Raw genomic sequence first — 219,111 nt, 5'->3', positions numbered from 1 at the left:
TTTCTTAAAGGAAGTGGGGAAAAAACGGTGGGGGCGTCTTATGGGACGCCGCTCCGGGGTGGGGGGACGGGCGGGGGGTGGGGGGGGTGTGGCCCCCCCCCCCCCCCCCCCCACGCCCTGTCCGTACGGGAGGGTGCTCACACTTCCAGCATGTCCTCGACCCGGCGCAGTTGGTGCCGGGCCATCGCCAGGTTGGCCCGGCTCTTGTCGAGGGCCAGATAGAGGAAGAGACCGGCGTGCCCGCGGCCCTTCAGCAGCCGGATGAGGTGGTACTGCCCGCCGAGGGTGATGAGGATGTCCTCGATCTCGTCCTTGAGACCCAGCAGTTCCATGGTCCGCACCTTCGCGCGGACCACGTCGGTGTTTCCGGCGGCGGCCACCGACAGGTCCAGGTCCTTGCCGCCGCCCAGTGTGCCGAGGGCCATGCCGCTGCTGTAGTCGACGAGTGCCACGCCGATGGTGCCCTCGATGGAGGTCATCGCTTCCTTGAGCGCGGTTTCGGTGTTGCCCATGGGGTTCGCACTTCCCTTCCGGTGGGTGTTCGCTGTGGTGTTCCGGGGCCGGGTGGCCCGGGATCCGGTGCTGGTCATGAGGTCTCCAGCCGTTCGAGTGCGCCGTCGACCAGTTCGCCGATGCGGGCTCCGGCCCGGCGGGCTTCCAGGTGCAGACGGCCGACGTTGGTGCGCGGCTGCGCGAGCAGGGTGAGCACGGCGGCGGAGCCCGCCGCGTAGGTGGCCGCGTAACCGTCCTCGCCCTGGACTAGGAGCTCGCGGAAGGCCCCGCGGCCGGTGGTGTGGATGAGCCGCTGGGCGACGCCGAGGGCGGCGGCGGTGAGCGCGGCGACCGACTCGGCGTCCGCCACGGCCTCCTGGGCGAGCACGAGACCGTCGACGCTGGCGGTCAGGGCGCCGGTGACCTGCGGCAGGCGCGCCCGCAGTCGGCGCAGTTCGGCAAGGATCTCCGCCTCGGCCGTCATCAGCTGTCTCCTTTCGGCGCGTTGGCGCAGCGCGCGGATCACGGCATGGCCTCCAGGGCGTCCCGCAGCCTGCGCAGCAGGGCCTCGTCCGAGGGGCGGGTCGCCTCGGCGGACGCGCGGGCGACCCAGTCGGGCACGGTCTCCCGGGGCGCGGGGGCGAGCGGGGTCTCGATCGCGCCGAGTGCGGCGAGCCTGCGTACGTCCACGAGGGTGTGGAAGGCGGGACGGCCCAGCAGCCGGGCGATGGAGCCGGGGGTGCGTGCCCCGTCCACCGCGGCGAGCAGGGCGCGCTGGCGGACGGTGACCGGCAGCCCCGGGCGGTCCGGTACGGCGACGACGGGCGCGCTGTCCACCTCGGGGTGGGGCCAGATCCGGTCGAGCAGCTCCCTGCGGCGGGTGACCTCCCGGGCCAGGGCCTGGGCGGGGACGGGCCGCACGGAGCCGATCCAGTGCAGGGCCCCGTAGCGGAACCGGGTGGGGCCCTTGCCGGGTGCGAGGGCGAAGAACGCGGCGTCGTGGAGCGCGCCGAGGTGGCACAACTCCAGCTCGCCTCCGCTGACCTGGCCGCTGTCGACGAGGAAGCGCCCGACGGTACCGCGCGCGCCGGCCTGGTCCACGGCCCGCCGCCAGGCCTCGGGGCGCATCCGGCCGCTCGCGGTGAGCAGCACGTCGAGGCCGGGCGCGGCGGGGCTCTCGGCGTGGACCACCTGCCCGTCCACGAGGTACAGGGTGCCGGTGTCCCGCAGCAGTGCCCCGGTGGCCCGTTCGGCCACCAGCCGCACCAGCATGGGCGAGACGGGCACGCGGTCGCAGGTGTCGTCGTTGGGTGTCATCCCAGGACCAGCCGGTGGGCGAGGTCGCGCAGACGCAGCCGGGCCATGGCGAGGTTGCCCTGCTCGCGGTCGAGCCAGAGGTAGAGGAAGAGGCTGCTGTCGAAGGTCGTCTCGACGAATCGCAGCAGGTGGTAGCCGGTGTGCGAGGTGACGAGCACGTCCTCGACCGGCAGCGGCCCGTCCGGTTCCACCTCGTCCGCCACGAAGGCGGGGTGCTCGGCCGCCGTCCGGGCGAACTCCGCCGCCTCGGCGGCCGTCGTCTCATGGTCACCACAGGGCGAGTCACCGATGGTTCCCAGGGCCAGCCCGCTGGTCCAGTCGACCACGGCGGCCCCCCGCACGCCGGGTAACCCCATGGTTTCCAGCAGGCACTCGTCGATACCAAGCACGCGCGACTTCCTCCCCTGGCGCCGCCGTGGACGGGCCGCGCATGGTTCCGGGCGCGGCTTGAGGTGACGAAAGGTTACGCAGCGTGTCACCCACCAGGGGAAGTTCCGGCATTTTCCAGCGGAACATGCGCGGGGTTGGCTAGGGTGCCCGCCGCTTGAGCGGTCACGCCGGAGAAGGACGCGGGCGGCAAGGTCTCGCGGAAGCCGCCGTGTCACCTCGTCATATCCGGGACGTACCGCCGACTTTGCTCCCGGTATACCCGTCGAAGGATCTGTTCCGCCGGACCCCGAGTTGAATTGACGGAAAAGATGAACGGATTAACGCCCGTTCACGTCTTCGTGATCCGGACGGGAATCCTTCTCCGCCATCTTTACGTGGCCGATACTCACCCGTGCAACTGATCCAATTGGCGGTCGCCGGGCGCTCCTGACAGAGTGCGCGGCAGAACGACATTCCCGTAGTCCACGAGAGAGAAGGAGGAGGGTAAGCCATGAAGGCAGCCCGCCTATTGGCTTCTATCGGCATCGCCACCCTGTCCGTGGCCGGTCTCACCCTCGCCGCCGCGGCCCCGGCGAACGCGACACCGCACGTCACCTGCCAGGTGGGAAAAGGTGATTCCTTCACCACGGTCGGAATTCAGTGCAACCGGCAACTTCCCTCCGACAGGGCCACCAAGGTCACCCTGCGGGATCATTCCAGCCTCGAAACCTGGTGGTGCCGGAACGATCCCCCGGTCTACTTCTTCGTCAGCCCGGCCAGCACCCTCGCCCAGCAGCTGAGGATGGAAGAGGGAAACACCTACGTCGGAACGCACTGCACACGGCTGAGCTAGATCTCGCCGAAATCGGTCCCCGGTCCGCCTTCGCGCGTCATTGACCGGTGCGGGCCGAGCCGACGAGTATTCCCGGCGCCGCCCGGGCCGGAGCCGGGCCCTGGCGGACAGTCGCCCCCTCGTGCGCGGAACGCGCCCGCCGCCGCGCACCACTAGTCCCGCACGGGGTCGAGTGGGCGCTCGAAGAACGTCTCCGGCACCACCGTGGCCCGTGCGTCCCGCTGACCCCGTCGATGGCGTCCTGGGCCATGGGGAGGACCCTCTCCACGGGCGGCACGCCCTGCGGCCGTCGCCGATGCCGTACGTCGGTGACAGCCGCAGGGGCGTGCGCCTTCCGCCGGCCCGGTGCCACTCGGGTGCCGGGCGGGCTACTTGCTGATGGCGAAGCGCATCAGGGCGTGCTCGTCGCCCTGCTTTATCTTCCCCGTCACGTTGATGACTTCGAGCTTCCAGCTGCCGCCGACCCGTACGGCCTTGGCGACGGCGCAGCCGTTGTCCTGGGTGAGCAGGCTCGGCCAGATGTCGGCCACCTGCTGGGAGCTGCCACCGGTCGCGTCGTAGACCTTGAAGCTGATGTTGCGGGCCTTCTGGAAGGAACTGCCCTTCTTGAACGCGGCGGCGACGAACACGATCGAGGTGATCTGGTCGGGGACGCGCGCGAACTCGACCGTTACGGTCTCGTCGTCGCCGTCCCCGCGCCCCGTCTGGTTGTCGCCGCTGTGCACCAGCGAGCCGTTGCCCATGGGGTCGAGGGAGTCGAGGCCCGCGAGGCGCACCGGGTCCGTGCCCTGCATGGCGACGGCGATCAGGTCGAGGTCCGTTCCGGACTTGCGGCGGAGCAGGCCGACCACGCCGCCGCTGCTGCCGGCCGTGGGGTCCCAGGAGACCCCGATGGACAGGTGGGTCACCCCGTCCAGGTCCGCCGGGCCGGAGTCCTTCGTCAGTGTGATCATGCGTGGCTCCTCCTCTTCGGTAACGGACTACAACCCGCAAAGTGTGCCTAACGCCCTGGTTGGGGCGTGGAGGTGGGTCCCGGTGAGCGCCATCGGCCCCCCGCCGGGCGGCTCTTTGGCGCGGGACGTCCTCCTGCGGACACGGCTGTGCCGGTCGCGGGGGAGGACCCCGCGACCGGCATCAGTGGTGGTGCGGTGGCGCCACCGGGTGTCACTCGGCCGCGGCGATCCAGCTCCGCAACTGCTCGGTGGTGGTGGAGGGATCCGCGACGAGTACGGCGAGTTCGTCGTCGGGGGAGCCCTGGGTGGTGATGGCGGGGCACCGGTGACAGGCGTCCACTCCCGCCTGGTTCCACCACTTGCAGTGCGGACGGAGATGGCACCGCGGCACGGCCGCGGTGGCGTGGGACGACGGCAGGGTCTGGAGGCGGTCGATCAGGCCGCAGGCGTCGCCGACCCGGTTCGCGCAGCCGGACACGCAGTGCGAGGCGAACCGGAGCACCCGGTTGGGCGCGATGCCCTCGGGGATGGCGGGCAGGACCTGTGCGGCCGGAACCGGCTCGGACAGGTAGACGACTTGGCCGTTCTCTCCCGACCGGACCCCCAGAACGACGGATTCCGGCCGATGGGCCTCGCCGCTGGGGCACCAGGTGACGTGGTCTTCCCCCGGATTGTCCACGGAGCGCACCCGCCCCGCTCAGGAGCCGGCGGTGTCGGCGCCGTCGGGGCTGGTGTTGACGACACCCAGGATGGGCCCGCCGGTGGTCCCGGCGCTCGCCTGCTCGGCGGCGACCGCCTTGTCCAGGTGTGCCGCGAGGTGCTGGGCGTCGATGCGCTGGGCCGCGTTGGCGGTGCCTGCGGCGGCGAGTAGCCCGGTGAGGAGCGCCGCGGTGGCGGCGGCTGCCCGTATGTTGTGGTTCATGTCGTCCCTCCCTGAACGTGTCGTCACGACTGACAGAGGCGACCGTATGCACCAACTCCCGTCCGGGGAAGCCGTTTTGGGGCGTAACTTTTTCGCCACCGCGGGGGAGTCGCGCGGAGGCGGGGAGTCCGGCAGGGGTGCCCGGCGGGCGGTCACCCCTGAGGGCGTGCCTCGCGCCACTCCCGCAGGGCCTCGTTCACGTCGATCGGCTTCCTGCCCAGCGGAGGCCCCGGCGGCGGCTGCCTGAGCATGGAGGTGATCTTGTCGTTGAGCGGCTCCAGAAGCGCCCGCACGGCTCGCTCGGACGGCGCCTTCGCCACCGCGGCCAGTACGTCCTCGATCTCCTTGCGGAGCGCCAGGGCCGGCGGCAGCATCGCGGTGACGCCCTCGCGGGCCATCTTCTGGCGGATCCACCACAGCTCGTCGTACGGCTGCGAGGCATCGGGCAGCGGCTTGCCGAAGCCCGGCAGTGCGGCGAACTCGCCGCGCTCCTGCGCCTCGCGGATCTGCCGGTCCACCCATGACTCCACGCTCATTCCCGGGGGCTTGCGCTCTGTCACCGGACCACTCTCCTCTGTCGCGGGGAGCGGTGCGCCGGCTGCCGGGTGGGCATGGCGGCCGACCGGTGCGCTCCCGCCGGGGAAGGACATCGACACCTCCACCCTAACCGGGACGCGGAGTGAACGGTCGGCCCCGGGCCCGCGTCACGATGGGGCCCGGCGGGAGTGTGTCCGCACGGCGTGAGCGGGTCTTCCCGGTGGCGCGGCGGCACCCGGCGGCGAGGACCCGCCACGGGCGGGATGCGGGAGAATCGCGGCATGGTGATCTCCGCACGCGCCCTCAACCGTGCCACCCTCGCCCGGCAGTTGCTGCTCGGGCGCGAGCCGCTCGACGCCGTGGAGGCGCTGCGCCGGGTGGTCGCCCTCCAGGCGCAGCAGCCCGCGTCGCCCTACATCGCGCTGTGGAACCGGCTGCGGGACTTCGACCCGGCCCGGCTCGACGAGGCCCTGGCCGACCGCCGTATCGTCAAGGCCACGCTCATGCGGCTCACCCTGCACGCGGTCCTCACCGAGGACTACCGGGGCTTTCGCGAGGCGATGGAGCCGACACTGCGTTCCTCGCGGCTCGGCGACGCGCGCTTCCGCGCCGGCGGGCTCACCGCCGAGGATGCCGGCCCGCTGGTCGAGGGCCTGCTCGCCTATGCCGAACGGCCGCGCAGCAGCGCCGAGTTGGGGGACTGGTTCGCCAAGCGTCTCGGCCGTCCGCTGGAGAGCGGGGCCCAGCGGATGCTGCGGCAGTACGCGCCGCTGTGGCACGCGCCGACAGGAGGACCCTGGGCGTTCACCCACCGGCTCTCGTACGTCGCGGCGGCACAGCGGCCCGCCACGGACGAGCCCGAGGCGGCCGACGCCGGACTGCGGACACTGATCCTGCGCTACCTGTCGGGTTTCGGCCCCGCGTCGATGGCCGACATGGCGCAGTTCGCACTGGTGCACAGGCCCCGGGTCAAGGCCGCGGTGCACACACTCGGCGACCGGCTGGAGCAGTTGGAGGGCCCCGACGGCACCGTGCTGTACGACCTCCCGGGCGCGCCCAGGCCCGAGGACAGACCCGCCCCGCCCAGGCTGATGGCGATGTGGGACAGCGTCCTGCTGGCCCACGCCGACCGCAGCCGCGTGATCCCGCCCGAATACCGCAAGCACGTCACCCGGGTGAACGGCGATGTACTGCCCACCCTGCTGGTCGACGGCCGGGTCGCCGGCGTGTGGCGCGCCACCGACGGAGGCATCGAAGCCGGCGCCTTCCACCCGCTGCCCCCGCACGTCTGGCAGGAGCTGGCGGCCGAGGCCCGGTCCCTGCTCGCCCTCCTCGCCGCCCGCGACCCGCGTCCCTACGCCCGCTACGACCACTGGTGGGCCAAGGGCATGCCCGCCGCCGAGACCCGGCTGCTCCCCGGGGACTGACCCGGGGCCCGTCTCCGGCGGACCGGTGGTGTGTTGCCCCGTTTCCCGTTGGCACGGTCGACGGGAAACCCGTCGACCCGGCCGGACCCGACGACGAGGCTGGGGTCCACGGGGGCAATGAGGCCCACCCGTTCACCGGCCCACGGTCCCACCGGGCCCATCGGTTCGTCGAGGAGAGCTTCATGAAGCTGCGTTGGTGGTCATCGACCGCTGTTCTCACCCTGATCGCCGTGCTCATGCCCGCATCGGACGCCCTGGCGGCCCCGGCAGCGCCGGCCTGCCCCGGCGGATCGATCTGCTTCTACACCGGATCGAACTTCAACGGCCGGAGCTGGGAGTGGGTCGCCCGGGACGGGTACCACGACATGCCCGCCAACTTCCACGACAACGTCGGATCGTTCGTGGCGAGCAGCGACGGGTGCTTCATCAACTGGGACCCCAAGGAGACCCGGGTGGTGCGCAACGGCGACTACCGGATCAACTACGGCAGCGACTTCGGCGGCCGTATCGACGGCGTCGGCAACGGCTGCTGAACCGTACGCCGGGCGTGCGTCCCCATCAGGGGGCGCACGCCTCCAGCGTCCCGGGCCGGTCCCGCTCCAGCGCGTCGGCCAGCTCCGTTCTGCGCCGTATCCGCAACTTCCGGTAGGCGCTGGTCAGATGGGTCTCCACGGTACGACGCGCCAGATGGAGCAGATCGGCGATCTCGGTGTTGGTCAGTCCCTCGGCGGCCAGCTCGGCGATGCGGCGCTCACTGCCGGTCAGCGCCCCGGGGCCGGTGTGCACCACCACGGGGCCGCGCGCACCGCTCCGGCGCAGGGCCTGGCCGGCCTGCGAGACCATGTCCACGGCGCCCCGGCCCTCGGCGAGCCCGGCCGCCTCGCGCAGGCAGTCACGGGCGTGCCCGCGTTCGCCGGCCGCGTGGAGCAGGTGGCCCTGTGCCAGCAGGGCCCGCCCCAGTTCCATGCCCGCGTCCGCGGTCGCGTGCCGCAGGGTCGCCACCGCCTCCTCGGCCAGCTCCAGACCCCGCCGCCCCCCGGTCGCGGCGCCCAGCACACGCAGGGCGCGGCCCACCGTGCGCGGGGTGTCCCACACCCGGGCCAGCCGCAGCTCCTCCGCCGCCAGGGCCAGTGCGTCCCGGCCGCCGCCCAGCGCCAGCCGGCACTGCGCCGCCGCCGTACGCCACGGGGTGACGACAGGGCTGAGCACCCCCCGGGCGGACTGGCGGCGCCCGCATTCGAGGAAGTCGTGCAGGGCGCCCGCCGGGTCGCCGGTGGTGGCCCGCAGCGCGCCCCGCGCATAGAGGAAACGGTTCGCCTCGAAGTTCTTCGCCGGTCCGCGCAGATCGAACGCGGCGGCGAACCGACGGGCCTCCTCGAAGCGGCCGGTGTGGACGAGCGCGAGCAGGGCGTTGGCGTCCCGGTTGGAGGGAGTGGGACGGAGCTCCCTGGGACGCTCGACCACGCCGGGGTCGTAGTGGGCGGCGAGCAGATGGACCGCGTCACCCCGGGCGGCGGCGATGTCGGCACGTGTGTTCAACAGCAGATGCCGCATCGGATGCAGCAGCATGGGCTGCTGGGCGGCCAGGCCGTGGTCGACGAGCCGGTCCGCCTCGTCGAGTTCGTCCGCCCACTGGGCCACCGCGGCGGCCGTCCCCAGCAGGAAGGGTTCGGCGAGCGGGTCGGTGGGCCGGGCGAGCAGGTCCCGTATCCGGGCCATCGCCTCCCGGGCGGAGATCGCCGCCGCCGTCGCCGCGTACCGCACGAGCAGGGCCTGTCCGGCGGTGCCGATCAGCTCCGGGGAGTACTGCGCGGCCTCGCACAACCGCCGGTAGATCCGCTGCCGCGCCTCGATGTCCCCGTCGCCCAGCAGCGCGGTGGCGGTCCGTACCGTACGCGCCAGATCCGGGTGGGCGGAGAGCCGCCCCTCGGTGTGGAGCAGCACGTCCAGGGCGGTACGGATCTCGCCGCGGCTCACCAGGGCGGTGCCGAGGGCGACGGCGGTACGTACCCGGTCGCGCGGCTCGGCCGCCAGATGGTGCGCCTCGGCCAGCCGGGCGATGGCCGCGGCGGCGTCCGCCGACGCGTAGTGCAGGGAGCCCAGTTCGGTCAGCAGGCGCTGCCGCAGGGTGTCGGGAAGCGGCTCGTCGAGCGTGCGGCGCAGATAGGCGATGGCGTCGGCGGGACGGGCGTCTTGCACGGCGACGGTCACCGCGTCCCGCAGGACCCGTACCGCCCAGGGCAGATCACCCGCCGGTACCCGCAGCAGATGCCGGGCGACGGCCTCGGCCCGTGCGCCCCCGCGCAGCATCGCCTGCGCCGCGGCGCGGTGCGCCGCCTGCCGGCGCGCCTCGGGCCAGCCGGTGAGCACCGCGTCGCGCAGCAGCGGATGCGCGTAGCGGGGACGGCCGGCGGCGTCGGTGCGCAGCAGACCGAGCCGGGCCGTCGCGGCGAGCCAGCCCGCGATCCTGGCGGGGTCCGCGCCCGTCGCCTCTGCCAGGAGCCGCACCGGATCGCCCACCCCCTCCGGGGCGTCCCCCGAGAGTTCGTCCGGTGGCCACGCCTGCTCCAGCGCCGCCAGGCAGCGGGCCGCGTCGGCCGTCGCGGGGCCGGCGCTCTGCAGCCACCAGGAGACGGCCGCCGGATAGGCACCGGGATACAGGGCGGCGCAGGTCTCGGGCAGCGGCGGTGGGCCGTCGGCCCCGGGAGGATCCGCGCCCAGGTCGTCGAGGAGGGCGTGCAGCAGCAGCGGGCTCCCCGCCGAGGCGCGCACACAGTCCGCCGTCCACCGCGCGCCCGCCGAGGGGAAGGCCTCCCGGACCAGCTCGGCCGCCGCCGTGTCGCCGAGCGGGGCGAGGGTGTGGGCGTGGACGAGCGAGGGGGACAGCGCCCGGGTGAGACCGGCGGGGCCGGGCTCGATGTCGTACTGGCTGCGTTCGGTGGCCACCACCAGGACACCCGACCGGTCGGCGCGCCGGGCCACGTCACGCAGCCAGCGGCAGGAGGCGTCGTCGGCCAGGTGGACGTCGTCCACGGCGAGCAGCAGCGGTCCTTCGGCGGCGTACGAGCGCAGCGTCCGCCACAGCCCGGCCACTCGGACGCGCTCGTCCTCCCCGGGCGCGGCATCGCCGGACTCGCCCACGGCAGCCAGCAGTTGGCACACCGCGGCGAAGGGCACCGCGCTGTCCTCCGACGAGCAGCGCACCCGCAGCACCCGCAGACCGGCTCCCGCCGCGTGCTCGGCGGCGGCCTCCAGCACGGCGGTGCGGCCCGTGCCCGTGGCGCCGCGCACCACCACCAGGCCGCCGTCACCGGCCCGGGCGCGCCCGACCGCCGCCGCGATCAGCCCCTCGGCGCGGTCGCGTTCGCGGAGCGGTCCGCTCATCGGGGCCTCCTGACGTCGGTGCTTCCCCTTCGGTTAGACGGGCGAAGACCGGTGAAGGTGGGGGTGAGATCGATCACTCGGGGCAACGTCCTGCCCAAAAGGCCACGCCCGCAAGGGTCGTAAGGCCCTCCCGTGGTGGTCTCGTGGTGTGCCTCGTGGTGCTCCACGATTGCGCGCGCCGCCGCCCCCGCAGGAGGGTGAGGTCAGTTGACCAGTGCCGGACGACCTCGTACGGCACGCTCGTGAACAGGGGGAGACGGTTGCTGAACTCACCCGGGACCGCCACGGTGTCCGATACCGAGCAGACGCGCGCCGTCCGCCGGCGGGTTCCGGTGGCCGTCACCGCACCGGACCCGATCAGCCGTGAGGGAGCGGTCAGCCAGCTGCGCCGCCATCCCGAGATCGAGCTGCGCGAGGAGACCGGCCCCGGCACGGTCTCCCTCTTCGTCGAGAACACACTCGACGACGCCGTGCTGAGCCGGCTGCGCCGCATCGTGCGCAGCGAGGGCGCGCGGGCCGTGGTCGTCGTCGACACGATCCGGGAGACAGAGCTGCTGGACGTCGTCGGGTGCGGCATCGGCGCCATCGTCTGGCGGCACGAAGCCACCGCCCACCGGCTGGGGCAGGCGGTCCTGGCCGCCGCACGCGGCGACGGAGACCTCCCCGCGGACCTGCTCGGCAGGCTCATCAGCCAGGTGGGCACCCTGCAACGGGGCAGCGAGGGCCGCCCGGGCACCGCCTCGATAGGTCTCGTGCCGCGCGAGGTGGACGTGCTGCGGCTCCTCGCCGAGGGGCTCGACACGGGGGAGATCGCGGGCAAGCTGTCGTACTCCGAACGCACCGTCAAGAACGTCATCCACGCCCTCACCACGCGACTGCATCTGCGCAACCGCGCGCATGCCGTGGCCTACGCCCTGCGCGAGGGCTACATCTGACCGGACGGGCACCCCACGGCCGCCTCGGGTGACCGTACGGGCAGGGCGGGCTGCCCCGCCTCCCGGCCACCGCGGACAGTGCCGACGAACGGGCCCGGTCCCTGCTCGTCCCCGTCGCCGACCCGCGGGCGCCGGGTCCGGCCGCGCCGCCGCCCGTCGTGCCCGTCCTGCCCGGACGCCCCGACGCCGACCGTCCGCAGGTCCGCGCACCCGGCCACCGTGAGGACACCGGCGGGCCGCCGCGCGGCAACCCCTGGTGGGGTCCGGGCGTCTCGCGGTCCGGGCAGGGGCAGTGGATCGAGGTGAGCTTCGCGGAGCCCACCCGGCTGCTGGACTTGGTCATCACACCGGGCGTCTCCGCGCGCGCCGACAAGCTGGGCGATTCGGCGCTGCCGCACCGCCTCAGGGCGACGGTGACCACGAAGGACGGCAGGACCACGACCCGCGACATCACCCTCGACCAGGGCGCGGGCGGCCAGCGCCGCTCCTTCCGGGTCGGCGACGCCGTCCGGGTCCGCCTCACCGTCGAGACGGCCTACGCGACCTCCGGCGACGAGCAGGTCGCCATCGCGGAGGTGGAGTTCTTCGGCCGCTCCAGCTCGAACACCCTCTGACCGGCGGCTCCGGGCGGGGGAGGGGCGTGGTTCCGGAGGTCTACACGGGCCTCTGGAACCAGGCGACGTCCCAGTACCTGCCGAACTTCCGCCCGACCTCCCGGTACACCCCGACGGGCTGGAACCCGAAGCGCAGATGGAGCTGGAGTGACGCCTCGTTCGGCAGGGCCACCCCGGCGAGCACCTGGCGTACGTCCTCGCCTTCCAGCACCTCGAAGAGCGCCGTGTACAGCCGGCTGCCGACGCCACGGCCCACCTGCTCGGGTGCTACGTAGACGCTGGCCTCGACCGAGGTCGAGTACGCCGGTTTCGGGCGGAACGCGCTGCTGGTCGCGTAGCCGAGGACCGTGCCGTCCTCCTCGGCCACCAGGAGCCGGTGCGGGCCGTGGCCGGGGTGGGCGGCCAGCCACGGGCGGCGCTGTTCGACGGTGAACGGCTCGATGTCGAAGGTGATCGGCGTCTCGACGACGTAGTGGTTGTAGATCCGGGTCAGTTCCTCCAGGTCGTCTTCGACGGCTGCCCGGATTCTCGTCGGGGCGGCGGCTGCCCCGTTCACTCCGCTGCTCATCCGCCGACCCTAGTCAGCACACGTTTCACCGTTGTTTCGCACGTCCCGGGGAAGCGGGGAGGGGTTTTCCTCAGCGCGCCGGCGCGAGGAACCCGTCCACCGTGCGGCGGACCCGGGCGACGGCACCGGCCTCGCCCAGGCGCAGTGCGAGGTTGGCGGCATGAAACACCGCATCGATCTGAAAAGCCGTCAGATCAGGGTCCTGTGGGGTGATTTCGCCGGATTCGACGGCGTGCCGCAGCTCGCGCGCGAGGAGCGCCTGCCAGGTGCGGCGGTGCTGTGACAGTACGCCGCGCACACTTCCGGGCCGGTCGTCGAACTCCGGCAGGTTGGCGGCCCAGAAGCAGCCGCCGGTGAAGAGGGGTTCCTCGGCGTAGGCGATCCAGTGTTCCGTGAGCGCGCGCAGCCGGACGGCGCCGGGCGGGGCGCTTTCCGCGGGCCGGACGACCGCCTCGGTGAACGCCTGGCGCGCCGCCTCCGCGACCGCGAGTTGCAGGTTCTCCTTGGTCTTGAAGAGGGTCTGCACACCGCTCTTGCTCAGCCCGAGATCGGCCGCGAGCCGGCCGATGCTGAGGCCTTCGAGCCCCTCCTGCGAGGCCACGTCGACGCCATGGCGCGCGACCTTCTGCCGCGTCCGGGCGCCCCGAAGGAGCCGCTGGTCCACCACCGTCTCCTCTTCGCCCTTCAGTGAAGGCGCGGTCGTGTGTGCAGGCCGACGCCCCGGGTGCTCGCTCATCCACCCCATCCTCCCACTCCCTTGCCTCAAGTATACGACCGGTCGTACGTTTTGTTGCCGCGGTGTTTGTTCCGCGTCGGAGCCGGCTCGCCCGAACCGGCCTTCTCCAGGAGGCAGTTGTGCAGGATCACCGCGTATCCGAGCCGTCGCACGCGTCGGCCGTCGTCGCCAACAGCCGCCGAGTGCCCGCGGATCCACGGGTGAAGGATGTCGGCAACGTCCGCACCGCCCATCTGTTCGACATGGTCGTCGACCTGGACCCGCGTCTGCCCGTCGGTGACGGACCGTTCGGCCGCCGCGTCTTCTTCGGCGCCGCGGGCGGCACCTTCGCGGGCCCCGGGGTGCGCGGCGAGGTACTGCCCGGAGGCGGGGACTGGGCGCTGTTCGGCCCGGACGCGACGATGCGCCTGGACGTGCGTCTGACCCTGCGCACCCACGACGGCGCGCTCCTGTATCTGACCTACGGGGGTCGCTGGGCCATCCCGCCCGATCTGCGCGACGCCATGGCCGACCCCGCCGAGCGGCACCGCGTCCATCCCGCCCGTTACTACTTCCGCACCACCCCCCTCTTCGAGACGGGCGCCGAGGCCTACGCATGGCTCAACGACACGGTCTGCGTCGGGTCGGGCTACCTCGTCGAGGGAGGTGTCGCCTACCGGATCAGCCAGATCCTGTGACGGAACGTCAGGAATCGTGCGCGCCGGCCCGTCGGCGGGCCCCGATGAGCCCGTCCACCAGCGCCCGCAGCCCGTCCGTGTAGGTGTCCTCGGCCGTCAGCTCCGCCCAGTCGCCCGCGACCTGTGCCAGACGGGGGAGCTCGTCCGGGTCGAGTCCGGCGAAGACCCGCTCGCGGTAGGTCGTACGGTCCTCCTCGTCCGCGCGCCGGGCCGCCTTCGCGCGGATGACGATCTCGCCCGCGGTGTAGTACCAGATCGCGCGATAGCCGTGCACGGCCCGCTCGGGGGAGAGTCCGCACGCGACCAGGCCGTCCACGATCTGCTCCACGAACCACAGCGCCGAGGTCGACATCAGGTTGTCCCCGGTCAGGACCTCCACGATCCAGGGGCAGTCGGCGAGCGCGTCGTGGATGGCGGCGGCGGACGCGATGACGCGCTCCCGGGGATCGGCCGAGGGGCCGGGCCGGCGCAGGGTCCGCTCGGCGTAGTCGTCGAGGAGCAGGACGAGCAGTTGCTCCTTGTCGCGTACGTGGTGGTAGAGCGCCATCGGCGTACTGCCGATCTCCGTGGCCAGCCGCCGCATGGTCAGCCGGTCCACCCCCTCCTCGGCCACGATCCGGCGGGCCCGGGCGATGACCTCCTCGCGGGAGATACGGGCGGGTCGGCCGCGCGGCTTGCGCGGTGCGGAGGGCTCAGGCATGCCCTCATCTTCCCCGAGGTGTCGACAACGGCAGTCCCCGGGGCTATTTTTCGTACATGTATAAAAAACTACGGGGGCATCCCGCGGTGGTGCTGGCTGCCGTGGCCGTCGCCCAGTTCGCCTTCGCCCTGGACATGTCGGTCGTCAACGTCGCCCTGCCCGCGATCCGCGGCGCGCTCGGATTCGCGCCCCTCCAACTGTCCTGGGTGGTGCACGCCTACGCCCTCACCTTCGGCGGGTTCCTGCTGCTCGGCGGCCGGGCCGGGGATCTGTACGGACGGCGCCGGCTGTTCGTGCTGGGGCTCGCCGCCTTCGGACTGTTCTCCCTCCTGGGCGGACTGGCCCAGCAGCCCTGGCAACTCGTCGCCGCCCGCGCCGGACAGGGCCTCGGCGCGGCTGCCGCCGCACCGGCCGCACTGGCGATGCTGACCACCACCTTCGACGAGGGCCCGCGACGCGTGCGCGCGCTCGGTGTGTGGAGCGCCGTGAACGCCGCGGGCGGGGCCCTGGGTGTGCTGGCGGGCGGCCTGCTGACGCAGTACGCGGGCTGGCGGTGGGTGATGCTGGTGAACCTGCCCATCGTGGCGGCGGCCCTCGCGTGCGTACCCGCTGTCGTGTCCGTCCAGGCCCCGCTCGCCCGGCGCGCGAGGCCGGACGTACTGGGCGCGCTCCTGGCGACCGGCGGTGTCGGGCTGCTGGCCTACGGGGTCGTCCGCACCGACACCCGCGGATGGGGCGCGGCCACCTGGGCGACCCTGGCCGCCGCGGCCCTGCTGCTGATCGCCTTCACCGTCGTCGAATCCCGGGTCACCGCTCCGCTGCTGCGCCTGGGTCTGCTGCGCAGCCGCTGGGTCAGCGGCGCGAACGTGCTGGTGTTCCTGGGCGCGGCGGGGCAGTTCGCGGCGTTCTACTTCGTGTCCCTCTACCTCCAGCCGGTGCTGGGCATGGGAGCGGCGGCGAGCGGCGCCGCGTTCCTGCCCTTCTCCGCCAGCCTGGTGGCGGGCACGGTCGTGGCGACCCGCGTCACCTCGGCGCGCACTCCGCGTGCCGCCCTCGTGCCCGGCGCGCTGCTGGCCGCCGCGGGACTGGGCTGGTTCGCCCTCATCAGTCCCGACGGCGGTTTCCTCACCGATGTGCTCGGCCCGTCCCTCGTCACCGGCGTCGGCGTCGGACTGGTCATCGCGCCGTCCGTCGCGGCGGCGACCACCGGCGTCCGCGCCCAGGAGGCCGGCGCGGCGGCCGGCCTGATGAACAGCTCCCGCCAACTGGGCGGCTGCATCGGGCTGGCCGCGCTGGCCACGGTCGCCGCCCACCGCACCGGCACGGCCACCGGCCCCGCCGCCCTCAACGACGGCTACGCCCTGGGTCTGTCCCTCACCGCGGGCCTGTTCCTGCTGGCGGCGGCCGTGGCGGTCACCGTGCTCCCGCGCCACCGGCCGGCCGCCGTCACCCCCGGCGCGGCTCGGGCTTCGTCGATGGCGCCCACCATTCGATGAGGAGCATGGTGGCGTCGTCGCGCAGGTCGTTCTCCCCGCTGTCGAGGATGGAGTGGATGAGGCGCCGCAGTGTCTCCGCGGCCAGTTCGCCCGCCGCGGTGGCCAGGATGATGGAGTCGGTGAAGCGCTCCACACCGAACTGCCCGCCCTCGGCGGTGCGCGCCTCCGTGACGCCGTCGGTGTAGAGCAGCACCCGGTCGCCGGGCTCCAGCGTCACCTGGTGGACGGCTCTGGGCTCGGTGCTGAACCGGGCGGGCAGGCCCATCGGCGGCTGAGGGGTGCGTTCGAGGCCGCCGTCGATCACACGCCCGTCCCGGATCAGCAGAGGCGGCGGATGCCCGCAGTTGCACCAGCTGAACACTCCGGTGGCCAGGTCGAGCTGGGTGAGGATGCCGGTGCAGTACTTGTCGGGCAGCCACTGGGCGAGTGCCTGGTCGATGGTGTCGACGAGGTCGAGCAGCCCCGCCTCGGCCCGTCGCGCGTTGCGGCAGCCCGCCAGCGCGACCGAGGTCGTCAGCCCGGAGGCGAGGTCATGGCCCATGGCGTCGAGGATCGCGGCGTGCAGGGTGGACTGGGTGAGCGAGTGGTCGAAGGCGTCACCGCCGATCTCGTACGCCGGCTCGAGTACGGCCGTGGAGACGACATGCGTGTTGCCGATGGTGCGCGGGGGGAGGAAGGCGCGGAGCATCTCGGCGGGCAGTCGCATCCGCTCGGCCCGTGCCTTGCGCGCGAAGCTGTCGCTGTAGGCGCGCTTGGAGGTGATGGCCATCGCCACGACCTGGGTCAGCATCCGGCAGCGCCGCAGCCGTACGGCGTCCACGGAGCGCGTCCGCACCCCCAGCACCCCCAGCCGCTCGGCTCCGTCCACGACGGGCAGCCAGACGCACAGGACGCCGGTCTCCGCGTCCTCCATGCGGAGGGAAACCGTCCGGTAGCACCAGCCGGCGATGGACGTGTTGATGTCCAGCGTCGCCAGCCCCTCGGTGAGCGGGACCAGCCGGCGCTGCTGAAGGTCGGTCAGGTAGATGACGACCTCTCCCAGGCCGTACGTCTCGGCGCACCGGTGCACCAGCGCCGGCAGGTCCATCGGTGGCGCGGCGTGCGCCTGGGCGAGGAACTCCTCCAGCAACCGCTCGCCGCCACCGGGGTTCTCGGCGCCGTCCCGGCCCATGGCCGACCACCTCCTCCTTGAGGCAGTCTCACACCCCCTCCCGTATCCCGCCCGGCACGCCCGCTCCCGTGCGGCCACCCGGCGCAAGCGGACCGGCGCCCGGGGCCGGGCTCCAATCCCGCGGTCCCGCCGGCGTGGTGGCCCGGCCCCGCCCGTGCCGTCAGCCGGCCTCGCCGCGGAAGGGGGTGATGACGGCGAAGGTGCCGCCCTGCGGGTCCTGTACGACCGCCATCCGGCCGGTACTCATGTCGAAGGGAGGCTTGCGGACGGCGCCGCCCGCCCGGACGACGGCCTCGGCCACCCGGTCGGTGCCGTCGACCTCGAAGTACGTCAGCCAGTGCGAGGGCGTGCCCTCGGGGAGCTTGTCGAGCCCCTGCATCCCGGCGACGGTCCGCTCGTCCACCTGGATGGCGAAGTAACCCGGCTCGCCCTCCATCGGGGTCCTGGTGATGCCCAGGACGCGGGAGTAGAAGCGCGACGCGGCGTCGGGGTCGCTGGTGTTCAGTTCGTTCCAGATGAACGCACCGGGTTCGTTGACGATCCGCGCGCCGAAGAAGTCCCGGGCCTGCCACAGTCCGAACGCCGCACCCGTGGGATCGGTGGCTGTCGCCACCCGGCCGAGCGTGCGCACGTCCGTGCCGGGACCGACGACCGAGCCGCCGCTCTCCACGATCGTCTTCACGCTCGCGTCGACGTCGGAGACGGCGAAGTAGGTGGTCCACACACTTCGGGTGGCGGGCCCGCCGTCGGGGGATATCGCGGTCGCGACACCGGCGACGGGTTTCCCCTTCAGGGTGCAGATGGCGTACCCGCCGCTCTCCGGCGTCCCGGCCGCGACCTCCCAGCCGAAGACGTCATGGTAGAAGGCGAGTGCCGCCCGCTGGTCGGGTACCACGAGGTCGACCCAGCAGGGAGTCCCGGGCAGACAAGGGCTGTTGACATCGGACATGGGCGGTCTCCAAGGAGATGGACGGCAGGGACGGGGAGCGGCGACGCCGCTCCGGGCAACCGGTGACCTCTCCAGCCCCAGGACGCCCAAAACCCCGGCCGAGCCACAACACCGGCCCGCCGCTTCCCCGTTGAGCCTCCGATCCGCCTGCCGCGACCGGGAGCGACGTACTAAATCGGTGTCCCGGCGGGTGCGGTGGCACGATCATGGAGCGGACAGTGAGACACCGCCCGGAAGGACCACCGCCATGCCCGTGCCCGCCGATCCCACGGTTCTGCACCCGATGTCCGGGCAGCCGCGCGTGGTGCTGCTCAAGCCCCTGGTGAAGTCCCCGTTGATCGAGGTCGGGGAGTACTCGTACTACGACGACCCGGACGACCCCACCGCGTTCGAAACGCGGAACGTGCTCTACCACTACGGCCCGGAGAAACTGATCATCGGCAGGTTCTGCGCGTTGGGCACGGGCGTGCGGTTCCTCATGAACGGCGCCAACCACCGCATGGACGGCCCCTCGACCTTTCCCTTCCCCACGATGGGCGGCTCCTGGTCCGAGCACTTCGACCTGCTCTCGGACCTGCCGAACCGGGGGGACACGGTCGTCGGCAACGACGTCTGGTTCGGCTACGACACGAAGGTGATGCCCGGCGTGCGGATCGGACACGGCGCGATCATCGCCTCCGGCGCCGTGGTCGCGAGCGACGTACCCGACTACGCCGTCGTGGCAGGCAACCCCGCCCGCCTCGTCCGTACCCGCTACAGCGAACAGGACATCGCCCGGCTGCTGGCCGTGGCCTGGTGGGACTGGCCGGCGGAGCACATCACCGAGCACGTGCGCACCATCATGTCGGGCAGCGTCACCGAACTGGAGGCCGCCGCTCCGCAGGCACCGGGGGTGGGGTGAGGGGCGGAGAAGGCGGCGGTTGCATGTGATCCACTTGCCGGGGTGGGATGGGTGTCATGACGATGCCTCGGACTCTTTATCTGTTCTGCTCGGCGGCGCCCCCGGTCTTCGACGTGGCCGGGGTCGTCGAGGCCGCCCAGGCCGACGGCTGGGACGTCTGCCTCGGGCTCACGCCGTCCGCCGCCCGCTGGCTGGAGGGCAGCCTCGACGGGCTGGCGGTGCTGACCGGGCATCCGGTGCGCTTCGACTACGGGCGGCCCGGCGAGCCCGAGGTGTGGCCGGAGGCCGACGCCGTCCTGTTCGCGCCGGCCACCTTCAACTCGGTCAACGCGTGGGCGCTCGGGCTGACGAACAGTTTTGTCATCGGCGTCGTGGCGGAGGCGATCGGCAGGGGCATTCCGACCGTGGCGATGCCCTGCGTCAACGCCGCTCAGGTGCGGCACCCCGCGTTCGAGCGCTCGGTGGAGACACTGCGCGCGGCGGGAGTGACCGTGCTTCACGGCGAGGAAGCATTCATTCCGAATCAGCCGGAGGAGGGGCCGCCGGAGGGATACCCGTGGCGTGTCGCTCTTACGGCCGCCGCGCGAGTCCTCACTCCGTAAGGCGAAAGGATCACCCTCTCTCCCCGCCCGCGTTTGCCGAGGCCCCCCGGCCGGCCGCCCGGGGGGCCTCGCGCCACCCGTGGCCCGGCAAACCACCCGCCCCGCTCCGATAGCATGATCGAACGGCGGTCGCCCTCAACGCCTGTCCTTAACCGGAGAAACACGCTGTCCGGCACGAGGGGCGACCTATTAACGGAAAATCTCACACATCGGCCGGATAATTGAACTCGATAATACCGCGGGTGCTTTCGCGAATAAACTTCAGAATGGATTTCTCCGCGCTGCGTCGGCCGCGGGGGATTCTGTGGGCTGCCGTAGGCGTGGCGACCCTGGGGTTTTTCGTCGCACTGGAGATCACCGCGCATTATTACGGTATGTCCGGGCCGATCACCGGCCAGGTTCCGGAGCTGGTCGTCGCCCCCAAATCGGGGCCGCTCCTGTACGCCGGCATGGCGCTGATGATGGTGGTGCTCACCTGGCGGCAACGGTTCATCGCCGCCGGGTTCGCGGTCGGTATCGACGCCGTCTTCATGCTGGTGCGCTGGGCCGTCGACGCCAAGATGGCCTTCGGGAACGGTCCGCTGTGGGTGATTCTGGCCTGTGCCGTCATCGCCGTCACCCGCCGCACCGGCAAGGAACGCCTCCTGATGCTCAAGGGCGTCGGGCTGGGGATGCTCCTGGTGGTCGGCCACAAGACGGGCGACACCTGGCTGCTCATCACCTCGAAGACCCGCACGGACGTGCTCGACCAGTACGTGGTGACCGCCGACCACGCGCTGGGCAACCCCTCCTGGGTGGCGGGCCGGATCGTCGAGGCCGGCGGCCCGGTCGGCTCCCACATCCTCCACTTCGTCTACGGGCAGCTGCCGCTCGCGGCGGCCCTCTTTGCGCTGTACCAGTTGCGCAACGTGGCCGCCGAGCGCCGCTTCCCGGGCCATCACCTGGTGCGCACCTTCCTGGTCATCGGCCTGGTCGGACCTGCCGTCTACATGCTCTTCCCCGTGGTCGGACCGGTCTTCACCTACGGCGACGGCGCCTTCGGCACCGGCGGCGAACCCTGGGCGCTGGCCCAGATGTGGCCGCACACGGTGCCCTCCATCGGCGCCCCGCACCCCTTCCCGTACGACGAGGTCACGCCGCGCAACTGCATGCCCAGCCTGCACACCGCGTGGGCCACCACGATCTTCATCCATTCCCGCAACGCCCCGCGGATCGGGCGGATCGCCGGTACGTTCTGGCTGGTCGCCACGCTCAGCGCGACGCTGGGATTCGGATACCACTACGGCGCGGATCTCCTCGCCGGCGTCGTCTTCGCCCTCACGACAGAAGCGGCGATGCGCTCCTTCGACCGGGGCTGGGAACGGTCGGGAATCCAGCTGGTCCTTTACGGGGTGACGGTCTTCGCCGCGCTTCTGCTCTCGTACCGCTTTCTGTCGCTGGAAATGGCCGAATATCCGCTGGTGTTCGGTCCCCTTCTTCTTCTCGCAATGGGCTCAGTGGTCTACGGATACGTACGGACCACCAAGGGGTGGAAAACGGATACCGCGCCTGCGGGGCAGTCGGAATCGGAACCCCAGCCCGAATTGGTCTGAGACCCCCGAATCCGGAGGCCCGGCCCTACGCCGCCGGGCCCCGCTGCCGCTGCGCCTTACGGCGAAGCGCCTCCTCGTCCGTGTCCGCGTCGTAGGTCACCAGCTTCGGCAGGGCGGCCGAGAGCAGGGCCACGGACGCCAGACAGGCCAGGCCCCCGGACCAGAAGGCGGACCGGGTGCCCGTCCACCCCGCCATCCCGCCCGCCCGGACCTGGCCCAGCTGCGGCCCGACGCTGTACGAGAGCACCTCGATGCCCGCCAGCCGTCCGCGCAACCGCTCCGGGATCGTCTGGTTCCAGATCGTGGAGCGCCCCAGACCGCTCAGCATGTCGCCGGCGCCCGCCGCGCCCAGACAGAGCAGCACCAGCCAGATGTCGGAGAACCAGCCGGCCGCCGCGATCGCCAGCCCCCATCCGGCGGCCCCGAAGACCACCAGCAGCCCGTGCCGCCGCACCCGTGCGGTCCAGCCGCTGGTCAGGCTGACCAGCACCGATCCGGCCGACCCGGCGGCGTACATCAGGCCCAGGGCCCACGGCGCGTCCAGCTCGTCCGCGAGGAACGGGAAGATCGTGTTCGGGAACGCGAAGAACATCGCCGCCAGGTCGACGGCGTACGTGCCCAGCAGCACCGGCCGCGACCACGCGTAGCGCGCGCCCTCGGCGATGCCGCGCAGGGACGGCCTGTCCGCGCCGTGGGCGGGCGGCGCGGGGGAGAGCCGCAGGCAGAGCAGCGCCGAGCCGAGGAAGCCCGCCGCCGTCAGGGCGTACGCCGTGCCGTGACCCGCGTACGCCACCACCAGCCCGGCGGCTGCCGGACCCGCGATCATCCCGATCTGCCAGCGCACCGCGTTGAGCGCGGCGGCGGCCGTCTGCTGCTCGTGCGGCACGATGCGCGCCAGCAGCGAGTCCAGCGCGGGCCGCTGGAGCCCGGCCAGGGCCGAGACGCACCCCGCGACCACATAGAGGGGCCACAGCCGGGGCGTGGCCAGGACCGCGTTGCCCAGCAGCAGCACCGCCAGCACCGCGAGTCCTGCCTCGGTCACCAGGATCACCTTGCGGCGGTCCACGGCGTCGGCGAGCGCCCCGCCGTACAGCCCGAACACCACCAGCGGCACCAGCTCGACCAGCCCCATCGCCCCCACCGCCAGCGGCGAGTCGGTGAGCTCCTTGATCTGGAGCGGCAGCGCGACCATGGCCATCGAACTGGCGAAGATCGCGACGATGCCCTGCACCCAGAGCAGCCGGAAGTCGGCGGAGGACCGCCATGGGGAGAGGTCCGGCAGCAGTCCGGCGAGACGTGAGCGGGTGGTGGGGGATGCCGTGGTGGTGGTCACGAGCGACGATGGTGTGGGGCGGCGCCGATCCAGGGCAATCGATTTTTCCAGGGGAGGCGGTCGGCGGGCGCGCGGCTGAGGGGCAGGGGCGCGGTTGCGCCCAATGGGTCAAACGCGTGTCTCCCGGGGGTGAATCTCTCCAAACGGGACGATTAACCGATGAGTCGGCGCGGCTCGGCGTGATGGGCTTCGGCGGTCACCTCGTTCCACCGAAATCTGGGAGAGACATGCGTATTCGCACTGCCTTCGTTGCCGTGGCCGCTGTTGCCGGTGTGATCGCCGGGACTGGCGCGGCGGCGGCCGACGCCGGTGCCAAGGGTGCGGCCATCGGGTCCCCGGGATTCCTCTCGGGCAACGTGATCCAGGTGCCCATCCACCTGCCGATCAACATCTGCGGCAACAGCGTGGACATCGTCGGCCTGCTGAACCCCGCCGCCGGCAACACCTGCGTCAACGACTGACCGCGCCAGGGGCGCCGGGGCCGACCCGGCGCCCCCGGGTGCCGCTCGGCCGGTCCGGTCGGGCGGCACCCGGGGCCGCGGACCGGAAGCGTTCGGGCCTGTGCGGGGCTTGCGGCCGTTCGGCTCAGCGGGCGCGCGGGGGGTTCACCTAGGTGGTCGACTGAGCCCGTTCAGACTCACCACTGTCCGGGAGCCCAGCATGGCGATCGTCGTGATCTTTGAATTCGCAGGGATGACCGAGGCCCAGTACGAGCAGAGCGCGGAGAAGGTCGCCGGGCGGCCCGGCCCGGTCAAGAGCCCTGCGGACTGGCCGGCGGCCGGCCTCGTCTCGCACACCGCCGCTCCCACTCCGAACGGCTGGCTCGTCGTCGACGTATGGGAGTCGGAAGAGGCCTTCCGGGAGTTCGGCAAGATCGTCCTTCCGGTCCTGGAGGAGCTCGGCGTCCATGGCGCGGAGCCGAAGATCTACCCGGTCCACACCGTGGTGACCCGTTAGGGCGACCGCTCAGGCGGATCGCCCCGGCCGGCCGGTCCTCACCCTCGGCGGAACAGACTCCGCAGCACCGACGACAGCTCCCACAGCGTCTCGGGCGCGCAGTTGGCCGGGTAGTCGTACGGCAGGTGGCGGGCGTAGCGCTGCTGGTCGAGGACGATCTGCCGCACCATGGTGTGGGTCAGACGAAGGTTCTCCGTGTCGTCCAGCCCGGCGGCGTACCCAGCGACGAACACGTCGAACGGAAGGCCTTCGCCCCGGTGCGCCAGCGCGGTCCCCAGGGCGCGCAGCGGGCCGGTCATGTGCCTGCGCGCGGCGCTGTGGAAGCGCATGCCCTGCCGGTAGGACGCGTCCAGCAGCATGCACACCGCCCAGTAGTGGAGATTGGCGAGGTGCCGCAGCGCGGGGACCGGCTCGTCGGGGACGGGGGTGCCGGACGGGGGCAGCCCGCTGGAGTGGTTCAGCGGAACCACCGGGTGGTCCGGGCCGGCCGGATTCCATACGTCGGAGCACTCCCGCAGAGCGGGATGGGTACCTTCGAACATGGACCTGAACAGCGTGAAGTGCTCGCTCTCGCCCTCTTCGCGCAGCAGCTCCAGTCTGGCGAACCAGGACGTGTAGTCGAGCCGGTCCGGCTCCCGGTCGCGCAGCAACTCCAGTACGCGGGTGACCTTCCGGTAGAGGCTGCCCACCTGGTTGGGGCGCGGGGCGGCGGGCGCCGCCGCGCCGAGCACCTCGTACAGGCGGTCCACGAAGGCCCGGTCCTCGGGAGTGTGCTGCTCGGCTGGATCGACCGCGCTGGGCGACGCCTCGACGTACACGTACTTGGCCAGGCTCCGCAGACTCAGCGGTTCCAGCACGAAGTCGAAGGGATAGATGTCCTGCTCGTACGGGAACTGCTGGCGGCCGAGGTGGGGGGCCGCGCCGAGCGCGACGAGCAGGGAGTTGACGATGTCGAGGTGGGTCATCTCCTCGATGGCCACACCCATCAGGTGCAGCGGCCGGCCCCCGTAGCGGTGGCTGGGCCAGCCGGCGAGGTCGGCGAAGCGCGGCACCTTGATCGAGAAGGCCGCGTAGAGGTACTGCACGAGCAGTGAGTGCTCGATCTCCGCGCCGTCACGCAGAAGTCGGATCAGTTCGAGGGACGGGTCGTCGAACACCGGGGTGTAGCCGAGCCGTTCGGTGTCCGCCGCGGTCAGCGCGGGCGTCCGGAGCGGACCAGGGGCGCTCCCGCGGGCCGCCGGTCCGGTCGGCGCGGGCGCCGGTGGCGGGGCGGGGCGCTGTTCCTCCCGCACGGCGGTCAGCACGCCCGCCCGGTACCGCTCGTAGTTCGTACAGCGGCACACGTGCGAGCCGAGGACGGTGTCGACCGTCTCCTCCAGCGGCTGCCCGGTCTCGTCGGCCCCGCCCCGTGAGACGTGGTCGACGACGACGCTCGCGGCGACCGCGAAACCGGCCGCGCAGTACCCGCACTGGAACGTCTGACGGTCCAGGAACGCCTGCTGTACGGGGTGCAGCGCGTCCCCGGCCGCCAGCCCCTCCACGGTGGTCACCTCCCACCCCCGGACGTGCCGCATGCTGGTCATACAGGCCTGACGGGTCACCAGCGGGGCCTGGGCGCGGGGGCGCACCGCGACCGTGCAGGCCCGGCACTCCCCGATGGAACAGCCGATCTTCGTGCCGGTCAGGCCCAGGTCCTCGTGCAGGAAGTGGACGAGGGACATGTCGCCGGGCACGGAACGCCCCTGATGGCGAACGCCGTTGACGGTCAGATCCAGCTCGGTGTCCGGCTCCTGCATCATGACCGCCCGTCGTCGGGGAAAACCAGGTCCGCCAGGCGGATCGGGGTGCGCGAGGGCCAGCAGCGGTCGTCGCCGTGGCCCAGCGCGTGCGCGACGGCGTTGGCGACGGCGGGCGCGACGCTCGTCATGGTCGCCTCCCCGACCCCCTTGTGCCGCAGGTCCGGGCCGCCGGCGCCGAGTACGCCCGTCGCGGGCAGCGGCATCAGCACCGTCCGGCGCCGGATCCCGGTGAGGTCGGCGTACCGGGCAAGGCGGTAGCGGTCGAAGTTGACGTAGGGGCCGGCGCCGGTCTCCGGGGGCAGCTCCTCGTGGAGGGTGTGGGAGATACCCATGGCGAGCCCGCCCTCCACCTGGCCCTCCAGCGCGGACGGCAGCAGCGGGTCGCCCGCGTCCAGGAACGTCACCGCGTCCACCACCCGGATCGTCCCGCGTCCCGGCACGACCTCCACACCGATCAGATGGCCCGCCGCCGCGTACAGCGACCGCGGCACGAAGTCCCCGCCGGGTCCTCGCGCGGGGGGAGCCCTCAGCGGGCCGACGGGCGGAAGCGGTACGGGGTCGTCGTCGGGGGAGCGGACGAGCGCCAGCGCGTCGACGGACGCCTCGTGGGTCACCCCGTCCGTCCGGAACGTCGCCCGCGACCAGCCGTTGCAGAAGAAACCGTGCGCCATGACGCAGGTCTGCGCTCCCGTACGCTCCAGCTCACGCGCCAGATCCGCGAGCGGCACCACGGGCCGGCCCGGCAGCCGCACCGCGCCGTCCTGCCAGGCCGCCAGCAGTTCGTCGTCGGTCAGTGCGGGTTCTTCCAGCAGCGCGCGTGCCGTGGGCAGCAGACGCAGGCGCAGGAGAGCCCGGCACGCCTCCCTGACGACGTGCACATGGAAGAACGCCGTCTTGGAGGCGCTGCTCGCGCCGTGGGACAGCGAGATCTTCACCTGGTCGTGCGACCCGGCCTCCTTGAGCCGCTGGGCGAACCGTTCGAAGGGACCCACCTCACCGAGCCGGGCCACCGCCGGCACGCCCAGCACCTCCTGGACGGCCTGTTCCAGGGCGCCCCGGGAGCCCTGTCCCATCTCCACGCTCTGGCCCCACACCACCACCCGGCCGTCCGGGCCCACCCGTACCGCCGTGTAGACGCTGTCCTGGGTCGTTCCGTACGCCTCCATGCAGCAGGCGAAGCCCACCCCGTACAGGGCGCCGTCGCCGCGCCCGGCGACCCGGGCGCGCTCCTCGTCGCGCTCCCGCCACAGCGGGTGCTCCCGAGCCGCCGCGCACACATCGGCGGCGGCGACGTGGAACCGCAGCGGGGTGCCCGCGAGGTCGGTGTCGGGGGCGTCGGCCGGGTCGGCGGTGCCCGAGCGGACGACGTTGGCCAGACGGAAGTCGATGGGATCCATGCCCAGGTCCCGCACGGCGAACCGGTCGATCGCGGTCTCCAGGTTGAACGCCACCTGCGGGATGCCGAAGCCGCGCATCGAACCGACGGCGGGGATCGGCCGCTCCAGCACGATGGCGTGCACGGAGGCCCGTGGCACCCGGTAGGGGCCCGTGGCGTGCAGGGCCGCGAGCCCCAGCACGGGCCCGTTGAGGTTCGCCTCGACACCGCCGTGCAGCACCACGAACGAGCGCATCGCCCGGATCCTGCCGTCCGGTTCGGCGCGGATCCAGCTGCGGACGGCCGAGGCATGGCGTTTCAGACCGCCCTGGAACTGCTCGCGCCGGTCATAGGCCAGCCGGACGGGGCCGGGCGCGAACACCGCCGCCAGCGCCAGGTAGTACGGGAACGGCGACTTGTCCCGCCCCCCGAACCCGCCGCCGCAGTCCTTCGACCACAGCCGCACGGAACGCACGGTCGGGTGGGCATGGCCCAGCAACGTCTGGATGTCCGGCACGTCGCCGTGCGGCGACTGCGTACCCAGCACCAGGTGCAGCGTGCCGGAGGAGCGGTCCAGCCAGGCCAGTCCGGCCTCCGGCTCCAGGAACGCCGGATCGATCTGCTGGGTGAACGTCGTGGTGACGGCGCGCAGCGCACCGGGCGCGTCCATGTCGTCCTCGACCGCCAGGAACAGCTGCTCCGCGTCGGGGTCGGGCTGCCCGTTCCTGACGAACGTGCGTTGCGCGGCGTCGTAGGCGACCCGGCCCTTGTTCCAGTGGGAGTAGCCGCCCGGGACGGTCGCGTCGAGCAGATAGTGCGCCTGGCGCTGCGCGCCGGTGAACTCCCGCCGCGTCCACGCCTCCAGGTCCTCGGTGATCTGCTGCTCCTCGCCGGGCGACGGCTCGCCTCCCGTGGGCGCGGGGCCGTAGGTCACCGGCGCCGCGCCCTCGCGCAGCTCCTGAGCCGCGCGCCGGAACCGTACGAAGTCGCCGTAGACCACCACGGCCACCGGCTGACCGACGTAGTCCGCCCGCTCACCCGCGGGCAGCAGCGCCTGGACGTCGTCGGCGGACACCCGGTTGCTGTACGGGGGCTGGGGGAGGTCCGCGGCGGTGACCACCACGTCGGGCCGCAGCTCCACGGGCAGCTCCCCGAAGTCCACGCCGGTGAAGGGCCGGTCCACATGCCGGCTGCGCAGCAGCAGGGCGTGCAGACAGTCCGCCGGCCACCCCAGGGCGGCCAGATCCACCGGGCGGAAGTCGCTGGCGAAGACCTTCTGCCCGGTCACCCTGCGCCTGCGCCCGTCGGCCGCGTCGCCCTCACTGCCCATGGCTCCGACCTCAACACCCGCCACCCCCGTCGGCAAGCCGCGATGGGCCGTACGAGGCCCGGCGCCGCCGCACATCACGGACACGGTTTGTTAGGCTCCCCTTGCCTCCCGCGGGGGAAGTCCGGTGAGAGTCCGGCGCTGACCCGCAACGGTGTGCGCGGCGACCGATGGTCCGCCGCGTGAGCCCGATCGCCCGCGGAGGGCCAGCGACCCGTTGACTGCTCGCCGTGGACTGCGAGCCGGGGGGACCCGCGCGGTCGGTACGGCCGTACGGGCCGTCTCCTGCGCGATGTCCAGCAGGCGGCCCCTACGAAGGACGGCCCCTCCCGTGCACCGACGCACAGTCCCCAGCCGGATACCCGTGCTGCCACTCGGCCTGGCCCTGGGGCTGTTACTCCTGCTGTCCCTGGCGGGCGGTGTGGGGCTCGGAGCAGCCGGGGTCGGCTGGCCGAACGTGCCCCGCTTCCTGTGGGCCGGGCTCACCGGCGCGACCGTGCACGCGAGCGAGGCCGCCTCGTACACCATCGTCTGGGAGATCCGGCTGCCCCGGGTCCTGCTCGGTGCGGTGGTCGGGGCGGGCCTCGCGTCCGTCGGTGTCGCCGTGCAGGCGATGGTGCGCAACGCGCTGGCCGACCCGTTCGTCCTCGGCATCTCCTCGGGTGCGGCGGTGGGCGCCAACGCCGTCATCCTGCTGGGGGCGTTCGCCGGACTCGGGGTGTGGGCGCTGTCGGTGTCGGCGTTCGCCTCGGCACTCGCGGCCATGGCGCTGGTGTACGCCGTGGCCCGCTCGCCGCACGGGCTGACACCGCTGCGGCTCATCCTGACCGGCACGGCACTGGCCTACGGCTTCCAGGCCCTCACCACCGTGATGGTGTTCGGCGCGGCCCGGGGCGAGGCGGCCAGGTCGGCGATGATGTGGCTGCTGGGCAGCCTGGGCGGCGCCACCTGGGCGCAGGTGCCGCTCGCCGCGGTGACGGTGGCCGCCGGATGGGGCTGGCTGCGGTGGCGCGCCGAGGCGCTCAACGCGCTCGCCATGGGCGACGAGACCGCCTCCGCCCTGGGTGTGCAACCGGCCCTGCTGCGCCGGGAGTTGTTCGTCGTGACGGCGGCCGTCACCGGCACCGTCGTCGCGGTCAGCGGGGCCATCGGGTTCGTCGGCCTGATGGTGCCGCATGTCGCGCGGATGCTCGTCGGAGCCGACCACCGTCGGGTGCTGGCCGTGGCGCCGCTCGCCGGGGCGGTGCTCCTGGTGTGGGCGGACGTGCTGTCCCGGCTGCTGCTCGCCCCGGCCGAACTGCCGGTCGGTGTGATCACCGCGGTGGTCGGGGTGCCCGCGTTCCTGCTGCTGATGCGGCGCGGCGGCTACGCGTTCGGAGGTCGCTGAGCATGCGGCTCGACATCGACGACGTGACGATCGAGGCCTCCGGCACCCGGCTGGTCGAGGACATCCGCCTCACCGTGGGCACCGGGGCGTTCGTGGGACTGGTCGGTCCCAACGGCAGCGGCAAATCGACCCTGCTGCGCTGTGTGTACCGGGGCCTGCGCCCGGCCGGTGGCGCGGTCCGGCTCGACGGCGACGACCTGCACACCATGGACCCGCGGGCCGCCGCCCGGGTCCTGGCCGCGCTGCCGCAGGACTCCGCGGCCCAGTTCGACTTCACCGTCGCCGAGGTGGTCGCCATGGGCCGGCTGCCCCACCGCGACCGTACGGCCGCGTCCGACCGGGAGATCTGCGCCCGCGCGATGGCACGCGCGGGCGTCGCCCACCTCGCCGACCGCGGCGTCCTCGGCCTCTCCGGCGGGGAGAGGCAACGTGTCCTCATCGCCCGGGCACTGGCCCAGCGGCCAAGGGTCCTGGTCCTCGACGAACCCACCAACCACCTCGACATCGCCCACCAGCTGGACCTCCTCTCCCGGGTCCGCGACAGCGGTCTGACCGTGCTCGCCGCACTGCACGACCTCAACCTCGCCGCCGCCCACTGCGACGTCCTGTACGTCATCGACGGCGGCCGGATCGTCTCCAGCGGGCCACCGCACGACGTACTGCGACCCGCCCTGCTGGAGGCGGTGTTCGGCGTCCGCGCCCACCGCGTACACCACCCCGGGACAGGCGCCGTCCAGCTGCTGTTCGACCTGCCCAGCCCCACCACCCCATGAGGACGCCCATGCGCAAGCTGCTCGCCGCCGTTGTCTGTCTCGCCGCGACCGCCACCGGCTGCGGTGCCACGGTCGAGTCCTCCGGGGACACCGGCTCCTCCGCGATCACCCTGACCAACTGCGGCCGTCGGGTGACGTACGACAAGGTCCCCGCACGGGTCGTCACCAACGATGTCGGCATCACCGAGCTGATGTTCGCCCTCGGCCTCGAAGACCGCATGGCCGGATTCGCCATGCCCGACGACAAGGGGAAGGTGGGCGAACTGCCCTGGAAGGCCGGCTACGACAAGGTGAAGTGGCTGTCCAGGGACCAGCTCACCAAGGAGAACGTCCTCGACGCCCGCGCCGACCTCGTCTTCGCCGGATGGAACTACGGCTTCCGTGAGGACGGCGGTTTCACGCCCGAAGCCCTGAAGAAGCTCGGCATCCCTTCGTACATCCTGACCGAGTCGTGCCACAACGGCCGTACGGCGTCCTCGCGCGGCATCATGCCGCCGCTCGACGCCCTCTACACCGACCTCACCAACCTCGGCAGGCTCTTCGGCGTCGAGGAGCGCGCCGCCGCGCTGGTCCGCGACTTCAAGAAGCAGATCGCGGAGGTCCGGGCGCGGGCACCCAAGGGCGCCGACCGGCCCTCGGTCTTCCTCTACGACAGCGGCCGGAGCACGCCGTTCACCTCGGGCCGCTATGCCGCGCCGGAGCAGATCATCACCGAGGCGGGCGGGGTCAACGTCATGCACGACGTGGCGGACTCCTGGACCACCGTGGGCTGGGAGAGCGTCGTCGAGCGGAACCCGGACACCATCGTCATCTGCGACTACGGCGACGTGAGCGCCGAGGAGAAGAAGAAGTTCCTGCTGTCCTACGCCCCCCTGCGCAACGTCGCCGCCGTCAAGCACCGGCGTATCTTCGTCCTCGACTACGCGGACCTGGTCGAGAGCCCCCGCAACCCGTCGGCGATAGCCCGACTGGGGGCCTATCTGCGTACGGGGGCGGGGGCGGACGGGCCGTGACGGGTCCGGCGCCGGTGCGTCACGGGCCCCCGCGGGTGTGGAGCCGGGCGGCCTGCCGGGTGAGGTAGTCGCGTTCGGCGAGGCTGGGCGCCTTCCGGGCCGCCTCCGCGTACAGCCGGGCCGCGGTCGCCACGTCTCCGTCGCGCTCGTGGAGGTACGCGGCCACCGCGGTGTGGCGGGGCAGCGACTCGTCCAGTTCGGCGAGCGCGGCCAGCCCGGCGCGCGGTCCGTCCGCCTCGCCGACGGCCACCGCGCGGTTGAGCCGGACGACGGGGCTGTCGGTCAGACGCGCGAGCTCGTCGTACCACTCGACGATCTGCACCCAGTCGGTCTCCTCGGCTCTGAGTGCGTCCGCGTGGAGGGCCGCGATGGCGGCCTGGGCCTGGAACTCGCCGAGCCGGTCGCGGGAGAGGGCCGACTGCAGGATCGTGACGCCCTCCGCGATCGACGTGGTGTCCCAGCGGTCCCGGTCCTGCTCGGCGAGCGGGACCAGGGCGCCGTCGGGCGCGGTGCGGGCGGCGCGCCTGGCGTGGTGGAGCAGCATGAGCGCGAGCAGGCCCGCCACCTCGGGGTGGTCGACCCGGGCGGCGAGCTGCCGGGTGAGCCGGATGGCCTCGGCCGCGAGGTCGACGTCGCCCGAGTACCCCTCGTTGAAGACCAGGTAGAGGACGCGCAGCACGGTCGCCACATCGCCCGCCTGGTCGAACCGTACGCCCGAGACGGTCCGCTTGGCCCGGCTGATGCGCTGGGCCATGGTGGCCTCCGGCACCAGATAGGCCTGGGCGATCTGGCGGGTGGTGAGCCCGCCGACGGCCCTCAGGGTGAGCGCGACGGCGGACGAGGGCGTGAGCGACGGATGGGCGCACAGGAAGTAGAGCCGGAGCGTGTCGTCGGCGGCGGGCGCCGGCCCGGACACCGGCTCCTGTTCGAGGACCTCCTCGCGCCGGCGGCGGGCCGTGTCGGCCCGTACCTGGTCGAGGTACTTGCGCCAGGCGACGGTGACCAGCCACCCCTTGGGGTCACGGGGCGGATCGGCGGGCCAGACGCGGACGGCTTCGACCAGCGCGTCCTGCACGGCGTCCTCGGCCGCCGCGAAGTCGGCTCCGCGGCGGACGAGGACGGTGAGCACGCCCGGCGTGAGACTCCTGAGCAGGGCCTGGTCCATGGGTGAGGTCACTCCGTGACGGTGGGAGGGGCGGCGAGGAACGGGCGCAGCTCCAGCCACTCGTGGATCGGCTTCCCGCCGGCCCCCGGGGCGGCGGACAGTTCCCCGGCCAGCTCCACGGCCCTCTCGTAGCTGTCGACGTCGATGACCATCCAGCCGGCGATGAGCTCCTTGGTCTCGGCGAACGGCCCGTCGGTGACCGGCGGGCGCCCCTCGCCGTCGTACCGGACGAAGGTGCCCTCGGGGGCGAGTGCCTGGGCGTCGACGAACTCCCCGGTCTTCTCGAGCCGGTCGGCGAAGTCGTGCATGTACCGCATGTGCGCCGAGATCTCCTCCGGCGTCCACTGGGACATCGGTACGCAGTTGACGGCGTCCGGGGCGCCGCGGTAGTGCTTCAGCAGCAGGTACTTGGCCATGGTGGGGCTCCTCGGTAGTGGTGCGGCCCATTGTGGTCGCGTTCACTACGGGGACGGAGCCGGGCACGGCTTCTCGACATCGGCGGCGAAGTTTTTTTCCGGGCGCTTTTCGCGGGCGGTTTCCCGGGACGGACTTCGGTTCCGAGCTGTTGGGCCTGCGTCGGCTGTCCCTACGGCCTCGTGGCCACGCAGATGTTGTACCGCCATGTCTCCCGATGCCGGTACATCTCCACCCCGCTCATCGCGTTGACCAGGCTGTCGCCGCGGCCCACGCCGCGCGCCACCGCGTACGGCAGCCGGCCGAGCACCGAGAAGCACCGCAGCATGGGCAGCATCTTCTCCGTCGCGTCGTAGGCCGATTCGACCCCGAACCCGGCCTCCTGAAGAAGCCGTTCGAGGTGCCCGTGGGTCATCGTGAGCATGCCGGGCATGCCGGACAGCTCGCAGACCCTCACCAGCGCGGACCACGCGTGCGGCGACAGACGATCCTGCGGAGTGCTTGAGTACTCGCACATCACCAGTTTCCCGCCCGGGCGCAGGACGCGGAAGAACTCGGCGAGCCCCTGCCCCGGGTCGGGGGAGTGGACGAAGGACTCCATCGTGTAGACGCCGTCGAAGGAGGCGTCGGCGAACGGCAGCGCGTGGTAGTTGCCCAGCAGGAAGCGCGTACGCCCACCCGGCTCGCCGGCCCGCGCCGACCGCTGCCGCGCGATCGCCACGTCCGGCTCGATCCCGTCGATCCCGGTGACGTACGCGCCGCTCGCCGCCGCGACCGTACGGGCCGTGTCCCCCACCCCGCATCCGGCGTCGAGCACCACCGACGCCGCGGGGAGGTCCAGCTTGCGGGCCACGACGCGTTCCATGCGCCGCATGGCCGCGGTGAAGGCCCAGGGGGAGTGACCCGGCTCGTACCAGCCGAAGTGCCGCGTGCGACCGAGCAGTGCCGTGTACCCGAAGCGGGAGCCGAAGGCCCGGTAGTACGGGAGGACGTGTTGCCGGTAGTGGACATCGGTCACTGGGGTCATCGCTCGGCTCCTAGTCAGTAGCCTCGTCCCGTCCCGAGGTCTCCAGGGAGAGCAACGACCATGCGCTCTCCCGGTCACCGGGCGCCACCCCGCGTGGCGGAGCCGACGCTCCGACACCGGGCCTGCCGGATCACGGTGTCTGCCGGTCACTGCGCGCCGTGCGGGGTTGCGGGGTGCGTCAAGCCCGCTGCTCGCCCGAGAGCGGATCCGGCGTTCGCGCCCCCGGCCATGCCGCGAGCGCCAGTTCGACGGTCTCGTTCAGTTCGTCCGCCGTGGCGCCGTCCAGCGACCGCTGGGACATGCCCTGGATGACGGTGGCGAAGTACGCGGCGAGCGCGCGCGGCCGGGCGTCGGCGGGCAGTTCGCCCGCCGACTGGGCCCGGCGCAGCCGGTCTTCGAAGGTCGCCAGGTTCGCGTTGCGCAAGGTGCGCAGGAACACCGCCACCTCGGCGTCCTGCTGGGTGACATGGGTCGCCGCGGTGATGGTCAGGCATCCGGCCGGGTGGGAGGGGTCGGAGTAGATGACGGCGGCCTCGCGGAGGATACGGGCGAACGCGCCGTACGCCGTGGGCTCCTCCTCCAGCGCCACCCTCATGAACGCGCCGGCGGGGGACCGGCCGTAACTGCCCACCACCTCCTTGAACAGGGACTTCTTGTCCCCGAACGCCGCGTAGAGGCTGCCCGGCTTGATGCTCAGCGCCTCGGTGAGGTCGCCGATGGAGGTGCATGCGTAACCGCGCTCCCAGAACAGCCGCGTGGCGGCCGTCAGCGCCTCGGCGCGGTCGAAGGTCCGTGGCCGCCCTCGCTTCGCGGGTGTCTCGCTCATGCCCACCATTTTAGAGCGCGCGCTCAACAAACGTGTTACGTTATTTCTTGAGTGATCCACCAACAATTAAGAGGGGCGGTCAACCACCATGGGAACGCAGCGCTTTGAAGACAAGCGTGAGGGCAGGCTTGAGGGCAAGGTCGCGCTGGTCACCGGCGGCAGCAGGGGCATAGGCCGCGCCATCGCGGAACGCCTCGCCGGGGACGGCGCCCTGGTCGCCCTGACCTACACCAGCGACCTGCCCGCGGCCCGGGAAGTGGTCGCCCGTATCGAGAAGGACGGCGGCCGGGCGGTCGCACTGAAGGCCACGCTCGGGCAGCACGGCGACGCGGCGAACCTGTGGGCGGCCTTCGACGCCGCGATCGCCGCGTACGCACCGGACGTCCACGCTGCCACCGGTACCGGCGGTGGTACCGCCGCCTCCACCGCCCACGGCGTCGACATCATCGTCAACAACGCGGGCATCGGCCGCAGCACCGAGCTGGCCGGGCTGACGGAGCAGGACTTCGACGAGGTCTTCGCGGTGAACGTGCGAGCCCCGTTCTTCATCGTCCAGCACGCCCTGACGCGTCTGCGCGAGGGCGGCCGGATCATCAACATCTCCAGCGGCGCGGCACGCCTGGCCATGCCGGAGATCATCGCCTACAGCGCCACGAAGGGTGCGCTCGACACCTTCACCCTCAACCTCGCCAAGAGCCTGGGCTCCCGGGGAATCACCGTGAACTCCGTCGCTCCCGGGATCATCGACACGGACGTCAACGCGTCCTGGCTGCGCGACAACCCGTCGGCCGAAGCCCAGGCGGCTGCCCTGGCCGCACTGGGGCGGGTCGGGCAGCCGGAGGACGTGGCCGACATCGTGGCCTTCCTCGCCTCGGACGACGCACGCTGGGTGACCGGGCGCGTGGTCGACGCGACCGGGGGTTCCGGCCTGTGAGCGGGGCCGCGACCCCGCGCCGACGGGCCCCCCGGCGCCGCGACGGGCGGCGGTCTCGCGTTGCACGACCGTCCGCACACCGCGCGCCGGCGTCCCCGCCGGGTGCCTGAGCTGCGCTCCCGGGCCGCTCGCGCTGATGGGGAAGTGGAGTGTCGAGAAGCTGCACTTCCCCCTGCGCGCCGCCGACACCATCCCTGGCCGCCGACTCGCGGACATCGGACACATCGTCCGCTTCTGGCGCGACTTGACGCGTTCTACGGCGGAAGCGCACGCTGAAGACAGCACCGGAAAACAAGGTATACGTCGGGTACGTCCCGGCCTTCACCACTCTGTGTACGTCAGCGCCCGCGCCATCGGCATCGCTGATGTGTGGGCGACGGGTGAGCCGGAAGAGCGCCGAAGTGTGAGCCGATCCGGCTGTCGCCAACGCCCGCCGCGTAGCCCGGGGGCGCCCGGAAGAGGTCGCCATGTCCACTGCCCCGTACGAGATCATCCGCGTCCGTGTCACGGCCAGGGACGCCGAAACCCTCCGCGCAGTGCTGCGCGAGGCCCGGCCCGACGTAGGAGGCCGTCCCCGCCGGGGCGAGGACGGCACCTTCAGCATCGACGCCTACGTATCCCCGGAAGAGGCCGAGGCCCTCGAACGCGAGGGCGTGGTGGTCACCACGCTGGAGAACGCCACCGCCACCGGGCGCGCGCGCCAGGCCGAGGTCGGCGAGGGAGACCGGTTCGCCCCGGCGGACGCGGTTCCGCGCGGACTGGCCCTCAAGGTGAAGGAAGCCTAGGAGGGACACCATGTCGTATCTCAACACCACCGAGGTCGAGTCCGCCGTCACCAGTCTCGCCGCCGCGTTCCCCGCGCAGTGCGAGCTCATCGACCTGCCCGAACCCTCCGTGGAGGGACGTGCGGGCCACGCCCTGCGCATCGGCGCCGCCCCCGCCGGAACCAAGGACGCTGTCGTGCTGATCGGGGGCGTCCACGCCCGTGAATGGGGCAGCTGCGAGATCCTCGTGCACCTCGCGGCCGACCTGCTCGAAGCCCGCAGCGCCGGTACGGGCCTGGGCTACGGCGGCACGAGTTTCACCGCCGACCAGGTGCGGAGCGTCCTGGACAACCTGGACGTCGTCGTCCTTCCGCTCGTCAACCCGGACGGCCGGCACTACAGCCAGACCGTCGAGCCGATGTGGCGCAAGAACCGCAACCCGGCGAACTCGGGCGGCAGCCCCGACTGCGTCGGCGTCGACATCAACCGCAACTTCGACTTCCTCTTCGACTTCGCCACCGCCTTCGACCCGTCGGCGGGTCCGCGCGTCTCGGCCGACCCCTGCGACGTGCAGGTGTACGAGGGCCCGAGCGCGTTCTCCGAGCCCGAGACCCGCAATGTGCGCTGGCTCCTCGACGCGTTCCCCCGGACGCGCTGGTTCGTCGACGTGCACAGCTACTCCGAGGACATCCTCTTCGTCTGGGGCGACGACGAGAACCAGACGCTCGATCCGGACAAGAACTTCCGCAACCCCGACTTCGACGGCAGACGCGGAGTCGCCGGTGACCTGGCCTACGCCGAGTACATCCCGAAGGACGACGCCGACAACGCCGTCCTGCTCGCGGAGCGGTTCTGCCGGGCACTGCACGGTGTACGCGGACGCACCTACACGCCGATGTCCGCCTTCCACCTCTACCCCACCAGCGGAACCAGCGACGACTACGCCTTCTCGCGCCACTTCGTCGACCCGGCGAAGAGCAAGATCCTCGCCTTCACCGTCGAGTGGGGCACCAGCTTCCACCCGCCGTGGTCGGAGATGAAGCGGGTCATCCTGGACGTGGACGCGGGGTTGGTGCAGTTCTGTCTGACGGCTCAGGAGTGAGGGGTACCCAGGGCCACCGCCTCACTGCTCGGCCCGGGTGTCGCCGCCCGGCCGGACCCGCCCGTTCCCCTGACGGTGGAGCAGGGTCCGCGCGGCGAACGCGGCCAGTTCCGCACGCAGTTGCTCACGCGCCATGCCGTGGCGGTCGGTCAAGTAGTCGACCAGGTCCGCGCGGACGGCCGCCAGCAGGGCGTGCGCCGCGAAGTCGGCGCCGCTGAATCCGGGGAGCTGCTCCAGGATGTCCCGGAGGGTGGCGTGCCACCAGCCGTAGTGCTCCGCGCCGTAGGGGCTGTCACTTCCCGCGGACTCCAGGGCCAGGGAGAGGTGGCGGTGGTCGAGTTTGAAGCACAGGATCGCGTCGAGCAGCGCGATGACGCGCTCCCCGGGCTCGGTGCCGGGCCCGAGGGGACTCGGGCCGTCCATGACGGCCTCGCGCACCGATGCGAGGCGGGTCTCGTAGAGCGCGCGGATGAGTCCGGTGCGATCGGTGAAGCCGCGGAAGAGGGTCGCCTTGCCGACGCCGGCTTCGGCGGCGATGTCGGCCATGGTGACCTGCTCGGGCCGGTCGCACTGGGCGAAGAGCCGGTCGGCGGCTGCGAGAACGGCTTCGCGGTTGCGCACGGCGTCCGCGCGGGGCTTGCGTTCGGGCACAGCGTTCCTCCGGTTGCGTAAACGGACCCGAGGTCCGTATCGTCTCCACTAAGCGGACCCCTGGTCCGTATCGTATCGGAAGGAACCCCCATGACCACGCCCGCGCAACCGGCGGAGCTGTTCCGCCACGGCCTGCGGCTGCTGCTCGACAAGGACATCCCGGCCTGGGTGGACCTGTGGGACGACGACGGTCTGCTGACGTTTCCCTTCGCCCCTCCCGGGTGGCCGGACCGGTTGGAGGGCAAGGGCGCGATCTCCGACTACATGCGCCACTACCCCGACCACATCGACCTCCACGACTTCGCCGACGTGACGATCCATCAGACCGTCGATCCGGAGACGATCGTGGCCGAGATGAGAGGGGTGGGGCGGCTGGTGGCCAGTGGCGATCCGTTCGACATGACGTACATCGCCGTGGTCTCCGTGACGAACGGCCGGATCACCCACTACCGGGACTACTGGAATCCGCTGGCGGTTCCCCAGGACGGCGCGGCCGACTTCGCGGGGAGGGTGCGATGAGCACCGGGGGCGGTTTGATGCACACGCCTGCCACTTTCCTGGTCATCGGAGCGACCGGCACCACCGGCAGCCGTGTGGCCCGTGGCCTCGCCGCGCGGGGGCACGGCGTGAGAGCGGCGAGCCGGCACGAGCCCGCCGCCGACGGTCCGGGGCGTGTCCGCTTCGACTGGTACGACCCTTCGACCCATGGGCGGGCGCTGAGCGGGGCCGACGGCGTATACCTCGTCCCGCCACTCGGCTCCCCGACGCCGGCCGACGTCATGCTCCCCTTCCTGGAGCAGGCCCGGGAGCTGGGAGTACGGCGGGCCGTGCTGCTCAGCTCCTCGGCGATCCCCGCCGGTGGGCCTGCCGTCGGCCAGGTGCACCAGGCCCTGCCCGGCCTCTTCGACGAGTGGGCGGTCCTGCGGCCGTCCTGGTTCATGCAGAACTACACCGGCGACCACCTGCACGCCCGGAGCGTCCGCGAGGAAGGGGCGATCCTGACGGCGACGGGGGAGGGGCGGGTGGCCGTCGTGGACGCCGACGACATCGCGGCCGTCGCCGTGTACGCGCTCACCGACCCCCAGCCTCCCAACACCGACCTGATCGTCACCGGCCCGGAGGCGCTCAGCCACGCGGAGGTCGCGGCCGTCCTCAGCGAGGTGACCGAACGCGCCGTCAAGCACCACCAGTTGACGTACGAGCAGATGCGCGAGCGCCTGGCCCAGCTGATGCCTCCCGAGTTCGCGGCCATGCTCGCGGGCATGGACAGGGACATCGCGGAGGGGGCCGAGGACCGCGTCACCGACACGGTCCTGCGACTCACCGGCCACCGCCCCCGCGACTTCCGCACGCATGCGGAGAACGCGACACGGCGACCGGACGCGTAGCTCGTAGAGAACGCGCGGGAGATGGAGTGCGGGCGGTTCCCGCCTCTACGGGACATCCTTGACGAAGACGACCGCGTCGCTGTCCGCCAAGTGGGCCGGATCGAGCGGAGAGTAGCCGAACCAGGGGGACACGCGCGGGGCGGGCCGAGGACGGCTGAGGGCGGCGGCCAACCGCGAGGCGTCGACAAGGCACGCAACCGGGCCGGAGCCGACGGAGTCCCGGGGGAGCTGATGGCCACGCAGTACGCCCAGCGCGCCGCGGCCGGGCTGATCATCGCCGAGGGCACCACACCGAACGCCCCGTGGGACAGACCTACCCCAACATCCCCGGGATCCACAACGCGGCACAGATCGCGGGCTGGAGGCGTGTCACCGACGCGGTACGTGCCGCGGGCGGCAGGATGTTCCTCCAACTCCAGCACGGGGGACGGGTGGGTCACCCGGACAACAGCGGGCTCACGCCGGTGGCCCCGTCGCCGGCAGCGCTGCCCGAGACGATCCACACCCCCACCGGACGCAGGCCCTCGGTGGTGCCCCGCGCGATGACCGTCGAGGACATCCACGCCACCGTCGCCGACTTCGCCCAGGCGGCCCGCAACGCGGTGGACGCGGGCTTCTCCGGGGTCGAGGTGCACGCCGCCAACGGAATGCTCCTGCACCAGTTCATGGCCGAGAACACCAACCGACGCGATGACGCCTACGGCGGTTCGGTGTCCCGCCGCGTCCGCTTCGCGGTCGAGGTGACGCGGGCCGTGGCCGACGCGATCGGAGCAGACCGTACGGGGCTGCGAATCTCACCGGGGAACACCGTCAACGGGATCGAGGAGGGCGACACCGAAGCCATCTACACAGAGCTCATCGGGGTCCTGGCGGATCTCGAACTCGCCTATCTCCACCTGGAGTCGGCCGACCCGGAGCAGCCGGTTTTCGCCCTCGTCCGCAGCGCCTGGCCGGGCACGCTGATGGCGAACCCGGACCTCGGCTGGCCCGCCCCCCTGCCCGCCGACGGCGGACGGAGCGCGGCCGAGCGCCTGTTGGCGGCGGGCGCCCACGTGATCGCGCTCGGCCGCGCCTTCCTCGCCAACCCCGACCTGGTCGAGCGCCTGCGCGGCGGCGCGCCCCTGAACGAGGTGCGGGACAAGTACACGATGTACGTGGGCGGGCCGACCGGTTACACCGACTACCCCACATGGGGCGAGACGGCCGGCTCGGCGCTTGGGTCGGAGCGGGCTGCTTGACGGGCCGTCTGCCGGCGGCCGGTGGCCGGGACTTCACGGTGGGGTGCACCAGGGCGGTCAGGCGTCCATCCCGGTCAACGGCCGGTCAACGCCCGGTCGAGCCGTCGATCAGCTCCCGCAGGATGTCCGCGTGGCCCGCGTGACGGCCGGTCTCCTCGATCGAAACTTGCGGTAATGGCAAGGTGGGCGCACGTACGTACCGACCCCGATCCGCCGCCCCCGCCCGGGCCCCCCTGAGAAACCGGGGCGCAGCCGGCCCGGGGCGTGGTCAGCGCCGGGCCAGCGCGGCGTTGGCCTTCGTCAGCAGCGGGATGAGGACGTAGGCGGCGACGGGGACGACTATCACGGTGAGTATCAACGTCCGCAGCAGGAGCGGCAGATGGGCCATGGCCGGGCCGATCAGGGCGAGGACGAGGGTGATGGTCGGGTAGACGGCCAGCCAGGTGATCACGGCGCGGCGGTGGATGGACGGAGCGGCGGCGGGCTGGCGCGCGGACATGGATCCTCCTGGTCGGGGCCGGAGAGTTGATCTCCAACCATCAGATGGGAGTCTGGTATGCGCCCGGCTCTCCTGTCCAACCATTCGGTGGGCGCCGGTTGGCGGCCGGTTGGTAGCCGGTCGGGGCCGTGGCATGGCCTGGAACACGGCAAGAACCGGACAACGAGCGGCCCCCGCGGAAACCCGTGCCGCCGCGCGTGCGCATGTCCGTATCGAGGACGCGTCAGCCATTTCGGGCGACGGCCCGGCCATGTTCCGGGGTGTGCGTGGCCCACCGCCGCCGACCATGAGCACCGTGGGTGTACCAGCAGGAGTCTCCCGGGAGGGCAGCTCATGGCGTACACGTACTTCGACACCGCGGGTCTACCGCAGGAGGAGCAGTTCACCTGGTGGCGCGAGGCCGTCGGCCGGGGCGTGGCACCGGTGCACATCACCAGCGACGCCGACCGCTTCGAAGGGAGTATCGGCGCCCTGCCCTTGGGGCGCCTGCACCTCACCACGATGCGTTTCCCCGAACTGTGCTCCGAGCGGACGTCCGCACTCGTGCGCCAGGGTGATCCGGAGAGCTACGAACTCGCGCTCATCCTCGGCGGGTCCATGGCCGTCTCCCAGGGGCGCAGCCAGGCCCGGCTCGGTCCGGGCGACTTCGCGATGTGGTCGTCCTCGTCCCCGTACCGGGGCGTGGCCGGCTGCGAACCGGGGGACGGGGGCTCGCGGGCGATCGTGCTGAACCTGCCGAGAGCGCTGATTCCCGTGCCCGAGTCCAGACTCCGCGGTGTGCTCGCGCACACGCTGTCCGCCGGGAACGGTATGGGCCGCATACTCGCCCACTACCTGGTCGCCGTGGCGGGCGAGGCCCGGGAGCTGACCGAGCGGGACTGTGCCCGGCTCGGGGTGACCAGCCTGGACCTGGCCGCCGGATTCCTGGCGGAACGGGCCGACGCGGCGGCGCGCCTGCCGGCGGAGACCCGCCGCCAACTCCTCCTGGCCCGTATCGACCTCTTCCTTCAGGACAACCTGGCCGATCCCCGACTCGATCCGGCGGCAGTCGCCGCCCACCACCACATCTCGCTACGGCAGTTGCACCAGCTCTTCCGCGACCACGACGAGACGGTGGCCGCCTCGATCCGCCGTCGGCGGCTGGAGGGATGCCACACCGACCTGGCCGACCCGGCACTTCGGCACATGTCCGTGCGTGACATCGCCCTGCGGTGGGGGTGGGGCGGTCCCGAGAGTTTCAGCCGGGCCTTCCGCGCCGCCTACGGTGTGCCGCCGGGCGAGCACCGGCGTGCCGCCCTCGGCCCGGGGCCGCTCTGAACGCCGCGCCGGCCGTGCGCCGCGCGGCGGCCCGCCACCGAGTCCGGCCGCGCCGACCACGATTCGTACAACTGCCGCGCCGGCCGCTATGGTTCCAGGTCACGACCGCACCCCGTTCGATCCACGGGCCGGTCAGGGCTCTGCCGCGGCCGGTGGCTCCTCCACGTCCGCTGTGCCGGTCTCTGCCTGCCCGGGCCCTGGAACACGGGGGCGATCACGGCGGGGTCAGCCGGGCCCCGGCCGACGGGTCAGGAGGAACGAGTGGCACAGATCATCGCCGAGGTCTCACGGACGTTCAACGAGTTCCTGCTTTTGCCGAACCGGACTCGGACCGACACCTCGGCCGCGACCGTCGAGCTGCGCGCGCCGCTGGTGCGGCACATCGCCGGCACATCGCCGGCGATCGAGCTGCTCTCGCCGTTCACCTCCGCGATCATGCAGGCCGTCAGCACACCCGAGCTCGCGATCGCCCTGGCGCGCAACGGCGGTCTCAGCTTCCTGCATCACAACCAGCCGGTCGAGGACCAGGCCGCGGCGGTCCGCCAGGTGAAGAACTTCAAGGCCGGTTTCGTCACCAGCGACACCAACGTCCGGCCCGACGACAGCCTGGGTCATCTGGTCGACGTCATGCGCCGCACGGGTCACAGCACCGCCGCGGTGACCGACGACGGGACCGCCACCGGCCGCCTGCTCGGGCTGGTGACCTCCCGGGACTTCCACCCCCAGCGTCACGATCTCGACGGCCCCGTCAGCGGCCGGATGACCGCGGTCGCCGACCTCGCCCACGCCGGGCCCGACCTCACGCTCTCCGAGGCCAACGCGCGGCTGTGGGACGAACGGCTGGACTGCCTCCCGGTGCTGGACACCGAGGGGCGCCTGCAGTATCTGGTGTTCCGCTCCGACTACGCGGACAACAAGCGTTTCCCGAACCAGCTCGTGGACGCGGCCAAGCGGCTGCGCGTGGGCGCGGGCATCAACACGCACGACTACCAGGAGCGCGTCCCGGCCCTGCTGGAGGCGGGTGCGGACGTGCTGTGCTTCGACTCCTCCGACGGCTACAGCGACTGGCAGGCACAGGCTCTGACCTGGGTGAAGAAGCACTATCCGGAGATCCCGGTCGGCGGCGGAAACGTGGTCGACGGCGAGGCGTTCACCTTCCTCGCCGAGGCGGGCGCGGACTTCGTCAAGGTCGGCGTGGGCGGCGGCTCCATCTGCATCACCCGCGACCAGAAGGGCATCGGCCGCGGTCAGGCCAGCGCCGTCCTGGACGTCGCCGCGGCCCGGGACGCGTTTGTGGAGCGCACCGGTGAGTACGTGCCGGTCTGCTCCGACGGCGGGCTGGTGCACGACTACCACGTGGCCCTGGCCCTGGCGATGGGAGCCGACTTCGTCATGATGGGGCGGTACTTCGCGCGCTTCGACCAGGCGGCCGGCGCGAAGCTGCCCACCCGCGACGGCTTCGTCAAGGAGTACTGGGGCGAGGGCTCCAACCGGGCCCGCAACTGGCAGCGCTACGGCCAGGGAGGGGGCCAGGGGCTGGTCTTCGAGGAGGGCGTGGACGGATACGTACCGTACGCGGGCGACCTCGACGAAGGCCTCGCCCTGACCGTCGCCAAGCTCAGAACGACGATGGTGTCGTGCGGCTCCAGGACCCTGCCGGAGTTCCGGTCCACGGCCCGGCTGACCCTCGTCTCGGACCAGAGCTTCCAGGAGAGCCACGCCAACGTCACCCTGCGGGACACCCCGGTGGCCGTCTCCTGACGCACGCCGACGCGAGCCGTCGGACAGCCGGGGCGTCGGTAGCGACGCGCACGACGACCCGGCCGTCCGGCCCCCGGTGCCGTGCCGCCGGGGCCGGTCCCGCGGCGGCGGGCGATGAGTTCCGCGACCGCCGGGAGTCCTCCCTCCGTGGCCGCCGCGCACGCGGACGGCCCCTGGAGGAAGGACGACCCGCATGACCACCCACCACACCCTCGCCGTACCCGGCGCACGTCTGCACTACGAAGTACGGGGAGAGGGACCGCTGTTGCTGGTGACGGGCTCACCGATGCCGGCGGCGGCGTTCGCGCCGCTCGCGGACGCGCTCGCGGGGGAGTACACCGTGGTCACCCATGACCCGCGCGGTATCTCGGGCAGCGTCCTCGACGACCCCGAGCAGGACTCCACCCCCGACCTGCGGGCGGACGACGCCGCCGCGCTCCTGGACGCCCTCGGTGCCGACACCGCCGACGTGTTCGGCAGCAGCGGCGGCGCGGTGACCGGACTCGCGCTGGTCGCCCGGTATCCCGGACGGATCCGCACCCTCGTCGCCCACGAGCCGCCGCTCCTGGAGCTCCTGCCCGATGCCGCCGCCCAGCGTGCCGCGACCGAGGACATCGTCGCGACCTTCCACCGGGAGGGGGCGGGCGCGGCATGGGCGGCGTTCCTGGCCAACGCCGGATTCGGCGGAGGCGAGGACGGCGCCCCCACCCCGCCGCCGGGCGAACCCTCCGAGCAGGACCTCGCCGACAGCGCCCGCTTCTTCGCCCACGAGCTGCGCCACACCACGCGCTACCTGCCCGACACCGCCGCGCTCACCACAGGTCCGACCCGCGTCGTCATCGGCCTCGGCGCTGCCTCGGGCGGGCTGCTCACGCACCCGACCTCGACCGCCCTGGCCCGGTCGCTCGGTACGGAACCGGTCGAGTTCCCCGGCGACCACGGGGGGTTCGTCGGCCGGCCGCGGGAGTTCGCCCAGACCTTGCGGGCGGTGCTGACGGGCGGGTGAGGGAAGCGTGGGCGGCGTCCGCGCAACTCGGTTGCCGCAGCGGCGAGGTCGGCGGGTGGTCAGAACCAGTGCAGGCAGTGCGGTGCGCGTTCGGCGCGGAACAGGGTGTCGGCGAGGCCGGCGGCGCCCGGGTGGTGGGCGCGGATGTGTCCGGCCCGTACGAGCGTGCTCGGGGCGGTGCCGCCGAGGTAGACCGAGCCCAGGTCGCTGACGTCCAGCGACAGGTCGGGCTCCCGGTCCGTCGGGACGCACTCGGCCTTGCCGTCCCGGACGGTCAGCAGATAGCGGCCGTGCTCGCCGAGGAAGGGGTCGTCGACGTCGAGGACGAGCTCGCCGTCGGTGAGGTAGCCGCGGGTGCTCAGTGCGCGCGGGATGTCCAGCAGCCGCACCCACAGCCAGTCGGTGTCGTCGCTCACCCGGCCCGCGCGGAAGTCCGCCAACTGCCAGCGCAGTGGGTGCTCGGGCGGGAAGTGCTTGAACACGACCTCACCGACCAGGTCGTGGCCGAGGAGGAACCGGGCCAGGGCCGTGAAGACCGCGTCGTCAGTGGCGATGGTCTCGTCGACCGTCAGGGTGTCGGGTTCGGTGAGGGTGTAGCCGGCGTACCCGTCCGGTACGCCGTCGGCGTCCCGGTGCACGGCCACGTAGCGCCGTGCCGAAGAGACCGGAGGCTGCCCCGCGCCCAGGGCCCACCAGCCGTGCGGCCGTGACAGCGCGCCGGGCTGGGTGCGCCGGTACCGGTCGTAGACCGCTTCCAGGATCTCGCCGCAGTCGGCCCGCCTCAGCAGCTCGACCGAGCCGGTGCCCGAGCCGGTGTCCACACCGGCCGCCGCGGGGTCGGCCTGCGCCTGCTCCCGGGGCAGGGCGAGGGCGGCCTTGTGGCGGGGCACGGTCAGCCGCCGGGTGTAGGTCGCCGGCCCGTAGCCGAACCTGCGGTAGATCAGGGCCTCGGAGGCCAGCAGCACGGAGAGGGCCTCCCCCCGGTCCCGCAGATCCTTGAGCTGATGCCGCATCATCGCGCTGAGCACGCCCCGGCGTCGGTGCGAGGGCAGGACGCCGACCGCGGTCACCCCGGCGGCCGGGACGAGGATCTCGCCGGGGAGAGTGAGCTCGAAGGAGTACGCACCGGCGGTTCCGACCCGCTGTCCCTCCGGTGTCACCGCGAACAGACCCCGGTCCATTTCGAGCGCCGACCACCAGGCGCCGCCGCCTGCGGCAGGGGGTTCCGGGAAGCGCGCGAACGCGGCGAAGAGGGTATCGACGAAGACGTCGAAGTCCTGGTCGGTGGTGGGACGTATCTCCATCGCTGCCGCGCCTCTCCGGGATGCCGACACCGCGCCGCGCGGTGTCCCGCCACAGTGCAACGCCGACTCGGGGGCCGGTCAAGCGAATTAGACGCCTCGGCGGGGCCGCTGGACGACGGCCCCGGCCGTCGGCTTTGCCAACGGTGGGGGAACGCCGATCCGAACGAGTCGTCGAGGGTGACCTGGAGGGCGCGAACGGCGTTGTGGTGGTGTCCCGGCCGTTCGGCGGGGCTCGGTTCGTTCTCTTGTGCAAGGAGTTTCTCTGTGTCTTCGATGCTGAAGCTGTCCGCTACTGTTCTCGCCGCCGGTGCGGCGGTCGCCGGCGGGGCCTCGGCCGCCTCTGCGGACGCGGGCGCCCATGGAGTCGCCACGAACTCGCCCGGTGTGCTGTCGGGGAACATGGTGCAGATCCCCGTGCACATTCCCGTCAACGTGTGCGGCAACTCCATCAACGTGATCGGGCTGCTCAACCCGGCGTTCGGGAACATCTGCGTCAACGACTGATCTGACCCCTGCGCCTGTTCTCCTCCGCCCCCGCGGTGTCTGCCGGGGCGCGCTGCCGCTCTGCCAGGGACGAGCGTCCGCACGCAGGGAACGTGGGTGTGCCGGCCCGCTCGGATCCGCTGAGCGGGCCGGCGTTGTGCGCTCCGCAGCCCCACACCGCCGAGCACACACAGGACAAGCCGTCCGGGGCCGCCGCCGCGGCGTCCAGAGGCTCCACCATTGCGGGTAACCCGTATTCCTCGGTGTAACCCGGCTGTTTCCGTGGTTCTTGAGGCCGCTGGGGCTTGTCCGCGTTGCCGCAGGTGGGCGGCCCTCCGCAACGGGCGGACCCCGCCGGGACACGTGGTCGGCCGGCCGCCGCGCCCCCTGACCGCCTTCTCCGGATGTTTTCTGCGACGAGTGTGCCGATCGCCCACTGAACTGCGATGTTCGGGGTACTCGCGGGCCATGAGAAGGGCCGGTCCCCCCGGCCCGCAGGAACGAGAGCGACGGGAGGTGACCGCCATGACGGGCACGCATCCGAGGGAAACCGGGTTCGACCACAGCCCGCGCCACTCCGGACAGGAGCCGGTGAGCGAGCTGGTGCACCGGGCTTCGCAGCAGTTGACGGAGCTGGTGCGCGGGGAAATGCGCCTGGCGCAGGCGGAGATGAAGGAGAAGGGCAAGCGCTACGGCAAGGGGGGCGGGCTCTTCGGCGGCGCCGGAGTGGTCGGCTTCCTGATGCTCCAGGCGCTGGTGGCCACCGCCATCGCGGCGCTGGCCGTCCCCCTGCCCGTGTGGGCCGCGGCCCTGATCGTGACCGCCGTACTGGCAGTGATCGCGGCCGTGCTCGCCCTGAGTGGAAAGAAGCAGGTCAGCCAGGCCGCACCGCCCGTTCCTGAACAGGCGATCGAGAACGTGAAGGCCGACGTGGCCGAGATCAAGGAGAGCGCACAGCGATGACCCAGCGACCCCAGGACGAGTCCGCGGACGCAGGCCGCGAGGAACTGCGCGAGCACGTCGAACAGACCCGTGCCGACCTCGGCGAGACGGTCGAGGCGCTAGCTGCCAAGGCAGACGTCAAGGGCCGTGCGCAGGAGAAGGCGACCGCCGTCAAGGAACAAGCCGCGGCCAAGGCCGATGAACTGAAGAGCAAGGCCGACGAGCTGAAGACCAAGGCCGTGGACATGGCCCATCAGGCACAGGAGAAGGTGCCCGACCCGGTCAAGGACAAGGCCTCCCAGGCGGCCGAGCGGGCCCGCGCGACGGCCGCGCAGGCCGGCCGGCTCTGGCACGAGACGGCCCCCGAACCCGTACAGCACAAGACGGCTCAGGGGGCGCGGATGGCCCGTGAAAACCGCACCCTGCTGCTGGCAGCCGCCGGGGCGGCCGTGCTGGTGTGGCTGGCCTGCCGCCGAAAGGGGTGACCCCGATGAAGGCAGCGAAAATCGTCTACAAGCCGGTGGGCCTGGCTCTCGGAGCCGTCAGCGGTCTGCTCGCGAGTGCCCTGTTCAAGCAGGCGTGGAAGGCCCTCGGGCACGACGAGGACGCCCCCGACGCCACCGACGAAGAGCGCACGTGGAGCGAAGTCGTGCTGGCCGCCGCGCTGCAGGGCGCGATCTTCGCCACGGTCAAGGCCGCCGTCGACCGCGGCGGAGCCACCGCGACGCGCCGTCTGACCGGCACCTGGCCGGGCTGACCGGGCGAACCAGGGGGTGCCGGCCGCAGGCGGACCGGCACCCCCTTCGGCATGCACGCGGACGGCTCGTCCCACGTGCCGGACCGGGCCGGGGGGCGAGGGGACGCCTCACCCGAGTGGCCCACATCCGTACGCCGCCTCCCGAACCCGCCGCACGCCACGACAGGCCCCTCCACTGCCACCCGGCGCTGCGCCCACATGCGGTATCCGGTGACGCTCAACAGACTGGAGAGGGGAGCGGGCCGCCCGCTCCTCTCTCCAGAGGAGTGTCACCGTGGCCGACCGCGCTTCTTCCGCCCGAACCCCCGGCGAGATCCGGGTCGCGTCCGTGCCCGCGGGCCACGTGTACGTACGGCACTGCTCGGCGCCGGAAGGCGACGGCGTCAGGCGGCTGACGGACCCCCGGCCCAACGGTGCGCCCAGCACGTCGGAGCGCTGGTGGCCACCGGTCATGCTCGATCCGGACTGGGTGAGCGGCCACCACAAGGACTTCGACGTCTTCCATCTGCACTTCGGGTTCGACGCCCAGAGCCCCGCCCAGCTGTCCGCCCTCGTGGACGCGCTCCGACGGCACGGCAAACCCCTCGTCTACACGGTGCACGACCTGCGCAACCCCCATCAGCCCGATCCCGCGATCCACGACGCGGCCCTCAACGTCGTCGTTCCGGCCGCCGACCGGCTCATCACGCTCACCCCGGGCGCGGCCCGGACCATCCGTGGCCGCTGGAACCGGACGGCGACCGTCCTGCCGCACCCCCATGTGGTGGAGCTGCCGCGACTGACCCGCCCCCGACCGGTCCGCGACCGGTTCCGGGTGGGGGTGCACGCCAAGAGCCTGCGGCCCAACATGTCCGTCCCGCCCGTCGTCCGTGTACTCGCCGACACCGTGGCCGAGCTCGCGGACGCCGAGCTCCAGGTCAACATCCACCGAGAGGTGGCGGACCCGGCCGCGCGGGCCCACGCGCCGCAACTGCTGGCGGAGCTGCGCGAGTTGGAGCGTCGCGGTCGTCTCACCCTCGTCATCCACGACTACTTCGACGACGAGCAGCTCTGGGACTACCTCGCGTCGCTCGACCTGTCCGTGCTGCCCTATCTCTTCGGCACGCACTCGGGGTGGCTGGAGGCGTGCCACGACCTGGGCACCGCGGTCGCGGCCCCGGACTGCGGGTTCTACGCGCAGCAGCGCCCCTGCCTGACGTACGGGCACACCCAGGAGGGCGGCCTCGACGAGGACGCGCTGCGCGAGGCGGTGCTGCGGGCCTACGAGGAGAGGCCGGCACCCCGGGCCACCGAGCGCCACCGTACGCGCGAACGCGTCGAACTCGCCGCCGCTCACCGGGCTCTCTACTCCCGTCTGCTCCGATGAGCACCTTGCGGGTGGCCCTCATCGCGTCGGCGCGTTTTCCCATCAAGGAGCCGTTCGCCGGCGGCCTCGAAGCGCACACCTGGGGGCTGGCGCACGCCCTGACCCGACGCGGGCACCGGGTGGAACTCTTCGCGGCGCCCGGCTCCGACCCGGCGCTCGGGGCGCGCGAGCTGCCCGTACGCCGGGCGGTGCTGAGCGCGGCTGCGCGCTCGGACGCCAGTATGCCGAGCACCACCTGGATGGAGGAGCACCACGCCTACCTGGGGCTCATGCTCGACCTGGCGCGGGACGGCGAGCGGCGTTTCGACGTGGTGCACAACAACAGCCTGCACTATCTGCCGGTCGCGATGGCGTCGGCGCTGCGGGTCCCGGTGATCACCACGCTGCACACGCCGCCCACGCCCTGGCTGGAGTCGGCCATCCAGACCCATGACGCGTGCCCCGTCGTGTTCACCGCCGTCAGCCGGTCCACGGCCTGCGCCTGGCGGCCGATGGTGCCCGAGGCGCTGGTCGTCCGCAACGGTATCGACACCGACTTCTGGACACCCGGTCCGGGCGGGACCGAACTGGCCTGGTCCGGGCGCATGGTGCCGGAGAAGGGCCCCCATCTGGCCATCCGTGCGGCCCGTGCGGCCGGGGTGCGGCTGCGGCTGGCGGGACCGGTCTCGGACGAGCGGTACTTCGAGGAAGAGGTCGCGCCCCTGCTCGACGACGGCGCCGCCGAGTACGTCGGTCACCTCGACCGCAAGGAGCTCGTCGAACTGCTGGGCGCGTCGGCCGCCGCCCTGGTGACACCCGGCTGGGACGAACCGTACGGTCTGGTGGTCGCCGAGGCGCTGGCCTGCGGCACACCCGTCTGCGGCTTCGACCGCGGCGCGCTGGCGGAGATCCTCACCCCGGACTGCGGTCTGCTGGCACCACCGGGGAACGTCGAGGCCCTGGCGGAGCTCATTCCGCGGGCGATGCGGCTCGACCGCCGTGCCGCCCGCGCCAGGGCCGAACGGTTCTGCTCGCTGGAGCACACCGCCGACGCCTACACCACCCTGTACGAGGCGGTGACGCGGTGATCGGCTACTACGTCCACCACCGGGGCCGCGGTCACCTGCACCGGGCGCAGTGCATCGCGGCCCGGGTGGCGGAGCCGGTCACCGTCCTGTCCTCGCTGCCCCGGCCCGGCACCTGGCGCGGGCCGTGGGTCGCGCTGCCGCCGGACACCGCCGACGATCCCGTCGACCACACGGCCCGGGGGCGACTGCACTGGGTGCCGCTGCACCACCGGGGCCATCGCGAACGCATGGGGATCATCGCCGAGTGGATCAGGGCGGAGCACCCGGCGCTGTTCGTGAGCGACGTATCGGTGGAGGCCGCCACGCTGGCGCGGCTCATGGGCATCCCCGTCGTCGTCGCGGCCATGCGCGGCGACCGCCGGGACGAGGCCCACCGCCTGGGCTACGACCTCGCGGACGCCCTTCTCGCCCCCTGGCCCCACTCCCTGCCCGAACCGGGCTGGCCCTCGCACTGGTACGCCAAGACCGTGCACACCGGAAGCATCTCCCGCTACGACCGCCGGCCCCGCCCGGCAGCCGACGGCGAGGGGGCACGGGCCCACGACGAGGTCGTCGTGATGCTCGGTGCCGGAGGCGCCGACGTCACCGCCGCACACCTGCGGGAGGCGGCCCGGGCCACCCCCGGCTGGTCCTGGACCGTCCTCGGTGGCCCCGGGGCGCCCTGGATCGAGGACCCCTGGCCGGTGCTGTGCCGCGCGAGCGTCGTCGTCACCCACGCCGGGCAGAACGCCATCGCGGAGTGCGCCGCGGCGCGCGTACCCGCCGTCGTCATCCCGCAGGACCGGCCGTACGGGGAACAGCACGCCACCGCCCGGGCGCTGCGCGCGGCGGAGCTGGCGAGCGTGCGGGAGACCTGGCCGACCGCCGGGGAGTGGCCGGCCCTGCTCGCCGAGGCGGTCGCCCGCCCCGGACGCTGGGCCCACTGGTGTCCCGGCGACGGCGCCGAGCGGGCCGGACGCCTGCTCACCGAGCTGGCCGCCCGCTCGGGGAGGCAGGCCGCTTGCGTACCGCGGTGATCACCCTGGCCGCCGGCCGCCACACCCATCTGCTCCTCCAGCAGGACGGGCTCGCCCGGGGCACGCGCACCCCGGACCGGTACGTGATCGTCTCCATGGCCGATCCGGGGATCGCGCCGCTCACCGCGGACCGCGAGCCCGTGCCGGACGTGATCACCCTGCCGCTGGCCGACGGACGCCTGCCCCTGGCCGCCGCCCGCAACGCCGGGGCGGCGCGCGCCCTGGAAGTCGGCGCGGACCTGCTGGTCTTCCTCGACGTGGACTGCGTACCCGGCCCCACGCTGCTGGCCGCCTACGCGGGCGCCGCCGAGGACGGCGTGCTGCTGTGCGGCACGGTCGCCTATCTGCCGCCCCCGCCACCGGGCGGCTACGACCTGGCCGTACTGGACGACTTGGCGCCGCCCCATCCGGCGCGTCCGGCCCCCGCCGACGGGGAGCTCCAGCGCGGGGGAGACCCGCGGCTGTTCTGGTCGTTGTCGTTCGCCCTCACCGCCCGTACCTGGAAGCGGATCGGGGGCTTCTGCGAGTCCTACACCGGTTACGGGGGTGAGGACACGGACTTCGCCGCCGCGGCGGCGGGGTGCGGGGTGGACCTGTGGTGGGTGGGCGGCGCCCCCGCGTACCACCAGCACCACCCGACGCACGAGCCACCCGTCCAGCACCTGGACGACATCCTCCGGAACGGGGCGCTCTACAAACGGCGTTGGGGAACATGGCCCATGCTGGGCTGGCTGCGCGCGTTCGAGGCGCTGGGACTGGCCGTCTACGACCCCGGCGCCGACGCGTGGCACAAACGGTGAGGAGACACCGGCCCGGCCGTATACGGCGTGCCGCGCCGGACGCCCGGCGCGGGTACCCGTATGCCCTGCGCCGGACCGACGGCATCGGCCATGAGCGCGACCCCCGGCGCGACCACCGGGTGCGGCCCGGCGCCCGGGAATCCGGCAGATGCCAGAGGACCCCCGCGGATGCGGGTGACAACCGCCGGTGGCCCGTTTGAGGCCGGCCGTCCACCGGTCATGGCTGAGGTGTCCTGACGACCGTCCCTGGGAGAGACCATGACGACAGAGCACCCCACCCCGGACTCCGGCACCGGCGGCCTGCCGGGCAGGCCGGGGCCCGTGTCGCCGCCGACGGCCGAGCCGACCCGGCCCGCCGAGCCGCTGCCGCCCAAGGCCGACCAGCAGGGGCCGGAGACCGTGAGTGCGACGGGCCAGGCCACGGGGGCGGATCCGGCGCGCACGGCGCAGAGCGGCGCCTACCTCACGACGGCTCAGGGGACGCGTCTGTACGACAGCGACCACTCCCTGAAGGCCGGGGCGCGGGGCCCGGTGCTCATCCAGGACCACCATCTGCGGGAGAAGATCACCCACTTCGACCATGAGCGCATTCCGGAGCGGGTCGTCCACGCGCGCGGGGCCGCCGCGCACGGCGTCTTCCAGGGCTACGGCACCGCCACCGAGGTGTGCCGGGCGGCCTTCCTGGCCAAGGACGTGGAGACACCGGTGTTCGTCCGCTTCTCCACCGTCCTCGGCTCCCGGGGTTCGGCCGACACCGTGCGGGACACCCGGGGGTTCGCGACGAAGTTCTACACCGACGAGGGCACCTTCGACCTCGTCGGTAACAACATCCCGGTGTTCTTCATCCAGGACGCGATCAAGTTCCCGGACGTCGTGCACGCGGCCAAACCCCACCCCGACCGCGAGATCCCGCAGGCCCAGAGCGCCCACGACACGTTCTGGGACTTCGTCTCCCTGCACACCGAGGCCACCCACCACACGCTGTGGAACATGTCCGACCGCGGGATCCCGCGCTCCTACCGGATGATGGAGGGCTTCGGCGTCCACACGTACCGCCTGGTCGACACCGGTGGCAAGAGCGTGCTGGTGAAGTTCCACTGGAAGCCCAAGCTGGGTGTGCACTCCCTGGTCTGGGAGGAGGCGCAGCTCATCAACGGGATGGACCCGGACTTCCACCGGCGTGACCTGTTCGACGCGATCGAGGCGGGTGCCTTCCCGCAGTGGGAGCTCGGCATCCAGGTCTTCCCCGACACCCCCGACCAGACCTTCGAGGGAATCGACCTGCTCGACCCCACCAAGATCGTTCCGGAGGAGATCGCCCCGGTCCAGCCGATCGGTCTGATGACGCTGAACGCCAACACCAAGAACTTCTTCGCCGAGACCGAGCAGGTCGCCTTCCACCCCGGCCACCTGGTCCCGGGGATCGACATCACCGATGATCCGCTGCTCGCGGGCCGGCTCTTCTCCTACCTCGACACCCAGATCAGCCGGCTCGGAGGTCCGAACTTCGCGCAGATCCCGATCAACCGGCCGCACGTACCCGTCAACGACATGCTCCGGGACGGCATGCACCAGACCGCCGTGCACACCGGCGTCGCACCGTACCGGCCCAACAGCCTCGACGGCGGCTGCCCCTTCCTCGCGGGACCCGACGCGGGTGCCTACGTGGAGACCCCGGTCCGTATCCCGGAGACGAGCAAGGTCCGCGAGGCACCCGCCTCCTTCGCCGACCACTTCACCCAGCCGCGGCTCTTCTGGCTCAGCATGAGCGCCCCGGAGCGCGAGCACATCATCGCCGCCTACACCTTCGAACTGAACAAGTGCTTCGAACAGGCCGTCAAGGAACGCACCTTGCGGGTGCTGGCGAACATCGACACGCAGTTGTGCGAGAAGGTCGCCGAAGGCCTCGGCCTGCCCGCGCCCGAGGCCACCGTTCCGCTCGCCCCCGCCACCGCGAGCCCGGCCCTGTCCCAGCTGGGAAAGACCTGGCCGACGGACGGGCGGGTGGTCGGCATCGTCGCCGATGCCACCGCCGACCTGGACAGCGTGCGCACCGTGCGGCAGGCCGTTCTGGCCGCCGGCATGGTTCCCCTCGTCATCGCACCGGCCGGTGGCGTCCTGGGCTCCGGCGGTGAGCCGGTAGCCGTCCAGCGGACCTTCGCCACCGCCCGCTCGGTGGAGTACGACGCGCTCCTGTTCGCCGGTACGCCCCGGCCGGGCTCCGACGCCTACGGAGCACGGGACGCCAAGGCCGGCTCTCCCGCGCCCCAGGGAGCGGACCCGCGTGTGCTGTTGCTGCTCACCGAGGCGTACCGGCACGGCAAGGCGATCGGCGGCTGGAACGACGCCCGGGGGCTGTTCGAGGCCTCCGGCATCGGCGCGGACGAGGCCGGGGTCGTGGTGAGCGACAGCGGGCAGGCCGCCGTGGAGAAGATCGTCGAGGCGCTGGCCGAGCACCGCGCCTGGGACAGGTTCCCGGCCGCTGTCTGAGCGCACCCCGTGGCGTGCGCCCGTACAGCCGCCCAGGCGCGCGGGCACACGCCGTATCCCCACGGCGGGGAGCGTCGCTGCGTGTGCGTACGCCTTCTTCGTGCGAGTCCTCGCGGCACCAGGCGGTACGCACAGGCATACCTGCGCTCATCGGGGTACCTGATGCGTATTCCAGCCATGACAACCCGACGGCGGACCGAACGGGCCCGCGCGTGGTGCACGACGCCGGCGGCGCGCGGTCCGCCGGTGCGGCCCCGAGGCGTCCGTCCGCGAGCCCGCCCCTTTCAAGAAAGGCGCCCCCTGATGACCGACCCGACCCGCCCGCAGGACCCGACCGACAAGTACCCGCGGCCCGACCTGCCCCAGCAGGACCAGCAGCACCCCGGCTGGACCGGCCCGATGGACCCGCCGCCGGACCACGGTGAGCAGTCGTACCGGGGCAGTGGTCTGCTGACCGGCCGCAAGGCGGTCCTGACCGGCGGCGACTCCGGCATCGGGCGGGCGGTCGCCCTCGCCTATGCGCGCGAGGGCGCCGATGTGCTCTTCACGCACCTCCCGGAAGAGGAGGAGGACGCGCGCGAGACCGTGCGTCTGGTGGAGGAGGCGGGACGCCGGGCCGTGGCCGTGGTCTGCGACATCCGCGAGGAGCGGCAGTGCCGGGACCTCATCGACCGGGCGGTCGCCGAGTTCGGCCGCATCGATGTACTGGTCAACAACGCGGCGTACCAGATGGCCCAGTCCGACGGCATCGAAGCCATCACCACCGAGCAGTTCGACCGGGTGCTGCGCACCAACCTGTACGGCATGTTCTGGCTGACCAAGATGGCGGTGCCGCACATCCCGGCGGGCGGATCCGTCATCAACACCACCTCGGTCCAGGCCTACCAGCCCAGCCCGCATCTGCTCGACTACGCCATGACCAAGGGCGCGATCGTCACCTTCACCAAGGGCCTGGCGCAGATGCTGGCCGAGCGCGGGATCCGGGTCAACGCCGTCGCGCCGGGACCGGTGTGGACGCCGCTCATCCCGGCGACACTGCCGGACACCGCCGAGTTCGGCAAGCAGGCTCCGCTGGGGCGGCCCGCGCAGCCCGCGGAGATGGCACCGGCGTATGTGTTCCTCGCGTCCGAGCACGCCAGTTTCATCACCGCCGAAATCCTGAACGCCACGGGCGGCTCGCCGCTTCCGTAGCCCCGAAGCGAGGACCGGTCGGGATACGGCGGACGGGACGCGCGGCCCTTCCCGTCGCCGTCGGCCGGGGAGCGCGCGTGAGTGGCGGAGTGCGAGCACGGGATGGAACGTTGAAAGATCTGCGCCAGGCCTCCCGCCAGTGGAGGCAGTGGGCAACCTGGGAGTGCGCGTCGGTGTTCCGGTCGGCGCGACGAGCGCTGGGAGGACCGGGACCCGAGCGGGACACCGCCGTCCAGGCCCTGAAGGCAGCCGCGGCGGCGCTGATCGCCTGGGCGCTGGCGGGCTGGTGGTGGAAGGCGCCGATGGCGCTGCTGGCGCCCTGGACGGCGCTCCTGCTGGTGCAGAGCACCGTCTACCGGTCGCTGAAAACGGCGCTCCAGCAGTTCGTGGTCGTGGTGGTGGGTACGCTGCTGGCGGCCGGCGCCGGCCTGCTGATGGGCAACACCATGCTGGCCATGCTCGTCGTGCTCCCGGTGACGATGCTCTTCGGCTCGTACGCCCGGTTCGGCACGCAGGGCCTCAACGCGCCGACCGCCGCGCTGTTCGTCCTGGTCTACGGGACGTACTCGGGTTTCGCGATCGTCCACCGCTTCCTGGAGACGCTGCTCGGAGCGGTCATCGGCCTCACGGTCAACGCGCTCGTGCTGCCCCCGGTGCACTCCCGCAGCGTGCGCCACCTCCGCGCACGTCTGCCCGAGGAGAGCGCGGCGCTCCTGGACGCGGTCGCGGACGGGCTCGGTGACGGGGACTTCTCCCGCCAGGACGCCCAGGGCTGGCACGACCGGGCGAGGCGGCTCACCGACCATGTCACCGACCTGCGCACGGCCCGCCGTTGGTCGGACGAGAGCTACCGCTTCAACCCCGGCCACAAGCTGCGCCGTTCGGAGCCGGCGCCGCCGGCCGCCGACTGGGACTTCGTGTGGGACCGGATCACGAGCCATGTCGAAGCGATCACCCGAACCCTTGCCGAGGCGCCCGAAGGACGGTCCGACGGCTCGGTCCTGCCGGACCCGGCACCCAGCATCGTGGCCCGGCTGCTGCGGGCGGCCGGGGAGGTGTGCGCGCTCGACGACACGGCCGGCCGCCCCGCCCACGAGGCGGGGGAGGGCGAAGAGGAGCCCGGTGAACGTGACCGCGGGCGGCGCGAGGCACTGCGCTGCGCGTACACCGCGCAGAACGAGCTGACCGCACTGTTCCGCGAGCGCGGCGACGCACGGCAGGACGTACTCGCGGCCGTCACGGCGGACACGATCCGGCTGCTCGCGGATCTGTCCACGGTCGTGGGAGCGGACTCGGACGACGGGGCGGGCCAGGCGGAGGCCGACGCGGGGCGGGCGTAGGGAATCGCGGGCGCGGGAGGCGGGCCCCAGCGGGTCGAATCCCGCTGGGGTCTCCTGTCCTCTCCTACACGCGTGGTCAGGCGTGCGGCGGTGCGGCCGGCAGCTCACTCGTGGGAGTCGCCGGCGCGGCGGGTGACTGAACCCCCGCGGGGTGCGCGGGAGCAGCCGGCTTGGCCGGTACGTTCTCCAGGGAACCGGCCTGCTTCGACGCCTCCTGCGTGCCGGGGGCCGCCGGCATGTTCGGCATGTTCGGCATGTGCGGCACCTGGGCCGCGGCGTCGTGCGCGGCCGGCTTGGCCGGCATGTTCTCCAGCGGTGTCGCCGGCTTGGCCGGGAGGTGCTCCACCGGGGCGGCAGGCTTGGCGGGCTCCACCGGGGCCGCGGGCTTGGCCGGCTGCTGCGTGGCCGCCGGCGGGGTCACCGGCGCGGCCGGCGGCAGCGGGGATACCGGGGGTGTGGGGTTGGGGTCCTCGGCGGTCGCGGCGGTGGTGGTGGGCGCGTTCGGGGTGGCGGCGGCGGTCGGTGCCGCGGCGATCACCCCGGCCGCAGCGATGAGGGCGAGCGGCCACAGCGGACGACGGTGACGGGGGAGCAGATGCACGGTGGAACACCTTTCAATTACCGTAATGCCCCATTAAGGGCCTTTCGTTATTACTCAACACCCGTCCGGCGTTCTTCGCTTCTCCGGTGTGTCATACGTGCCATGGCCCCAAGGAGTCGCGTCCTGACGGCAGTAGCCCGGCTGGGCCAATGGCGAGAGCCGATGTCGCCTTCGACTTCCCCGAACGCGCCTGCGGGGCGGTGGGGTTCGGACGGCCGGTTCGGCGCGGTGGCGGCGGCGGCCGGACGGGACGACGAGGTCATCCCCGTCGTGGGCTCCCCGCCGGCCCGGGGCCGCTGTCAACAGAGCTCCCGCAGCCCGTGCGACCAGGCGTTTCTACCGACCGGTACGCAGGGAGGCACGGGTCGTCAGGCACGGTGCTTCCCGTTATTCTCGGAAGTGAGGGACCACCGCAACTGCCCCGGCCTCCGCAGAGGAGCCGGCCTGGCGCGGAGTGTCCGTCACTCCGTCGTCCCGTCGTCACCCGCGAGGCTCTGCGGTGACGAAGGGAGCGGTCATGAACATCCTCGTCCGGCGGCGTACGCCGGCTCTCTTGTGCACGGCCCTGATGATGGCGACCGGACTGGCGCTCGCGCCCGGCGCGGCTGCCACGCACGCATCGGCCACGGCCCCGCAGCGGCAGTGCACCGTCCGCGACGGCTATCCGCCCGAAGAGCGGAGCACCGGCGTCGGCGGCACCCCCACGAAGTACAAGCACACGTACTCCCCGTACGTAGGCGCCCGGTACGACAGGTGCGCACGCACGCTCAAGCTGTACTACGGCGGCTACACCAGCCCCCAGTTCGCCAACTACGAGGTGTCGTACGCCCATCCGACCGGGCGAGACTGGGTGAGCTGGCAGGTGCGTATGGGGCCGGACCGGGTCGCGACCTGGAACAACCCCGAAATCGGCAGCTGGAACTTCAAGGTGCGTGCCTGCGCCCAGTCGATCGACGAAGGGCAGGGACGCAACTGCACGGGCTGGTCCCCGCAACTGTTCGTCTACACGGGCTCCGGCTGACCGGCTCGCCCGTGCGCGGGAGGCCCACGGCCGGTCACACCCCGGAGGAGGGCGCGGCCGGGGCGGCCGTGTGGCCCTGCCCGGTCAGCTCGCGTCGCGCAGCCGAAGCAGATACACCGCGGTCAGCGCGACGGCACGGTCCTTGTCGGACGACAGTTCCGCGAGGGCACGCGCCGCCGTCGCCCCCGGGATGCCGGCCAACGCCTGGGTCAGCCGCCCGCGGGCCGGCTGTGCGGTGAACTCGGTGGATTCGGTGCGTTCGCTCAATTCGCTGAAGTCGCCGCCGAGACGGTCGACGAGCAGGGTCGCGATCCGCTCCGCCGTCGCGGTGTCGCTCGCCAGCACGCTCAGAGCGTCGGCGGCGTCGGTGTCGTTCCGGCCCTCCACGATCATGTCGAGGAGCACCGGAACCGCATCGGCCGCTCCTCGTGTCCCGAGCGCCACAGCCGCGTGACCCCGGACCACCGCGTCAGGGCTCGCGAGAGCGTCCCGCAGCCGCTCGGTGGCCTCGTCGCCGGGCAGCTCGGAGAGGGACCGGACGGCACGTTCGCGCACGGCCGCCACCGGGGAGGCGAGCCCCTTCGCCAGGAGGGCCGGGCCGCCGTCGCCCGCTCGCGCCAGCGCCCAGCGCAGGGCTCCGGCGACGTTCGGATCAGGCTCCCCGAGTACCGCCTCGACCAGTGCCTCGACCGGCACCGAAACGTCGACGGCCGAGGAGAGGGCCGCGCGCTGGCGGGCGTCGGCGCTCGTCGAGCCCAGTGCCTGCAGAAGGGCGACGACCTGGAGGACGTCCGCCCAGTCGTCGGGTTCCGCGGCATCGATCCGGCACAGCCGCGTGAGCAGTTCGGTCTCCGTCGCGATACGTGTCCGTGTCTGGTCGATGAGGTCGCCGACGAGCGCCGAGGGCGTGAAGCCGGGCTCGTCGAGGGCGCGCCCGATCTCCCGCAGCGACAGCCCCAGCGACCGCAGGCTCTCGATCTGGAAGATCCGCCGGATGTCGGCGCCGGAGTACTCCCGGTATCCGGAGCCGGTACGCCCCGAGGGCCGCACCAGACCCAGCGACTCGTAGTGCCTGAGCATGCGGGCGCTGACCCCGGAGCGTCGCGCCACCTCACCGATCAACACGTCTCATTCTCCCTCGAGGCCGTCCCCGCCGTCCCCGCCGAGGGCCACCACGCGCTTCGCCTCCTCGACGGCGAACCCGAACCCGGCGTCCGGGTCGTGCAACAGCCGCTCGGTGGCGCGCGCGTGGGCGCGTACACGTGGGTCGGGGTTGGCCGTCGCCGCGTGCAGAGCCGGCACGATCGCCTCACCCAGCGAGACCAGGGCCCGGCTCAGACTGAGCTGGGTCTCCCGCTCACCGCGCCCGAGCTGCGTCGCCAGCACCACCGCCAGGGCGGGCTCGTCGCCGTACGGTACGAGAACGACCGCGGTCCGCCAGGCGGCCCGCGCGACCTCCTCGTCCGCGTCGCCCAGCAGCGCCGGGGTGACCGCGGGCCACGCCCGCCGGTCCCCGATCTTGGAGAGCGTGTGCAGCGCCTGGCTTCGCGCCTGCGCCTGCCCGGAGCGGAGGGCGCGGAGCAGCGCCGGGAGCGTCAAGGACACCGGGTGACGGGTGAGCGCCCACGTCAGCATGTCGCGGACGAAGAACTCGGGCTCGCACGCGCAGCGCTCGACGAGCTTGTCGACGAAGCGCGGATCGGGCGTCGTACCGACCTCCAGAGCGGCCCGCAGCCGTACGGAGGACCGGGCGTCCTCCAGCCCCTGGAGTGCTCGGACCGTCTCGGTGGTGTGCTGCGTGATCGTCATGGGACCACCTCCTCGGCAAGCAGTGAAGTCCTTGTCACTGTGTCAAGGTCAAACGGGGGTGGGCCGGGGCGTGGTCGTCAGGGCTGAGCGGGCCGCCTGACGGGCACGTGTGACGGGTCGGGGCAGGGGTGCGTCGGCGCCCCTGCCCCCTCGCTCACGCCGACGGCTCCTCAAGGACCTCGATGCCGATGAGGCAGGTGTCGTCGTCGGTGTCGGACTTGCTGTACGTCAGCAGTCGGTCCAGCCGCTGGCTGAGACCGTCGACCGGGGTCTGGGCGTTGGTCAGCAGCTGCGTGAGGGACTCCTGCATCGCGGTGTCCCGTCGCTCGACGAGGCCGTCCGTGTACATCAGCAGGGTGTCGCCCGGCTGGAGTTGGATCTCGTCCTCTTCGTAGGCGGCCTCCGGCAGCGCTCCCAGCAGGAGGCCCCCGGTGAGCGGCAGGGCGCTCGCCCGGTCCGTGCGGACCAGGACCGGGGGGAGGTGTCCGGCGCGGGCCCAGCGCAGCGTACGGGTGGTGGGGTCGTACAGGGCGCAGACAGCGGTGGCCGTGACCTGGTCGGTGAGGTGGTGGGCGACGTTGTTGAGCCAGGACAGAAGCTGTCCCGGTCCCGCCCCCGTCATGGCCAGACCGCGCAGGGCGTTGCGCAGGATCACCATGCCGGTGGCCGCGTCGATACCGTGGCCCGCGACGTCACCGACGCACAGCAGGATCTGCTCGGAGGGCAGGACGACGGCGTCGTACCAGTCGCCGCCGACCAGCGCCTCGGACTCGGCGGGCCGGTAGCGCACGGCGACCTGCAGACCCGGTACCTGGAGCGGGCCGTGGGCCGGCGGCATGATGGCGTGCTGGAGTTGCAGCGCCAGCCGGTTGCGTTCGGCGGACTCCTGCGCGGTCTGGGCGAGTTGGTCGCGGGTGGCCGCGAGGGCGACCTCGGTCCAGTGCTGGGCGGAGATGTCCTGGTAGGCGCCCCGGATGCGGAGAAGGTGCCCTTCGCTGTCCAGTACGGGTTCGGCGACGATACGGATGTGCCGGGTGACCCCGTCGCCGCGCTGGAGGCGGAAGGCGACGGTGGCGGAGCGCTGGTGGAACAGGATGGTGCGCAGGAACCGGCCGATGGCGATGGCGTCGTCGGCGTGGGCGTGCGCGGCGAGGTCCTTGAGGGGGACGGGGCCCTGCGTGGGGCGCCGCCCGTGGAGGGCGTAGAGCTGACTGTTCCAGGTGATCTCGCCGGTCGCGAGGTCCTCCTCGAAGCCGCCGATGCGGCCGAGCCGCTGGGCGTGCTGGAGCAGGCTGGCGAGGCGGGCGGTCTCATCCTCGATGCGCCAGATCACCAGCAGGCTGCTGCCGTGACGGGTGACGCTGATGTCGGCGACGAGCTGCAGGGGGACCTGGTCGACCAGTGTCGTCAGCGCTATGCGCTGGACGCGCAGGGGCTCGCCGGTGGCGTAGACCCGCTCCATGTGGTTGTAGAGGTCGCTGCCCCCGATGGCCATGGGGTAGGTCTCCAGCAGCAGCCCGCCGTTGAGGGCGCTGCGCGGCCGGCCGGCCGGGTCCTTGAAGTGGACGTTGGCGTGGTGGATGCGGAAGTCGGCCAGGCTGCCGTCGGTGTTCAGGTGCGGGGTGAGGACGAGGGCCGCGTCGTGCAGTCCGTCGGACAGGTCGACCAGTTCGGCCGCCGCCGGGTCGCGCCCGGTGGAGCGGGGCACCGAGGGCGAGGGGGTGGGAAGGCTCTCCAGGGTGTGGGCGCACAGCTCGGCCAGCGCTTCGAGCTGCCGCTCGACCGCCTGGGGCAGCGGGGGGAGGGGCCGGGGCCAGCAGATCTCCAGCACGCCGTGGATACGGCCGCCGGTGCCGGCGCAGATGGCGACCCGGCCGCCCTCGGGACAGTCGGGCTGGCCGATCGACGGCATCGACGCGACGGACTCCAGGTGTACGGTGCCGCGGCTCGACAGGGCCTGCCGGGCCACGGTCGCCACGCCGGGCGGTACGTAGCGCCACCGCTCGGCCTCCTCCCTGCTGAAGCCGGCGTGGCCGCTGAGGACGAGGGAGCCGTCACGGCCCGCGGTCCACACGGCCACGGCCACGGCGTCCAGCGGAGCCAGCGCGTGTTGCAGCAGCGACTCCGCGACCGCCTGGGTGTCGTCGGCGGCCAGCGCCGCGCTCTCCGCCGTCCGCAGCCGTACGGCCACGGATGCGGCACTGTCGGCGTCGGTCTCGGAGGCCGTGCGGCGTACGAAGTCGGCGGCGACCTGGGCGACCTGGTCGCGTGCGGCTTCGTTGATGATGTCGGCGGCCAGTTCCAGTTCGGACATGCCCGCCTGTTCGGCCAGCTCGGCGAGTTGCCGGGCGGCCTGTGCGGGCCCGCAGTGCAACCGCTCGATCATGACGCCCTTGGCGAGTTCGACCAGGGCGCGGCCCTCCACGGCGGCTCGGGCGGCCTGCACCTCGGCGCGCAGCCGCGCCACGGTGGCGGCCAGCCTGCCCACGGCCTCGGTACCTTCCTGGCCCGTGGCCGCGGCGGGCGCGTGCGGTCGCCACGACGCGGTCCCGGCGACCGCCTGCGACGGCTGCCCGTCCGCGTTTCGCGCGCCCTTCTGGGCCGGCACGGCCACCTCCTGAGCGGGGGCGGCGGCCGGCGCGGGTGAGGCGTCTTGGCCGGAGGACACGTCCTCACCGGCGCCGGGCTCGGCGTGGCCCCCGGCGTGCTCGCTGACACTCATCGGGCGAGAGTCTCCTTGGTGTCAACGGCGGACGGACGAAGAGGCCGGGGTTCGGCCCGGCGGCCCGGGGCGGACGTCACTTGTCACCGAGCCAGTGCCGGATGCACGCCAGGAGGTCGTCGGCGTCCACGGGCTTGGTGATGTAGTCGCTGGCGCCCGAGGCGAGGCTCTTGTCCCGGTCGCCCGGCATCGCCTTGGCGGTGACGGTGATGATCGGCAGGTCCACGTACTCCGGCATCTGCCGGATCTCCGTCGTCGCCGCGTAGCCGTCCATCTCGGGCATCATCACGTCCATCAGGATCAGGTCGACCTCGGGATGGGCGCACAGCGCATCGATTCCCTTGCGCCCGTCCTCCGCGTGCAGCACGCGGATTCCGTGCAGTTCCAGGATGCCGCTGATGGCGTAGAGGTTGCGGGCGTCGTCGTCGACGACGAGCACCGTGCGGCCCATGAGGGTCTCGTCGACGCCGCCGGCCTCGTGCTGGCGCGGCTTGTCCCCTCTGACCAGCGCGATGACATCGCCGGGCTGTTCGGCGGAGAGATGCAGCACGATGCGTTCGCGCAGTTCGTCCAGGCTGGAGAGGATCTCCAGCGGGCGCTCGGCGGCCCGCGCCTGCAAGGCGTGCTCCTGGTCCGCGTTCAGCCGCTGGCTGTTGTGGGCCAGTACGGGCACCTGACGCAGGGCGGCGTCGCCGTCCATCGCGTCGAGGAAGGTCCACGCCTCACTGTTCGCCATGTCGACGTCGAGGACGACGCAGTGGAAGGGGTCGGCGGCGAGGGCCGCGGCGGCCTCCTGCGCGCCCACCACGGTGATGACCTCGTGGCTGTGCTCACCCGGCAGCTCCGGGCTGTTCTCCAGGTTGGCGACCGCGCTCTCGGCGACCAGCGAGAGCAGGCCGCGCTGACGGTCCTCGATCACCAGCAGCCGCCGCGAACGGCGGGCGGGAACGTCCGCCGCGGCCGGCGGCAGCTGCCGCTGCTCGGCCGACGGCAGGCCCCTCACCGCGTCCTCGGCAGCGGCCAGCGCGTCGCTGCCGGTCACCTGGGCGATCAGGTCGCTGGACGAGGCCGGCAGGTAGAGCGTGAACGTGCTGCCCACCTCCGGTGTGCTCTGCGCGGTGATGGCACCGCCGAGCAGGTGCGCCATCTCCCGGCTGATGGACAGCCCCAGGCCCGTGCCGCCGTGCTTGCGGCTGGTCGTGCCGTCGGCCTGCTGGAACGCGCCGAAGATGGCCTCCAGATGCTGGGCCGCGATACCGATACCGGTGTCCTTGACCCGGAAGGCCACCACCGGGCCGCCCGGGTGCACGCTCGCGGGGATCTCGCCGTCCTGGGCCAGCTCGATGGCCAGCTCGACACTGCCGTACTCGGTGAACTTCACCGCGTTGGAGATGAGGTTGCGCAGCACCTGCCGCAGCCGCGAGTCGTCCGTGAACAGCTCCACCGGCACATTCGGAGCGGTGGTGATGGTGAACCCGAGGCTCTTCTGCGTGGTCATCGGCCGGAACGTGGCCTCGATGTCGTTCAGCAGCGGGCGCATCGGGACCCGCTCGGGGTTGATATCCATCTTGCCCGCCTCGACCTTGGACAGGTCCAGGATGTCGTTGATCAGCTGGAGCAGGTCCGAGCCCGCCGAGTGGATGATGCCCGCGTACTCGACCTGCTTCGGAGTGAGGTTGCGGGTGTGGTTCTGCGCGAGCAACTGGGCCAGGATCAGCAGGCTGTTGAGCGGGGTGCGCAGCTCGTGGCTCATGTTGGCCAGGAACTCCGACTTGTACTTCGAGGCCAGCGAGAGCTGCTGCGCGCGGTCCTCCAGCTCCTGGCGCGCCTGTTCGATCTCCAGGTTCTTCGCCTCGATGTCACGGTTCTGGGAGGCGAGGAGCTGAGCCTTGTCCTCCAGCTCCGCGTTGGAGCGCTGGAGCTCCTCCTGCTGGACCTGGAGCTCCTCGGAGCGGGCCTGCAGCTCCGCGGCCAGGCGCTGGGACTCGTCCAGCAGCTCGTCGGTGCGCGCGTTGGCGAGGATGGTGTTGACGTTCGCGCCGAGCGTCTCCATGAGCCGGTCGAGGAAGTCGCGGTGGATGTCCGTGAACGGGGTGAAGGCGGCCAGCTCGATCACGCCGAGCACCTGCTCCTCCACCACGATGGGCAGGATGATCAGACCGCCGGGCGACGCCGTGCCCAGACCGCTGGAGATACCGATGTACTCGGCGGGGACACCGTCGGCGGCGATGACGCGACGGCTGCGTGCCGCCTGCCCGACCAGCGACTCGCCGGGCTTGAACCGGTCGTGGCCGGTGAGGCCGACGGGCCGTCCGTAGGAGCCGACGAGCGTCAACTCGGTGCCGGCCGCCGTCTCTTCGGCGAGGTAGAAGGCGCCGTACTGTGCGGAGACCAGCGGAGTGAGCTCGTCCATGACCAGCTCGGCCACCACGGCGAGGTCCCGGTGGCCCTGCATGAGCCCGGAGATGTGGGCCAGGCTCGACTTGAGCCAGTCCTGCTCCTCGTTGGTCCGGGTCGTCTCGCGCAGCGAGCCGACCATGGCGTTGATGTTGTCCTTGAGCTCGGCGACCTCGCCGGAGGCCTCCACCGTGATCGAGCGCGTCAGGTCGCCCTCGGCGACGGCGCTGGCCACCTCGGCGATCGCACGGACCTGCCGGGTGAGGTTCCCGGCGAGCTCGTTCACGTTCTCGGTCAGCCGCTTCCAGGTGCCGGAGAGGCCCTCGACCTCGGCCTGACCGCCGAGCCGTCCCTCGCTGCCCACTTCGCGGGCGACGCGGGTGACCTCGGCGGCGAACGAGGAGAGCTGATCGACCATGGTGTTGATGGTGGTCTTGAGCTCAAGGATCTCGCCGCGGGCGTCGACGTCGATCTTCTTCGTCAGATCGCCGTTGGCGACGGCGGTCGTCACCTGCGCGATGTTGCGGACCTGACCGGTGAGGTTGTTCGCCATCGAGTTGACGTTGTCGGTGAGGTCCTTCCAGGTGCCGGCGACGTTGGGCACCCGCGCCTGACCGCCGAGCCGTCCCTCGGTGCCGACCTCGCGGGCCACCCGGGTGACCTCGTCGGCGAACGCGGACAGGGTGTCGACCATGGTGTTGATCACGCCGGCGAGCGCCGCGACCTCACCCTTGGCCTCGACGGTGATCTTCTGCGAGAGATCGCCGCGCGCCACCGCGGTGGCCACCTGGGCGATCGAGCGGACCTGGCCCGTCAGGTTCGAGGCCATGACGTTGACGTTGTCGGTGAGGTCCTTCCAGGTGCCGGAGACCCCGCGTACCGTCGCCTGGCCGCCGAGATTGCCCTCGGTGCCGACCTCGCGGGCGACGCGGGTGACCTCGTCGGCGAAGGCGGAGAGCTGGTCGACCATCGTGTTGATGGTGTCCTTGAGCTCCAGGATCTCGCCCCGGGCGTCCACCCGGATCTTCTGGGAGAGGTCGCCCTGCGCGACCGCGGTGGTGACCTCGGCGATGGAGCGGACCTGGGCGGTGATGTTGTCCGCCATGACGTTGACGGACTCGGTCAGGTCCTTCCAGGTACCGGAAACGCCCTTGACGTCGGCCTGGCCGCCGAGCCGTCCCTCGGTGCCGACCTCGCGGGCGACGCGGGTGACTTCGTCGGCGAAGGCGGAGAGTTGGTCGACCATCGTGTTGATGGTGTTCTTCAGTTCCAGGATCTCGCCGCGCGCGTCCACGCCGATCTTCTGCGAGAGGTCGCCCTTGGCCACGGCGGTGGCGACCTGGGCGATGGAGCGCACCTGGGCCGTCAAGTTGCCGGCCATGAAGTTCACCGAGTCGGTCAGATCCCGCCAGGTGCCCTTGACGCCCTTGACGTCGGCCTGTCCGCCCAGGCTGCCTTCGGTGCCGACCTCGCGGGCGACGCGGGTGACTTCGTCGGCGAAGGCGGAGAGTTGGTCGACCATCGTGTTGATGGTGTTCTTCAGTTCCAGGATCTCCCCGCGCGCGTTCACCGTGATCTTCTGCGACAGATCGCCCTGGGCGACCGCGGTCGTCACCTGCGCGATATTGCGGACCTGGTCGGTCAGGTTGCCGGCCATGAAGTTGACCGAGTCGGTCAGATCGCGCCACACCCCGCCGACACCGGGCACCTGGGCCTGACCGCCGAGCTGTCCCTCGCTGCCCACTTCGCGGGCGACGCGGGTGACCTCGGCGGCGAACGAGGAGAGCTGGTCCACCATCGTGTTGACGGTGTCCTTCAGCTCCAGGATCTCGCCGCGCGCGTCCACGTCGATCTTCTGGGACAGATCACCCCGGGCCACCGCCGTCGCCACCTGGGCGATGTCGCGGACCTGTGTGGTGAGGTTGCCCGCCATGGCGTTGACCGAGTCGGTCAGGTCCGCCCAGGTGCCGGACACCCCGGGCACGTCCGCCTGGCCGCCGAGTGTTCCCTCGGTGCCCACCTCGCGCGCCACCCTGGTCACCTCGGAGGTGAACAGGGACAGCTGGTCGACCATGCCGTTGAAGACGGTGGCGATCTCCCCGAGCAGCCCGTCCGCGTCGTCCGGCAGCCGGGTGCCGAAATCGCCGTCGCGTACGGCTGTGAGTCCGGCGAGCAGCTGACGCAGCTCCGGCTCCCCGACCTTCGCTGCGGCACGCGGCGACTTGGCCCGGGTCACCGGGCGTGACGTCTCAACTGACGTCTCAGGCATGACAACCTCGTTCCAACGCTGGCGGTACGACATGGTGTGGGCTGCCGTAGAGCCGTACCGGCGCTGAACCTTCACACACCGGCGAACCCCCGACTGTTTCCGTGAGGAAACTGTGTACAACGATACCCGCCGCCCATAAGTGGGAAGGTGATCCAAGAGGTTCTTGTGACCGGTGGTGAAAGCGGCGGGGTGCGTTTGTGACCAGCCCCGTTTGCCCCTTTCCCGGGAGTCGAATCGCCTCACTTCCCGTGACCTGGGCCACACTTTGCCCTCTTGCCCTGCCTGGGTGGGCGAAATGTTCAGCTATGCCCTCGTAAAGCCAAGGTGACGGACGCGACAGCACGCGAGACAGAGCCGGGCGGGGCGTGTGCTCCAGACCGCGGCGCTACGGCGTCTGCTTCGTCGGACGGGTCGTCGGCGGCTGGGCGGGGACGGGCTGGTCCTGCCGCAGGGCCAGGGACGCCGAGAACCGTGCGCGGGCGACCGGGCCGACGAGTGCGACGGGCAGGGTCACCGCCGCGGCGATCGCGAAGAGTGTGCCGAAGTGCTTGTCGTCCGCCAGTCCGCTCACCAGATACGTACTGAGGGCCGCCCCGGTGTACACCGCGCAGGCCACCAGTGAGGTGGCGATGCCCCGTACCTGCGGCGGCGCGACCTCCGTTCCCCATGTCTGCACGGTGGACTGCACCAGGGCGAAGGCGAGGCCGGACAGCACACTGGCCGTCAGTACGGTCAGCATCGACTGGGTGGGCACGCACACCAGGTAGCCGAGGCCGAGCAGTGCGCTGCCGACGGCGAAGTGGGTCGCCGCCGGCACCCGTCGGCCCAGGACGCGTACCGCCACGCCGCCGACCACCGCGGCCAGCCCGTAACTGCCGGTGACGAGGCCCGCGTACACGACGCTGTGGCCGCCCGACTGGAGCGCCGTGTTGAGGAAGTTGAAGAAGCCCAGCATGGCCGCGCCCTCGAAGAGCGCGAAGGCCACCAGGAAGCGGAACCAGCCGATACGGAACACCATGCCGAGACGGGCCGAGACGCTGGTGCCGCTGGGCGCCGGGGCCGATGCCTCCGGCAGGCGGCCGAAGGCGAGGACGAGCAGCGGCGAGCAGATCGCCACCAGCAGGATCGCGGCGCGCCAGTTCCACAGATGGGTGAACACACCCGCGACCACGGTCGCGGCGGCCGTGCCGACCGCCCCGGCCGCGAGCACGCTCGCCACGGTCCGCTGCCGCTGGGCGAAGGGCAGGCGGTCGCCCACGTACGCGACCATCACCGGCAGCAGGGCCGCCGCCGACGCGCCCGCGAGCGCGCGTCCGAGGATGAGTACGCCCAGGTTGGGGGCGAGGGCGGACACCAGGTCGGCTACGCACATGCCCAGCAGGGCCACCCGCATGACCGGTACGCGCCCGTACACGTCGGATACGAGACCGTGGATGGGCTGCATCAGACCGAACAGGAGCAGATACGCGGTCAGGGCGATCGTGACGGAGGAGAGGCTGACGCCCAGGCCCTTGGACGCGGGCAGCAGCAGCGGGGTGATCACGATGCGGTCGAAGTTGCCGAGGAAGGAGCCGGCGTAGATCAGCCGCATGTCCTGGGCGTCGGTGGTCCGCTTGTTCACGGCCTTCCCTCCGGTCGGGTGGTCTGCTGCCGGGCTGCGGTTCTCGCGTTGCACCCGCGCCTCCAGGGCGGCCGGAAGGCCAATCGTCACTGGCGCTGATAGTCAGAGAATCTGATGGGCCAGTATGGGACGGCTGGCTGGAATCGTCAACGCGGACGCGGCGCTTCTTACGCGCCAACTGACCCGCGTCGACCGCCGTTGAAGGCTTGACGTGTCTCAAAGTCGGCGGTCTTCTGTCTGAAAGACAGTCAGTGCCGCTGTCGGACCCGAGGCGCGAGGACGCGCCCGTCGGCCCGTCAGGTGCTCTGGGGCAACCGTGCGCTGCACCTGGCGCTCAGCGGAGGGAGCCGGAGGAATGGCCGTGGACAATGAACCCGGCGTCACGGGTCCAGCCGTGGCCGAAGGGCTTCAGCGCGGGCACGGCTTCCTGTTGTGCAGTGCGGCCCGGACGGTCATGGGCTCCGTCGAACGTGATCTGTCGCCCCTTCAGGTGACGATGCGTCAATTCGGTGTGCTGGACGTCGTCGCGGCCGAGCCCGGACTCAGCCAGCGGGCGGTGGGCGAGAGGCTCCGCGTCCACCGGATGACCATCGTCGCCCTGGTCGACAAATTGGAGGGGGCGGGGTTGCTGGAGCGCCGCCGCGGCCCCGACCGCCGGACCGTGGCGCTGCACCCGACCGAGCGGGGACTGCTACGGCTGCGGCAGGCGCAGGAGGTACTGGCCGGAGTCCACCGCGAGTTCCTGCATCCCCTGTCGGCCGAGGAACGCGAAGCCCTGCGGGCACTCCTGGTACGTCTCGTGGTGTGCCGGACCGGCTTGTGAGGGCGGCGGCCGGGCGGCCGGGGGAGGGGAGCCCCCGGCCCGTCAACCACGGCTTCCGTCGCCGCGTCCGTTCCGTGCGGCGGTCCGCGCCCCGTCCCCCGGCCGGCTGGCCCGGATCACGGTGGCGTACGCCTCGCGCTCGCCGGTCGACGTGGGGACGGTGTGCGCCACCCGCGCGGCGCGCTCGACACGGAGATCCGGCAGCTCGGCGCGGAGACGTTCCGGGGTGTACATCCGCTCCGGATCGGACGGGCCTTCGAGCCCCCTGCCGAGGTTGTCGAGATGGTGGCCCACGATCACCAGCCGTCCGCCCGGAGCCAGCGCCCAGGTCGCGCGGGCCAGCAGCGTCGCCCGCTGGGCCGGTTCGATGTGTACGTAGGTGATGAGCGCGAGGTCGAAGGCGTCCTGCGGCGGCTCGTAGGAGTCCAGGTCCGCGAGGACGGTCGCCACCTCCACCTCCGCCTCCTCGGCCTGCCGGCGCGTGCGCTCCAGGGCCACCGCGGAGATGTCCACGGCGGTCACGTACCAACCGCGACGGGCGAGCCACAGCGTATGGCGTCCGGCGCCCGCGCCCAGGTCGAGAGCGCGGGGCCGCGGGGCGGCCGGGTCCGCAGGCGCGTCCGGCGCCACCAGTTCGAGCTCCACGACCGCCAGCGGATGAGGGGCGAGCGTCCAGCCGATGTCGCCGTGGGTATAACGACGGTCCCAGTACTCCGCCCAGTCGGTCATCTGCGCTCGTACCTCCGCACACGGGGAAGAACTCCGGGCCATCTGACAGCAGGGCAGATTATCACCACTGCTGCTGCTCCGGAGGGTGCGACGGGGTGATGGCAGGATGGCGGAGTGACGATCAACCAGCCCTGGTCGGGGCTTCCCGGTGACCTGATGGCGGCGAAGGCGCTGGTGTACGACCCGAGCGGCTTTGGCTGCACACGGCCGGTGCCCGAGCCCGAGAGCGCGGAGTACGCGGCTCACGGGTTCGCGGTGGACGGCCTTTCGGTGCGGTTCCGCGTGGCCAGGACCACTCCCACCAAGGTGGGCCAGTTCGTGACGGTGTGGCAGCGATCCGCACAAGGTCCGATCCGGCCCTTCGACGCCGACGACGGGGTCGGCCTCTTCGTCATCAGTAGCCGGGACAGCGGACACTTCGGACAGTTCGTGTTCCCGGGCGACGTGCTGTGCGAGCGCGGGATCGTGTCGCGGGCCGGAGTCGGTGGGAAGCGGGGTTTTCGTGTCTACCCGCCGTGGGTGACGACGACCAACCGGCAGGCGCGCGGTACCCAGGCCTGGCAGGTGGAGCACTTTCTGCCACTCGCCGAGGACAGCCCGGTCGACGTGTCACGCGCCCACGCCCTCTACCACCGTAGCAGGGCCTCTGTTCCCGGGGCGGGGTGCGCGGATGCGCGTCGGCCGCCCGGGGTGGAACCCCGGGCGGCCGACGTGGGAAACCTGGCCTGCCGGTCAGCGGCGGCCCTTCATCCGTTCTACTGCGGCGACGCCGACTGCGGCGAGTGCGATCTGGATGGCGAGTTCGATCCAGTCGATGCCCTTGGTGTCCGCCACGTCCAGAGCGGCGGCGATGGCGGTACCGATCAGTGCGGCGATGATACCGACGGCAATGGTCCACAGGATGCCGGTGTGCTGGCGGCCGGGCAGGGCGAGGCGGCCCAGAACGCCGATGATTGCGCCGATGATGATGGCGGTGATGATGCCGGAGATCTCCATGCCGTCCCTTCCTCGAAGTCGTTCGCTGGTCGGATGCCCGCCCCGAGCGGGCTCACACACCATGTCTTCGCGGAAGATGCCCTGGTCGTCATGGTCCCCGGGCCAGGGTGCCTACAGTTCCAGAAGGGGCTCCAGAGCACGGAGTGCATCGCGGACCTCGCCCAGGGGCAGCGCGCGTTCGCGGTCCAGGACGAGGTAGATGAAGAGGCCGCCCTCCCGCAGGCGCAGCAGCGGCCGGATCAGATGGAGCTCGGTGCCGAGGGTGATGAGAATGTCCTCGACGCTGTCGGGGGCGTAGCCGAGGAGCTCCAGGGTGTACAGCTTGGCGCGCATCACGTCGCTGTCCCCGTAGGCGACCTTGTCCATGTCGAGCCCGCTGCCGCGGTCCAGGGAGCCCAGGACCCGCCGCTGCCGGAAGTCGACCACGGCCACCCCGGTGGCCCCGCCGATCTCCAGCGCTCTTTGCAGTACCGTCGCGACGCTGTCCATGCCACCCCTCCTTGCTCCGGCACCGGCCGGACGTTTTCAGCCGCGCTCGGCCCCGGCCATGTCGGGCTGGAACCCTAGCGGACGGGTGGTGAGCACGGGCAGTCGACACCGGACGTCCGTGCGCGCGCCTGGTGAGGGCCGGGTGCGTCCGTCCGGGCGAAGGTCCTGGCGGGACAGCGGTCACCGCGGCGAAGGGGCGTGTCCATCGCGCGCGGAATTCGTTCACAGGCCATGAGGAAGATCATTGCTGTCTCGGTCCTGACCATGTCCGCCCTGGGACTGGCGGGGCCGGCCCACGCCCACGGAATCCCCACGGCCGCCCCCGCCGCCGCTCCCCGGCTCGACAGCGGGCCGCCGTGGCCGTACGCGGACTGCATCAAGGCTGCCCAGCACAAGGGTGAGACCCGGAGTTACGCCAAGTGGCACTGCGACCAGCTGGTGATCAAGGGATGGGTCAAGCGGCCCAAGCGCTAGGACGTGTGGCGAAAGTCCCTTCTGCCCCGCGACGTCCGGTGTGCCCTAGCCCCGGACGTCGCGGCGCGGCGGTCCTGTCACCGGTGGACGGCGCCCTCGCGCCCAGAGCGCCAGGACCACTGAACACGCCGCCGCCGACGCGCACCACGTGGAGATGTACTCCTGCCGCCACAGCACGACGGACACCGCGGCTCCGACGGCGACCAGGGCACCGAGCAGCACCAGGCCCCGGTCGCCGGACAGGAGCAGGGAGCCGATCGTGGCGAGGAGGTAGCCCGCGACGATCAGTTCCGGCTGCGGCAGGCCCAGGGAGTATCCGACGGTGTGTCCGCGGATCTCGGCCGTCACGGTGCGCGTCGCCAGCGCCCAGGCGAGTGCCGTCGCCGTCGCGAGGCCTGCCGCCAGAGGGATGAGCAGACGGCGGCGGGCACCCGGCGGCGCCGCGCACAGCACGGCCGCCGGTACCCACACCGCGAGGAGGGGGAGCGCGATGACGGCCCAGGCCACGGTGGCGGGGCCGGTCCCGCCGTCGGCGTGCCACACCGCGGCTTCGACGATCTGGTGGCTCCCCAGCAGGAGCGGCAGCGCGGCCAGCGGCAGGTCACGGGGGCGCCGGGCCGCGAGGGACACCGTGACGACCCCCACGGCCACGATGCCCGTACCGGCGACGAGGTCGGCTGTCGCACTCCAGCACATGGCGCAACGGTACGGCCCCGGTGGCACGAGCGGGCGTCGGCCGGGAACCCGGCGGGGTGTTCCCGCCGGGTTCACCTTCTGGGAGGGACGAGATCCGCTCCTCGCCGGGCCGTGGCCTACGGGCCGCCCGGGGCCGGCGGCCACGGGTACGCCCGTGGGGCGGATCAGAAGCCGTCGACCTCGGCGACCGTGAAGGGGACGGGGGTGCCCGCACCGAACGGGCCGCCCTTGTCGTACTGGGAGCGGGCGACCAGGAGGTGCCCGCCGGAGCGGATGACAGCGGTGGGGATCTGGAGGTCGGGGCTGGTGAAGACGGCGTCCTGGGTGACGGACCGGGCGCCGTACGAGACCTTCAGACGGACGAGGGTGTTCGTGCGGTTGAGCGCGGCCCAGAAGGTGCCGTCCTGGTAGAACAGCCCGTCCGAGTTGGTCAGGGAGACACCGGGGAGCGCGGTGACGGCGCCGGTGTCGGTGGCGATGCGGTAGAGCGCGCCGGTGGTGGTGTTGGCGGTCAGGAGGGCTCCGCCGTCGACGTACACGATGCCGTTGAGGTTCAGACCGGTGTGCTGGGTGTAGGCGGCCGGCGTGCCGGTGAGATCGCGCCAGACGTCGAACGGTGTGTCGGTGGTGGTGGCCGCGGCGAACTGCCGCGGCGTGACTCTGTAGACGGCGGGGTTGAAGGAGTCGGTGAGGTAGGCGGTGCCGTCGGGGCCGAACGTGAGGTCGTTCACGCCGCCGGAGGCGAAGGGGATGTGGAAGCGGGCCAGGCGGACGCCGGTGGTGTCGTCGTACACGGTGACCGAACGGTCCGTCCCGCCGGAGACCCACAGCCGGCCGAGGCTGTCGGCCTTCACACCGGCCGCGTGGGCACGCCCGTCGGTGCCGGCCGGGAGGAAGACCGACGCCCGGGTGCTGCCGGCGGGCACGCGCAGCACCGAGCCGTCGCCGTAGGCGGAGACGAACAGGTCGCCCGTGAGGGCGTCCTGGGTGAGGCTCTCCGGGTAGACCTTGTCTCCGGGAAGGGTGTCCGCGGTCTGGACCGCCGGGGCGGCGAGGGCGGTTCCGGCGGTGAGGACGGTGGCACACAGCACCGCCGCGCCGCCCACGGCGAGACGGTTCAGACGGGTGCGGAGCCGGGTTCCGGCGTTGAGTGACATGGTGGTGCGGTTCCTCTCGGTTGGTTGCTCGGTGTTCTGCCGTCCGTCACTGGTGCGGACGGTGGTGGGAGTGGTTTCGCGGTGACAGCCCGGCGGCAGCGGTGCCGCGGGCGGCTGTGGCGGTCCGCCGGGTCAGCCGACCGGTGACGCCGTCGCGTGTTCCGCGGCGGCGCAGAGGGCCAGCAGGTCCGCGGCGGTTCCCCCGTCGGGCAGCGCGCGTACGGCACGGAGCACTTCCCCGGCGCGCTCCGGCGGCAGCGCCGTGCCGGCCGAGAGCTGGAACTTGTGCTCCTTCTCCGCCGGGGTCAGTGGCGCGTCCGGGCCGCCCTTGCTGGTGTCGACGCGGATCTCGTGGCTCTGCCCGTCGCGGGTGCGTACCCGCAGGACGGCCGGAAGGCGGGTGGGGAAGAGGCGGTCGAGGGCCGGGTCGGGCACACAGCGGATCACGGCGGCGAGGGCGCGCCGGGCGGGGTCGTGGGCGGCGGTGTCGGTGAAGTCGTCGAACCAGACACCGAGTCCTCCGCCGCCGAGGAGGGCGGTGGCCACGGTGAAGGGGCCGGAGAAGGCCGCCGCGTAACCGGTGGCGGGGGCGGCCTTGGCGGCCGGGGGCTCACCGATCGTGCGGTGCATGGCCGAGGGGACGCGCAGTTCGCCCTCGACGACGTCCTCGGCGTGGACGCCCTGGGCCCGGAGGCGCAGGGCGGCGTCGATGCCGGGGTGGGTGAAGTGGTTGCACGGGTAGGGCTTGACGATGATCTCGCTGGTCTCCCAGCGTTCGCCGAGGCCGTCGAGGACGGCCTCCGGCCGGGCCCGGTCACCGCACCACGCCTGGAAGAAACCGAAGCGCCCCTCCAGAACGGTGGGCGGACCGGTGATGCCGGCCCGGGCCAGCTGGGCCGCGGCCACCCCCGCCTGAGCCGCCCAGCCGCAGTGCACGCGCTTGACGGTCCCGCCGGTGCGGTTGGCCTCCAGCAGGCCCGCGCCGGTGCTCGCGGCGATGCCCAGCGCGGCGGCGATGACGTCCTCGCTCCCGCCGAGCAGCATGGCGGCGGCGACGGCGGCGCCCAGGGTGCCGCAGATGGAGGTGGCGTGCTGGCCGCGTTCGAAGAACAGGGAGTTGCCGAGCTCCGGGTCGTAGCCGGCGATGCCGAGCCGGATGCACACTTCGGTGCCGACGGTGATGGCGTCGAGCAACCGCGGCCCGTCGGCGCCGGTGGTCTCGGCGACCGCGAGCGCGGCCGGGATCACGGAGGCGCTGGGGTGCAGCACCGACAGCATGTGGGAGTCGTCGAAGTCCATGGCGTGTGCCAGGGTCCCGTTGACCAGGGCGGCGGCGGGCGCGGCGAGCGTCTCGGCGGAGCCGATGACGTGGGCCGCGCCGGTGCTGCCCCACGCCCGGGCGACGGTGAGGACGGCTTCGGGGGCGGATTCGCCGCGGGCCAGGAGACTGTTGCCCAGGCAGTCGAGGAGCCGTTCGGCGGCTTCGGCCCGCAGCCGTGGCGGGAGGCCCTGGTCGCGGGACTCGACGGCGAACGCGGCGAGTTGGTGGACCAGGGGCGCGGCGGCCGGTGTCGTCGTCATCGGTTCTCCCCCGGGGTGGAGGCGGTGAGGACCGCCAGGGGGCGCACCGGGGAGCCGGTACCGCCGGTGATCTTCAGGGGGCTGAGGACGAACAGGAACTCGCCCGCGCCGGCCGCGGCCAGCGTCTCCAGGTTCATGTGCTCGATGAGGTGGACGCCGCGGTCGACGAGCAGCATGCGGTGCACCGGCAGCACCGCGTGCCCCTCGCCCGCGGGGATCTGCTCGACGGCGGTGGTGTCGGCGCCGATGGCGCGTACGCGCCGGTCGGCGAGCCAGGCGGCTGCGGCCACGGTGAGGCCGGGTACGCCGGTGGTGTGGCCGATGTAGGCGTCCGCGTCGCTCCACCGGCGGGCCCAGCCGGTGCGTACCAGGCACACGTCGTTCTCGGCGGGCATGGCGCCCGCGCGCCGGGCGGCCTGTTCCAGGTCGTCGGCGGTGATGCCGTAGCCGGGGTCGAGGACGTCGGTGCCGTGCGCCGCGGCGATGTCGAGGAGCACCCCGCGGCAGACCATGGGCGGCACGGTGTCGATGCCGTGGACGGAGAAACGCCCGCCCTGCTGGGCCGCGGCGGCGTCGTGGCCGCCGAACAGCCGGCCGTGGTGGGAGGCGTGCGAGAGGGCGTCGATGTGGGTGCCGACATGGCCGCCGGTGACGATGAGTTCGTTGGCGGCCGAGCTGCCGTCCGGCCGTACCCCGTCGCCGTGGCGGCGCAGCAGCGCCATACGGAAGCCGGGGTGGTTGGGGGAGCACGGCATGCCGTTCTCCAGGGGCTGGGCGAGGTCGTGGACGACCGTACCGGCGCTGATCGCTGTCAGCAGCGGGTCGGTGGGAGTGTTCTGGGACGGCGGGGCGTCGGACATGGGGGGGCCTTTCAAGGACCGTGAGGATTGCGAGGGTTGCTCGGCGGACATGCGCGGCGGGACGCGGTCGCGGCGCGCCACGGGGGGCGCCGGACCACGGGCCGCGTACCGTCCGCGGGCGAAGCGTGAGGGGTCTACCGCGAGGGTGACGCGAGCACCGCTTCGGCCGCCGCCAGCACCGCGCGGGCGTTGGCGAGGAGGGGCGGTGCGACGGCGCGGCCGTCCTCGGTGACGAACACCGACGACCCGGCGTCGGGCCGGGCCGCGGCTGCGGCCAGCAGGGCGCGGGCCTCGGCGACCTCGTCGGGGGAGGGGGTGAAGACCTCGTTGATGACGGGGAGTTGGACGGGGTGGACGGCGAAGCGGCCGAGGTAGCCCATGCCCAGTCCGTCCAGGCAGGAGCGGCGCAGCCCCTCGGGGTCGTCCAGGCGGGGGTAGACGCTCATGGCCGGGCTGACGAGCCCCGCGGCTCGGGAGACGAAGACACAGCGCACCCGGGCGGCGTCCATGGTGGGCCCGTCGAAGTCGGTGCGCAGGTCGCCGCGCAGATCGTTCTCACCGAGGCCGATGCGCTGCAGTCGTGGGGTGGCGTGGGCGAGGTCGCTCATCGCCTCGACGCCGAGCGCTGACTCCACGAGGATCTGCACGCCCGCGTCGCTGCCCGCCTCCTCCAGCCACCGGGCCGCGTCGCGGATCTGCTGCGGGTGCTCCACCTTGGGCAGCCGGACGGCCGCGAGGCCGGGCACGGCGACGGCCCGGATGTCGTCGCGGGCGAGGCCGCTGGCGTTGGAGTTGACGCGTACGTAGGTGGGTTTGGGCGGGGAGGCGGAGAGGATCTCGGCGGCGGCGCGGCGGGCCTGTTCCTTGCTGTCGGCGGGTACCGCGTCCTCCAGGTCGAGGACGACGGCGTCCGCCTCGCTCGCGTACGCCTTCTCCACCACACGTGCCTTGTGGGCGGGGACGTAGAGATAGCTGCGGTGCACGGCGGCGGTCATATGACTCTTCTTTCGCTGAGCGCGGCCAGTTCCTCGGGGCCGAGGCCGAGTTCGCCGAGGATCTCGGCGGTGTGCTGGCCCAGGCGGGGGCCGGCCGAGCGCACGGCGCCGGGGGTGTCGGAGAGCCGGAAGGCGACCGAGGGCATACGGATCGTGTCCAGTTCCGGGTCGGGGACGGACACGATGGAGCCGCGCGCGGTGATCTGCGGGTCTTCGAGGACGTCGGCGAAGTCGTAGACGGCTCCGACGGCGGCCTGGGCCTCTTCGAAGCGCTCGATGACCTCGTCACGGGTGCGTTCGGCGATCCAGCCGCCGACGGCCGCGTCGAGTTCGTCGGCGTGCCGCGCGCGGTCGGCGCCGGTGGCGAACCAGGGCTCCTCGGCCAGTTCGGGGCGGCCCACCAGGCGTACGACGCGTTCCGCCACGGAGAAGGTGGTGGCGGAGACGGCCACCCAGTGGTCGTCCTTGGTGCGGTACACGTTGCGCGGCGCGTTGTTGGCCGAGCGGTTGCCCTGCCGGGTGGGCATGATGCCGGTCAGGTCGTAGGTGGCCAGCGGGCCGCCGAGGACGCCGAGCATCGACTCGACGATGGACAGGTCCACGACCTGGCCGCGGCCGGTCAGTTCGCGGGCGCGCAGGGCGGTCAGCGCGGCGAAGGCCGCGGTGAGTCCGGCGACCGCGTCGGCGAGCGGGAAGGAGGGCAGAGTGGGCGGCCCGTCGGGGGTGCCGGTGAGGTGGGCCAGTCCGCTCATGGCCTCGCCGACCGTGCCGAAGCCGGGCCGGCGGGCGTAGGGACCGCTCTGCCCGAAGCCGGTCATGCGCAACAGCACCAGGCGCGGGTTGGCGGCGCTGAGGGCGGCGTAGTCCAGACCCCAGCGCTCCAGGGTTCCGGGGCGGAAGTTCTCCACGATGAGGTCGGCGTCGGCCGCCAGTCGGCGGAAGAGCTCCTGGCCCTCTTCGGTGTGCAGGTCCAAGGTGGCTGAGCGCTTGTTGCGGGCCACGACCTTCCACCACACGGGGACGCCGTCGACCTGTGCGCCGTAGCGGCGGGCCGGGTCGCCGTCAGGGTGCTCGATCTTGACGACGTCGGCGCCGTAGTCCCCGAGCAGGGTGGCGGCGAAGGGGCCGGCGAAGAGGGTGGCGGTGTCGATGACTTTCAGCCCGGCGAGCGGGGCCGGTGCGCCGCTGGGCACCGGGTGTTCGCTGGGGTCACTCGTGGTGCGAGGGATCATGATCACCAGACAACATGCTACGCACAGCGAAGTAAATGCGAGCCGTGTCACATTCAACGGAGTTGATCGATTTCCAGCCAAAAATGGTCTCTGGACACTAATTACCGCAGGTCACAGGCGTAATAGCCAGAACTCTCGTGCATGGTGGTGCTGCTGCCGTACGGCGGTGATCTTGACGAAAAGCTAAGCCGTGCTTATAAGCTAAGCTTCGTTCGTGGAAGACAAGGAACTCACTCTCGACCTGGCCAGGCAGACCCGCGACAGCGTGTCCGCACTGGCCCGGCGCATGCGGCAGGAACGCCCCGCGCACGGTCTCGGACTCACCAGCGCCTCGGTGCTGAGCAGACTGGACCGCGCCGGAGCCCTCAGCCCGAAGGAGCTGGCCGCCGCCGAAGGCGTCCTGCCCCAGTCACTCACCCGCCAGCTCGCCTCCCTGGAGGAGCACGGCCTCATCACGCGTCGGCCTCACGACCGCGACGGCCGCCAGGTCCTCATGGAGATCACCGACGCGGGCCGCCACCTGGTGGAGAGCGACCGGCAGAGGCGTGACGCGTGGCTCGCCCAGGCGATCACCAAACGCCTGACACCGGTGGAGCGGGAGATCCTCGGCGCCGCGAACAAACTGCTGGACCTCTTGTCAGAAACCTAGGAGACCCCGAGGGGGCGTCGTGCCGTTACCGACCGCGCAGACCGCAACTCAAGCGGCTGCCCCTCCCCGTATCCCCCTCGGCTTCCTCACCCCGATCGTTCTGGGCACCCTGCTCAACGCCCTCAACTCCTCGATGATCGCGGTGGCGCTGCTCTCCATCCAGAAGGCCTTCGACGCCGGGGCCGAGGTCATCTGGCTGGTCTCCGGCCTCTATCTGGCCACCGCCGTCGCCCAGCCCACGATGGGCCGCCTGGCGGACGCCCTCGGCGCGCGCCGCGTCTTCGGATTCGGCCTGGTGCTGGTCCTGGTGTCGGCGACCGCCGCGCCGTTCGCCCCCACGCTCGGGTGGCTCATCGCCGCCCGCGTCGTGCTCGGGATCGGCACCTCGGCCGCCTATCCGGCCGGCATGTCGATGATGCGTACCTGGGCCGCCGCCCACAGCGGTGAGGGCTCCACACCCACCGGCGGCCTCGGCGCCATCTCCGCCGCCTCCCAGGCCGCCGTCGCCCTCGGTCCGCCGCTCGGCGGTGTCCTGGTCCAACTCGCGGGCTGGCGCGCCATCTTCTGGGTCAACGTCCCGCTCACCGTGGCGGCCATGGTCATGGCGTTCCTCTGGCTGCCCGCCGACGAACCGGCCCCCCGCGACGCCGGCGCCACCCTGCGCGAACTCGACCTCGCGGGCATGGCCCTGTTCACCGGTGAGCTGTGCGGTCTCATGCTCTTCCTGCTCTCGCTGCCCGACGACCCCTGGTGGTGGGCGCTGGCCGTCTTCGTCGTGCTGACCGCCGCGTTGATCCGCCGCGAACTGCGGGCGCGCAAGCCCTTCGTGGACCTGCGCATGATCGCCCGCAACGGACCGCTCGCCGCGACCTATCTGCGCTGCATGGGCACGTACGTGGTCTTCTACTCCATCACCTACGCCCTGCCGCAGTGGCTCCAGCAGGGCCGCGGCCTCTCCGAGTCCGCGTCCGGCCTGGTGATGCTCCCGGTGGCCGCCCTCGGCTTCGCCACCACCATGTGGGCCACCCGGCTCGTCGAACGCGGTCTGCGCACCGTCCTGATCACGGGTTCCGCCGCCCTCTGCCTGGGCAGCGGGGCGCTGGCCCTGTTCGGGGAGAGCGTGCCGATCTGGGAAGTCCTCCTCATCGCCGCCGTCCTCGGGCTGCCCAACGGCTTCAACAGCCTGGGCAACCAGACGCTGATGTACCGCACCGCGCCCGCCGACCAGATCGGCACCGCCTCCGGGCTGTACCGCACGGCCCAGTACATCGGCGCCAACCTCGCCTCGGCCCTGGTCGGGATCGCGGTCGGCCGTGACGCCGACGACTCCGGACTGCACCTGCTGGCCGCGGTGATCACCGGCATCAGCCTCGTCCTGCTCGTGAACGCCGCCACCACCCGGCATCTGCGCGGCGCCGAAGCACGCGGCTGAAGCCCTCCCCGCCAATCCCCTCACCCCTCACGTGCGCACCCCGCGTACGCGTACACCGGTTCAGAAAGGACCACACCCATGCCCGTCACCGAACTCAGCCCCAAGGCCGCCCTGGTCGTACTCGACCTCCAGGAGGGCATCCTCGGCCTCCCGCTGCAGCCGCACCCGGCCGACCAGGTCGTGGCGAACAGCGCCCGGCTCGCCCACGCCTTCCGCGCTGCCGGTCTGCCCGTCGTGCTCGTCAACGTGGCCCACGGCCCCGACGGCGGAGCCGCCCTCAACCCCCGCGCCGACGTGCCCCACAACCCGCCCGCCCTGCACCCCGAGTACTCGCGCCTCTCGCCCGAACTGGAGCCGCACCCGGGCGACCTGCTCATCACCAAGCGCCAGTGGGGTGCCTTCACCGGCACCGAACTGGACCTCCAGATGCGCCGTCGCGGAGTCGACGAGCTCGTCCTCACCGGTGTCGCCACCAACCTCGCCGTGGAGTCCACGGCCCGCTTCGCCTACGAACACGGCTACCACGTGATCGTCGCCGAGGACGCGACCAGCACCTTCTCCGCCGAGCACCAGGAGTTCGCGACCAAGCGGATCCTGCCGATGATCGCCCGCCTCGACACCACCGACGCCGTCCTCACCGCGCTCAAGGCCGCCGGCGAGTAAGTCCGGACCGGCCGTTCCGCGCGGGCACGCGTCAGCACCCCCGACCACCAGCAAGGCGCCTTGGCACACCCGCCCGTACACCGGGCGCGCACACCGAGACGGGTTGCCCCGGCAAACCGTCCGAGATCGGAGAACCATGAGTACGTCCCTCGCAGCAGCCGTGATCGAAGGCCGCAGCGGTGAAGAGCTCGCGGAGCTGCCGCTGCCCGAGCAGATGAAGGCGGCCGTGATCCACAAGGCCGACACCGCGATGTTCACCGGCATCGAGGACAAGGACGTCCGCAAGTCGATCCACGTCGACCAGGTGCCGCTGCCCGAACTGGCACCCGACGAAGTGATGGTGGCGGTGATGGCCGGCGCCATCAACTTCAACACCGTGTGGTCGGCCACCTTCGAGCCGGTGCCCACCTTCCGTTTCCTGGAGGACATGGGCCGGCGCGGCGGTTGGGACGCGCGGCACGACCTGCCGTACCACATCCTCGGCTCCGACGCCTCGGGCGTGGTGGTACGCACGGGCTCGGCCGTGCGCCGCTGGAAGGCGGGCGACCACGTCGTCGTCGCGACGGCCTACGTCGACGAGCAGGACCCGGCCACCCACCGCGACGGCATGCTCGGCGAGGACCAGCGCGCCTGGGGCTTCGAGACCAACTTCGGCGGTCTGGCCGAGTACACCGTCGTCAGAGCCAGCCAGCTGCTGCCCAAGCCCGCGCTGCTCACCTGGGAGGAGGCCGCCTCCAACCCGCTGTGCGCGGGCACCGCCTACCGCATGCTCGTCAGCGACCGCGGCGCCCGGATGAAGCAGGGCGATGTCGTCCTGATCTGGGGCGCGACGGGCGGACTCGGCGCCTATGCCGTGCAGTTGGTGCGCAACGGCGGCGGTATCCCCGTCGGCGTCGTCAGCTCCCCCGAGAAGGCGGAGCTGCTGCGCAAGCTCGGTTGTGAGGCGGTCATCGACCGCTCCGAGATCGAGCAGGGCGACCGCACCATGCTCCAGCGGCCCGAGGGCTGGAAGAAGCTGGGCAAGGCGATCCGCGCGGCGGTCGGCGAGGACCCGCACATCGTCTTCGAGCACGTCGGCAAGGCCACCTTCGCCGCATCGGTCTTCCTCGCGCGGCGCGGTGGAACGGTCGTCACCTGCGGCTCCAGCACCGGCTACGACCACCAGTACGACAACCGCTACCTGTGGATGAAGCTGAAGAACATCATCGGCAGCCACGGGGCCAACCTCGACGAACAGTGGGAGACCAACCGGCTCATCAGCCTGGGCAAGGTCCTGCCGGCGCTGTCCGCGACGTACGCGCTCGACGAGGCGGGCGAGGCCGCGCGCAGCGTGCAGGTCAACGAGCACATCGGCAAGGTCGGCGTGCTCGGTCTCGCGCCGCGGGCCGGACTGGGCGTGACCGACGCCCAAGCGCGTGCCCGGGTGGGTGAGGAGCGGTTCGCGCTGTTCCGGGGCTGACGGCCCGAGGGCTCGGGCGGAAGCCCGACCACGGCGGTGGACCGGGGCGGTTGCTCCGGTCCACCGCCGCCACACGCGCACTGGGCGGGCCCCTCGTCTTGCCGGGGTGGGCGGAGGACGGCGCGAGCAGCCGCGGCCGGACTACCGCCCCTCCCGCCGGCCGCTTGACGCGAGGTCCGCTTCCAGACCGTTCAGCAGCCGCTCCAGACCCCAGGTGAACTGCGTGTCCCGCGCGCCTTCGGGGGCGTACTCGGCCGCCGCGTGCAGCAGCGGGAAAGACGCCGGTGGCAGATCGGCGACGGCATGGCCCCACCAGGCACGGTGTTCCTCCTGGCACTGCGGCTCGGTCCGGTTGATCTCGTACAGGACGAAGCCGAGGGTGTAAGTCTGGGCGGCGTGGTAGGCGCGGACCGCCTCGCGCAGCGGCCAGCCGCCCGCCGTGAGGCGGCCGAGCAGCCATTCGAAGACCTCCGCCAGCTCCGAGCTCCACATACGACGCGTCATCAGAAGCTCTGCCAGCGCGCTGTGTTCGAGCATCCGCAGGCGCAGCGCCGCGGAGAACGCCGCCAGCGCCTCGCGCCAGCCCAGGGAGTCGGAGCGCTCCAGCGGGAAGTCCCGCAGTACCCCCGCGGCGAGCAGTTCGAGCAGATGCTCCTTGCTGTGCACATGTCCGTAGAGCGACATCACACCGCAGCCCAGCTCGCGGGCGAGCCGCGGCATGCTCACCGCCTCCAGGCCGTCCCGCCGCGCGATGCGCAGGGCGGCGGTGACGATCTGCGCCCGGGACAGCGAGCCCCGCGGCCGTCTGCCGCCCTTGCCCGCAACCGGATTCGCCGAGGCCTTCGCCATCGTGCTCCTTCGTTCTCCCGCATGGCCGATCCGCGTCCACCGGGCCCGAGTGATCTTGCGTACCGTCATCGACCAGCCTACGGTACACATTACCGTAAGCCTTACGGTACACATCGGCGGAAGAGACGGTGATGCCCAGTGGAGAACGAGACGCAACTCCCCTTAAGCGGCGTACGGGTGTTGGACGCGGCCACCTTGTTCGCGGGGCCGGGCACCGCCACCCTGCTGGGGGACTTCGGGGCGGACGTCATCAAGATCGAGCACCCGACCGGTGATCCGGCGCGGCGCAACGGGGTGCAGGTCCACGGCGAGAGCCTGTGGTGGAAGCTGATCGGCCGCAACAAGCGCACCATCACCCTCGATCTGAACCGCCCCGAGGCCCAGGAGATCTGCCGGACTCTCGTACGCGACGCCGACGTCCTGGTGGAGAACTTCCGTCCCGGCACCTTCGAGCGCTGGGGCCTCGGCTATCAGGAACTCTCCCGGATCAACCCCCGTCTGGTGATGGTCCGCGTCAGCGGCTTCGGCCGGGTGGGCCCCATGCGGCACCGCGCCGGCTTCGGCACTCTCGCCGAGGCCATGAGCGGCTTCGCCCACTCCACGGGCGAGCCCGACGGACCGCCCACCCTGCCCCCGTTCGGCCTCGCCGACGGCATCGCGGCCGTCACCTCGGCGTACGCGACGATGGTCGCCCTGCACGCGCGGGAGACGACCGGGCGCGGCCAGATCGTCGACACCGCCCTGATCGAGCCGATCCTGCATCTGCTCGGCCCGCAGATCTCCGCCTTCCAGCAACTCGGCGTCGTTCCGCGCCGCTTGGGCAACCGTTCGGCCAACAACGCCCCGCGCAACGTCTACCGCTGCCGTGACGGGCGCTGGGTCGCGGTCTCCACCAGCGCGCAGTCCATCGCCGAGCGGGTGATGCGGCTGGTGGGCAGCCCCGAACTGATCGACGAGCCGTGGTTCGCCAGCGGATCGCGGCGCGCCGAGCACGTCGAGGAGCTGGACGCCGTCGTCGGCGGCTGGATCGCCGCGCGCGACGCCGACGAGGTCATCACCGCGTTCGAGGAGGCCGAGGCCGCCATCGCGCCCGTCTACAGCGTCGCCGACATCATGGCCGACCCGCAGTTCGCCGCTCTCGACACCGTCGTGCACCTCGACGACCCCGAACTGGGCGACCTGGCCATGCAGGGCGTCCCCAGCCACCTGTCCATCACCCCCGGCCGGGTCCGCTGGGCGGGACGGCCCCTCGGTGCGGACAACGACGAGGTGCTGGGCGGGCTCGGCATCGGCCCGGTGGAACGGGCGGAGCTGCGCGCCAGGGGAGTGATCCGGTGACTCCCGTTCCGATGCCGCCCGTCGGCTCACACCGAACGCTCCCGGCGAAGGAGGAACCGATGGAGGAACGGTCCGCCCCCGCCGGCCCGTGGCGCACTTGGCTGTATGTGCCCGGAGACCGCCCGGACCGGTTCGGCAAGGCCCTCGCCAGCGGGACCGACGCGGTGGTCGTGGACCTTGAGGACGCGGTCGCGCCCCGCCTCAAGGACACCGCGCGCGAGGCAGCCGCCGCCTTCCTCGGCCGGGCACACCCCCGCCCGGTGTATGTGCGCGTCAACCCGCTGGGGGAGGGCGGTGAGGACGACTTGGCCGCGCTGCGCGGCAGCCGGGTATCGGGCATACGTATACCCAAGTGCGAACACCCGGAGCGGATGGCGGAGGCGGCGCGGCACCTGCCGGGCGTGCCCCTGGTGCCGCTCGTGGAGACGGCGCTGGGCGTGGAACGGGCCTACGCGCTGGCCACCGCCCACCCGTCGGTGGCGGGCCTGGCCTTCGGCGCGGCCGACCTCGCGGCCGAACTCGGCACGGCACACCGGGACGTGCTGGACGCCGCGGCCCACCGCGTCCTGCTCGCCGCCGCGGCGGCCCGGCTGCCCCGCCCGCCCATGAGTGTCTTCCCCGCCGTACGCGACCTCGACGGTCTGGCGACGGACTGTGCCCGTGGCCGCGCACGCGGCTTCTTCGGCCGCTCGGTGGTGCACCCCGCCCAAGTTCCGGTCGTGAACGCCGCGTTCACCCCGTCCGACGAGGAAGTGACCGCCGCACGCCACCTGCTGCGACGTGTCGAGGCCGCCCATTCGGCGGGCTCCGGTGCGTGGCTCGACGAAACCGGCGCCCTCGTCGACACCGCCGCGCTGCGCCAGGCCCGCACCGTCCTGGACATCGCCGCCCTCGGGGCGGGGGATCCCGCTTGAGCGGTGTTCGGTGAGTACCCGAAGACCCGGACCGCCTCCCGCGCCCTCCCGGCGCGCCGCCGTGCTCCCGGCGGTACCCGCGGCGCCCCACGTGGCGCCCCGGGCCACCGTTTCGGCGGACGGTGCCGGGGCAGACGACGTAGCGTCACAACGAGCCACATCGGGAGGGTTCATGTCCGGGCTACTCGCAAAGATCAAGCAGTTCAGCCGCACTCCGCAGGGGCAGCGGACGATCGCCTCGGTGCGGCGCGCGGCTGCCGACCCGCGCAAGCGGGAGCAGGCCCGGGGAATGTTCAAGCGGCTTCGCGGCGGGCGCTGACCTCAGCCGGATTCGGCTCCCGGCTCACGCTGGGCGGCCCCGCCGAAGAGCAGGTTGCCCACGCATCCGGGTTCCTCGCTGGTGAAGTAGTCGTGCAGGGACTCGCTCAGTTCGTCGAGGCTGGTCATACCGTCCCCGTCGGTGTCCAGCCGGCGGGCGATGTGGTCGGCGTCCGCCTCGTCCGCGCCGAGGGCGCGGACGAGCAGTCGTGTCTCAGCCCTGCCGAGCAGGCCGTCCTGGTCGTGGTCGGCGGCCATCAGGATGGCCGTGACCAGCGGCAGGATGCAGGTGTCGTAGGTGGCGGGGGTGAAGGCGAGTTCGGTCAGGGCGGTGGTGAACGGCTCGCGCGTCAGGGACTGCGAGGAGAGCACCCCGGCCTCGCCGGTCAGACTGCGCCAGTACGTGGCGAAGGCGTCCCGCAGTGCCAGAGCCTGCGGGGTGTCCCTGTCGTGGCCGAGGCGCGTGGCCATCCGCTTGGCGGCGGCCGTGAAGTCCGACGCCGTGACGACACCGTCCGTGTCGGTGTCGAAGAGGTGGAACTGCCGCCGGTGCTTCTCCGTCACCAGGGGCGGCACGGTGCCGGTCCAGGTGCGGTGGACGTGGGGCCGGGGCGCGATGCGCCGAGGGACGACCGGCTGTCGCGTGGCGCGTGCCTTGAGGTACTGGCTGGTGGCGGCGTAGCTGAGGTCGATACGGCGGTGGATGGCGGCCAGTTCGCGGCTCTTGCTGGGCCAGCGGGCCTCCCGCCCCTGCGTGGGGGAGTCCTCGCCGCTGGGCAGCACGTGCACACGTACTCCGTCAGGGCGGCTGTTGAGGACCTGGTGCAGATGGTGCCGGCGGGAGACCTCGAAGATGGTCGCTCCCAGTTGCCAGGGGGTACGGGCCGGGCGCAGGGGCCGTTCGTTCTGGCGCATGCGCAGGACGTAGATGGTGCGCGCGCCGCTGGCCACCGCCCTGGCCAGGGGAACGGATTCGGTGACCCCTCCGTCCACGTAGTGCTCGGCACCGATCCGCACCGGGGGCCACAGTCCCGGCACCGCGCTGGAGGCGAGCAACGCGGGGAGCAGGGGCCCTGAGTCGAAGTACCGCACGGCCGCGCGCTCGATGGACGCGGCGACGCACTGGTAGGGGACCTGGAGGTCCTCGATCCTGCTCGGTTCGGTGAAGTGGGTGGCGAGGAGGGCGCGTACGGCGGTGTTGGTCTTGATCTCGGGCCGCAGGGCAAGTGCTTTGAGCACACTGCGCGGGGTGAGCCCCATGACGCGGCCGGCGACGAAGTCGTGCCAGAACCGCAGCATCTCGTCACACACCGTCAGTGTCGGGTTTCTGGCGACCATGGCCCCCTGGATCGATCCGATGGACGTACCGATGACCAGGTCAGGAGTGATTCCGTGCTCGAAGAGAGCGCGGACCATGCCTACCTGATGGCCTCCGAGTACGCCCCCTCCGCCGAGCACGAAGGCGACCTCGGGCGTCTTGGTGGGCTGGTGTGTCATCTCTGTGGCCTCTCCAGGTCGGTGGTCCGGGCGGGCGGCGGGGGAAGGGCGCGGACGTGGGAGATCCACGCGTCCATGGCCGCCCACCGCTGATCGAGCCAGGCGGCAGCCGCGGCCGTTTCGCGGGGCACGTCCGCTGCCGGGGTGTGCCACCAGTTCAGGTGTACGCGACGGCCGCCGCTCGACGGATGGCCGAGGTCGGTCAGGCAGCAGAGTGGGTCTTCCAGACCGGTGTGGCCCACGATGACGACATCGGCGTCGACGGCGTGGGCCAGCACCCGGGCCGTCCCGGCCGTCACCGGAGGAAGTACGTACCGCAACTGCCGTGCCCGGGCCGCGCGTTCGGGATCGGACGTGTGCAGAGCCCTCAGTACCGCACGCCTGCGGGCGGCGGTCGGGTGGGCGCCTTCGGGGAAGTACGCGAGCACGTCGTCCGGACCCAGCCGCTGGGCATGGTGGATCAGGAACCGCATGGCGCGGGCGGGCCCGTGCCGGTTCCACCGGAACAGGGCCACCCGCAGGGGACGCAGCAGCAGTGCGAGAGCCGGGTCCAAGGCCGGCAGGAGGCGTCCCACCGAGATCAGGCTCCGCCCCAGTTCGTGGCAGGCGAGCAGGGCCAGCAGCTGCGGGTTGAAGGGGCCGGAGTGGCGCACCAGCAGCACCACCGGGCGACCGGGCTCGATGGGGGGAGGCGCGTGGCGCTCCAGAACGAATCCCGCCTTCTCGACGCCTGCGGTGAGCAGCCGGTGACTCAGGCGGCCGAAGAGCTGTTCGTGGGTGTGGGCGTCCCGCGTCCGGCGCGACAACAGGGCGCGCAGGGCCGGGAGTTCGAAGTGGGTGAGGTAGATCCACGCCAGTCGCAGGCAGTGCCACAGGGCCGTGCCGCGGCGCAGGGCTGTGGCCGGGCGGGGCTCTCTCACGGTGCGGTCACCACCAACGCGGCGTTCTGCCCGCCGAAGCCCACGGAGTGGGTGAGTACCGTTCTCACCGGTCGGCGCAGTGTGGAGGGGACGAGGTGCAGGTCGGCGGCGGGATCGGGGGTATGGAGGTTGGCCGTGCCCGGGATGGTCCCGTGAACGATCGACAGCACCGCGCACACCGTCTCGATGGCCCCCGCCGCGCCGAGGCTGTGACCGGTCACTCCCTTGACCGAGGTGACGGGTGGCCGGTGCGGGAAGACCCGGGCCATCACCGACGCCTCGGCAGCGTCACCACGGGGAGTCCCGGTGGCATGGGCGTTGACGTGGTCCACATCGGACGGGGACAGACCGGCGTCGGCCAGTGCGTCGCGCACCGCCCGCTCCAGCCCGGTCCCGTCGGGATGGGGCGCCACCGGGTGGTGGGCGTCCGCGGTCTCTCCGCGTCCGGCGACACGGGCATGGACGCGTGCCCCTCGGGCCAGGGCGTGGTCTTCCCGCTCCATGATCACGATGCCCGCGCCTTCGGCCAGGACGAAGCCGTCACGCCGGGAATCGAAGGGGCGGGACGCCCTCTTCGGGTCTTCCGCACGGGACAGCGCGCCCAGTTGAGCGAAACCGGTCGCCACCACCGGGGTCAGCGGCGCCTCGGTGCCGCCCGCGATGACGATGTCGCAGCGCCGGGCGCGCAGCATGTCCAGGGCGGTGCCGATCGCCGTGGCGCCCGAGGCGCAGGCGGTCGAGACCACCAGGCAGGGGCCGGTGATCCGGTGCGCGATCGCGGTCTGCCCGGTCGCCATGTTCGACAGATAGTGCGGCAGGAGGAGCGGCGAGACGGCCCCGGCGCCCGCATCGCGCATGGTCTCCTGGGCCAGGACGCAGGCATCGAGCCCGCCGATGGAGTTGCCCAGGACCATCCCGACCCGCGAACCGTCCCACCGCGCGGGGTCGAGCCCCGCGTCGGTGAGGGCCTCCGCGACCGCCACCAGCGCGAACTGGCCGAACCGCGCGGTGCGGTGAGCGCGTTCCGCGCCCAGCACCAGCTCGGGGTCGAAGCCGGGCACCCGGCAGGCCAGGCGGACGGGTGAGGGCGCGAGCCGGGGGTCCACCACCGCCGTCGCCCGGCCGGAGCAGATACCGGCCCAGCTCTCCGCCACGCCGATACCGGCCGGAGTCACCAGGCCGAGGCCCGTGACCACGGCTGCGCCGCTCACCCGCGCAGCCCTCTCTCCAGCAGGGTGACGAGTTCCCGCACCGTCGCGGCGCGTGCCGCCCGGTCGCCGTCGATGACACCGCGGTAGGAGCTCTCCAGGGCGACGGCGAGTTCCGCGCGAGCGAGGGAGTCCAGATCGGCCAGGGAGGTGTCCAGGGCCAGGTCATCGGCCGGAATCCGCAGGGTTTCCGAGATGAGGGCTCGGACTTCAGTGAACATGGACATCCCCAAATGGCTCATGGAGTCGATGGACGGGAGCGGCGACCGGGGAGGCCGTCGCACGGGTCGGTGGAGGTCGTCGCACAGCTCGGTCGAACCGCGGGATCAGGACCGGCCGCGCCCGGCCGTCGCGTCAGCCGAGTATGTGCCGGAGGCGCCGAACCGCGCGCTCCAGGGAGTCAGTGGGCGCCCCGCCCGCTGTACGCGCCCCCCGCGGCGGCACCCGCCCGGCGTCCCGCGCCCGGGCGGTCCGCCGGGGGCGCGGCCGACCCTGTGTGCGGCGGTCGCGGAGGCAGTGCACTCACCATCGTCATACGCCATGTCTTCCCCGCCTCCATGGCGGGCCGATCGGCCGATCGGGGGAGTGTTTCTCCTTCAATCAATGAGCTCGACCCGTGCGGAGCGAGTGCCTCGTCCGTGGCGGCGAACGCGCGCGGTGCGGCATGGCTGCTGACCCATCAGAGCGATATAAGGCAGAAAATACGATTACCCCGGCACGCCTGCGGCCCCTGCCACCGGGCGAGCGGTGACCATCTGCTCAAAGCGATTCTCGCCAGAAGGGGTCACGATGGGGCTTCGGCGCGGGCGCCCGCTGAGCTGGCAAACGGCCTTCCTCGCCGTGTGCACGATCACGGCCGCCATGTTCGCGGCCCTGGCGGACCGCGCACCCGCGGCACGCGCGGGCGGGGTCGGCGGAAACAGTCTTCAGCTGTCGGTCACCGTCAACACCCGTCCCGGCCTCGGCGCGACGCAGCCCGGTATCCGGGCCGGAGCACCCGTCGTCAAGGTCTACCGGCTGACCAACTACAGCGGAGCCGACCTGACCTCGGTGCGTCTGAACGACCCGGCCGTCCCGCCCGCGCTGCTCCGCTGCGGCAGCGGGAACCTCGGGACCCTGCGGGCGCTGTCGAGCACCACGTGCACGGCCCGGTTCCCCGCCGTCCCCGGCCCGCACACCGGCTGGGTCACCGCGACGGGCGAGATCGCCTCCCTGGGAATACGGATGACGGCTTCCGCGCAGAGCGGATACGCGGGTGTGGCCGGGCAGCTGTCCCTGTCGGAGAGCGCCCTGCTGACCAGTTTCAACGAGGCCGAGGTCCGTTACGTCCTGACCAATGCCGGCAACAGACCGGTGTACGACGTCCAGTTGGCCGACCCGGAGCTCGCGCCCGGCCGCATCGACTGCTCCGGCCGTACGGACGTCCCTGAACTGCCGCCCGGGACGGCCATGACCTGCACGGCGCGGCTCGTGCGGCCCCCCGGCACCTACCGGAGCGCGGGGAAGGCCACGGGCAGCGACTGGACGGTCACCCTGGGCCCGACGGGAGGCAACGAAGCACCCCCTGTCCTCACGGCCAACGCCACGGCCTCCTTCGACATCCCCACCGCCCCCGCTCTTCCCCCGGCCGCCCTCGCCCCGCAGTTCCCCCTCCCTCCGCCGTTCCTCCTCCGCCCGCGCCTTCCGCTGCGCCAGCAGACGCCCCCCGTAACCGTCCCTCCCCGCGGCGGGGGCACCGTGCCACCGCCCCGGTCGCCCGGCCCGGGCGGGACACCGGGAGCAGGCGGGGCACCCGGAGCGGGCGGGACGCCGGGATCGGCCGCCGCCCCGGTACCCGCCGTACCGCCTCCGGCCGCCGCCACGCCGGGCCTGCCGCCCGGCGTGACGACTCGCGGCCTGCTCACCCTGCCGCCGTTCTACAGCCCTCCGATGACGGCTCCGGGCCCCCTCGCGCCGGAAGGGGCTCCTGCGGCACCCCTCTTCGGCGAGGGCGTCACGGGGACCGCGCCCGCCCCACCGGGCGGCGGAATCGGCGGCGCCACAGCCGTGCCGCCGGGCGGTGTCGCCGGTACGGGGCCCGTGCCGCCGGGCGGCGTCGCCGGTGTCACGCCGGCCGTGCCACCTGGCGGTTTCGCCCCCGTGCCACCAGGTGGCGTTGCCGGTGTCGTGCCTGCGCCACCAGGTGGTGTCGCCGGTGCCGCCCCCGTGCCACCCGGCGTTGCCGGGCCCGTGCCGCCGGGTGGCACCGCCGGTACGGGACCCGTGCCACCCACCGGCGGGACGGCGGGTGTACCGCCGGCGGCGCCAGGAGGGGGGACGCCCGGTGTCGTGCCCGCGCCCCCGGGCGGCGGGACCGCAGGCGTGGCGCCCGGGGGCGCGGGTGGCGGAACCGGCGGTGTCACACCCCGGCAACCCCCGGCGCCGGTGCCACCCACCCGGCCCGTGCCACCCCGTACCCACGAGAACCGCGGGGAGGAGGCTTCGGTCCTGGCCCGGGTGCGGCGCAAGTCCCGGGAGGTTTCCGGCCTTTCCGTCGTGGTCGTCCTGCTCCTCCTCCTCATCCCCGCCGCGTTCGCGGCGGCGCTCCTGGGCTCCCGCCGCCACTGATCCGCCCCGTGATCCGGAGGGATTCCCGTGCTTGACACCCTGCAAAGCCTCGCGATTGTTCTCGGGGTGGCCATGCTCGCCGCCGCGGTGGTCGTGGTGAAGGGGCGCCTCTTCCCGCCGAGCCCCGACGAGGAGCCGCGCGAGGACGTCGCCGAGTACATCTCGATGATGGTCGGCGTCCTCTACGCGCTCGTGCTGGGGCTGGCCCTGGTGTCCGTATGGGGGACCAGCAGCAGTGCCTCCTCCCACGTACAGGCGGAGGCCAGTGCGCTGCACGAGACGTACCTGGTCGCCGAGGCGCTGCCGGCACAGGAGCGGGGGCAGGTGCGTACGCTCTCCGCGCAGTACGCACACCAGGTCGTCACCGTCGAATGGCCCCGGATGACGGACGGACAGGACCTCGGCCCGGAGGGCTGGTCGCTACTGAACCAACTGCGCGCGGCGAGCCGGCTTCCGGCCACGGCGACGGTCACCCAGCAGCTCGCCGCTCAGGAACTCCTCTCGCAGCTGGGCACACTCGACGAGGCGCGGCGCGGGCGCGAGGCCGACGCCCAGAGCAGCCTGTCACCCGTCCTCTGGCTCGGTCTGATCCTGGGAGGAGTGCTGACGGTCGCCTTCATGTTCATCTTCGGAATCCGGCGCAGCTTCACGCACATCATCATGGTCATGGGCCTGGCCGGGCTCATCACCTTCCTGGTCCTGCTCATCCGCGAACTCGACGCCCCCTTCGGTGACGTCCTCGGCACCGATGCCACGGCCTTTACGCGCTACTTCCACACCTGAGCGGAGTGCCGACGGGGCGGGCCGTGACGGCAATCGTGGTTGACGCCCACGGCAGCCGTCGATTTGCTGGGCCGATGAACGACCTCCGTAACCGACCGGTGAACGACGACGCTTCGATCCGGGACTGGCAGTACGTCCACAACCTGATCATCCCGGGCGACCCGCTGTCGCTCGACGACGTCCGCGCCCGCACCAGCCGCAACGTCATGGAGGTCGCCCACCTCGGGGACGTCCTCATCGGCTGTACCACCGTACGGCCGCCCACCAAGGACAACGCCGCCACCGCCACGGTCATCGCCCGCGTCCTCCCCGAGCACCGCCGACGCGGCTTCGGCACCCGGCTCTACGAGCGCGCCCTCGGCCAAGCCCGAGCACTGGACGCGCAGTTGATCGAGACCGTGGTACTGGGCTCCAACGAGGACGGGCTGCGCTTCGCCGTACAACAGGGCTTCGTCGAGCTCGAACGCTATCTGCTGCGTGAGGGCGACACCGTGCCCTGGATCGACCTGCGCCTGGCGTGCCAGCCGGGACAAGCCCCGGGCGTCTACGGCCCGTCGGACTTGCCCCAGGCCGGGTGACACGCCCCGTCCGTCGGGAGATGGCGGGGGTGTGGTGCCTAGCCGTTGGTGCAGCTGTTCCCGCTGGCGGGGTTGAGGAGACCGATGACATCTATGGTGTCGCCGCACACGGCGACCGGAATGTGGATCGGTACCTGGGTCACGTTGCCGGAAAGGAGACCGGGCGAGTTGCTGGCCACGCCGGTCGTTGTGTCGGGGCCCGGATCTGCGGCGAGGGCCGTACCCGCTCCTGCCAGGGTGAGGACCGTGGTCAGGGTGGCAGCGGCGACGATGCGCATACGCATGACAACCTCCAGTTGAAATCTTCAGGGTGAGGATGCTCTCCCCCGTGCGGGACGCCTCGTGCACAGGGCGGTCCCGCGCGATCGGGCTCCCCTTCCAGCCTTGTGCGGTGAGTGGTGTGCGTCGCCTTGATTAGCCCAAACGGGTGATGGCACCCGTGCAGCTCCGCCCCGGCCTCACCGGCCCACGGCGCCGCCGGGGCTGCCACACTGGGGGAGTGACCGAGACCGAACGGCAGGCCGGCCGGCGCCTGGAACGCGCCATCCTGGAACTGCTGGAACGTCGTGGCGCGACCGCGACGATCTGCCCCTCCGACGCCGCGCGGGCGGTGTACGGCGGGGACGACGACGGCTGGCGCGCCCTGATGGAACCGGCCCGGCGCGCGGCCCGGCGACTGGTCGCGGCGGGCGAGGTGGAGATCACCCAGGGCGGGCGCCCCGTCGAGCCGACACGGGCCCGCGGCCCGATCCGAATCCGCCGCGCCCGCTGACGTACGCACCCCCGATATGGACTGACCGTCCTTCGGGGCAGGAGGCGGGGCCGGGACGGCTCTTGTGCCATGAGGTAGGGGTGTAGTGCGCTGTCTGCCATGACACTGAGCAGAGTTGGTGCACTGATCGCCGCCGTGGCCGGCGGAGCGCTGCTGGCGGGCGCGTCGGGGTCGAGCGCGCACGATGTCGGCGCGAGGGACCAGCCGTCGCAACGGGCAGCGGTTCTTGAGGGGATCGACCTCGACAAGGGGATCGACCTCGACACGGTGACGATCCCGGAGTTACAGACCGGCAGGGAGAAGGGGACCCTGACGTCGCTGGCGCTGACCCGGGCGTACTTGCGGCGTATCGCGAGCATCGATCCGAAGATCCACGCGGTGCTGTACACCGATCCGTCGGCCCTGCGGCAGGCCGCCGCCAGCGACGCCCGGCAGCGCGGCGGCCAACTGCGCGGGCCGCTGGACGGCATTCCCGTACTGCTCAAGGACAACGTCGGCACCCGGGACCTGCCGACCACGGCCGGGTCGCTGGCGCTGACGGGCAGAGCTCCCGGCCAGGACGCGGTCCTGGTCACCCGGCTGCGGCAGGCCGGAGCGGTGATCCTGGGCAAGACCAATCTGTCGGAGTGGGCCAACTTCCGCGCGGCCAAGCCGACATCGGGATGGTCGGCCGTGGGCGGGCAGACGAACAACCCGTACGTACTCGACCGCAATCCGTGCGGATCCTCGGCCGGCTCGGCCGCCGCGCTTGCCGCGTCGCTGTCCCAGGTGGCGATCGGCACCGAGACCGACGGCTCCGTCGTCTGCCCGGCGGGCATGAACGGAGTGGTCGGCTTCAAGCCGAGCCTCGGGCTGGTCAGCCCGAGGGGAGTGGTACCGATCTCCGCCGAGCAGGACACCGCCGGGCCCATGGCCCGCAACGTCATCGACACCGCCCTGACGCTTTCCGCGCTCACCGGCGATCGCCTCACGGACCTGCCCGGCCGGGAGGAGGCCGACACACCGGGGCGACAGGCGACAAGGCAGGGTGAACCGGCGGGCCGTCAGGAAGGACTGCGGCACAAGCGCATCGGGTTGTGGCGACTGCCCTCGCTCGGACCCGAAGTCGACGCCGTGATGACCCGTACCGCGGTGAAACTGCGCGCCGCCGGCGCCGAAGTCGTCGAGGTGACGCTCCCGTACCAGGACCGGCTGGCCCAGCTCGAATTCCCCGCGCTGCTCAGTGAGTTCCACCGGGACATCGACGCCTACCTCCGTACGCGCCAGGGGCCCCGGGATCTGGCCGCGCTGATCGCGTTCAACCGCACCCATCCCCGGGAACAGACCTGCTTCGCCGGACAGGAACTGTTCGAGCAGGCCCTCGCGGCCCCGCCCACCACCGACCCGGGATACCGCGCCACGCGTGCGGAGCTGACGGACCTGTCCCGGCGTTCGGTCGACGAGACGCTGGCCGCCCACCACCTGGACGCCATCGCCGCGCCGACGAACCCGCCGGCGTGGACGACCGACTGCGCACGCGGTGACAACGACGTGATCCCGTCCTCCACCCCGGCGGCCGTCGCCGGGTACCCCTCGCTCTCGGTGCCCGCCGGGTCCGTGGGCGAACTCCCGATCGGTCTCCTGCTGACCGCGGGCCACCACCAGGACGCATCCCTGCTGTCGCTGGGAGCAGCCGTGGAGCGAGAGCTGCGGGCCTGGCGCGCACCGCGATATCTGCCGTCCGTGGGCTCCACCGCGCACTGAACGCGGCGGGGCTCCCTGCCCTCGATGCCGCGCCCCTCTGGTCACCCGAGCGACGCCAGGCGGTGCGGCGGCCAGGCGGTGCGGCGGCCCGGGACCAGCGAAGGGTGGCGTCCAGGCCGCCGTTTTCCTCTGATTTCGAGGGGATCGCCCCGCCTCACCCGCTCCAAAAAAGGGTACATTTCGTCACTCTTGGTAAAAATCGGACACCCCGAAGGTGACTCGTCCCATAGGACGCACGTCACGTACGAGGGGGAGTCGTAGCCCTCCGAGGGGCTTGGCGAGGGGCCTCATCGGCGCTCCCGCCTGCCCAAACGGACCTCCCGCCGCCCCGGGGACCGAGGTCCTCCGCTGCGAGTCTCCCTAGTAGAAGGGGTCGTTGCCAGGCCCGGTGGTCGCCGGTAGAACTGGATGAGTCGCCGAGCGGCACGGGTGTTTCTCCCCGCCGCAGACGAACCCCTCTCCCCCGTGTGAGTGGCTCACGCATGCCTCCGGCATGCGGCGACCCCCCTCGTCCCCTTCGGAAGGTTCATCCGTGTCCAACTCTGTCATCCGCCGCATCGCCGCTTCGAAGAAGTCCCTCGCGGGCGCCGTCGTCGCCGTCGGTGCCGCCGGTTCCCTGCTCGCCACGGTCCCCGCCCAGGCGGCGGCCCCCACGAGCGCCAAGGCGATCGCCCAGCAGATGATCAAGGACCCGGCGCAGTTCGCCGCCTTCAACAACATCGTTTCCCACGAGAGTGGCTGGGACCACACCGCCACGAACTCCGCCTCGGGCGCCTACGGCCTGGTCCAGGCCCTGCCGGGCTCGAAGATGGCCTCGGCCGGTGCGGACTGGAAGACCAACCCCGCCACCCAGATCAAGTGGGGTCTGGACTACATGAAGTCCCGCTACGGCAGCCCCGTCGGCGCCTGGAACTTCTGGCAGGTCCACCACTGGTACTGAGCCACCCTCGGTAGCAGACACACCAAGACGCCCGACCGGGACCACCCGGCCGGGCGTCTTCGCGTATGCGGTGGTGTGTACAGAGGGGGGTGGGTATATAGGGGGTGGGTATATAGGGGGTGGGTATATAGGGGAGCGCCGCGGTGGCGGGTCGCGCCTCGTGGCGGCCGGACGGGCCCCGGGCGGTCGGTTCATCCGATATCCGCCTGTCACCACCCGACAGCGGACGGCCAGCCCCCACCGCTCCGGCGCATGATCGTCCTGTTTGCCGGGTATGGGCCTGAAACGTAAGTGAGTGCTGGGCCTCAGGGAGCTGCCATGTCGACTGACGCGATCGTGATGCTGAGGGAAGGCCACAAGGAGCTCAGGCGGCTGATCCGCTCCTACCGGGTCGAAGGCCGGACCGAGGCAGTGGGGCCCTTTCTGCGCGCGCTGACCGTCTACACGTACATCGAGCGGGAAGGGATGTACCCGCGCGTCTGCGTTCTGCTCCCCGAGACGGAACCCGACATCCTCGGCTACATCGAGGAACATCACATCGCCGACGTGCTGGCCGCCGAGCTGTACGACATGCGCCCCGGCGAGATCGCGTACGACGCCAAGGCCCGGCTGCTGATGGACATCGTCGAGCGGCACATGGACGCGGAGGAGCACCGCTGGTTCCCGCGCGTACGAGCCGGCGTCGGGCGCAGGGAGCTCCAGGAGATCGGCGCCTGGATGACGAGGCTCGCCGAGCGGGCCCCCCAGCGCCCGCACCGGCCTTCCGTACACACGATGTGGGACGCCGTGGCCGCGTGAGGTGGCGACCGGAGGCCCGGCGGAACGTCAACCGCGGCCCGGTCGGCTAGTCCACCGGGCGCGGGTCGGTGACGAGACGGAAGCGTTGCAGCACCACCGCGGTCTCGTCGTCCACGGTGAACTCCGGGTCGTCCAGTGCCGCGCGCATCTCCGCGCTGTGCCAGAACGTCTCATGGTTGGCCCGCCATCCGGCGATGCTGGTGTCGCCTTCCCCCTCGTCCACCACATGCGCGAAATCCACCTCGGCGAGCGGCACGACGCGCACCTCGGTGACCTCGATGACCCCGACCGGGCGGTCCCCGGAGTCGATCACGACCGCGCGGCTGCCGACCGAGGGAAGTGGCTCCTCCGCCTGCTCGTAGTCGAGTAGAAGCCCCGTCGTCGAGGTCTTGGATCCGTCGAGGACGGCCGCGACGAGCTGGTCCCGCAGCGGACCGGGAAAGGCGAACTCGGCCCGGGGGAGCAGGGCGATGTCATCGGGCGGGAAGGCGTCGGTGGTCATGCGGCCACAGTAACCACGTGCCGGCCCGAACCGGTATCCGTACGCGGCGGCGTAGTCGCGGGTGCTCGCGTCCAGGACCCCCTTGACGCTGACGCCGCGGTCCGTGTTCGCGGCGACGAGTTCGTTGGCGACGGTCTCGTCCCTCAGGTGGTACATGGCCGGCCGCAGTGAGGTTCCGCTGTCGGTTGGTGACGACGGACCGGACCTGGCCGCGAATGGCCTGCTGGGCCGCGCGTTGGTCCCGCTCGTGACGCCGAAGACGCGGCGGGCATCAACCGCGGCGCGCACGGTACACGTAAGGCGAGACGGGGCGCCGCCCCGCCGCACTGTGAGGAGGTGGCCGCCGTATGAGGCAGTCGACGGGCCGGACGCTGGATCAACCCGAGGGGGAGACCGAACTCCGCCTGCCCGGCCGGGCCGCTTCCCGCGCCCCCGGGAGCCCTGTCCCCCAGCCCCTTCCGGCATCATGAGCCCTTCGCAGGCCGCTCTGGCCGCTTCGTTGAGCATGGGCAGGGGAGTGACGGCCGGGCTGGTCCTTGCCGCGCTCGTGCTTGTCGCTGCCGCGGCGGGGGCGGTCGCCCTCACCATCCGGCTGGTCCGGGCCCGCAGGATCCTGCGGGACGCCGGCATCCCCCTGACCCACAAGGCCGCCTACTGGGGCGCGCTGCTGTATGTGATCAGCCCCGTCGACCTGCTCCCCGATCCCGTCTACCTCGACGACATGGGCGTCCTGCTCCTGGCCCTGCGCACCCTGCACGGCGCGGTCGCACGGGGGAAGGGTGAACTGGACGCGGACTAGCTTCCCCGGCCGACCTCAGACCGGCTTGCGCCATACGGAGATGTGCTTCGCGGAGTCCTGGGTGAACGGGGTCCCGTCCCAGTCCGCGACGCGGCGTTCCCGTTCCAGCCCGGCGATGCGCGCCATCAGGTCGAGCTCCGCCGGCCAGGCGTACCGGTGCCGGGAGTCGCTGCGGCGGTACCTGCCGTCGTCGCCGTCGCGGGTGAGGTGGTGGGAGACGAGGACCTGTTCGACCAAGTCGAAGGTGTCGAAGCCGAGATGCCGTTCGGAGACGTCGAAGGGCACCGCGACCTGCCCGGGAGGCAGGAACCGCAGCGGCGGCACACCCAGCTCGATGACGAACCGGCCGCCGGGCGCCAGATGGCGGGCGGCGTTGCGGAAGCACGCCACCTGCTCGTCCTGGGTGAGCAGATTGGTGATGGTGTTGTAGACGAGGTAGACCAGGCTGAACTCACCGGGGACGACCGTGGTGGCCATGTCCCCGATGACCACGGGAAGCGTGACCTCGTCGGCTTTGCGGCGCAGAACCGCTGCCATGTGCTCGGACAGTTCGATGCCCACGACCGGCACACCGCGTTCCCGCAGGGGGACCCCCACGCGTCCGGTGCCGATGGCGAACTCCAGGGCCCGGCCGTCTCCGGCCAGCTCTGCGAGGAAGGTGAGGGTCGGTCCGAGAACGGCGGCCGAGGACATCTCGGTCTCCTCGGCGTCGTAGCGGTCGGCGGTCGCACGGGTCCATAGCTCACTGCTCGTCACGGACCACCACTCTGCCGGGTACCGGGGGGGGGGCGCTGTCGACGCGTTTACCTGGTCGCGGCCGGGCCGCGGGCCGCCGGTCGCGGCGGGCACCCTTCACGCCAGGTCGCTGCCGCCTTTCGGGTGTATCTCCTCCGGTGGGGAATGAGGCGCACCGGATCGGTGTTCCTGCTGGTCATGAAGGCAATTGTGCTGGAGAAGTTCGGTTCTGCTGACGACCTGCGCCTGGTGGACCTTCCCGATCCGAAGGTCGCGCCCGGCGAGGTCCTGATCAGGGTGAAGGCGGCGGCGGTCAATCCGGTCGACTGGAAACTGGGTGCCGGGTACCTCGATCCGATCATGGAGGCCGCGTTCCCCCTGATCCCGGGATGGGACGTCGCGGGCGTGGTGGAAGCGGTCGGCCTGGACGTACCCGAATACCAGGTGGGCGACGAGGTTTTCGGCTATCTGCGCAAGGACTGGGTGGAGAAGGGCACGTACGCCGAGCTGGTCGCCGCGCCGGTACGCTGCGTGGCGCCCAAGCCCGCCGCGCTGAGCTGGGAAGAGGCGGCCGGGGTTCCGCTGGCGGGCCTGACGGCCTATCAGTCGGTCCGGCGGGCCGGGGTGACGGCGGGTGAGACGGTGCTGGTGCACGCCGCCGCCGGTGGTGTCGGAGCGTTCGCCGTGCAGATCCTGGTGGCCCTCGGTGCCCGGGTGATCGGCACCGCGAGTGAGCGCAACCACGAGTTCCTGCGCGGGCTCGGCGCCGAGCCCGTGACGTACGGGGACGGCTTGGAGGACCGCGTACGCGCGCTGGCGCCGGAGGGCGTGGACGCGGCGCTCGACTTCGTCGGGGGCGGTGTCGTCGATCTGTCGCAGGCCCTGCTCAAGCAGCGGGAGCGCGTCGTGTCCATCGCCGACCAGGCCGCTGTCGAGCAGGGCGGGCACTCGCTCTGGGTGCGCCCGGACAGCGAGGACCTCGCGGAGCTCGCCCGGCTCGCCGACGCCGGGAAGCTGTCGGTGCACGTCGAGAAGACCTTCCCGCTGGCCGAGGCGGCGGAGGCCTGGCGCCTGAACCAGGAGGGGCGCACCCGCGGCAAGATCGTCCTCACCGTCTGACACCGCGTCCGCGACGACGGGGCCGCCGTCCCGAGCCGACCGAGGCCATCCCGACCGGCCGGTGGACAGGACGGCGGCCCCGCCCGCGTGCCGCCCCGATGAGCTGGGACCGTGCCCGGCGGCGGCCGGGGCGAGGAGCGTAACGGCCTGCTGATAGAACTCCCGTGTTCCCGCCCTTCCCAGGCCACACAGGAGGCCCCACCCATGCCCCGCATGGAACACGCCGCGGCGTCGCCCGCTCTCAGCCGCCGCTCCCTGCTCGACCGCGCGGCGTTCGGCACCGCCGGACTCGCCGCCACCGGGCTGGCGACCTCCACCGTGCTGGGCGCGCAGCCCGCGAGCGCGGCCACCCCGTCCGGCACGTGGAAGGTGTACTACGTCGACAGTTCGGCGGGCACCACCGAGGCGCCCGTCCAGGCCGCGCTGAACGCCGCCAAGAGCGCGGGCGGCGGGCATGTCGTCGTGGGCCCCGGCACCTGGACCATCGGCGCGTATCTGCGGATCGGCGCCGACACACGTCTGACGCTGACGCCCGGCACCACGTTCCGGCGCACCGGAAGCACCCAGTTCATGCTGATGAACGGAGCATGGGGGGACACGGCCGGCGGCTCCGGTTACAGCGGGCCGGGGAACATCGTCATCGAGGGCGGGGTCTGGGATGTGGCCGGCCCGCAGCCCACCGACGACGCGCAGGGCTGGATGGGGATATCCATCTGGCACGCCACCGATGTGATCATCCGTGATCTGCGGGTGGTGAACGTCTCGAACTGGCACGCAGTGGAGTTCGGCGCCGTACGCAACGGCCGGGTCGAGAACTGCCGCTTCAGCGGCTGGACCGGCACCGCCAACCGCATCTCCTGGGGAACCGAGGCCGTCCAACTGGACAGCGCCCGCGTGGGCGGCAGTGTCATCGGCTCCGAGGACGGCACCGCCTGCTCCGACATCGTCATTCGCGACAACTACTGCGGCTCGGGCAGCACGGTCGGTGGTATCACCTACGGCGGCTTCCCCACCCTCGTCGGGTCCCACAGCTTCGACGCCCGCAACTCCCACGAGCGCGTGGAGATCATCGGAAACACCATCCACGGCAGCCGCTGGTTCGCCATCCACCCCTGTGCGACCAACCAGACGGTCGTCGCCGACAACACGATGGACGACTGCTTCGGCGGTATCCGCGCGGCCTACGCCGGCTACGACGGTACGGTCGCGGGCTTCCAGGACCTCGTCGTCACCGGCAACATCGTCCAGGGCGCGGGCGCCAAGGACCGCGGCATCGACATCATGGGCGGCAACGCGAACAGCGGCACCTCGGCCTCCCGAGTCGTCATCACCGGCAACGTCGTGGCCGGTGCCGCCGCGGCCGGGATCCGGGCGTACTACGCCCCCGACGCGTTGATCAGCGCGAACACCGTGTCCGGCAGCACCGACAAGGGGATCCATGTGGACTCCTCACCGGGCTCTTCCGTGACGGGCAACGTGGTGCGCAGCAGCCCCACCGGTGTGGCCGTCGTCTCCTCGGCCAACACCCTGGTCAACGGCAACAGCCTGCTGGGCACCACCACGCCGGTCGCCGTGACCGCGACCGACAGTCCGGGCTGCCTGGTCACGGCGAACCTGCCGGTCTGAGGCGCGCGAGCACGGCCTTCGCCGTCCGGGTACGGGCTTCCCAGACCGTGATCATGCTCAGTAGGCTCGGGGCGACGGCACCGCGCAGTCGGCGGGGCCGTCGCCGCCGCCGACGAGAGGGACCCCGATGGACCGGACCGTGACGAAGCTGCCCAGCACCGGCCGGGGTGTCCTGGTCACCGGCGCCTCCCGGGGCATCGGCCGGGCCGTGGCCGCCGCCTTCGCCCAGGGCGGCGACCGGGTCGCCGTCCACTGCTCCGAAGTTGGTCCGGACGCCGAGGCGACCCTCGCCGCGCTGGAGGGGCAAGGACACGTACTCATCGCCGCCGACCTCGCGGACCCGGACGGCGTCGACGAACTGGCGGCCCGCGCCGAGGAGGCGCTCGGCGGGGTGGACATCCTGGTCAACAACGCCGCCGTGATGGTGGCCCACCCTCTCGCGCACACCTCGTACGAGCAGTGGCAGCAGGCCTGGCGACAGACCGTCGACGTGAACCTCCTGGGACCCGCCCACCTCAGCCACCGGGTCGCGAACCGGATGATCGAGGCGGGCCGCGAAGGACGGATCGTCAACATCGGCTCGCGCGGCGCTTTCCGGGGCGAGCCCGACCACCCCGCCTACGGCGCCACCAAGGCCGCCCTGCACGCGCTGGGCCAGTCCCTCGCGGTCTCCCTCGCCCCGCACGGGATCGCGGTGGCGTCGGTCGCCCCCGGCTTCGTCGCCACCGAGCGGGTCACGGGCCGTCTGGAGGGGCCCGAGGGCGAGGGCATCCGGGCCCAGAGCCCCTTCGGACGCGTCGCCGACCCGAGCGAGATCGCCGCGGCGGTGCTCCATCTGTCCTCCCCGCAGGCGATGTGGAGCTCGGGCGCCGTCCTCGATGTCAACGGGGCCTCGTACTTGCGGACCTGACATCCACCTCGACCCGCGCCCGCCCAGGAGCCCACCCATGCACCACTTCGATGTAGAGACCCTGCCCGCGGGCCCCTGGCGCAACGGCGGCGGCACGACGAGAGAGATCGCCTCGCGCCCCGAGGGCACCGATGACTTCGGGTGGCGCGCGAGCGTCGCCGAGATCGGCCGGGGCGGTCCGTTCTCGGCGTTCGCGGGGGTGGACCGGACCCTCACCCTGCTCTCGGGCGACGGGGTACGGCTGACGTCGCCCGATGTGTTCGACCGGCTGTTGACGCGCGCGGGGGAGCCGTTCGCGTTCTCCGGAGACCTCGCGCTCACCGCCGAACTCGCGGGCGGGCCCTGCCGGGTGCTCAACCTGATGGTGCGGCGTGGCCACTGGACGGCCGGGGTGCGCCGGGTCACCGGGCCCGTCGCGCCGGGACCGGGACACTCCGGGGTGCTCCATGTGCTGTGCGGCCACTGGCAGGCAGAGGCGGACGGTTCCGTTCTGACGACCGGTCAGGGCGTGTGGTGGGACGCGGGCGACGACGCGGCGCCGGGAGCGGTCGTACCGCTTTCGCCCGACGCCGCTGCCCTGTGGGCGGATGTCGTGCCGACCGGGTGACACCAGGTCAGGCGCCCGCTGCCGCCCGGTCACCGCTCCCGGCCGGAGCCGGGTGGACGGTCTCGGAGGGCGCGTTGGCGGTACGCCGCGCCCACAGCCAGTACAGCGCCGCCGTGAGGCCCAGCCCGACGATCCACGAGATGTCGGCGCCGTCGAGCTTCTCGGTGATCGGGCCGGTGTACAAGGTGGTGGCCAGGAACGGAACCTGCACGGCGACCCCGATGACGTAGCAGGTCAGCGCGGTGGCGTTCCACCGCCCGTAGCGGCCGTTCGGGTCGTACAGGGCCGGGATGTCGACGCGTTCGCGGGACAGCAGGTAGTAGTCGACCAGGTTGATCGCGCTCCACGGGGTGAACACCGTCAGGAGCAGCAGCACGAAGTTCTTGAAGTTGGTCAGGAAGTCGTCGCTGGCGGCGAGCGCGATGACCATCGACACCGCGATGAAGCCGACGATGTACGCGGCGCGTACCGCGGCCGAGATGTGCGTGCGGCGGTCGAACGCCGTGACGGTGGTCAGGATCGACATGAAGCCGCCGTAGGCGTTCAGGCAGTTGACGGTCAGCTTGCCGACCACGATCACCAGGTAGATGAGGAACGCGAGGAACGCCGGACCCGCCAGATCGCCGAGGAAACCCACCTGGTCGGGCAGGAACGCCTCCCCGGCGACGGCCGCGGTGAGCGCGCCCAGCGTCATGGACCACTGGGAGCCGATGACGGAGCCGAGGAAGGTGGACCAGAACGTCGCGCGCGTGCTGGTGTCGCGGGGCAGATAGCGCGAGTAGTCGGCGACATAGGGGCCGAAGGTCAGTTGCCAGCCGGCCCCGAGACCCACGGCGAGCAGGAAGGTCGCCGCGTCGAAGCCCTTCTCGCCGACGTGCGCGCCCACGTCGTACTGCGTGAACAGGCGCACCAGCAGATAGCCCAGGCCGAGCGCGCCGACGACCGTCGCGATACGGCCCGCGATGTGGATGAGGCGGTAGCCGGTGACGGCCACCGCGGCGGTCAGCGCCCCGAAGACGAGTATCCCGGCGTCCGTGCCGATGTGCAGCATCTCGGACACCGCCTGCCCGGCCAGTACGCTGCCGGTCGCGGCGAATCCGAGATACATCAGGATCACCAGCACCAGCGGCAGGACCGCGCCGTACACCCCGAACTGTGCGCGGCTGGAGATCATCTGCGGTACGCCGAGGCGCGGGCCCTGTGCGGAGTGCAGGGCCATCACGATGCCGCCGAGCACGTTGCCGATCAGCAGCGCGGGTATCGACCAGAGCGCGTCGGCACCGAAGACGACCGACAGCGCCCCGTCGACGATCGCCGTGATCTGCATATTGGCGCCGAACCACAGCGTGAACTGGCTGCGCGGCGTGCCGTGCCGCTCGCTGTCCGGGACGGCCTCGATGGTCCGCCTCTCCACCGCGAGGCGGTCCCCGGCGGTGTGCTGTACGGGCATGTTGGTGGCCTTTCCCCCGCAGCTGATACGGCGTAATCCACATGGACTCCGCCGTCGACCTGGTGGTGCTGCGCCGAATCTGGCATGGGGGTGAACAAACATCAAGATCTTGAATGGCAAATTTCACATGGGGGGACGCGCTTGCGTACGGTGCCCTCCGACACTCCCGGCCGACGGGCGATCTGGATGCTGGTATGTCCATGAACCGTCAGGGAACCGGCGGCGGGGCGGTCGCGTTCAGGTCAGGCTGCGGGCTTCGTACGACGCGGCGGACCAGGCGGGCCCGGTCGCCGCCGGGGTGAGCGTCACGGTGAGCAGGCTCCGCCCGCGGGTGAGCGCGGCGGGCAGTTGGTAGGTGTCGTCGAGCCAGCGGCGGTCGGTGTTGGCGAGCGGCTGGTACCAGTCGCCCAGCCGGTGACCGTCGACGCTCACCCCTGCTTGCTGGGGCGCCTGCTGCTGGTCGGAGGTGCGCCGCAGCTCGACACCTCTGTTGCGCGGATCGATGGCCAGGGTGAAGGTCACGGGCGTCCGGGTGGTCTGTGTCAGGGCGCGCAGCCGGGTGGGCGTACGGGCATCGCCTTCGAAGGCGGAGTCGAGCACGGCCGGGGGAGTCGTGGCACTGGACGTGTAGTGGTGTGCCGTCTCGTCGGCGGGATCTCCCAGGTGCACGATGTCGCTCGCGTACGAGGAGGGAGTGGGGGTCTCGTACCAGAACGCGGTGGAGGAGTAGTCGGCCTGGCGGTCGTTCATCGGGCCGTGTTCGATCGTGTAGTCGATCGACTGGGTGAAGGCCACCGCGTCGTGGAGCTGGAGCCGGTAGGCATCGGTGCAGTCGCGCCCGGTCGCGCACCCCGACGAGGCGGTGAGATGGGCGGGATTTCCGTTGAAGGGCTGGGTGTAGGGGCCGTGGTTGAAGTACCAGCCGCTCTGGTAGAAGTCCTCGGTACCGGTGCCGTGGATCTGCGGGGTGCGTGCCCCGTCGACGTACACCCGTTCGTCGCCCTCCAGATAGGTACGGTCCGTGTCGCCCCGCATGCCGTGGCTGACCCCGACGAACTTGCCCCGGCCCTGTGTGCGCAGGAACGACCAGCTCTCGCCGGGAACGGTCGGCCCGGTGTGGGACAGGGCGTGGAAACGGCCCTCGCTTCCGGCACGGACGGCCTGGGCGTGAGCGGTGGAGGGCGCGGTGCTCACCGAGGCGCTCCCAGCGGTGACGGGGACGTCGCTGCCGTTGTACAGCTGGACGTGTGCCCATGTCATGAAGGGCATGGGCCACCAGGCCCGGAAGGTCTGCGTCTGGGGATCGGCGGCGAACATGAGAGCCCGGACCGGCGCCATGGACTGCCCCGTGCCGAAGAACTCGCCGAGCGGCGCGTCGACCGTGCGCTGCCCGTCGAACGAGATCAGCAGACGCAGACCGGTGAGCAGCGTCCGGGCGTCCGCCGGCGCGGCGCGTCGGCCGGCCCTGGGGGACCTGCCGCTGTCCGCCGCCCGCTGGGCGCCGGTACCGGATGTCTGGGTGAGGTGGATCTCCAGTGCGGTGAGCAGGCCCGGTGTGGTGGACGTGGCGAGGGTCTGGGTGCGGCCCGGCGCGAGGCTGAGGGCCTGGATGGTCGTGCGGGTCCCCGGCAGGGCCGGCTTGGGGTCGCGGGTGCCGGCCGCCTTGACGAGGGCGACGACATCCTGCGCAGCGTCGTGCGCGTCGAAGGCGACGACCCCGTCGGCGTCGGCGAAGGAGCGGTACGACACGTGGTAGAAGAGCGGATTGTGCTGGGTGGTGATGCGCATGGACTCGCGGTACGGCATGGGCACCTCGATGAGAACGCCACCCGACGACGCGTCGGCGTTGGCCACCAGGGGCGGCGTGAAAGGCGCGCCGAGCCGTCCGTTCACCACATCCTGAAGGGGCGCCTCCAGGACCTTCTTGCCGTCGAGCTCGATGGTGAGGGTGCCTGTGCGGGACACGTCGCCCTGATCGCGGGTGAACCAGATGGTCCCGATCTCACCCGCTCCACGGTGCTCCGCGATCACGCAGCCCTCCGCGCTGGTGCGCAGACACGAGTAGGTGCCGAAGAAGCCGTCCTGCGCGTTGCCGCCCGTACGGTCGAAGCTGGAGAACTGCAGGGTCCGTACACCCGAGGGAAGGTCGGGGAGGCGGTCCAGACGGCGCAGACTGTCCCACCCCACAGGTCCCTTGGCGTCGGCGGTCACGGTGTCCGGCGGGCTCGGCGCGCCTGCCGCCGTGGCCTGCGCGTACGTAGGCAGCAGTGCCAGTACGAGGGTGACGGTGAGCGCCGTCGCGCGAGAGAACCACCCGGCACACGTCAACCCGACCTCCAGGACATGGACATGAAGCGTCCCCAGGTGCGCCTGCGCTGGGCGCGCCGGGAGCCACGGCCGCGTGACAGGCCAACGTGTGACAGTGTGCCCGGGGAAGCCGCCGCGACGGGTGACCTCACCACGGCGAGTCCTGACCCGCCGGTGTGAGGCTCCGGGGCCGCGACGGCGCCGGCGGCCCGCCTGCGGGCTACGCACCCAGTGGGTCGATCACCACCTCGGCCTCGATCTCCCGTATCCGCCGGGTGTCCTGATCGAGGGCGTTCTGGTCGGGGGCGCTGAGCAGTACCCAGCCGAGAGCGGTGAAGAGGTCTTCGGTCCTGGGCACCCGGGAGCCGTTGGGGTAACGGCAGGCCAGCTTCTGAAAGGTGGTCAGCCCACGCGCCGCGTCGAGCACCTCGACGTTCCTCATGGTGCCGCTGTGTGCGGCGGAGAGCCACACCACCCGGGTGGGCCGCACGATCTCGAATCCGGGGGTGAAGGCGGAGTCCAGGTGGTGTCGCACGGCACGGTCGACCTGGCAGTCTCCGGTCGCCAGCCGGGTGGCCCGCTGCGCACAGCCGCCGTCGAGGCGCGCCGCGATTTCGATCAGCCGGGGGCCGCTGTCCGTCAGCATGATCTCGGTGTGGGCGCATCCCGTCCGTATGCCGACCGCGTCGGCGACCTGGCGCGCATACGCCTCCAGGGTGGCGACCAGCGGATCGTCGGGCCGCAGGTAGTCCTCGGCGTCGTAGACCCCTACCCGGTTCCCCCGGGCCGACTTGCTGTACCGGACCACGGCCACCAGACCCATCACACCGTTGACGGAGTACGTATCGACGACGAACTCCGTTCCCGAGGCGAACTCCTGGATCAGGACGCTGTCGTTGGACAGGTCGAACATGTTGACGGAGCCCAGCAACCGCCGGAACACGGGGCGCCAGTCCTCGCCCGTCTCCACTTTGTGCACACCGTCCGTCCCCCCGCTGCACCGCGGCTTGAGGACCAGTGCCCGCCCCTCCAGTCCGGTCTCGCGCAGCCAGTCGGCCGCCTCTTCCTCCGTCGCGGCGGCGAAGGTGCGCAGGTGCGGTACACCCGCCTTCGCCACGGCCTGGACCATGGGCCACTTGTCCCGGCGGGCCGCGGAGAGTTCGGGTGCGTTGCCCGTTCCGGGGGCCAGCTCCTCGATCAGTGCGTCCACGAGCCGGACCGCGGACTCATTGCCCGGGATGACCGCTATCGGGTCGTAGCCGCGCACGATCCGGGTGAGTTCGCCGAAGTCGCCGTCGTGGAAATGACAGGCGCTGAACAAACCCGGCTTCCAGCCGTGCAGGTAGGACTTCAAGGGTGCCGGTGTGCTCAGCACGGCGACCGGTTCGACCCCCCGCTCACGGAAGGCGTGTGCGTACTCCACCGCCTCGGAGTAGGGATCGACCAGGATTACATGGCGTGGCATCTGTCGTTTCTCCTTGGGTTTCTCTTCTGGTGGCCGTGCGCTGTCCCGCGCCGCGGACCCCGCGCCGGCGGCCTAACCTCCGAGGCCGCTTTCGGTATGGGCCGTCCCCGTCCCGGCCGGGCGCACCCCGCCCCACGCGGCGGCGGCGGCGAGGACGCCCACCACCCCGCAACCGAGCCACAGCCCCTCCTCGAAGCGGTTCCAGAGCATCACTCCGACGAACGGGCCGATCGAACTGCCCAGCCCGTACAAGGCGTTGGAGGCACCCAGATAGCGTCCCCGCAGCCGGGCCGGGCCCGCCTGCGCGGGATAGGCGAAGAACAGGGACGGATAGCCGATGATCTCGCCGAGCGACCAGACGAGGGTGGCGATCACCAGGGCCGCGAGCCCCCACGGCAGGGCGTAGAGACTCATTCCGACGCCGGTCAGCAGCACACCCGTGATCACGGCCGTCCGTATCGGCCGACGCTGCACCACCTTGGCGACCAGGAGTTCACAGGTGATGACGAGAAGGCCGTTGAGCGCGACCATCGCCGCATAGACCTCGATGCCCATGCCGAGGTGCCGCACGGTCAGCGGCAGGGTCGAGATGTGCTGGACGTAGATGACGGAACTGGTGAACATCGCCAGCAGGAACAGCAGATACCGGCGGTCGGCCAGTACCGTCAGATACGACCCCGTGGACGCTCCCGTCTGCCCGTCCCGCGCGCCCTCGCCATCCGCCGGCCCCGTCGTACCTGGTTCCCCGCGCCGCGGCAGGGTGGCTGCGGCGACCGCGGAGAAGACCGTCACGGTCAGTGCCTCGCCCCAGAACAGGAAGTCCCAGGAGACCTTGACGAGCGCCGCGCCCAGCAGCGGGGCGGCCGTCGTGCCGAGGTTGATCGCCAGTCGGCCGATCGCGAAGACCATGACATGGCGGTCGGGCGGGGTGAGTTGACTGATCATGCTGGTGGAGGCGGGCTGGTACGCCATTGCGGCGGCCCCGCTGACGGCGATGAACGCGAGGATGGTCCAGTAGTCGTCCAGATGGAGAACACACGGGAGCAGCACGGCCGAGCCCAGCAACGTGGACGTGATCGTCAGCCGGGGTCCCAGCAGGTCGGACATCCACCCCCCGACCAGCGTCCCGAGCACGGCTCCCGCGCCGTACACACCGAGCGCGGCGCCCGCCTGGGTGTCGGAGAAACCGCGATGCGTCAGGTACAGCACCATGAAGACCTGGACGAAACCCCCGAGCCGGTTGACCATGGTCCCGACCAGCAGGGACTTCACCGCGGCCGGGGACTCGCGCCATACCTGCCGCACCCCCGCGTGCTGTTGTCCGGTTCCGTCCGACGCTGTCGTCGCGTTGTTCTGTGCCATGCACCCCACTGTGCGGAAGGCGTTGGAGCGGCGACAGTGGCAGCACTGACGGGCAACAGCGAATTACTGCCACCCGGCCCAACGCCCAGGGCAGCGCCCACACACTCGTGGTCATGCGATCGGGCCGGGGCTGTCAGAACGCCGCGTACTCCTGCACATTGGGTCCCATGCTGAAGAACGTAGCCGCGGTCCTGCTGGAGGACGTGCACCCCTTCGAACTGGGTGTCATCTGCGAAGTGTTCGGGATCGACCGCCAGGAGGAGGGCCTGCCCGCGTACGACTTCGCGCTCGTCGCCGCGGAATCGCCATCGGTGCGGGCCGTGCCCGGATTCACCATCAGTACGCCCCACGGGCTCGACCGCCTGGAGGAGGCCGACCTCATCGCCATCCCGGTGGGAGACGACTTCCACACCCGGGACTTCCCGCCCGCTCTCCTGGAAGCCCTGCGCCGGGCGGTCGCCCGCGGGGCCCGGGTGCTGAGCGTCTGCGTCGGCGCGTTCGTCCTGGGCGCCGCGGGGCTGCTCGACGGACGGCGCTGCACCACACACTGGCGCTACGCCGACGCGCTAGCCCGGCGCTACCCCCGGGCCCACGTCGAGCCGGGCGTGCTCTACGTCGACGAGGACCCGGTCCTCACCTCGGCGGGCACCTCCGCCGGGATCGACGCCTGCCTCCATCTGGTACGCAGACTCCAGGGCAGCGAGGTCGCCAACGCCATCGCGCGGCGGATGGTGGTGCCCCCGCACCGGGAGGGCGGACAGGCCCAGTACGTCGAGCGGCCGGTCGCCCGATACGGGGAGGACGGTATACGCGAGGTGCTGGTCTGGGCCGAGAGGAATCTCGACCAGGAGATCAGCGTCGACCAACTGGCGGCACGGGCAAGCATGTCACCGCGCACCTTCGCCCGCCGCTTCCGGACCGAGACGGGCACCACCCCCTACCGCTGGCTGCTGGCTCAGCGGGTACTGGGCGCCCAGCGGCTGCTGGAGAGCACCGACGAGACGGTGGAGGTGGTCGCCGCCCGTACGGGATTCGCCAACGGGGCCGCCCTGCGGCACCAGTTCGTACGCTCCCTCGACACCACACCCCACGCCTACCGGCGTGCCTTCCGGGGCCGGGTGGCGAACACCACCCCGTACTGATGGTCCGGGCGGCTGAGAGCGGACCGTGGTGGGCCGCCCGGCCCGGGCGGCCCACCACGTCCTGCACACCTGTCCGGTCAGAGCTTCAGGCGGTGCACCCCTCCCTGCACCGTGCCCACGTACAGCCACCCGCCGGAGGCCGCCAGGCTCGTGGCGTCGAGGTTCTGCAGACCGGTGGAGATGTTCTGCCAGCTGCGGCCACCGTCCCTGGAGCGCAGCACGCCTCGGCCACCCCGGGGCAGAGCGCTGTCCCAGGAGCTGGTGCCGGCCGCGTAGAGGGTGCCGCCCACCTCCAGGATGTCGCCGACCCGCAGCGGCAGCTTGCCGGTGTCGCCGGTACGGAAGGTCCTGCCCCCGTCCGTCGAGACCTTGATGGCGTCGCCGCCGGTCAGCATCTTCGAGCCGGTGAACTCGATGGTGTTCACCCGGCCGTCGGCGACCCTGGTGATGTCGTCGCCGCCGTTGTCGGAGCGGTAGAGGCCGTCGGGGGTGCCGAGCCACAGCCGGTCCGGGTTCGTCGGGTCGCCCGCCACGGCGGTGAAGTACGTTTCGTCATGGAGGAGGTTCTTCCAGTTGGCGCCGCCGTCCTCGGTGGAGAACAGGCCCTTGCCCAGGAGGTTCGCGTACGAGACGTACACGCGGTCGGGGTCGGCGGGGTGCACCGCCAGGGCGAACACCGTGCCGTTGCTCTCGCCCTTCTGCTGCCAGGTGGCACCCGCGTCGCCGCTGCGCTCCAGATGGAAGTCGCCCCAGGCGCCGGTGCGCACCCGCCATACGATCCGGGAGTCCTTGGCGGAGGCCTGCAACAGCCGGGTCGTGACGCCGAGCCTGCCCTCGCCGCCGGTGGTGCCCCACTCGGCACCGGAGACCGGAAGCCGTGAGCGGTGCGTGCCCTGCGGGCCGGCCGCGAGCAGATGGCCGCCGCTGAGGGCAAGGGCGTTGACGGTGCCGCCCTGGACGCCGATGCGCCGGTAGTCCTTGCCGTCCGCCGTGCCCCGGTAGACACCGGCCGCGTCCGCGGAGACGGTCAGTGAGCCGTCCGCCCAGCGGGTGAAGTCGGAGGTCGTGGAGGCGGGGTTGGCGGCCGGGATGGTGCTCCAACGGCGGCCGTGGTCGCGGCCGACGCGGATGTCCTTGCCGTAACCGGCGTACAGGTCGCCGCCGGTGAGGGTGAGGCCCGTACCGCCGATTCCGTGGTTGTCCAGCGTGGCCCAGGTCCGGCCGCCGTCGAAGGAGCCGACGATGCCGGACCCCACCTCGTACATGGCCACGACCCGGCTGTCCGCGACGACGTCGACGGAGACCCGGTTGCCGGTGGGCTCGTACACCTTGGTGGCCTTGCCGAGGGTGCCGGACGTCAGCCCGTCGCGCTTCCACAGCGACTTGCCCGCCGAGAAGTAGAGGCTGTCACCGCCGATCGCCACGTCGTAGACGTGGTCGACGGGGACGCCGAGGGGTTCGGTGGTCCAGGTGTCGCCGCCGTCCCGGCTGATCAGCAGATCGGTGGCGGTGACGGCCAGGAGCGTGCGGCCCGACTCGTCGGTGAGGAAGCCGATGACGCGCGCGTCGGGGGTGTCGAGTGTCCGCCAGGTGCGCCCGCCGTCCTCGGTGCGCAGGATCGAGCCCGTGCGGGGAATGCCGGACGCGCTGTTGGCCGCGTACCACCAGCGCTTGGGGTCGTGCGGGTCGATGACGGTGAAGGCCCGGCCCGCCGCGTCACCCAGCGGCAGCCTGGTGTGCTGCTTCCAGGTCGCGCCGTTGTCCTCGGTGGACCAGGGGCCGGCCTTGTTGTACTGGGTGAGGACGGCGGTGCCGGGGGCGCTCGGCGCGGTGGTGATGTCGCCGCTCTCGGAGTTGGGGCCGACGGGCTGCCAGCGTGAGGTGCGGCTGTCCCGGGGAGTGACGTCGAAGCCGTCGCGGTTGCTGGTGAGTGTCCTGCCGTCGGTGGTGCGGCCTTCGGCGGACACCAGATGGGCGCCCTCGCCGCGGCCGGTGATCTCCGCCTGGTAGACGTTCTCGCTGCGGAGCCTCGTGGTGACGGTGTAGGGCCTGCCGTGCGGCGGGGTGACGGTCACGACCGGCGGCTTCGCGAGGGGGGCGGGGGTGAGGACGACGGCAGTGGACGTGCCGTCGCTCGGGTCGGGCCCGGCCTGGAGGAACAGTTTCCGTACGACGAGGAGGTACGGGACGCGCAGGGCGGCGCCGTGCTCGGGGGTGACGGTGACCGTACCGGTGATCTCGGCTTCGCCGTCCGGGCGGTCGGCCCGCAGGGTCACTGTCGCCGTCGCGGAGGCGCCCGCCGGGATGCGCAGGGTCTCCGGGCTGATCCTCGCCCGGCCGCTCGCCCTCAGCCGGACCGTGCGGAGCTCGGTGCCGGAGTTGGTGACGGTGAGCTTCTCGCTGCCGCCCACCGTGGGCCGGGCGAGGTCGGCGAGGCCGAAGGAGAGGGTGGCCGGGGTGGTGGTGATGCCGGTGTCGGCCGTGGTGGCGGCAGCGGCGACGTCGAGCCGGCCGGAGCCGACGGTGGTCGTCCCGTAGTCCCCCAGCTGCTTGGCGGAGCCCACCAGTTCGGAGGTGATCCGCGCCGGGGTCTCGCCCGGGTGGAGCTGGCGCAGCAGGGCGGCGGCGCCCGCGACGTGCGGTGCCGCCATGGACGTACCGGACATGCGGTAGTAGCCGGGCGCGTACAGGGACGTGGGGATGGTGGAGCGGATGTCGTAGCCCGGTGCGACGAGGTCCGGCTTCAGGCCCCAACCCAGGTCGGGACCGCGCGAGGAGAACGAGGCGACCGTGTCGGTGGCGTCCGTGCCGCTGACCGTCACCTCGACCTTGCCCTTCGCCAGGCGGCGGCCGAGCTCGGCGTACTGGGTGGAGTCGATGCCGAGCATGACGATGGTGTCCATGCGCAGCGAGTCGCCGGAGTCCTTGAGGGAGGTCCGGGCGGCGAGCGGAATCGTTCCGTCGGGGGAGGGGACCTGGGGCCGGCCGGGCTGGTCCTGCGGCTGCGCGTCCTGGGCGGCGAACACCGGGCCGCCGCCCCCGGACGGTCCGCCGATGAGGGCGACCGCGCCGCGGCGCTCGGCCTCCCGGGCCATCTCGATCTCGGTCATGTACAGGTCCTGCGAGGACTGGGCCACCAGCATGTCGACACGGACGGCCTTGCCCTTGACGTCCCCGGCGCGCTCCCAGTCCTCCGCGCTGCCCCGCCCGACATCGACGAGGGCGGTGGTGACCGGCTTCACGGGCGGGTTGGCGGAGACCAGCCCGCGGTACGCCTGGATCTTCTCGCCGCCCCGGTAGGCGGCGCTCGGTATGCGCAGCCCGCTGACGGAGGCGCCGACCGCGATGACACCGTCGGCGGCGGCCGGGGTGCTCACCGTCCCCCTCCTCGGCCCCTCGTTGCCGGCCGACGCGACGACCACAACACCCGCCCGGGTGGCGGCCGTTGCCGCCGCTCCGAGGGGATCGGTGCCGTCCCCGTAACCGCCGAGGCTCATGTTGATGACATCGGCGCGGTGCGGGTTGGCCGGGTCGATCGCGGCCTCGATGCCGGCCACGATGTCGGAGGTGTAGCCCTCGCCCGCGTCGTCCATGACCTTGTACGCCAGGATGCTCGCGCCCGGCGCCACACCGGTCACGCCGCCCTTCTCGGCGGCCCGGCCCGCGATGATGCCGGCGACATGCGTGCCATGGCCGTTGTCGTCCATCGGATCGGTGTCGCCGTTGGCGAAGTCGTAGCCGCCGACGACCTTGTGGCCCTCGCCGAAACCGCCCCCGAGGTCGGGATGGCTGTAGTCGACCCCGCTGTCCAGGACGGCGACGGTCACACCCTTGCCGTCGGCGCTGTTGCCCGCCGGGTCCTTGCGGCGCCACACCTGCGGGGCGTTGATCAGCGGCACGCTCGCGTCGGTGAGCACGCGCATCTTGGTGTCGGGCACCACGGACACCACGCCCGGCAGCCGCTTCAGCGCGGTGACCTCGGAGGCCTTCACTGTCACGGCGACCGCGTTGAGCAGCAGACTGAGCGCCCGCGGCGAACCGGCGTGCACTCCGGCGCCCTTGGCCCGGTCGAGGAACGACTTCTGCCGGCCGGCGACGGCGGCCCGGTCCGTGCCGACCGCCCGGGCGTCGGCGGCGCGCAGAACGCCCTTCCCGGCCGCGGCGGCTGCTCCGGACAGCGTGACGATGACGCGCCGCTCCGGATCCTGGTGGGGGTCCGCCGTGGCGGACTGCGGTACCGCGGTCAGCAGTCCGCCGAGTACGGCGACCGCGAGTGCGGCGGTGAGAGATCTTCGAGGGGTCATGCCAGACCAAGTAATCGGAATCCTGTGGTCCAGACAACGATTTGGCCTGGCCCATTGCTGCCCCTGGCACATACGGGCCAGGATCCTGACCATGCCGCAGCTGACCGCGGCCGGGATCGACCCGTTCGACGAGAGCGTCTACCGGGCGATCCTGGTCCGCCACACCGCCGCTCCCGCCGAGCTGGCGGCCGACCTGTTCTGCTCCACCGAGCGGGTGGCCCGCGCCCTGGACCGGCTGCGCCAGAACGGCCTGGTGGGCCGGCTCGCCGGAACGCGCCGCCGCTACGCGGCCATTGAGCCCGGCGCGGCCCTGGAGTCCCTGGTCCGCTCCCGTACCGCCGACCTCGACGGCGTCCGTGCCGCCGCCGGCGAGCTGTCCCGTCTGTTCACCACCGCCCAGCAGGGCGGCTCCGAACAGGTGGAAGTCATCACCGGCGGTGAGGCGTTGGGCCGCTGGTTCGTACAACTGCAGCAGGAGGCGCGCGAGGAGGTCATCACGCTGGACCGGCCGCCGTACGCCCTCACCACCTCCAACCCCGTCGAGGCGACGGCCCTCACCCGCGGGGTCCGCTACCGCGCCGTGTACGCCCCGGAGGCGCTGGAGTGGCCCGGCGTGCTGGGTGACATCCGCGAGCTGGTGACCCATGGCGAGCAGGCCCGCGTCCTGCCCGGCCTGCGGATCAAACTGGCCATCGCGGACCGGCGCCTCGCCCTCATGCCGCTCTCCCTCGACTTCACGAGCGAGGTGCGCGCGGCCGTCATCCGCCCCTCCGCCCTACTGGACGGACTGATCGACTACTGGGAGCTGTGCTGGCGCACGGCCACCCCGCTGGACGCGCCCGCCGAGGACCCCCTCAGCGAGGAGGACCGCCAGATGCTCACCTTGCTGGTGGGCGGCCTCAAGGACGAGGCGATCGCCCGCCAGCTGGGCTGGTCGGTCCGGACGATGCGGCGCCGGATCAGCCGCCTCCACGAGGAGCTGGGCGCGGCCAACCGCTTCCAGGCGGGGGTGATCGCGGCGCGGCGGGGGTGGATATGAACCGGGCCGGACGGGTGACGCGCGTACACCCTCGGGGACCCGGCGGCCCGGGACCACTGCCCGGGTTTGGCCGCGGACCTTCGCGGTCATACGGCAAGGCAGCCCCGGCCCGCCGAGACCCGCGGTGCCGTCCAGGCTCGTGACCCGTCTCCCGGGTCCCTCCCGACGCCAGCAGAAAGCCCGAGCACAGACGTGACCACGCAGACAGAACAACCGTCGGCCGGTGCGTCCGAGGCCCCGTTCAAGCGGGTCCTCGGGACACGCCTGCTGTACTTCTTCATCCTGGGCGACGTCCTGGGAGCGGGTGTCTATGTGCTCATCGGGCAGGTGGCGGCGAAGGCCGGCGGCGCGGTGTGGGTCCCGCTGGCCGTGGCCCTCGCCCTCGCGCTGCTGACGGCGGCCTCGTACGCCGAGCTGGCCACGAGATACCCCCGGGCGGGTGGCGCCTCGTACTACGCGACGCTCGCCTACGGTCCGTTCACCGGCTTCTTCACCGGCTTCTGCATGCTGGCAGCCGGCATCGTCTCGGTCGCCGCGCTGGCGCGGGGCTTCGGCGGCACCTATCTCACCGCGTTCGTGCATCTGCCCGTGGCGCTGGTCGCCGTGCTCTTCCTGGCGGCCCTCGCCCTGCTCAACGCGCGGGGCATCAGCGAGTCCACCCGCGCCAACGTGGTCGCCACCCTCATCGAGACCAGCGGTCTGCTGCTCGTCATCGGGCTCGGCGTGTGGCTCGTCGTCGTCCGCGGCGAGGGGGACCCGGGACGGCTGGTGCAGCTCGGCACACCCGACAGCGGCCCGCTGTCCGCCGCGCTCAGCGGGGCCGTGCTCGCCTACTACTCCTTCGTGGGCTTCGAGACGTCCGTGAACGTCGCCGAGGAGACCCGCGATGCCCGCCGGGCCTATCCACGAGCGCTCTTCGGCGCCCTCGGCACGGCCGGGCTCGTCTACGCCGCCGTCGGCGCGGCGGCCTCCGCCGCCGTGCCCACCGGCGTACTGGCCCGCTCGGACGGCCCGCTCCTGGAAGTCGTCCGTGCGGCCGGCGCCGTGCCCGAGTGGCTCTTCTCGGCCATCGCCCTGGTCGCGGTCGCCAACGGAGCGCTGCTCACCGGCATCATGTGCTCCCGTCTGGCCTTCGGTATGGCGCGCGAAGGACTCCTGCCGGCGTTCCTCACCCGGGTACTGCCCCGGCGCCGCACCCCGTGGGCAGCCATCGCCACCACGACGGCGCTGTCCCTGCTGCTCGCCCTCACCGGCGACATCGAGGCGCTGGCCGCGACCCTGGTGCTCCTGCTGCTGGTGGTGTTCTTCACGGTCAACACCGCGGTCCTGGTCCTGCGCCGCCGCGAGGACTCGGGCAACCCGGACCACTTCCGCGCCCCGGCCGCGATCCCCGCCCTGGGAGCCCTCTCCTGCGTCCTGCTGGCCACCCGGATCGAGAGCGGGGTGTGGCTGCGCGGTCTGGTCCTGCTGGCGGCGGGCGCAGCCCTCGGCCTCGTCTCCACCGCTCTCTCGCGCCGCACGGCGACGGCGCCGCAGGACGCGGGGACCGGACGGGATTAGCGCGGCCGGGGAGAACGGCGGCGCGGTGACCGCGCCTCCGTTCCGCGCGGGGGGCGGCTCCCGTCCGCCGATCATGGCAATGAAAAGGTCAAGCGCTTCCCATCGAGGTCAAGATTCGGGACCGCGCGGAATTCGTCCGAGCGCAGCGGAATAGTCGCCTGGGGAAACGGGTTCGAGTCACACGTACGCAGCCCAGGCGCCGCCGCCGACCTCGTCCCGCCCCGGAGGCCTCCGCAATGTCCCAGCCGACGACCGACCAGCAGGCCGCGCAGCGCGGCATACGCGGTGTCGTCCCCGTACTCGCTTTCGCCGGTATCACCGTCGCGGTGATGCAGACGCTGCTCGTGCCCGTCATCAAGGACCTGCCGGAGCTGCTCAGCACCTCACCCTCCAACGCCACCTGGGTGATGACCTCGACGCTGCTCGCCGGCGCCGTGGCCACCCCGATCATGGGCCGGCTCGGCGACCTGTACGGCAAGCGCCGCATGCTCCTGACCAGCCTCGCCATCATGGTCTTCGGCTCGCTGATCGCCGGCTTCACCAGCGAACTCCTCGTGATGATCGTCGGCCGGGCCCTTCAGGGCTTCGCCATGGGAGCCATCCCGCTCGGCATAGGCCTGATGCGCGACGAGCTGCCCCGCGAGAAGCTCGGCTCGGCGATGGCCCTCATGAGCTCCTCCATCGGCGTCGGCGGCGGACTCGCGCTGCCGCTCGCGGCCCTGGTGGCCCAGCACACGGACTGGCACAGCCTGTTCTTCGGCTCCGCCGGCCTCGGCGTGGTCGCCATCGTGCTCACCCTCCTCGTCGTCCCGGAGAGCAAGGTCAAGGCGGAGGGCACCTTCGACGTCCTCGGCGCGCTCGGCCTGTCCGCCGGGCTGATCCTGCTGCTCCTCCCGATCACCAAGGGCAGCGACTGGGGATGGGGCTCGCCCACCACCCTCGGCCTGCTCGGCTCGGCGGTCCTGGTCCTCGTCCTGTGGGGCGTGATGGAACTGCGCGTCAAGGCGCCGCTGGTGAACCTGCGCACCACCGCCCGGCGCGAGGTGCTGCTCACCAACCTCGCCTCCATGATGGTCGGCGTCGCCTTCTACGCCATCTCGCTGGTCCTGCCGCAACTGCTCCAGCTGCCGTCGGCCACCGGCTACGGCCTCGGCCAGTCGATGGTCGTCGCCGGTCTGTGCGTCGCCCCGCTCGGCCTGACGATGATGCTGACCGCTCCGGTCTACGCCCGGCTCTCGGCCAAGTACGGCCCCAAGACCACCCTCATCCTCGGCATGCTGATTATCGCGGTCGGGTACGGGGCCGGGCTCGGCCTGATGGACGCGGCCTGGCAGACCATCATCATCGCGGTCGTCGTCGGCGCGGGCATCGGCCTCGCCTACTCCTCGCTCCCCGCGCTCATCGTCGGCGCGGTAGACCCGTCCGAGACGGGCGCGGCCAACGGTCTCAACACCCTGATGCGCTCGATCGGTACGTCAGTGTCGAGCGCCGTCATCGGCATGGTGCTCGCCAACACCTCGAAGGACTTCGGGCCGGTCGCGCTCCCGACCATGCACGGCTTCCGCGTCTCCTTCCTCATCGCGACGGCCGCGGTCCTCGGCGGCCTGGTGTTCGCCGCCTTCCTGCCCAAGGGCCGTCCCGCCGCCAAGCCGCAGCTGCGGGCGAGCAGCGAGGAGGACGCGGCACTGGAGCGGGCCACCGAAGCGCCGGCCGCCTTCCACGGCCGCGTCGTCGGCGCGACCGGGGCACCCGTCGCCCACGCCCGGGTCACGCTGATAGACCGCCACGGCCGCCAGGCGGGCTCCGCCCGCACCGACGAGAGCGGCCGGTACGCGGTGGCGGTGCCCCAGGGCGGCCCCTACGTCCTGGCCGCGACGGCCGCGGGCCACGCACCCCTGACCTCGTCGGCCACCCACCACGATGGCGAAGGCCCGGTCACGGTGGCCCTGGCCACGCCCGTCGCGTAACGCGAAGGGCCTTCCGCGCACTGGCGGACGTGGTGCGCGCACTACGGAGCGGATCGTGCCATGGAGCCGTTGGGGAAGTGAAACGCGATCTCTTCGGTACGGAAGGGGAATGACGGGCGGGACCGCGGGCACAAGGCTGTTGCCTGTACACCCCATACCGCGACGAGGAGGCATCTCTCATGCTCATGGCGCACCCGGCCGTCCTGAACAACCTGGTCGAGCAGTACCTGACGCTGCGCGCCCTGCACGCCGACAACGGTACGGAGGCCGCGCGTCAGCGCATGAACGACGTCGCCTACACCCTGTGCATCGCGACCGGCACCCGCGACATCGACGCCGCCCTCATCGCCGCCCGCCACCAGCTCCCCGGCGCCCGCCCGACAGACGACTCCCTTCTCGCCGCCTGACCTGGCCCGGGCACCCCCGAACACAGCCGGGGGACCGGCGCTCAGTGGCCGCCGCGCGGTTCGAAGCAGCCGGTCTCCAGGTACAGACCGTTCACGGAGACCTGGTAGTCGGCCGGCTGCGTGAACGCGGTGACGCAGGCGTCCTCGCGGATCCGCAGGGCGATCTGGGCGCCCGCGGGCGTGACGTAGTGGTCGGTCTCGAAGCGCGGGTCCATCCGCCGCACGGTGAGCTTCCCGAGCTTCTGCTCTCCGTTGGGCCCCGCGCTTCGGTAGCCCAGTTCGAGCAGCGCCGCGCGCACCCGCTCGGGATCCCACACCTTGGCCGTCCAGAGTCGTTTCAGGACGGGCTCGATACGGGCGGCCTCCGCGCGGGCGGCCTTCTCACCGGCCGCTGACATCTCCTTGGAGAACTTGAAGCCGTTGTTCTCGCGGTAGTGCGGGGCGCCGCCGTGGGAGTCGGGCTCCACGTTTCCGGGCGCGGGGCCGACCGGGGAACGCGAGGGGGAAGCCGCGCGGGTGGCGGCGGACCCCGTCGCTCCGGCGTGCTCCGCACCGCAGCCGGTCAGGGTCAGAGTCAGTGACGTGCTCAGCAAGAGGGCCGTGACCATGAACCTGGATCTCGATATCCGCATGAGGAAAACTCTGCCACGGGCACACGGGCACCCAGCCCCTCGGGCACCCGGCGACTCGCCCGCCCCGGGCTTCCGCCCCTCAGGAGACCGTCGCGGGCGGTGGTGTCCAACGGTGACGGCGGGGTGCCTCGTTGGAGACGTCGAACTCCTTCTTCAACGTGTCGGGGATGGCGTAGTGCATGACGCGTCCCCGGGTGAGGGAGGACAGCTCCAGAATGGACGTGAGGTGGCCGAGGCGGTCCAGGCCCCAGGCGCCGAGCGGGGAGCGGTCCTCGATGGTCTCCAGGACGCCGAGGAGATGCGGAACGGCCTTCACGACGGTGTCCCATCGAGTGCGGGGCACCTCCAGCCAGTCCGCGCAGGTGTCGCCGATGAGGTGGCGGATGAGGGCGGAGACGATCGGGTCGAAGAACGTGCCGGGCACGACCTCTTCGTAGAGGTCGATGAGCTGGCGGGTCAGGAGGGTGCCCTCCGGTGAGGGTCCCATGTGCCGGAGCATGTACAGGTCGAGGAACTGGCGGGCCTCTTCGAGGGTCTTGGGGACGGCGTCCTGGTCGACGCCGAGCATGGCGCCGACGACGCGCCAGGCGTAGTAGTACGCGTCCGCGCCCTGCGTCGACATGTGGATGCCGAGGCGGTGCAGGCTGTCCAGTACCAGCAGGGAGAAGAACAACTGCCCGCCGATCATGTCCTCCTGGCAGATCGGCGTCCCATGGGTCTCGGTCTCCCAGAGGTTCTCGCGTGCCAGGTGGTGGCGGATGGAGGCGTGCAGCAGACGGACCTTCTGGGCGGCCGGGATGAAGCGGCTGCCTGCCTCGAAGGCGTCGGGCTGCATCAGATAGACGGTGAACTGCCCTGTCTCCGCCATCCGCTTGGACGGGTACTTCAGCCCGTGCGTGGTCGCCAGCAGCTTCGCCACGCGCGGGACGAGGTAGCAGGCGGGCATGGCGGCGAAGGACAGCGCGGTGGAGATGTGCACGTTGTTGTCGATGAAGAAGAGCCGCGCCTGCTCCATCTCCCCCCAGTCGACCCACGTGGGCGCCGCTCGGGTGGCCTCCAGGTACTCGCGCGCGACGTCGGGCAGGCCCTCGGGGAGGGGAGCGCCGACGGTGGAGACGTAGCGCATCAGGGTGTTGTACTTGCCCACCTCTCCGCGCTCGAAGAGCGTCGCGACGGTGGCGTCGGCGAGCTCGTCACCCGCCTGCCGGAGGGCGGACATGGATGCCTCGGTATAGATCATGGCGGGGTTCCTTCTTCCACAGGGGGCATCGACGACGGAGAGGGGGGGAGGGGGCGGGCCCCGGCGAGTGCGCTGAGAGGAACAGGTGTCGGTTGCTGCGCCTCGGCGGCCGGGCCGAGTCGGTCAGGACAGCCGGACCGCCGCCGAATGCGCCAGCGCGGTCAGGGCGTTGACCGCGTGGGCCGGTACGTCCAGCTCGTGCAGTGCGTCGAGCGCCTCCTCCACGCGGGCGCCGATCATGTTCTCGATCTGCTCCGGTGCTCCCAGCCGGTGCATGACCTCACGGACCGCGTCCAGGTCCTGTCCGTCCAGGTCGTCCCGGCCCAACAGGGCCCGCAGCACTTCCCGTTCGGTGTCGTCGGCGAGGCGCCAGGTCTCGGCCAGAAGAGCCGTGGGCCGTTGGCCGCGCACGTCGTCGGCGTTGGCCTTGCCGGTCCTTTCCGGGTCACCGAACAGGCCGAGCAGGTCGTCCCGCAGCTGGAAGGCCTCGCCCAGGGGCAGCCCGTACGTGGAGTAGCCCTCGCGCAGCCTGGTGCCCGCCCCGGCGAGGGCGCCGCCGATCAACAGGGGCTGCTCGACGGTGTACTTGGCGGTCTTGTAGCGGATCACCTTCAGGGACACCGTGGTGTCGGGCCGGTCTCCGGTACGCAGCAGCTCCAGGCATTCGCCCGCGATCAGTTCCCGGGCCATCACCGACCACAGCGGGCGGGCCCGGGCGAGATACGCGCCCGGCAGGCCGCAGGTGGCGAACAGCTGGCCGGCCAGGGACATCAGCAGGTCTCCGACCAGCATGGCCAGCGACCGCGCGGTGGCATCCACGTCCGCATCCACGTCCATGTCGGTGTCCGTGCCCGGGCGCAGCGTCACGGCACCGCGCAGAGCCGTGTGCACCGTGGGGCGCCCGTGCCGCAGCGGGCTGTCGTCGATGAGGTCGTCGTGCACGACCGCGGCGGCGTGCACCAGCTCCATGGAGGCCGCCGCCCGTACCAGCGCGTCGCTGTCCGGCTGCCCCACCGCGCGCCACCCCCAGTAGCAGAATGCCGCCCGCAGCCGTTTGCCCTCCGCGACCGCGGCCTCCAACTGCCGGGCGACCGGCGCGAGAGTGGGATCGATGGCGGTGAACTCATCGGCCTCCCGCGCGACGAACTCATGCAGTACGTCGTCGACGCGGGCCTTGAACGTCGCCGGACCCCACTGGTCAGAGGCCATCGACGCTCTTCCGGGCCAGGACGTGGCGGGCGAGGACCTCAAGGTAGGCGGGCGGCACGGACGCGTAGCGGTCCAGGACCAGACGTCCACGTGCGACGAGGTCGTGCTCGGCCTCGGCCGCCACCTCCGCGGCGTCCGAGCGGCGCAGCAGCCCCCGGACCGTCCCCAGGGCGGTACCGAGGGTGCTCACCGCCAGATCCGCCAGCCCGGCCGCCAGCAGCACCGCCCGCCCGTCCAGGCCTTCGCGTCGTTCCGCTCCATGCGTCATTCCGTGTCTCCAGCCAGTCCGCGGCATATTCGGACGGCATGGGTCATGTGCCGTCCTCCCGAGCATCGCGGTGCCCGGGGCGGGAGAGCGGCGGAATTCACGATCGAGTGAGCGCATCGCTCGGCCGTACGGGTCGTTCCGAGTCCCGTCGACCGCCCTCGGGCCCCTGGCGCGACACGGCAGCGGCCGGTGGTTCGCCTGCGGCTGGAAGAGACTACGGCGAACACCGTCCCCGTATCGGCTCCAATCAGCCCCACCGTTGAGCCCGGCATGCTCACGCCCATATACTCGGATCCGAGTAATCGCCTCGTCGCCACCTCATAGCTCACGACATCGACGTACTGGAGCTCCATGAGCACCCGTCACCACCCCGGCCCCGGACAGAAGCCACCGAAGCGCCCCGCGAACACGCTCGCCCTCGCGGTACTCGGGCTGCTGCTGGAGCGGCCGATGCATCCCCACGCGATGGCCCGCGCGCTCCGCGAGCGCGGCATGGAGCGCGCGTTCAAGCTGACGACCGGATCGCTGTACGACACCGTCCGCGCGCTCACACGGGACAGGTGGATCGAGGCGGAGGGCACCGAGCAGGTCGGCAACCGCCCGGCCCGCACGGTCTACCGCCACACCCCCGCCGGGCGGGACGGCTTCACCGACTGGCTGGACGAGCTGATCCGGGAGCCCTCGCCCGAGTACCCGCGGTTCCTGTCCGCCGTCGGGTACCTCGGCGCGCTGGGCCGCGTCCGCGCCGCCGCGGCGCTACGCGCGCGGGCCGCCGCGCTGCGGGAGCGGATCGCGCAGGGCGCCGAGGCCTACCGCGTGGCCCGCGAGGAGCACCACGCGCCCCGCCTGTTCGTCATCGAGGCCGAGTACGCCGCCGCCCTGGCACACGCCGAGCTGGCCTGGGTCGAGCACACCGCCGACGAGATCGAGCGCGGGACGCTGACATGGCCGGAGGGGCACGACAATGAATGACACCGTATCGAGGGACGGGATCGAGGCCCGGGGGGAGGCCGTCGACGTCCTGATAGCCGGCGCGGGGCCCGCAGGACTGACGCTCGGCGCGGAGCTGGGACGCGCCGGTGTCCGGGCCCTGGTCCTGGAACGGGAGCCCGAACCGCCGGGGTTCTGCCGGGGGTTCAACCTCAACGCCCGGAGCCTGGAACTGCTCGACCGCCGGGGCCTCGCCGCCCGCTTCCTCGCCGAGGGACCGACCGTGTCCACGACCACGTTCGTCGGTGCTACCCGCCTCGACCTCACCGCCATGCGCACGAAACACCCTACGTGCTCGGCATCCCCCAGACACGTGTGGAGGAACTGCTCGCCGAGTGGGCCGTGGAATCAGGAACGCGCATCGCGCGCGGGCGGAGCCTCACCGCGCTGCGGCAGGACCGAGACGGCGTGACGGCCGAAGTGGACGGTGTGGACGGCCCGTCCACCGTGCGCTGCCGCTGGCTGGTCGGCTGTGACGGGGGCCGCAGCACGGTACGGAAGGCGGCCGGGATCGCTTTCCCCGGAACGCCCGCACGCAAGTTCACCCTGCTCGGTGACGTGGTGCTCGCCGACCCGTCGGCCGTCTCGTTCGGCCCCAACACCGGGCCCGACGGCCGCTCGGTGTTCGCGATCCCGCGCCCCGGTTACGTACGTCTGGTCACCGCCGACCCGGCACCGCCCGGGGACCCGCACGAGGCGGTACGGCTCGAAACCTTCCAGCGCGCGATCGACGCCGCGTTGGGCTGCCGCGCCGAGATCGCCGAGGCGCTGTGGCTGACCCGCTTCGGTGACGGGGCACGGCTCGCCGAACGCCTCCGAGCGGGCCGGGTACTCCTCGCCGGGGACGCCGCGCACATCCACCCCCCGGCCGGCGCCATCGGCGTCAACGCGGCGATCGACGACGCCGTCAACCTGGGCTGGAAGCTCGCCCTGGTAGCGCGTGGACAGGCGCCGGACACCCTGCTCGACACCTACCACGACGAGCGCCACGCGGCCGGTGAGCGGCTGCTCCGCACCACCCGCGCGCAGACGGTGCTCTCGGGGACGGACGGGGGCGCCGACACTCTGGCGCCCGTCCGGGATCTGCTCTGCGAGCTGGCCGAGTCCCAGGACACGGCCGGGCCGTTGGCCGAAACGATCACCGGCGTCGGCACCCGTTACGCCACCTCCACCGACCCCGGCCACCCCTGGGCGGGACGGATGGTGCCGGATATCGCGCTGGGCCGGCACGGCGAGGACACCCTCACGGCGCTGCTGGCCCGCACAACCGGGGGCGCCCTGCTGCTCACCGGCGCGGCAGGCAGGCACGCCCTCTCCACCGCCGCCCGTCCGTGGGCGGACCGGGTCACCCCCGCCCGTACCCACTCCCGGGACATGGAGCGGGCCCCCGCGGTCCTCGTCCGTCCGGACGGGCACGCGGCGTGGATCGCCGCGCCGTCGACGCCGGTAGCGGAGGCCGCGCAGGAGTTGCGCCGGTCCCTCACGCGCTGGTTCGGGCGTCCGACGGCAACCGTGTGACGTCGCTGGGTGCTGGAGGGGCGGGCGACGTGGCGGTGAACCGACCCGGAGCACCGTCCGTCATCGCCGCAGCCAACTTCGCGCAACCCGTATCCCGGTCCTGACCGACGTACGCACCGGTCAGCTTCGCCAGGCGGGGAGTTCCGGCAGCGCACCGGCCGGATCGACCGAAAGTCCGTGCCCTTCCGTGCGGCCCGTGAGCCAGGCCAGGAGCTCCGCCGCCGGCCCGGACACCCGTGGACCCTCCCCGGCACCGACCGGACGCACCACCCGGTCCTCGTCGGCGCTCACGACCATGCCGGGAAAATCGTCACGCTTCCGCAGTCCGGCCGCTGTCGTCGCCAGTTCCCGGGCGACGAAGAACGGGGGCCAGTCCGCGGGCCTGTATCCATGCGCCAGGTCGACGTGGTGCACCTCCACCTCACGCAGCATGCTCCCGACCGCACCGCGCACCGGGCGCCTTCCCCCGCCCAGCCAACGCACCGGCACGTCCCAAGCGTCGGCCGGGTGTTCACCGGCGGCCGTCAGGAATCCACCGAGCGCACCGCGCAAGTCCTCGGCCAGTACAGCGGCGGGTCGTTCGGAGCCCTCCTGGATCTCCCGCTCCCGCTGCGCCTCGTCGCGGTACTGGGGCAGGTCCTCGCCCGTGCGAGCGGCGGTCAGCAGACGGGTGCGTGAGTCCGCGCTGCGGGCGATGTGGGTGAGCACGTGCGCGCGGGTCCATCCGGGCAGCAGCGAGGGAGCCCGTACGTCACCGTCCGTCAGGGTCGCCACCGAGGCGTGCAACCGCTCTACGGATGTACGCAGCAGGGGCAGCAGAGCGGCGGGTGCTTCACTTCCGTCGTACGTCATGGGGCGGTGTCTCCGTTCGATGTCCGTATGTCATCTCAACGGTTCCCGCAAATACGGCGCGCACCCGCGACCGGCTGTCCGGACCGGTCCGAGGACCGGGCGGGCACAGAGCAGCGGTGCCGCCGGGGGACTGCCACCCGGCGGCACCGCGTCACAGGGAGATCGGTTCAGAGGAGGTCGTAGATACCGAAACCCCAGCCGATCTTGACACGGTCGTTGAAGGGGTCGCCGCTGCCGCCGTTGCCGGAGTAGCGGTAGAGGTCGCCGTTGCCGGCGCGGGCGACCAGGTCCGTACGGCCGTCGTGGTCGAGGTCGCCGATGGAGAGGATGCGGTCGTAGGCGTTCCAGCCTCCGCCGATCTTCGTGCGCTGGCCGAACGGGTCGGTACGGTCACCGTTCCCCTTGTACAGCCAGAGCACCCCGTCCTTGTCGCGGGCGACGATGTCGGTGATGCCGTCGCCGTTCAGGTCGCCCTGGCCGGCGATCTCGGTGTACTGGCCCCAGCCGCCGCCGATCCTCGTGCGCGCGGTGACCCGGCCGTCGGGGTAGCCGAGGTAGAGCCAGAGCACCCCGTCCTTGTCGCGGGCGATGATGTCGGCCTCACCGGCGCCGGCGAGGTTGCCGGGCGAGAGGACCTTGTCGTAGATCTGCCAGCCGTCACCAATGGTCTTGGTTTCCACGTCCCATTCCGAGGCGTGGTACGTGTACGTCAGCCGGCCGGACTTCTCGACGTGCCAGGTGCTTTCGCCGTTACCGTCCTTGTCGTTGTCGACCTGGGCCTCGAACGCGGCGAAGCCGAAGTCGACACCGACGTCGTAGCGGGCCTTGAAGCCGCCCTCGCCGTCCGCGAAGTACAGGTAGAGGTTGCCGGTCTTCTTGTCGACGGCCGTCATGGAGAAGGTGGGTGTTTCCACCCTCGCCCGCGCGGCGCCGCGCGGCGCCGAAAGCCTCGAAGGGCTCTGGGCACGGTGCTGGGCTTCGGCCCTGGCCTGCTGTCGCGCAGCGCCGTCGGACGGGTTTCCGGCCGCGACGGCGGTACCCGCGGTGGTGGTCATCGCCGCCGCGATGGCAGTGGCGGCGAGGGCGCGCCGGAACGCGCGCCGCTGGACGAACTTCATGAACTGGCCCCCCAGTTGGCTGCGAGACGGCGCGATTGGTCTGCACCGCGCCGTCGATACCCGCACCCTACACAGGCGCACCGGGAACGAACGGGCCGGGCATACATCCCACCGCGCGCCCCGCGCCGGTCGCCCACGGCCGACTTGTCAGTCCCCGCGCCTAAGCTGTCCGCAGGGATTCGATCAGGGAGCAGGGCAGTGCGAATAGAGCGTCACCAGGTCGGCGCGTCCGCCGTGTCGGCAGCGCGCGAGGACTTCACCAACCGCATCGGGGGCCTGGTGCGGTCCATGTCGCGGGCCGGCCGGATGAGCACCTACGAGTGGCAGTCGATCGCCGAGGAGTTCCTCGACTACCTGGGCGCCCTCTCCGTCGAGACACCCGGTCTCGACAGCGCGGAGGCCAAGGCCGCCCTCAAGGACGCCGCCGAGGCCGCGGTCGGCGCCGTCGCCTACGCGGCGTACCACCCGCACTGCAGCTTCCAGGTCTTCCTGGAGTACGTGAACTTCGGCGTGGGCTACGACGCGGATGAGGACGGCCCCGCGGAGAGCGTCACACCCGGGGAGTGGATCGACGCGCTCTGTCTCTCTGTGCTGAGGGACAAGGCCAAGTGGCACGGCGAGGCCTTCCACTTCGCGCGGGAGAAGTTCGCCACGCGGGCCCAGGGAACACCCACCGGCGAGCTCGCCACGGGGCTGACGGCCGTGGTTCTGGACGACACCGGCGACGACGACGAGTATCCGCCGAGCGCGCAGGCCAAGCTCGCCGCCGTCGACGCGGCCCTGGACCGCGTCCGTACCCGCGCCGAGGAACTGGGCGAGCCCCTCCTCGACCGGCCGGACGGCCTGGCGCTGCGCGCGTTGCGCGCCCTGGCCGCCGCGGACCGGGAGGCCTTCGATGCCGCGCTGGCAGACCTCCTGGCCAGGCACGCCACCCCGCACGGCCCCAAGACCTCCCCGCGCACCCTTCTCCCGCTCGTCCCCCTGGCGCTCGCCGCGCTCGCGTACCGGACCCTGGGCTGGTCGCCCGCGGTCCGTACCGACTACCTGCCGCACGCGCTGGTCACGGGCTTCGAGAGTCGCGGCCCCAGGGTGGCGGGGTTCGGCCGGGACCGGCGGCCGGACGCGGTGGCCGCGCTCGCCGCGGGCCCGCTGGTGGTCGAACGACCGGCCTTTGACCGGACGGTGGACCCGCAGATCGAGGCCATGTACGAGGAGCACGTGCGGGAGGCGCTCACCCCCGTCGATGGGAAACCCCTCTCCGTCTGGCGGCTCAGCAGCGTCATGGGTGACCAGCAGCGCCTTTTCAAGTGGCGCGCGGGGGACCCCGGCGGTGTGACGGACGCCCAGCTCGCGAACCTTCGGCTGGCCTCCCAGATGGGTGCGGCCCTGTTCCGCATCGCCCTGGCGGAGCCGGGCACCGAGGTCGAGGTGACCATCGACGGCCGCACACTGCGCTACCCGGCCCAGCGGGGTGAGGAAGCCGGAGCCGGCAACTGGGGGACGGCCACTGCCTTGGCCCTCATCACCGGGGTACGCGAGGACCTGGCTCCGCTGGTTCTCACCGGCCCCGCATTCGCCCGCGCGGACCGCTCGGCCTTCGCCGCGTACCACGAAGCCCTCCACGCCTACCTGAAGGGCACCGATCCCGAACCGGCGGCGGAGCGGGCCCTGCGGCAGGAGGAGAAGGCCGTGGACTGGGGCTTCGCCATGCCGCCCGCCGTACTGCTGTCGCAGCTGGTGGAGGGGGACGAGGAGAGCTTCAACCTGGCCCTGGCCGACGCGCTCGAAGCCCACCGCGACTACTACCAGGTCGCCGACCGCGCGGACGATCCGAATGCCGCGGTCAACCTCGACATCCTCGCCCTGGCCTGCCACGCCCGCCGTCGCGGCTGGAACATCCGCGTCGAATCGCCCTACCTCCCGCAGGATCTCCTACGGGCGGCTCAGCCGATCTAGCCGGGCGGGACGGCGACCGGCTCCGCGGGTTGCCGCCCGGGCGGGGCCGGATGCGGCCCCGTCACCGCGCGAGTGAGCGCAACCGAGTGGTGAACTGACCAGCCACTGAACGGTTCTCGTGTACCGCGTACCGCGTGCCGCGAGGAGCCCCCGGCGCCCGTCACGGACCCGCCGACCGGCAGCGGCCTCTCAGGCGCGCCGGACTCGCCAGAGCCACACGGCCGTGCCCGCGAGCACGATCAGCATGGCCAGGTTGGCGAGCAGGGCCGGGGTGCCGTCCGAGGTGGTGAAGTCGGCGGAAGCCCAGATGGTGATGGCGGCGGTCGGCAGGACGGCGGTGAGCAGGACGCCGGTGGTCTTCTGGACAGAGGTCCAGTGGACCGAGGTGCAGAGCAGCACCGCGCCGACGACGCGGAACAGGGTGCTGCAGACCTGTGCTGCGGGGACATCGGGGAGGGCCGCGGCGACCAGGAAGGGGAGGGTGAGCATCAGGAGGGGGACCAGGGGGTGCACCTTGCCGCGCCGGGCGGATGCGACGGCGCCGCTGCCGGCCGGGGCGCCGGTGGCACCGTTCCCCGCCTCGGCCAACGCCGTCGCCGCGATGGTGCGGGGGTCTCCCAGCTCGCCGAGGATCTGCCCGATCGGGGTGTCGGGGCGTTCGGCGCGCGTCACCTCGATGTGTTCGGCGAGGTCGGCGAGGAGTTCCTGGCGGCGGTCGGCGGGGAGCGCGGAGGCCTCGCGCTCGACGGCGGCGAGGTAGTGGCGTATGGGGTCGGCCGAGGTCTTCATACGGGGTCTCCGGGGGAGGCGTGGGGGGTGTGGGGAGTGGTCAGGAAGGCGTCGACGGCGTTGCGGAAGCCGGGCCAGATGCGGGTGAACTCATCGAGTGCGGCCCGCCCGCTGTCGGTGAGCGCGTAGTAGCGGCGGGGTGGGCCGGAGGCGGATTCCTGCCAGGTCGTGGTGACCAGGTCGTCGCGGCGGAGCCGGGAGAGCAGCGGGTAGACGGTGCCCTGGCTGGTGGCCAGGGCACCGGAGTCCTCCAGGGCGTGGAGGAGTTCCACGCCGTAGCGCGGGCGGTCGCGCATCAGCGCGAGTACGCAGTACTCCAGGACGCCTTTGCGCAGCTGGGCGGCTGCCCGGGCCTGCTTGGTCGAATCACCTGGTTCCATGCGATGCAAGATACCTGGTGGAGCAAGCGGATGGGGGAGGGGGGCGGACTTTTCTCGACGTTCAGTCTGGCGGCGCTGGTGCCGGGGCTGCCGGCTGCGACGGTTCGGGTCGTACCGGACCGTGTCGCGGCGGCCCGAGCGAGGCGGGCCCGTGCGGGGATCGTCGGCCAAGGACCCTCATCCTCAGACGAGAAGTGCCTCTGGCGGCCCACCGCGGCTATGGAGTTGAGACGGGCCGGGGTCGCCTTGATCCGCTCGGCTAGTGTGTCGCCGCACATGGGAACGACATGCCTGTTGGGGGAAACGTATGTCTGCCGTCGTCGGCCCGGCCGGGGCGACCGAGAGCGCCGCGGGGCGCCGGGTCTCCACCCTGGAGCTCTTCTTCGACCTCGTCTTCGTCTTCACGATCACACAGCTGACCGTGCTGCTCACCCATGACCTGACCTTCGCCCAGGCCGGCCGGGTCCTGTTGATCTTCGCCGTCCTGTTCTGGATGTACGGCGCCTACGCCTACCTCACCAACCAGGTGCCGCCCGAGACCAACGCCCGCCGCATCCCGCTGATCCTCGGTATGTGCGGCTTCCTCACCTGCGCCCTGGCCATCCCCCGGGTGTTCACCACGGACGGGGTCGCCTTCGGCCTCGGCTATCTCCTGGTCACCGTGGTCCACGGCGCCCTGTACGCCCTGCTGCACGGGCGGCAGGTCCTCAGTTTCGCTCTCACCAACGTCCTCGCCGCGCTGTGCGTCACGGCGGCGGGCACCGTGAGCGGCCGGGCCGCCGAGGCCCTCTGGGTGGCCGCGCTGGTTCTGCAGGCCATCACCCCCGTCCTCTCCAGCCGCGTCACCACCGATGTCGACGGCGAGCGCGTCCCGGTGACGGGCCGCGTCGGCGCACTCGACCCGGCGCACTTCGTGGAGCGTCACGGGCTGCTCCTCATCGTCGCGTTCGGCGAGTCCGTGATCGCCATCGGTGTCGGCTCCGGCGACGTCCCGCTGGACTGGGGCCTGTTCGGCGGCGCGGCCCTCGCCCTCGCCCTGGCCACCGCGCTGTGGTGGACCTACTTCATCCGCGACGAGGAGGCCGCCGAGGAGGCGCTGCGGGCGGTGTCCGGGCCGGCCAGGTTCCGGGTGACGATGCTCGCGTACTACTACTGCTTCGTACCGATGCTGCTCGGCGTCGCGGTGCTCGCGGCCGGGGTGAAGAAGTCCATCGGGCACCTCCCGGACCATCTGCCGACCGCCCCGGCCACCGCGTTGGCGGGCGGTGTGGCGCTCTTCCTCGCGGGAAACGTCGCCTTCCGCGCGGTGCTGCACATCCCGCCCCTGCGTTTCCGGGCGGCCGGAGCCACGATCGCCCTCGCGACGATCCCGCTGGGGACCCAACTCTCCGCGCTGGCCGAGCTGTTCGCCCTGGTTCTGGTGCTGGTCGCGATGCTGCTCGCTGAAGCACACTGGGCGCCTTGCGCGCACGGCGACAGAGCGCACACCGGCTGATCGTGGTGTTGCACAGCGTCAGTGTGTGCTCGCCGTGGCAGGCTATTTTGCGCCATGAGGGCGCCATCTCGCCTCATCCGGCCGCTCTCTTCTCATACGCAGCGGTATCCCTCACGCTGAGGAGAACCATTCTGAGGAGAACCGTCGAAGGGGGACCGTCATGCGTCGCCGCGGGAAAATGACCTCGCTCCTCACCGCGCCGCTGCTACTGGCCAGTGCGGCTGTCGCGGTGCCCGTCGCGCTGGCCACTCCGGCGAGCGCCGCTCCGCACGGTTGCCAGTTCACCAAGTTGGACCATGCCACCGCCAGTTCCACCTGCCACTACGGGCCTGGTCAGCAGCGGGTGGTGATCACGTGCCTGGATGGTGTCAACGGCGACAGGTACACGTTCTACGGCGCGTGGGTGCAGTGGTACCAGAACTCGAAGGCCTCGTGCGCGGCGCCGTACCGGCAGAACATCTCGTACGTCACCATCGAGGTCCGCTGACCCCTCCGGGTCCCCGCATCGGGGCTCACAGCGGGAGCGTCAATGCTGCCAGTGGGGCGGGTCGCACCGCGTCGGCGGCGGCCGAGCCGCGCAGGAGCTCGGTCAGGTCGTGGATCCCCGCCCGTTCCGCGGTGGGAGTCGCCGCTGTGATGCGGTCGAGACGGAAGCCCCGGCCGGCCTGTCGGCTGCGGCACCAGGCGATGAGGTACCACCAACCGCTGGCGGTGAGCAGCCCGGCCGGCTCCACCGCGCGTTCGCTCTCGCGCCCCGCCGCGTCGATGTAGGTCAGCCGCAGCACGGTATGGGTGGTGAGGGCCTGCTCCACCGCGGTACGGACCGTGGAGTCGGCCCGCGCGGGCAGCGCGACGATCCGCGCCGCGAGATGGTGGGCTGCCGCAGTGGCGGGGCCGGTCATCGAGGCCGCGATCTTCTGCGCCGCTGTGCGGGCCGCGTCGGCGTACGGCGCGTGGGCGCCGGCCGTGGCGAGCGCGGTGGTCAGGGCCGAGGCCTCGTCGGCGGTGAAGTGGATCGGGGGCAGGGTCAGGTGCGGGTCGATCGACCAGCCACCGCCGCGCCCGGGGGTGGTGCGTACCGGGACGCCGGTCTCCATCAGGGCCTGCAGGTCGCGCTGGACCGTGCGGGCGCTCACCTCGAACCGCGCGGCGAGCGCCGCGACCGTCCGTGGTCGCGGCGCCGCCGCGCGCAACTCCTCCACCAGTGCGTAGAGCCGAGTAGTGCGGTTCATCCGGGTGACGCTACCTGCCCGTGGTGGCCAGGAAGTCCCGTTGGCGCCGTAGTTCGCGCTCGGTGATGGTCAGGGGGAAGAGGGTGAAGCCGTGCATGGCTCCGGCGACGACACCGAGCCGCACGGGCGCGCCTGCCGCCTGCCACCGCTGGGCCAGGAACAGCGAGTCGTCCCGCAGCGGGTCCTCGGTGCCCACCACCATCCGGGCGGGCGGCAGGCCCGACAGGTCGGCGAACAGCGGTGAGACCTCCGGGTCGCGGCGCTGCTCCGGCCCCATGGCGGGTGTGAACAACTCGTAGGTCCGCCGTATCGAGTCGGTGTTGCTCAGCAGTCGACGGGAGCCGAAGGACCGCTGACTGGGCGTCATCGACAAGTCGTAGGGACCGAACAGCAGATGGGCCGCTCGGAACGCGCCGGTGATGCCGTGCCGGTCGCGAAGACGCAGCAGGGTCACGACGCTCAGGTGGGCACCGGCCGATTCGCCCCCGATCAGCAGCCGCCCGGTGCCGAACTCGGCCATGGCGTTCCGCACCAGCCACCGGGCGGCCGATTCACAGTCGTCGGGCCCGGCGGGAAAGGGGTGTTCCGGTGCGAGGCGGTAGTCCACGCTGACCACGGCCAGCCGCGCCTGCTCGGCGAGCTGCCACAGTCTCTCGTCCTGTCCGTCCGCGGAGCCGAACGCCCAGCCGCCGCCGTGGATGTGCAGGTAGACGCCGTCAACGTGGTCGGGCACCAAGACCCGTACCCCGACTCCGCTCTCGGTGACGCGGTCGTGGGCCTGTGGCAGTCGTACCGGCGGTGTGTCCCCGCCGAGCCGGTTGCGCCGGAGGGCGGCCAGCAGGGTCGCGTCCGGCGCCTCTTCGCGCGCGGGGCGGTTCGCGGCAGCGGCCTCGAACTGGTCGTTGAACGCCAGGGTCTCGGCGAGGCAGTCCTCATCGGTGATCATCATGGTGCCGACGGTCGCAGCCGTCCGCGACAACGTCCTGTCACCCTTTCCCGGTGAGCTGTGTCACAGACCAGTTCCGGCCGGACGGCGCTCAGCGGCGTCGACCGCACGCGCCCTCGTGATGGCCACGGGCGGCCATGGGGGAGACGGTCATCGGCTACATCCGGGCGCGACGCATGGAACGGGTGCGGTGGTGCGGGGAACGCTGACCGTGCGGAGAGGCTGCGGGGGACGCCGTGGGCGACCCTGAAGGTCGAAAGTTTCGAACTGCGCAGCGATTCTGTCGCTGACCCTAGAGCCCGGCTGATGCCCCGTCAACCGTCCGGGGACGCTTCTGCGGCGGGGCCGTGCTGGAGCGCTCGACCAGGCTGGTGGCGAGGTCCACCCGTCGGCTGCCCGGGCGGGCGCCCCGGGCGAGGTCGATCACCATACGGGCCGCGACCTCGGCCATCTCGGTCAGCGGCTGGCGGACGGTGGTGAGCGGCGGACCGACCCAGCGGGCCAGCGGCAGGTCGTCGAAGCCGACCACGCTGAGGTCCTCGGGGACGCGCAGTCCCAGCTCGCGGGCCGCCTCGTACAGCCCGAGGGCCTGGAGGTCGTTTCCGGCGAACACGGCCGTCGGACGGTCGGGCAGCTTCAGCAGCTCCGCCCCGATCCGGTGCCCCGACTCATGGTGGAAGTCGCCCTCGCGGACCAGCTCCGGGTCGTACGCGATGCCCGCCATGTCGAGCGCCGCCCGGTAGCCGTCGGCGCGCGCCCGGCTGCACATCATGTGGCCCGGACCGCCGATCAGGCCGATCCGGCGGTGGCCGAGGTCGAGCAGGTGCCGGGTGGCGGCCAGGCCGCCGTCCCAGTTGGTGGTGCCGACGGCGGGCACCTCCTGGCCCGGGTCGCCGGCCGGGTCCAGGACGACGAACGGGATGTCGCGGCCGGCCAGTTGCTCCTGCTGCGAGCGGTCCAGTCCGGACAGGACGAGCAGTACGCCGGTGGGGCGGCGGGCGAGCACCCCGTCCACCCAGGACTGGCCGGGGGTGAGCCGTCCGGAGGATTCCGAGAGGACGATGCTCAGGCCTTCGGCGCGCGCCACGTTCTCGACACCGCGGATCACCTCCATCGCCCAGACGCTCTCCAGCTCGTGGAAGACCAGTTCGAGCAGGGGGCTCGCCTGGGTGCCGCGCCGCCGCCGGTATCCGTGCCGGCGCAGCAGCTCCTCCACCCGCTCCCGGGTGGCCGGGGCGACGTCGGCCCGGCCGTTGAGGACCTTCGAAACAGTCGGAGCGGAGACCCCCGCCTCGTGTGCGATCTCAGCGAGTGTCGCCGCTCTCTTCACGTCTTTCCTCCTGCCCTGCCCCGCTGGGCGAGCTGCGCTGTGGGTGGCCGACGGCACGGATGCTAGCCCGTCGGCCGCTCGGATCGGATCCTGCCGGAACTCTTGACGGGCGATCAGGCCGGTTCTAGGGTCCCCGCAACATTCGCTAATTCTTCCGCAACATTCGAATGAGGGGTAGGGGCATGGGACTGAGACGTGCCGTGATCGCCACCACCACCGCACTCGTCCTGGGCGCGACCGCCGCGTGCGGCTCGGACGGCGGATCGTCCGGCAGCGGCTCGGGGACGATCCATGTGATGGTCTACGGCGACGCCGCCAACAAGGTCGAGAAACAGATGGCCGAGACCTTCAACAAGACCTCCAAGGTCAAGGTGGTGATCGACACCGTCCCCGGCGCGGACTACCAGCAGAAGCTGCAGACCGTCATCAACACCCCGCATGCCCCGGACGTCTTCTTCAACTGGGGCGGCGGTTCCATCCAGTCCTTCGTCAAGGCGGGTCTGCTGCTCCCGCTGGACGGTTACATCGCCAAGGACCCGGGTCTGAAGAGCAACTTCCTGCCGGCGGTGTTCAACTCCGCGGTCGTGGACGGCAAACCGTACGGCATACCGATGCGCGGCACCCAGCCGGTACTGCTTTTCCACAACAAGAAGGTGCTGGCCGACGCCGGTCTCACCCCGCCCCGGACCTGGGACGAGCTGATCGCCGCCACCAAGACGCTCAAGGCCAAGGGCATCACCCCGATCGCGCTCGGCGGCGCCGACCAGTGGCCCACCCTCATGTGGTTCGAGTACCTGTACGACCGCATCGCCGGACCCGGACTGTTCTCCCGCGCGGTGAGCGGCGACCGGGCCGCCTGGGCGAGCGAGGACAGCCGCAAGGCGCTGGCCACCCTCGGTCAACTGGCCGGCTCCGGCGCGTTCGGCCGCAGCTTCGACTCCGTGAAGTTCACCGACGGCGGCTCCCCCGCGCTGGTGGCCAGGGGCCGCGCCGCCTTCGAGCTCATGGGCTCCTGGTACTACTCCACCCAGCAGGACGCCAATCCGGACTTCGCCGGATCGGGCCTCGGCTACACCGGCTTCCCGACCGTGAGCGGCGGCAAGGGCGACCCGGCCGACGTGGTGGGCAACACCAACAACTTCTACTCGGTACTGAAGAAGACCAAGCACCCGGAGACCGCCGCCGCGTTCCTCAAACTGATGTACTCCGAGGAGTTCGTCAAGGCCCAGCTCGCCATCGGCAACCTGCCCACCACCGTCAACACCGTGGACTTCCTGGACAAGGCGGCCAGCCCCGCCTACTCCAAGTACCAGTACGAGCTGGTCAAGGCCGCCCCCTCGTTCCAGCTCTCCTGGGACCAGGCCTACCCGCCGAGCGCGGCCACCCCGATGCACACCGCCGTCCAGCGGTTCTTCGACGGCAAGCTCGACGCCGACGGCTTCATCAAGGCCATGCAGGCCTTGCCCGCCTCATGAGGGCCGCCGCGCAGGCCGGTGCGGGCGTGAGCCGCCCCGGGTTCGCCTGGGCGGCGCCCGCCGCGGTGTTCTTCCTGCTCTTCGCGATCCTGCCGCTCGTCCTGGTCGCCGTACTCTCCTTCACCAGCTGGGACGGCGTCAGCGAGCCGCACTTCAACGGACTGGCCAACTGGACCGCGCTGATCCACGACCCGGTGATGACACAGTCGGTCTGGACCACCCTGCTGCTCACCGGACTCGGCGTGGTCACCCAGACACCGGTCAGCCTGCTGCTCGGCGTCTGGGCCGCCGGACACCAGCGCAACCGGGCCGTGCTCTCCGCGATCTACTTCATACCGCTGCTGCTGTCGGCGACCGCCGTGTCCGTGGTGTGGCGGGCCGTCCTCGACCCCAACTTCGGCGTGCCCTCCCAGCTGACCTGGCTCTTCGGCGACGGCAACCTGCTCGGCAGCCGCAGCGGCGCCCTCGCGGTCCTCACCTTCGTCGGCGTATGGCAGTTCACCCCCCTGCACGCGCTGATCTACCAGGGCGGCGCCCGAGCCATCCCCCAGGTCCTCTACCAGGCCGCCGCCGTCGACGGCGCCGGCACCGTACGGCAGTTCTTCCACATCACCCTGCCGCAACTGCGCAACAGCATCATCACCTCGACGGTACTGATGGTCGTCGGCGGCCTCACGACCTTCGACACGGTGCTCATCATCACCCAGGGCGGCCCCGGCACCGACACCACCGTGAGCGCCTACTACATGTACCAAAAGGCCTTCAAGAGCTACGACTTCGGCGCGGCCTCGGCCATCGCCCTGGTCCTGGTCGTCGTCGCCACCCTGATCTCGCTGGCCGTGGTCAAGTTCTCCGGCTACGACCGGATGCGCGGCACGACGGAGGGCCTGTGATGCGCGCGCGCCCCAACTACCTCGCGGGACTCGGTTCCCTGGTCTGGCTGCTGCTGGTCGGCCTGCCGCTGTACGTCCTGGTGCTCGCCACCCTGCGCACCCGCGCCGACTACTCCACCAAAGGTCCGCTCAGCACGCCCGCCCAGTGGACCGTGCACAACTACCTCACCGACCTGTCCAACGGCTTCGGCCAGGACTTCCTCAACACCCTCACCGTCACCGCCAGCGTGGTCGCGATCGTGCTGCTGGTCGTCCCGCCACTCGCGTACGCCATCGTACGAGCCCGCGGCCGGGCCACCGGCTGGGTGTTCCGGCTGTTCCTGCTGGGCCTGGCGATCCCCGCCCAGGCGGTGATCGTGCCGATGTTCTACCTGATCAGCAAGGCCGGGCTGTACGACCACCTCATCGGGGTCATCCTGCCGACCGCCGCCTTCTGCCTCCCGGTCTGCACGCTGGTCCTCACCGGCGCGATGCGCGACATCGGCCCCGAGCTGTACGAGGCGATGGCGATGGACGGTGCCTCCCCGGCCCGGGTCTTCCGGCAGTTGGTGCTGCCGCTGTCCAGGGGCGGCCTGTCCTCGATCGTGGTCTTCGCCGCCCTCCAGGCGTGGAACGGCTTCCTGTTCCCGCTGATCCTCACCCAGTCCGAGTCCACCAAGGTCATCACCCTCGGCCTGTACGACTTCCAGACCGAGCACGGCGTCGACGTACCCGGACTGCTCAGCGCCGTGGTCCTGTCCATGCTTCCCATCTTCGTCGTCTACCTGTTCGCCCGCCGTGCCCTCGTCCAGGGCCTGACGGGAGTGGGAGGAAAATGAGCGGCACCCCGAACCCCGAGTCCGACACCACCTCGAACCCCGCCCCGGACACCGTTCCCGCCTGGCGTGACACTACGCTCGGCGCACAGGACCGCGCCGACGCGCTGATCGCGGCGATGACCCTGCGGGAGAAGACCGCCCAGCTGTTCGGCGTCTGGGTGGGCGTCAGCGACGACGGCGGCGACATCGCCCCGCACCAGCACGAAATGGAGGAGCCGCCCGACCTCGACGCGCTGCTGCCGTACGGGCTCGGCCAGATGACCCGTCCATTCGGCACGGCGCCGGTCGATCCGGCGCTCGGCGCCCTCTCGCTGCTGCGCTCCCAGCGCCGGATCGCCGCCGCCAACCGCTTCGGCATTCCCGCCCTCGCCCACGAGGAGTGCCTGGCGGGCTTCGCCGCCTGGGGCGCCACCGCCTACCCCGTGCCCCTGTCCTGGGGCGCCGCCTTCAACCCACCGCTGGTGCGCCGGATGGCCGCCGCGATCGGCCGCGACATGCGGGCCGTCGGAGTGCACCAGGGCCTCGCGCCCGTACTCGACGTGGTGCGCGACGCCCGCTGGGGACGGGTGGAGGAGACCATCGGCGAGGACCCGTACCTGGTCGGCACCATCGCCACCGCCTATGTGCGGGGCCTGGAATCGGCCGGCGTCGTCGCCACCCTCAAGCACTTCGCCGGGTACTCCGCCTCCCGCGCCGGACGCAACCTCGCCCCCGTCAGCATGGGCCCGCGCGAGCGCGCCGACGTCATTCTGCCGCCGTTCGAGATGACCGTCCGCGAAGGCCGGCCCGGCTCGGTCATGCACGCCTACACCGACACCGACGGCATCCCCGGCGCCGCCGACGAGGCACTGCTCACCGGGCTGCTCCGGGACACCTGGGGCTTCGACGGCACCGTCGTCGCCGACTACTTCGGCATCGCCTTCCTCAAGGCGCTGCACGGTGTGGCCGAGGACTGGCCGCAGGCCGCCGCCCTGGCGCTCACCAGCGGAGTCGACGTCGAACTGCCGACCGTGAAGACCTTCGGACAACCCCTGCTCGACGCCGTCGCCACCGGGCTCGTACCGGAGCGGCTGATCGATCGCGCGCTGCGCCGGGTCCTGGTCCAGAAGGTCCGGCTCGGGCTGCTGGACCCGGACTGGAACCCCGTGCCCGAAGCCCTCGCCGGAGCCGATCCGAGCGAGCCCGAGGCACTGCGCGGCCTCGTCGACCTCGACCCGCCCGCCAACCGCGCGCTCGCCGCCGAACTGGCCGAGCAGGCCGTGGTGCTGCTGCACAACGATGGTGTGCTGCCGCTGGGCCGGCCCGCCCGGATCGCGGTGATCGGCCCGAACGCCGACGAGCCCACCGCGGTACTGGGCTGTTACGCCTTTCCCGTACACGTGGGGAACCAGCATCCGGAAGTGCCGCTCGGCATCGAACTGCCCACCCTGCGCGAGGCGTTGCAGAGCGAGTTCCCCGGCTGCGAGCTGTGGACGGTGCGCGGAGTGGAGGTCGACGGTGAGGACGCGAGCGGTATCGCGGAGGCCGTCCGGGCCGCGGACCGGGCCGACGTGGTGGTGCTGGCCCTCGGCGACCGGGCCGGGCTGTTCGGCCGCGGCACCAGCGGCGAGGGCTGCGACGCCGCGTCCCTGGAACTGCCCGGAAAGCAGCGCGAGTTGCTGGACGCACTGCTGGACCGCGGCACCCCGGTCGTGGTCACCCTGCTGGCGGGGCGGCCGTACGCACTGGGGCGTGCGGTGAGCGAGGCGGCGGCGATCGTGCAGTGCTTCTTCCCCGGCGAGGCGGGCACGCAGGCCGTGGCGGGCGTGCTCAGCGGGCGGGTCAACCCGTCCGGGCGGCTGCCGGTCAGCATCCCCGCGCACCCCTGTGTCCAGCCGTCGACCTACCTCGCCGCGCGGCTCGCCCACGCGAGCGAGGTCTCCAGCACCGACCCGACGGCCGCCTACGGCTTCGGGCACGGGCTCGGCTATACCGAGTTCACCTGGTCGGGGCTGGCGGTCGAGACGGCGGAGACCGGCACGGACGGGGAGTTCCGGCTCGCCTTCGACCTGCGCAACACGGGTGACCGGACCGGCAGCGAGGTCGTCCAGCTCTACCTGCACGATCCGGTGGCGTGCGTGGTGCAGCCCGTGCAGCGGCTCATCGGCTACCGACGCATCGAACTGGGCGCGGGCGCGGGATGCCGGGTGGAGCTGGTGGTCCCCGCCGACCTGGCCTCCTTCACCGGTCGCGAGGGGCACCGCATCGTGGAGCCGGGCGCCCTGGAACTGCGCATCGCCGCCTCCAGTACCGATGCCCGCTTCCGCGTACCGCTGCGTCTCACCGGACCGGTGCGCCCGCTGGACCACACCCGCCGTCTCCACCCGACGCTCACCGTGCGGGCCGCGCGCCCGTGAACGGCTGCCGAGCGCACCCTCGTGATCCCGCGCACCGACGGCCCCGGCGAGGTGGCCCGCTTTCCCGGCCGGGGCGCGGGCGCGCGGTCACGCCAGGGCGGTGGTCAGTGGGAGGACCACCAGGTCGACGCGGTGACGGCGGTGAAGCCCAGCGACTCGTACAGCGGGCGTCCGAGCCGTGACGCGGTGAGTGTCACCGGCAGGTTCGCCATGGGCGCCAGCGAGCCGAGCATGACGGCCCGCCCGGCGCCCCGGGAGCGAAGCGTCGGGGGCGTACCGACCCAGTAGTGGCTGCCGAACCCGTCGTGGACAACGGTCACACCGGCTCCGACCACCTCACCGTCGAGGACGGCCACGAACACGTCCACGCCCGGCTGTTCGGTGAGTGTCATGGGGAACAGCTCGCCGGGACGGTAGGGGGTGAATCTGTCCAGCTCGAAGCCCGCGATCACGATCTGCTCGGCAGCCTCCAGCTCTCGCGCCCGCTGGACGCGGACCACCTCCATCGCGGGGTCCGGGACCGGGCCGGGCGGGCGCACCATGATCGGCATCTGCCAGTTGCGCATGCCCAGATGACCGAGGTCGGTGGAGCTGAACGGATCCTCCGCATCCACCGGCCCGGCCGACCGGCCCGCCAGCTCGGTCAACTCGGCGAGCTCGTGTACGTCGAGGTCGGGTTCCTGCACCAGGAAACGCGATCCGGCGCGCTTGTCGCCGAGCACGGCGAGGAATCCGCGCCGCTGGATCACCTCATGACCACGGGACTTTCCGGTCGCGGCCCAGAACGCGGCGGAGTTACGGGCCTGGCGTATCGCCGCGTCACCCGGGGTCGCGGGAAGATCCGGATGGTCCGGGCCGGTCGGCTGCCCGGGGCGGGCGTCGGGGGTGGTCTGCCAACTGTCGGCCATGGGTGGCTCCTGTTCGGTCACTGTGCGGTGATGCGGACGAAGGGTCGGGCAGCACTGGTGGCGAAGCCGACGCGGGTCTTCGTCATGCCTCCAACCCAACGGCGCAATGTGCCCCACAACTGGGCCAATCTCAACCGGTATTCCTGAGCCATTCGCGTTCTGCGAGCGCGTCCTGCCGTTGCGTACCTTCGGGGACCCGTACGGCACGGTCACACATCGCGGCGCCTCACCACCAGCACGGCCAGCGCGACGGTGATCAGCGGCCAGAGGGCGTACACGATCCAGGAGCCGGCGACCGTGGCGGTGTAGCCCAGGGAATGGGGGTCGGGCTCCCAGGTCTGCATCAGACGGTTCCAGGCGGCCGACACCAGCGTGTGTTTGAGGTCCGCCGACCAACGGTCGCTCTCCGAGAACATGGTGGGAAGCATCAGCAGGGCGAAGACGCTGGTGATGACGGTTCCGGCCGCGTGCCGGAGCAGGACGCCGAGACCCAGACCGACCAGGGCGCACACCGGAGCCAGCGACGCGGACGCGAGGAGCGCGCGGAACACCCCGGGGTGGGTGACCGGCACATCTGCCTGGTGCCGCGCCAGTACGGCCTGGGAGACGAGGAAGGAACCGACGGACGCCGCCGTGCCGACCGCCGTCCACAGCGCGGCGGTGACGGCCGCCTTTGCCAGCACGAGCGAACCTCGGGCGGGGACGGCCACGGTGGTGGTGCGGATCAGTCCGCTGCTGTACTCGCTCACCACGGTGAGGGCACCCATGGTGCTGGCGACGAGCATCAGCGTCCAGTAACCGGCCGCCGGATAGGCGTCGAAGGGCAGGAAATCGGCCGGATGCGAGGCGGCGTCCTTGTCCGCGAGTGTGGCCACGGCCGCGGACCCGAGGACGAAGAGGAGGGTGAGGGCGATCGTCCACGGGGTGGACCGCAGGGACCGCACCTTGATCCACTCGGCGGCGATCAGGTCGCCGAAGCGCGTGGGCGGATCGGCCTGGAAACCGGCCGGAGTGGTGGCGCGTGCGGTCATCGTGCTTGTCCTGCCTGGTATTCGACGCTGTCGGCGGTCAGTTCCATGAAGGCCGCCTCCAGTGAGGCGTTACGAGTGGTCAGTTCATCCAGCCGGATGCCGTTCGCGAAGGCGAGCGCTCCGATCCGGTCCGCGGGGAGCCCCGTCACGGCGAGCCTCTCGGCACCCACCGAGCCCTCCGGCTCGACCGAGGCACCGGCCGCGCTCAGCACGGCCGCGAACTCGGCGGCCTGCGGCGTCGCGACCACCACGCTGCGCCGGTTGCCGCGGGCCGCGAACTCCCGCAGGGGCTCCGCGGCGATGAGGCGGCCCCGGCCGATGACGACCAGGTGATCGGCGGTGTTCTCCATCTCCGACATCAGGTGGCTGGAGAGGAAGACCGTACGTCCCTCGGCGGCCAGGCGACGGAAGAGCGTACGCACCCAGCGCACGCCCTCCGGGTCCATGCCGTTGACCGGCTCGTCGAACATCAGCACGGGCGGGTCGCCGAGCAGAGCGGTGGCGATGCCCAGCCGCTGCTTCATACCGAGGGAGAATCCGCCGATGCGACGGCTCGCCACCTCGGCGAGACCCACTTCCCCGAGCACCTCGTCGACCCGGCGCCGCGGGATGCCGTTGCCGCGGGCCAGAGCGGCGAGGTGGGCCGCGGCGCTGCGCCCGCCGTGGATCTGCGCGGCGTCGAGGAGGGCGCCGACGTGACGCAGGCCGCGGGCGTGGCGGTGGAAGGGGACGCCGTTGACGGTGGCGGTCCCGGTGGTGGGTGCGTCCAGGCCGAGGATCATGCGCAGGGTGGTGGACTTGCCGGCGCCGTTGGGCCCGAGGAATCCGGTGACCTGGCCGGGCCGCACGGTGAAGGACAGATGGTCGACGGCGGTGTTGCCGCCGTAGCACTTGGTGAGTTCGCTGACTTCGATCACGGCACTCACACTGCCCGGGGAACCCGCGTGCGGTCATGGGGCCGTGGGCGGCAGTCGCGCGGCGCTGTCAGCCCGGGGGCGTACGTCCCCGGGCTGATGCGAGGGTGGAGGTGGCCGGTTAGTCTCACGGCGTGAACCCCTTGATGATCATTTGGCTGCCCGTGCGCGTCGCGCACCCCGGTGCGGTGCACGGGACGGAACGTCGCCGATGACGAGAGCCAGGGCCCTGGCCTGCGCGGGGGCCGCCGTTTACCTCCTGGTGGTGGGTCTGCTGGTGGGAGGCGCGCCGCGGGCTTCGGGCACGGTCCACGGTGTCGGGGCGCTGCTGGCCGTGAGCCTGCTCGCCGGGCTGCTGCGATGGGCGCCGCTGACGGCACTGACCGTGGTGCTTTTCGGATCCACGGCGGTGGTGGCGGGCCGGCCGAGTGCGGCGGGGGAGGGGTTGGACGCTTCGTACCAGGGCCAGTTCCTGGCGTTCCTGGCGGTGGACCTCGTGCTGGGCTTCATCGTCGCCACGTGCGCACGGCGTGCTTCGATGGTCGCCGTGGCGGTGTCGGCCGCCGTGCAGGTCCTGGTGATCGGGGGCTTCGCGCACGGAGACGGTGTGACCGTCAACGTGGTGATCGGCCTTCTGGCGCTGACCGCGTCGTGCATGGCCGGTCTGCTCAGCCGTGAGCGCCGCGAGCACGCGGTGGCGCTGCGGGCCCAGGAGGTGGCCGAGGCCGTGACCGCCGAACGGCTGCGCATCGCCCGGGAACTGCACGACATGGTCGCGCACAGCATCGGCATCATCGCCATCCAGGCCGGTGTGGCCGGCCGGGTCATCCAGACCCAGCCCACCGAGGCGCGGGAGGCCCTGCGCGCCATCGAGGCCACCAGCAGAGAGACGCTTTCGGGCCTTCGGCGCACCCTGGTGTCGCTCCGCCAGGCAGACCGGGCCGGGACCGCCTCGCAGCGCTCACCCCTTGAACCGGCGCCCGGCCTGGCGGACGTCGAACGGCTCGCGGCGTCGACCGCGGACGCGGGAGTACGCGTTGACGTCCGCCGTAGCGGGGAGCAGCGCGCGGTACCGGCCGACATCGACCTGTCCGCCTACCGGATCGTGCAGGAGGCGCTGACCAACGTGGTCCGCCACGCGGGCACCGGGCACTGCCGGGTGATCATCGACTACGGAGACGAGGAACTGTCCGTGGAAGTTCTCGACGACGGACGCGGCGGTACCGCGAACGGCTCACCCCACGGCTTCGGCATCATCGGCATGCGGGAGCGGGTCGGCCTCCTGGGCGGCCACCTCAGCACCGGACCGCGCCCCGAGGGCGGCTTCCGGGTCGCGGCCGGGCTGCCGCTGCCGGCACCCGTCGGCAGCCTGGTGGACACCCGATGACCGTACGGGTGGTGCTCGCCGACGACCAGCCGCTGGTGCGGTCCGGCCTCCGGGTGCTCATGGCCGATCACCCGGACCTGGAAGTCGTCGGTGAAGCCGCCAACGGCGCCGAGGCCGTCCAGCTGGTCAGGGACATGTGCCCTGATGTGGTGGTCATGGACATCCGTATGCCCGGCATGGACGGGATCGAGGCCACGCGCCTGATCACGGCGAGTGCGGCAACCACACGCGTCCTGGTCCTGACCACGTTCGACGAGGACGACTACGTATACGGCGCCCTCCGGGCCGGAGCAAGTGGCTTCGTGGTCAAGGACATGGCCTTGGACGACATCCTCGCGGCGGTCCGTGTGGTCGCAGCCGGTGACGCACTGATCGCCCCAGCGGTGACGCGCCGCCTGATCGCGGACTTCATCGAGCGCCCACCGGCCCTTCCGGAGCGCCCCGCCCCGCCGGTCGAGGGCATCACCGAGCGGGAACGGGAAGTGCTGACCCTGGTCGGGCGCGGCCGGTCGAACACGGAGATCGCCGAGGACCTCTTCATCACGGTGGCCACCGCCAAGTCGCATGTGTCGCGGCTGCTCAGCAAACTGGGCGCCCGGGACCGGGTCCAACTGGTCATCAGCGCCTACGAGATGGGACTGGTCACCCCGCCCCGCTGACGCCGGAACCGGCAGATGCCCGAGCGTGGCGTGCGTACGCTCGGGTCCGCTGTGCCGGAACGGCGTGGGGAACGCCGAGTGGGACAGGGGCCACCGGCCCGAAGCGACCGGCTATTGGCAGAACTGCCCGTGGTGTTCGCGGAGGAACGCGTCGAGGGTACGGGGCGGCCGGCCGAGGAGGTCGGCGACCGTGGTGGTCGGGGTTTCGGGCCTGGCGACGGCGAGCTGCTGGATTTCCACCACATGGTCGGCGAGCCACGTGGGCATGTGGGCGTTGCGGACGAGATCGTCACGGAGCCGGTCCGGAGTGAGGTTGACGTAGCGGATCTGTCGGCCGGTCAGGGCGGACAGCCGGTCGGCGAGTTCGGCGTAGGAGACGGCTTCCGGTCCGGTCAGGGTGTAGGTGCCGCCGGCGATGTCGGGCCTGGTGAGAGCGGCAGCGGCGATGTCGCCGATGTCGCGGCAGTCGATGTGGTTGCAGGGTGCGTCGCCCGTCGTGCCGAAGATGGTGCCCTGAGCGGCGGTGGGCGCCAGGCGCAGGAGGTTCTGCATGAAGGCGTAGGGGCGCAGGACGGTGTGGCTGAGGCCGCTCGCGCGCAGATGTTCCTCGACGGCGTGGTGTCCTCGCGAAATGGCCACCGGGGAGTCGGGTTCGGCGGCGGGCGCCGAGATCTTGACTATGTGCTCGATGCCGGTGCGGGTGGCGACATCGATGACCCGGGTTTCGAGCGCCACCTGAGCGGGGCTGTTGGCCATGGCGAGGAAGAGCTGTCGCGCGCCCTGGAACGCGGTGTGCAGGGAGTGCGGGTCGGTGGCGTCGGCGTACCGCACCTGGAAGGGCGGTCGTGCGCCGGTTGTGCCAGGGATCAACCTGTCGGGGGTGCGGGTCAGGGCGCGGACGGGCGTGCCGAGGGGGAGGAGGCTGTGGAGCAAGGCGTTTCCGGTCGCTCCGGTTGCTCCCATGACGACGATCATCGTGTGCTCATTTCCTGTCGTGACTGTCCGGCAGGGCATACCGCCGGGCGCGGGTGGGGTCTGGCTGCGTGGAACCGGTGGTCGTGGGGCCGGGTCGGCTACGCCGGGGACGGTGTGATGGAGCCGCGCCAGCGCAGGGTGACGATCGTGGTGGCGAGCGCCGTGGAAAGTGGCAGGTCGATGCGCAGACGTTCCAGCCATGGGGCGCTGGGGACGGGGGTGTGGGCGGGGATCCACTGGGCGGTGAACCACCCCAGCAGGGCCGCCGCGCCGGCGGTGGTGATGACGAGCGCGGTGGTGAGGGCGGTGCGGGGAGCGGTGGTGGTCCAGGGCCGGGGCTGCCCGCCGTGCGCCAGCCAGAGGCCGACCAGCAGCGCCACCACGGCGGAGGTGCCGGCGATGGACGTACAGGCGGCCACGACGAGGTCCCGCCGTCCGGTGACGATTCCGGGGGCGCCGGCCATCAGCGCGGGGGCGGCGTAGGCGGTCAGGACCTCGCGCCACAGCGTGAACCGCCGCGGTGGCCGGGAGGGTGGCTGGTTCCGGTGGGTCGCGTCCTTGGTCGCGGGCACGTCGGCCTCTTCCTGTGGTGATGAGTGAAGCGACGGGGAGCCGTGCGGAGGCCCCGATGCCGTCGGATGATTAGGTGCCTAACTATTACGGTGTGAAAACGGCCCTGCCCGAAGGCGGGGCCGAATCGGCTGGAAGTCGGGTCAGTCGGCGGCGAGGGCCGCACTGCCGCGTACGACGCGGGACAGGAGGTCCAGGAATACCGCGCGCTCGTCGACGGAGAGTCCGTCGACCATCGCCTCCAGTCGTTGAAAATGGTCGGACGCCATGTCGCGCAGGCGCTGCGCCCCGCGGGCGGTCAGGACGGCCACTGTGCCCCGGCCGTCCTCCGTGGACGGGCGGCGGGCGATCAGGCCTTCCCGCTCAAGACCGTCCAGCAGGCCGGTGACCGTGGCTCTGGAGACGCCGAGGTCGGCCGCGAGGCGTGAGGGGGACTTCTCCCCGCCGTGGTCCTCAAGGTCGGCGAGCAGGCGGTAGCGTCCGGTCGACAGGCCGAATCTGGCGAAATGCGCCTCCGCCGCCCTCCCGACCCTCGCCCCCGCCGAGATCAGGCGCACCGCGACCAGTACCGCCTGTGGATCGACCTCCAGGCCGTAGTGCTCCACCTGCCGTCTGGCCTGGTCGAGCGTGGGCGCCTCGCCCTCGATCTCGTCCCTCGTCATGCAAGTAATATGGTGCCTAACCACTTGGCGTGTCAAGGCGTGTCAGGTGCCCTGTGCTTCGGCCGGCGACATCGGTCGGTGGGGCGGGGGCGAGGGGCGGTGGTGAGGGGGCGGATGGCCCGACGTCCGGGCGGCCCCCGGATACGGAAAACCGGGGGCCTCGGATGATGCCTGCGTTCGCCCTATTGGCTACCACTGGTCCCGACTGTTCCCGGGGGCTACTGGGTGGCGCTGGGTACGTCGAGGGGGTTGGCGGGGGCCTTCGTCTTGGCGGTCTGCATCTGCTCGCCGAGCTCGGTGAGACGGTTGCGCCCCATGGCCTTGCGGACCTCGGGGAACCAGTCGTCCTCTTCCTCTTCGACGTGGTGGCGGACGTTTTCGATGAGGACGGTCATCTTGGCCTTGAAGCGCTCATCGGCCGGATCCATGTCCTTGAGCTCCGACAGCATCCACACCACGGCATGGTGTTCCTCGACGCTTTCGAGGATGTGGTCGGTGGTGTCGGGGGCGGATTCGCGGGCGGCGGGATAGAAGATCTCTTCCTCGATGAACGCGTGAGTGGTGAGTTCTTCGATGATCTTGTCCGCGAGCTCGCGGCGTTCGGCGTGGTCGTCGTCGCCGGTCTTCTCGAACTGTTTGAACAGCTTCTCCACATTCTTGTGGTCCTCACGCAGCAGCACGATCGCGTCCATGAAGGAGTTTCCCTTTCCTGATCTGTCCCCGGTTCGGGTCCCGGTTCGGGTTCGGGGGTCCGAGTCCGGGTTCCGGTGTTCTGTGAGGAATCCGGTGCCCCGGTTACGCGCATTGATGCACCGAAGCGGAAAGGGCCACTCGGTCGGGCTGGGCCGGGGGCGGGGAGGGCGCGTGAAGATCGGGGCGGGCTCCGGACGGCCACACCCTGGGCTTCGACCTCCCACGGCTTCGCCGCGCCACACCTGGACCTGCCACCAACGGTCCGCCACTGCCCGGGTCACTTCCCCGTCGTACTGGTCGGCATCAAAGCAGAGCGTCGACGGGCGGCCACGCCGGGTGGCGCGCTACGCCACCCGGTGCTCTCCGCGTCCGTATCAGTGCATCGCCACCAGAACGGGCTCGAAGTGATGGTTGGTCTTGCAGCCGAGGTTCTTGTAGGTGTTGACCTTGGTTTGCGGGTCGGTCCTCAACAGCCGGTACTTGCAGGCGCTCTTGATGTAATTTCCCTGGATTCCACCGGGGAAGTCGATCTCCTTGTTCCAGAGGTATGGGGACTCGTAGCCGTTGAGCTGGGCGGTGGCGTTGACGTCGATTCCGCCGGGGGCCGCGATCTCGTAGACCCACCCGGTCTTTCCCCCGCCGTACGTGGCGAACTTCTGGGCCACCCACTTCTCGCAACTGGTGCTGAGGTGCGCGGTGTTCTGGCCTCCGCCCTTGACGATGTACTCGGCGAGCGGGGTGACCGTCTCGCCGCGCGGGGTGAAGCCGTCGTCGAAGAGCTGCTGCACGTTGTCCCGGGTGTCGCCCCGCCACAGTGTGTTGGCGTCGCGGCGCCACTGCCAGTTCTCGTCTTCCGCGGCATGCCGGATGGCCGGGGCGATGGACGGGGAGGTGGTGGTGTGCCACCAGTCCGACGCGTGGAAGTGGCCGACCGGTCCGCAGGGCCCTGTGTCGGGCGCTTGGGGCTTCAGCGTGGTGGGGCGATGTACTGTCGCGTCGGCAGGGGCGGCGACGGTCAGCGAGGCGACCGCGAGGGATGCGGAGGCGAGGACGCGCAGAGCGGCCTTGAGCATGGTGAGGACCCATCGGTTGCTCAATATGACAAGGCCCATCTATAGCGAGCACGGATCATGAGCGGGATGGGGTGACCGGGAGATCACCCTCACGGGGGAAGTGGTCATACCGGCACCCGGCCACCCGGCCAACCGGTCCTGGAAGTGTGGGTTGCCGCAGCGGAGGAGAAGCCGGCGGTTGTTGCCGCCCAAGTCCAGGCCGACTCCGGGCCGCGTCCCGACCCCGGCACTCCCGAGAAGGAGAAGGAACCCCACGTATGGGGCCAGGCTGTTGCCGCGGTGGCCGTCGTCGGGGCGCTCGTGGCGGCGGTATGGGTCGTTCCCCACGTCCTGCCGTCCTCCGACGACAGCAGGACGCAGCCCGCCCCGTGCCCGGGCGGGGAACACCAGGAGCTGCCGAAGGCCTACAAGGCGACGCCCCGGGCCGCGACCGGCGGCGAGCTGTGCAAGGCGCTCAACCGGCCTGACCTGGCCCAGATGCTCGGCAAGTCCGGAGAGATCGCGACCACGGTCTCCGGTACCAACAACACCGCTCCCCTGACGGGCGAGAGGATCGCCCTGCCGGAGGCGGAGGTCAGGTTCGCCACGTACACCGTGCATCTTTCGGCCACGTACAACGAGCTGTCGTTGGCGCAGTACAGGAAGTTCATGAAGTTCGGCAATGAGAGGGACATCAAGACACTGACGGTTCTCGGCCGGCCAGCGGTCCTGTCCTCGGATCACACCATGGCGATCAAGGTCAATCTCGGGGGCGGCTCCGGTGGCCAGGTCGGTGAAGGGCCCCTGGCCAGGACGCTGCTCGTGGCCCTCGACCGGGCGGACCGGGGCGGCTACTACGAGGTGACCGTGTGGAGTACGTCCGGCGCCCTCCCGGACGACAGTGTTCTCGTCGGTATCGCGCAGAAGGTTCTTCCGACCATCCCCGAGCGGGCGGCTGCCCGCTGAGATCTGCCCGACGCGGCTGCGTGAACGATGGGCGAGGACGCGCCCCGGCGAAACCCGCGCTCAGGAGACGAATTCGTCGGACAGCTTGCAGCCCGCGACCAGGGCGGGAGCCGTGGCGGTGTCACCGGTGGCCCGGTGGTGGGGATTGCAGTTGAGGACCAGGAGCAGCGAGCCACCGAGCTGGCGTACCGTCCTGGGGTTCGGGGCGACCACGGCGAAGTCCTTGCCGACCGCGAAACCGCCTTTGTCTCCGGCGCTCGGCGCGGACTTCATACGCTCGGCGATGTCGGCGCGGTAGGCGGCCTGGAACTTCTTCATACCGGCCCCGGGACCGGTCCAGAACACGCGGATCCAGCCGCCGTGGCCGTCGTCGCACGTCCCACGGAACCGGACGCCCCACTTCTTCTCGTCGAACTCCTCGTCCATCGGGTAGTAGCGGTCGTCGGAGGGGTCGATGCTGTAGCGCTTGCAGGTGGTGAAGCGCTGGACGTACTCGCCGGCGGCCATGACCGCACCCGCCTCGGGCAGGTTGTCCAGCATGAACCGCTGACGCGTGGTCAGCCCGTCGGCTCCGACCGCGCCCCCGGTGCCGCCGTTCCGGCCGGCGCCGGCCTCGTCGGCCGGTGGGGCCGCGGGCGGGGCGGTGTCCGCCTCGGCGGAGCCCGGGGGCTTGGCCAGTCCGCCGGTGCCGCGCGAACCGCCGGTCGAAGCGGCGGAGGCGGAGGCGTCACCGGGGGCCGCCCCCTCGCGCTTCTCCTTCGGCTCGCACCCGCTCAACGCCATGCCCAGCACACTGATGGTTGCCACGACCGCCGACATCCGTACCGCACGCATCACTACACCCCGTCGGATTGCTCTTGGAGCACGCGACCTTAGGGCATGGACATGCCGAAGATCAAAAGCGGTCGCGCGACGCCGCCCATCTGGTCCGACCATCGCGGTCGCCGCATATTGTCCGTCCATTACGCGGACGGCCGAAAGCGAGTGCCGAGCGCCCCAACTGCCCACCCCGCCAACAAAGTTCCCCGTTCCCCAGGGAACGCATCAGCGCGATCCGCCCTCTTACAGGGCGTACACCCTAAAGGTAACGAAAGGGGAAGACATGTACGTATCTGCCATGCGCAAGGCGGTCGCCGCCGGAGCGGTCGCGGCACTTGCCGGAACGGGGATCCTGCTCGGCGCCGGCGCGGCTTCGGCGGCGCCCGCGACGGCGACCGTTACCGCCGCTCCGCAGACCCCCACTCCCGCACCCGCACCCGCCCCTGCCCCGGCGACCGGGCCCACGGGCCGGGTCATCGCCAACGGCGGTCTGTGGGTCCACCAGGATGCGACCACCGCGTCCAAGCGGCTCAACCTGCTGCCCGAAGGCACGGTGACCGCCCTGCAGTGCAAGAAGAACAGCCAGAACGTGGACGGCAACCGGCTCTGGTACAAGCTCGGCGCGGGCAAGCCCGGCTGGGTCACCGCTCGCTACGTGAAGAACCTCGCCCCGGTGCCGTACTGCAAGTGACCTGATTCGGCGTCAATGGGCGTCTGTTCTCACCCCGCCGGAACAGACGCCCGTCCCTCTTCGGTGCCGAATGCGGGAAGCGATGGCCGTCGTGGTGTGTTGTCGGAGAGACTCATGGCGTGTCTGACAACGCACTGCTCGTCGCGGGCCTCACGGGTATCACGGCGATCGCGGCCAGCTCACTGGCAAGCTGGCTGACCAGCAGGGGCAATGCCCACGCCGCCCGGGTCCAGGTCAGTGCCACCACTGAAGCGCAACGTCGGGAAAGTCTGCGCCAGACCCGACGGGCCGCCTATCTGGAACTCATCGACTGGGCGCACGCCGTTGCCGACGGGCTGCGGGGAGTCGACGGTCTCTCCGCCGCCGAGTACCAAGCCGCCCTGGCCGCTCACCGCGAACGGCATCAGCACTTACGGCGTGCGGTCACGCTGATCGGCCTGGAAGGTCCGTCCAGCGTCGACGTCGCGGCATCACACCTGTTGATCATGTCGGGCATGCTCGGTACCGCACTGGCCGCCGCGGCCGAGAACGTCAGCCGGGACAACCGGCGCGAGTTCCAGGATGCCCTGCGCGCGTATATACGCCTGATCAGGCCGGTCGTGGACGCGGCTGCCACGGCGCTCAACGAGACGTAGGTGCGGTGCTGTTGGGCGGGGTGCGGCAGTTGAGGCCGCACCCCTTCAAAGAGCCCGCACTCCCATCAAAGCCCGCACCCCTTCAAAGAGCCCCCACCCCTCGCCCGGTCAGCTCAGGACTGCCACATGAGCCAGGGGTCGTCACGGCAGTCCTGTTGCAGTACCGGCTCGTTGTCGCGCGAACCCGCACGGGAGCCGGCACACTTGCCGCTGTTGACGTTGACCAACTGCCAGGCCCGGAACGCACTGCGGTAGCGCAGCGTCCAGAACTGGTCGGGGAACAGGCCCTGCCGGTCGCCGCACAGATAGTGGGTCACGGGGACGTCATTGTCGACCCTGGCGCCCTCGACGGACAGACACAGGCCGCTGGACCGGTTGCGTATGGAGTAGACGGCGGGCGGCCCGGCCGACTCCCGGGTGAGATGCCACTGCTGTTCGGAATTCTCACCGCAGCCGGTCTGGACCATACCTGCCGCCGGCCCCTGGCTTTGGGGCGAGACGGACAGGCACAGATGGCTGCCCGCGTTCGCGAGCCGGAACAGGCCGTTCGGGGCGTCGGGAACCTCCGGCGTCTGCGCGGGCGGCGACGTCGAGTTGCTGGGAGCAGGCGCGACCGGGACCGCGGGGGAGGGCGGCGCCAGGAACCCGCCTCCCCGCGCCGGCACTGCCGGGGCCCCCGGAGGTGACGCCTTCGGTGGGCTCTGGCTCACGGAGGACGGGCTCACCGGGGAGGGGCTCGCCGGCGGGGTGACGGGAGGCGCAGAGCGTGCCGTGTCGCCCGGGGACGGCAGGTACTGCACCCGGTACGGCTGGACGTCCCGGGAGACCGGCGCGGGCGCGGCGGGCCGCTCCCGGCCCACGACGACCACGGCCGTCGCCGCCGACACCGCGACGGCCAGGACGGTGAACACGGCGAGGACGGCGGCCACCCCGAGGGAGGAGCGGACCGGGCCGCGGTGCGGCTCGGCGACCGCGATGTGCCCCGTCGTCGCACCCGTCACCGCCGGGGTCGGCGGGAAGATGCCGTACGGCAGAGGCGGCAAGGCCGTGTGGGCGATCACTTGCGCCACAGATGGGCGGTCGGTCCGCTCCAGGACAACGCCCTTCAGTGGCTCGCTCGTTGCGGTCCGGTGCTCCTGCCACAGGCACTCGACCTCATGCCCGGTGTGAGCCAGTGCGTCGGCCGTGCGCGCCAGCGCCAGCACCAGGTCGGTGCCCGCCGACGGCGACGTCGTGGACCCGGTCGGCAGGGCGGCGCGGCTCTCCGCCCGCGCCCGCCCGAGGATCTGCCGGGCACCGTCATGCAGGAACCGCACGATTTCCAACTGCCGCAGCGCCCGGTCCACCAGACCGTCCGCCGCCGGGTCGGAGTGAGCGTCCGCCTCCGGCGCGGCGGACGGTGACGGTGTCATCGGTGCCGACCCGTCGGTCGTCTCGCGTTCGTGGGGCCGTTGCTCCGGATCCGGTACGGCGGCCCGGAAGACCTCGTTGTTCCCCAGCAGTGCGCTCAGGAGGGCGAGGAGGCTCCGTACGAGCCCTTCGGCCTCCGCGAGGTCGGCCTCGGCGCGCCGCAACGCCTCGTCGAGTTTCAGCTCCGGACCCGCTTCGGCCTCCGCGACGAGAGCCGCCTCGTGCAGCCGGTGCGCCCGCTGGAGCAGCGTCTGGCGTCCGCGGGGGTCGCGTACACGGTCTCGCACGACGGAGTTCAGCCGGCCAAGAGGTATGACCCGGGCGCCGCTGCGGTAGTCGCTCCACGTCGTCTTGCTGCCGCCGTACCGCTCCGCGAGCTCACGGACCGTCAGCTCAGCCGTCAGTTCCCCCAGAAATCCGGCCAAAGCATCGGCCGCTCGCGTCGCGCCCTTCAGCGCCCCTTGTGGTCGTCCTTTTCTAGGCATGGTCGTTCCCCCATTTGTCCGCGGACAATCCCCCGTTGTCCGGCCCTTGACGCGGGCTGACCTGCGCGGATCGCATCGGGGCCACGCGGCCAACTCCACTCCCCGGCAGTGTCGGGCCGCGGAACGCCACCAGGGAACACCCGTTCCCCGGTGCCGTCCAGCGCACGGCCTGCCGTTGTCTCGATTGCACCAGACAATCGGCGCGCGTGCGACCCACTCGTCATCGGTTCCGCGGTCCGACACCCGCGGGCACGGGTGGCCGGCCCATGCGAGCCGTCCGTTCGCAGGCGTGTCGGACGTCTGTCGGCGTCGGACGTGCTCTGTAGGCGGTGTGTCGGTGGAGCTTGCGACCGTGGTCGGGACGGTGCTCCTCACGAGCACACGTTTCCCCGAGAGCAAGGAGCCCGTCCTCATGCATCCCACATCCCCGCGCCGACCGTGGGACGTTCACCGGCTGCCGTCCGCCGAGGGCAGGACTGTCCTGGTGACCGGAGGCAATGCCGGGATCGGCTATTTCGTCGCGGAGCAGCTCGCCGCCACCGGAGCCGTCGTCGTCCTCGGCAGCCGGGACGCCGCGAGGGCCGATGCCGCCATGGCCTCCATCCACGCGCGCGTCCAAGGTGCTCGCGTGCGGCATCTTCAACTGGACCTCGCCGACCTGTCATCCCTGACGACCGCCGTGGACGCGCTGGACCTCGACCAGCTCGACGCGGTGGTGCACAACGCCGGGGTCGCGCTCGACGATCCGCCGCGACGAGAGACCGGCGACGGCCACGAGTTGATGTTCGGCACCAACCACCTCGGCCACTTCGCGCTCACCCGGTGGCTGGCCCCCCTGCTGTCCGCGGCGCCGGAAGGCCGCATCGTGACGGTGGGAAGCTTTGCCGCTCGCTCCGAGCGACTGGACTTGGGCGATCTGCAGTCGAGTCAGGACTACCGGCCCAAGCGCACCTACGGCCGGTCGAAGCTGGCGCAGATGAGCTTCGGTTTCGAGCTGGACCGCCGCCTGCGCGCCGCCGGCAGCACGGTACTCAGTGTGGTGGCCCACCCCGGCGGTGCGCTGGACGCCCTCACACCATCGCGCCCGCCGGTACACGTGATCACCCGCGCCAGGCGTCTGCGGGCCGTGCCTGCGGGGCTGGTGGTGCAGGGCAAGGACGCCGGAGCATGGCCCGTCGTCCGTGCCGTCCTCGACTCGGAGGTGGTGGGGGGACAGTTGTGGGGACCGAGGGTCTTCGGCCTGCGTGGCTCACCACGGCGCGAGCCCGTCCCCTCTCACATGGCCGACCGGACCGTCGCGGCCCGCCTGTGGGACGCCAGCTGCGAGCTGACCGACATCGATCCGCACCTCGGCTTCCGCCTCCGGTAGACGCGGAATCCCACGGCCGGATAGCCCTGGGCGACTCTCACCCCCGGGGCGGGTCAGGCTCCCGCATCCCCTCCGGGAGTCGGTTCCTCCCCGTCCGTGAGGCGGGCCAGCAGCGTACGGGCCTCTCGGATGCGAGGGTGGGCCGGGTGCAGAGCCTCTTCACAGGCGAGTACGGCCCGGCGAGCGGCCTCTTCCGCCTCCTGGTCGCGGCCGAGATGGTGCAGGGAGGTGGCTATGAGGATGTCCAGGGCGCCGGTGGAGGCCCGGGTTCCGGCCACAGGCCACTGGTGTGCCTCGGTCAGGGCTTCCTCGTAGCGGCCCCGACCGTTGAGGCTGCACACCAGAACGCGACCGAGCGCGGCTGCTGCGAGGCCGTCCGCGCGCGGCAGATTCCCGCGTGCGATGGCCTCCGCCTCCTCGTGGCGGCCCTGACCGTTCAACGCCGCGGCCAGCTTGGTCAGCGCGAAGAGTTCGGTCTCCCACACCTGCGTGAGGTGTGCGAGGCGGGCCGCGGCGCGAAGGATGTCCCGCGCCTCGGACTCGGCTTCCTCGTACCGCTCCTGCTGGAGAAGGATCTCCACGTAGTGCGCCCGGACGGCCAGCAGGAGCGTCCGCAGAGTCGGGCCGGCGTACGACGACCGCGTCATCTCGGCGATCAGGGCTTCCAACTCGGGCAGCACTTCCTGGCCGCGCCCATGAGCGACGGCGGCGGTCACCGCCAACGCCTTGGCCAACCATGTCGAAAGCTCGGAATCCGCGCCCCGGACGGGTGGCATCGCCGCGAGGAACCGTCCGCCCTCCTCGGCCTGCTCGAACTCCCCCGCCGCGAACAGTTTGTGGCCCCGCTCCAGCACCGCGCTCTGGGCCGGCGCCAGTTGTCCCTTGGTCCGCCTGTGCCGCAGACGGTCCCACTCCGCTCGTATCCCTCTCACACCGAGTGAGGCTACGCGACGGGGGCACCGCCGCGACAGCAACATCATCTTCCGGCGGCCTGAGAGGCGGGTTGAGGAAGGTGGGTTGAGGACGGGCGGTCCGGAGGGGGCCGCGGCTGGTGCGTCCCGCGCCGCCGTGCGCCATGAACGCGTCACTCCGGTGCGGGACCCGCGATGCGTTCGATACGTGGCTGGGCGACCCGGGCGTAATCCTCGCCGGAGATGACCAGCGAGCGGTCGAGGCGAGCGGCGTTGAAGTGGAGGCGGGGCAGGGCGGTGACACCGGGGTCCGCGATGAGTTCGAGTTCCGGGTCGAAGCTGAAGGGCAGGACGGTGCCGGGGACGGCATGGGCCAGTCGCTCCGCCGTGGCCGCGTCACAGAAACCGACGTAACGGGCCGCGAACAGCGTGCGGACGGCGTTGAGGTCGACGCGCCGGTCACCTGGGACGACCGCGAGCACGTAACGGGTGACCCGCCGGTCGATCTTGACGATGAGGATCAGGCATTTCGCTGCCTCCGACACCGGGTGTCCGCGCAGCGCGCTGACCGTTTCGGTCGTGCCTTCCGGTTCATGCTCAATGATTTTGTACACGGTCGCCGTGCTGTCGAGCAGGTCGATCAGACGCTGGTAGGTGCCGCTGTCCGACATGGTGACTCCTCCTGTTGAGTGGTGCGGTGAGTGCGTTCGATGCTCTGGCCCCAGTACGTTCCGGTGACCATGAGCGCCGCCCCGAGACCGGCGAGAGCGGTGAACTTCTCGCCTCCGAGGCCGATGCCGACCGCGACGGCCCAGACGGGTTCGGTGCCCAGGAGCAGACTGGCCCGGCTCGCGGAGCTGTTCTGTACCGCCCAGGTCTGGGCGAGGAAGGCGAACACGCTGCAGAACAGGGCCAGATAGGCAAGCCGGCCCCAGACCGCAGCATCGACCTGCGTCAGCCTCGGCAGTCCGCTGGAGGCCGGCACAGCCAGCAGCACCGAACCGAGAACCGTCTGGACGGCCGTCAGTTGCAGGGGCCGGACGGCGCGCCCCTTCGTCAGGTGTCCCACGAGTGCGACGTGCCCGGCGCGCACCACCGCGGCGGCGAGCATCAGCAGGTCGCCGATGCGGAGCGAGTGAAAGCCACTCCCGGACATGAGGAGGGTGACGGCCAGCAGGCACACACCGGTGGCGGCGAAGAAGCGCGGGGGCAGTGGGCCGTTGCCGGCCGTGCGGTCCATCAGTGGCGTGAGCACGATGGTGAGGCTGATGATCAGGCCGGCATTGGCCGCGCTGGTGTGCGCGACCCCGTACGTCTCCAAAACGAGGACAGCCGCCTGGGTGACCCCCAGGAAGGACCCGACACGCACTTCGTCGCGCGTGTAGCGCCGCTCCTGCCGGACGGCGACGAGGACGAGGCAGGCGAACCCGGACAGGGCATACCGGGCGAACAGCACCACCAGGACGGGCAGGGCATAGGTGGCCGTCTTCGCGGCCAGATAGCTGGAGCCCCAGACGATGGCGACAAGCAGAAGCACTGCGTCAGTGCGGCGGGTGTGGAACACCCCCCTACGCTGCATTGCTTCCACCGTGAAGCCAAGGGCGTACTTCTTAAGAGATCTTGAAGGATCCCTACACTGTGACGGTGAACGAACGACAGTTGCAGATCTTGCGGGAGCTCGGCGAGCTGGGAAGCGTCACCGCGACCGCCGAGGCGCTGTTGATGACTCCCTCGGCGGTCTCCCAGCAGCTACGACTGCTGCAACGCTCGATCCCCGTCCCCCTCACCGAGCGCGAGGGGCGGCGGCTGGTGCTCACCGATGCCGGGAACGCCCTGGCCGGCGCGGCCATCGAGGTGGAGACCGCGCTGGCCCGGGCCCGGCACACCATCGAGGAGTTCATCGACCAGCCGGACGCGGGGGTGTCGGTGGCGGCTTTCCACAGTGCGGCCTCCGCGTTCTTCCCCCTGCTGCTGCACGGCCGGACCGGCTCTGGACGCCCGGCGCTTTTCCTCGCCGACGAGGACGTCGCGCAGGACCACTTCCCGCGGCTGACCCGCCACTACGATCTCGTACTCGCCCACCGCCTCGACCAGGCGCCGCCCTGGCCCGCCACGGTCACCGCCAGTACGTTGCTGCGCGAGCCGCTCGACGTCGCCCTGCCGGCCGACCACCCCCTCGCCGCCAAACGACGCCTCACCCCGCGCGATGTCGCCGACCAACCGTGGATCACCGTTCACGACGGCTTTCCGCTGATGGCGACCATCGACGCCATCGCGACCGCCGCGAACCGGCGGCTCGACATCGTCCATCGCATCAACGAGTTCACCGTCGTCGCCGAAGTCGTAGCCGCCGGAGGCGGTCTGGCCCTGATGCCACGCTGGACCACGCGCCCGCACCCCGCACTGGTTTTCCGACCACTCAGCGGTGTGCACACCCGACGCCACATCGACGTGCTCCACCGCCCCGAACGCTCCGCGCGACGAGCCGTACGGACGGTGCTCGACGAACTGCACCGTGCAGCCGCGACGATCCGCAGCCGCGACGCCGAGGCGGGGGCCGGTGCGCAACGGGCACGGGCTTGAGGAGGAGGGTCTCGCCCAGTGGACACGATGGTGATTTCCGACCCGCTGGGGCGGGCAGCCAGCGCGGGATGGCCGATCTGGCTGCCCTCGTCAAACCCCCTGACTCGTCATTCCCTCAGCATCGCTCGCGCCCGGTCAACGACCCTGGACGCGGCGGACCGTTCGGCGCTGAGGCGACTTCTCTCGTGTTCGATCGCCGTTTCCTGGTAGGCCGCCTCGACCGCGAACCACTCGCGGACCACCCCGGAAGACCGGTTGCACCGTACCTCCGCGACGGCCTGTGCCCGCTCCGCCGACGCGTTGGGCAGCGCCTTGGCGGGCGTGTCCACGGGGGAGGAGAAGTGGTAGCCGTGCGCACTCATGCACGACGACCACCTGGCCACCGCCGCGACGACACGTGGGTCCTTGGCCGACGCGTCCCACGTCCTGCGCTGCAATTCCATGGCGATCGGCGTCTCGCGCGCCCGGGAGACGTCGCCGAGTTGCCGTACGGCCCAGCCCGCACAGCCTGCTGGAGGCTGCCCCCCACTGGACGCCCCGTCGTAGATCCGGCGCTGTGCCGTCGTCAGCTTCGGCGCGGCGGGTGGCGCGGTGTTTCTGGACGGAGGGAGCCCGTAGCCGTACTGCGAGGCCTGTTCCAGGTCCGTCAGGCCGTAGCGCCGCTCCAGGAAGTTCTTCAGGGGCGGCCGTACGTGCGGCAGCGGACTCACCGGCGCACCTCGTTCGCGCATACAGCGTTCCACCAGTCGCTCGTACGCCCTGTTCACGTCGTCACGCTGCTGGTAGCTGAGCAGATACGCCTGGACGGGCAGTTCCGCCGGCCGTTTGCTTCCGGCTGCCTGCGAACCGTCGGCAGTCGCCACGTATCCCACGGCGCCGCCGACCGTCACACACACGGCGACAGCACACGCCATGGTCACGGTTCGAGTGGTCACGGCCCGAACAGCACTGACGCGTCTTCGTTCTTCGTGTTCGGCAGACTGCTGAGGAAGTTGGTGGGAATGAAGTCGCTGGGTCCCTTGTACTCGAACCTGTAGAACACCGTGGCGGCGTAGAAGTCGTTCGTGTTGCGCGCCGATCCCGCGTTGTTCCAGACGCTCTGCCCGATGCCGTTGCAGTTCGTACCGCAGGCGTTGAACACGGTGTTCGACAGGTTGGGGATGTTCCCGCCGATCCTGACGAAGGCGCCGCCTCCGCCCGAGTTGTAGTAGAGGCAGAACCACCCGTCGACGCAACTGTCCGCGCTCGCCGGGGAGGCCGCTGCCATGGAGCCTGCCGTGAGGCTCAGCGCGGCCAGTGCCGTGAGTATGAGACCTCGTCTGCGCATCTTTGCTCCTCGGTCGGTCGTGAAACGGGACGGGGCCGTGGCCGTGACGGTGTCCGTGGCTGCACTTGCCCCTGTGAGAAGTCTGCGTTTCCGCGCCCGTCGACGTCATTGACCCTCGGCGCAGTCCTCGTTGATTCTGCGCGCAGCGGTGGTCGTGCCGGTGTGAGGGGATGTCCGGCCGGCGACAGCCGGGAAGGTCAGCGCTGTCGTCGGCCGGTGGCCCGCAGACGGTCCATGGTTGCTGAAGGCGGCTGCCTGGCACGCGCCATGCGCGGGCGCCTGCCCGTCAGGGGAGAGAGCGGGTCAGGAAAGGGTCCCCAGCACCGGCGCGCCGTAGGCCGCTGCCATGGGGGAGCTGCCCGTGGTGACGAAATCGCGGATGCCCGTCAGGTAGGCGGCGCGGTCGATGAGGCCGTCCCGGTCCTCATCCAGTGCGTCGAATGCCGCGTCGACGTCGGTTTCGGCGTTGCCCGCCGCTTTACGCAGGCGGGTGAATTCGGCACGGTCCAGACGCCCATCGGCGTCGATGTCGGCGATGTCGAACAGCGAGCCCAGAGCGCGCCGACAGGAGCGTTCGAAGGTCTCGTGCCCGACCCATGTGCGGTATTCCTCGAAGGTGACGCGTCCGTCGTGATCGGAGTCCATGTCCTCGAAGACCGCCTCATGTGCCGTCCGGGATTCGGTGACGACAGGGTGGTGGGCGTCGCGGCCCATCGCGGCTGCCACCCGGTCGACCCGCGCGAGGTATTCCGCGCGGGTGATCACGCCGTCGCCGTCCACATCCAGCATGGCGAAGATGCGGTGTTGCGGTGAGTCGGACACGGTACTGCCTCCTGGTGCCTCTACGACTGTCCGGGCAGCTGACCGGCCGCCCTGTCGCTGCCTACCCTTCCGCCGCGCGTCCTGGACGCCGACGGGGCCGTACGGGTAGCGAGGTTTCGTTTCTGCTTGGGCCGTGTGGGTGAACCGGTGGGTAGCTGGCCGCCCCCGCCCCTAGTCCCCGCCGTCTCCGCCCCCGCTGTCCCCTCCGCCTCCATCGCCGCCGCCCCCGTCCCCGCCGTCTCCGCCGTCGGAGCCCCAGCCGTCCGAGCCGCCCGCCTCGTTGTCCTCACCACCGCTGCCCAGGTTGCTGAACCAGGGGCGGCCCCAGGAGTCGTCCGTGGCGACCGGCTCGCCCGCGCCGGTGTGCGAGCGCTGGAGCCGGAAGCGGGCCGTGCCCGTGGTGTCGCCCAGGCCGAAGGTGACGGCGAAGGCCTGGGCCATGACGGCGTCCAGCGGGTCCGGGCTCTCGTAGTGCACGGGCGCCAAGGGCAGCAGTACCGTGCCGGGGTCGAGGTCGGGGCGGCGCGGCGGTCGCTCCAGCAGGGCGACGCGCCGCTCGTCGCGCAGCAACCAGGAGCTCATGGGGCTTGCCCGGCGCAGCTCCCAGGTGCCCTGGGGCAGCCGCGCCTGTGCGTAGCTCTTGGACTTGCGCAGTTTCCTTTTGAGGACGAGGACGGCCGGTACGTCCCCGACCGTCATCCGCAGCCCCTGCGCCTGGTCGGCGTTGCTGCTGAGGAAGCCGCGTGGCGCCCGTATCCGTACGGTTGGAGCGCCCGGCCCCCACACGTCCACGCGGACCAGCCGCCGGTCCACGGCCACGCCCACCTGGCCGGCGGGGCCGGGGGCGTACCGGCGGGCCATCCACAGTGGCACGCCCTCCATCCGCGCCCGCTCGGCCAGGGCGTTCAGCTGCGCGGGGCCGCCACAGTGCCGTACCGCCAACTCGCCGAGCCGCTGGGCGAATTCGGCGGTCTGGCGGACTTTGACGAGAGTGGTGGTGCCGGTGACGCGGGTGACGGGGATGATGCCACTGCCTGCGGGCAACTGGTCCAGCGGACGTTCCGTTCCGCCCCCGCCGAGCCAGTGACCGCGCTGGAACGTCTCGGCCATGGCCGCCAGGTTCAGCTCGCTCAGCGGCGTGACGTGGCCGCCGCGCCGCAGGTCCTCCTCCGTCAGCTCAACGGTCCGGGCCAGCGGATTCCATGACCGTTCCGTATAGAGCGCCTGGCTCATGCCATCTCCCGTTTTCGTGCAGTGCAGCCACCGAGCCTATCGAGCCTCAGGACGCGTTCGATCGGTGTGCGGTTTCCGGAGGCCGCTGACTTCGTCAAGGCCCGCATCACCCATAGGGGTTGTCGCGGTGCGAGGACGCGCCATGCCCCGCGCACGTGCCGTACGGTTTCCTGACTGCGCCTGCCCCGGGGAGCCCGGCGGGCCGGACCGGGGAGAGGACGGCGTCGGGGTGGTTGGGGACGATCAGGAGACCTGGGCTGCGCGAGCAACCTGCCGTACCGCGGAACCGGACGAACTGTTCGTCGAGGGCGCGGCACAGAACAGGGCCAAGGCCGTCTGCACGGGCTGCCCCGTGCGCACCGAGTGCCTTGCCCACGCCCTGGACGAGCGCATCGAGCACGGCATCTGGGGCGGTATGACCGAGCGGGAACGGCGGGCCCTCCTGCGACGGCGCCCCCTGGTCACGTCCTGGCGCCGCCTGCTCGAAGCGGCCCGGTCGGAACACGAGCGGAACAGGGCTGCTGACGGTGGCGGGGCACCCTGGGAGGCCATCGGATGACAGGAGGTCGAAGGACGCGGCGTCAGTAGGAGGCCTGCGCGCTCAGGCCGAAGAGCAGCTCTGACCTGGTCCTGAGCGCGCGGTGGGCGGATGCGGGCCGTAGTGGGCCGACTGTCTATGCTGCTCCGATGGCTGTAGTGGACATGAAGAAATCGCAGGGCTCGACCGTGGACCGGGGTTTGTACTTCCTGTTCACCCTCGTCGTGATGGGGCTCGGTTGGGTCATCGCCGCGGCCAATACGGGGATCTCGTATCTCGCGCTGGGCATGGACGTGATCCCGATCATCACCGGCTTCATCGGGTGCTTGGTCTTCGTGATCGCCCTGCGCTTCCTGCATCGCGCATGGTGGCTCGCCTTCCTCTCCTTTCTGCCGGCCGTGTTCGTGCTCGTGGGTTCGGTCCAGTACGCCCCCGAGGCGGCGCTCGACAACCGAGGTGTGCGCGAGACCGTCCGTATCGCGGCCGACAGCGCCGCCGACGGTGACTCGAACCACCGCTTCACCCTCATCGGCCCGTCGGGTCAGCTCAAGTCGACCCTGGACTACGACGGGGACCACCCGAAGTGGAAGGTGGGCGACCGCGTCGAGGTCGTCCGCGACCCGAAGAACGTCGTCCCGATGGAGGCGGCCTCCGACGTCGATCCTGGCAGCCGACTCGCCACTCTCCTGATGGGCGTCGCCGGATGGACGGGCATTACCCTGCTGGCCGGCCAGCGCGGTTTTGTACGACGTCGCGCCGGTCGGCGTCCCGTATTCGAGACCATCGACTGACACGGACTGACACGGACTGACGGCTGGCGCCTGATCGCCAGAGCCCTCATCGCCGCTGTCTCGCCACATAGTCGTCCAGCGTCTCCAGCGCACCCCAAGCGCGGTCGAACATGGACGCGAAGTGGGCCAGGAATACCGGCCCTTCGACGCTGAACCCGGTGAGCTGCTGGCGGCCGGCGCCGGAGAAGGAGAGGAAGGTGACGGAGTCGTCCAGCAGGCCGGTGTTGTACCAGGCGCAGGAGCTGTTCCAGGGCATCACCCGGGCCTCATAGGCATACACGTCCCTGATCTCCGTCTGGTGTTTCCGCAGCCAGGCCAGATACGTCGGCGGAGGTACGCCGTCGCGCTCCGGAACGCCGATGATGCGTCGCACGCTCGTCGACTCGTCGGCGTGTTCCCTGGCCCACTGCAATACCGCCTGGTAATAGGTGGCCACCTCCGCGGAGACCCAGTGGTCGGGAGGGTGCAGCCGTACGTACGTGAGGCGGATCTCGCGGCGGGCGGCGCGAAGGCGGTCGGTCGCGGCCCGGTAGAAGGCGGGAGCGTCGGCGTAACAGACCATCTGGGCTTCGTGTGTGCGCGGTGGGGGGTCCCCTGAAGGGTGTTTCAGGTCATCCTGTTCGGTTCGGACCGTGCGCCAGAACTCCTTCCACCACTCCCAGTCCCCGCCCAGGGCGGTCACCAGCCGACGGGTGAGCGGCTCACTGGGCAGTCGGTGGCCGTTGAGCGCTTCCGAGACCGTTGCCTGACTGCACTGGGCTCGGGCGGCGATCGTCCTGAGCTGAGGATCGCCCGCGCTGATGCGTAAGCGCCGCAGCTCGGCGGCGAACCGCTGCACGGGTGACAGCGGCCCGCGTGAGTAGTCCTCCACGCCCCCTCCAGTGCCTGACAAGAACCGGATGGCCGAGATACTCGCACTTCGCGCACCGGGGGTGTGGAACTTCACTGAATTCCGCTGAAGAAGACCGAACTTCTGGTCCCTTTCCCGGTCCCTCGAAGCTCGTGGGATTCCGTGGACGGCGGGCACGGCGACCGGTCGAATAGGGGATGACTCGGTTCAAGAGCCCCAGGAAGGTGAGATGCACATGTCCATGGACATCGCGGGGTCACTCCGCCGCCACTACTCGACCTTTTTAGCCGTTCTGGTGACGGGTGTCATCCTGATCACTCTGGGCGGGGGGGCCTCGCCGTACACGACCACCTGGTTGAACTGCGTGCTCGGTGTCGCCAGTCTGGTCAGCGCCTACGCCCTCGCGCCGGCGCCACCGTCGACCGGCAAGCCCTGACGGGCGGCCTGCGCGGGGGTGGACGGGGGCGTCGGACAGGGGATGACCCCCGTCATGGGTGCGCTGGTGCCGGGCAGGTGACACCCATAGCGCGTTCGAGATTTCGGTTCACTTTCGGTCCAGTTTCGGAAAGCTGAGTCTCTTTCAGCGGTGGTGAAGAGCGGCCGGTCAGCCGTCTCGGCACGTCTGATCGGCAAGGATCAGGCGCTGCGCGGCTGGCCGTCGTGCACCTCGGCTTCTCGAAACATTTCGGAGACCTAATCGAATCATGCGAGAGATATTGACGGGAGCCGTCGGCCTCGTATGATCCCTGGTGATCGATGAGTCGACTGGTGTTCGCAATACCGAACGTCGCGGAACCAATTCACCGACCCAGGCGCGCCGCGCCCTCGCAGGGAGATCGACACATGGATATGTCATGCTCTGATCAAATGCCGGGTCGGCGCCGGGTCCTGGCCGTCGCCACCGGTCTGGCCGCCGGAACCCTGCTTCCCCACACCCCGGCCCTCGCGGCTGCCGCGACGTTCACGAATCCGGTGATCTGGCAGGACTTCGCGGACCTCGACGTCATCCGCGTCGGCACCACCTACTACGCCTCGGCGTCGACGATGCACTACTCGCCGGGCGCACCCGTCCTGCGCTCCTACGACCTGGTGAACTGGGAGATCGCCGGCCACGCGGTGCCCCGCCTGGACTTCGGCGCCAAGTACGACCTGAACGGCGCCCGGGGCTACGTCCGGGGCGTCTGGGCGTCGTCACTGGCCTACCGGCCGGGCAACAGGACCTTCTACTGGCTCGGTCAGATCGACTTCGCCAGGACATACGTCTACACCGCCACCGCGGTCGAGGGGCCCTGGAGCCGGCTCACCGCGATCAGCACGCCTTACTACGACGCGGGGCTGCTGGTCGACACCGACGACACCCTGTACGTGGCGTACGGCAACACCACGATCAACGTGGCCCAGCTCTCGCCCGACGGCCGCAACCAGGTCCGCAGCCAACCGGTGTTCACCGCGCCGTCCAGTGTCGGCACCCTTGAGGGCTCCCGCTTCTACAAGATCAACGGGCAGTACTACATCTTCCTGACCCGCCCCGCGAACGGACAGTACATTCTCAAGTCGTCGAGCGGCCCCTTCGGCCCCTACACGATGCGGCAGGTCCTCCTCGACCTGCGCGGGCCGATCACCGGCGGCGGCGTCCCGCACCAGGGCGGACTGGTGCAGACACGGAACGGCGCCTGGTACTACCTGGCCTTCGTGGACGCCTACCCCGGCGGCCGGGTCCCGGTCCTGGCGCCGATCACCTGGACCCCGGACGGCTGGCCCCTCGTCCAGCTGGTGAACGGCGCATGGGGCGCGTCCTACCCCCTGCCGGCCGTACCCGCCGCCCATCGCCAGGTGGCGCCCATGACCGGCGTCGACACCTTCGACGGGCCGGGGCTCAATCCGAGGTGGGAGTGGAACCACAACCCGGACGACTCCAAATGGTCACTGGGCGACGGACTGACCCTGCGGACCGCGACCGTCACCGGCGATCTGTACTGGGCCCGCAACACGCTGACGCACCGCATCCAGGGCCCCACCTCCACCGCGACGGTCCAGCTCGACTTCTCCGCGATGCGGGACGGCGACCGGGCCGGTCTCGCGCTGCTGCGGGACTCCTCCGCCTGGATCGGTGTCAGACGCGACGGCGGAGCGACCCGGGTGGCCATGGTCAACGGGCTGACCATGGACGGCAACTGGAACACCACCGGCACCGGTGCCGAGGTCGCGAGCGCCCCCGTCTCCGGAGGCCGCGTCTGGCTGCGCGCGAACGCCGACATCCGCCCGGGCGCGGCACGTCCCGGCACCTTTTCCTACAGCACCGACGGCACCACCTTCACCCGCCTCGGACCCGCCTTCACCATGGGCAACGACTGGCGGTTCTTCATGGGCCACCGGTTCGCCCTCTTCAACTACGCCACCCGGGCACTCGGCGGCGCGGTCCGCGTCCCGCGGTTCGAGCTGTCCACGCCCTGACCCGGACCCACCGAACGCACCACCCAACCCCCCGCCAACGGCAGAGGAGAACCATGAACCCGCTGAAACGGCTCGGTCGTCGCCGAGCCTCCCTGTTATCCCTGCTGGCCGTGGCCGCCCTGGTGACACCCGGGGCCGCGACCGCCGCGCCCCATACCGTCCGGGCCTCCACACTCGGCGCACAAGCCGCCCAGTCCGGACGCTACTTCGGGACCGCGGTGGCGGCAGGACGGCTCGGCGACGGTACGTACACCTCGATCCTGGACCGCGAGTTCAACTCGGTCACGCCCGAGAACGAGATGAAGTGGGACACCACCGAGCGCTCCCGCGGCTCGTTCAACTTCGGCCCCGCCGACCAGATCGTCAACCGCGCGGCGGCCCGCGGTCAGCGCGTGCGCGGCCACACCCTGGTGTGGCACTCCCAGCTCCCCGGCTGGGTCAGCTCCATCACGGACCCGAACACCCTGCGCAGCGTGATGAACAACCACATCACCACCGAGGCGAGCCACTACAAGGGCCGCATCCACTCGTGGGACGTGGTCAACGAGGCCTTCGCCGACGGCGGCAGCGGCCAGCACCGGCCCTCGGTGTTCCAGAACCTGCTGGGCAACGGCTTCATCGAACAGGCCTTCCGTACCGCGCGCTCGGCCGACCCCGCGGCCAAGCTCTGCTACAACGACTACAACATCGAGGACTGGAACGCCGCCAAGACCCAGGGCGTCTACCGTATGGTCCGCGACTTCAAGGCGCGGGGCGTGCCCATCGACTGCGTCGGCTTCCAGTCCCACTTCGGCGCCGGCGGCCCGCCGTCGAACTTCCCGACCACCCTGGCGAACTTCGCCGCCCTCGGCGTCGACGTCCAGCTCACCGAGCTCGACATCGCCCAGGCCTCACCCGCGGCCTACGCGAACACCGTGCGGACCTGCATGAACGTCGCCCGCTGCACCGGCATCACCGTCTGGGGCATCCGCGACAGCGACTCCTGGCGCAGTGGGGAGAACCCGCTGCTCTTCGACCGCAACGGCAACAAGAAGGCGGCCTACCAAGCCGCACTGACCGCACTGGGCGGCAGGGCGGCGGCGACCGGTACCCCGGCGCCCCGGTCCGCCGCCGCGCTCCCCTCGTCCTTCCGCTGGAGTTCGAGCGGATCGCTGATCGCCCCCAAGCCCGACGCGACCCACAACATCGCCGGGATCAAGGACCCGTCGGTCGTCTACTACAACGGCAAGTACCACGTGTTCGCCAGTACGGCGAGCGCCGCCGGATACAACCTGGTGTACCTGAGCTTCTCCGACTGGTCGCAGGCAGGCTCGGCCACCCACCACTACCTGGACCGCACCGCCATCGGCCCCGGGTACCGGGCCGCGCCGCAGGTCTTCTACAACGCGCCGCAGCGCCTGTGGTACCTCGTCTACCAGACCGGCAACGCGTCGTACTCCACCAACCCGGACATCAGCAACCCCAACGGGTGGAGCGCGCCCCGCAACTTCTACGCGTCGATGCCGGACATCATCCGGCAGAACATCGGCAACGGTTACTGGGTCGACATGTGGGTGATCTGCGACAGCGCCAACTGCTACCTGTTCTCCTCCGACGACAACGGACACCTGTACCGCTCGCAGACGACCGTCGGCCAGTTCCCCAACGGCTTCACCAACACCGTCATCGCGGCCCGGGACTCCAGGAACGCGCTGTTCGAGGCGAGCAACGTGTACAAGGTGCAGGGCACCAACCAGTATCTGCTCCTCGTCGAGGCCATCGGTTCCGACGGGCGGCGCTACTTCCGCTCCTGGACCTCGGGCAGCCTCGCCGGGTCCTGGACGCCGCTCGCCGCCTCCGAGAGCAATCCCTTCGCCCGGGCGAACAACGTCACCTTCCCGGCGGGTGCCTGGACCCGGGACATCAGTCACGGTGAGATGATCCGCGCGGGCTACGATCAGACTCTGACGATCCCCTCCTGCCGGCTTCAGTACCTGTACCAGGGGCTGAACCCCAACGCGGGCGGCGACTACAACTCCCTGCCGTGGCGGCTGGGCCTGCTCACCCAGACCAACTCGGCCTGCTGACCGTCCGAAGAGAAGCATGGGCCCCGCCGTTCGCGCGGGGCCCATGTTCCGTGGTCGGGACGGGTCACCGGGGTACTGCCACCGGGCTCGAAGCTACCGCCGGAGGCGGTATCCGGCGCGCTCTCGTCGACGAGCAGGCCGACTCGCTGCATGGTCTTCCTGCCGTGTGACCGGAACCCACGGCTGACGGTGGGCCGGCCCCTTCGCCCGCGCTTACCACTCACACGAGCCAGTTGTCCGCGGACAACCCCACTTGTCCGGCGGCGTCGCTCGCCTGACCTGCGTGAATCGCATCCGGCCGCGCGGCCAACTCCACCGCCCGGCAGTGTGAGATCAACCCAACCCGATGAATCCACGGAGGAATCATGATCTCGCTCATCATGCGCTACGGGCGCTACGCGATCAGCACGATGGCCGCCGCTGCCTTCACGAGCGGCTGACATCGGACACGGGAACCGTCACTGACTGAACCCGAGCGGGTGGCCGGTGTCCCACCGGCCACCCGCGCCAACCGGAGGGAGGCCGAGGCACGTGTTCGGGACCATGGTCCGGCAGCTCCAGTACGGCACGCAGATGCTGCGCGGCGGGCGGCTGAACGTGCGCGGCCTGCAAGGCACCGTCGCCGATCTGCGGGCGACGATCGAGGAATTCGGCGAGCCCGGCGAGGAAGCCGCCGTGATGCTGCCCGGCGGCACGGAACCGGATCCGGAGATCCAGCGGACGATGGCCGAGCGCCGACTGAAGCTGACGGTACGGCATGCCGCGGCCCACGTTCCGTACTACCGCCGCCTCTTCGCCGAACTGGGCCTGAGCCACGGTGACATCTCCCTCGACACCCTCGCGCTCCTGCCGCCGACACCCAAATCGGCGCTGCGCGCCGCGTCGGCGGCCTTCGTCTCCGAGCGCTCGGAGCCGGTCCTGCTGGCCCAGACGACCGGCACGACCGGCACGCCGACGAGTGTGTGGTTCTCGCAGTACGAACTCGAACTCGCCGCCGCACTGTCGGCCATGTCGTTCCTGATGGGCTCCGCCCTGCGCAGCAGACACATCGTGCTCAGCACGATCAGCTCGCGGGCGACCCTGGCCAAACTCAACGTCCAGCGCGCCCTGGCGATGGTCGGCGCCGGATTCGTCGCCATGGGGACGGTGGACCCCCGGATCATCATCGACCGGCTCGCCACCCCGATGCGGCTCCCGGGCAAGGAACCCCAGGTCACCCACCTCATAGTGACCGCATCCGCGCTCGGTGGCCTCGTCCAGACCGCGGAACGCGACGGCTGGGACCCCGCCGACTTCGGTCTGCGGCAGATCCTCGTCGGGGGAGAGGTGCTCAGCGATCCGCTGCGCCATCGCGCCGAGGAGGTGTTCGGCGCGCAGGTCATCGACACGTACTCGATGACCGAGACGATGCCGACCGCCGGGCTGGCCTGCGAGGAAGGGCACCTGCACCTCTCGGCCGAGCAGGCCCACATCGAAGTGCTCGACCCGGTCACCCGCGCCCCGGCCGGCCCCGGCGAGGCGGGCACGCTGGTCGTCACGCCGTACAGGCAGTACCGCGACACGACGCTCCTGCTGCGCTACGACACGGGCGACCTCGTCCGACGCCTGCCGGGCACCGAGCCACCCACCTGTTCGCTGCGCGGCATGCCCGCCACCTCGCGGATCCTCGGGCGGCACAGCAGCGGCCCCGCGGAGCTGAACCCGCGTGCCGTCCTCGACCGTCTCCAGGCCGAACGGGAGCTTCCGCTGCCCACGCGGTACGCGCTGTCCGCATGCTCGGACGGCGGCCCCCGGCTGTACGTGGTCGCGGACCGCCCGTCCGCGGCGCTGCTGGCCAGGGTCGAGGAACGGTTCAGCGATCTTCCTGTGAGCGGTGTGGTCCTGGTGGAGGATCGGGACGAACTCCCCGAACCCTGCCGTGTCAGAGCGGATCTGATCGAGCACAGCTTCGAACTGCCCTCCCCGCGTCGCCGGCCGGTACGGAGTGCCCCATGAGCAAGCTCGCCCAGGCCCTGACCCTGCTTGTCTCGCTGGCGACGATCGTCGCTCTCGCCGCGCTGTACCTACGACATGTCCGCATGCCGCGCCCACCCGTGGGCCGTTTCGTCGGCTCGGACATCGCGGTGATGACCGCCACCCTGGTCTCGATGCCCTTCCTCTATCTGCATCTGCCGCGGGCCCTGGTGACGTGCGCGTTCGGGGCGGTCTTTCTGGGCGCGTGTTCCCTGGCCCTCGCCCCCGTCATGGGCGGGCGGCGCAGCGCGGCCGTGACATTCGCCCTCGGTGGGTTCATCCTCGCCGCGCATCTGGCGGGATGGGTGCCCGCGCGGATCGCCGGGGGCGATCTGCTGCTTGCCCTCGCGGTGATCGGGGTCAGCAATCTGTGGGCTCAGACCGGTATGACTGCCGGGCAGGTCGCGGTGCTGGCCGGTCTTCTCGCTCCGTACGACCTGCTGGCCACCGGGTTGACGTCGGTCACCGAACGCCTCGTGCACCACTTCTCGGGCATGCCGCTGGGACCGATGCTCGCCGTCAACGACGGCACCTCACCGATCGGGGCGGGCCTCGGCGACTGCCTGATGCTGGCGCTCTGGCCACTCGTCGCCGCCAAGACCTTCGGGCGGGCGGCCGGCTGGTGCGGGGCGATCGTCGGACTGTGTGTGGTGTCCGTGGTGCTCGCGGGCGCTGTCACAGGCCGGGTTCACGGCGGTGTACCGCTCCTGACGGGGCTGGGGCCGTGCATCGTCGCGCAGTACGCCTACTGGCGTGCTCGCCGCGGCCCCGAGCGCCGCACGGTCGAGTGGCGCGGCAGCGTAGTGGATCCGCCCACCGACCCCTTCCGGGGGCAGGATGTGGCCGCCGCCCTGGCGATCGCCGACCAGCACTCCGACGCGGGATGGCTGGCCGTGGCCGACGGCCGAGTTGTAGGCCGGGCCCCTTCCCCCGGCGGCGCACGCCGCGCGGCCCGCGAGGCGGGGCACGCCGCCGTGCCGGTGGTCGTCGCCGTGCGGCCACCGGGGGCAGGGGCGGGGTGAGCGGCTTCATCCATCGGGCCATGAGTACTCCGAGGGGGACGAGGAGCTGGTACCGGCGAGGTGATGCGGGCTATCGAGGGGCGCCGCTGCGCGGAGGCAGCGGAGAATTCACGCGTCGGGTCTTGCCGGTCGTGTCAGTCTGTGGGCGTGGCGAAGATCGAGACAGTAGACGCGCTGACGGCCGGATGCCGGGGCGCAGGCGGGGATCTCTACGCCTATCGGGTGCGAGGAACCGCCCGCAGCGCGGTAGTCCTATGGAGTGGCGGCGTCGGTGGCGAACCCGATCGGGTGCTGGCGTTGCCAGTCGCTGGACGTTCGCACGTGCCGGTGCTCGTGACTGTTCGCCAGGCGCGGGTGTACGTGAGCCGCCGGGGACGGAGGCTGGTCACCCCTGAGGCCGACACGTTGGAGCTCGCCCGTGTTCAGCACTGGCTGGAGGACCCGATACGCCGAGAGGTCCCGCCGGGCGCAGTGCTGGACGCATGGAACTTCATCGAGGATCTGGCCCGCGGCCTGGACGCGGCCCACCGGCTGCCCCAGCAGGGAGCGGTGCACAACGGCGCCTACGAGAAGCTGTTCGCGGGGGAGTGCGCCGCGTGGACTCCCGGCGAACGAGGTGCGGTACGGGAGCTGATCGCGGCCGGGGTGGAACTGTGGAATTCCTGCCCCGTGATCGTAAAACCCCGCACAGGCGTTTTCGTGGACGGCGGACGGACCGGCGTCGTTTCCGCGAAGGCCCACAGGTAGGGGTTGCGCGCACCGCGGTGGGTGACCAGGGGGCTACGCATGGTCGGCCGCCGCACCAGGGAGGGGGTATTTTGCCCGCCATGCGGTTGCTAGGGCGGAAAGGGCTGGTTTGTACGACGTCTACGCGTCTCACGCGGGCGCCGTGCGGCCATGCCGGGGCCTGTAGCCTGGATTCGCGGGCAGAAGTGCCCATGCGACCAGAAACCCGCACGGGGGTACGGGGCGCGCGGGCTGTCAGACCCGGGAGGCCCGTGGGCCGCATCCCCCCACTCGACCGGGCTGGGCGCCGACGGTGCCTGACCGGGTATCGTGCGAGGTCACTGATATATGGGCCGCCGTGTGGCCGAGACCGGGGAACGGGGGAAGGGCGTGGATGTTCCACCTGGCGTGGGCGGGTCCCCCGTCGCGTCGGCACGTGGCGCGGTCCTGCACATCAATCCGTTGCCTGACAGTTCTGGGCTGAGGGCGATCGGGGAGATCAGTATGGACACACGGACCGTTTGGCAGCAGGCGCTCAGGCAGCTGGCCGAGCGGCGCACCGATGTGCTGCATGTGGATCTTTCCCAGGTGAAGTTCGTGGATGTGGCCGGAGTGACGGACTTGGCGGTCACCGCCCAGGGCCTTCCCGAGGGGCGGCGGATGGTGCTCCACCGGCCTCCGTCGCAGCTGCCGCGTATTCTTGAGCTGTTCTGGCCCGGACTTGACGTGATTGAGGTGGCTGCGTAGTGAGCACAGTCACCCCGTACGAGCCGTTCGTTCACCCGGCGCTCTTCTACCGCGGTGCGGACCAGTACATCGCCGGAACGGTTCCCTTCCTGCGCGAAGGGCTGGACGCCGGTGAGCCCGCGGCCGTCGCCGCGCCCCCGGACCGGCTGGAGCTGATCCGCGAGGGCCTGGGCGAGCGGGCGTCGGCCGTCCACTTCATCGACATGACCCAGGCCGGCCGCAACCCCGGCCGCATCATCCCCAGCGTGCTGCGCAAGTTCGCCGACGCCCAGACGGGGGCCCGCCGGGTCCGGATCATCGGTGAGCCGATCTGGCGGGGACGCTCCTCCGTCGAGTACCCGGCGTGCGTCCAGCACGAGGCGCTGATCAACACCGCTTTCACCGGGCGCGCGGTGACCATCCTGTGCCCCTACGACGCCGATCAGCTGGAGAAGCAGGCCCTCAGCGACGCCCTGGCGACCCATCCGGTCGTCATAGACGCGGACGGCGAGACGGTGTCCGCCGCCTACAGCCCCGAGCAGATCATCGCCCGCTACAACGAGCCCCTGCACTCCCCGCCCGGCGCCGCGGCATACGCTTTCGGCGCCCGGACCCTGCCCGACGCCCGTGACTTCGCCGTGTCCCAGGCGCGGTCCCTCGGCGCGTCCGGCGTGAGCCTGGGCGACGTGGAACTCGCGGTGGCGGAACTGACCACCAACAGCGTCGTCCACGGCGCCGGCTGGGGGACACTGCGGATCTGGTCCGAGAGCGGCCGGATCGTCTGCGAGGTCCACGACGGCGGACAGCTGACCGATCCCCTGGCTGGCCGCCGCCCGCCGCACCCCACCCAGCCCGGTGGCCGTGGACTGCTGCTGATCCACCAACTCGCCGACCTCGTACGGGTCCACACCGGCCCCGACGGAACCACCTTCCGCTGCTACCTCCCCGCCTGACCGCGACCGGCCGCCCGGTCGGCTCCGCGCTGCCGGCAAGCCGACCGGGGCCGCACGCATGGGGGACACCTCATCGGCGCGCGGGCATGAGCGCGGGATGCACGGGCATGAGTGCGGCATGAAGGGGTAGACGCTGCGACATCGGCCGTTCGTGCAGGCCGTAGCGGTTGGCTCGACCTTTGGGAGGGACAGTATGGCGCTCATGGGCATTCCGGCAGTGGACACGCGGCCGAGCGAACTGCCGGAGGTCGCCGAGCCCTCCCGAATGGCACCCAGGGACGCACGCGAGCTCTCCAGGCTGTTCTTCGAGCGGCTCGCGGTCCTGGAGGAGGGGACGCCCGAGTACAGCTACGCCCGCGGCACGCTGATCGAGATGAACATGTCCCTGGTCCGCTACGCGGCCGGCCGGTTCCGCAGCCGCGGCGCGGAGGAGATGGAGGACATCGTCCAGGTCGGCATGGTCGGTCTGATCAAGGCGATCGACCGGTTCGAGCTGACGCGCGAGGTGGAGTTCACCTCCTTCGCGATCCCCTACATCGTGGGCGAGATGAAGCGGTTCTTCCGCGACACTTCCTGGGCCGTCCACGTGCCGCGCCGCTTGCAGGAAGCCCGCGTCCATCTCGCCGGCGCCACCGAGGAGCTCCGCAGCCGTCTGGGCCGTACGCCCACCGTGAGGGAACTTTCGGAGCTGATGAGCCTGCCCGAGGAAGAGGTGCGGGAGGCCCGTCTGGCCGCCAACGGCTACAACTCCGCTTCTCTGGACGCCGCGATCGGGGGCAGCGAGGACGGCGAGAGCGTCCTCCAGGACTTCATCGGCGCCGAAGACCAGGCGCTGGAGCTGGTGGAGGACTTCCACACCCTCGCTCCGCTGATCGCCGAACTCGACGAGCGGGACCGGCAGATCATTCACATGCGGTTCGTGGAGGAGCTCACCCAGGCCCAGATCGGCGAACATCTGGGTGTGTCCCAGATGCACGTCTCCCGGCTTCTGTCGCGCACACTCGCCCGTTTGCGGGACGGCATGCTGACCCAGCGTTGAGCCCCGCGCCGTCGGTGAGGACCCGGTGGACTCCGCTGCCGCCGAGGCGGACGACAGCCGGCAACCGGCGTCCACGACACGGGGCCGTGTGGGGGCGGCAGGCGGGATGTGGAGGATGGGCAGGCACATGGGCTACTGAGCGGCGTCTGAGAGACTGTTGGGTATGGATATCGTTCGCAGAAACAATGTCAGGGTCACCGGCAACCCGCAGGGGCGGACGGTGGTGCTGGCTCATGGGTTCGGCTGCGATCAGAACATGTGGCGGCTGACCGTGCCCGCCCTGGCCGAGGAGTACCGGGTGGTTCTCTTCGACTACGTGGGTTCGGGCGGTTCGGACGCGTCCGCGTTCTCGGAGGAGCATTACGCCTCACTGTCCGGTTACGCGCAGGACGTGGTGGAGGTGTGCGAGGCCCTGGATCTGCGCGATGCCGTGTTCGTCGGGCACTCGGTCAGCGCGATGATCGGTGTGCTGGCGGCCGGCAGGGCTCCGGAGCGGATCGGGGCACACATCATGGTCGCCCCCTCCCCCCGGTACATAGACGACGACGGCTACCGCGGCGGCTTCAGCGCAGACGACATCGACGAGCTGCTGGAGTCCCTGGACTCCAACTACCTGGGCTGGTCGGCGGCCATGGCGCCGGTGATCATGGGGAACGCCGACCGGCCCGAACTCGGCGAGGAACTGAAGAACAGCTTCTGCGCGACGGACCCGGAGATGGCGCGTGTCTTCGCCCGGACCACGTTCCTCTCGGATTCGCGGGACGACCTGAAGGGCGTACAGGCCCCGACGCTGGTGTTGGAGTGCACCGAGGACGTGATCGCCCCCCGGGAGGTGGGTGCCTTCGTCCACGCGGCCATCCCCGGCTCGACGCTGGTCACACTGGACGCGACGGGGCACTGTCCGCATCTCTCCGCGCCCGAGGCCACCAACGAAGCCATCCGGAGTTTCCTGGCGGACCTGCGGTGATGTGCCGCACCGGGCACCACCCCGACCCGCACGAGGCCGACGACGAGAAGACCTCCAGCGCGGCGTTCGCCGCACTGCTGGAGGACAGTGCGGAGGAGCTCTACGAGAGCGCGCCGTGCGGGTATCTGTCCACGCTGATGGACGGCACCATCGCGAAAATCAACACCACGCTGCTGAACTGGCTCCGCCTGGAACGTAAGGCGGTGGTGGGCCGGATGCGGTTCACCGACCTGCTGACCGTGGGCGGCAAGCTCTACCACGAGACGCACTTCGCGCCCTTGCTGCGGATGCAGGGCGAGATCAACGGCATCGCCCTGGAGCTCAAACAGACCAGTGGCGGCCGGCTGCCGGTGCTGGTCTCCTCCTCGGTCAAGCACGGCACCACCGGCGAACCCCTGCTGATCCGCACCACCGTCTTCGACGCCCGGGACCGCCGCGCCTACGAAAAGGAACTCCTGCGCAGCCGGCAGGCGGCCGAGGAAGCGCGCAAACAGGCGGAGGCCGACCGGGCCCGGCTGCAGGACGCCCTCGCCGTGCTCCAGCAGTCACTGCTGCCCGCCACCCTGCCGGTGGTACCGGGGATGGAGACGGCCGCCTACTACCACATCGCCTCCTCGGACCGGCTCGGCGGCGACTTCTACGACGTCTTCCCCCTGGACGGCAAACGCTTCGGGTTCTTCCTCGGCGACGTGTGCGGCAAAGGGCCCCAGGCGGCTGCGGTCACCTCACTGACCCGCTACACCCTGCGCGCCGCCGCGCTGCACGACCCCGATCCCGTCTCCGCCCTGACCACCCTCAACAAAGTGCTCCACGAGCGGTACTCCGGTGGCAGCGGTGACCCGCGCTACTGCACCGCGGTCTTCGGCACCCTGGAGCCGGACCCCTGCACCGGGCAGGTCGCCGTCCACCTGGCGTCGGGCGGCCATCCGCCGGCCATAGTGGTGCGTGCCGACGGCAGCGCCGACTTCCTGCCCACCCCCGGCGGCCTCCTCGTCGGCATCCTTCCCAGCGCGCGATTCACCGCCGCGCGGACGGTCCTCGCCCCCGGCGACAAGCTCGTGCTCTACACCGACGGCATAACCGAAGCGCGTACCGGCGAGGACCGCACCAGCCTGTACGGGGACGAGGCCCTGCTCGCCTTCGCCGCGGACCACGCCTGCGAGCCCCCGTCCGCCGTGATCGAGGCTCTGACCGGGCTGCTGCACAGCTTCGGTGACGGCCTCGACGACGACACCGCCCTGCTCGCCCTCGGCGTCACCGCCCGGACCCCTGGAAACAGCAGCCGATGAGTCCACTCAAGATCACCACTCGAGATGCCGCCACCGGTCCCGTTCTGGAAATTCTCGGCGGACTCGACTACGACAGCACCGGCCAACTGCGCCGACTGATCCCCACTCTCGCCCTGCGTCCGGGACAACGCCTCATCCTGGACCTGGGCGGCATGGAGTTCTGCGACTCCAGCGGCATCACCGCCCTGATCGCCGCGTACAACCACGCGCGGGCCGCCCAAGCGGACATGGCACTCGCGGCCGTACCCGAACGTGTCCTGCGCACGCTGCGCATCGTCGGCCTCGACCAGATCTTCCCCATCGAGCCCGACAGCGGCGCCGCCGACCCTTCCTGAGTACGACAACGCAGCGGCATCCTCCGCGCGTTGGGGCCGGTGACGGTCACGGGGCGGCGTCGTTCCCCCGGTCGCTCGTGAGCCACGCGTCGATGACGGTGGTGAGTTCGTCCTGTCCGGTGAAGGTGTGTCCGTTCATGCCATGGGCTCGCGCCGCGCGGACGTTGTCCTCCCGGTCGTCGACGAAGAGGAAGTGGGCGGGGGCGGCGTTGAGGGCGGCGGTGCAGTGGTGGAACGCGGCCGGGTCCGGCTTGGCCGCGTGGATCTTTCCGGAGAAGGCCACGTGGTCTAGGTGGTGCAGCCAGGGCTGGGCGGCGAGAAACGCGTCGGCGTGATCGGCGGGGATGTTGGACAGCAGGGCGACCTCGGCGCGGCCTCGCAGGGACCGTACGTAGGCGACCATGCGGTCATCGACGCGGGACCAGCTGTCGATGTCGGTGAGCCGTAGTTCCTCGATCGTGTCGCCACAGGCTGGCCGGGACAGTGCCCGCAGGACACGCGTCCAGTACACCGTTGCGGAGTGCCGGCCGGCGTCGTAGGGCGGGCGGTGGGCCCAGTAGGCCGTGGTGTAGGCGTCGACGGGGGCGTGGCACAGAGCCGCCATCTTCTCCTGCGCGCCCGGGCGTTGGTGGCGGGCGATGACCCCGAAGAGGTCGAAGAGCAGGATGCGGCGGTCGGTGGACATGTTGGTGGTCCTTCACGCGTCGGTTGTCCGGTTCACGGACGGCGGGGCAGGGCGAGGGCGAGCGAGTCGAGTGCGGCCAGGGCGTCCGGGCCGGTGGGGACGAGGACGACGCCGGTCGCGCCGGCCGCGTGGCGGGAGGCGATCGCCGTACGGGCCAGGTCGGGGGTGCCGACGATGCTCAGCTCGCGGACCCAGGCGGCGGGCATGGTCTGGGCGAAGTCCCGGCCGTCACGGCAGGCGGCGCGGTGTGCGCGCAGTGCCGCGGCGAACGGCAGGGGGTCGATGTGCGCGGCCCAGTCCGCCTCGCCGATCGGTTCCAGAGCGGGTCGGACGCGGGCGAGGGCCGCTTCTTCGTCGTCGTCGACGGCCGCGGCGTCGTAGGTGATGATCTCGGGGCGCTCGGGGATGACGGTGGCGCGGAGGTGGTGCAGGGAGGTGGTGATGTAGGCGGGGGCCGCGGGCTCGGCCAGGAGGAGTCCGTCGGCGGCCTCGCCCGCGGCTGCCTGCGATCTGGGGCCGCGGACGCCGAGAACGACCGGTGGAACGGCCTCGGGGTTGGCTGGGGTCTCGGTGATGACGACGCCTTCGCAGCGTACGTAGCGGCCGTTCGCGGGGCCGGGTTCGCCCCGCAGGAGCAGACGGAGCGCGGTGGCGTACTCCTTGATCAGGGTCAGGGGGCTGGCGGGGCGGGATCCGGCCTGACGCATCCAGTGGGGCATGCCGTGGCCGATGCCGGCGATGAGCCGCCCGGGGTGGAGCTGGGCGAGGGTGGCCAGTTCCATCGCGGTGAAGCACACGTTGCGGGCGCCGGCGGGCAGGATGCCGATCCCGACCGTGATGCGGGTGGTGGCGGCCAGGACGGAGGCGGCCTGCGCGATGCCGCCGCGCCAGCCGAGGTCTTCCACCACCCACACCTGGTCGAAGCCCAGTTCCTCGGCCTGGCGGGCGTAGGCGAACATCTGGTGGGCGGGCAGGTCGCGAGGGAGCATCACGCCGACCTGTCCGTCGGGGGAGAGGGTTTCTTCCTGAGTCATCACGGGCTCCGAGCGATGGGTGCTGGGTGCTGGGTGGTCGTTTGCGGCGGGGAGGGGGTGCCTGTGCGGCACGCGTCAGGACGTGCCGCACAGGCGGTCAGTGGCTGCTGCGCGCGCTCTCGCGGGCGCTGGGGGTTGTGGCGGTACGCAGGATCCCGGCGGCCCCGCAGGCGGTCAGGCACAGCAGAGTCAGCAGAACGAAGGCGTGGTTCAGGGCGACGCGTTGGGTCAGCCAGCCGATGACGGCGGGACCGGCGAGCATGCCGACGTAGCCGAGGCCGGCGACGCGGGACACGTTGGCGCCGGCCGCCTCGGGGTCGGCGTGCCCGGCCGCGCTGAACAGCTGCGGGACACAGCCCGACAGGCCCAGGCCGAACAGCGCCCAGCCCGCGAAGGCGGCCCATATCCACGGCGCGAGCACCACGAGCGTGATGCCCGCGGCGGCCGTGGCCGAGCCGTAGCGCAGGATCGCCATGGACCCGAACCGGGCGACGAGGCGGTCGGTCAGCAGCCGGCCGATGGTCATGGCCGCCGCGAAGACGCCGTAGGCGAAGGCGGCCGTTCCGGCCGGAGCGCCCAGGACATCCTTCAGGTGCAGGGTGCTCCAGTCGTTGGCCGCGCCTTCGCACAACATGATCATCAGTGCCAGGACGGCGAGGAGCCAGACGCGCCCCGTGGCGCCGCCGCTTTCGGCGGCCGGTGACACTTCCGCCCCCTGTGCAGAGCCGCCACGCTCAGAGGTGGGTGTGACCGGCAGCAGGGCGCGTGCCGAGGCCAGGGCGATCGCGATGCCCGCGGCTCCCACGGCGGCCATGCCCACGGCCAGGTTCAGTCCGGCGCCCGCGGCGCCCGCCCCGACGAGCGCGGCGAGGACGCCACCGACGGAGAACGTGGCGTGGAAGCCCGACATGACGGGGCGACCGTATGCCTTCTCCACGTGCACGGCATGGGCGTTCATGCTCACGTCCAGAAGGCCGTTGCAGAAACCGAAGATCAGCAGGGCGCCCGCCAGCGTCCATGGATCCCGGGCCAGACCTGGCAGAGTCAGGGTGGCGCCGCACAGCACCCCGCCGGCGGGCACCACCACGCGGGCACCGAGGCGGTCGGTCAGCAGCCCGGCCATCTGCATCCCGGTGAAGGCCCCGACGCCCAGCAGCACCAGCAGGCCGCCCAGCGTCGCGTGACTGATGCCCGCCTGTTCCTCGATGGCCGGAATGTGCACCACCCAGGCGCCCATCAACGTGCCGCACATGACGAAGTAGACATAGGTCGCCCTGCGGGCGGCTCGGAGTGAACGTTCCATGCCGCCCACCGTAACGAACATTCCTGATGTTCGAAAGATCGCTGTACGAACACTTTGCTTGTTCGGTTTGGCGTGGTGTTCAATCGCCGTATGAGCAACGCAGACCGGCACGGACTGATCGCGAAGGCCGTCAGGGACTCGGGTGCCGCGACGGTCCAAGACCTCGCCGAGCTGACCGGCGCCTCGGAGATGACCATCCGGCGCGACCTCGACACCCTGGCCGCGCAGGGCGTCCTCGAACGCGTCCGCGGCGGGGCACGCACCCTGCTGCTCCGGGGCGAGGAACCGCCTTTCGCGCTGCGCACCCGCGAGGCGGTCGACGCCAAGCGACGGATCGCCGCCGGGATCTGCGCGCTCATCGCCGACGGCGAGAGCGTCGTGCTGGACAGCGGCACGACCTGCCTGGAGGTCGCCCGCCTCCTGCGCGAGCGCCCCGTCACCGTGATGCCCCTGTCCCTCCAGGCCATCCACCTGCTCGGCGAGACACCCGGCCGGGCCACACTGGTCGTGCCCGGCGGGCAGCCCCGCGCCGCCGAAGGAGCCCTCACCGGCCCCCTCACCCTCGCCTCCCTGGCGGCCCTGCGCTTCGACACCGCCGTCATCGGCTGCTGCGGTCTGACCGCCGCCGACGGGCTGACCGCCTACGACCTCGACGACGCAGCGGTGAAGAAGGCGTGCATCGCCTCCGCCCGCCGCACCCTCGTCGCCTCCGACGGCAGCAAACTGGGCCACACCGCGTACGCGTACGTCGGCCGCTCCGCCCTCCTGCACACCCTCGTCACCGACACCGACGCGCCCGCCGACGAAGTCACCGCTCTCGAAGGCGCCGGCACCGTCGTCCAGACCGTGTGACGACCCTTGTGGTCGCACGGTGTTGAGGTAGGCCTCGCGGCGTGCGCGTGGCCGGCAACATGTCCGTCGAGGCCGTAAACCTGTGGACAGCCCCGCGGTTCTGGTTGAGCATCTCCGCGATGAACAACGAATCTCTCCCCACCCCCAAACGCGTCCGCTTCGTCGAGCTCAACGCCAAGGCGCTGCGGGCGCTCGCCGACGGTGACCTCGCCGCGGGGAGCGCCGAGGCCGGAGTCGCCCTCGACGAACACTTCGTCGGGGAGCGAGCTCGCTGGATCTTCGGCTACCGCGCCGACCAGCTCACCAAGGACCCCTCGGTCGCGCCCTGGACCGTGCGGGCCGCGGTGTCCGAGCCGGACGGGATCGTCGTCGGCGACGCCGGGTTCCACGGGCCGCCGGACGAAGCCGGCATGGTCGAGGTCGGCTACACCGTCGTCCCTCAGTACCGCCGCCAGGGCTATGCCCGCGCGATGCTGCGGGCGCTGCTCGCCAGGGCCGCCGCCGAACCCGGTGTCAGGACCGTGCGCGCCAGGATCAGCTCCGACAACACCGCCTCCCTGGCCTCCATCAAGGGCTTCGGCTTCACACGCGTCGGCGAGCAGGGGAGTGAGCGCGACGGACTCGTGATCATCTTCGAGGTCCCGGCGGACGCGATTCAGGCCGGGCAGCTGAAGCCGTAACGGCCGGCTGCCGACGTGCCGCCCGCGGTCACGGCCTCCGTCGGGTGTCCGCCGGTCGTGCGGTCACGCCAGCGCCACCGTCGTGGTGACCCGGGTAAGGGCCGGACGCCGAGGGGCTGAGGCGAACCCGAAGCGGACCGGCGGCGTGACGGGGGCCATCGGGCCGAGGTCGGCCCCGTCGAAAGTGGCCGAGGCCGCTCGGAGATACCGCAGGTCCTGGGCTCCGTACCACTGCGTGCGTCCCGCTCCCGCACTCCCGCGGGTCCGTACCCCGTCGAGCAGGACGCGAGCCGGCAGGTCCGTCAGGGCGCTCCACGCCGGGCGGCGGGCCAGCGGTGCCGGAACGGCGCGCAGCAGCAGCCCCAGAGGACCGCGGCGGCCGACCACGAAGCGCAGGTCCAGCGGCGGTGCCGCCACGGTCCACATGTCCTCGGTGACACTCACCTCGACCGGGGTGATACGTACGGCGTCGAAGGTGTAGGTGCTGCTGATGAAGTCGGCCGTCTCGTGAGTGGGAGCCAGCAGCAGCCTTTCTCCGTCGGCGTTTTCGAGCATCACATCGCTGAACGGACCGAACGGGGTCTGCTCCCAGTGGCCGAGCACGATCCTCATGCCGCTCGACGTGCCCAGGCCCGCGATCCACCCGTCGAACCGCAGCCGGGGCCGCCGCTGCCGTGTTGTTGCGGGGATCCACTTCATCCTGATGCTCCCGTGCGTGGGCCCGTGGTGTCAGTCCGCGGTCGGCGACCAAGGTACCGGTCGATCGGTCACGCCTGAGGCACCTGCCGGCCGTGTCCAACGGTGTGCAGCCGCGCGCGCCCTGACCCGCGGGCGCCAGGGTGGAGCGACCGCCGGTCCGCGCGGCGGGCTCCACCTCACGTCATCGGTCGAGGAACTCCGCGCACCGATAAGGACCCAGCGCGGCGCCGCCGTCCGGCCGCAGGGTGACCTGGACGTCGTCGGCCCTGGTGCTCGGGTCCAGTACGGACTGGGCGCGCGCCAGGGTGCACACCAACTGGCCCGTGCCCTGGTCGCGCCCCGACAGCGCATAGGGGCCGTCGAGGCGCACCGTGACACGGGCGCCCACCCCGGTCACCGTGTAGCCGCCGAGCTGGACCAGTGAGGTGAGGCCGTCGCGCTGCTCGGCCGGCGGTGGACCCACCGCCAGCAGTTTCACTACCGTATTGAGGTCGTTGACCTGCCGGTCCAGCAGCGGCACCGCGCGCAGCCCGCTGTCGGAGGCGAAGTACAGCCGCATCCCGCGCGTCAGCCCGGACGCGGGCTCGCCCGCGCCCACCACGCCGCTCGGCTGGACGCCGCAGCCCGCGAGGGCGAGCCCCGCGATCCACAGGAGGGCGGCTCCTCGGCGCAACCTCATGCGCGATCTCCTTCGGTGCGCCGTGCGGGCAGCCGCAGGGTGAACACCGCGCCGCCCTCCGGACCGTCGGCCACCTCGATCGTGCCGCCATGGAGGCGCGCGTTCTCCAGCGCAATCGCCGTGCCGAGGCCGCTGCCGGGGCCACTCTCGTCGGACGCGCTCCGCGTACGGGCCGCGTCCGCCTTGAAGAAACGGTCGAAGACCCGCTCCCGGGCTTCCGGGGGCAGCCCGGGCCCGTGATCGGCGACTTCCAGCGTGAGCCACTCGCCGTCCGCGGCGGTCACCGTCCCCAGGGTCACGGTGACCGGCGGGGCGCCATGCCGCAGCGCGTTGCCCACGAGGTTCGCGACGATCACGTCGATTCGGCGCCGGTCGACGACCGCCCGTACGCCTTCGGGCAGGCGAGCCTGCACGCGGTGGGTCCAGCCGCGCAGGGCCAGGGACGCGCGCACGGTGTCGGCGAGGTCGGTCTCGGCCGCGTTCAGCCGTACCGCCTTGGCGTCGAAGCGGGAGATCTCCATCAGGTCCTCGACCAGCCGGGCCAGCCGGGCCGTCTCCGCGCCGACGGTACGGGCCGCGCGCGCCGCGTCCGGCGGCAACTGGTCGGCGTCCTCCTCCAGCACGGTCGCCACCATCGTCATCGCCGCCAGCGGGGTGCGCAGTTCGTGCGACACGTCCGCGACGAAGCGGCGCGCTTTCGCCTCCTGGTCGCGCAGTTCCGCGTCGGAGGTCTGGAGCGCGTCGGCGGTCTCGTTGAACGTCCGTGCCAGGTCGGCGAGTTCGTCGTGTCCGGTGACGGCGACGCGGCTGCCGAGGTCACCGGCGGCGAGCTCGCGCGTGGCCCGGTTGAGTTTGCGGACCGGACGCAGCACGGTGCCCGCAGACAGCAGCGCCAGGACGGCGGCGAGCAGTACCACCGGCGCGGTGCCCGCCCGTACCGAGTCGAGGAGTGCGGCCGTGTCGTCGCGCTCGGCCCGCAGGTCGGTGATCGCGTACACCTGGAGCCCGGAGCTGTGGTGGTCGCCATCGGCGTAGGTCACGGGCATGCCGACGGTCAGATAGGGCTCGCCGCGCCACATCACCCGCTGGAACCGCGTGCCCCTGCCGGTCTGTACGGCGGCGCGCAGTTCGGTACTGATCCGGCCTTCGGTCTCGGCGAGCGTGCCGGACGCGGCGACGAGGTCCTGGTAGCGCGCGACCACCGGGCGGGCGCCGATGCCGTCCGAGACCTGCGCCGCGAAGCGGGACAGTGAACGGTGGTCGGGCGGCAGGTCGAAATCCGCGGCCACGGTGGTGACCCGCTTGCGGAGGTCGTTCACCGCGGTGTTCTGGGTGCGTTGGAGGACGGCGGTGCGGGCGTCGCGGTAGGCGAGGGCGGTCGCGGTCACCGCGCTGACCAGGGCGACGAGGACGAAGGTGACGACGAGGCGGGTGCGCAGCCCGCCCACGAGCCGCCGGGAGCGCTGCCCGTCGGTGACCCACCCTTTTCCGTCCTTGGACCCCCCGGTGTCCGTCGGCTTCACAGCGGTCCGAAGCGATAGCCGAAGCCGCGCACGGTCTGGACGTACCGCGGCTTGGCCGGAAGGTCCTCCAGTTTGGCCCGCAGCCGTGCGACCGCCGCGTCCACCAGCCGGGAATCGCCCAGGAAGGTGTGGTCCCAGATGGATTCGAGGAGCTGCTCGCGGGTGAAGACCCGCCCGGGGGAGGCCGACAGCTCCAGGAGCAGCCGCAGCTCGGTGGGTGGCAGCGGGACCGGGGCGCCGTTCTTGGTGACGGTCAGCCCGGCGCGGTCGATCACCAGCCCGGCGAGGTCGGGGTCCGCCTCCCGCGTCCGCGCGGACGGTTCCGCGCGCCGCAGGGCGGCGCGGATGCGGGCCTCAAGCACGGGTGCGGTGACCGGCTTGACCACGTAGTCGTCGGCGCCCGCCTCCAGGCCCGTCACGATGTCGGCGTCGTCGCCGCGCGCGGTCAGCATGATGACCGGCAGGGTCGCGGAACGGGCACGGATGCGGCGGCACACCTCGAAGCCATCCATACCGGGCAGCATCAGGTCCAGTACCGCCAGTTCGACCTGTGTGCCACGGTCCCCGGAGAGCAGGGCGAGGGCCTGCTCGCCGGTGGCGGCGGTGTCCACGCCGTACCCGTGCCGGCGCAGCACGAGCTCCATCCCGTCCCGTACGGAAGCGTCGTCCTCGATGAGCAGCACATGCGGCATGGGGCCGATTATGACCATGCCGGGACCGCTTGGAGCTACTCCACAGGGGAGCACAGGCGCAGGTGGGAGGCATTGTTACGTTCCCATCACATGGCCATGGACAGGTCATCATCTGCGGTGGCGAGCGTGAAGAGCATGAGCTTTCTCGGGATGAACCGAACAAACCATGGGATTCCCCGTCTCTCTGTACGGATGCGGCTCGTCGGCCTCGCCGCCGTGCCCGTGCTCGCCCTCTGCGGGGCCTGCGGCAGTGGCGACGGCGGCGGTGGCGACGCGGGCAAGAAGGGTGGCGCGATCGCCGACGTGCCCGACGCGCCGGGAGCCGATGCCGCGAAGGAGGCGAGCGGACCGAGCGATAAGCCCGCGGGCAAGAGCGCCTTCTACGACGCACAGATGCGATACGTCCAGTGCATGCGCCTCAAGGGTGGTTACAAGGACTTCCCCGACCCCAGACTCAGCGGCTATCTGGACTGGGCGAAGGTCAACGCGATCGGCGCCCAGCCCGGTCGCAACGATGGCATCAAGGGCGGCAGGAGCGGCGCCTGCGTCACCGAGCTCCAGGCCGCCATGAACGCGGAACCCAAGCGCGACCAGCAGAAGGCCTATGAGTCCATGCTCGCCCATGCCCAGTGCATGCGGGACCACGGCGTATCCAAGTTCGCCAACCCCACCATGAGCGGCGGCAACGCTCAGCCGGGCGGCGACCCGGACCCGGTGTCCCGTTCCCTCGACACCGCGTCGCCCGCGTACAAGCAGGCTCGCGGCGCGTGCGAGTCGAAGCTGCTCGACGGTCTGGACGGTATGCAGTGAAACGCCGCACCGCCTGGATCGCGCTCGCCGCGGCGGCCACCGCCGCGGCGTCGGTCACCGGGGGAGTACTGCTGCTCGGCGACCAGAGCGACGCGGGTGCCTCCGCGAGGAACGGCGAGCTGCCGCCCGCCACGGCGAAGGTCGTCCGCACCGACCTCGTCCTGTCCAAGACGGTCGACGGCAAGCTCGACTTCGCCCAGCGCCGCACCGTGAAATCCGCCGTCGAGGGCACCGTCACGGTGGCCGCCTCCGAAGGCCGCACGGTGAAACGGGGGCAGGCGCTGTATGAGCTGAACGACAAACCCGTCACCCTCCTGTACGGGCCCGTCCCGATGTTCCGCGAGATGAAGGCGGGCGACCGGGGCAGTGACGTCCTCCAACTGGAGCGCAATCTGCGCGAGTTGGGGTACGGGGTCGGTGTCCCCGTGGACACGGAGTACGACCGGTTCACCGAGGCCGCGGTCAAGCGGTGGCAGAAGTCCCTGAGACGCGAGCCCACCGGCAGGGTGGGCAAGGGCGATGTCGTCTTCCAGCCGGCTGAGGTGAAGGTGGTCGCCGCCGACGCGGCGCTCGCCGACCAGGTCGCCCCGGGCGGAACGGTGCTGACCATCGCCGCCACCCGGCCCGTCGTACGGGCCCAGCTGGAGCAGACCGACGGGGCGCTGACCTCAAGGAACACCAAGGTGGAGGTCACCCTGCCGAGTGGGAGAACGGCGGGCGGACGGGTCGAGGGGACGGTGCGCCCCCAGGAGTCCGAGGCCGGGGGCGGTGCGGGCGCGGGCGCGCAGAAGGGCATCACCGTCGAGATCGTCCTGGACGGTGGTGCGGGCGCGGTGTCCGGCGAGGACGCCAAGGCGTCGGCGAGCGTGAAGTTCGTCAGCGAGGCACACAAGGGCGTCCTCGCGGTCCCCGTGGAGGCGGTCGTGGCCCTGCGCGGCGAGAACGGCGGTTACGGCCTCCAGATCGTCCAGGGCACCACCTCCAAGATCGTACGGGTGCGGACGGGCATGACCGCCGACGGGCGGATCGAGGTCTCGGGCGCGGACGTGCGCGAGGGCGCGCTGGTCGGAGTGGCGGCCTCATGACTCCACCCCCGGTGATCGAACTGCGGAACGCCGGCAAGTCCTACCCCGGCGGCGTCCACGCCCTGCGCGATGTCAACCTCACCGTCTACCAGGGCGAACTGGTCGCCGTCGTCGGCCCGTCCGGCTCCGGCAAGTCCACGATGCTCAACGTCATGGGCACCCTCGACCGGCCCACCACGGGAACCGTCGCGGTGGCCGGGTACGACGTGTCCGAGCTCTCCGACTCCCGGCTCTCCGCCCTGCGCGCCCGCCACATCGGCTTCGTCTTCCAGCACTTCCATCTGGCGGCGGGGCGCGACGCGGTGGACAACGTCGCCGACGGACTGCTGTACGCGGGTGTGCCGCTGCGACAGCGTCGCGAGCGGGCACGGGAGGCGCTGTCCAGGGTGCGCCTGGAGCAGCGCTTCTCGCACACGCCCGACGAGTTGTCCGGTGGTGAGAAGCAACGGGTGGCCATCGCCCGCGCGCTGGTGGGCGAACCCACGCTGCTGCTGGCGGACGAGCCGACCGGGGCGCTGGACACCGTCTCCGGTGCGGTCGTGATGGAGCTGCTGCGTGAGCTGAACGACTCCGGCACCACGATCTGCGTCATCACGCACGATCAGGCGATCGCGGACTCGCTGCCGCGGCAGGTCCGGTTCAAGGACGGCGAGATCGTCTCGGACTCCCGGCCCCCGCGCATGCCGGGGGAGGCCCGCGCGTGATGGACGACTTGACCAAAAACACCACCAGCGAACACGCGGCCCACCCTGGGGCCGTCAACGACCTCAGACCGTCCCGCCTCGCCCCGCGCGACATCCTGCGCGTCGGCGCGGTCGGCCTGCTCGCGCGGCGGGCGCGTGTCGTGCTGTCGGTGCTCGGTATCGCCATCGGCATCGCGACCATGGTCGCCGTCGTCGGCCTGTCCGAGTCGAGCCGCGCGGACCTGATGGCCCGGCTCGATCGCCTGGGCACCAACCTCCTCACGGCCGAGGCGGCGGACGACGACGGTACGGGCCGCCCGGCCGAACTCCCCAAGAACGCGGTGGCCATGGTCGAGCGCATCGGCCCGGTGCGGCACGCCACGGCCACCGCCAACGTGGACGCCCGCATCCGCCGCAGCGATGTGGTGCCCGAGGAGCGCGCCGCCGGCGTCACCACCCAGGCGGCCCGCCTCGACCTGCTCTCCGCGCTCGGCGGCGGGGTCGCGAAGGGCGTCTGGCTGACCGCCGCGGGCGAACGCCTCCCGACGACGGTTCTCGGCGCGGTGGCGGCGGACCGTCTCGGTATCACCCGCACCGGCGAGACGATCATGATGAACGACACACGGGTGGTGGTCGTCGGCATCCTCGAACCGATCGAACTGGTTCCGACGCTGGACCGGGTGGCCCTGGTCGGATTCCCCGCAGCCGAACGCTACTTCGGCTTCGACGGCCACCCCACCACCGTCTTCGAGCGGTCCACCGATGCCTCGGTGGAGGACGTCCGGGCAGTCCTCGCCCGTACCGTGAGCCCCGGCAGCCAGGCAGGCATCAAGGTCTCCCGCCCCTCGGACGCGCTGGCCGCCAAGGCCGCCGCCGACAAGGGCCTGACGACCCTGATGCTCGGGCTGGGGGCCGTGGCACTCCTGGTCGGCGGGGTGGGCGTCGCCAACACCATGGTGATCTCGGTCCTGGAACGCCGTCAGGAGATCGGCCTGCGCCGCTCCCTGGGCGCGACCCGCAACGCGATCCGCCTCCAGTTCCTGACCGAGTCGCTGCTGCTGTCCGGACTGGGCGGGGTGACGGGCGCACTCCTGGGCACGACGGCCACGTACGGCTTCGCCAGGGCCCAGGGGTGGACGGCGGTGATCCCCGCCTGGTCCCTGGCGGGCGGCCTCGGTGCCACGCTGCTGATCGGCGTGATCGCGGGCCTCTACCCGGCGATCCGGGCCTCACGCCTGCATCCGACGGTGGCTCTGCATGCGGTGTGAGGAGGCGACGGGCAACAGTGAAGCCGCACGGTGAGTCCTTCGCCCTGCCCCGGTGCGCCGTCGCTCTCACTGTCGTCAGCCTGACGAGGATGTTCAGGCCAGGGTCGAGATGCAGAAGGGATGGCCGGCCGGGTCCAGTAGGACCCTCCATCGATCGGGCTGCGGCTGTTCCGCTGGCTCGGTGGCGCCGAGGGCCAGCAGCCGGGCCTGGGCGGTGTCGAGGTCGTCGACACCCAGATCGATGTGCGCCCGCTTCTCCTGGGACGGGTCCGGCCACGTGGGACGCCGGTAGTCGGCGAGCCGGGAAAAGCCCAGTCCGGGCGAGCCCCCCTGGCCGAGCAGGATGAAGTCCTCGCTGGAGTACGCGACGGGCAGGTCGAGAGCGCTGCCGTAGAAGCGGGCCAGCTCGGCCGGGTCCGGACAGTCGAAGGTGACGGCGGAGTAGCGGATCGCGGGTGCGGATGCCGATGCGGATGCGGATGTGGTTTCGGTGTTCATGGGAAGACGCTAGGACGGGACCAGGACAGTTCCAGTCCTGGTCATGGGAGAGAATTCCGGATGTGATCAGCACATCCGCCCGTCTGCTGCGCCTGGTTTCGCTGCTGTCCGCCCGGCCGTCCTGGACATGCGGCGAGTTGGCCGAGCGGATGGAGGTCACCGAGCGCACGGTCCGCCGGGACATTGCCAGGCTGCGGGAACTGGGGTACGGCGTCGAGTCCGAGCCCGGGCCGTGGGGCGGCTACCGCCTGGGCGGCGGAAGCCGGGTGCCGCCGCTGGTCCTCGACGACGAGGAGGCCCTCGCCGTGGCTGTCGCCCTGCGCGAGGCCGCGCTCAGCGGCGTCCTCGGCAGCGACCAGGCCGCGCTGTCGGCGCTGCTGAAACTGCGGCAGGTCCTGCCGCCCCGGATCGCGGACCGGCTCGCCGAGATGGATGCCGCGTTCGTGCACACCCCCAGGCCCGACGAGCCGCAGATCGCGCCCGGCATGCTGCTGCGACTGGCCACCGCCTGCCGCTGGGGGGAGCGAACCCGACTGTCGTACTGCGACCGGGAAGGGAAAGCCACCGTCAGGGACGTCGACGCGTACCGCCTCGTACACACCGGGCGCCGCTGGTACTTCGTCGCCCGCGATGTGGCGCGAAACCAATGGCGGACCTTCCGGGCCGACCGGGTGACGCAGGCGCAGTCGACCGGGCATGCTGCCGAACTCCTCGATCCGCCCGACCCTGCGCTGCTCGTCTCCCAAGGCATCGCCGTCGGCGCGTACCCGCTCTACGTGACGATTCGTCTTCCACTGCCCATGGAGCGGGCGCTGCGGCTGGTCCCGCCGACCGTCGGCACCCACCGCCCGGACGGCCCCGACGCCACAGTCGTCGAGATCGGCGGCCCCGACGCGGACGGACTCGCCACCTACCTGCTCAGCCTGGGCAGCCCGCTCCATGTGCTGTCCCCGGACGAGGTGCGCCAGGCGCTGCTGCGCCGCACCCGGGAACTGTTCGAGGCCAACGCGGTCGGTCAGCCGTCGGAGGAGTGACGCCGCATACCCGCACCGACCCAGACGGGGCGGAGGGCCACTCGGTACTTCGTGCCCTGTTCGCCGTAGCTCCGCGAAGACACGCGTCCTTGCCGATGCGGGCTGCGGGTCCCGGCGGCGAAGTCGCAGGGGCGCTCACCGTGCGGGCTGTTCCCCCGAGCCCCGTACGACCAGCCGGGTCGGGACCGTGACCGTGCGGGCGCGGGAGCGGTCGCCGTCGAGCCGGGCCAGCGCAATGGTCGCCGCCGCCCTGCCGATTTCGTCGGCATCCTGGGCGACGACCGTCAGGGCCGGCTCCAGGGCTTCGGCGAGCGGCACGTCGTCGAAGGCGACGACGGCGACATCCTTCCGCTTGCTGCGGACGAGTTCGGCGACTACCCCGAACGCGGTGATGTTGTTGCCGGCGAACAGGGCGGTGGGGGGATCGGACAGGTTGAGGAGCTGCGCTGTCGAGGCCGCTGCCGCCTGCTGGTCGTGGGCGTTGGTGAGCAGGGCGCGATCGTAGGGAAGGCCGGCCTCCTGGAGGGCTTCGCGGTATCCGGCCAGCCGCTCCCGGCGGGTGTAGAGCTTCAGCGGCAGGTCGCCCACGAAGCCGATGCGTCGATGGCCGTGGGCGACCAGGTGGGCGACGCCTTCGTGGGTGCCCGCCCGGTTGGAGCTGACGACGCTGTCCGTGGAGAGGCCGACTCCCGGACGGTCGATGAAGACCACGGGCAGGCCCGCGGCGCGGTGCGTCCTGAGGGCGGAGTGGTCGGCACCCACGGACGGCACGACCATCAGGACGCTGACGCGGCGGGCGAGGAACGTGTCCGTCAGCGCGCGCTCGCGTTCGGGATCGTCGGCCGAGGAACCCACCAGAAGGGTCAGGCCACGGTCGCGGACGGTGTCCTCGATGCTGCGGGCCACGGCACCGAAGAAGGGGTTGCCGAGGTCCGGGATGACCAGACCGATGGTGGTGTCGGGGCCGCCGACACGGATGTTGCGAGCCATGAGGTTCGGCTGGAAGCCGAGTTTCGCCACCGCGGCGAGCACCTGTTCCCTGGTCCGGGCGGATGCGGGTCCGTCCTCGTTGAGGACGCGGGAGACCGTCTTGGCGCTGACCCCTACTTCGCGTGCGACGTCGGCCAGCGTGGGGCGGCGGTTCGCTGCCATGGAGGAAAACCGTCTCCTGTGCTCTCCGGTTCCGGCCGCGGCCTCGGCCGGAATCCTTGAGTCTGAGTGCGTGCGGTCAGGTGGCCTGGACCCCCGCGGCTTTCACCGCTTCGGAGTCCGCGACGACAGTATCTCCTGTCTCGTCGACGGCGAGAGCACCGGTCATGATGGCGACGACCTCCGCCATCGAGTAGTCGGAGGGCTTGATCAGGGCGGCCCTGCGGCCGAGCCGGTGGACGTGGATTCGGTCGGCGATCTCGAAGACATGCGGCATGTTGTGACTGATCAGCACTACCGGCATGCCCTTGTCCCGGACGCGGCGGATGAGGTCGAGAACCTGGCCGGACTCCTTGACGCCGAGCGCGGCGGTGGGTTCGTCCATGACGACGACACTGCGGGCCCATGCGACGGAACGGGCCACGGCGACGGCCTGTCGCTGCCCGCCGGAGAGCGTCTCGACCGACTGCGTGAGCGAGCGCAGACCGATCTTCAAGTCCGCCATGTGTTCGGCGGCCTCCTGCCGCATGCGCTTCTTGTCGAGCATACGGAGGGCGCTGCCGAGGACGCCGGGGCGACGCAGCTCGCGGCCGAGGAACATGTTGGAGGCGATGTCCATGGAGGCGGCCACGGCGAGGTCCTGGTAGACCGTTTCGATGCCGTGGGCGCGTGCGCTCTGCGGTCCGGAGAAGTGGATGGGCTCTCCGTTCAGACGTATCTCGCCCGCGTCGGGGACCACGGCGCCGGTGAGGGTCTTGATGAGGCTGGTCTTGCCGGCCCCGTTGTCGCCGATGACGGCGAGGACCTCGCCGGGCAGCAGGTCGAAGTCGGCGCCGTCGATGGCGGTCACGTGTCCGTAGCGCTTGACCAGGCCGCGGGCCTGCAGAACGGGGGTCGGGGAGGGGGTGGCGCTCATCGGGCCTTCTTCCGGGAGGTCTGGTCGACGGTCACCGCGAGGATCACCAGGACTCCGGTGATCAGGGTCTGGTAGATGGAGGCGACGCCCATGAGCTGCAGGCCGTTGCGGAACACACCGACAATGAGGACACCGATGAACGTGCCGAGTACCGAACCGCGTCCGCCGAAGAGGCTGGTGCCGCCGAGCACCACCGCCGTGATGCTGTCGAGGTTGTCGGTCTGCCCCGCCTGCGGATCGCCCACACCGGTACGGGAGATGAGCAGCAGGGCGGCGATCCCGTACAGGATGCCCGCCGCGGTGTAGATGCCGATGGTGAGCCGGGAGGTGCGGATGCCGTTCAGGCGTGCCGCCTCCTGGCTGTTGCCGAGGGCGTAGACGTGCCGTCCCCAGCCGGTGTTGCTCAGCGCGTGGGCGAGGAGGAGGAACAGGGCGATGGTGACCAGGGAGCCGTAGGTGATGTCGGTGTGTCCGAGCGGGAAGGTCTGTCCGAGGGCGGTCAGCGGGCCCGGCAGGCTGCTGATCGTCTGCTCCTCGGAGTAGATGTGGGTCAGCGCGAACGCCACGTTGAGCATGCCGAGGGTCACGATGAACGGGGGCAACGGGATCTTCTGGACGAGCAGCCCGTTGAGCAGGCCGAAACCGCCGCAGACGACCAGGCCCAGGGCGATGGCGAGGAACGGGGGCAGGGAGCCCTCGGCGGCCGTCTTGGCGATGACGATGCTGCCGAACGCCATCACCGCTCCGCACGACAGGTCGATGCCCGCGGTGAGGATGATCAGGGTCTGTCCGATGGCGAGGGTGCCGACGACCATGACCTGCTGCACGATCAGGGAGAAGTTCCCCCCGGTGAGGAAGTGGTCCGAGGAGACGGAGAAGAAGGCGCACGCCAGAAGGAGGGCGATCAGCGGGCCGGTGGTCGGTGCCGTGAGCAGCCTGCGGGCCACGGTCGGCGCGGCGAGTCCGGCGTAGGGCGAGGATGTGCTCGGGGGTGTGGATGTAGCGGTCATACGAGGTCCTTGAGGTCCTTGTCGGTAGACCGAAGTCCTTGTCGGAGGACCGGAGTCCTTGTCGGGGAAGGATGCGTACGGCGGTGGGAGCGCACCGAGTGGCTCAGCCCCAGCAGTTCTCCAGCCCGTAACCGGTGTCCTTGGCTGTGACGCCCGCTTCGGCCCTGGCGGCGATCAGGGTGGCGCCGGTGTCGGTATAACCGGACACCTTCGTGCCGCCCTTGGCGTACGCCATGACGGCCTTGACGCCCTCGGTGGCCATTTTCAGCGGGTACTGCTGCGACGTGGCGGCGATCTTGCCGTCCTTGACGGCCCGGGTGCCGGTGCAGCCGCCGTCGACCGAGACGATCAGGACGTCCTTCTCGCGGCTCTTGGCCTTCAACGCGGTGTACGCGCCCAGGGCGGCCGGTTCGTTGATCGTGTAGACGACGTTGATGCCGGGCTCCTTCTGCAGGCAGTTCTCCATCGCGGTCTGGCCCTTGGCCTGGTCGCCGCCGGTGTCCTGGGCACACGCGACGTCCTTGTCGGTGGCGCCGAAGCCCTTGAGGAACCCGTTGTGCCGCTGGACGCCCACGGAGACACCCGGTGCGAGGTCGAGCGTGGCGATCTTCGCGGTCCTGCCTTTCAGGGCCGCCTTGGTGTACTCGCCGATCAGCTCGCCGGCCTTGAAGTTGTCGGTGGCGAAGAGGGCGTCGACGGCGCTCTGCGGCTCGGTCGGGGTGTCGAGTGCGATGACCATGACGCCCTTGGCCTTGGCCTTCTCGATCGCGGGCACGATCGCCTTCGAGTCGCTCGGAGTGATCAGGATGCCCTTCACCCCGGCGGCGACCATGTTCTCGATCGCGGCGACCTGACCGGCGTTGTCCCCGTCGAACTTGCCCGCAGCCGTCATGAGCTGGGCGCCGTCCTGCTTGGCCGCCTTCCCCGCGCCCTCCTTCATCTTCACGAAGAACGGGTTGGTGTCGGTCTTGGTGATCAGCCCGATCTTCACCGTGCCCGAGCCGGAGGACGCCGAACCCGAACCTGATCCGCAGGCCGTCAGGGCGAGGGCCGTCACCGCGGTGCACGCGGCGACGGTGAGAAGAAAGGAGGGCGGACGAGGGGCGCGAGACATGAACGACTCCTGCGGGATCGGGGACGAGCGGCGGCATCGGAGTGCGCCGACCGGAAGTGTCATCGTTGACTTATGTCATCGTTGACACTGCTTGACGAGGATGATGGACTCCGCTTCCGGGAAACGTCAATGCCTTGCGGTTGTCACAAATCGGCAAACCCCGGTGTGCGTTGCCGCCGTGCCCGTCCGGCAGCCGCACCCACCACGCGACCGTCGCGTCCCACCCTCCCTCGTCCGTCCGGCAGAGAAGAGCAGCCCATGAACCCGCGCCAGATCACCGTCCTCGGGGAGTGTGTCGCCGATGCGTTCCCCGAGCCCGCGAGCGCCTCGAACGAACTGGCTCTGCGCGTACTGCCGGGTGGAGGACCTGCCAATACGGCCGTGTCCCTGGCCCGCCTCGGCAGCCCGGCCCGCCTCCTCGCGCGCCTGTCCGACGACGTGTTCGGCCGACTGTTCCGCGCCCATCTGGAGTCGTCGGGGGTTGATCTGTCGGACGCCGTACGGGCCGCGGAGCCCAGCACCCTGGCGGTGGCGGAGCTGGATGCCACAGGGCAGGCCGCGTTCTCCTTCCACGCGCAGAACACCGCCGACTGGCAGTGGACGGCCGACGAGCTGGAGCGCGTCGACCTGTCCGAAACGGCCTGTCTGCACACCGGATCCCTGACCCTGGTCCGCGAACCCGGCGGAGCCGTGGTGGAGGAATTCCTGGCCGCGGCAGCACCGCGCACGACCATCAGCATCGATCCCAACGTCCGTCCGCATCTGGTGCATCCCGACGTCTATCGGGCGCGGCTGGCGCGCTGGTGCGGCCTCGCCGATGTGCTCCGGCTGAGCGAGGACGACCTCGAACTCCTCCTGCCGCAAGCGTCTCCGGAGCGGGCGTGCGACCTCTGGCACGCCGCCGGGGCGCGGCTCGTCGTGATCACACGCGGCGCCGAAGGAGCTTTGGCCTCGCTCGACGGCGAACGGCTCCACGTACCCGCTCCGGCGACGCGGGTGGTCGACACGGTCGGTGCCGGGGACTCCTTCACCGCCGGCCTGCTGCACCAGCTCGGCGTCCGCGGACTACTCGGCGGCCGACTCACCGAACTGCGTCTCGACGACGTCGCCGACGCCTGCGCATTCGCCGCTCGCGTGGCAGCCCTGACCTGCTCTGCAGCCGGCCCCAACCCGCCGTGGCGGGACCAGCTGACCCAGTCCGTGGCAGCGGGCACCGCGTGATCCCGGTGGAAGCGCCACGTGCCCTGGCGCATCGTGAGCTCGTCATAGTCGGCGCGCCCGGGTGGACGGAAGGATCCGGGACGGCCGTCATCGGCGTGGGCAGCGGGTCGACGTACTTCGCCGAGGGAGGGGTCTGCGACACCGGGGCGTCCAAAACAGTGCCGCAGTACGCCGGTCCGGTTGCTGAGAACTCGAACGCCCTGGCCATCGACGATGCGCTGTTCCTCGTACGTGGGTCAGGTCAGGGCCTGCGTCCCGATGGTGGTGAGCAGATCCAGCTGGTCGGCTGTGGGGGTGCCAGGCGGTGCGGAGCAGACAGCGATACGCAGATCGCTGCCGGGGACGGTGAGGGTGTCGCAGTCGATGCTGACGGGTCCGAGGCCGGGGTGGTGGACCGTTTTGCTGTCGGTGGTGTGAAAGCCCACAGCGTGGGAGTCCCACAGGCCGTGGAAGCGGTCGCTGGTACGCCGAAGATCGGTGATCAATGCTCTCAGCGGCTTGTCCTGGGGGTAGCGGGCGGCGGAGGAGCGCAGGTCGGAGACGAGGGCTGTTTCGAACCGCGCCTGCTGCTCGGGGGCGTGGGTGACGCGGGTGGGCAGGGCGGTGAAGTGCCGCCAGGCGATGTTGCGTTCTCGGCCGCGCCAGGGGGAGGGGTCGCCGAGGAGTGCGGCCCACAGATGATTCCAGGAGAGGAGGTTCCAGGCAGCGTCGTGGACGCTGAGGGGCGTGGCGCGGAGCTGGTCGAGCAGGCGCTGCACGCTGGGTGGGACATGGGCGGGGACCTGGCCGGAGGTGGGAGGGGCGTGCTCGGCGAGGAGGTACAGGTGGTCGCGTTCGCTCTCCGTCAGGCGCAGGGCGCGTGCGAGAGAGGCCAGCACCTGGGGGGAAGGCGAGGTGGCGCGGCCTCTTTCCAGGCGGACGACGTAGTCGACGGAAAGGCCGGCGAGCCGGGCGAGTTCCTCGCGTCGCAGTCCGGGCGCGCGCCGCACTCCGCCGAGGGGGAGTCCTACGTCATGGGGGTCGGTGCGGTCGCGCCAGTGGCGTAGCGCCTGTCCGAGGGCTGCGGGATGGTCGTTCACGTAGCCATTGTCCGCCCGCCACCGCACAGACGGCCTGGTACTGGCCGACCCCCCGCTGAGGAGGGCTCTCCCTGTTCGTCGCCGTGGGCGACAGGCTCAGCGACATGACAGTCACTGTGATCACCGGCGCCAACAAGGGCCTCGGCTTCGAAACAGCCCGTCGCCTCATCGAGCAGGGCCACACCGTCTACGCCGGCGCCCGGGACCCGCTCCGCGGCGAGCAGGCCGCCATCGCCCTCGGGGCCCGGCCGCTCCTGATCGACATCACCGACGAGGCTTCGGTCACCGCCGCCGCGCAGCGGGTCCGGGAGGAGACCGGACACCTGGATGTTCTGATCAACAATGCGGGCATCGCCGGGCCGGCGGCTTCGGCCGGCGAGCTGACCGCCGCCGACCTGCAGCAGGTGTTCGACACCAACGTCTTCGGAGCGGTGCGCACCATGCGCGCGTTCCTGCCGCTGCTGCGGGCAGCCGGGCACCCCGCGGTCGTGAACGTCAGCAGCAGCCTCGGCTCACTGGCGATCAACGCAGACCCTGCTGCCCACACCGACATCCTCCCGGCCTGGGCACCGTTGCTGGCCTACAACTCCTCCAAGGCCGCCCTGAACATGCTCACCGCCGTATACGCACAGGCCTTCCCGCAGATCACCATCACTTCGGTGGATCCGGGCTTCACCGCGACCGACCTCAACGGCCACCACGGCACCCAGAGCGTCGAAGAGGGGGCGGCTGTGATCGTCGCCGCTGCCGTGGCCGGCCCGTCGGCGCCGACGGGCACCTTCAACGGCGCTTCGGGCCCCGTCCCCTGGTGACCACTCCCTGACATCCCCAGCGCACGGGCGCCGGGGGGGCGTCCGCTTCTACCCGTCAGGGCGGCGCTGCCGGGAGGAGCGTGGGCCGCCAGATCCAGGGTTCGGCGCCGCGGGACAGCGCCAGGGCGCCGATCGGCACATCGTGCGGGGCGGCGTGGAGTGGCGTAGGCGGGCCGGCGGGTACGAGGTGGTGGGCTGGGCGCAGGACTTGGCTGTTCGGATCGGTGCCGACCAGGAGCTGTACGCCGCCGTCGAGGTCGGTGCCGAGAAGTACGGTGCGGCGGTCTCTGTTTCGCATGGCCGCGACGGGCCCGTAGCCGGGGAACCTTTGCGGGGAGGCGGGCCCGAGGCCGGTGTACAGGGAGGGGGAGGACGCGGCGGGGGAGCGGTGGACGACGCCGGTGGCGCCGTCCGGGGTGGTGAAGGCTGAGGGTTGTTCGCAGGACGCGGGCAGGGCCGCGTCGGGCCGGTACTCGACGGACTGGCGCGGGTGGTTCTGTGACCAGTGGTGGACGGCATCGCGGCCCGCCCCGTAGACGTGTACACAACCGTGGGCGTCCACCAGCGTGGTGAGCCCGTCGTGGACTTCCCCTCCGGGGAGCGAGCGCCAGTCGGACCAGCGCCCGTCGTGGTCCCGCACGCGCGTGCTGATGGACTTCCGTGCGTCGCGGACGAACAGGTGGATGTGCCCGTCGGGTGCGCGGACCACGACCGGGGAACCGATCCGGCGGCCTCGCTCGGCGCTGTGCTCCGGATTTCCGAGGCTTCGCCACGTACCGAAGTCGGAGCTCCGGTAGGCACCTTCGAGGACCACGATGTCGCGGGTGTCTGCTTGGCCGAGGCCGTGGACGGTGGAGAATCGCAGAGCGCACAGCAGCAGCCGGCCACTCGCGCTCGTCACACTCACAACGGGGGCCAGGGGGCCACCGCCGAGGTTGCGAGGTGCTCCCAGGCGACCGCTGCCGGGGGAGGTCTCGCGCCATTCGGCGGCCTGAGTGCCCAGCACTCCGTAGCAGAAGACGCGACCGCTCCGCTCGACGACGGCGGCCAGTGGGGGGCCGGCGTGACGGGGACGGGTGCTGCGGATCCAGCCCTTGCGGTTGGTCATGGCGTGGCCGCGGCCTTGGCTGTAGTCGCCGCAGCCGCTGGGGTCGCCGCATGCCCAGTCCGGCGCGCCGCCGTAGGCGTCGAGGACGCGGCCCTTCTCCCGCAGGATCTCGGGCGGCAGGTTGGGGGGCCACCGCTGGTGGTAGTAGCCGCGGAACGCGCGTGCGGCGAACCGTGGAGTGCGGCCGGTGCGGGCGGCCACGGTGGTCGCCCAGTGGCCCATCGCCTTCCAGGCGAACAGTGCCGCAGGAGTGTGGTCACGGTGGTCGGAGTGGCCGGGCTGATCATCGTCCCGGGGGTGGGCCGCATCATGGACCTGGAGGTCCGGGTCGGGGTCCAGGGTGTGCATCAACGTGGGCTTGAAGCGTTCCATGACCTGCACGAGGGCATCGACCAGGGTCTCGTGCCGGTAGGTGCTGACCCGGCGGACGGCGGAGCCGGGGGCGGTCAGGGTGTGCATGGACGCGCCCGGCTTCTTCCACAGCGCGGGCAGGCGGGTCGAGCCTTCTCCGTCCCGCGAGAGCATGGCGATGTTCAGGTGAATCAGCCGGGCCTCACGGCCCGCGTGGACCAGAACGTTCTCCTCCGCTTCGACTCCGCCGTCGAGGCCCCATACGGAGCGTTGCCAGCGGGTGAACCTGTCCATGCCGAGCATTTCGGCGTACGCCTGGCGCAGGCCCTGGTGGCGGGCCGCGGAGTAGGCCTCCTTGTCAGGGGCAGGACGGGGCAGGCCGTAGGCCCTGTTGAAGCCTGCCGACTCCCCCGCGGTGATGTAGACGGACACCACCGGGATTCCGTCGCGCAGGGCGTGAGCGGTGTGGGGGTTCATGAAGTACAGGTCATCGTCCGGGTGGGCGAGGATCTGCAGGACGAGTGGCCGGCCCGCTTCCTCGAAGGCGGTCGCGGTGCCCATGGTGGCGGCTTGGACGGAGGGGAGAGACACGTCGGATCGCGCGGCGGGGGTACAGGCGACCGTTCCGGTGCCCGCGGTGGCCGAAGCCGCTGCCAGTGACGCGAGGACACTTCGGCGAGACGGCCCCGCGCTGCTGCGGCTCAAAGGTGCTGTGCCTCGTGGGGTCACGGCCGTACCAGGTCGGGGACTTCAGGGACAGCGGCGTCGCGCTGAGTCGGCAGACTCACCGGCGTGTCGCATCGCTGCGAGCCGGACACGGTGACTCTGGCCCGGGCCAACGCCGACACCGCCCGCTGGAAGCGGATACCGGCCGAGGGCTCGTCCGGGCCCAGCAGATGCCCCCTCAACTGCTCCCGAGCTGCCGCCAAGGGGTCGCCGGCTGTTCCCCGCACTGACGCGAGGAGCCCGGCGACGTCTGCCGCGCCCGCGGTCAGGATCGTGGCGGCCCTCGCCGTAGGGAACGCCGCACGGAACGCGTCCTCCGACAGCCCGAGGGTGTTGACGATCGCGTGCGGCTTCCCGGTGGCAAGGTAGTCGGCCACCACACTGGACACATCGCCGACCAACACATCCGCCGCGTCGAAGCACGAGAAGAGCGACGGGCGCGTACCGTCCACCACTTGATGCCGACAGGCCGGAAGCGCGCCCCAGTACGCCTTCTCCCAGGCAGCCGTCGCCGCTCTCACCGCCTCGGCGCGACCGCTCACCGGGCCTCCGCCCCGCCGCATCCGTTCGCCGTCATCGCTGCCCCGCGCGGCGACCGCGCGGGTGAGGGCGTCCAGTGCGGCTGTCCGGAAGGCGAGTTCCCGCCCAGCGGCAGCGGCTGCGTCCCCAGGGAGTACCGAGGCGGAGTTGGCCTTCCGGACAAGTTCCCGGATGCGCAGGTCTGCGTCCCTCGCCAACGGATCGACGGAACCGGTCAAGGGGTGGGGTTTGTACAGCAGGCGTACTTCCGGTTCCGCCAGCAGTGCCTGGACCAGTTCCTCTCCGCCTCGGGTGAGGGATGTCGCGCCTGGCTGATCGAGCCAGCCTTCCCAGGTCGGCGCGTACAGGACTGTCAAGTGGTGGTGACGCGGCAGTCCCGTGGGGCGCCGGAGGGAATCAAGTTGAGGGCGGCCGATCTCGACGATGTCCTGGTCATCGACGCCGGCCCCGGCCTGCGCGTAGCGTTCCCGGGCGGCCGGGCCGGCCACCCATACCTGGTCGTAGACCCTCGCGTACGGATTGCAGCTGGAGCGTTTGTCGCTCTCGCCGTGGTTCACGAACGCGTGGCGGATGGTGGGAATCCGCAGAACGTGCGAGGTCTTTCCCGAGTTGGAGGGGTGAATGAGCACCCGCAGAGTCGAGTGCTCCAGGCGCAGCAGGTCGGCCGCCTTCGGAATGCAGACGACCGGCAGATCTGTCGTGCCCAGTTGGTGGACCATGAACCGTTCCCGCAGCACGATGACGGAGCGCTCGTTCAGTATCGCCAGCGGAGCGAGCCACATGTCGGCCTGGTAGGTGGAGGCGTGTCCCCCGGAGAAGTACATGCCCACCGGCGGCCGGTAGTCGGCGAGCCACTTCTCGAACCATGCCAGCACCTCCTGTTCGCCGGGAGGCCGCCTCGACGGCAGGAGGTGGAGCAGCAGCCACCCAAGTGCCGCCGTCGTCAGGGCCGCGGAGACGGCGATACCAGCCAACGCGGCGCCCGGGACGCCGTACACGACCGCGGTGAGTATGCCGGCGGTGCCGGGCGCAGCAAGGAGGAGCAGCTGCGGTCCCCGCTGGTACAGAAGCCACGCGGGGGGAGCGCGCCGCAGTCCGAGCGCCGACACATCGATGTTCCGGGTCACCACGGGCAGAGTCCGCGAACGCTGTACGGCCACGGCGCATCCACGTGCGATCACCTGCAGCCCTTGAGTCGACAGCAGGCCGCAGACCGCCGCGAACACCCTCGTCCTCGGTCCGTGCGGGCAGGCTGCGAAGAGCACGGCCAACAGCAGCCCGTCACGCAGGACTTGGCGGGTCCAGACGTCCACGCCGATCCGTGTGAGGAACTCCATAAGGTTTGGCCGCCGATGGTGCAGGGCGATGTCCACACTCATACCTGCCACGGCAGCGGAGACCAGAAGCCTCGCGTCGCATGTCAGTACCCCGGCCATCTGCACCACGAACGAGGCGACGAGAACGGTGGGGGCGATCGCCGAGGCGAGAGGGCTCAGGTAACGCACGCTCGACACTCCACGTGGCTCGCGAACAGCAGAGGGATGAGCTGTAAACGCACTCCACCGGACATCGGACACGGCCCAGCCCCGGGTGCTCCGCGCCGTCGCGGCACTTGTTGCCTGATGGGACGACCTCGCGGGTACCGCAGCGGCAGCGTCCGGCGCGTCAACACCGACCGTCTTTCAGCGCAACCTCAGCGGCGCAGCACCGTTTTCCTGGAAAGCATGCCTACCCGACGACGCATTCGGACCAAGGCCCCTATGAAGATCACGTTCCTGCTGCAGAACGCCTACGGGATCGGCGGCACCATCCGCGCGACGTTCAACGCCGCGAGCGCCCTCGCCGAACAGCACGATGTCGAGATCGTCAGCGTCTGGCGGACGCTGGACGCCCCCTGTCTGGCCATGGGCGGGGAGGTCCGCCTCACCCCGCTCATCGACAAGCGCGCTCACTCCCCCCGCAACGACCTCCGTCACAGACTTCTGGGCGAGCCGACAGCGCTGATCCCCCCGGTGGAGGCGCGGGGAGCCTCGTTCGACCGGCTCACTGATCAGCGAGTCGCCGCATTTCTCGCTCGCACCGACGCCGACGTCGTCGTGGCCACGCGCCCAGGACTGGTCATCTACCTCGCGGAGTTCGGACGCCGGCACTATCTGCGCATCGGGCAGGAACACCGGATTTACGAAACCCACGAGCCTGCCATCCGTGCTGCCCAGGACACCGCGATCGCCGCGCTGGACGCGCACACCACCGTCTCCGAGGCGGACGCCGCCACTCACCGTACGCGTCTGGCGGCTACCGGCACCTTGATCGTATGCATCCCCAACGCCGTCGCCCCACCGCTCGTCAGCCCCTCGGACGGGACGGCCAGGTTGGTCATCGCCGCGGGCCGGCTGATTCCCGTCAAACAGTACGGCCGCCTCATCAGCGCCTTCGGAGCCGTCGTGGCCGAACGTCCGGACTGGAAACTGCGGATCTACGGCCGGGGCCCCGAACAGGCCACACTGCGCGCCCACATCGACGCTCTGAAACTCAACCACCACATCTCCCTGATGGGCGCCAGTTCCTCGCTCGCCGCCGAGTGGGCCAAGGCCTCGATCGCCGCCGTCACGTCGAGCGAAGAATCCTTCGGTATGACGATCGTCGAAGCCATGCAGTGCGGCCTACCCGTGGTCGCCACCGACTGCCCGCACGGTCCTCGCGAGATCATCAAAGACGGCGAGGACGGGCTTTTGGTCCCCACGGGCGACACCAGCGCCATCGCGAAAGGCCTCATGGCCCTGATCGACGACGAAGCCCTGCGCCGCTCCATGGGCAGGGCTGCCCGCGTCAACATCCAGCGGTACACGCCTCGGGCCACGGCCAAGCTGTACGAGGACCTGGTGGCCAGGCTCCACAACGCCTCCTCCACGCATCGCCGGACGCCGACGCGCCTGCGCCTGGCAGCCGAAATGAGACGGGCCAGAGCGGCCGGTGGGCGGGCGTGGCGTTCATCGGTACCCATCGCAAGACGCGCACTCGCACACCCCGCTGAGGCTCTCCGGCCACTGCGCCCCCAGGCCACCTGCCACGTGGACGCCGCAGGTGATCTGGTCGTTCTCCTCGACCGCACCGGCATGCCCGGCAGCCGGTTCACGCTGACAGCAACACCAAGGGTTGCCCGCGACCCGCGGACCGAGCAGATCGCCGTTCCCGTCCACCGGCCGGAATCCGCCACCGGCCCCTGGAGGGCAGTGCTGGAACGCCGCACCCACGAGCTCGCCGAAGGCCGATGGGACCTCCATGTGGTCCGATCCGACGACAATGCCCGCCGCCGGGTCGCCTCGCAATGCGTCGAACAGAGCAACCTCCTCCAGTTGCACCCCCTGACCGGGACGCCGTTCAGCTGGTGGATCCCGTACACCACGGACAAGAACAACCTCTCTGTCCGCACCTGGCATCGCCCGGCCCACGCGGAAGCCCACACACTGACCACGGACGACACGTCATGCACAGTGGAAGGCACCCTGCACGGCACGGAATCCGAGCACCTGCAACACCCACGGCTGCTCGCTGTACCCCGTCGAAACCCCGCGGCGGCATTCGAAGGTGACGTCACCCTCCTTTCCACCACCGACTTTCGCTTCACGCTTTCGTACTCCCAAGCCCGAACCTCCTGCGAGGGAGAGGAGGAGATCTGGGACCTGTCCCTCCGGCTCGCTCCCCACGCCCAGCCCATCCGGCTGGCCCGGATCACCGGCGACATCGTCAACCGCAAGCGGACGGACGTGTACCCAGCGGTCGAGACGCCCGGCACCACCGCTGGCACGAGCGCACTCGTACGCCCGTACTTCACCGAACGCAACGATCTGGCACTCAAGCTGAGCGGCCGGCCAAGTGACGGACTTCCGTTGCCGCGGTAGCTCATGACTCGGCGCGCGTATATCGAGCCATTGGCACGAAGGGCCGACAGTAGGAGCGCCCACGGCCGTGTCATACGGTCGGCCCAGTGCCTCTCGGGATATGCGCACGCCAGACGCAGTGAGGTGCACCCGGTTCGCTCCGGGGTGTCCACCGCCATCCCCAGGGCTGCTGCAAGCCTTTCACTGCCGGTTTCACTCGTCTGAGCAGGGCATTTTCCTTCCTGCTCCCACTCTGTCTGAAAGTTCCTTCAGAAACTTGCGCAAGGCTTGAGGGCGTCACAAGGATGGCTTCTGTCAGGACCTGACAGACCTTTCCGCCACCATCCGAAAGGCCATTCCTCATGGACCGCAGCCGTCCTCGAACCCGCCTGCGCCTGGGCTTCGCAGCTGTTCTCGCCCTGTTCCTCGGGGCGCTCCTGACCCCACCGGCGCTGGCCGCACCCGCCACAGGAACGAACCAGACCTCCGTCGTCGCGACCTTCAACGTCACCGCGTACACCCAGTGGGGCCAGCAGGTCTTCGTGACAGGGAACCGCCCGGAGCTCGGGTCGTGGAATCCCGACAAGGCGGTGCCGCTCTCCTCGGCCTCCTACCCGACCTGGTCGGCGACCGTGATCCTGCCGACCAACACCGGCGTGGAGTACAAGTACATCATCAAGGCCGTCAACGCCCCCGTCATATGGGAGAGCGGCCCCAACCGCACCACGGTCACCCCGCCCACAGGCACCTACATCACCCACGACGACTTCCGTCACTGACCACGCGCAACGAGGGCCGGCCGGGCACACCGCCCGGCCGGCCCTTCACGGGCTGCGGTAGTCAGGTCCGGTCGCCCGGCTGCCTCCCATGAACCGTGGTGCCGCGAGACGAACTCCGGCCGCGGACCGCCTCCGTCTGCTCCTCGTCTTCGTCCCAGGCCAGTGGCAGACGGTGGACCCCGTAAATGGACATGTCGTCGCGCATCCGGATCTCGCGCACCGGCTGCGCGAGACGGAGGCCGGGGAACCGGCGGAACAGTTCCCCGAGGGCGATCCGCATCTCCAGCCGCGCCAGTTGTTGGCCGATGCACTGATGGATGCCGAACCCGAAGCCCAACTGCCCATGTGCCGCGGCGCCGGCGATGTTCAGTGTGTCCGGGGCGGGGAAGCGCTGTGCGTCGCGGTTTGCCGCCACCAGGGACACCGTCACGACCTGACCGGCCTTGATGACCTCACCGGCCAGTTCGACGTCCTCCAGAGCGGCCCGGGTGGGGCCCGCGTGGATGATGGTCTGGTGCCGCATGAGTTCTTCCACGGCGTGTTCCGCAAGTGTGGGATCGGTGCGGAGCCGGGCGAGCTGATCAGGGTGTTCGAGCAGGGCGAAGACGCCGAGGGACAGCATGTTCGCGGTCGTCTCGTGGCCCGCGACGAGCAGCGTGATGCCCATGAAGGTCACTTCGTCGTCGGTGAGGTCGCACGTCGTGAGGTAGCCGAGCAGATCGTCGGCGGGCGTGGTGCGTTTGGTCAGGACCAGTCGGCGCAGCCGGTCGTAGAGAGAGCCCCAGGCGCGGCTGGACGCCCCGACCTCCGCCGTCAGGTCGAACAGGGTCGCGCTGTCCCTCTGGAAGCTCTCGTGGTCCTCGTACGGAATACCGAGAAGATCGCAGATGACCCGCGAGGGCAGCGGCAGCGCGAACGCCTCCACCAGATCGACGGGAGGCCCCTGCTCGGCCATCCGATCCAGTAACCGGCTCACGACCTCGGTGATACGCGGTTCGAGTTCTCGCATGCGCCGCACGTTGAAGTACGGAGCCAGCAGCCGCCGGTAACGGGTGTGATCGGGCGGGTCCATGCGGCTGAACAGCCCCGGAGGGGTGCGTGACGCCTTCGCTTCGGCGCGGGGCAGCGGGATGGGGGAGTGGCGCAGGTCGTTGCGGTTGCTGAAACGGAGGTCGCCCAGCACGGCCTTGGCCAAGTCGTAGCTGGTCACCAGCCAGCCCTCGTGGCCGTCCGGGTAGATCATGCGGGCCAGCGGGCGCTCCTCCCGGAGCTGGGCGAGCTTGGCAGGTGGCGCGAACGGGGACTCCCGTTCCAGCGGGAGCCCTTGTAGCCCGGCCGCCGGCGTCTCGGTCATGTCCTGCACCGTCCTTCGGCTGTGAGCATGTCGCCCGGATGCGGCGGTCCGGTGGGGCTCAGCACCGCGGGCGACCATGTCGTACGGGTGATCGGATCGGCGTCAGAAGAACATCGTGGCGCTCACGGCTCGGTGACCTCGACGCCGAGCTTCTCGCCGTTGCTCCGCCGCTGGGCGTAGACCTCTTCACGGAGAGAGGCCATCTGCCGCAGGGCGTCCTTGCGTTGGCGCTTGTCGAGCCGGTCGAGATAGAGCCGGCCGTTGACGTGGTCGGTCTCGTGCTCCAGACACCGGGCGAAGTATCCGGTTCCCTCGATGACCAGCGGGTTGCCCTCGATGTCCGCTCCGTGCACCACCACACGATCCGGGCGGAGTACATTCTCGCGCGCCCCCGGCACCGAGAGGCAGCCCTCCACCTCGTCCAACAGGTTGCGGTCGCCGGGGGTCTGCTCGGTGATGACCGGATTGACGAGGTGGCCGACGTGCCGCAATCCGTTGTCGTCGTGGCAGTCGTACACGAACAGCCGGAGACCGACCCCCACCTGGTTGGCCGCAAGACCCGCGCCTTCGGCGATGTACATCGTCGTGAACATGTCGTCGACGAGGGTGCGCAGTTCATCGGTGCCGAACTCCTGGACCGTGAGGCAGGGTTTGCTCAGCACGTCTTCACCCACCACGGTGATACGCCGGTACTTACCGCGCTTCGACTCGGGGGCGAGGTCGGGATACGCGTCTACCGGAGCTCCCTGGAGCCGGACCCTGCGGTCCGTCGCGGAGGTTGCCTCTGTGGACACCGTTCATCACCTTTCATCACGGAAACCGAGATCCGACAGGTTCATTCCGGTTCGTCTGTGCGGCCCCGGCCCTCTGGCTCTCTCCCGGGCCTCGGCATTTCCCGCGATCGAACCAGGTGCCAAGCCTATCGTCTACGTCCGGCACACCGTATGCCCCTCACAGGCGGCCGGCGCGCACGCCAACTGCGCCCGTACACACGGGAGATGACCGTCAGTTCGTGGACAACTCAGGGGGCGGTCTGCGAAGCTGGCACCTCGTTGGGCTCTGCCGGCCCCACCATCAGGAGTGACGCGTCCAACAGGTGCCCCTTTGGGAGGGTTGCGTTCCGTGCCGATATCCGATTCCGCCGTGGCCGCCGTCAGTGAGACCGTCACCAGGGTCATTTCCGAGGTGCTCAAACAGCCGGTCGCGTTGACGGACAATTTGCTTGAGCTGGGCGTCGACTCGCTCGTCGGTACCCGTATCGTCGTCAATCTCCGCTCCGAGCTCGGAGCGGATGTCCCTCTTCTGCTGCTTTTCGAGAACCCGGTGCTCTCCGACTTCGTGGATGTGGTGGCGGAAGTCGTCGAAGACCAGCACGGCTGATTCCCTCTCCGAACCGTCACGACAGGGGAGGCTAGATGTGGGGGAGCAAGCCTGCTGCGCCGCTGACGTTGGCCCAGGAGTCGATCTGGCTGGAGCAGCTGAGGCATCCCGACCGGCTGAACGCGGGGTTCTTCTTCGTCACCATCAGCGGCGCCGTGCGGGCCGAGAGCGTGGCGTCGGCCTGCGCCGCCGTGTGCCGTCGCCATCCGGAGCTTCGCGGCACGGTCGTGGACCGGGACCAGCGCTACTGGTTCCAGATCAACGACCTCGACGACGTCTTCGAGTTCGAGTCGGTCGCTCTGCCGTGCCCTCCCCTCGGCGAGCGAGAGGCGACACGCGCCTGGTTTCTCGCCCGGCGTCCGCTGGAGTGGGATCTGACGTCCCGTGCCCCGATCCGGCTCATCCTGCTCGATCACGGCGGGGACCGGCGGACCCTGGTGGTGGTCGTCCACCACATCGCCTTCGACGGCCGGTCCAAGTTCGTCTTCGCGCGGCAGTTCAGCCAGGCCCTGCGCGAGGCCCGTGAACACGGTGACGGGGCCGCCCCGGACTGGGAACCCGCCGCGCCCCTCACGGACCCGGACGAACTGGACGAGGCGGCCCTCGCGGCGGCGACACGCTACTGGCAGGACCGCGATCTGCCGTCCTTCCCCAGCCTGGTGCTGCCCCGGCCCGACCATGCGGATCCGGCACCGGGAATGGCCGCGACACCGCGGTTCGAGCTGCCCGAGTCGCTGTTCGACCGGCTCGGAGCCGTCACGGCGAAGGCGGGCACCTCGTTCTTCTCGGGGCTGCTCGCCGCCACAGCCGCCCATCTCGGCCGCTACGGAAACGAACAACTCGCGCTGTGCATCCCGGCGGACACGAGTACCGAAGCCACCCGCGACCGCATCGCCATGCAGGTCGGCATGGTTCCGTGCGCGATCACGCTGGAGCGGGGAGCCACCTTCCGGGACGCCGTCGCAGCCGCCGGGCGCGCCATGTCCGACGTCGACCGGTTCCGGCGTGTCCCGTTCCACCTGCTGATGCGCGAACTGCGCAGAAGCTACGGAGCCGATGTGGGCGCGGGCGTCTTCGACCGGCTCGGCGTGTCCTATCCGCGGGTCGCCGCCGACGTCGGGGAGGTACCCGGTCTGCGGCTGGACTGGGAGTTCTTCGCGCCGAACTCCTCGCAGTCCTTCCAGACCACGCTTCAGCTGCGCAAGACCCCGAACGCCGTCTTCGGGCGCCTCGACTACACGATCCCCGTCCTCGACGCGGACACCGCGCAGGAGTTCATCGACGGCTGGTGCCGGACCCTCGACGAGGTGCTCACCGACCCCGACGCGCCGGTGGTGCGGCGTGCGGTCGCCGGGCCCGGGTTCCAGGCGTCCCCGGAGGCCGTGCCCGCCTCCGGGGCCGGCACGGCGGTGGTGGCGGTGGAGCGGTTCCTTCCCACCGAAGACCGGCACGCGTACGTGAAGGCGGGCGGCCGGGTCGTCCTGGTGCTCAACCACCCCCGGGCGGGGACGGTCGCCTGGGGGGAGTGGCAGCCGGATGGCGAGACCTCCGACTCCGCCCTGCCCCTGCCCCACGTCGCCCGGGCGTGGCGTCCCGTCGTGGTCACTCACGATCACCGGGAGCTGCCGGCGCGTACCCCGGGTCTCCTCGTCCTCCGTCCGGCCGGTGGGGGAGCCGATCTGGAGACCGGGTACCGCGCCCGCATCGACGGGCGGGGACGCCTGTGCTACCTGGGGCCGGCCGAACAGGCCGCAGACGTGGGCGGTCGGCTCCTCGAAGGCGCGCAGGCCGAGCGTCGCGTCGCCGCCCTGCCGGGCGTGCGGGATGTCGCCGTGGTGCCGGGGCGGGACGCGGCCCATCCAGCCCCGGGCGTCCTGCTCGTACCCGTGAACCCGCCTGACGCCGAGGCCGTACGGAAGTGGCGTCGGCAGGTGCTGCGGGTGTGGCCCCCGGACGCACCCCGGCCCACCCATGTCGCGTTCGTCGACGAGCTGCCGCGGGACGAGGCGGGGAGGCTGGACGTCGCCCGTGTCCGTGCGCTCTGCCGTGACGCGGCCCAGGCATCGGGCCGGTCCCCGGCTCCTGGTGCTCCGTCCGTCCACTGAACCGTCCGGCCGGGCTCCGTGCCCCCCGCTCTTCCTCCAGGAGTCACTGTGTGCGGTATTGGCGGCATCATCTCCTTCACCACGGACCTTTCCGGGCGCGACCGGACCGCGGACGATTTCGCGGCGGCCCTGCACGACCGCGGCCCCGAGTCCGGCGGGCGCTGGCTGGGGCGGCACGCGATGCTCGTCTTCACCCGGCTCGCGGTGATCGACCCCGTGGGCGGCGGCCAGCCGATGGTGGGCCGCAGCGCCGCGGACGGCGGCGACCGCGCGGAACCAGTCGTCCTGGCCTACACCGGGGAAATCTTCAACTTCACGGACCTGCGGCGGGAGTTGACCGGGCGTGGCCACCGTTTCGCGACGGACAGCGACACCGAGGTCGTGCTCCGCGCCTTCGAGGAATGGGGGCCGGCGTGTGCCGAGCGGCTTCGCGGGATGTTCGCGTTCGCGGTCTGGGACGCGGCCGGCGAACAGCTCCACCTCATCCGTGACCGGTTCGGCATCTACCCGCTCCACTACACGCTGACCGACGAGGGATTCGCCTTCGCGTCGGAACCCAAGGCACTGTTCCGGGCCGGCCAGGCGCGGCCGGTGGTCGACCGCGACGGGCTGCGCGAACTCCTCGGATACACGCCCACCCCCGGCCTGACCGTCTTCAGGGACGTACGGGAAGTGATACCGGGCGAGATCGTGACGTTCGGGCGGAACGGTGTGGCGCGCCGCCGCTACTGGACCCTGCCGGCGCGCACGCACTCCGAGAGCCTGTCCGAGACGGTCGCCACGGTGCGGGAGATCCTGCACGACAGTGTGCGCCGCCAAGTGGTCTCCGATGTCCCGCTCGGCGTGATGCTCTCCGGCGGACTCGACTCCAGCATCGTGTCCGCGCTGGCCGACCGCGAGGTCGGCGCCGCGGCCGGGGGCGACCCGTTGCGCACCTTTTCCATGGAGTACGCCTACAACCTGGCCCATTTCCGCAGCGACGAGATGCACGAGTCCCCCGACAGCCCGCATGTGACCACGATGGTCAAGCGTCTGGGCGCGGAACACCGGGAACTCCTGGTGACCACGGACGACCTGATGGACCCGGCGCAGCAACTGGCCGTGGTCAACGGCATGGATCGCCCCATCATCGGTCTGGAGACGCATGTGGCCTTCCGCCGGCTGGCGGCGCGGATGCAGCCGACAGCGACCGTCGCCCTGTGCGGGGACGGCGCGGACGAGCTCTTCGGCGGCTACATCTGGTTCCAGGACCCGTGGTACGTCAAGGCGGCGACGTTCCCCTGGATCGGGCCGTTCCACGGCATGGAGATGCACTCGGGACTCATCGACCGCCGGCTCTACAAGGAGCTGGACGTGCCGGGTTACATCGACCAGCGCTACCGGGAAGCCGTGTCGGAGACCCCGCTGACCGGGGAGGAGAGCACGGAAGACCGCCGGATGCGGGAGATCACGTATCTCAATCTCACCCGCTACCTGCGCACCGTCCTGGACCGCCGCGACCGGATGGGACAGGCAGGGCCCCTGGAGGGCCGGGTGCCCTTCGTCGACCATGTGCTGGTGGAGTACGTCTACAGCGTCCCCTGGGCGATGAAGAACCTGGACGGCAAGGAGAAGGGGCTGTTGCGTGCCGCGACGGGCGACCTGCTCCCGGACAGCATCGTGCGTCGGGCGAAGTCGCCGTTCCCGACCGCGCAGGACCCGGCCTACCGCCAGTCGCTGTGCAAGCGGCTTCAGGAGATCAGTGAGGACCCGGCCGGCGGTCTCGCCGCCGTGCTGGACGCCGACCGCGTCAAGGCGGTGCTCACGGAGCCGTCCCAGGGCCTGGGCGCCGGTGTCAACCGGCCGAGCATCGAAGCCGCGGTCCAGCTGCACTACTGGGTGACCGAGTGCGGCGTGGAGTTCGACCTGTGACGCTCTCCCACGCCCAGGAGCAGATGTGGTTCCTGCACCGGATGGAACCCTCGCCCGCCTACACGGTGCCGGTCGCCTACGACATCACCGGGCCGCTGGACGTGGACGTGCTGTGCGCCGCGCTGCAGACGGTGGTCGACCGGCACGAGATCCTCCGCACGGAGTTCGTCGACGTCGACGGGCGTCCCACGGCACGGGTGCATCCCCCCACGCCGCTGCCCTGCCCCCTCGTGGAGCTGACCTCGGGCGAGTCCGAGCTGCGCGAGGCCCTGAAAGCGGCGTGCGCCCGGCCGCTCACGCTGGACGGGCCGCACCGTATGTCCGCCCGTGTCTACCGGCTGGCCGCCGAGCACCACGTCCTGTTCCTGATGTTCCATCACATCGCGGTGGACGGGATGTCCGTGCAGTGCGTCCTGGACGAGGTGCAGCGGTACTGCGGGTCCGGCGGTACGGGCGCGCCACTCCCGCCGGCACCGCAGTTCGCCGACCACGTCAAGGCCGAGCGCGCGGCGGACAGCGACCCGGCGTCCGACGACGCGCACCTGTCGTACTGGCGCACCAGGCTGGCCGGTGTCGACGAGGTCACCCTGCCCGCGGACCGGCCGCGCCCGACCGGGGCGGCGACACACAGGGGCCGACTGCTGCGGCATGATCTGCGGCCCGGCTTCATGGCCGCGGTGGAGGGCCTGGCGGTGCGCGAGCGGGTCACGCCGTTCATGGTGCTGCTCGCCGCCTTCGCGTGGACGCTGGGCCGCACGATGGGCAGTACCGACATCCCGGTCGGCGTGGCTACCTCCAGCCGGGCCAGCGCCGAATCGTTCGAGACCGTCGGCCTGTTCGTGAACATGCTGACCATCCGTAACCGGATCGACCCCGCTCTCACCTTCCGCGCGTTCCTCCAGCAGACGCGGCATGATCTCCTGGCCGACCTCGAACACCGAGAAGTCCCGTTCAGCCAGGTGGTACGGGCCATCCGACCCCCCCGCCGCCGAGGGGCGAACCCGCTGTTCAACGTGGCCATGGGCTACGAGCGCAGGAGACCGGACCAGAGTCTGTCGCCGGGAGTGGGTCTGCGGCCCCGGGACGTGCGTGACGTGGCGACCGGCCGCGTCAAGTTCGACCTCGACGTCCAGATCTCCGCGGCCGGAGAGGACTCGGTGCTCTACGTCGAGTACTCCAGCGACCTGTTCGACCAATGGCGGATCGAGCAACTCCTGCGCCACTTCGAGCACGTCACGGCGACGGCCGTCGCCGACCCCACGCTGCCCCTGTACGAGATCCAGTTGGCCGGTCAGGAGGTCCGGGACGACCTCGTCGAGCGGCTGACCGGGCCCCGGCGGCCGACACCCGCCGCCCTTCTGCACGAGCTGTTCGAGCAGCAGGTGCGCGTCGCCCCCGCACGTGTGGCCGCGGAATGCCCGGACGGCACGGTGTCCTACGCAGAGCTGAACACCCGGGCGGACGCCGTCGCCGAGAAGCTGCGCCACGCCGGGG

Annotated in this window: 203 protein-coding genes and 7 pseudogenes (1 of these 210 cut by a window edge); 110 read left to right on the top strand and 100 right to left on the bottom strand. The window is 71.3% G+C overall.

Annotated features, from left to right (window positions below):
• Nucleotides 1-137: 137 nt before the first annotated feature.
• The 4 genes from ACZ5ID_RS18310 to ACZ5ID_RS18295 form a co-directional block, all read right to left on the bottom strand.
• A complete protein-coding gene (locus ACZ5ID_RS18310; protein ID WP_406551748.1) occupies nucleotides 138-512 on the bottom strand; it encodes a hypothetical protein in 375 nt (124 codons plus the stop codon).
• A 74-nt stretch (nucleotides 513-586) separates the two neighbouring features.
• Nucleotides 587-976, bottom strand: a complete 390-nt coding sequence (locus ACZ5ID_RS18305; protein ID WP_468898702.1) for a roadblock/LC7 domain-containing protein — start codon at nucleotides 974-976, stop codon at nucleotides 587-589.
• 38 nt (nucleotides 977-1,014) lie between these two features.
• Nucleotides 1,015-1,809 carry a transcriptional regulator gene (locus tag ACZ5ID_RS18300; RefSeq protein ID WP_468898699.1) on the bottom strand — a complete coding sequence of 265 codons (795 nt, stop codon included), beginning with the start codon at nucleotides 1,807-1,809 and terminating at the stop codon, nucleotides 1,015-1,017.
• Nucleotides 1,806-2,198 (bottom strand): hypothetical protein, encoded by a 393-nt coding sequence (locus ACZ5ID_RS18295; protein ID WP_365113749.1) that lies wholly within the window; start codon nucleotides 2,196-2,198, stop codon nucleotides 1,806-1,808. Before ACZ5ID_RS18295 ends, ACZ5ID_RS18300 begins: the two co-directional genes overlap by 4 nt.
• Before the next feature lie 491 nt (nucleotides 2,199-2,689).
• Between ACZ5ID_RS18295 and ACZ5ID_RS18290 the strand changes: the two genes are divergently transcribed.
• Complete coding sequence (locus tag ACZ5ID_RS18290; protein ID WP_468898696.1) at nucleotides 2,690-3,031, top strand: hypothetical protein; 342 nt, start codon at nucleotides 2,690-2,692, stop codon at nucleotides 3,029-3,031.
• 368 nt (nucleotides 3,032-3,399) lie between these two features.
• Here the strand turns inward: ACZ5ID_RS18290 and ACZ5ID_RS18285 are convergent, their stop codons facing one another.
• The 4 genes from ACZ5ID_RS18285 to ACZ5ID_RS18270 form a co-directional block, all read right to left on the bottom strand.
• Nucleotides 3,400-3,984 carry a TerD family protein gene (locus ACZ5ID_RS18285; RefSeq protein ID WP_468898694.1) on the bottom strand — a complete coding sequence of 195 codons (585 nt, stop codon included), beginning with the start codon at nucleotides 3,982-3,984 and terminating at the stop codon, nucleotides 3,400-3,402.
• A 211-nt stretch (nucleotides 3,985-4,195) separates the two neighbouring features.
• Nucleotides 4,196-4,663 (bottom strand): hypothetical protein, encoded by a 468-nt coding sequence (locus ACZ5ID_RS18280; RefSeq protein ID WP_468898691.1) that lies wholly within the window; start codon nucleotides 4,661-4,663, stop codon nucleotides 4,196-4,198.
• Nucleotides 4,664-4,681: 18 nt separating this feature from the next.
• A complete protein-coding gene (locus ACZ5ID_RS18275) occupies nucleotides 4,682-4,906 on the bottom strand; it encodes a hypothetical protein (RefSeq protein ID WP_468898689.1) in 225 nt (74 codons plus the stop codon).
• 152 nt (nucleotides 4,907-5,058) lie between these two features.
• On the bottom strand, nucleotides 5,059-5,466 hold the full coding sequence (locus ACZ5ID_RS18270; protein ID WP_468898687.1) for a DnaJ family domain-containing protein: 408 nt from the start codon (nucleotides 5,464-5,466) through the stop codon (nucleotides 5,059-5,061).
• Nucleotides 5,467-5,724: 258 nt separating this feature from the next.
• On the opposite strand from ACZ5ID_RS18270, the gene ACZ5ID_RS18265 reads away from it, so the two are divergent.
• Complete coding sequence (locus tag ACZ5ID_RS18265; protein ID WP_468898685.1) at nucleotides 5,725-6,870, top strand: winged helix DNA-binding domain-containing protein; 1,146 nt, start codon at nucleotides 5,725-5,727, stop codon at nucleotides 6,868-6,870.
• 182 nt (nucleotides 6,871-7,052) lie between these two features.
• Nucleotides 7,053-7,403 carry a peptidase inhibitor family I36 protein gene (locus ACZ5ID_RS18260; RefSeq protein WP_406551736.1) on the top strand — a complete coding sequence of 117 codons (351 nt, stop codon included), beginning with the start codon at nucleotides 7,053-7,055 and terminating at the stop codon, nucleotides 7,401-7,403.
• A gap of 25 nt (nucleotides 7,404-7,428) precedes the next feature.
• Here the strand turns inward: ACZ5ID_RS18260 and ACZ5ID_RS18255 are convergent, their stop codons facing one another.
• A complete protein-coding gene (locus tag ACZ5ID_RS18255; protein WP_468898683.1) occupies nucleotides 7,429-10,254 on the bottom strand; it encodes a helix-turn-helix transcriptional regulator in 2,826 nt (941 codons plus the stop codon).
• 287 nt (nucleotides 10,255-10,541) lie between these two features.
• Between ACZ5ID_RS18255 and ACZ5ID_RS18250 the strand changes: the two genes are divergently transcribed.
• Together ACZ5ID_RS18250 and ACZ5ID_RS18245 are read left to right on the top strand one after the other, a co-directional pair.
• Nucleotides 10,542-11,189 carry a helix-turn-helix transcriptional regulator gene (locus ACZ5ID_RS18250; RefSeq protein WP_468898680.1) on the top strand — a complete coding sequence of 216 codons (648 nt, stop codon included), beginning with the start codon at nucleotides 10,542-10,544 and terminating at the stop codon, nucleotides 11,187-11,189.
• 158 nt (nucleotides 11,190-11,347) lie between these two features.
• Nucleotides 11,348-11,803, top strand: coding sequence for an NADase-type glycan-binding domain-containing protein (locus tag ACZ5ID_RS18245; RefSeq protein WP_468898676.1), 456 nt, complete (start codon nucleotides 11,348-11,350; stop codon nucleotides 11,801-11,803).
• A gap of 40 nt (nucleotides 11,804-11,843) precedes the next feature.
• Here the strand turns inward: ACZ5ID_RS18245 and ACZ5ID_RS18240 are convergent, their stop codons facing one another.
• Together ACZ5ID_RS18240 and ACZ5ID_RS18235 are read right to left on the bottom strand one after the other, a co-directional pair.
• The gene (locus tag ACZ5ID_RS18240) at nucleotides 11,844-12,371 is read right to left on the bottom strand and encodes a GNAT family N-acetyltransferase (RefSeq protein ID WP_468898673.1); all 528 of its coding nucleotides are present in this window, start codon (nucleotides 12,369-12,371) and stop codon (nucleotides 11,844-11,846) included.
• A gap of 70 nt (nucleotides 12,372-12,441) precedes the next feature.
• On the bottom strand, nucleotides 12,442-13,107 hold the full coding sequence (locus ACZ5ID_RS18235; RefSeq protein WP_468898670.1) for a TetR/AcrR family transcriptional regulator: 666 nt from the start codon (nucleotides 13,105-13,107) through the stop codon (nucleotides 12,442-12,444).
• 119 nt (nucleotides 13,108-13,226) lie between these two features.
• Here ACZ5ID_RS18235 and ACZ5ID_RS18230 point away from each other — a divergent pair, with 119 nt between their 5' ends.
• Nucleotides 13,227-13,784 carry a DUF3237 domain-containing protein gene (locus tag ACZ5ID_RS18230; protein WP_468898667.1) on the top strand — a complete coding sequence of 186 codons (558 nt, stop codon included), beginning with the start codon at nucleotides 13,227-13,229 and terminating at the stop codon, nucleotides 13,782-13,784.
• 7 nt (nucleotides 13,785-13,791) lie between these two features.
• Here ACZ5ID_RS18230 and ACZ5ID_RS18225 read toward each other — a convergent pair whose 3' ends face one another.
• Nucleotides 13,792-14,484, bottom strand: coding sequence for a TetR/AcrR family transcriptional regulator (locus tag ACZ5ID_RS18225; RefSeq protein WP_468898665.1), 693 nt, complete (start codon nucleotides 14,482-14,484; stop codon nucleotides 13,792-13,794).
• A 56-nt stretch (nucleotides 14,485-14,540) separates the two neighbouring features.
• On the opposite strand from ACZ5ID_RS18225, the gene ACZ5ID_RS18220 reads away from it, so the two are divergent.
• Nucleotides 14,541-15,980, top strand: a complete 1,440-nt coding sequence (locus ACZ5ID_RS18220) for an MFS transporter (protein ID WP_468898662.1) — start codon at nucleotides 14,541-14,543, stop codon at nucleotides 15,978-15,980.
• Here the strand turns inward: ACZ5ID_RS18220 and ACZ5ID_RS18215 are convergent.
• Nucleotides 15,931-17,151 carry a PP2C family protein-serine/threonine phosphatase gene (locus ACZ5ID_RS18215; RefSeq protein WP_468898659.1) on the bottom strand — a complete coding sequence of 407 codons (1,221 nt, stop codon included), beginning with the start codon at nucleotides 17,149-17,151 and terminating at the stop codon, nucleotides 15,931-15,933. The genes ACZ5ID_RS18220 and ACZ5ID_RS18215 overlap by 50 nt on opposite strands.
• 160 nt (nucleotides 17,152-17,311) lie before the next feature.
• Nucleotides 17,312-18,100: a VOC family protein gene (locus ACZ5ID_RS18210; protein WP_468898656.1), complete on the bottom strand. Its 789-nt coding sequence runs from the start codon at nucleotides 18,098-18,100 to the stop codon at nucleotides 17,312-17,314.
• 247 nt (nucleotides 18,101-18,347) lie between these two features.
• Here ACZ5ID_RS18210 and ACZ5ID_RS18205 point away from each other — a divergent pair, with 247 nt between their 5' ends.
• The 3 genes from ACZ5ID_RS18205 (at nucleotide 18,348) to ACZ5ID_RS18195 (ending at nucleotide 21,195) form a co-directional block, all read left to right on the top strand.
• Nucleotides 18,348-19,001: a CatB-related O-acetyltransferase gene (locus tag ACZ5ID_RS18205; RefSeq protein WP_468898653.1), complete on the top strand. Its 654-nt coding sequence runs from the start codon at nucleotides 18,348-18,350 to the stop codon at nucleotides 18,999-19,001.
• A 56-nt stretch (nucleotides 19,002-19,057) separates the two neighbouring features.
• Entirely contained in the window at nucleotides 19,058-19,603 is a 546-nt protein-coding gene (locus ACZ5ID_RS18200; RefSeq protein WP_468898650.1) for a flavoprotein, read from the top strand.
• 266 nt (nucleotides 19,604-19,869) lie between these two features.
• Complete coding sequence (locus ACZ5ID_RS18195) at nucleotides 19,870-21,195, top strand: phosphatase PAP2 family protein (RefSeq protein WP_468898647.1); 1,326 nt, start codon at nucleotides 19,870-19,872, stop codon at nucleotides 21,193-21,195.
• A 25-nt stretch (nucleotides 21,196-21,220) separates the two neighbouring features.
• On the opposite strand, the gene ACZ5ID_RS18190 is transcribed toward ACZ5ID_RS18195, so the two are convergent.
• Entirely contained in the window at nucleotides 21,221-22,528 is a 1,308-nt protein-coding gene (locus ACZ5ID_RS18190; protein ID WP_468898645.1) for an MFS transporter, read from the bottom strand.
• A gap of 227 nt (nucleotides 22,529-22,755) precedes the next feature.
• Between ACZ5ID_RS18190 and ACZ5ID_RS18185 the strand changes: the two genes are divergently transcribed.
• A complete protein-coding gene (locus tag ACZ5ID_RS18185; protein WP_468898642.1) occupies nucleotides 22,756-22,989 on the top strand; it encodes a chaplin in 234 nt (77 codons plus the stop codon).
• A gap of 199 nt (nucleotides 22,990-23,188) precedes the next feature.
• Nucleotides 23,189-23,485 carry a hypothetical protein gene (locus ACZ5ID_RS18180; protein WP_468898640.1) on the top strand — a complete coding sequence of 99 codons (297 nt, stop codon included), beginning with the start codon at nucleotides 23,189-23,191 and terminating at the stop codon, nucleotides 23,483-23,485.
• A 38-nt stretch (nucleotides 23,486-23,523) separates the two neighbouring features.
• On the opposite strand, the gene ACZ5ID_RS18175 is transcribed toward ACZ5ID_RS18180, so the two are convergent.
• A complete protein-coding gene (locus tag ACZ5ID_RS18175; RefSeq protein WP_468898639.1) occupies nucleotides 23,524-25,284 on the bottom strand; it encodes a ferritin-like domain-containing protein in 1,761 nt (586 codons plus the stop codon).
• Nucleotides 25,281-27,989 (bottom strand): xanthine dehydrogenase family protein molybdopterin-binding subunit, encoded by a 2,709-nt coding sequence (locus ACZ5ID_RS18170; RefSeq protein ID WP_468898636.1) that lies wholly within the window; start codon nucleotides 27,987-27,989, stop codon nucleotides 25,281-25,283. The genes ACZ5ID_RS18175 and ACZ5ID_RS18170 overlap by 4 nt, the downstream gene beginning before the upstream one ends.
• Nucleotides 27,990-28,278: 289 nt before the next feature.
• Between ACZ5ID_RS18170 and ACZ5ID_RS18165 the strand changes: the two genes are divergently transcribed.
• The 3 genes from ACZ5ID_RS18165 to ACZ5ID_RS18155 are packed head-to-tail and all read left to right on the top strand — an operon-like array spanning nucleotide 28,279 to nucleotide 31,159.
• The gene (locus ACZ5ID_RS18165) at nucleotides 28,279-29,373 is read left to right on the top strand and encodes a FecCD family ABC transporter permease (protein WP_468898735.1); all 1,095 of its coding nucleotides are present in this window, start codon (nucleotides 28,279-28,281) and stop codon (nucleotides 29,371-29,373) included.
• Nucleotides 29,374-29,375: 2 nt separating this feature from the next.
• Nucleotides 29,376-30,146 carry an ABC transporter ATP-binding protein gene (locus tag ACZ5ID_RS18160; protein WP_468898634.1) on the top strand — a complete coding sequence of 257 codons (771 nt, stop codon included), beginning with the start codon at nucleotides 29,376-29,378 and terminating at the stop codon, nucleotides 30,144-30,146.
• Between the two features lie 8 nt (nucleotides 30,147-30,154).
• Nucleotides 30,155-31,159, top strand: a complete 1,005-nt coding sequence (locus ACZ5ID_RS18155) for an ABC transporter substrate-binding protein (protein ID WP_468898632.1) — start codon at nucleotides 30,155-30,157, stop codon at nucleotides 31,157-31,159.
• A gap of 19 nt (nucleotides 31,160-31,178) precedes the next feature.
• Here ACZ5ID_RS18155 and ACZ5ID_RS18150 read toward each other — a convergent pair whose 3' ends face one another.
• From ACZ5ID_RS18150 to ACZ5ID_RS18135, 4 genes are all read right to left on the bottom strand, one after another.
• Nucleotides 31,179-32,324, bottom strand: a complete 1,146-nt coding sequence (locus tag ACZ5ID_RS18150; RefSeq protein ID WP_468898733.1) for an RNA polymerase sigma factor — start codon at nucleotides 32,322-32,324, stop codon at nucleotides 31,179-31,181.
• An 8-nt stretch (nucleotides 32,325-32,332) separates the two neighbouring features.
• On the bottom strand, nucleotides 32,333-32,740 hold the full coding sequence (locus tag ACZ5ID_RS18145) for a YciI family protein (protein ID WP_468898629.1): 408 nt from the start codon (nucleotides 32,738-32,740) through the stop codon (nucleotides 32,333-32,335).
• A 170-nt stretch (nucleotides 32,741-32,910) separates the two neighbouring features.
• The gene (locus ACZ5ID_RS18140) at nucleotides 32,911-33,765 is read right to left on the bottom strand and encodes a class I SAM-dependent methyltransferase (RefSeq protein WP_468898627.1); all 855 of its coding nucleotides are present in this window, start codon (nucleotides 33,763-33,765) and stop codon (nucleotides 32,911-32,913) included.
• A 178-nt stretch (nucleotides 33,766-33,943) separates the two neighbouring features.
• Nucleotides 33,944-34,600, bottom strand: coding sequence for a TetR/AcrR family transcriptional regulator (locus tag ACZ5ID_RS18135; protein ID WP_468898730.1), 657 nt, complete (start codon nucleotides 34,598-34,600; stop codon nucleotides 33,944-33,946).
• A 79-nt stretch (nucleotides 34,601-34,679) separates the two neighbouring features.
• Here ACZ5ID_RS18135 and ACZ5ID_RS18130 point away from each other — a divergent pair, with 79 nt between their 5' ends.
• From ACZ5ID_RS18130 to ACZ5ID_RS18120, 3 genes are all read left to right on the top strand, one after another.
• Nucleotides 34,680-35,525 carry an SDR family oxidoreductase gene (locus ACZ5ID_RS18130; RefSeq protein WP_468898625.1) on the top strand — a complete coding sequence of 282 codons (846 nt, stop codon included), beginning with the start codon at nucleotides 34,680-34,682 and terminating at the stop codon, nucleotides 35,523-35,525.
• A 467-nt stretch (nucleotides 35,526-35,992) separates the two neighbouring features.
• Nucleotides 35,993-36,310 carry a hypothetical protein gene (locus ACZ5ID_RS18125; RefSeq protein WP_406554258.1) on the top strand — a complete coding sequence of 106 codons (318 nt, stop codon included), beginning with the start codon at nucleotides 35,993-35,995 and terminating at the stop codon, nucleotides 36,308-36,310.
• 10 nt (nucleotides 36,311-36,320) lie between these two features.
• A complete protein-coding gene (locus tag ACZ5ID_RS18120; RefSeq protein ID WP_468898623.1) occupies nucleotides 36,321-37,391 on the top strand; it encodes a M14 family metallopeptidase in 1,071 nt (356 codons plus the stop codon).
• Nucleotides 37,392-37,412: 21 nt separating this feature from the next.
• Here the strand turns inward: ACZ5ID_RS18120 and ACZ5ID_RS18115 are convergent, their stop codons facing one another.
• On the bottom strand, nucleotides 37,413-38,042 hold the full coding sequence (locus tag ACZ5ID_RS18115) for a TetR/AcrR family transcriptional regulator (RefSeq protein WP_468898620.1): 630 nt from the start codon (nucleotides 38,040-38,042) through the stop codon (nucleotides 37,413-37,415).
• 90 nt (nucleotides 38,043-38,132) lie between these two features.
• Here ACZ5ID_RS18115 and ACZ5ID_RS18110 point away from each other — a divergent pair, with 90 nt between their 5' ends.
• Both ACZ5ID_RS18110 and ACZ5ID_RS18105 read left to right on the top strand, forming a co-directional pair.
• On the top strand, nucleotides 38,133-38,561 hold the full coding sequence (locus ACZ5ID_RS18110; protein WP_468898618.1) for a nuclear transport factor 2 family protein: 429 nt from the start codon (nucleotides 38,133-38,135) through the stop codon (nucleotides 38,559-38,561).
• Nucleotides 38,562-38,578: 17 nt separating this feature from the next.
• Nucleotides 38,579-39,430, top strand: coding sequence for an NmrA family NAD(P)-binding protein (locus tag ACZ5ID_RS18105; protein ID WP_468898727.1), 852 nt, complete (start codon nucleotides 38,579-38,581; stop codon nucleotides 39,428-39,430).
• A 45-nt stretch (nucleotides 39,431-39,475) separates the two neighbouring features.
• On the opposite strand, the pseudogene ACZ5ID_RS18100 reads toward ACZ5ID_RS18105, so the two are convergent.
• A pseudogene (locus tag ACZ5ID_RS18100) lies at nucleotides 39,476-39,622 on the bottom strand (erythromycin esterase family protein); the annotation flags it as partial.
• Nucleotides 39,623-39,661: 39 nt separating this feature from the next.
• Here ACZ5ID_RS18100 and ACZ5ID_RS18095 point away from each other — a divergent pair.
• A pseudogene (locus tag ACZ5ID_RS18095) lies at nucleotides 39,662-40,668 on the top strand (alkene reductase).
• A gap of 85 nt (nucleotides 40,669-40,753) precedes the next feature.
• Here ACZ5ID_RS18095 and ACZ5ID_RS18090 read toward each other — a convergent pair.
• Together ACZ5ID_RS18090 and ACZ5ID_RS18085 are read right to left on the bottom strand one after the other, a co-directional pair.
• Nucleotides 40,754-40,855 (bottom strand): annotated as a pseudogene (locus ACZ5ID_RS18090) (mycothiol transferase); the annotation flags it as partial.
• A gap of 81 nt (nucleotides 40,856-40,936) precedes the next feature.
• Nucleotides 40,937-41,167 carry a putative antibiotic biosynthesis monooxygenase gene (locus ACZ5ID_RS18085; RefSeq protein ID WP_468898615.1) on the bottom strand — a complete coding sequence of 77 codons (231 nt, stop codon included), beginning with the start codon at nucleotides 41,165-41,167 and terminating at the stop codon, nucleotides 40,937-40,939.
• 333 nt (nucleotides 41,168-41,500) lie between these two features.
• Here ACZ5ID_RS18085 and ACZ5ID_RS18080 point away from each other — a divergent pair, with 333 nt between their 5' ends.
• The 3 genes from ACZ5ID_RS18080 to ACZ5ID_RS18070 all read left to right on the top strand — a co-directional run bounded on the left by ACZ5ID_RS18080 (nucleotide 41,501) and on the right by ACZ5ID_RS18070 (nucleotide 45,251).
• Nucleotides 41,501-42,484 carry an AraC-like ligand-binding domain-containing protein gene (locus tag ACZ5ID_RS18080; RefSeq protein ID WP_468898612.1) on the top strand — a complete coding sequence of 328 codons (984 nt, stop codon included), beginning with the start codon at nucleotides 41,501-41,503 and terminating at the stop codon, nucleotides 42,482-42,484.
• Nucleotides 42,485-42,745: 261 nt separating this feature from the next.
• On the top strand, nucleotides 42,746-44,245 hold the full coding sequence (locus ACZ5ID_RS18075) for an IMP dehydrogenase (RefSeq protein WP_468898610.1): 1,500 nt from the start codon (nucleotides 42,746-42,748) through the stop codon (nucleotides 44,243-44,245).
• Nucleotides 44,246-44,438: 193 nt separating this feature from the next.
• Nucleotides 44,439-45,251, top strand: coding sequence for an alpha/beta fold hydrolase (locus tag ACZ5ID_RS18070; RefSeq protein WP_468898608.1), 813 nt, complete (start codon nucleotides 44,439-44,441; stop codon nucleotides 45,249-45,251).
• 59 nt (nucleotides 45,252-45,310) lie between these two features.
• Here ACZ5ID_RS18070 and ACZ5ID_RS18065 read toward each other — a convergent pair whose 3' ends face one another.
• Nucleotides 45,311-46,555: a GNAT family N-acetyltransferase gene (locus ACZ5ID_RS18065; RefSeq protein ID WP_468898605.1), complete on the bottom strand. Its 1,245-nt coding sequence runs from the start codon at nucleotides 46,553-46,555 to the stop codon at nucleotides 45,311-45,313.
• A 273-nt stretch (nucleotides 46,556-46,828) separates the two neighbouring features.
• Here ACZ5ID_RS18065 and ACZ5ID_RS18060 point away from each other — a divergent pair, with 273 nt between their 5' ends.
• The 11 genes from ACZ5ID_RS18060 (at nucleotide 46,829) to ACZ5ID_RS18010 (ending at nucleotide 58,007) form a co-directional block, all read left to right on the top strand.
• Complete coding sequence (locus ACZ5ID_RS18060) at nucleotides 46,829-47,059, top strand: chaplin (protein ID WP_468898725.1); 231 nt, start codon at nucleotides 46,829-46,831, stop codon at nucleotides 47,057-47,059.
• 504 nt (nucleotides 47,060-47,563) lie between these two features.
• The gene (locus tag ACZ5ID_RS18055; protein ID WP_406552719.1) at nucleotides 47,564-48,001 is read left to right on the top strand and encodes a phage holin family protein; all 438 of its coding nucleotides are present in this window, start codon (nucleotides 47,564-47,566) and stop codon (nucleotides 47,999-48,001) included.
• Nucleotides 47,998-48,465, top strand: a complete 468-nt coding sequence (locus ACZ5ID_RS18050; protein WP_468898601.1) for a DUF3618 domain-containing protein — start codon at nucleotides 47,998-48,000, stop codon at nucleotides 48,463-48,465. The genes ACZ5ID_RS18055 and ACZ5ID_RS18050 overlap by 4 nt, the downstream gene beginning before the upstream one ends.
• A gap of 5 nt (nucleotides 48,466-48,470) precedes the next feature.
• Entirely contained in the window at nucleotides 48,471-48,737 is a 267-nt protein-coding gene (locus ACZ5ID_RS18045; RefSeq protein ID WP_468898599.1) for a DUF4235 domain-containing protein, read from the top strand.
• A 274-nt stretch (nucleotides 48,738-49,011) separates the two neighbouring features.
• Nucleotides 49,012-50,103 carry a glycosyltransferase family protein gene (locus ACZ5ID_RS18040; RefSeq protein ID WP_468898597.1) on the top strand — a complete coding sequence of 364 codons (1,092 nt, stop codon included), beginning with the start codon at nucleotides 49,012-49,014 and terminating at the stop codon, nucleotides 50,101-50,103.
• Nucleotides 50,100-51,170, top strand: a complete 1,071-nt coding sequence (locus ACZ5ID_RS18035; protein WP_468898594.1) for a glycosyltransferase — start codon at nucleotides 50,100-50,102, stop codon at nucleotides 51,168-51,170. Before ACZ5ID_RS18040 ends, ACZ5ID_RS18035 begins: the two co-directional genes overlap by 4 nt.
• Complete coding sequence (locus ACZ5ID_RS18030; RefSeq protein ID WP_468898591.1) at nucleotides 51,167-52,186, top strand: glycosyltransferase; 1,020 nt, start codon at nucleotides 51,167-51,169, stop codon at nucleotides 52,184-52,186. The genes ACZ5ID_RS18035 and ACZ5ID_RS18030 overlap by 4 nt, the downstream gene beginning before the upstream one ends.
• Nucleotides 52,171-52,986 (top strand): glycosyltransferase family 2 protein, encoded by an 816-nt coding sequence (locus ACZ5ID_RS18025; RefSeq protein ID WP_468898589.1) that lies wholly within the window; start codon nucleotides 52,171-52,173, stop codon nucleotides 52,984-52,986. The genes ACZ5ID_RS18030 and ACZ5ID_RS18025 overlap by 16 nt, the downstream gene beginning before the upstream one ends.
• A 258-nt stretch (nucleotides 52,987-53,244) precedes the next feature.
• Nucleotides 53,245-55,476 (top strand): catalase, encoded by a 2,232-nt coding sequence (locus ACZ5ID_RS18020; protein ID WP_468898586.1) that lies wholly within the window; start codon nucleotides 53,245-53,247, stop codon nucleotides 55,474-55,476.
• Nucleotides 55,477-55,779: 303 nt separating this feature from the next.
• Nucleotides 55,780-56,667: an SDR family oxidoreductase gene (locus ACZ5ID_RS18015; protein WP_468898583.1), complete on the top strand. Its 888-nt coding sequence runs from the start codon at nucleotides 55,780-55,782 to the stop codon at nucleotides 56,665-56,667.
• 110 nt (nucleotides 56,668-56,777) lie between these two features.
• Nucleotides 56,778-58,007 carry an FUSC family protein gene (locus ACZ5ID_RS18010; RefSeq protein WP_468898581.1) on the top strand — a complete coding sequence of 410 codons (1,230 nt, stop codon included), beginning with the start codon at nucleotides 56,778-56,780 and terminating at the stop codon, nucleotides 58,005-58,007.
• A 76-nt stretch (nucleotides 58,008-58,083) separates the two neighbouring features.
• Here the strand turns inward: ACZ5ID_RS18010 and ACZ5ID_RS18005 are convergent, their stop codons facing one another.
• Nucleotides 58,084-58,608: a hypothetical protein gene (locus tag ACZ5ID_RS18005; RefSeq protein WP_468898578.1), complete on the bottom strand. Its 525-nt coding sequence runs from the start codon at nucleotides 58,606-58,608 to the stop codon at nucleotides 58,084-58,086.
• Nucleotides 58,609-59,125: 517 nt separating this feature from the next.
• Here ACZ5ID_RS18005 and ACZ5ID_RS18000 point away from each other — a divergent pair.
• Nucleotides 59,126-59,629, top strand: coding sequence for a hypothetical protein (locus ACZ5ID_RS18000; RefSeq protein WP_468898576.1), 504 nt, complete (start codon nucleotides 59,126-59,128; stop codon nucleotides 59,627-59,629).
• 84 nt (nucleotides 59,630-59,713) lie between these two features.
• Here ACZ5ID_RS18000 and ACZ5ID_RS17995 read toward each other — a convergent pair whose 3' ends face one another.
• From ACZ5ID_RS17995 to ACZ5ID_RS17975, 5 genes are all read right to left on the bottom strand, one after another.
• On the bottom strand, nucleotides 59,714-60,754 hold the full coding sequence (locus tag ACZ5ID_RS17995; RefSeq protein ID WP_468898574.1) for a MerR family transcriptional regulator: 1,041 nt from the start codon (nucleotides 60,752-60,754) through the stop codon (nucleotides 59,714-59,716).
• A 3-nt stretch (nucleotides 60,755-60,757) separates the two neighbouring features.
• The gene (locus tag ACZ5ID_RS17990; protein ID WP_468898572.1) at nucleotides 60,758-61,438 is read right to left on the bottom strand and encodes a HEAT repeat domain-containing protein; all 681 of its coding nucleotides are present in this window, start codon (nucleotides 61,436-61,438) and stop codon (nucleotides 60,758-60,760) included.
• A 154-nt stretch (nucleotides 61,439-61,592) separates the two neighbouring features.
• The gene (locus ACZ5ID_RS17985) at nucleotides 61,593-64,160 is read right to left on the bottom strand and encodes a SpoIIE family protein phosphatase (protein ID WP_468898569.1); all 2,568 of its coding nucleotides are present in this window, start codon (nucleotides 64,158-64,160) and stop codon (nucleotides 61,593-61,595) included.
• 76 nt (nucleotides 64,161-64,236) lie between these two features.
• The gene (locus ACZ5ID_RS17980; RefSeq protein WP_468898566.1) at nucleotides 64,237-68,826 is read right to left on the bottom strand and encodes a HAMP domain-containing protein; all 4,590 of its coding nucleotides are present in this window, start codon (nucleotides 68,824-68,826) and stop codon (nucleotides 64,237-64,239) included.
• A gap of 385 nt (nucleotides 68,827-69,211) precedes the next feature.
• Entirely contained in the window at nucleotides 69,212-70,537 is a 1,326-nt protein-coding gene (locus ACZ5ID_RS17975; protein WP_468898563.1) for an MFS transporter, read from the bottom strand.
• A 271-nt stretch (nucleotides 70,538-70,808) separates the two neighbouring features.
• Here ACZ5ID_RS17975 and ACZ5ID_RS17970 point away from each other — a divergent pair, with 271 nt between their 5' ends.
• On the top strand, nucleotides 70,809-71,270 hold the full coding sequence (locus tag ACZ5ID_RS17970; RefSeq protein ID WP_468898560.1) for a MarR family winged helix-turn-helix transcriptional regulator: 462 nt from the start codon (nucleotides 70,809-70,811) through the stop codon (nucleotides 71,268-71,270).
• 42 nt (nucleotides 71,271-71,312) lie between these two features.
• On the opposite strand, the gene ACZ5ID_RS17965 is transcribed toward ACZ5ID_RS17970, so the two are convergent.
• Entirely contained in the window at nucleotides 71,313-71,999 is a 687-nt protein-coding gene (locus ACZ5ID_RS17965; RefSeq protein WP_468898557.1) for a class I SAM-dependent methyltransferase, read from the bottom strand.
• Nucleotides 72,000-72,113: 114 nt separating this feature from the next.
• Here ACZ5ID_RS17965 and ACZ5ID_RS17960 point away from each other — a divergent pair.
• Nucleotides 72,114-72,635 (top strand): annotated as a pseudogene (locus tag ACZ5ID_RS17960) (MepB family protein); the annotation flags it as partial.
• 96 nt (nucleotides 72,636-72,731) lie between these two features.
• Here ACZ5ID_RS17960 and ACZ5ID_RS17955 read toward each other — a convergent pair.
• Both ACZ5ID_RS17955 and ACZ5ID_RS17950 read right to left on the bottom strand, forming a co-directional pair.
• On the bottom strand, nucleotides 72,732-72,995 hold the full coding sequence (locus ACZ5ID_RS17955) for a GlsB/YeaQ/YmgE family stress response membrane protein (RefSeq protein WP_358836785.1): 264 nt from the start codon (nucleotides 72,993-72,995) through the stop codon (nucleotides 72,732-72,734).
• Nucleotides 72,996-73,106: 111 nt separating this feature from the next.
• Complete coding sequence (locus ACZ5ID_RS17950; protein ID WP_468898554.1) at nucleotides 73,107-73,484, bottom strand: hypothetical protein; 378 nt, start codon at nucleotides 73,482-73,484, stop codon at nucleotides 73,107-73,109.
• A gap of 231 nt (nucleotides 73,485-73,715) precedes the next feature.
• Between ACZ5ID_RS17950 and ACZ5ID_RS17945 the strand changes: the two genes are divergently transcribed.
• Complete coding sequence (locus ACZ5ID_RS17945) at nucleotides 73,716-73,958, top strand: hypothetical protein (RefSeq protein WP_406553023.1); 243 nt, start codon at nucleotides 73,716-73,718, stop codon at nucleotides 73,956-73,958.
• A 45-nt stretch (nucleotides 73,959-74,003) separates the two neighbouring features.
• Here ACZ5ID_RS17945 and ACZ5ID_RS17940 read toward each other — a convergent pair whose 3' ends face one another.
• The 6 genes from ACZ5ID_RS17940 to ACZ5ID_RS17915 form a co-directional block, all read right to left on the bottom strand.
• Complete coding sequence (locus ACZ5ID_RS17940; RefSeq protein ID WP_468898552.1) at nucleotides 74,004-74,654, bottom strand: DUF6629 family protein; 651 nt, start codon at nucleotides 74,652-74,654, stop codon at nucleotides 74,004-74,006.
• A gap of 164 nt (nucleotides 74,655-74,818) precedes the next feature.
• Nucleotides 74,819-75,811 (bottom strand): NHL repeat-containing protein, encoded by a 993-nt coding sequence (locus tag ACZ5ID_RS17935; RefSeq protein ID WP_468898549.1) that lies wholly within the window; start codon nucleotides 75,809-75,811, stop codon nucleotides 74,819-74,821.
• Nucleotides 75,812-75,943: 132 nt separating this feature from the next.
• Nucleotides 75,944-77,392 carry an MmgE/PrpD family protein gene (locus tag ACZ5ID_RS17930; protein ID WP_468898546.1) on the bottom strand — a complete coding sequence of 483 codons (1,449 nt, stop codon included), beginning with the start codon at nucleotides 77,390-77,392 and terminating at the stop codon, nucleotides 75,944-75,946.
• Nucleotides 77,389-78,252, bottom strand: coding sequence for a cyclase family protein (locus tag ACZ5ID_RS17925; RefSeq protein WP_468898543.1), 864 nt, complete (start codon nucleotides 78,250-78,252; stop codon nucleotides 77,389-77,391). The genes ACZ5ID_RS17930 and ACZ5ID_RS17925 overlap by 4 nt, the downstream gene beginning before the upstream one ends.
• A 134-nt stretch (nucleotides 78,253-78,386) precedes the next feature.
• The gene (locus ACZ5ID_RS17920) at nucleotides 78,387-79,247 is read right to left on the bottom strand and encodes an HpcH/HpaI aldolase/citrate lyase family protein (protein ID WP_468898540.1); all 861 of its coding nucleotides are present in this window, start codon (nucleotides 79,245-79,247) and stop codon (nucleotides 78,387-78,389) included.
• Nucleotides 79,244-80,479 carry a CaiB/BaiF CoA transferase family protein gene (locus tag ACZ5ID_RS17915; RefSeq protein ID WP_468898723.1) on the bottom strand — a complete coding sequence of 412 codons (1,236 nt, stop codon included), beginning with the start codon at nucleotides 80,477-80,479 and terminating at the stop codon, nucleotides 79,244-79,246. The genes ACZ5ID_RS17920 and ACZ5ID_RS17915 overlap by 4 nt, the downstream gene beginning before the upstream one ends.
• A 214-nt stretch (nucleotides 80,480-80,693) precedes the next feature.
• On the opposite strand from ACZ5ID_RS17915, the gene ACZ5ID_RS17910 reads away from it, so the two are divergent.
• From ACZ5ID_RS17910 to ccrA, 4 genes are all read left to right on the top strand, one after another.
• Entirely contained in the window at nucleotides 80,694-81,128 is a 435-nt protein-coding gene (locus tag ACZ5ID_RS17910; RefSeq protein ID WP_468898538.1) for a MarR family transcriptional regulator, read from the top strand.
• A gap of 19 nt (nucleotides 81,129-81,147) precedes the next feature.
• Nucleotides 81,148-82,560 carry an MFS transporter gene (locus ACZ5ID_RS17905; protein WP_468898535.1) on the top strand — a complete coding sequence of 471 codons (1,413 nt, stop codon included), beginning with the start codon at nucleotides 81,148-81,150 and terminating at the stop codon, nucleotides 82,558-82,560.
• A 78-nt stretch (nucleotides 82,561-82,638) separates the two neighbouring features.
• Complete coding sequence (locus ACZ5ID_RS17900) at nucleotides 82,639-83,223, top strand: isochorismatase family protein (RefSeq protein ID WP_468898532.1); 585 nt, start codon at nucleotides 82,639-82,641, stop codon at nucleotides 83,221-83,223.
• Between the two features lie 136 nt (nucleotides 83,224-83,359).
• Nucleotides 83,360-84,682, top strand: a complete 1,323-nt coding sequence (gene ccrA, locus ACZ5ID_RS17895; protein ID WP_468898529.1) for a crotonyl-CoA carboxylase/reductase — start codon at nucleotides 83,360-83,362, stop codon at nucleotides 84,680-84,682.
• A 141-nt stretch (nucleotides 84,683-84,823) separates the two neighbouring features.
• On the opposite strand, the gene ACZ5ID_RS17890 is transcribed toward ccrA, so the two are convergent.
• Complete coding sequence (locus tag ACZ5ID_RS17890) at nucleotides 84,824-85,531, bottom strand: TetR/AcrR family transcriptional regulator (protein WP_468898526.1); 708 nt, start codon at nucleotides 85,529-85,531, stop codon at nucleotides 84,824-84,826.
• Nucleotides 85,532-85,669: 138 nt separating this feature from the next.
• On the opposite strand from ACZ5ID_RS17890, the gene ACZ5ID_RS17885 reads away from it, so the two are divergent.
• The 3 genes from ACZ5ID_RS17885 to ACZ5ID_RS17875 all read left to right on the top strand — a co-directional run bounded on the left by ACZ5ID_RS17885 (nucleotide 85,670) and on the right by ACZ5ID_RS17875 (nucleotide 88,102).
• Nucleotides 85,670-86,869, top strand: a complete 1,200-nt coding sequence (locus tag ACZ5ID_RS17885) for a CaiB/BaiF CoA transferase family protein (RefSeq protein WP_468898524.1) — start codon at nucleotides 85,670-85,672, stop codon at nucleotides 86,867-86,869.
• A 59-nt stretch (nucleotides 86,870-86,928) separates the two neighbouring features.
• A complete protein-coding gene (locus ACZ5ID_RS17880) occupies nucleotides 86,929-87,783 on the top strand; it encodes an HpcH/HpaI aldolase/citrate lyase family protein (RefSeq protein ID WP_468898522.1) in 855 nt (284 codons plus the stop codon).
• 172 nt (nucleotides 87,784-87,955) lie between these two features.
• The gene (locus ACZ5ID_RS17875; RefSeq protein ID WP_406554309.1) at nucleotides 87,956-88,102 is read left to right on the top strand and encodes a hypothetical protein; all 147 of its coding nucleotides are present in this window, start codon (nucleotides 87,956-87,958) and stop codon (nucleotides 88,100-88,102) included.
• A 2-nt stretch (nucleotides 88,103-88,104) separates the two neighbouring features.
• Here ACZ5ID_RS17875 and ACZ5ID_RS17870 read toward each other — a convergent pair whose 3' ends face one another.
• Genes ACZ5ID_RS17870 through ACZ5ID_RS17855 form a run of 4 tightly spaced genes read right to left on the bottom strand, consistent with a single transcriptional unit; the run spans nucleotide 88,105 to nucleotide 91,947 of the window.
• Nucleotides 88,105-89,598 (bottom strand): patatin-like phospholipase family protein, encoded by a 1,494-nt coding sequence (locus ACZ5ID_RS17870; protein WP_468898521.1) that lies wholly within the window; start codon nucleotides 89,596-89,598, stop codon nucleotides 88,105-88,107.
• The gene (locus ACZ5ID_RS17865) at nucleotides 89,595-90,518 is read right to left on the bottom strand and encodes a hypothetical protein (RefSeq protein WP_468898519.1); all 924 of its coding nucleotides are present in this window, start codon (nucleotides 90,516-90,518) and stop codon (nucleotides 89,595-89,597) included. The genes ACZ5ID_RS17870 and ACZ5ID_RS17865 overlap by 4 nt, the downstream gene beginning before the upstream one ends.
• Nucleotides 90,515-91,729, bottom strand: a complete 1,215-nt coding sequence (locus tag ACZ5ID_RS17860; RefSeq protein WP_468898518.1) for a beta-ketoacyl-[acyl-carrier-protein] synthase family protein — start codon at nucleotides 91,727-91,729, stop codon at nucleotides 90,515-90,517. The genes ACZ5ID_RS17865 and ACZ5ID_RS17860 overlap by 4 nt, the downstream gene beginning before the upstream one ends.
• Nucleotides 91,726-91,947 carry an acyl carrier protein gene (locus ACZ5ID_RS17855; RefSeq protein ID WP_468898515.1) on the bottom strand — a complete coding sequence of 74 codons (222 nt, stop codon included), beginning with the start codon at nucleotides 91,945-91,947 and terminating at the stop codon, nucleotides 91,726-91,728. The genes ACZ5ID_RS17860 and ACZ5ID_RS17855 overlap by 4 nt, the downstream gene beginning before the upstream one ends.
• 568 nt (nucleotides 91,948-92,515) lie before the next feature.
• Between ACZ5ID_RS17855 and ACZ5ID_RS17850 the strand changes: the two genes are divergently transcribed.
• From ACZ5ID_RS17850 to ACZ5ID_RS17840, 3 genes are all read left to right on the top strand, one after another.
• On the top strand, nucleotides 92,516-94,333 hold the full coding sequence (locus tag ACZ5ID_RS17850) for a hypothetical protein (protein ID WP_468898513.1): 1,818 nt from the start codon (nucleotides 92,516-92,518) through the stop codon (nucleotides 94,331-94,333).
• Between the two features lie 27 nt (nucleotides 94,334-94,360).
• Nucleotides 94,361-95,116, top strand: coding sequence for a bestrophin-like domain (locus ACZ5ID_RS17845; RefSeq protein ID WP_468898510.1), 756 nt, complete (start codon nucleotides 94,361-94,363; stop codon nucleotides 95,114-95,116).
• A 74-nt stretch (nucleotides 95,117-95,190) separates the two neighbouring features.
• The gene (locus tag ACZ5ID_RS17840) at nucleotides 95,191-95,694 is read left to right on the top strand and encodes a GNAT family N-acetyltransferase (RefSeq protein WP_468898508.1); all 504 of its coding nucleotides are present in this window, start codon (nucleotides 95,191-95,193) and stop codon (nucleotides 95,692-95,694) included.
• A gap of 38 nt (nucleotides 95,695-95,732) precedes the next feature.
• Here ACZ5ID_RS17840 and ACZ5ID_RS17835 read toward each other — a convergent pair whose 3' ends face one another.
• Nucleotides 95,733-95,978, bottom strand: coding sequence for a chaplin (locus tag ACZ5ID_RS17835; protein ID WP_468898505.1), 246 nt, complete (start codon nucleotides 95,976-95,978; stop codon nucleotides 95,733-95,735).
• 215 nt (nucleotides 95,979-96,193) lie between these two features.
• Between ACZ5ID_RS17835 and ACZ5ID_RS17830 the strand changes: the two genes are divergently transcribed.
• The 4 genes from ACZ5ID_RS17830 (at nucleotide 96,194) to ACZ5ID_RS17815 (ending at nucleotide 99,947) form a co-directional block, all read left to right on the top strand.
• Complete coding sequence (locus ACZ5ID_RS17830) at nucleotides 96,194-96,466, top strand: DUF3253 domain-containing protein (protein WP_468898503.1); 273 nt, start codon at nucleotides 96,194-96,196, stop codon at nucleotides 96,464-96,466.
• 99 nt (nucleotides 96,467-96,565) lie between these two features.
• Nucleotides 96,566-98,209, top strand: a complete 1,644-nt coding sequence (locus ACZ5ID_RS17825; protein WP_468898500.1) for an amidase family protein — start codon at nucleotides 96,566-96,568, stop codon at nucleotides 98,207-98,209.
• Between the two features lie 532 nt (nucleotides 98,210-98,741).
• Nucleotides 98,742-99,149 (top strand): aggregation-promoting factor C-terminal-like domain-containing protein, encoded by a 408-nt coding sequence (locus ACZ5ID_RS17820; RefSeq protein WP_468898498.1) that lies wholly within the window; start codon nucleotides 98,742-98,744, stop codon nucleotides 99,147-99,149.
• Nucleotides 99,150-99,467: 318 nt separating this feature from the next.
• On the top strand, nucleotides 99,468-99,947 hold the full coding sequence (locus tag ACZ5ID_RS17815; protein WP_468898495.1) for a hemerythrin domain-containing protein: 480 nt from the start codon (nucleotides 99,468-99,470) through the stop codon (nucleotides 99,945-99,947).
• 46 nt (nucleotides 99,948-99,993) lie between these two features.
• Here ACZ5ID_RS17815 and ACZ5ID_RS17810 read toward each other — a convergent pair whose 3' ends face one another.
• On the bottom strand, nucleotides 99,994-100,449 hold the full coding sequence (locus ACZ5ID_RS17810; RefSeq protein WP_468898721.1) for an ASCH domain-containing protein: 456 nt from the start codon (nucleotides 100,447-100,449) through the stop codon (nucleotides 99,994-99,996).
• A 466-nt stretch (nucleotides 100,450-100,915) separates the two neighbouring features.
• Here ACZ5ID_RS17810 and ACZ5ID_RS17805 point away from each other — a divergent pair, with 466 nt between their 5' ends.
• On the top strand, nucleotides 100,916-101,248 hold the full coding sequence (locus ACZ5ID_RS17805) for a YkvA family protein (protein WP_468898492.1): 333 nt from the start codon (nucleotides 100,916-100,918) through the stop codon (nucleotides 101,246-101,248).
• A 15-nt stretch (nucleotides 101,249-101,263) separates the two neighbouring features.
• Here the strand turns inward: ACZ5ID_RS17805 and ACZ5ID_RS17800 are convergent, their stop codons facing one another.
• Nucleotides 101,264-102,004 carry a class I SAM-dependent DNA methyltransferase gene (locus tag ACZ5ID_RS17800; RefSeq protein WP_468898489.1) on the bottom strand — a complete coding sequence of 247 codons (741 nt, stop codon included), beginning with the start codon at nucleotides 102,002-102,004 and terminating at the stop codon, nucleotides 101,264-101,266.
• A 177-nt stretch (nucleotides 102,005-102,181) separates the two neighbouring features.
• Between ACZ5ID_RS17800 and ACZ5ID_RS17795 the strand changes: the two genes are divergently transcribed.
• The 4 genes from ACZ5ID_RS17795 to ACZ5ID_RS17780 all read left to right on the top strand — a co-directional run bounded on the left by ACZ5ID_RS17795 (nucleotide 102,182) and on the right by ACZ5ID_RS17780 (nucleotide 106,245).
• Nucleotides 102,182-103,102, top strand: coding sequence for an NADP-dependent oxidoreductase (locus ACZ5ID_RS17795; RefSeq protein ID WP_468898720.1), 921 nt, complete (start codon nucleotides 102,182-102,184; stop codon nucleotides 103,100-103,102).
• A 204-nt stretch (nucleotides 103,103-103,306) separates the two neighbouring features.
• Entirely contained in the window at nucleotides 103,307-104,728 is a 1,422-nt protein-coding gene (locus tag ACZ5ID_RS17790; RefSeq protein ID WP_468898486.1) for a right-handed parallel beta-helix repeat-containing protein, read from the top strand.
• 127 nt (nucleotides 104,729-104,855) lie between these two features.
• On the top strand, nucleotides 104,856-105,638 hold the full coding sequence (locus ACZ5ID_RS17785; protein ID WP_468898483.1) for an SDR family NAD(P)-dependent oxidoreductase: 783 nt from the start codon (nucleotides 104,856-104,858) through the stop codon (nucleotides 105,636-105,638).
• Nucleotides 105,639-105,675: 37 nt separating this feature from the next.
• Nucleotides 105,676-106,245 carry a HutD/Ves family protein gene (locus tag ACZ5ID_RS17780; RefSeq protein WP_468898480.1) on the top strand — a complete coding sequence of 190 codons (570 nt, stop codon included), beginning with the start codon at nucleotides 105,676-105,678 and terminating at the stop codon, nucleotides 106,243-106,245.
• A 7-nt stretch (nucleotides 106,246-106,252) separates the two neighbouring features.
• Here ACZ5ID_RS17780 and ACZ5ID_RS17775 read toward each other — a convergent pair whose 3' ends face one another.
• The 4 genes from ACZ5ID_RS17775 to ACZ5ID_RS17760 all read right to left on the bottom strand — a co-directional run bounded on the left by ACZ5ID_RS17775 (nucleotide 106,253) and on the right by ACZ5ID_RS17760 (nucleotide 112,829).
• Nucleotides 106,253-107,695, bottom strand: coding sequence for a purine-cytosine permease family protein (locus ACZ5ID_RS17775; protein WP_468898478.1), 1,443 nt, complete (start codon nucleotides 107,693-107,695; stop codon nucleotides 106,253-106,255).
• Between the two features lie 237 nt (nucleotides 107,696-107,932).
• A complete protein-coding gene (locus tag ACZ5ID_RS17770) occupies nucleotides 107,933-110,023 on the bottom strand; it encodes a glycoside hydrolase family 172 protein (RefSeq protein WP_468898475.1) in 2,091 nt (696 codons plus the stop codon).
• Between the two features lie 199 nt (nucleotides 110,024-110,222).
• Entirely contained in the window at nucleotides 110,223-111,467 is a 1,245-nt protein-coding gene (locus ACZ5ID_RS17765; protein WP_468898472.1) for an ATP-grasp domain-containing protein, read from the bottom strand.
• Nucleotides 111,468-111,539: 72 nt separating this feature from the next.
• Complete coding sequence (locus tag ACZ5ID_RS17760; protein ID WP_468898469.1) at nucleotides 111,540-112,829, bottom strand: MFS transporter; 1,290 nt, start codon at nucleotides 112,827-112,829, stop codon at nucleotides 111,540-111,542.
• 167 nt (nucleotides 112,830-112,996) lie between these two features.
• Here ACZ5ID_RS17760 and ACZ5ID_RS17755 point away from each other — a divergent pair, with 167 nt between their 5' ends.
• On the top strand, nucleotides 112,997-113,971 hold the full coding sequence (locus ACZ5ID_RS17755) for a GlxA family transcriptional regulator (RefSeq protein ID WP_468898466.1): 975 nt from the start codon (nucleotides 112,997-112,999) through the stop codon (nucleotides 113,969-113,971).
• Between the two features lie 77 nt (nucleotides 113,972-114,048).
• On the opposite strand, the gene ACZ5ID_RS17750 is transcribed toward ACZ5ID_RS17755, so the two are convergent.
• Nucleotides 114,049-118,275 carry a S8 family serine peptidase gene (locus ACZ5ID_RS17750; protein ID WP_468898463.1) on the bottom strand — a complete coding sequence of 1,409 codons (4,227 nt, stop codon included), beginning with the start codon at nucleotides 118,273-118,275 and terminating at the stop codon, nucleotides 114,049-114,051.
• A 91-nt stretch (nucleotides 118,276-118,366) separates the two neighbouring features.
• Between ACZ5ID_RS17750 and ACZ5ID_RS17745 the strand changes: the two genes are divergently transcribed.
• The 4 genes from ACZ5ID_RS17745 to ACZ5ID_RS17730 all read left to right on the top strand — a co-directional run bounded on the left by ACZ5ID_RS17745 (nucleotide 118,367) and on the right by ACZ5ID_RS17730 (nucleotide 123,248).
• On the top strand, nucleotides 118,367-119,314 hold the full coding sequence (locus tag ACZ5ID_RS17745) for a helix-turn-helix transcriptional regulator (protein ID WP_468898460.1): 948 nt from the start codon (nucleotides 118,367-118,369) through the stop codon (nucleotides 119,312-119,314).
• Nucleotides 119,315-119,506: 192 nt separating this feature from the next.
• Entirely contained in the window at nucleotides 119,507-120,874 is a 1,368-nt protein-coding gene (locus ACZ5ID_RS17740; RefSeq protein ID WP_468898458.1) for an APC family permease, read from the top strand.
• Nucleotides 120,875-121,110: 236 nt separating this feature from the next.
• Nucleotides 121,111-122,841: an MFS transporter gene (locus tag ACZ5ID_RS17735; RefSeq protein WP_468898456.1), complete on the top strand. Its 1,731-nt coding sequence runs from the start codon at nucleotides 121,111-121,113 to the stop codon at nucleotides 122,839-122,841.
• Nucleotides 122,842-123,020: 179 nt separating this feature from the next.
• Nucleotides 123,021-123,248: a DUF5133 domain-containing protein gene (locus tag ACZ5ID_RS17730; RefSeq protein ID WP_406553172.1), complete on the top strand. Its 228-nt coding sequence runs from the start codon at nucleotides 123,021-123,023 to the stop codon at nucleotides 123,246-123,248.
• A gap of 41 nt (nucleotides 123,249-123,289) precedes the next feature.
• Here the strand turns inward: ACZ5ID_RS17730 and ACZ5ID_RS17725 are convergent, their stop codons facing one another.
• The 4 genes from ACZ5ID_RS17725 to ACZ5ID_RS17710 form a co-directional block, all read right to left on the bottom strand.
• Nucleotides 123,290-123,880: a hypothetical protein gene (locus ACZ5ID_RS17725; RefSeq protein WP_468898453.1), complete on the bottom strand. Its 591-nt coding sequence runs from the start codon at nucleotides 123,878-123,880 to the stop codon at nucleotides 123,290-123,292.
• Nucleotides 123,881-123,959: 79 nt separating this feature from the next.
• Nucleotides 123,960-125,120, bottom strand: a complete 1,161-nt coding sequence (locus ACZ5ID_RS17720; protein ID WP_468898450.1) for an oxygenase MpaB family protein — start codon at nucleotides 125,118-125,120, stop codon at nucleotides 123,960-123,962.
• A gap of 123 nt (nucleotides 125,121-125,243) precedes the next feature.
• Nucleotides 125,244-126,329: a polyprenyl synthetase family protein gene (locus tag ACZ5ID_RS17715; protein ID WP_468898448.1), complete on the bottom strand. Its 1,086-nt coding sequence runs from the start codon at nucleotides 126,327-126,329 to the stop codon at nucleotides 125,244-125,246.
• Complete coding sequence (locus ACZ5ID_RS17710; RefSeq protein WP_406553168.1) at nucleotides 126,319-126,597, bottom strand: polyprenyl synthetase; 279 nt, start codon at nucleotides 126,595-126,597, stop codon at nucleotides 126,319-126,321. The genes ACZ5ID_RS17715 and ACZ5ID_RS17710 overlap by 11 nt, the downstream gene beginning before the upstream one ends.
• Nucleotides 126,598-126,948: 351 nt before the next feature.
• On the opposite strand from ACZ5ID_RS17710, the gene ACZ5ID_RS17705 reads away from it, so the two are divergent.
• The 3 genes and pseudogenes from ACZ5ID_RS17705 to ACZ5ID_RS17695 all read left to right on the top strand — a co-directional run bounded on the left by ACZ5ID_RS17705 (nucleotide 126,949) and on the right by ACZ5ID_RS17695 (nucleotide 129,105).
• Nucleotides 126,949-127,569, top strand: a complete 621-nt coding sequence (locus ACZ5ID_RS17705; protein WP_468898444.1) for a PadR family transcriptional regulator — start codon at nucleotides 126,949-126,951, stop codon at nucleotides 127,567-127,569.
• Nucleotides 127,562-128,544, top strand: a pseudogene (locus ACZ5ID_RS17700) (FAD-dependent monooxygenase); the annotation flags it as partial. The gene ACZ5ID_RS17705 and the pseudogene ACZ5ID_RS17700, both read left to right, overlap by 8 nt.
• A gap of 243 nt (nucleotides 128,545-128,787) precedes the next feature.
• On the top strand, nucleotides 128,788-129,105 hold the full coding sequence (locus ACZ5ID_RS17695) for an aromatic-ring hydroxylase C-terminal domain-containing protein (protein ID WP_468898717.1): 318 nt from the start codon (nucleotides 128,788-128,790) through the stop codon (nucleotides 129,103-129,105).
• Between the two features lie 120 nt (nucleotides 129,106-129,225).
• Here ACZ5ID_RS17695 and ACZ5ID_RS17690 read toward each other — a convergent pair whose 3' ends face one another.
• Nucleotides 129,226-129,957 (bottom strand): maleylpyruvate isomerase family mycothiol-dependent enzyme, encoded by a 732-nt coding sequence (locus tag ACZ5ID_RS17690; RefSeq protein ID WP_468898441.1) that lies wholly within the window; start codon nucleotides 129,955-129,957, stop codon nucleotides 129,226-129,228.
• 167 nt (nucleotides 129,958-130,124) lie between these two features.
• A complete protein-coding gene (locus tag ACZ5ID_RS17685) occupies nucleotides 130,125-131,075 on the bottom strand; it encodes an FG-GAP repeat domain-containing protein (protein ID WP_468898438.1) in 951 nt (316 codons plus the stop codon).
• A 198-nt stretch (nucleotides 131,076-131,273) separates the two neighbouring features.
• Between ACZ5ID_RS17685 and ACZ5ID_RS17680 the strand changes: the two genes are divergently transcribed.
• Complete coding sequence (locus ACZ5ID_RS17680) at nucleotides 131,274-133,031, top strand: immunity 49 family protein (RefSeq protein ID WP_468898436.1); 1,758 nt, start codon at nucleotides 131,274-131,276, stop codon at nucleotides 133,029-133,031.
• A gap of 189 nt (nucleotides 133,032-133,220) precedes the next feature.
• Here the strand turns inward: ACZ5ID_RS17680 and ACZ5ID_RS17675 are convergent, their stop codons facing one another.
• Together ACZ5ID_RS17675 and ACZ5ID_RS17670 are read right to left on the bottom strand one after the other, a co-directional pair.
• Nucleotides 133,221-133,820 (bottom strand): HAAS signaling domain-containing protein, encoded by a 600-nt coding sequence (locus tag ACZ5ID_RS17675; RefSeq protein ID WP_468898433.1) that lies wholly within the window; start codon nucleotides 133,818-133,820, stop codon nucleotides 133,221-133,223.
• Nucleotides 133,817-134,200 carry a PadR family transcriptional regulator gene (locus ACZ5ID_RS17670; RefSeq protein WP_468898430.1) on the bottom strand — a complete coding sequence of 128 codons (384 nt, stop codon included), beginning with the start codon at nucleotides 134,198-134,200 and terminating at the stop codon, nucleotides 133,817-133,819. The genes ACZ5ID_RS17675 and ACZ5ID_RS17670 overlap by 4 nt, the downstream gene beginning before the upstream one ends.
• A 307-nt stretch (nucleotides 134,201-134,507) precedes the next feature.
• Between ACZ5ID_RS17670 and ACZ5ID_RS17665 the strand changes: the two genes are divergently transcribed.
• Both ACZ5ID_RS17665 and ACZ5ID_RS17660 read left to right on the top strand, forming a co-directional pair.
• Nucleotides 134,508-135,695, top strand: coding sequence for a low temperature requirement protein A (locus ACZ5ID_RS17665; protein ID WP_468898427.1), 1,188 nt, complete (start codon nucleotides 134,508-134,510; stop codon nucleotides 135,693-135,695).
• 178 nt (nucleotides 135,696-135,873) lie between these two features.
• Complete coding sequence (locus ACZ5ID_RS17660; protein WP_468898425.1) at nucleotides 135,874-136,182, top strand: hypothetical protein; 309 nt, start codon at nucleotides 135,874-135,876, stop codon at nucleotides 136,180-136,182.
• A 25-nt stretch (nucleotides 136,183-136,207) separates the two neighbouring features.
• Here the strand turns inward: ACZ5ID_RS17660 and ACZ5ID_RS17655 are convergent, their stop codons facing one another.
• The 3 genes from ACZ5ID_RS17655 to ACZ5ID_RS17645 all read right to left on the bottom strand — a co-directional run bounded on the left by ACZ5ID_RS17655 (nucleotide 136,208) and on the right by ACZ5ID_RS17645 (nucleotide 139,203).
• Complete coding sequence (locus ACZ5ID_RS17655; RefSeq protein ID WP_468898422.1) at nucleotides 136,208-136,927, bottom strand: helix-turn-helix transcriptional regulator; 720 nt, start codon at nucleotides 136,925-136,927, stop codon at nucleotides 136,208-136,210.
• A 10-nt stretch (nucleotides 136,928-136,937) separates the two neighbouring features.
• The gene (locus tag ACZ5ID_RS17650) at nucleotides 136,938-137,876 is read right to left on the bottom strand and encodes an alpha/beta hydrolase (RefSeq protein WP_468898420.1); all 939 of its coding nucleotides are present in this window, start codon (nucleotides 137,874-137,876) and stop codon (nucleotides 136,938-136,940) included.
• Between the two features lie 289 nt (nucleotides 137,877-138,165).
• Nucleotides 138,166-139,203, bottom strand: a complete 1,038-nt coding sequence (locus ACZ5ID_RS17645; protein ID WP_468898417.1) for a LacI family DNA-binding transcriptional regulator — start codon at nucleotides 139,201-139,203, stop codon at nucleotides 138,166-138,168.
• Nucleotides 139,204-139,370: 167 nt separating this feature from the next.
• On the opposite strand from ACZ5ID_RS17645, the gene ACZ5ID_RS17640 reads away from it, so the two are divergent.
• Genes ACZ5ID_RS17640 through ACZ5ID_RS17625 form a run of 4 tightly spaced genes read left to right on the top strand, consistent with a single transcriptional unit; the run spans nucleotide 139,371 to nucleotide 144,785 of the window.
• On the top strand, nucleotides 139,371-140,678 hold the full coding sequence (locus tag ACZ5ID_RS17640; RefSeq protein ID WP_468898414.1) for an ABC transporter substrate-binding protein: 1,308 nt from the start codon (nucleotides 139,371-139,373) through the stop codon (nucleotides 140,676-140,678).
• Nucleotides 140,675-141,571: a carbohydrate ABC transporter permease gene (locus tag ACZ5ID_RS17635; protein WP_468898411.1), complete on the top strand. Its 897-nt coding sequence runs from the start codon at nucleotides 140,675-140,677 to the stop codon at nucleotides 141,569-141,571. The genes ACZ5ID_RS17640 and ACZ5ID_RS17635 overlap by 4 nt, the downstream gene beginning before the upstream one ends.
• Nucleotides 141,571-142,389 (top strand): carbohydrate ABC transporter permease, encoded by an 819-nt coding sequence (locus ACZ5ID_RS17630; RefSeq protein ID WP_468898408.1) that lies wholly within the window; start codon nucleotides 141,571-141,573, stop codon nucleotides 142,387-142,389. The genes ACZ5ID_RS17635 and ACZ5ID_RS17630 overlap by 1 nt, the downstream gene beginning before the upstream one ends.
• Nucleotides 142,386-144,785 (top strand): beta-xylosidase/alpha-l-arabinosidase, encoded by a 2,400-nt coding sequence (locus tag ACZ5ID_RS17625; RefSeq protein ID WP_468898405.1) that lies wholly within the window; start codon nucleotides 142,386-142,388, stop codon nucleotides 144,783-144,785. Before ACZ5ID_RS17630 ends, ACZ5ID_RS17625 begins: the two co-directional genes overlap by 4 nt.
• A gap of 104 nt (nucleotides 144,786-144,889) precedes the next feature.
• On the opposite strand, the gene ACZ5ID_RS17620 is transcribed toward ACZ5ID_RS17625, so the two are convergent.
• The 3 genes from ACZ5ID_RS17620 to ACZ5ID_RS17610 form a co-directional block, all read right to left on the bottom strand.
• Complete coding sequence (locus ACZ5ID_RS17620) at nucleotides 144,890-145,693, bottom strand: GNAT family N-acetyltransferase (RefSeq protein WP_468898402.1); 804 nt, start codon at nucleotides 145,691-145,693, stop codon at nucleotides 144,890-144,892.
• 209 nt (nucleotides 145,694-145,902) lie between these two features.
• The gene (locus ACZ5ID_RS17615) at nucleotides 145,903-146,724 is read right to left on the bottom strand and encodes an ABC transporter permease (RefSeq protein WP_468898399.1); all 822 of its coding nucleotides are present in this window, start codon (nucleotides 146,722-146,724) and stop codon (nucleotides 145,903-145,905) included.
• Nucleotides 146,721-147,641 (bottom strand): ATP-binding cassette domain-containing protein, encoded by a 921-nt coding sequence (locus ACZ5ID_RS17610; protein WP_468898396.1) that lies wholly within the window; start codon nucleotides 147,639-147,641, stop codon nucleotides 146,721-146,723. The genes ACZ5ID_RS17615 and ACZ5ID_RS17610 overlap by 4 nt, the downstream gene beginning before the upstream one ends.
• 208 nt (nucleotides 147,642-147,849) lie before the next feature.
• On the opposite strand from ACZ5ID_RS17610, the gene ACZ5ID_RS17605 reads away from it, so the two are divergent.
• Together ACZ5ID_RS17605 and ACZ5ID_RS17600 are read left to right on the top strand one after the other, a co-directional pair.
• On the top strand, nucleotides 147,850-149,025 hold the full coding sequence (locus tag ACZ5ID_RS17605; RefSeq protein ID WP_468898393.1) for a sensor histidine kinase: 1,176 nt from the start codon (nucleotides 147,850-147,852) through the stop codon (nucleotides 149,023-149,025).
• Nucleotides 149,022-149,684 carry a response regulator gene (locus tag ACZ5ID_RS17600; RefSeq protein WP_468898390.1) on the top strand — a complete coding sequence of 221 codons (663 nt, stop codon included), beginning with the start codon at nucleotides 149,022-149,024 and terminating at the stop codon, nucleotides 149,682-149,684. Before ACZ5ID_RS17605 ends, ACZ5ID_RS17600 begins: the two co-directional genes overlap by 4 nt.
• Nucleotides 149,685-149,795: 111 nt before the next feature.
• Here the strand turns inward: ACZ5ID_RS17600 and ACZ5ID_RS17595 are convergent, their stop codons facing one another.
• The 5 genes from ACZ5ID_RS17595 to ACZ5ID_RS17575 form a co-directional block, all read right to left on the bottom strand.
• Nucleotides 149,796-150,659, bottom strand: a complete 864-nt coding sequence (locus tag ACZ5ID_RS17595; protein ID WP_468898388.1) for an SDR family oxidoreductase — start codon at nucleotides 150,657-150,659, stop codon at nucleotides 149,796-149,798.
• A gap of 98 nt (nucleotides 150,660-150,757) precedes the next feature.
• Nucleotides 150,758-151,231 carry a hypothetical protein gene (locus ACZ5ID_RS17590; protein WP_468898386.1) on the bottom strand — a complete coding sequence of 158 codons (474 nt, stop codon included), beginning with the start codon at nucleotides 151,229-151,231 and terminating at the stop codon, nucleotides 150,758-150,760.
• Nucleotides 151,232-151,372: 141 nt separating this feature from the next.
• Entirely contained in the window at nucleotides 151,373-151,891 is a 519-nt protein-coding gene (locus ACZ5ID_RS17585) for a MarR family winged helix-turn-helix transcriptional regulator (RefSeq protein ID WP_468898383.1), read from the bottom strand.
• 218 nt (nucleotides 151,892-152,109) lie between these two features.
• A complete protein-coding gene (locus tag ACZ5ID_RS17580) occupies nucleotides 152,110-152,583 on the bottom strand; it encodes a hemerythrin domain-containing protein (RefSeq protein ID WP_468898380.1) in 474 nt (157 codons plus the stop codon).
• A 375-nt stretch (nucleotides 152,584-152,958) separates the two neighbouring features.
• The gene (locus tag ACZ5ID_RS17575; RefSeq protein WP_468898377.1) at nucleotides 152,959-153,681 is read right to left on the bottom strand and encodes a scabin-related ADP-ribosyltransferase; all 723 of its coding nucleotides are present in this window, start codon (nucleotides 153,679-153,681) and stop codon (nucleotides 152,959-152,961) included.
• Nucleotides 153,682-153,801: 120 nt separating this feature from the next.
• Between ACZ5ID_RS17575 and ACZ5ID_RS17570 the strand changes: the two genes are divergently transcribed.
• Nucleotides 153,802-154,602 carry a DUF6215 domain-containing protein gene (locus ACZ5ID_RS17570; protein WP_468898375.1) on the top strand — a complete coding sequence of 267 codons (801 nt, stop codon included), beginning with the start codon at nucleotides 153,802-153,804 and terminating at the stop codon, nucleotides 154,600-154,602.
• Nucleotides 154,603-154,662: 60 nt separating this feature from the next.
• Here the strand turns inward: ACZ5ID_RS17570 and ACZ5ID_RS17565 are convergent, their stop codons facing one another.
• Nucleotides 154,663-155,409, bottom strand: coding sequence for a hypothetical protein (locus tag ACZ5ID_RS17565; RefSeq protein ID WP_468898372.1), 747 nt, complete (start codon nucleotides 155,407-155,409; stop codon nucleotides 154,663-154,665).
• Between the two features lie 295 nt (nucleotides 155,410-155,704).
• Here ACZ5ID_RS17565 and ACZ5ID_RS17560 point away from each other — a divergent pair, with 295 nt between their 5' ends.
• Nucleotides 155,705-156,112: a hypothetical protein gene (locus ACZ5ID_RS17560; RefSeq protein ID WP_468898369.1), complete on the top strand. Its 408-nt coding sequence runs from the start codon at nucleotides 155,705-155,707 to the stop codon at nucleotides 156,110-156,112.
• A gap of 119 nt (nucleotides 156,113-156,231) precedes the next feature.
• Nucleotides 156,232-156,747, top strand: a complete 516-nt coding sequence (locus ACZ5ID_RS17555; RefSeq protein ID WP_468898367.1) for a hypothetical protein — start codon at nucleotides 156,232-156,234, stop codon at nucleotides 156,745-156,747.
• A 113-nt stretch (nucleotides 156,748-156,860) separates the two neighbouring features.
• On the opposite strand, the gene ACZ5ID_RS17550 is transcribed toward ACZ5ID_RS17555, so the two are convergent.
• Nucleotides 156,861-158,582 carry an RICIN domain-containing protein gene (locus ACZ5ID_RS17550; RefSeq protein ID WP_468898364.1) on the bottom strand — a complete coding sequence of 574 codons (1,722 nt, stop codon included), beginning with the start codon at nucleotides 158,580-158,582 and terminating at the stop codon, nucleotides 156,861-156,863.
• A 472-nt stretch (nucleotides 158,583-159,054) separates the two neighbouring features.
• On the opposite strand from ACZ5ID_RS17550, the gene ACZ5ID_RS17545 reads away from it, so the two are divergent.
• Complete coding sequence (locus tag ACZ5ID_RS17545; RefSeq protein ID WP_468898361.1) at nucleotides 159,055-160,011, top strand: SDR family NAD(P)-dependent oxidoreductase; 957 nt, start codon at nucleotides 159,055-159,057, stop codon at nucleotides 160,009-160,011.
• A 53-nt stretch (nucleotides 160,012-160,064) separates the two neighbouring features.
• On the opposite strand, the gene ACZ5ID_RS17540 is transcribed toward ACZ5ID_RS17545, so the two are convergent.
• The 3 genes from ACZ5ID_RS17540 to ACZ5ID_RS17530 all read right to left on the bottom strand — a co-directional run bounded on the left by ACZ5ID_RS17540 (nucleotide 160,065) and on the right by ACZ5ID_RS17530 (nucleotide 162,501).
• Nucleotides 160,065-160,943 (bottom strand): tetratricopeptide repeat protein, encoded by an 879-nt coding sequence (locus tag ACZ5ID_RS17540; protein WP_468898358.1) that lies wholly within the window; start codon nucleotides 160,941-160,943, stop codon nucleotides 160,065-160,067.
• 152 nt (nucleotides 160,944-161,095) lie between these two features.
• Nucleotides 161,096-161,593, bottom strand: a complete 498-nt coding sequence (locus ACZ5ID_RS17535) for a YbaK/EbsC family protein (RefSeq protein ID WP_468898356.1) — start codon at nucleotides 161,591-161,593, stop codon at nucleotides 161,096-161,098.
• Complete coding sequence (locus ACZ5ID_RS17530; protein WP_468898354.1) at nucleotides 161,563-162,501, bottom strand: DMT family transporter; 939 nt, start codon at nucleotides 162,499-162,501, stop codon at nucleotides 161,563-161,565. Before ACZ5ID_RS17530 ends, ACZ5ID_RS17535 begins: the two co-directional genes overlap by 31 nt.
• A 65-nt stretch (nucleotides 162,502-162,566) precedes the next feature.
• On the opposite strand from ACZ5ID_RS17530, the gene ACZ5ID_RS17525 reads away from it, so the two are divergent.
• On the top strand, nucleotides 162,567-163,505 hold the full coding sequence (locus tag ACZ5ID_RS17525) for a LysR family transcriptional regulator (RefSeq protein WP_468898351.1): 939 nt from the start codon (nucleotides 162,567-162,569) through the stop codon (nucleotides 163,503-163,505).
• 107 nt (nucleotides 163,506-163,612) lie between these two features.
• Here the strand turns inward: ACZ5ID_RS17525 and ACZ5ID_RS17520 are convergent, their stop codons facing one another.
• The 4 genes from ACZ5ID_RS17520 to ACZ5ID_RS17505 form a co-directional block, all read right to left on the bottom strand.
• Complete coding sequence (locus ACZ5ID_RS17520; RefSeq protein ID WP_468898348.1) at nucleotides 163,613-164,440, bottom strand: hypothetical protein; 828 nt, start codon at nucleotides 164,438-164,440, stop codon at nucleotides 163,613-163,615.
• Nucleotides 164,437-164,832 (bottom strand): peptidase inhibitor family I36 protein, encoded by a 396-nt coding sequence (locus ACZ5ID_RS17515; RefSeq protein ID WP_468898345.1) that lies wholly within the window; start codon nucleotides 164,830-164,832, stop codon nucleotides 164,437-164,439. The genes ACZ5ID_RS17520 and ACZ5ID_RS17515 overlap by 4 nt, the downstream gene beginning before the upstream one ends.
• A 303-nt stretch (nucleotides 164,833-165,135) precedes the next feature.
• A complete protein-coding gene (locus ACZ5ID_RS17510) occupies nucleotides 165,136-165,654 on the bottom strand; it encodes an EF-hand domain-containing protein (protein WP_468898343.1) in 519 nt (172 codons plus the stop codon).
• 171 nt (nucleotides 165,655-165,825) lie between these two features.
• The gene (locus tag ACZ5ID_RS17505) at nucleotides 165,826-166,887 is read right to left on the bottom strand and encodes a hypothetical protein (RefSeq protein ID WP_468898341.1); all 1,062 of its coding nucleotides are present in this window, start codon (nucleotides 166,885-166,887) and stop codon (nucleotides 165,826-165,828) included.
• Nucleotides 166,888-167,029: 142 nt separating this feature from the next.
• Between ACZ5ID_RS17505 and ACZ5ID_RS17500 the strand changes: the two genes are divergently transcribed.
• Entirely contained in the window at nucleotides 167,030-167,446 is a 417-nt protein-coding gene (locus ACZ5ID_RS17500; RefSeq protein ID WP_468898338.1) for a WhiB family transcriptional regulator, read from the top strand.
• Nucleotides 167,447-167,574: 128 nt separating this feature from the next.
• Entirely contained in the window at nucleotides 167,575-168,216 is a 642-nt protein-coding gene (locus ACZ5ID_RS17495; protein WP_468898335.1) for a DUF805 domain-containing protein, read from the top strand.
• 46 nt (nucleotides 168,217-168,262) lie between these two features.
• On the opposite strand, the gene ACZ5ID_RS17490 is transcribed toward ACZ5ID_RS17495, so the two are convergent.
• Entirely contained in the window at nucleotides 168,263-169,087 is an 825-nt protein-coding gene (locus ACZ5ID_RS17490) for a helix-turn-helix domain-containing protein (RefSeq protein WP_468898332.1), read from the bottom strand.
• A gap of 214 nt (nucleotides 169,088-169,301) precedes the next feature.
• Between ACZ5ID_RS17490 and ACZ5ID_RS17485 the strand changes: the two genes are divergently transcribed.
• From ACZ5ID_RS17485 to ACZ5ID_RS17430, 12 genes are all read left to right on the top strand, one after another.
• On the top strand, nucleotides 169,302-169,502 hold the full coding sequence (locus tag ACZ5ID_RS17485) for a hypothetical protein (protein WP_468898330.1): 201 nt from the start codon (nucleotides 169,302-169,304) through the stop codon (nucleotides 169,500-169,502).
• A gap of 413 nt (nucleotides 169,503-169,915) precedes the next feature.
• Nucleotides 169,916-171,520, top strand: a complete 1,605-nt coding sequence (locus ACZ5ID_RS17480) for a glycoside hydrolase family 43 protein (RefSeq protein WP_468898714.1) — start codon at nucleotides 169,916-169,918, stop codon at nucleotides 171,518-171,520.
• A 53-nt stretch (nucleotides 171,521-171,573) separates the two neighbouring features.
• Nucleotides 171,574-173,586, top strand: coding sequence for a glycoside hydrolase (locus ACZ5ID_RS17475; RefSeq protein WP_468898328.1), 2,013 nt, complete (start codon nucleotides 171,574-171,576; stop codon nucleotides 173,584-173,586).
• Nucleotides 173,587-174,117: 531 nt separating this feature from the next.
• Nucleotides 174,118-175,581: a phenylacetate--CoA ligase family protein gene (locus ACZ5ID_RS17470; protein ID WP_468898325.1), complete on the top strand. Its 1,464-nt coding sequence runs from the start codon at nucleotides 174,118-174,120 to the stop codon at nucleotides 175,579-175,581.
• A complete protein-coding gene (locus ACZ5ID_RS17465) occupies nucleotides 175,578-176,621 on the top strand; it encodes a hypothetical protein (protein WP_468898323.1) in 1,044 nt (347 codons plus the stop codon). The genes ACZ5ID_RS17470 and ACZ5ID_RS17465 overlap by 4 nt, the downstream gene beginning before the upstream one ends.
• A gap of 147 nt (nucleotides 176,622-176,768) precedes the next feature.
• Nucleotides 176,769-177,368 (top strand): hypothetical protein, encoded by a 600-nt coding sequence (locus tag ACZ5ID_RS17460; RefSeq protein ID WP_468898321.1) that lies wholly within the window; start codon nucleotides 176,769-176,771, stop codon nucleotides 177,366-177,368.
• Nucleotides 177,369-177,755: 387 nt separating this feature from the next.
• On the top strand, nucleotides 177,756-178,094 hold the full coding sequence (locus tag ACZ5ID_RS17455) for an STAS domain-containing protein (RefSeq protein WP_468898712.1): 339 nt from the start codon (nucleotides 177,756-177,758) through the stop codon (nucleotides 178,092-178,094).
• Complete coding sequence (locus ACZ5ID_RS17450; RefSeq protein ID WP_468898318.1) at nucleotides 178,094-179,026, top strand: anti-sigma factor RsbA family regulatory protein; 933 nt, start codon at nucleotides 178,094-178,096, stop codon at nucleotides 179,024-179,026. Before ACZ5ID_RS17455 ends, ACZ5ID_RS17450 begins: the two co-directional genes overlap by 1 nt.
• A gap of 202 nt (nucleotides 179,027-179,228) precedes the next feature.
• On the top strand, nucleotides 179,229-180,065 hold the full coding sequence (locus ACZ5ID_RS17445) for an RNA polymerase sigma factor SigF (RefSeq protein WP_468898315.1): 837 nt from the start codon (nucleotides 179,229-179,231) through the stop codon (nucleotides 180,063-180,065).
• 163 nt (nucleotides 180,066-180,228) lie between these two features.
• On the top strand, nucleotides 180,229-181,032 hold the full coding sequence (locus tag ACZ5ID_RS17440; RefSeq protein ID WP_468898312.1) for an alpha/beta fold hydrolase: 804 nt from the start codon (nucleotides 180,229-180,231) through the stop codon (nucleotides 181,030-181,032).
• Complete coding sequence (locus tag ACZ5ID_RS17435) at nucleotides 181,032-182,321, top strand: PP2C family protein-serine/threonine phosphatase (RefSeq protein ID WP_468898309.1); 1,290 nt, start codon at nucleotides 181,032-181,034, stop codon at nucleotides 182,319-182,321. The genes ACZ5ID_RS17440 and ACZ5ID_RS17435 overlap by 1 nt, the downstream gene beginning before the upstream one ends.
• Nucleotides 182,318-182,656: an STAS domain-containing protein gene (locus ACZ5ID_RS17430; RefSeq protein ID WP_468898306.1), complete on the top strand. Its 339-nt coding sequence runs from the start codon at nucleotides 182,318-182,320 to the stop codon at nucleotides 182,654-182,656. Before ACZ5ID_RS17435 ends, ACZ5ID_RS17430 begins: the two co-directional genes overlap by 4 nt.
• Nucleotides 182,657-182,702: 46 nt before the next feature.
• On the opposite strand, the gene ACZ5ID_RS17425 is transcribed toward ACZ5ID_RS17430, so the two are convergent.
• From ACZ5ID_RS17425 to ACZ5ID_RS17415, 3 genes are all read right to left on the bottom strand, one after another.
• Nucleotides 182,703-183,341: an HAD family hydrolase gene (locus ACZ5ID_RS17425; RefSeq protein ID WP_468898304.1), complete on the bottom strand. Its 639-nt coding sequence runs from the start codon at nucleotides 183,339-183,341 to the stop codon at nucleotides 182,703-182,705.
• A gap of 32 nt (nucleotides 183,342-183,373) precedes the next feature.
• Complete coding sequence (locus ACZ5ID_RS17420) at nucleotides 183,374-184,375, bottom strand: LLM class flavin-dependent oxidoreductase (RefSeq protein ID WP_468898301.1); 1,002 nt, start codon at nucleotides 184,373-184,375, stop codon at nucleotides 183,374-183,376.
• Between the two features lie 97 nt (nucleotides 184,376-184,472).
• Entirely contained in the window at nucleotides 184,473-185,678 is a 1,206-nt protein-coding gene (locus tag ACZ5ID_RS17415) for an MFS transporter (RefSeq protein WP_468898298.1), read from the bottom strand.
• Between the two features lie 90 nt (nucleotides 185,679-185,768).
• On the opposite strand from ACZ5ID_RS17415, the gene ACZ5ID_RS17410 reads away from it, so the two are divergent.
• Together ACZ5ID_RS17410 and ACZ5ID_RS17405 are read left to right on the top strand one after the other, a co-directional pair.
• Nucleotides 185,769-186,530 carry a DeoR/GlpR family DNA-binding transcription regulator gene (locus ACZ5ID_RS17410; protein ID WP_468898296.1) on the top strand — a complete coding sequence of 254 codons (762 nt, stop codon included), beginning with the start codon at nucleotides 185,769-185,771 and terminating at the stop codon, nucleotides 186,528-186,530.
• Between the two features lie 119 nt (nucleotides 186,531-186,649).
• Nucleotides 186,650-187,210, top strand: coding sequence for a GNAT family N-acetyltransferase (locus ACZ5ID_RS17405; protein ID WP_468898294.1), 561 nt, complete (start codon nucleotides 186,650-186,652; stop codon nucleotides 187,208-187,210).
• 63 nt (nucleotides 187,211-187,273) lie between these two features.
• On the opposite strand, the gene ACZ5ID_RS17400 is transcribed toward ACZ5ID_RS17405, so the two are convergent.
• The 4 genes from ACZ5ID_RS17400 to ACZ5ID_RS17385 form a co-directional block, all read right to left on the bottom strand.
• Entirely contained in the window at nucleotides 187,274-187,909 is a 636-nt protein-coding gene (locus ACZ5ID_RS17400) for a hypothetical protein (protein WP_468898292.1), read from the bottom strand.
• Between the two features lie 181 nt (nucleotides 187,910-188,090).
• A complete protein-coding gene (locus tag ACZ5ID_RS17395; RefSeq protein ID WP_468898289.1) occupies nucleotides 188,091-188,588 on the bottom strand; it encodes a GerMN domain-containing protein in 498 nt (165 codons plus the stop codon).
• Nucleotides 188,585-190,036 (bottom strand): ATP-binding protein, encoded by a 1,452-nt coding sequence (locus ACZ5ID_RS17390; protein ID WP_468898709.1) that lies wholly within the window; start codon nucleotides 190,034-190,036, stop codon nucleotides 188,585-188,587. The genes ACZ5ID_RS17395 and ACZ5ID_RS17390 overlap by 4 nt, the downstream gene beginning before the upstream one ends.
• Nucleotides 190,037-190,107: 71 nt before the next feature.
• Nucleotides 190,108-190,803: a response regulator gene (locus tag ACZ5ID_RS17385; RefSeq protein ID WP_468898286.1), complete on the bottom strand. Its 696-nt coding sequence runs from the start codon at nucleotides 190,801-190,803 to the stop codon at nucleotides 190,108-190,110.
• A gap of 192 nt (nucleotides 190,804-190,995) precedes the next feature.
• Between ACZ5ID_RS17385 and ACZ5ID_RS17380 the strand changes: the two genes are divergently transcribed.
• Genes ACZ5ID_RS17380 through ACZ5ID_RS17365 form a run of 4 tightly spaced genes read left to right on the top strand, consistent with a single transcriptional unit; the run spans nucleotide 190,996 to nucleotide 194,649 of the window.
• Nucleotides 190,996-191,613 (top strand): hypothetical protein, encoded by a 618-nt coding sequence (locus tag ACZ5ID_RS17380; protein ID WP_468898284.1) that lies wholly within the window; start codon nucleotides 190,996-190,998, stop codon nucleotides 191,611-191,613.
• Complete coding sequence (locus ACZ5ID_RS17375; RefSeq protein WP_468898281.1) at nucleotides 191,610-192,698, top strand: peptidoglycan-binding protein; 1,089 nt, start codon at nucleotides 191,610-191,612, stop codon at nucleotides 192,696-192,698. Before ACZ5ID_RS17380 ends, ACZ5ID_RS17375 begins: the two co-directional genes overlap by 4 nt.
• Complete coding sequence (locus tag ACZ5ID_RS17370) at nucleotides 192,695-193,402, top strand: ABC transporter ATP-binding protein (RefSeq protein WP_468898278.1); 708 nt, start codon at nucleotides 192,695-192,697, stop codon at nucleotides 193,400-193,402. Before ACZ5ID_RS17375 ends, ACZ5ID_RS17370 begins: the two co-directional genes overlap by 4 nt.
• Nucleotides 193,402-194,649 (top strand): ABC transporter permease, encoded by a 1,248-nt coding sequence (locus ACZ5ID_RS17365; RefSeq protein ID WP_468898276.1) that lies wholly within the window; start codon nucleotides 193,402-193,404, stop codon nucleotides 194,647-194,649. The genes ACZ5ID_RS17370 and ACZ5ID_RS17365 overlap by 1 nt, the downstream gene beginning before the upstream one ends.
• 93 nt (nucleotides 194,650-194,742) lie before the next feature.
• On the opposite strand, the gene ACZ5ID_RS17360 is transcribed toward ACZ5ID_RS17365, so the two are convergent.
• On the bottom strand, nucleotides 194,743-195,147 hold the full coding sequence (locus ACZ5ID_RS17360; protein WP_468898273.1) for a VOC family protein: 405 nt from the start codon (nucleotides 195,145-195,147) through the stop codon (nucleotides 194,743-194,745).
• Between the two features lie 62 nt (nucleotides 195,148-195,209).
• On the opposite strand from ACZ5ID_RS17360, the gene ACZ5ID_RS17355 reads away from it, so the two are divergent.
• The gene (locus ACZ5ID_RS17355) at nucleotides 195,210-196,181 is read left to right on the top strand and encodes a helix-turn-helix transcriptional regulator (protein ID WP_468898271.1); all 972 of its coding nucleotides are present in this window, start codon (nucleotides 195,210-195,212) and stop codon (nucleotides 196,179-196,181) included.
• Between the two features lie 135 nt (nucleotides 196,182-196,316).
• Here the strand turns inward: ACZ5ID_RS17355 and ACZ5ID_RS17350 are convergent, their stop codons facing one another.
• From ACZ5ID_RS17350 to ACZ5ID_RS17335, 4 genes are all read right to left on the bottom strand, one after another.
• On the bottom strand, nucleotides 196,317-197,333 hold the full coding sequence (locus ACZ5ID_RS17350) for a LacI family DNA-binding transcriptional regulator (RefSeq protein WP_468898268.1): 1,017 nt from the start codon (nucleotides 197,331-197,333) through the stop codon (nucleotides 196,317-196,319).
• A 76-nt stretch (nucleotides 197,334-197,409) separates the two neighbouring features.
• The gene (locus ACZ5ID_RS17345; RefSeq protein WP_468898266.1) at nucleotides 197,410-198,246 is read right to left on the bottom strand and encodes an ATP-binding cassette domain-containing protein; all 837 of its coding nucleotides are present in this window, start codon (nucleotides 198,244-198,246) and stop codon (nucleotides 197,410-197,412) included.
• Nucleotides 198,243-199,256 (bottom strand): ABC transporter permease, encoded by a 1,014-nt coding sequence (locus ACZ5ID_RS17340; RefSeq protein WP_468898263.1) that lies wholly within the window; start codon nucleotides 199,254-199,256, stop codon nucleotides 198,243-198,245. The genes ACZ5ID_RS17345 and ACZ5ID_RS17340 overlap by 4 nt, the downstream gene beginning before the upstream one ends.
• Before the next feature lie 103 nt (nucleotides 199,257-199,359).
• The gene (locus ACZ5ID_RS17335) at nucleotides 199,360-200,370 is read right to left on the bottom strand and encodes a substrate-binding domain-containing protein (RefSeq protein WP_468898261.1); all 1,011 of its coding nucleotides are present in this window, start codon (nucleotides 200,368-200,370) and stop codon (nucleotides 199,360-199,362) included.
• Between the two features lie 258 nt (nucleotides 200,371-200,628).
• Between ACZ5ID_RS17335 and ACZ5ID_RS17330 the strand changes: the two genes are divergently transcribed.
• Nucleotides 200,629-201,591, top strand: coding sequence for a carbohydrate kinase family protein (locus ACZ5ID_RS17330; protein WP_468898258.1), 963 nt, complete (start codon nucleotides 200,629-200,631; stop codon nucleotides 201,589-201,591).
• A gap of 236 nt (nucleotides 201,592-201,827) precedes the next feature.
• On the opposite strand, the gene ACZ5ID_RS17325 is transcribed toward ACZ5ID_RS17330, so the two are convergent.
• The gene (locus tag ACZ5ID_RS17325) at nucleotides 201,828-202,670 is read right to left on the bottom strand and encodes a helix-turn-helix domain-containing protein (RefSeq protein ID WP_468898256.1); all 843 of its coding nucleotides are present in this window, start codon (nucleotides 202,668-202,670) and stop codon (nucleotides 201,828-201,830) included.
• A 104-nt stretch (nucleotides 202,671-202,774) separates the two neighbouring features.
• Between ACZ5ID_RS17325 and ACZ5ID_RS17320 the strand changes: the two genes are divergently transcribed.
• Nucleotides 202,775-203,482 carry an SDR family NAD(P)-dependent oxidoreductase gene (locus tag ACZ5ID_RS17320; RefSeq protein ID WP_468898253.1) on the top strand — a complete coding sequence of 236 codons (708 nt, stop codon included), beginning with the start codon at nucleotides 202,775-202,777 and terminating at the stop codon, nucleotides 203,480-203,482.
• Between the two features lie 55 nt (nucleotides 203,483-203,537).
• Here the strand turns inward: ACZ5ID_RS17320 and ACZ5ID_RS17315 are convergent, their stop codons facing one another.
• Together ACZ5ID_RS17315 and ACZ5ID_RS17310 are read right to left on the bottom strand one after the other, a co-directional pair.
• Entirely contained in the window at nucleotides 203,538-205,502 is a 1,965-nt protein-coding gene (locus tag ACZ5ID_RS17315) for a PIG-L family deacetylase (RefSeq protein WP_468898250.1), read from the bottom strand.
• A 164-nt stretch (nucleotides 205,503-205,666) separates the two neighbouring features.
• The gene (locus ACZ5ID_RS17310) at nucleotides 205,667-207,712 is read right to left on the bottom strand and encodes a hypothetical protein (protein WP_468898247.1); all 2,046 of its coding nucleotides are present in this window, start codon (nucleotides 207,710-207,712) and stop codon (nucleotides 205,667-205,669) included.
• Nucleotides 207,713-207,829: 117 nt separating this feature from the next.
• Between ACZ5ID_RS17310 and ACZ5ID_RS17305 the strand changes: the two genes are divergently transcribed.
• Together ACZ5ID_RS17305 and ACZ5ID_RS17300 are read left to right on the top strand one after the other, a co-directional pair.
• On the top strand, nucleotides 207,830-210,109 hold the full coding sequence (locus ACZ5ID_RS17305; protein WP_468898244.1) for a glycosyltransferase family 4 protein: 2,280 nt from the start codon (nucleotides 207,830-207,832) through the stop codon (nucleotides 210,107-210,109).
• 341 nt (nucleotides 210,110-210,450) lie between these two features.
• Nucleotides 210,451-210,867 (top strand): carbohydrate-binding module family 20 domain-containing protein, encoded by a 417-nt coding sequence (locus tag ACZ5ID_RS17300; RefSeq protein ID WP_468898241.1) that lies wholly within the window; start codon nucleotides 210,451-210,453, stop codon nucleotides 210,865-210,867.
• Nucleotides 210,868-210,928: 61 nt separating this feature from the next.
• Here ACZ5ID_RS17300 and ACZ5ID_RS17295 read toward each other — a convergent pair whose 3' ends face one another.
• Both ACZ5ID_RS17295 and def read right to left on the bottom strand, forming a co-directional pair.
• A complete protein-coding gene (locus tag ACZ5ID_RS17295; protein ID WP_468898238.1) occupies nucleotides 210,929-212,221 on the bottom strand; it encodes a cytochrome P450 in 1,293 nt (430 codons plus the stop codon).
• Nucleotides 212,222-212,343: 122 nt separating this feature from the next.
• On the bottom strand, nucleotides 212,344-213,015 hold the full coding sequence (gene def, locus ACZ5ID_RS17290) for a peptide deformylase (protein WP_468898236.1): 672 nt from the start codon (nucleotides 213,013-213,015) through the stop codon (nucleotides 212,344-212,346).
• A 349-nt stretch (nucleotides 213,016-213,364) separates the two neighbouring features.
• On the opposite strand from def, the gene ACZ5ID_RS17285 reads away from it, so the two are divergent.
• The 5 genes and pseudogenes from ACZ5ID_RS17285 to ACZ5ID_RS17265 form a co-directional block, all read left to right on the top strand.
• Entirely contained in the window at nucleotides 213,365-213,601 is a 237-nt protein-coding gene (locus tag ACZ5ID_RS17285) for a phosphopantetheine-binding protein (RefSeq protein WP_468898234.1), read from the top strand.
• A gap of 35 nt (nucleotides 213,602-213,636) precedes the next feature.
• Nucleotides 213,637-215,706 (top strand): condensation domain-containing protein, encoded by a 2,070-nt coding sequence (locus ACZ5ID_RS17280; RefSeq protein WP_468898231.1) that lies wholly within the window; start codon nucleotides 213,637-213,639, stop codon nucleotides 215,704-215,706.
• 48 nt (nucleotides 215,707-215,754) lie between these two features.
• Nucleotides 215,755-217,617 (top strand): asparagine synthase (glutamine-hydrolyzing), encoded by a 1,863-nt coding sequence (gene asnB / locus ACZ5ID_RS17275; RefSeq protein WP_468898229.1) that lies wholly within the window; start codon nucleotides 215,755-215,757, stop codon nucleotides 217,615-217,617.
• Between the two features lie 23 nt (nucleotides 217,618-217,640).
• Nucleotides 217,641-218,870 (top strand): annotated as a pseudogene (locus ACZ5ID_RS17270) (condensation domain-containing protein); the annotation flags it as partial.
• Nucleotides 218,871-218,999: 129 nt separating this feature from the next.
• A pseudogene (locus ACZ5ID_RS17265) lies at nucleotides 219,000-219,111 on the top strand (amino acid adenylation domain-containing protein); its annotated part runs 1,226 nt beyond the window's last position; the annotation flags it as partial.

The sequence above is a fragment of the Streptomyces sp. NPDC031670 genome (assembly GCF_055580545.1).
Note: the sequence above shows the minus strand (reverse complement) of the source record. Positions and strands in the feature narration are given on the sequence as shown.

Bases quoted from the DNA above. Each gene is read 5' to 3' on its own strand.
- ACZ5ID_RS18310 (WP_406551748.1), bottom strand. From the start codon at position 512: ATGGGCAACACCGAAACCGCGCTCAAGGAAGCGATGACCTCCATCGAG.
- ACZ5ID_RS18305 (WP_468898702.1), bottom strand. From the start codon at position 976: ATGACGGCCGAGGCGGAGATCCTTGCCGAACTGCGCCGACTGCGGGCG.
- ACZ5ID_RS18300 (WP_468898699.1), bottom strand. From the start codon at position 1,809: ATGACACCCAACGACGACACCTGCGACCGCGTGCCCGTCTCGCCCATG.
- ACZ5ID_RS18290 (WP_468898696.1), top strand. From the start codon at position 2,690: ATGAAGGCAGCCCGCCTATTGGCTTCTATCGGCATCGCCACCCTGTCC.
- ACZ5ID_RS18285 (WP_468898694.1), bottom strand. From the start codon at position 3,984: ATGATCACACTGACGAAGGACTCCGGCCCGGCGGACCTGGACGGGGTG.
- ACZ5ID_RS18275 (WP_468898689.1), bottom strand. From the start codon at position 4,906: ATGAACCACAACATACGGGCAGCCGCCGCCACCGCGGCGCTCCTCACC.
- ACZ5ID_RS18265 (WP_468898685.1), top strand. From the start codon at position 5,725: ATGGTGATCTCCGCACGCGCCCTCAACCGTGCCACCCTCGCCCGGCAG.
- ACZ5ID_RS18260 (WP_406551736.1), top strand. From the start codon at position 7,053: ATGAAGCTGCGTTGGTGGTCATCGACCGCTGTTCTCACCCTGATCGCC.
- ACZ5ID_RS18255 (WP_468898683.1), bottom strand. From the start codon at position 10,254: ATGAGCGGACCGCTCCGCGAACGCGACCGCGCCGAGGGGCTGATCGCG.
- ACZ5ID_RS18240 (WP_468898673.1), bottom strand. From the start codon at position 12,371: ATGAGCAGCGGAGTGAACGGGGCAGCCGCCGCCCCGACGAGAATCCGG.
- ACZ5ID_RS18235 (WP_468898670.1), bottom strand. From the start codon at position 13,107: ATGAGCGAGCACCCGGGGCGTCGGCCTGCACACACGACCGCGCCTTCA.
- ACZ5ID_RS18225 (WP_468898665.1), bottom strand. From the start codon at position 14,484: ATGCCTGAGCCCTCCGCACCGCGCAAGCCGCGCGGCCGACCCGCCCGT.
- ACZ5ID_RS18220 (WP_468898662.1), top strand. From the start codon at position 14,541: ATGTATAAAAAACTACGGGGGCATCCCGCGGTGGTGCTGGCTGCCGTG.
- ACZ5ID_RS18215 (WP_468898659.1), bottom strand. From the start codon at position 17,151: ATGGGCCGGGACGGCGCCGAGAACCCCGGTGGCGGCGAGCGGTTGCTG.
- ACZ5ID_RS18210 (WP_468898656.1), bottom strand. From the start codon at position 18,100: ATGTCCGATGTCAACAGCCCTTGTCTGCCCGGGACTCCCTGCTGGGTC.
- ACZ5ID_RS18205 (WP_468898653.1), top strand. From the start codon at position 18,348: ATGCCCGTGCCCGCCGATCCCACGGTTCTGCACCCGATGTCCGGGCAG.
- ACZ5ID_RS18200 (WP_468898650.1), top strand. From the start codon at position 19,058: ATGACGATGCCTCGGACTCTTTATCTGTTCTGCTCGGCGGCGCCCCCG.
- ACZ5ID_RS18195 (WP_468898647.1), top strand. From the start codon at position 19,870: ATGGATTTCTCCGCGCTGCGTCGGCCGCGGGGGATTCTGTGGGCTGCC.
- ACZ5ID_RS18185 (WP_468898642.1), top strand. From the start codon at position 22,756: ATGCGTATTCGCACTGCCTTCGTTGCCGTGGCCGCTGTTGCCGGTGTG.
- ACZ5ID_RS18180 (WP_468898640.1), top strand. From the start codon at position 23,189: ATGGCGATCGTCGTGATCTTTGAATTCGCAGGGATGACCGAGGCCCAG.
- ACZ5ID_RS18175 (WP_468898639.1), bottom strand. From the start codon at position 25,284: ATGATGCAGGAGCCGGACACCGAGCTGGATCTGACCGTCAACGGCGTT.
- ACZ5ID_RS18170 (WP_468898636.1), bottom strand. From the start codon at position 27,989: ATGGGCAGTGAGGGCGACGCGGCCGACGGGCGCAGGCGCAGGGTGACC.
- ACZ5ID_RS18165 (WP_468898735.1), top strand. From the start codon at position 28,279: ATGTCCAGCAGGCGGCCCCTACGAAGGACGGCCCCTCCCGTGCACCGA.
- ACZ5ID_RS18160 (WP_468898634.1), top strand. From the start codon at position 29,376: ATGCGGCTCGACATCGACGACGTGACGATCGAGGCCTCCGGCACCCGG.
- ACZ5ID_RS18155 (WP_468898632.1), top strand. From the start codon at position 30,155: ATGCGCAAGCTGCTCGCCGCCGTTGTCTGTCTCGCCGCGACCGCCACC.
- ACZ5ID_RS18150 (WP_468898733.1), bottom strand. From the start codon at position 32,324: ATGGACCAGGCCCTGCTCAGGAGTCTCACGCCGGGCGTGCTCACCGTC.
- ACZ5ID_RS18145 (WP_468898629.1), bottom strand. From the start codon at position 32,740: ATGGCCAAGTACCTGCTGCTGAAGCACTACCGCGGCGCCCCGGACGCC.
- ACZ5ID_RS18140 (WP_468898627.1), bottom strand. From the start codon at position 33,765: ATGACCCCAGTGACCGATGTCCACTACCGGCAACACGTCCTCCCGTAC.
- ACZ5ID_RS18135 (WP_468898730.1), bottom strand. From the start codon at position 34,600: ATGGTGGGCATGAGCGAGACACCCGCGAAGCGAGGGCGGCCACGGACC.
- ACZ5ID_RS18130 (WP_468898625.1), top strand. From the start codon at position 34,680: ATGGGAACGCAGCGCTTTGAAGACAAGCGTGAGGGCAGGCTTGAGGGC.
- ACZ5ID_RS18125 (WP_406554258.1), top strand. From the start codon at position 35,993: ATGTCCACTGCCCCGTACGAGATCATCCGCGTCCGTGTCACGGCCAGG.
- ACZ5ID_RS18120 (WP_468898623.1), top strand. From the start codon at position 36,321: ATGTCGTATCTCAACACCACCGAGGTCGAGTCCGCCGTCACCAGTCTC.
- ACZ5ID_RS18110 (WP_468898618.1), top strand. From the start codon at position 38,133: ATGACCACGCCCGCGCAACCGGCGGAGCTGTTCCGCCACGGCCTGCGG.
- ACZ5ID_RS18105 (WP_468898727.1), top strand. From the start codon at position 38,579: ATGCACACGCCTGCCACTTTCCTGGTCATCGGAGCGACCGGCACCACC.
- ACZ5ID_RS18085 (WP_468898615.1), bottom strand. From the start codon at position 41,167: ATGTCCGCGCGCCAGCCCGCCGCCGCTCCGTCCATCCACCGCCGCGCC.
- ACZ5ID_RS18080 (WP_468898612.1), top strand. From the start codon at position 41,501: ATGGCGTACACGTACTTCGACACCGCGGGTCTACCGCAGGAGGAGCAG.
- ACZ5ID_RS18070 (WP_468898608.1), top strand. From the start codon at position 44,439: ATGACCACCCACCACACCCTCGCCGTACCCGGCGCACGTCTGCACTAC.
- ACZ5ID_RS18065 (WP_468898605.1), bottom strand. From the start codon at position 46,555: ATGGAGATACGTCCCACCACCGACCAGGACTTCGACGTCTTCGTCGAT.
- ACZ5ID_RS18060 (WP_468898725.1), top strand. From the start codon at position 46,829: ATGCTGAAGCTGTCCGCTACTGTTCTCGCCGCCGGTGCGGCGGTCGCC.
- ACZ5ID_RS18055 (WP_406552719.1), top strand. From the start codon at position 47,564: ATGACGGGCACGCATCCGAGGGAAACCGGGTTCGACCACAGCCCGCGC.
- ACZ5ID_RS18050 (WP_468898601.1), top strand. From the start codon at position 47,998: ATGACCCAGCGACCCCAGGACGAGTCCGCGGACGCAGGCCGCGAGGAA.
- ACZ5ID_RS18045 (WP_468898599.1), top strand. From the start codon at position 48,471: ATGAAGGCAGCGAAAATCGTCTACAAGCCGGTGGGCCTGGCTCTCGGA.
- ACZ5ID_RS18035 (WP_468898594.1), top strand. From the start codon at position 50,100: ATGAGCACCTTGCGGGTGGCCCTCATCGCGTCGGCGCGTTTTCCCATC.
- ACZ5ID_RS18020 (WP_468898586.1), top strand. From the start codon at position 53,245: ATGACGACAGAGCACCCCACCCCGGACTCCGGCACCGGCGGCCTGCCG.
- ACZ5ID_RS18015 (WP_468898583.1), top strand. From the start codon at position 55,780: ATGACCGACCCGACCCGCCCGCAGGACCCGACCGACAAGTACCCGCGG.
- ACZ5ID_RS18000 (WP_468898576.1), top strand. From the start codon at position 59,126: ATGAACATCCTCGTCCGGCGGCGTACGCCGGCTCTCTTGTGCACGGCC.
- ACZ5ID_RS17990 (WP_468898572.1), bottom strand. From the start codon at position 61,438: ATGACGATCACGCAGCACACCACCGAGACGGTCCGAGCACTCCAGGGG.
- ACZ5ID_RS17985 (WP_468898569.1), bottom strand. From the start codon at position 64,160: ATGAGTGTCAGCGAGCACGCCGGGGGCCACGCCGAGCCCGGCGCCGGT.
- ACZ5ID_RS17980 (WP_468898566.1), bottom strand. From the start codon at position 68,826: ATGCCTGAGACGTCAGTTGAGACGTCACGCCCGGTGACCCGGGCCAAG.
- ACZ5ID_RS17965 (WP_468898557.1), bottom strand. From the start codon at position 71,999: ATGACCGACTGGGCGGAGTACTGGGACCGTCGTTATACCCACGGCGAC.
- ACZ5ID_RS17955 (WP_358836785.1), bottom strand. From the start codon at position 72,995: ATGGAGATCTCCGGCATCATCACCGCCATCATCATCGGCGCAATCATC.
- ACZ5ID_RS17950 (WP_468898554.1), bottom strand. From the start codon at position 73,484: ATGGACAGCGTCGCGACGGTACTGCAAAGAGCGCTGGAGATCGGCGGG.
- ACZ5ID_RS17945 (WP_406553023.1), top strand. From the start codon at position 73,716: ATGAGGAAGATCATTGCTGTCTCGGTCCTGACCATGTCCGCCCTGGGA.
- ACZ5ID_RS17940 (WP_468898552.1), bottom strand. From the start codon at position 74,654: ATGTGCTGGAGTGCGACAGCCGACCTCGTCGCCGGTACGGGCATCGTG.
- ACZ5ID_RS17935 (WP_468898549.1), bottom strand. From the start codon at position 75,811: ATGTCACTCAACGCCGGAACCCGGCTCCGCACCCGTCTGAACCGTCTC.
- ACZ5ID_RS17930 (WP_468898546.1), bottom strand. From the start codon at position 77,392: ATGACGACGACACCGGCCGCCGCGCCCCTGGTCCACCAACTCGCCGCG.
- ACZ5ID_RS17925 (WP_468898543.1), bottom strand. From the start codon at position 78,252: ATGTCCGACGCCCCGCCGTCCCAGAACACTCCCACCGACCCGCTGCTG.
- ACZ5ID_RS17920 (WP_468898540.1), bottom strand. From the start codon at position 79,247: ATGACCGCCGCCGTGCACCGCAGCTATCTCTACGTCCCCGCCCACAAG.
- ACZ5ID_RS17915 (WP_468898723.1), bottom strand. From the start codon at position 80,479: ATGATCCCTCGCACCACGAGTGACCCCAGCGAACACCCGGTGCCCAGC.
- ACZ5ID_RS17900 (WP_468898532.1), top strand. From the start codon at position 82,639: ATGCCCGTCACCGAACTCAGCCCCAAGGCCGCCCTGGTCGTACTCGAC.
- ccrA (WP_468898529.1), top strand. From the start codon at position 83,360: ATGAGTACGTCCCTCGCAGCAGCCGTGATCGAAGGCCGCAGCGGTGAA.
- ACZ5ID_RS17890 (WP_468898526.1), bottom strand. From the start codon at position 85,531: ATGGCGAAGGCCTCGGCGAATCCGGTTGCGGGCAAGGGCGGCAGACGG.
- ACZ5ID_RS17880 (WP_468898522.1), top strand. From the start codon at position 86,929: ATGGAGGAACGGTCCGCCCCCGCCGGCCCGTGGCGCACTTGGCTGTAT.
- ACZ5ID_RS17875 (WP_406554309.1), top strand. From the start codon at position 87,956: ATGTCCGGGCTACTCGCAAAGATCAAGCAGTTCAGCCGCACTCCGCAG.
- ACZ5ID_RS17870 (WP_468898521.1), bottom strand. From the start codon at position 89,598: ATGACACACCAGCCCACCAAGACGCCCGAGGTCGCCTTCGTGCTCGGC.
- ACZ5ID_RS17855 (WP_468898515.1), bottom strand. From the start codon at position 91,947: ATGTTCACTGAAGTCCGAGCCCTCATCTCGGAAACCCTGCGGATTCCG.
- ACZ5ID_RS17850 (WP_468898513.1), top strand. From the start codon at position 92,516: ATGGGGCTTCGGCGCGGGCGCCCGCTGAGCTGGCAAACGGCCTTCCTC.
- ACZ5ID_RS17840 (WP_468898508.1), top strand. From the start codon at position 95,191: ATGAACGACCTCCGTAACCGACCGGTGAACGACGACGCTTCGATCCGG.
- ACZ5ID_RS17835 (WP_468898505.1), bottom strand. From the start codon at position 95,978: ATGCGTATGCGCATCGTCGCCGCTGCCACCCTGACCACGGTCCTCACC.
- ACZ5ID_RS17825 (WP_468898500.1), top strand. From the start codon at position 96,566: ATGACACTGAGCAGAGTTGGTGCACTGATCGCCGCCGTGGCCGGCGGA.
- ACZ5ID_RS17815 (WP_468898495.1), top strand. From the start codon at position 99,468: ATGTCGACTGACGCGATCGTGATGCTGAGGGAAGGCCACAAGGAGCTC.
- ACZ5ID_RS17810 (WP_468898721.1), bottom strand. From the start codon at position 100,449: ATGACCACCGACGCCTTCCCGCCCGATGACATCGCCCTGCTCCCCCGG.
- ACZ5ID_RS17805 (WP_468898492.1), top strand. From the start codon at position 100,916: ATGAGCCCTTCGCAGGCCGCTCTGGCCGCTTCGTTGAGCATGGGCAGG.
- ACZ5ID_RS17795 (WP_468898720.1), top strand. From the start codon at position 102,182: ATGAAGGCAATTGTGCTGGAGAAGTTCGGTTCTGCTGACGACCTGCGC.
- ACZ5ID_RS17790 (WP_468898486.1), top strand. From the start codon at position 103,307: ATGCCCCGCATGGAACACGCCGCGGCGTCGCCCGCTCTCAGCCGCCGC.
- ACZ5ID_RS17785 (WP_468898483.1), top strand. From the start codon at position 104,856: ATGGACCGGACCGTGACGAAGCTGCCCAGCACCGGCCGGGGTGTCCTG.
- ACZ5ID_RS17780 (WP_468898480.1), top strand. From the start codon at position 105,676: ATGCACCACTTCGATGTAGAGACCCTGCCCGCGGGCCCCTGGCGCAAC.
- ACZ5ID_RS17775 (WP_468898478.1), bottom strand. From the start codon at position 107,695: ATGCCCGTACAGCACACCGCCGGGGACCGCCTCGCGGTGGAGAGGCGG.
- ACZ5ID_RS17765 (WP_468898472.1), bottom strand. From the start codon at position 111,467: ATGCCACGCCATGTAATCCTGGTCGATCCCTACTCCGAGGCGGTGGAG.
- ACZ5ID_RS17760 (WP_468898469.1), bottom strand. From the start codon at position 112,829: ATGGCACAGAACAACGCGACGACAGCGTCGGACGGAACCGGACAACAG.
- ACZ5ID_RS17755 (WP_468898466.1), top strand. From the start codon at position 112,997: ATGCTGAAGAACGTAGCCGCGGTCCTGCTGGAGGACGTGCACCCCTTC.
- ACZ5ID_RS17750 (WP_468898463.1), bottom strand. From the start codon at position 118,275: ATGACCCCTCGAAGATCTCTCACCGCCGCACTCGCGGTCGCCGTACTC.
- ACZ5ID_RS17745 (WP_468898460.1), top strand. From the start codon at position 118,367: ATGCCGCAGCTGACCGCGGCCGGGATCGACCCGTTCGACGAGAGCGTC.
- ACZ5ID_RS17735 (WP_468898456.1), top strand. From the start codon at position 121,111: ATGTCCCAGCCGACGACCGACCAGCAGGCCGCGCAGCGCGGCATACGC.
- ACZ5ID_RS17730 (WP_406553172.1), top strand. From the start codon at position 123,021: ATGCTCATGGCGCACCCGGCCGTCCTGAACAACCTGGTCGAGCAGTAC.
- ACZ5ID_RS17725 (WP_468898453.1), bottom strand. From the start codon at position 123,880: ATGCGGATATCGAGATCCAGGTTCATGGTCACGGCCCTCTTGCTGAGC.
- ACZ5ID_RS17720 (WP_468898450.1), bottom strand. From the start codon at position 125,120: ATGATCTATACCGAGGCATCCATGTCCGCCCTCCGGCAGGCGGGTGAC.
- ACZ5ID_RS17715 (WP_468898448.1), bottom strand. From the start codon at position 126,329: ATGGCCTCTGACCAGTGGGGTCCGGCGACGTTCAAGGCCCGCGTCGAC.
- ACZ5ID_RS17710 (WP_406553168.1), bottom strand. From the start codon at position 126,597: ATGACGCATGGAGCGGAACGACGCGAAGGCCTGGACGGGCGGGCGGTG.
- ACZ5ID_RS17705 (WP_468898444.1), top strand. From the start codon at position 126,949: ATGAGCACCCGTCACCACCCCGGCCCCGGACAGAAGCCACCGAAGCGC.
- ACZ5ID_RS17695 (WP_468898717.1), top strand. From the start codon at position 128,788: ATGGTGCCGGATATCGCGCTGGGCCGGCACGGCGAGGACACCCTCACG.
- ACZ5ID_RS17690 (WP_468898441.1), bottom strand. From the start codon at position 129,957: ATGACGTACGACGGAAGTGAAGCACCCGCCGCTCTGCTGCCCCTGCTG.
- ACZ5ID_RS17685 (WP_468898438.1), bottom strand. From the start codon at position 131,075: ATGAAGTTCGTCCAGCGGCGCGCGTTCCGGCGCGCCCTCGCCGCCACT.
- ACZ5ID_RS17675 (WP_468898433.1), bottom strand. From the start codon at position 133,820: ATGAAGACCTCGGCCGACCCCATACGCCACTACCTCGCCGCCGTCGAG.
- ACZ5ID_RS17670 (WP_468898430.1), bottom strand. From the start codon at position 134,200: ATGGAACCAGGTGATTCGACCAAGCAGGCCCGGGCAGCCGCCCAGCTG.
- ACZ5ID_RS17665 (WP_468898427.1), top strand. From the start codon at position 134,508: ATGTCTGCCGTCGTCGGCCCGGCCGGGGCGACCGAGAGCGCCGCGGGG.
- ACZ5ID_RS17660 (WP_468898425.1), top strand. From the start codon at position 135,874: ATGACCTCGCTCCTCACCGCGCCGCTGCTACTGGCCAGTGCGGCTGTC.
- ACZ5ID_RS17655 (WP_468898422.1), bottom strand. From the start codon at position 136,927: ATGAACCGCACTACTCGGCTCTACGCACTGGTGGAGGAGTTGCGCGCG.
- ACZ5ID_RS17650 (WP_468898420.1), bottom strand. From the start codon at position 137,876: ATGATGATCACCGATGAGGACTGCCTCGCCGAGACCCTGGCGTTCAAC.
- ACZ5ID_RS17640 (WP_468898414.1), top strand. From the start codon at position 139,371: ATGAGGGGTAGGGGCATGGGACTGAGACGTGCCGTGATCGCCACCACC.
- ACZ5ID_RS17635 (WP_468898411.1), top strand. From the start codon at position 140,675: ATGAGGGCCGCCGCGCAGGCCGGTGCGGGCGTGAGCCGCCCCGGGTTC.
- ACZ5ID_RS17630 (WP_468898408.1), top strand. From the start codon at position 141,571: ATGCGCGCGCGCCCCAACTACCTCGCGGGACTCGGTTCCCTGGTCTGG.
- ACZ5ID_RS17625 (WP_468898405.1), top strand. From the start codon at position 142,386: ATGAGCGGCACCCCGAACCCCGAGTCCGACACCACCTCGAACCCCGCC.
- ACZ5ID_RS17620 (WP_468898402.1), bottom strand. From the start codon at position 145,693: ATGGCCGACAGTTGGCAGACCACCCCCGACGCCCGCCCCGGGCAGCCG.
- ACZ5ID_RS17615 (WP_468898399.1), bottom strand. From the start codon at position 146,724: ATGACCGCACGCGCCACCACTCCGGCCGGTTTCCAGGCCGATCCGCCC.
- ACZ5ID_RS17605 (WP_468898393.1), top strand. From the start codon at position 147,850: ATGACGAGAGCCAGGGCCCTGGCCTGCGCGGGGGCCGCCGTTTACCTC.
- ACZ5ID_RS17600 (WP_468898390.1), top strand. From the start codon at position 149,022: ATGACCGTACGGGTGGTGCTCGCCGACGACCAGCCGCTGGTGCGGTCC.
- ACZ5ID_RS17595 (WP_468898388.1), bottom strand. From the start codon at position 150,659: ATGATCGTCGTCATGGGAGCAACCGGAGCGACCGGAAACGCCTTGCTC.
- ACZ5ID_RS17585 (WP_468898383.1), bottom strand. From the start codon at position 151,891: ATGACGAGGGACGAGATCGAGGGCGAGGCGCCCACGCTCGACCAGGCC.
- ACZ5ID_RS17580 (WP_468898380.1), bottom strand. From the start codon at position 152,583: ATGGACGCGATCGTGCTGCTGCGTGAGGACCACAAGAATGTGGAGAAG.
- ACZ5ID_RS17560 (WP_468898369.1), top strand. From the start codon at position 155,705: ATGTACGTATCTGCCATGCGCAAGGCGGTCGCCGCCGGAGCGGTCGCG.
- ACZ5ID_RS17545 (WP_468898361.1), top strand. From the start codon at position 159,055: ATGCATCCCACATCCCCGCGCCGACCGTGGGACGTTCACCGGCTGCCG.
- ACZ5ID_RS17535 (WP_468898356.1), bottom strand. From the start codon at position 161,593: ATGTCGGACAGCGGCACCTACCAGCGTCTGATCGACCTGCTCGACAGC.
- ACZ5ID_RS17530 (WP_468898354.1), bottom strand. From the start codon at position 162,501: ATGCAGCGTAGGGGGGTGTTCCACACCCGCCGCACTGACGCAGTGCTT.
- ACZ5ID_RS17515 (WP_468898345.1), bottom strand. From the start codon at position 164,832: ATGCGCAGACGAGGTCTCATACTCACGGCACTGGCCGCGCTGAGCCTC.
- ACZ5ID_RS17505 (WP_468898341.1), bottom strand. From the start codon at position 166,887: ATGAGCCAGGCGCTCTATACGGAACGGTCATGGAATCCGCTGGCCCGG.
- ACZ5ID_RS17500 (WP_468898338.1), top strand. From the start codon at position 167,030: ATGCCCCGCGCACGTGCCGTACGGTTTCCTGACTGCGCCTGCCCCGGG.
- ACZ5ID_RS17495 (WP_468898335.1), top strand. From the start codon at position 167,575: ATGGCTGTAGTGGACATGAAGAAATCGCAGGGCTCGACCGTGGACCGG.
- ACZ5ID_RS17485 (WP_468898330.1), top strand. From the start codon at position 169,302: ATGTCCATGGACATCGCGGGGTCACTCCGCCGCCACTACTCGACCTTT.
- ACZ5ID_RS17480 (WP_468898714.1), top strand. From the start codon at position 169,916: ATGTCATGCTCTGATCAAATGCCGGGTCGGCGCCGGGTCCTGGCCGTC.
- ACZ5ID_RS17475 (WP_468898328.1), top strand. From the start codon at position 171,574: ATGAACCCGCTGAAACGGCTCGGTCGTCGCCGAGCCTCCCTGTTATCC.
- ACZ5ID_RS17465 (WP_468898323.1), top strand. From the start codon at position 175,578: ATGAGCAAGCTCGCCCAGGCCCTGACCCTGCTTGTCTCGCTGGCGACG.
- ACZ5ID_RS17445 (WP_468898315.1), top strand. From the start codon at position 179,229: ATGGGCATTCCGGCAGTGGACACGCGGCCGAGCGAACTGCCGGAGGTC.
- ACZ5ID_RS17440 (WP_468898312.1), top strand. From the start codon at position 180,229: ATGGATATCGTTCGCAGAAACAATGTCAGGGTCACCGGCAACCCGCAG.
- ACZ5ID_RS17435 (WP_468898309.1), top strand. From the start codon at position 181,032: ATGTGCCGCACCGGGCACCACCCCGACCCGCACGAGGCCGACGACGAG.
- ACZ5ID_RS17430 (WP_468898306.1), top strand. From the start codon at position 182,318: ATGAGTCCACTCAAGATCACCACTCGAGATGCCGCCACCGGTCCCGTT.
- ACZ5ID_RS17425 (WP_468898304.1), bottom strand. From the start codon at position 183,341: ATGTCCACCGACCGCCGCATCCTGCTCTTCGACCTCTTCGGGGTCATC.
- ACZ5ID_RS17420 (WP_468898301.1), bottom strand. From the start codon at position 184,375: ATGACTCAGGAAGAAACCCTCTCCCCCGACGGACAGGTCGGCGTGATG.
- ACZ5ID_RS17415 (WP_468898298.1), bottom strand. From the start codon at position 185,678: ATGGAACGTTCACTCCGAGCCGCCCGCAGGGCGACCTATGTCTACTTC.
- ACZ5ID_RS17410 (WP_468898296.1), top strand. From the start codon at position 185,769: ATGAGCAACGCAGACCGGCACGGACTGATCGCGAAGGCCGTCAGGGAC.
- ACZ5ID_RS17405 (WP_468898294.1), top strand. From the start codon at position 186,650: ATGAACAACGAATCTCTCCCCACCCCCAAACGCGTCCGCTTCGTCGAG.
- ACZ5ID_RS17400 (WP_468898292.1), bottom strand. From the start codon at position 187,909: ATGAAGTGGATCCCCGCAACAACACGGCAGCGGCGGCCCCGGCTGCGG.
- ACZ5ID_RS17395 (WP_468898289.1), bottom strand. From the start codon at position 188,588: ATGAGGTTGCGCCGAGGAGCCGCCCTCCTGTGGATCGCGGGGCTCGCC.
- ACZ5ID_RS17385 (WP_468898286.1), bottom strand. From the start codon at position 190,803: ATGCCGCATGTGCTGCTCATCGAGGACGACGCTTCCGTACGGGACGGG.
- ACZ5ID_RS17380 (WP_468898284.1), top strand. From the start codon at position 190,996: ATGCGGCTCGTCGGCCTCGCCGCCGTGCCCGTGCTCGCCCTCTGCGGG.
- ACZ5ID_RS17370 (WP_468898278.1), top strand. From the start codon at position 192,695: ATGACTCCACCCCCGGTGATCGAACTGCGGAACGCCGGCAAGTCCTAC.
- ACZ5ID_RS17365 (WP_468898276.1), top strand. From the start codon at position 193,402: ATGGACGACTTGACCAAAAACACCACCAGCGAACACGCGGCCCACCCT.
- ACZ5ID_RS17360 (WP_468898273.1), bottom strand. From the start codon at position 195,147: ATGAACACCGAAACCACATCCGCATCCGCATCGGCATCCGCACCCGCG.
- ACZ5ID_RS17350 (WP_468898268.1), bottom strand. From the start codon at position 197,333: ATGGCAGCGAACCGCCGCCCCACGCTGGCCGACGTCGCACGCGAAGTA.
- ACZ5ID_RS17345 (WP_468898266.1), bottom strand. From the start codon at position 198,246: ATGAGCGCCACCCCCTCCCCGACCCCCGTTCTGCAGGCCCGCGGCCTG.
- ACZ5ID_RS17340 (WP_468898263.1), bottom strand. From the start codon at position 199,256: ATGACCGCTACATCCACACCCCCGAGCACATCCTCGCCCTACGCCGGA.
- ACZ5ID_RS17335 (WP_468898261.1), bottom strand. From the start codon at position 200,370: ATGTCTCGCGCCCCTCGTCCGCCCTCCTTTCTTCTCACCGTCGCCGCG.
- ACZ5ID_RS17330 (WP_468898258.1), top strand. From the start codon at position 200,629: ATGAACCCGCGCCAGATCACCGTCCTCGGGGAGTGTGTCGCCGATGCG.
- ACZ5ID_RS17320 (WP_468898253.1), top strand. From the start codon at position 202,775: ATGACAGTCACTGTGATCACCGGCGCCAACAAGGGCCTCGGCTTCGAA.
- ACZ5ID_RS17315 (WP_468898250.1), bottom strand. From the start codon at position 205,502: ATGGGCACCGCGACCGCCTTCGAGGAAGCGGGCCGGCCACTCGTCCTG.
- ACZ5ID_RS17305 (WP_468898244.1), top strand. From the start codon at position 207,830: ATGGGACGACCTCGCGGGTACCGCAGCGGCAGCGTCCGGCGCGTCAAC.
- ACZ5ID_RS17300 (WP_468898241.1), top strand. From the start codon at position 210,451: ATGGACCGCAGCCGTCCTCGAACCCGCCTGCGCCTGGGCTTCGCAGCT.
- ACZ5ID_RS17295 (WP_468898238.1), bottom strand. From the start codon at position 212,221: ATGACCGAGACGCCGGCGGCCGGGCTACAAGGGCTCCCGCTGGAACGG.
- ACZ5ID_RS17280 (WP_468898231.1), top strand. From the start codon at position 213,637: ATGTGGGGGAGCAAGCCTGCTGCGCCGCTGACGTTGGCCCAGGAGTCG.